The sequence below is a fragment of the Bradyrhizobium sp. FW305-F6 genome (genome assembly GCF_058782905.1).
The window spans coordinates 1,805,253-2,032,701 of the sequence record NZ_JBYSYD010000001.1 but is presented as its reverse complement, the minus strand read 5'-3'; the positions used below and the strand labels follow the sequence as shown (position 1 = coordinate 2,032,701).

The 227,449-nt window shown below is 64.1% G+C and carries 208 protein-coding genes, 1 tRNA gene, 2 pseudogenes and 1 riboswitch (2 of these 212 only partly in view); of the genes and pseudogenes, 119 read left to right on the top strand and 92 right to left on the bottom strand.

The window, feature by feature from the left end:
• Positions 1–617, bottom strand: the 5' portion of a protein-coding gene (locus tag AC3WLX_RS09790) for an anti-sigma factor family protein (protein WP_492335678.1). Its footprint begins 154 nt before the window's first position; 617 of the gene's 771 nt are visible here — the first part of the coding sequence; it begins with the start codon at positions 615–617; its stop codon lies off the left edge, out of view.
• Positions 618–678: 61 nt separating this feature from the next.
• A complete protein-coding gene (locus AC3WLX_RS09785) occupies positions 679–1,167 on the bottom strand; it encodes an RNA polymerase sigma factor (protein WP_291629356.1) in 489 nt (162 codons plus the stop codon).
• 172 nt (positions 1,168–1,339) lie between these two features.
• On the opposite strand from AC3WLX_RS09785, the gene fabI reads away from it, so the two are divergent.
• The 4 genes from fabI (at position 1,340) to AC3WLX_RS09765 (ending at position 5,325) form a co-directional block, all read left to right on the top strand.
• Positions 1,340–2,155, top strand: coding sequence for an enoyl-ACP reductase FabI (fabI, locus tag AC3WLX_RS09780; protein WP_492335677.1), 816 nt, complete (start codon positions 1,340–1,342; stop codon positions 2,153–2,155).
• A gap of 12 nt (positions 2,156–2,167) precedes the next feature.
• Positions 2,168–2,767, top strand: a complete 600-nt coding sequence (locus AC3WLX_RS09775; protein ID WP_291629348.1) for a histidine phosphatase family protein — start codon at positions 2,168–2,170, stop codon at positions 2,765–2,767.
• Positions 2,768–2,940: 173 nt separating this feature from the next.
• Complete coding sequence (aroC, locus tag AC3WLX_RS09770) at positions 2,941–4,029, top strand: chorismate synthase (RefSeq protein ID WP_291629345.1); 1,089 nt, start codon at positions 2,941–2,943, stop codon at positions 4,027–4,029.
• Positions 4,030–4,134: 105 nt separating this feature from the next.
• Entirely contained in the window at positions 4,135–5,325 is a 1,191-nt protein-coding gene (locus AC3WLX_RS09765; protein WP_492335676.1) for an adenylate/guanylate cyclase domain-containing protein, read from the top strand.
• 4 nt (positions 5,326–5,329) lie between these two features.
• Here AC3WLX_RS09765 and clpS read toward each other — a convergent pair whose 3' ends face one another.
• The 3 genes from clpS to AC3WLX_RS09750 all read right to left on the bottom strand — a co-directional run bounded on the left by clpS (position 5,330) and on the right by AC3WLX_RS09750 (position 7,376).
• On the bottom strand, positions 5,330–5,635 hold the full coding sequence (clpS, locus tag AC3WLX_RS09760; protein WP_492335675.1) for an ATP-dependent Clp protease adapter ClpS: 306 nt from the start codon (positions 5,633–5,635) through the stop codon (positions 5,330–5,332).
• Between the two features lie 123 nt (positions 5,636–5,758).
• On the bottom strand, positions 5,759–6,142 hold the full coding sequence (gene crcB / locus AC3WLX_RS09755; protein ID WP_492335674.1) for a fluoride efflux transporter CrcB: 384 nt from the start codon (positions 6,140–6,142) through the stop codon (positions 5,759–5,761).
• Positions 6,143–6,170: 28 nt separating this feature from the next.
• Positions 6,171–7,376 carry an MFS transporter gene (locus AC3WLX_RS09750; protein WP_492335673.1) on the bottom strand — a complete coding sequence of 402 codons (1,206 nt, stop codon included), beginning with the start codon at positions 7,374–7,376 and terminating at the stop codon, positions 6,171–6,173.
• A 115-nt stretch (positions 7,377–7,491) separates the two neighbouring features.
• A riboswitch (Fluoride riboswitch) is annotated at positions 7,492–7,569 on the bottom strand.
• 260 nt (positions 7,570–7,829) lie between these two features.
• Here AC3WLX_RS09750 and AC3WLX_RS09745 point away from each other — a divergent pair.
• Both AC3WLX_RS09745 and AC3WLX_RS09740 read left to right on the top strand, forming a co-directional pair.
• Positions 7,830–8,693 carry a DUF1194 domain-containing protein gene (locus tag AC3WLX_RS09745; RefSeq protein WP_492335672.1) on the top strand — a complete coding sequence of 288 codons (864 nt, stop codon included), beginning with the start codon at positions 7,830–7,832 and terminating at the stop codon, positions 8,691–8,693.
• 164 nt (positions 8,694–8,857) lie between these two features.
• Positions 8,858–9,493 (top strand): hypothetical protein, encoded by a 636-nt coding sequence (locus AC3WLX_RS09740; protein ID WP_291620953.1) that lies wholly within the window; start codon positions 8,858–8,860, stop codon positions 9,491–9,493.
• A gap of 4 nt (positions 9,494–9,497) precedes the next feature.
• Here the strand turns inward: AC3WLX_RS09740 and AC3WLX_RS09735 are convergent, their stop codons facing one another.
• Complete coding sequence (locus tag AC3WLX_RS09735) at positions 9,498–10,343, bottom strand: nucleotidyltransferase domain-containing protein (protein ID WP_492335671.1); 846 nt, start codon at positions 10,341–10,343, stop codon at positions 9,498–9,500.
• 108 nt (positions 10,344–10,451) lie between these two features.
• On the opposite strand from AC3WLX_RS09735, the gene AC3WLX_RS09730 reads away from it, so the two are divergent.
• Positions 10,452–11,048, top strand: coding sequence for a hypothetical protein (locus AC3WLX_RS09730; protein WP_492335670.1), 597 nt, complete (start codon positions 10,452–10,454; stop codon positions 11,046–11,048).
• Here the strand turns inward: AC3WLX_RS09730 and AC3WLX_RS09725 are convergent.
• The 8 genes from AC3WLX_RS09725 to AC3WLX_RS09690 all read right to left on the bottom strand — a co-directional run bounded on the left by AC3WLX_RS09725 (position 11,045) and on the right by AC3WLX_RS09690 (position 20,526).
• On the bottom strand, positions 11,045–12,103 hold the full coding sequence (locus tag AC3WLX_RS09725) for an Acg family FMN-binding oxidoreductase (protein ID WP_492335669.1): 1,059 nt from the start codon (positions 12,101–12,103) through the stop codon (positions 11,045–11,047). The genes AC3WLX_RS09730 and AC3WLX_RS09725 overlap by 4 nt on opposite strands.
• Before the next feature lie 121 nt (positions 12,104–12,224).
• Positions 12,225–13,472, bottom strand: coding sequence for a class I SAM-dependent RNA methyltransferase (locus AC3WLX_RS09720; protein WP_492335668.1), 1,248 nt, complete (start codon positions 13,470–13,472; stop codon positions 12,225–12,227).
• Positions 13,465–14,199 carry a TlyA family RNA methyltransferase gene (locus AC3WLX_RS09715; protein WP_492335667.1) on the bottom strand — a complete coding sequence of 245 codons (735 nt, stop codon included), beginning with the start codon at positions 14,197–14,199 and terminating at the stop codon, positions 13,465–13,467. The genes AC3WLX_RS09720 and AC3WLX_RS09715 overlap by 8 nt, the downstream gene beginning before the upstream one ends.
• Before the next feature lie 25 nt (positions 14,200–14,224).
• Positions 14,225–14,779, bottom strand: coding sequence for a nucleoside 2-deoxyribosyltransferase (locus AC3WLX_RS09710; protein WP_492335666.1), 555 nt, complete (start codon positions 14,777–14,779; stop codon positions 14,225–14,227).
• Positions 14,780–14,996: 217 nt separating this feature from the next.
• Positions 14,997–16,925 (bottom strand): 1-deoxy-D-xylulose-5-phosphate synthase, encoded by a 1,929-nt coding sequence (gene dxs / locus AC3WLX_RS09705; RefSeq protein ID WP_291620939.1) that lies wholly within the window; start codon positions 16,923–16,925, stop codon positions 14,997–14,999.
• A gap of 550 nt (positions 16,926–17,475) precedes the next feature.
• A complete protein-coding gene (locus AC3WLX_RS09700) occupies positions 17,476–17,727 on the bottom strand; it encodes an exodeoxyribonuclease VII small subunit (RefSeq protein ID WP_492335665.1) in 252 nt (83 codons plus the stop codon).
• 73 nt (positions 17,728–17,800) lie between these two features.
• Positions 17,801–18,730 carry a histone deacetylase family protein gene (locus AC3WLX_RS09695; RefSeq protein WP_492335664.1) on the bottom strand — a complete coding sequence of 310 codons (930 nt, stop codon included), beginning with the start codon at positions 18,728–18,730 and terminating at the stop codon, positions 17,801–17,803.
• A gap of 134 nt (positions 18,731–18,864) precedes the next feature.
• Complete coding sequence (locus tag AC3WLX_RS09690; protein WP_492335663.1) at positions 18,865–20,526, bottom strand: bifunctional metallophosphatase/5'-nucleotidase; 1,662 nt, start codon at positions 20,524–20,526, stop codon at positions 18,865–18,867.
• A 227-nt stretch (positions 20,527–20,753) separates the two neighbouring features.
• Here AC3WLX_RS09690 and AC3WLX_RS09685 point away from each other — a divergent pair, with 227 nt between their 5' ends.
• A complete protein-coding gene (locus AC3WLX_RS09685; protein ID WP_492335662.1) occupies positions 20,754–21,986 on the top strand; it encodes an MFS transporter in 1,233 nt (410 codons plus the stop codon).
• 217 nt (positions 21,987–22,203) lie between these two features.
• Here the strand turns inward: AC3WLX_RS09685 and AC3WLX_RS09680 are convergent, their stop codons facing one another.
• Positions 22,204–23,982, bottom strand: coding sequence for an acyl-CoA dehydrogenase family protein (locus tag AC3WLX_RS09680; RefSeq protein WP_492335661.1), 1,779 nt, complete (start codon positions 23,980–23,982; stop codon positions 22,204–22,206).
• A gap of 251 nt (positions 23,983–24,233) precedes the next feature.
• Between AC3WLX_RS09680 and AC3WLX_RS09675 the strand changes: the two genes are divergently transcribed.
• Positions 24,234–24,308, top strand: a tRNA-Gln gene (locus tag AC3WLX_RS09675).
• 481 nt (positions 24,309–24,789) lie between these two features.
• Here the strand turns inward: AC3WLX_RS09675 and AC3WLX_RS09670 are convergent.
• Both AC3WLX_RS09670 and AC3WLX_RS09665 read right to left on the bottom strand, forming a co-directional pair.
• Positions 24,790–27,081: an ATP-binding protein gene (locus AC3WLX_RS09670; RefSeq protein WP_492335945.1), complete on the bottom strand. Its 2,292-nt coding sequence runs from the start codon at positions 27,079–27,081 to the stop codon at positions 24,790–24,792.
• A gap of 281 nt (positions 27,082–27,362) precedes the next feature.
• Positions 27,363–27,533 carry a hypothetical protein gene (locus AC3WLX_RS09665; protein ID WP_492335660.1) on the bottom strand — a complete coding sequence of 57 codons (171 nt, stop codon included), beginning with the start codon at positions 27,531–27,533 and terminating at the stop codon, positions 27,363–27,365.
• Between the two features lie 104 nt (positions 27,534–27,637).
• Here AC3WLX_RS09665 and AC3WLX_RS09660 point away from each other — a divergent pair, with 104 nt between their 5' ends.
• From AC3WLX_RS09660 to AC3WLX_RS09650, 3 genes and pseudogenes are all read left to right on the top strand, one after another.
• Positions 27,638–27,982, top strand: a complete 345-nt coding sequence (locus AC3WLX_RS09660; protein ID WP_492335659.1) for a hypothetical protein — start codon at positions 27,638–27,640, stop codon at positions 27,980–27,982.
• 260 nt (positions 27,983–28,242) lie between these two features.
• Positions 28,243–29,037, top strand: a complete 795-nt coding sequence (locus tag AC3WLX_RS09655) for an alpha/beta hydrolase (RefSeq protein WP_492335658.1) — start codon at positions 28,243–28,245, stop codon at positions 29,035–29,037.
• A gap of 89 nt (positions 29,038–29,126) precedes the next feature.
• Positions 29,127–29,835 (top strand): annotated as a pseudogene (locus AC3WLX_RS09650) (malonate decarboxylase subunit alpha); the annotation flags it as partial.
• On the opposite strand, the gene AC3WLX_RS09645 reads toward AC3WLX_RS09650, so the two are convergent.
• The 4 genes from AC3WLX_RS09645 to AC3WLX_RS09630 all read right to left on the bottom strand — a co-directional run bounded on the left by AC3WLX_RS09645 (position 29,828) and on the right by AC3WLX_RS09630 (position 31,867).
• Complete coding sequence (locus tag AC3WLX_RS09645) at positions 29,828–30,373, bottom strand: hypothetical protein (protein ID WP_492335657.1); 546 nt, start codon at positions 30,371–30,373, stop codon at positions 29,828–29,830. The pseudogene AC3WLX_RS09650 and the gene AC3WLX_RS09645 sit on opposite strands and share 8 nt — an antisense overlap.
• Positions 30,374–30,443: 70 nt before the next feature.
• Positions 30,444–30,638: a hypothetical protein gene (locus tag AC3WLX_RS09640; RefSeq protein ID WP_492335656.1), complete on the bottom strand. Its 195-nt coding sequence runs from the start codon at positions 30,636–30,638 to the stop codon at positions 30,444–30,446.
• A 324-nt stretch (positions 30,639–30,962) separates the two neighbouring features.
• On the bottom strand, positions 30,963–31,358 hold the full coding sequence (locus AC3WLX_RS09635; RefSeq protein ID WP_492335655.1) for a hypothetical protein: 396 nt from the start codon (positions 31,356–31,358) through the stop codon (positions 30,963–30,965).
• Positions 31,359–31,621: 263 nt separating this feature from the next.
• A complete protein-coding gene (locus tag AC3WLX_RS09630) occupies positions 31,622–31,867 on the bottom strand; it encodes a hypothetical protein (RefSeq protein WP_492335654.1) in 246 nt (81 codons plus the stop codon).
• Between the two features lie 229 nt (positions 31,868–32,096).
• Between AC3WLX_RS09630 and AC3WLX_RS09625 the strand changes: the two genes are divergently transcribed.
• The 7 genes from AC3WLX_RS09625 (at position 32,097) to AC3WLX_RS09595 (ending at position 40,924) form a co-directional block, all read left to right on the top strand.
• On the top strand, positions 32,097–32,273 hold the full coding sequence (locus AC3WLX_RS09625) for a hypothetical protein (protein ID WP_492335653.1): 177 nt from the start codon (positions 32,097–32,099) through the stop codon (positions 32,271–32,273).
• A 74-nt stretch (positions 32,274–32,347) separates the two neighbouring features.
• A complete protein-coding gene (locus AC3WLX_RS09620; RefSeq protein ID WP_291629285.1) occupies positions 32,348–33,025 on the top strand; it encodes a response regulator transcription factor in 678 nt (225 codons plus the stop codon).
• Between the two features lie 16 nt (positions 33,026–33,041).
• Positions 33,042–34,466 (top strand): sensor histidine kinase, encoded by a 1,425-nt coding sequence (locus AC3WLX_RS09615; protein WP_492335652.1) that lies wholly within the window; start codon positions 33,042–33,044, stop codon positions 34,464–34,466.
• Positions 34,411–35,607, top strand: a complete 1,197-nt coding sequence (rpoH, locus tag AC3WLX_RS09610; protein ID WP_492335651.1) for an RNA polymerase sigma factor RpoH — start codon at positions 34,411–34,413, stop codon at positions 35,605–35,607. Before AC3WLX_RS09615 ends, rpoH begins: the two co-directional genes overlap by 56 nt.
• Positions 35,608–35,751: 144 nt before the next feature.
• The gene (locus AC3WLX_RS09605; RefSeq protein ID WP_492335650.1) at positions 35,752–38,934 is read left to right on the top strand and encodes an efflux RND transporter permease subunit; all 3,183 of its coding nucleotides are present in this window, start codon (positions 35,752–35,754) and stop codon (positions 38,932–38,934) included.
• A complete protein-coding gene (locus AC3WLX_RS09600) occupies positions 38,931–40,217 on the top strand; it encodes an efflux RND transporter periplasmic adaptor subunit (protein ID WP_492335649.1) in 1,287 nt (428 codons plus the stop codon). The genes AC3WLX_RS09605 and AC3WLX_RS09600 overlap by 4 nt, the downstream gene beginning before the upstream one ends.
• Entirely contained in the window at positions 40,214–40,924 is a 711-nt protein-coding gene (locus AC3WLX_RS09595; RefSeq protein WP_492335648.1) for a hypothetical protein, read from the top strand. The genes AC3WLX_RS09600 and AC3WLX_RS09595 overlap by 4 nt, the downstream gene beginning before the upstream one ends.
• A gap of 225 nt (positions 40,925–41,149) precedes the next feature.
• On the opposite strand, the gene AC3WLX_RS09590 is transcribed toward AC3WLX_RS09595, so the two are convergent.
• Together AC3WLX_RS09590 and AC3WLX_RS09585 are read right to left on the bottom strand one after the other, a co-directional pair.
• Positions 41,150–41,392: a hypothetical protein gene (locus tag AC3WLX_RS09590; RefSeq protein WP_492335647.1), complete on the bottom strand. Its 243-nt coding sequence runs from the start codon at positions 41,390–41,392 to the stop codon at positions 41,150–41,152.
• 1,009 nt (positions 41,393–42,401) lie between these two features.
• A complete protein-coding gene (locus tag AC3WLX_RS09585; RefSeq protein WP_291618097.1) occupies positions 42,402–43,325 on the bottom strand; it encodes a LysR family transcriptional regulator in 924 nt (307 codons plus the stop codon).
• Positions 43,326–43,536: 211 nt separating this feature from the next.
• Between AC3WLX_RS09585 and AC3WLX_RS09580 the strand changes: the two genes are divergently transcribed.
• The 7 genes from AC3WLX_RS09580 to AC3WLX_RS09550 all read left to right on the top strand — a co-directional run bounded on the left by AC3WLX_RS09580 (position 43,537) and on the right by AC3WLX_RS09550 (position 51,343).
• Entirely contained in the window at positions 43,537–44,247 is a 711-nt protein-coding gene (locus tag AC3WLX_RS09580; RefSeq protein WP_492335646.1) for an SDR family NAD(P)-dependent oxidoreductase, read from the top strand.
• A gap of 15 nt (positions 44,248–44,262) precedes the next feature.
• A complete protein-coding gene (locus tag AC3WLX_RS09575; RefSeq protein ID WP_291618095.1) occupies positions 44,263–44,499 on the top strand; it encodes a tautomerase family protein in 237 nt (78 codons plus the stop codon).
• 31 nt (positions 44,500–44,530) lie between these two features.
• On the top strand, positions 44,531–45,760 hold the full coding sequence (locus tag AC3WLX_RS09570; protein ID WP_492335645.1) for a YbfB/YjiJ family MFS transporter: 1,230 nt from the start codon (positions 44,531–44,533) through the stop codon (positions 45,758–45,760).
• 288 nt (positions 45,761–46,048) lie between these two features.
• The gene (locus tag AC3WLX_RS09565; RefSeq protein ID WP_291618091.1) at positions 46,049–46,576 is read left to right on the top strand and encodes a hypothetical protein; all 528 of its coding nucleotides are present in this window, start codon (positions 46,049–46,051) and stop codon (positions 46,574–46,576) included.
• A 17-nt stretch (positions 46,577–46,593) separates the two neighbouring features.
• Positions 46,594–47,241: a cysteine hydrolase family protein gene (locus tag AC3WLX_RS09560; protein ID WP_074448178.1), complete on the top strand. Its 648-nt coding sequence runs from the start codon at positions 46,594–46,596 to the stop codon at positions 47,239–47,241.
• Between the two features lie 60 nt (positions 47,242–47,301).
• On the top strand, positions 47,302–48,138 hold the full coding sequence (locus AC3WLX_RS09555; protein WP_492335644.1) for an enoyl-CoA hydratase/isomerase family protein: 837 nt from the start codon (positions 47,302–47,304) through the stop codon (positions 48,136–48,138).
• 301 nt (positions 48,139–48,439) lie between these two features.
• Positions 48,440–51,343, top strand: a complete 2,904-nt coding sequence (locus tag AC3WLX_RS09550) for an ATP-binding protein (protein WP_492335643.1) — start codon at positions 48,440–48,442, stop codon at positions 51,341–51,343.
• Positions 51,344–51,354: 11 nt separating this feature from the next.
• Here AC3WLX_RS09550 and AC3WLX_RS09545 read toward each other — a convergent pair whose 3' ends face one another.
• From AC3WLX_RS09545 to AC3WLX_RS09535, 3 genes are all read right to left on the bottom strand, one after another.
• Positions 51,355–52,077 carry a hypothetical protein gene (locus AC3WLX_RS09545; protein WP_492335642.1) on the bottom strand — a complete coding sequence of 241 codons (723 nt, stop codon included), beginning with the start codon at positions 52,075–52,077 and terminating at the stop codon, positions 51,355–51,357.
• A 184-nt stretch (positions 52,078–52,261) separates the two neighbouring features.
• Complete coding sequence (locus tag AC3WLX_RS09540; RefSeq protein ID WP_492335641.1) at positions 52,262–53,302, bottom strand: alpha/beta fold hydrolase; 1,041 nt, start codon at positions 53,300–53,302, stop codon at positions 52,262–52,264.
• Positions 53,303–53,362: 60 nt separating this feature from the next.
• Complete coding sequence (locus AC3WLX_RS09535) at positions 53,363–54,319, bottom strand: alpha/beta fold hydrolase (RefSeq protein WP_492335640.1); 957 nt, start codon at positions 54,317–54,319, stop codon at positions 53,363–53,365.
• Between the two features lie 294 nt (positions 54,320–54,613).
• Between AC3WLX_RS09535 and AC3WLX_RS09530 the strand changes: the two genes are divergently transcribed.
• From AC3WLX_RS09530 to AC3WLX_RS09500, 7 genes are all read left to right on the top strand, one after another.
• Positions 54,614–55,279: a sensor histidine kinase gene (locus AC3WLX_RS09530; RefSeq protein WP_492335639.1), complete on the top strand. Its 666-nt coding sequence runs from the start codon at positions 54,614–54,616 to the stop codon at positions 55,277–55,279.
• A 97-nt stretch (positions 55,280–55,376) separates the two neighbouring features.
• A complete protein-coding gene (locus AC3WLX_RS09525) occupies positions 55,377–56,066 on the top strand; it encodes a VOC family protein (protein WP_492335638.1) in 690 nt (229 codons plus the stop codon).
• Positions 56,067–56,309: 243 nt separating this feature from the next.
• On the top strand, positions 56,310–57,623 hold the full coding sequence (locus tag AC3WLX_RS09520; RefSeq protein ID WP_492335637.1) for an epoxide hydrolase family protein: 1,314 nt from the start codon (positions 56,310–56,312) through the stop codon (positions 57,621–57,623).
• Positions 57,624–57,648: 25 nt separating this feature from the next.
• Positions 57,649–58,497 (top strand): enoyl-CoA hydratase/isomerase family protein, encoded by an 849-nt coding sequence (locus AC3WLX_RS09515; protein ID WP_492335636.1) that lies wholly within the window; start codon positions 57,649–57,651, stop codon positions 58,495–58,497.
• A gap of 62 nt (positions 58,498–58,559) precedes the next feature.
• Complete coding sequence (locus AC3WLX_RS09510; protein ID WP_492335635.1) at positions 58,560–59,030, top strand: (2Fe-2S)-binding protein; 471 nt, start codon at positions 58,560–58,562, stop codon at positions 59,028–59,030.
• A 2-nt stretch (positions 59,031–59,032) separates the two neighbouring features.
• Positions 59,033–61,201, top strand: a complete 2,169-nt coding sequence (locus tag AC3WLX_RS09505; RefSeq protein WP_492335634.1) for a xanthine dehydrogenase family protein molybdopterin-binding subunit — start codon at positions 59,033–59,035, stop codon at positions 61,199–61,201.
• Positions 61,202–61,235: 34 nt separating this feature from the next.
• Positions 61,236–61,682 (top strand): cupin domain-containing protein, encoded by a 447-nt coding sequence (locus AC3WLX_RS09500; RefSeq protein WP_291618065.1) that lies wholly within the window; start codon positions 61,236–61,238, stop codon positions 61,680–61,682.
• Positions 61,683–62,188: 506 nt separating this feature from the next.
• Here AC3WLX_RS09500 and AC3WLX_RS09495 read toward each other — a convergent pair.
• From AC3WLX_RS09495 to AC3WLX_RS09465, 7 genes are all read right to left on the bottom strand, one after another.
• Positions 62,189–64,693 carry a glucose/quinate/shikimate family membrane-bound PQQ-dependent dehydrogenase gene (locus AC3WLX_RS09495; protein WP_492335633.1) on the bottom strand — a complete coding sequence of 835 codons (2,505 nt, stop codon included), beginning with the start codon at positions 64,691–64,693 and terminating at the stop codon, positions 62,189–62,191.
• Positions 64,694–65,383: 690 nt separating this feature from the next.
• On the bottom strand, positions 65,384–67,603 hold the full coding sequence (locus AC3WLX_RS09490; protein WP_492335632.1) for an alpha,alpha-trehalose-phosphate synthase (UDP-forming): 2,220 nt from the start codon (positions 67,601–67,603) through the stop codon (positions 65,384–65,386).
• Between the two features lie 558 nt (positions 67,604–68,161).
• The gene (locus tag AC3WLX_RS09485; protein ID WP_492335631.1) at positions 68,162–68,521 is read right to left on the bottom strand and encodes a BA14K family protein; all 360 of its coding nucleotides are present in this window, start codon (positions 68,519–68,521) and stop codon (positions 68,162–68,164) included.
• Between the two features lie 146 nt (positions 68,522–68,667).
• Positions 68,668–68,943: a DUF5985 family protein gene (locus AC3WLX_RS09480; protein ID WP_492335630.1), complete on the bottom strand. Its 276-nt coding sequence runs from the start codon at positions 68,941–68,943 to the stop codon at positions 68,668–68,670.
• Complete coding sequence (locus AC3WLX_RS09475; protein WP_492335629.1) at positions 68,944–69,201, bottom strand: DUF5985 family protein; 258 nt, start codon at positions 69,199–69,201, stop codon at positions 68,944–68,946.
• 2 nt (positions 69,202–69,203) lie between these two features.
• Positions 69,204–69,575 (bottom strand): hypothetical protein, encoded by a 372-nt coding sequence (locus AC3WLX_RS09470; RefSeq protein WP_492335628.1) that lies wholly within the window; start codon positions 69,573–69,575, stop codon positions 69,204–69,206.
• 704 nt (positions 69,576–70,279) lie between these two features.
• Positions 70,280–70,915, bottom strand: a complete 636-nt coding sequence (locus tag AC3WLX_RS09465) for a Crp/Fnr family transcriptional regulator (RefSeq protein WP_291618053.1) — start codon at positions 70,913–70,915, stop codon at positions 70,280–70,282.
• A 295-nt stretch (positions 70,916–71,210) separates the two neighbouring features.
• Here AC3WLX_RS09465 and AC3WLX_RS09460 point away from each other — a divergent pair, with 295 nt between their 5' ends.
• The 3 genes from AC3WLX_RS09460 to AC3WLX_RS09450 all read left to right on the top strand — a co-directional run bounded on the left by AC3WLX_RS09460 (position 71,211) and on the right by AC3WLX_RS09450 (position 76,033).
• Complete coding sequence (locus AC3WLX_RS09460; protein WP_492335627.1) at positions 71,211–73,301, top strand: sensor histidine kinase; 2,091 nt, start codon at positions 71,211–71,213, stop codon at positions 73,299–73,301.
• Positions 73,273–73,941 (top strand): response regulator, encoded by a 669-nt coding sequence (locus tag AC3WLX_RS09455; RefSeq protein WP_492335626.1) that lies wholly within the window; start codon positions 73,273–73,275, stop codon positions 73,939–73,941. The genes AC3WLX_RS09460 and AC3WLX_RS09455 overlap by 29 nt, the downstream gene beginning before the upstream one ends.
• Before the next feature lie 844 nt (positions 73,942–74,785).
• Complete coding sequence (locus AC3WLX_RS09450; protein ID WP_492335625.1) at positions 74,786–76,033, top strand: cation:proton antiporter; 1,248 nt, start codon at positions 74,786–74,788, stop codon at positions 76,031–76,033.
• 203 nt (positions 76,034–76,236) lie between these two features.
• Here the strand turns inward: AC3WLX_RS09450 and AC3WLX_RS09445 are convergent, their stop codons facing one another.
• The 3 genes from AC3WLX_RS09445 to AC3WLX_RS09435 form a co-directional block, all read right to left on the bottom strand.
• Positions 76,237–76,653: a four-helix bundle copper-binding protein gene (locus AC3WLX_RS09445; RefSeq protein WP_291618042.1), complete on the bottom strand. Its 417-nt coding sequence runs from the start codon at positions 76,651–76,653 to the stop codon at positions 76,237–76,239.
• Positions 76,654–78,585: 1,932 nt separating this feature from the next.
• Positions 78,586–79,359: a lytic transglycosylase domain-containing protein gene (locus AC3WLX_RS09440; RefSeq protein WP_492335624.1), complete on the bottom strand. Its 774-nt coding sequence runs from the start codon at positions 79,357–79,359 to the stop codon at positions 78,586–78,588.
• Between the two features lie 215 nt (positions 79,360–79,574).
• Complete coding sequence (locus AC3WLX_RS09435) at positions 79,575–80,954, bottom strand: hypothetical protein (RefSeq protein WP_492335623.1); 1,380 nt, start codon at positions 80,952–80,954, stop codon at positions 79,575–79,577.
• Positions 80,955–81,128: 174 nt separating this feature from the next.
• Here AC3WLX_RS09435 and AC3WLX_RS09430 point away from each other — a divergent pair, with 174 nt between their 5' ends.
• Together AC3WLX_RS09430 and AC3WLX_RS09425 are read left to right on the top strand one after the other, a co-directional pair.
• Positions 81,129–81,707, top strand: coding sequence for an SH3 domain-containing protein (locus tag AC3WLX_RS09430; RefSeq protein ID WP_492335622.1), 579 nt, complete (start codon positions 81,129–81,131; stop codon positions 81,705–81,707).
• 659 nt (positions 81,708–82,366) lie between these two features.
• The gene (locus tag AC3WLX_RS09425; RefSeq protein WP_492335621.1) at positions 82,367–83,077 is read left to right on the top strand and encodes a PRC-barrel domain-containing protein; all 711 of its coding nucleotides are present in this window, start codon (positions 82,367–82,369) and stop codon (positions 83,075–83,077) included.
• Positions 83,078–83,613: 536 nt separating this feature from the next.
• Here the strand turns inward: AC3WLX_RS09425 and AC3WLX_RS09420 are convergent.
• The 4 genes from AC3WLX_RS09420 to AC3WLX_RS09405 all read right to left on the bottom strand — a co-directional run bounded on the left by AC3WLX_RS09420 (position 83,614) and on the right by AC3WLX_RS09405 (position 87,230).
• A complete protein-coding gene (locus AC3WLX_RS09420; protein WP_492335620.1) occupies positions 83,614–84,045 on the bottom strand; it encodes an FUSC family protein in 432 nt (143 codons plus the stop codon).
• 158 nt (positions 84,046–84,203) lie between these two features.
• Positions 84,204–84,581 carry a response regulator transcription factor gene (locus AC3WLX_RS09415; protein WP_492335619.1) on the bottom strand — a complete coding sequence of 126 codons (378 nt, stop codon included), beginning with the start codon at positions 84,579–84,581 and terminating at the stop codon, positions 84,204–84,206.
• A 100-nt stretch (positions 84,582–84,681) separates the two neighbouring features.
• Positions 84,682–85,359, bottom strand: a complete 678-nt coding sequence (locus AC3WLX_RS09410; protein WP_492335618.1) for a response regulator transcription factor — start codon at positions 85,357–85,359, stop codon at positions 84,682–84,684.
• Complete coding sequence (locus AC3WLX_RS09405; protein ID WP_492335617.1) at positions 85,356–87,230, bottom strand: PAS domain-containing sensor histidine kinase; 1,875 nt, start codon at positions 87,228–87,230, stop codon at positions 85,356–85,358. Before AC3WLX_RS09405 ends, AC3WLX_RS09410 begins: the two co-directional genes overlap by 4 nt.
• Positions 87,231–87,558: 328 nt before the next feature.
• Between AC3WLX_RS09405 and AC3WLX_RS09400 the strand changes: the two genes are divergently transcribed.
• The 7 genes from AC3WLX_RS09400 (at position 87,559) to cydB (ending at position 93,482) form a co-directional block, all read left to right on the top strand.
• Positions 87,559–88,392 carry a helix-turn-helix domain-containing protein gene (locus AC3WLX_RS09400; protein ID WP_492335616.1) on the top strand — a complete coding sequence of 278 codons (834 nt, stop codon included), beginning with the start codon at positions 87,559–87,561 and terminating at the stop codon, positions 88,390–88,392.
• Entirely contained in the window at positions 88,389–88,634 is a 246-nt protein-coding gene (locus AC3WLX_RS09395; protein ID WP_291618023.1) for a hypothetical protein, read from the top strand. The genes AC3WLX_RS09400 and AC3WLX_RS09395 overlap by 4 nt, the downstream gene beginning before the upstream one ends.
• Before the next feature lie 73 nt (positions 88,635–88,707).
• Positions 88,708–89,214, top strand: coding sequence for a Dps family protein (locus AC3WLX_RS09390; protein WP_291618109.1), 507 nt, complete (start codon positions 88,708–88,710; stop codon positions 89,212–89,214).
• Between the two features lie 213 nt (positions 89,215–89,427).
• Positions 89,428–90,270: a formate dehydrogenase accessory sulfurtransferase FdhD gene (gene fdhD, locus AC3WLX_RS09385; RefSeq protein ID WP_492335615.1), complete on the top strand. Its 843-nt coding sequence runs from the start codon at positions 89,428–89,430 to the stop codon at positions 90,268–90,270.
• Positions 90,271–90,286: 16 nt separating this feature from the next.
• Entirely contained in the window at positions 90,287–90,961 is a 675-nt protein-coding gene (locus tag AC3WLX_RS09380; RefSeq protein WP_492335614.1) for a YoaK family protein, read from the top strand.
• A 119-nt stretch (positions 90,962–91,080) separates the two neighbouring features.
• Positions 91,081–92,493 carry a cytochrome ubiquinol oxidase subunit I gene (locus tag AC3WLX_RS09375; protein ID WP_492335613.1) on the top strand — a complete coding sequence of 471 codons (1,413 nt, stop codon included), beginning with the start codon at positions 91,081–91,083 and terminating at the stop codon, positions 92,491–92,493.
• 2 nt (positions 92,494–92,495) lie between these two features.
• Positions 92,496–93,482: a cytochrome d ubiquinol oxidase subunit II gene (gene cydB / locus AC3WLX_RS09370; RefSeq protein WP_492335612.1), complete on the top strand. Its 987-nt coding sequence runs from the start codon at positions 92,496–92,498 to the stop codon at positions 93,480–93,482.
• 259 nt (positions 93,483–93,741) lie between these two features.
• Here the strand turns inward: cydB and AC3WLX_RS09365 are convergent, their stop codons facing one another.
• A complete protein-coding gene (locus AC3WLX_RS09365) occupies positions 93,742–94,986 on the bottom strand; it encodes an oxalate decarboxylase family bicupin (RefSeq protein ID WP_492335611.1) in 1,245 nt (414 codons plus the stop codon).
• Positions 94,987–95,245: 259 nt separating this feature from the next.
• Between AC3WLX_RS09365 and AC3WLX_RS09360 the strand changes: the two genes are divergently transcribed.
• From AC3WLX_RS09360 to AC3WLX_RS09345, 4 genes are all read left to right on the top strand, one after another.
• Positions 95,246–97,543 (top strand): FdhF/YdeP family oxidoreductase, encoded by a 2,298-nt coding sequence (locus AC3WLX_RS09360; protein ID WP_492335610.1) that lies wholly within the window; start codon positions 95,246–95,248, stop codon positions 97,541–97,543.
• Between the two features lie 100 nt (positions 97,544–97,643).
• Positions 97,644–98,501: an efflux RND transporter periplasmic adaptor subunit gene (locus tag AC3WLX_RS09355; protein ID WP_492335609.1), complete on the top strand. Its 858-nt coding sequence runs from the start codon at positions 97,644–97,646 to the stop codon at positions 98,499–98,501.
• A 51-nt stretch (positions 98,502–98,552) separates the two neighbouring features.
• The gene (locus tag AC3WLX_RS09350; RefSeq protein WP_492335944.1) at positions 98,553–98,654 is read left to right on the top strand and encodes a permuted SH3 domain-containing protein; all 102 of its coding nucleotides are present in this window, start codon (positions 98,553–98,555) and stop codon (positions 98,652–98,654) included.
• A 137-nt stretch (positions 98,655–98,791) separates the two neighbouring features.
• Positions 98,792–99,613 (top strand): universal stress protein, encoded by an 822-nt coding sequence (locus AC3WLX_RS09345; protein ID WP_492335608.1) that lies wholly within the window; start codon positions 98,792–98,794, stop codon positions 99,611–99,613.
• A gap of 79 nt (positions 99,614–99,692) precedes the next feature.
• Here AC3WLX_RS09345 and AC3WLX_RS09340 read toward each other — a convergent pair whose 3' ends face one another.
• Complete coding sequence (locus AC3WLX_RS09340) at positions 99,693–100,031, bottom strand: hypothetical protein (RefSeq protein ID WP_291620185.1); 339 nt, start codon at positions 100,029–100,031, stop codon at positions 99,693–99,695.
• A 331-nt stretch (positions 100,032–100,362) separates the two neighbouring features.
• Here AC3WLX_RS09340 and AC3WLX_RS09335 point away from each other — a divergent pair, with 331 nt between their 5' ends.
• The gene (locus tag AC3WLX_RS09335; RefSeq protein ID WP_492335607.1) at positions 100,363–100,581 is read left to right on the top strand and encodes a DUF6894 family protein; all 219 of its coding nucleotides are present in this window, start codon (positions 100,363–100,365) and stop codon (positions 100,579–100,581) included.
• A 65-nt stretch (positions 100,582–100,646) separates the two neighbouring features.
• On the opposite strand, the gene AC3WLX_RS09330 is transcribed toward AC3WLX_RS09335, so the two are convergent.
• The gene (locus AC3WLX_RS09330) at positions 100,647–101,132 is read right to left on the bottom strand and encodes a hypothetical protein (protein ID WP_492335606.1); all 486 of its coding nucleotides are present in this window, start codon (positions 101,130–101,132) and stop codon (positions 100,647–100,649) included.
• A 292-nt stretch (positions 101,133–101,424) separates the two neighbouring features.
• Entirely contained in the window at positions 101,425–101,703 is a 279-nt protein-coding gene (locus AC3WLX_RS09325) for a hypothetical protein (protein ID WP_291620179.1), read from the bottom strand.
• Positions 101,704–101,890: 187 nt separating this feature from the next.
• Between AC3WLX_RS09325 and AC3WLX_RS09320 the strand changes: the two genes are divergently transcribed.
• From AC3WLX_RS09320 to AC3WLX_RS09300, 5 genes are all read left to right on the top strand, one after another.
• A complete protein-coding gene (locus tag AC3WLX_RS09320) occupies positions 101,891–102,169 on the top strand; it encodes a hypothetical protein (RefSeq protein WP_492335605.1) in 279 nt (92 codons plus the stop codon).
• Positions 102,170–102,173: 4 nt separating this feature from the next.
• Positions 102,174–104,477, top strand: a complete 2,304-nt coding sequence (locus AC3WLX_RS09315; protein WP_492335604.1) for a heavy metal translocating P-type ATPase — start codon at positions 102,174–102,176, stop codon at positions 104,475–104,477.
• A gap of 133 nt (positions 104,478–104,610) precedes the next feature.
• The gene (locus tag AC3WLX_RS09310; protein ID WP_492335603.1) at positions 104,611–105,963 is read left to right on the top strand and encodes a ferredoxin reductase family protein; all 1,353 of its coding nucleotides are present in this window, start codon (positions 104,611–104,613) and stop codon (positions 105,961–105,963) included.
• A 399-nt stretch (positions 105,964–106,362) separates the two neighbouring features.
• On the top strand, positions 106,363–106,572 hold the full coding sequence (locus AC3WLX_RS09305) for a cold-shock protein (RefSeq protein WP_291620173.1): 210 nt from the start codon (positions 106,363–106,365) through the stop codon (positions 106,570–106,572).
• Positions 106,573–106,801: 229 nt separating this feature from the next.
• The gene (locus AC3WLX_RS09300; protein ID WP_291620171.1) at positions 106,802–107,041 is read left to right on the top strand and encodes a hypothetical protein; all 240 of its coding nucleotides are present in this window, start codon (positions 106,802–106,804) and stop codon (positions 107,039–107,041) included.
• 951 nt (positions 107,042–107,992) lie between these two features.
• Here AC3WLX_RS09300 and gbd read toward each other — a convergent pair.
• On the bottom strand, positions 107,993–109,120 hold the full coding sequence (gene gbd, locus AC3WLX_RS09295; protein ID WP_492335602.1) for a 4-hydroxybutyrate dehydrogenase: 1,128 nt from the start codon (positions 109,118–109,120) through the stop codon (positions 107,993–107,995).
• 151 nt (positions 109,121–109,271) lie between these two features.
• Here gbd and AC3WLX_RS09290 point away from each other — a divergent pair, with 151 nt between their 5' ends.
• Genes AC3WLX_RS09290 through AC3WLX_RS09265 form a run of 6 tightly spaced genes read left to right on the top strand, consistent with a single transcriptional unit; the run spans position 109,272 to position 113,785 of the window.
• Entirely contained in the window at positions 109,272–110,057 is a 786-nt protein-coding gene (locus AC3WLX_RS09290) for a FadR/GntR family transcriptional regulator (RefSeq protein ID WP_492335943.1), read from the top strand.
• A gap of 44 nt (positions 110,058–110,101) precedes the next feature.
• The gene (locus AC3WLX_RS09285; RefSeq protein WP_492335601.1) at positions 110,102–110,830 is read left to right on the top strand and encodes an ABC transporter permease; all 729 of its coding nucleotides are present in this window, start codon (positions 110,102–110,104) and stop codon (positions 110,828–110,830) included.
• Positions 110,827–111,636, top strand: a complete 810-nt coding sequence (locus tag AC3WLX_RS09280) for an ABC transporter permease (RefSeq protein ID WP_492335600.1) — start codon at positions 110,827–110,829, stop codon at positions 111,634–111,636. The genes AC3WLX_RS09285 and AC3WLX_RS09280 overlap by 4 nt, the downstream gene beginning before the upstream one ends.
• Positions 111,633–112,391, top strand: a complete 759-nt coding sequence (locus AC3WLX_RS09275; protein ID WP_291620162.1) for an ABC transporter ATP-binding protein — start codon at positions 111,633–111,635, stop codon at positions 112,389–112,391. Before AC3WLX_RS09280 ends, AC3WLX_RS09275 begins: the two co-directional genes overlap by 4 nt.
• A gap of 3 nt (positions 112,392–112,394) precedes the next feature.
• Positions 112,395–112,718 (top strand): hypothetical protein, encoded by a 324-nt coding sequence (locus AC3WLX_RS09270; RefSeq protein ID WP_291620160.1) that lies wholly within the window; start codon positions 112,395–112,397, stop codon positions 112,716–112,718.
• Positions 112,719–112,753: 35 nt separating this feature from the next.
• Positions 112,754–113,785: an ABC transporter substrate-binding protein gene (locus AC3WLX_RS09265; protein ID WP_492335599.1), complete on the top strand. Its 1,032-nt coding sequence runs from the start codon at positions 112,754–112,756 to the stop codon at positions 113,783–113,785.
• Positions 113,786–113,983: 198 nt separating this feature from the next.
• Here the strand turns inward: AC3WLX_RS09265 and AC3WLX_RS09260 are convergent, their stop codons facing one another.
• Positions 113,984–114,772 carry an SDR family oxidoreductase gene (locus tag AC3WLX_RS09260; protein ID WP_492335598.1) on the bottom strand — a complete coding sequence of 263 codons (789 nt, stop codon included), beginning with the start codon at positions 114,770–114,772 and terminating at the stop codon, positions 113,984–113,986.
• The gene (locus tag AC3WLX_RS09255; RefSeq protein ID WP_492335597.1) at positions 114,769–115,098 is read right to left on the bottom strand and encodes a nuclear transport factor 2 family protein; all 330 of its coding nucleotides are present in this window, start codon (positions 115,096–115,098) and stop codon (positions 114,769–114,771) included. The genes AC3WLX_RS09260 and AC3WLX_RS09255 overlap by 4 nt, the downstream gene beginning before the upstream one ends.
• A 127-nt stretch (positions 115,099–115,225) precedes the next feature.
• Here AC3WLX_RS09255 and AC3WLX_RS09250 point away from each other — a divergent pair, with 127 nt between their 5' ends.
• Positions 115,226–116,155, top strand: coding sequence for a LysR family transcriptional regulator (locus AC3WLX_RS09250; protein WP_291620192.1), 930 nt, complete (start codon positions 115,226–115,228; stop codon positions 116,153–116,155).
• Positions 116,156–116,357: 202 nt separating this feature from the next.
• Positions 116,358–117,545, top strand: coding sequence for a CaiB/BaiF CoA transferase family protein (locus AC3WLX_RS09245; RefSeq protein WP_492335596.1), 1,188 nt, complete (start codon positions 116,358–116,360; stop codon positions 117,543–117,545).
• Positions 117,546–117,764: 219 nt separating this feature from the next.
• Here the strand turns inward: AC3WLX_RS09245 and AC3WLX_RS09240 are convergent, their stop codons facing one another.
• Positions 117,765–118,487, bottom strand: coding sequence for a DUF72 domain-containing protein (locus AC3WLX_RS09240; protein WP_492335595.1), 723 nt, complete (start codon positions 118,485–118,487; stop codon positions 117,765–117,767).
• Positions 118,488–118,563: 76 nt separating this feature from the next.
• On the opposite strand from AC3WLX_RS09240, the gene AC3WLX_RS09235 reads away from it, so the two are divergent.
• Positions 118,564–118,797, top strand: coding sequence for a hypothetical protein (locus AC3WLX_RS09235; protein WP_492335594.1), 234 nt, complete (start codon positions 118,564–118,566; stop codon positions 118,795–118,797).
• A gap of 191 nt (positions 118,798–118,988) precedes the next feature.
• On the opposite strand, the gene AC3WLX_RS09230 is transcribed toward AC3WLX_RS09235, so the two are convergent.
• The 6 genes from AC3WLX_RS09230 to AC3WLX_RS09205 all read right to left on the bottom strand — a co-directional run bounded on the left by AC3WLX_RS09230 (position 118,989) and on the right by AC3WLX_RS09205 (position 127,922).
• Complete coding sequence (locus tag AC3WLX_RS09230) at positions 118,989–120,152, bottom strand: amidohydrolase (RefSeq protein ID WP_492335593.1); 1,164 nt, start codon at positions 120,150–120,152, stop codon at positions 118,989–118,991.
• Positions 120,153–120,443: 291 nt separating this feature from the next.
• Positions 120,444–121,532, bottom strand: a complete 1,089-nt coding sequence (locus tag AC3WLX_RS09225; RefSeq protein ID WP_492335592.1) for a mandelate racemase/muconate lactonizing enzyme family protein — start codon at positions 121,530–121,532, stop codon at positions 120,444–120,446.
• 178 nt (positions 121,533–121,710) lie between these two features.
• Positions 121,711–122,916, bottom strand: a complete 1,206-nt coding sequence (locus AC3WLX_RS09220) for a M20/M25/M40 family metallo-hydrolase (RefSeq protein WP_492335591.1) — start codon at positions 122,914–122,916, stop codon at positions 121,711–121,713.
• A gap of 34 nt (positions 122,917–122,950) precedes the next feature.
• On the bottom strand, positions 122,951–124,195 hold the full coding sequence (locus AC3WLX_RS09215) for an MFS transporter (protein ID WP_492335590.1): 1,245 nt from the start codon (positions 124,193–124,195) through the stop codon (positions 122,951–122,953).
• A gap of 295 nt (positions 124,196–124,490) precedes the next feature.
• Positions 124,491–125,621 carry a PepSY-associated TM helix domain-containing protein gene (locus AC3WLX_RS09210; protein ID WP_492335589.1) on the bottom strand — a complete coding sequence of 377 codons (1,131 nt, stop codon included), beginning with the start codon at positions 125,619–125,621 and terminating at the stop codon, positions 124,491–124,493.
• A gap of 21 nt (positions 125,622–125,642) precedes the next feature.
• Entirely contained in the window at positions 125,643–127,922 is a 2,280-nt protein-coding gene (locus tag AC3WLX_RS09205) for a TonB-dependent siderophore receptor (protein WP_492335588.1), read from the bottom strand.
• Positions 127,923–128,062: 140 nt separating this feature from the next.
• Here AC3WLX_RS09205 and AC3WLX_RS09200 point away from each other — a divergent pair, with 140 nt between their 5' ends.
• Complete coding sequence (locus AC3WLX_RS09200) at positions 128,063–128,731, top strand: TetR/AcrR family transcriptional regulator (protein WP_492335587.1); 669 nt, start codon at positions 128,063–128,065, stop codon at positions 128,729–128,731.
• A gap of 246 nt (positions 128,732–128,977) precedes the next feature.
• Here the strand turns inward: AC3WLX_RS09200 and AC3WLX_RS09195 are convergent, their stop codons facing one another.
• Together AC3WLX_RS09195 and AC3WLX_RS09190 are read right to left on the bottom strand one after the other, a co-directional pair.
• Positions 128,978–129,313: an HGGxSTG domain-containing protein gene (locus tag AC3WLX_RS09195; RefSeq protein ID WP_492335942.1), complete on the bottom strand. Its 336-nt coding sequence runs from the start codon at positions 129,311–129,313 to the stop codon at positions 128,978–128,980.
• A gap of 29 nt (positions 129,314–129,342) precedes the next feature.
• Positions 129,343–129,945: a hypothetical protein gene (locus tag AC3WLX_RS09190; RefSeq protein WP_492335586.1), complete on the bottom strand. Its 603-nt coding sequence runs from the start codon at positions 129,943–129,945 to the stop codon at positions 129,343–129,345.
• A gap of 432 nt (positions 129,946–130,377) precedes the next feature.
• On the opposite strand from AC3WLX_RS09190, the gene AC3WLX_RS09185 reads away from it, so the two are divergent.
• Positions 130,378–131,361, top strand: coding sequence for a Bug family tripartite tricarboxylate transporter substrate binding protein (locus tag AC3WLX_RS09185; protein ID WP_492335585.1), 984 nt, complete (start codon positions 130,378–130,380; stop codon positions 131,359–131,361).
• A gap of 9 nt (positions 131,362–131,370) precedes the next feature.
• Here the strand turns inward: AC3WLX_RS09185 and AC3WLX_RS09180 are convergent, their stop codons facing one another.
• Both AC3WLX_RS09180 and AC3WLX_RS09175 read right to left on the bottom strand, forming a co-directional pair.
• Positions 131,371–131,829, bottom strand: coding sequence for an NUDIX hydrolase (locus tag AC3WLX_RS09180; protein WP_492335584.1), 459 nt, complete (start codon positions 131,827–131,829; stop codon positions 131,371–131,373).
• A 71-nt stretch (positions 131,830–131,900) separates the two neighbouring features.
• A complete protein-coding gene (locus AC3WLX_RS09175; RefSeq protein WP_492335583.1) occupies positions 131,901–132,866 on the bottom strand; it encodes a lytic transglycosylase domain-containing protein in 966 nt (321 codons plus the stop codon).
• Positions 132,867–133,046: 180 nt separating this feature from the next.
• Between AC3WLX_RS09175 and AC3WLX_RS09170 the strand changes: the two genes are divergently transcribed.
• The gene (locus AC3WLX_RS09170) at positions 133,047–133,241 is read left to right on the top strand and encodes a hypothetical protein (protein ID WP_492335582.1); all 195 of its coding nucleotides are present in this window, start codon (positions 133,047–133,049) and stop codon (positions 133,239–133,241) included.
• Between the two features lie 188 nt (positions 133,242–133,429).
• Here AC3WLX_RS09170 and AC3WLX_RS09165 read toward each other — a convergent pair whose 3' ends face one another.
• Positions 133,430–134,287 carry a VOC family protein gene (locus tag AC3WLX_RS09165; protein ID WP_492335581.1) on the bottom strand — a complete coding sequence of 286 codons (858 nt, stop codon included), beginning with the start codon at positions 134,285–134,287 and terminating at the stop codon, positions 133,430–133,432.
• 156 nt (positions 134,288–134,443) lie between these two features.
• Positions 134,444–135,634, bottom strand: coding sequence for a urate hydroxylase PuuD (locus tag AC3WLX_RS09160; RefSeq protein ID WP_291623389.1), 1,191 nt, complete (start codon positions 135,632–135,634; stop codon positions 134,444–134,446).
• Between the two features lie 245 nt (positions 135,635–135,879).
• On the opposite strand from AC3WLX_RS09160, the gene AC3WLX_RS09155 reads away from it, so the two are divergent.
• Positions 135,880–137,190, top strand: coding sequence for a PQQ-dependent sugar dehydrogenase (locus AC3WLX_RS09155; protein ID WP_492335580.1), 1,311 nt, complete (start codon positions 135,880–135,882; stop codon positions 137,188–137,190).
• A 399-nt stretch (positions 137,191–137,589) separates the two neighbouring features.
• Here the strand turns inward: AC3WLX_RS09155 and AC3WLX_RS09150 are convergent, their stop codons facing one another.
• Complete coding sequence (locus AC3WLX_RS09150; RefSeq protein ID WP_492335579.1) at positions 137,590–138,390, bottom strand: SDR family NAD(P)-dependent oxidoreductase; 801 nt, start codon at positions 138,388–138,390, stop codon at positions 137,590–137,592.
• 235 nt (positions 138,391–138,625) lie between these two features.
• Here AC3WLX_RS09150 and AC3WLX_RS09145 point away from each other — a divergent pair, with 235 nt between their 5' ends.
• From AC3WLX_RS09145 to cyoD, 4 genes are read left to right on the top strand one after another with little or no spacing between them, the layout of a single operon-like run.
• Positions 138,626–139,459, top strand: a complete 834-nt coding sequence (locus AC3WLX_RS09145; protein ID WP_492335578.1) for a cytochrome ubiquinol oxidase subunit II family protein — start codon at positions 138,626–138,628, stop codon at positions 139,457–139,459.
• A complete protein-coding gene (gene cyoB / locus AC3WLX_RS09140; RefSeq protein WP_492335577.1) occupies positions 139,449–141,449 on the top strand; it encodes a cytochrome o ubiquinol oxidase subunit I in 2,001 nt (666 codons plus the stop codon). Before AC3WLX_RS09145 ends, cyoB begins: the two co-directional genes overlap by 11 nt.
• A complete protein-coding gene (locus tag AC3WLX_RS09135) occupies positions 141,449–142,090 on the top strand; it encodes a cytochrome (ubi)quinol oxidase subunit III (RefSeq protein WP_291629382.1) in 642 nt (213 codons plus the stop codon). Before cyoB ends, AC3WLX_RS09135 begins: the two co-directional genes overlap by 1 nt.
• Complete coding sequence (cyoD, locus tag AC3WLX_RS09130) at positions 142,087–142,473, top strand: cytochrome o ubiquinol oxidase subunit IV (RefSeq protein WP_492335576.1); 387 nt, start codon at positions 142,087–142,089, stop codon at positions 142,471–142,473. The genes AC3WLX_RS09135 and cyoD overlap by 4 nt, the downstream gene beginning before the upstream one ends.
• A 222-nt stretch (positions 142,474–142,695) precedes the next feature.
• Here the strand turns inward: cyoD and AC3WLX_RS09125 are convergent, their stop codons facing one another.
• Positions 142,696–143,484, bottom strand: a complete 789-nt coding sequence (locus tag AC3WLX_RS09125) for a thermonuclease family protein (RefSeq protein WP_492335575.1) — start codon at positions 143,482–143,484, stop codon at positions 142,696–142,698.
• Between the two features lie 201 nt (positions 143,485–143,685).
• Here AC3WLX_RS09125 and AC3WLX_RS09120 point away from each other — a divergent pair, with 201 nt between their 5' ends.
• The 3 genes from AC3WLX_RS09120 to AC3WLX_RS09110 all read left to right on the top strand — a co-directional run bounded on the left by AC3WLX_RS09120 (position 143,686) and on the right by AC3WLX_RS09110 (position 147,048).
• Positions 143,686–145,284: a GMC family oxidoreductase gene (locus AC3WLX_RS09120; protein WP_492335574.1), complete on the top strand. Its 1,599-nt coding sequence runs from the start codon at positions 143,686–143,688 to the stop codon at positions 145,282–145,284.
• 208 nt (positions 145,285–145,492) lie between these two features.
• Entirely contained in the window at positions 145,493–145,936 is a 444-nt protein-coding gene (locus AC3WLX_RS09115; RefSeq protein ID WP_492335573.1) for a hypothetical protein, read from the top strand.
• 92 nt (positions 145,937–146,028) lie between these two features.
• A complete protein-coding gene (locus AC3WLX_RS09110) occupies positions 146,029–147,048 on the top strand; it encodes a S1C family serine protease (protein ID WP_492335572.1) in 1,020 nt (339 codons plus the stop codon).
• A gap of 197 nt (positions 147,049–147,245) precedes the next feature.
• Here AC3WLX_RS09110 and AC3WLX_RS09105 read toward each other — a convergent pair whose 3' ends face one another.
• The gene (locus AC3WLX_RS09105; protein ID WP_492335571.1) at positions 147,246–150,722 is read right to left on the bottom strand and encodes an indolepyruvate ferredoxin oxidoreductase family protein; all 3,477 of its coding nucleotides are present in this window, start codon (positions 150,720–150,722) and stop codon (positions 147,246–147,248) included.
• Positions 150,723–150,888: 166 nt separating this feature from the next.
• Here AC3WLX_RS09105 and AC3WLX_RS09100 point away from each other — a divergent pair, with 166 nt between their 5' ends.
• From AC3WLX_RS09100 to AC3WLX_RS09090, 3 genes are all read left to right on the top strand, one after another.
• The gene (locus AC3WLX_RS09100) at positions 150,889–151,842 is read left to right on the top strand and encodes a hypothetical protein (protein WP_492335570.1); all 954 of its coding nucleotides are present in this window, start codon (positions 150,889–150,891) and stop codon (positions 151,840–151,842) included.
• A gap of 323 nt (positions 151,843–152,165) precedes the next feature.
• On the top strand, positions 152,166–152,879 hold the full coding sequence (locus AC3WLX_RS09095; protein ID WP_492335569.1) for a cysteine hydrolase family protein: 714 nt from the start codon (positions 152,166–152,168) through the stop codon (positions 152,877–152,879).
• On the top strand, positions 152,876–154,543 hold the full coding sequence (locus tag AC3WLX_RS09090) for a regulator (RefSeq protein WP_492335568.1): 1,668 nt from the start codon (positions 152,876–152,878) through the stop codon (positions 154,541–154,543). Before AC3WLX_RS09095 ends, AC3WLX_RS09090 begins: the two co-directional genes overlap by 4 nt.
• Positions 154,544–154,596: 53 nt before the next feature.
• Here AC3WLX_RS09090 and soxA read toward each other — a convergent pair whose 3' ends face one another.
• From soxA to AC3WLX_RS09055, 7 genes are all read right to left on the bottom strand, one after another.
• Complete coding sequence (gene soxA / locus AC3WLX_RS09085; protein WP_492335567.1) at positions 154,597–155,379, bottom strand: sulfur oxidation c-type cytochrome SoxA; 783 nt, start codon at positions 155,377–155,379, stop codon at positions 154,597–154,599.
• Between the two features lie 32 nt (positions 155,380–155,411).
• Positions 155,412–155,729 (bottom strand): thiosulfate oxidation carrier complex protein SoxZ, encoded by a 318-nt coding sequence (gene soxZ, locus AC3WLX_RS09080; protein ID WP_291627612.1) that lies wholly within the window; start codon positions 155,727–155,729, stop codon positions 155,412–155,414.
• Positions 155,729–156,196: a SoxY-related AACIE arm protein gene (locus tag AC3WLX_RS09075; RefSeq protein ID WP_492335566.1), complete on the bottom strand. Its 468-nt coding sequence runs from the start codon at positions 156,194–156,196 to the stop codon at positions 155,729–155,731. The genes soxZ and AC3WLX_RS09075 overlap by 1 nt, the downstream gene beginning before the upstream one ends.
• A gap of 4 nt (positions 156,197–156,200) precedes the next feature.
• Positions 156,201–156,623, bottom strand: coding sequence for a sulfur oxidation c-type cytochrome SoxX (soxX, locus tag AC3WLX_RS09070; RefSeq protein WP_492335941.1), 423 nt, complete (start codon positions 156,621–156,623; stop codon positions 156,201–156,203).
• Positions 156,624–156,836: 213 nt separating this feature from the next.
• Entirely contained in the window at positions 156,837–158,111 is a 1,275-nt protein-coding gene (locus AC3WLX_RS09065; protein WP_492335565.1) for an FCSD flavin-binding domain-containing protein, read from the bottom strand.
• A gap of 50 nt (positions 158,112–158,161) precedes the next feature.
• Entirely contained in the window at positions 158,162–160,345 is a 2,184-nt protein-coding gene (locus AC3WLX_RS09060) for a xanthine dehydrogenase family protein molybdopterin-binding subunit (RefSeq protein WP_492335564.1), read from the bottom strand.
• Between the two features lie 12 nt (positions 160,346–160,357).
• Positions 160,358–160,807 carry a (2Fe-2S)-binding protein gene (locus AC3WLX_RS09055; protein ID WP_492335563.1) on the bottom strand — a complete coding sequence of 150 codons (450 nt, stop codon included), beginning with the start codon at positions 160,805–160,807 and terminating at the stop codon, positions 160,358–160,360.
• 339 nt (positions 160,808–161,146) lie between these two features.
• Between AC3WLX_RS09055 and AC3WLX_RS09050 the strand changes: the two genes are divergently transcribed.
• On the top strand, positions 161,147–162,748 hold the full coding sequence (locus AC3WLX_RS09050) for a B12-binding domain-containing radical SAM protein (RefSeq protein ID WP_492335562.1): 1,602 nt from the start codon (positions 161,147–161,149) through the stop codon (positions 162,746–162,748).
• Positions 162,749–162,751: 3 nt separating this feature from the next.
• On the opposite strand, the gene AC3WLX_RS09045 is transcribed toward AC3WLX_RS09050, so the two are convergent.
• Positions 162,752–164,140: an MFS transporter gene (locus AC3WLX_RS09045; protein ID WP_492335561.1), complete on the bottom strand. Its 1,389-nt coding sequence runs from the start codon at positions 164,138–164,140 to the stop codon at positions 162,752–162,754.
• A 448-nt stretch (positions 164,141–164,588) separates the two neighbouring features.
• Here AC3WLX_RS09045 and AC3WLX_RS09040 point away from each other — a divergent pair, with 448 nt between their 5' ends.
• Positions 164,589–164,726 (top strand): hypothetical protein, encoded by a 138-nt coding sequence (locus tag AC3WLX_RS09040; protein ID WP_492335560.1) that lies wholly within the window; start codon positions 164,589–164,591, stop codon positions 164,724–164,726.
• A 123-nt stretch (positions 164,727–164,849) separates the two neighbouring features.
• On the opposite strand, the gene AC3WLX_RS09035 is transcribed toward AC3WLX_RS09040, so the two are convergent.
• From AC3WLX_RS09035 to AC3WLX_RS09015, 5 genes are all read right to left on the bottom strand, one after another.
• Positions 164,850–165,596 carry an SDR family NAD(P)-dependent oxidoreductase gene (locus AC3WLX_RS09035; RefSeq protein ID WP_492335559.1) on the bottom strand — a complete coding sequence of 249 codons (747 nt, stop codon included), beginning with the start codon at positions 165,594–165,596 and terminating at the stop codon, positions 164,850–164,852.
• Positions 165,597–165,746: 150 nt separating this feature from the next.
• A complete protein-coding gene (locus tag AC3WLX_RS09030; RefSeq protein WP_492335558.1) occupies positions 165,747–166,658 on the bottom strand; it encodes an MBL fold metallo-hydrolase in 912 nt (303 codons plus the stop codon).
• Between the two features lie 33 nt (positions 166,659–166,691).
• Positions 166,692–167,897: an NAD(P)/FAD-dependent oxidoreductase gene (locus AC3WLX_RS09025; protein WP_492335557.1), complete on the bottom strand. Its 1,206-nt coding sequence runs from the start codon at positions 167,895–167,897 to the stop codon at positions 166,692–166,694.
• A 39-nt stretch (positions 167,898–167,936) separates the two neighbouring features.
• On the bottom strand, positions 167,937–168,926 hold the full coding sequence (locus AC3WLX_RS09020) for an alpha/beta fold hydrolase (protein ID WP_492335556.1): 990 nt from the start codon (positions 168,924–168,926) through the stop codon (positions 167,937–167,939).
• A 96-nt stretch (positions 168,927–169,022) separates the two neighbouring features.
• Positions 169,023–169,967 carry a helix-turn-helix transcriptional regulator gene (locus AC3WLX_RS09015; protein ID WP_492335555.1) on the bottom strand — a complete coding sequence of 315 codons (945 nt, stop codon included), beginning with the start codon at positions 169,965–169,967 and terminating at the stop codon, positions 169,023–169,025.
• 477 nt (positions 169,968–170,444) lie between these two features.
• Between AC3WLX_RS09015 and AC3WLX_RS09010 the strand changes: the two genes are divergently transcribed.
• Complete coding sequence (locus AC3WLX_RS09010; RefSeq protein ID WP_492335554.1) at positions 170,445–171,413, top strand: helix-turn-helix domain-containing protein; 969 nt, start codon at positions 170,445–170,447, stop codon at positions 171,411–171,413.
• Here AC3WLX_RS09010 and AC3WLX_RS09005 read toward each other — a convergent pair.
• Positions 171,371–171,661, bottom strand: coding sequence for a hypothetical protein (locus tag AC3WLX_RS09005; protein WP_492335940.1), 291 nt, complete (start codon positions 171,659–171,661; stop codon positions 171,371–171,373). The two genes, AC3WLX_RS09010 and AC3WLX_RS09005, sit on opposite strands and share 43 nt — an antisense overlap.
• A 14-nt stretch (positions 171,662–171,675) precedes the next feature.
• On the bottom strand, positions 171,676–172,107 hold the full coding sequence (locus tag AC3WLX_RS09000) for a pyridoxamine 5'-phosphate oxidase family protein (RefSeq protein ID WP_492335553.1): 432 nt from the start codon (positions 172,105–172,107) through the stop codon (positions 171,676–171,678).
• Between the two features lie 175 nt (positions 172,108–172,282).
• On the opposite strand from AC3WLX_RS09000, the gene AC3WLX_RS08995 reads away from it, so the two are divergent.
• The 5 genes and pseudogenes from AC3WLX_RS08995 (at position 172,283) to AC3WLX_RS08975 (ending at position 178,601) form a co-directional block, all read left to right on the top strand.
• Positions 172,283–173,053, top strand: coding sequence for a methyltransferase domain-containing protein (locus AC3WLX_RS08995; RefSeq protein WP_492335552.1), 771 nt, complete (start codon positions 172,283–172,285; stop codon positions 173,051–173,053).
• 274 nt (positions 173,054–173,327) lie between these two features.
• A pseudogene (locus AC3WLX_RS08990) lies at positions 173,328–173,807 on the top strand (TRAP transporter small permease); the annotation flags it as partial.
• A gap of 216 nt (positions 173,808–174,023) precedes the next feature.
• Complete coding sequence (locus AC3WLX_RS08985; protein WP_492335939.1) at positions 174,024–175,304, top strand: TRAP transporter large permease; 1,281 nt, start codon at positions 174,024–174,026, stop codon at positions 175,302–175,304.
• Positions 175,305–175,424: 120 nt separating this feature from the next.
• Positions 175,425–176,582, top strand: coding sequence for a diguanylate cyclase domain-containing protein (locus AC3WLX_RS08980; RefSeq protein WP_492335551.1), 1,158 nt, complete (start codon positions 175,425–175,427; stop codon positions 176,580–176,582).
• Between the two features lie 90 nt (positions 176,583–176,672).
• A complete protein-coding gene (locus AC3WLX_RS08975; RefSeq protein WP_492335550.1) occupies positions 176,673–178,601 on the top strand; it encodes an alkyl/aryl-sulfatase in 1,929 nt (642 codons plus the stop codon).
• 254 nt (positions 178,602–178,855) lie between these two features.
• Here AC3WLX_RS08975 and AC3WLX_RS08970 read toward each other — a convergent pair whose 3' ends face one another.
• Positions 178,856–179,926, bottom strand: a complete 1,071-nt coding sequence (locus AC3WLX_RS08970) for a glycosyltransferase family 4 protein (protein WP_492335549.1) — start codon at positions 179,924–179,926, stop codon at positions 178,856–178,858.
• A gap of 271 nt (positions 179,927–180,197) precedes the next feature.
• Between AC3WLX_RS08970 and AC3WLX_RS08965 the strand changes: the two genes are divergently transcribed.
• Genes AC3WLX_RS08965 through AC3WLX_RS08950 form a run of 4 tightly spaced genes read left to right on the top strand, consistent with a single transcriptional unit; the run spans position 180,198 to position 186,094 of the window.
• Positions 180,198–181,961, top strand: coding sequence for an ABC transporter ATP-binding protein (locus AC3WLX_RS08965; RefSeq protein ID WP_492335548.1), 1,764 nt, complete (start codon positions 180,198–180,200; stop codon positions 181,959–181,961).
• A 58-nt stretch (positions 181,962–182,019) separates the two neighbouring features.
• Positions 182,020–184,224 (top strand): amylo-alpha-1,6-glucosidase, encoded by a 2,205-nt coding sequence (locus AC3WLX_RS08960; RefSeq protein WP_492335547.1) that lies wholly within the window; start codon positions 182,020–182,022, stop codon positions 184,222–184,224.
• 23 nt (positions 184,225–184,247) lie between these two features.
• On the top strand, positions 184,248–184,769 hold the full coding sequence (locus AC3WLX_RS08955; protein WP_492335546.1) for a PRC-barrel domain-containing protein: 522 nt from the start codon (positions 184,248–184,250) through the stop codon (positions 184,767–184,769).
• A gap of 23 nt (positions 184,770–184,792) precedes the next feature.
• A complete protein-coding gene (locus AC3WLX_RS08950; RefSeq protein ID WP_291626781.1) occupies positions 184,793–186,094 on the top strand; it encodes an MFS transporter in 1,302 nt (433 codons plus the stop codon).
• Positions 186,095–186,142: 48 nt separating this feature from the next.
• Here AC3WLX_RS08950 and AC3WLX_RS08945 read toward each other — a convergent pair whose 3' ends face one another.
• The 4 genes from AC3WLX_RS08945 to fixL form a co-directional block, all read right to left on the bottom strand.
• Positions 186,143–186,841, bottom strand: coding sequence for a helix-turn-helix domain-containing protein (locus tag AC3WLX_RS08945; protein WP_291626775.1), 699 nt, complete (start codon positions 186,839–186,841; stop codon positions 186,143–186,145).
• A 103-nt stretch (positions 186,842–186,944) separates the two neighbouring features.
• Entirely contained in the window at positions 186,945–187,361 is a 417-nt protein-coding gene (locus AC3WLX_RS08940) for a response regulator transcription factor (RefSeq protein WP_291626777.1), read from the bottom strand.
• A gap of 43 nt (positions 187,362–187,404) precedes the next feature.
• Positions 187,405–188,022 (bottom strand): response regulator FixJ, encoded by a 618-nt coding sequence (fixJ, locus tag AC3WLX_RS08935; protein WP_291626779.1) that lies wholly within the window; start codon positions 188,020–188,022, stop codon positions 187,405–187,407.
• A 2-nt stretch (positions 188,023–188,024) separates the two neighbouring features.
• The gene (fixL, locus tag AC3WLX_RS08930) at positions 188,025–189,542 is read right to left on the bottom strand and encodes a sensor protein FixL (RefSeq protein ID WP_492335545.1); all 1,518 of its coding nucleotides are present in this window, start codon (positions 189,540–189,542) and stop codon (positions 188,025–188,027) included.
• 216 nt (positions 189,543–189,758) lie between these two features.
• On the opposite strand from fixL, the gene AC3WLX_RS08925 reads away from it, so the two are divergent.
• The 10 genes from AC3WLX_RS08925 (at position 189,759) to ccoS (ending at position 199,328) form a co-directional block, all read left to right on the top strand.
• Positions 189,759–190,592, top strand: a complete 834-nt coding sequence (locus AC3WLX_RS08925; protein WP_492335544.1) for a universal stress protein — start codon at positions 189,759–189,761, stop codon at positions 190,590–190,592.
• Between the two features lie 38 nt (positions 190,593–190,630).
• Positions 190,631–191,056 (top strand): CBS domain-containing protein, encoded by a 426-nt coding sequence (locus AC3WLX_RS08920; protein ID WP_492335543.1) that lies wholly within the window; start codon positions 190,631–190,633, stop codon positions 191,054–191,056.
• 356 nt (positions 191,057–191,412) lie between these two features.
• On the top strand, positions 191,413–193,062 hold the full coding sequence (gene ccoN, locus AC3WLX_RS08915; RefSeq protein ID WP_492335542.1) for a cytochrome-c oxidase, cbb3-type subunit I: 1,650 nt from the start codon (positions 191,413–191,415) through the stop codon (positions 193,060–193,062).
• Positions 193,063–193,075: 13 nt separating this feature from the next.
• Positions 193,076–193,810, top strand: a complete 735-nt coding sequence (ccoO, locus tag AC3WLX_RS08910; protein ID WP_291627900.1) for a cytochrome-c oxidase, cbb3-type subunit II — start codon at positions 193,076–193,078, stop codon at positions 193,808–193,810.
• 13 nt (positions 193,811–193,823) lie between these two features.
• The gene (locus AC3WLX_RS08905; RefSeq protein WP_025034779.1) at positions 193,824–193,988 is read left to right on the top strand and encodes a cbb3-type cytochrome oxidase subunit 3; all 165 of its coding nucleotides are present in this window, start codon (positions 193,824–193,826) and stop codon (positions 193,986–193,988) included.
• Between the two features lie 6 nt (positions 193,989–193,994).
• Positions 193,995–194,870 carry a cytochrome-c oxidase, cbb3-type subunit III gene (ccoP, locus tag AC3WLX_RS08900; RefSeq protein WP_291627905.1) on the top strand — a complete coding sequence of 292 codons (876 nt, stop codon included), beginning with the start codon at positions 193,995–193,997 and terminating at the stop codon, positions 194,868–194,870.
• A 122-nt stretch (positions 194,871–194,992) separates the two neighbouring features.
• Positions 194,993–196,459 carry a cytochrome c oxidase accessory protein CcoG gene (ccoG, locus tag AC3WLX_RS08895; protein ID WP_492335541.1) on the top strand — a complete coding sequence of 489 codons (1,467 nt, stop codon included), beginning with the start codon at positions 194,993–194,995 and terminating at the stop codon, positions 196,457–196,459.
• A 15-nt stretch (positions 196,460–196,474) separates the two neighbouring features.
• Positions 196,475–196,960, top strand: coding sequence for a FixH family protein (locus AC3WLX_RS08890; protein ID WP_291627909.1), 486 nt, complete (start codon positions 196,475–196,477; stop codon positions 196,958–196,960).
• A gap of 11 nt (positions 196,961–196,971) precedes the next feature.
• Positions 196,972–199,161 carry a cation-translocating P-type ATPase gene (locus AC3WLX_RS08885; RefSeq protein WP_492335540.1) on the top strand — a complete coding sequence of 730 codons (2,190 nt, stop codon included), beginning with the start codon at positions 196,972–196,974 and terminating at the stop codon, positions 199,159–199,161.
• Complete coding sequence (gene ccoS, locus AC3WLX_RS08880; protein WP_492335539.1) at positions 199,161–199,328, top strand: cbb3-type cytochrome oxidase assembly protein CcoS; 168 nt, start codon at positions 199,161–199,163, stop codon at positions 199,326–199,328. The genes AC3WLX_RS08885 and ccoS overlap by 1 nt, the downstream gene beginning before the upstream one ends.
• Here ccoS and AC3WLX_RS08875 read toward each other — a convergent pair.
• Positions 199,325–200,527 carry an MFS transporter gene (locus AC3WLX_RS08875; RefSeq protein ID WP_492335538.1) on the bottom strand — a complete coding sequence of 401 codons (1,203 nt, stop codon included), beginning with the start codon at positions 200,525–200,527 and terminating at the stop codon, positions 199,325–199,327. The two genes, ccoS and AC3WLX_RS08875, sit on opposite strands and share 4 nt — an antisense overlap.
• A gap of 213 nt (positions 200,528–200,740) precedes the next feature.
• Entirely contained in the window at positions 200,741–201,223 is a 483-nt protein-coding gene (locus AC3WLX_RS08870) for a cupin domain-containing protein (RefSeq protein ID WP_492335537.1), read from the bottom strand.
• Between the two features lie 239 nt (positions 201,224–201,462).
• On the opposite strand from AC3WLX_RS08870, the gene AC3WLX_RS08865 reads away from it, so the two are divergent.
• Entirely contained in the window at positions 201,463–201,747 is a 285-nt protein-coding gene (locus AC3WLX_RS08865; protein ID WP_291627646.1) for a hypothetical protein, read from the top strand.
• Positions 201,748–201,833: 86 nt separating this feature from the next.
• Positions 201,834–202,550, top strand: coding sequence for a peroxiredoxin-like family protein (locus AC3WLX_RS08860; RefSeq protein ID WP_291627644.1), 717 nt, complete (start codon positions 201,834–201,836; stop codon positions 202,548–202,550).
• Positions 202,551–202,791: 241 nt separating this feature from the next.
• On the opposite strand, the gene AC3WLX_RS08855 is transcribed toward AC3WLX_RS08860, so the two are convergent.
• Entirely contained in the window at positions 202,792–203,673 is an 882-nt protein-coding gene (locus tag AC3WLX_RS08855; RefSeq protein WP_492335536.1) for a LysR family transcriptional regulator, read from the bottom strand.
• A gap of 177 nt (positions 203,674–203,850) precedes the next feature.
• Between AC3WLX_RS08855 and AC3WLX_RS08850 the strand changes: the two genes are divergently transcribed.
• Both AC3WLX_RS08850 and AC3WLX_RS08845 read left to right on the top strand, forming a co-directional pair.
• Positions 203,851–204,675, top strand: coding sequence for a 3-hydroxybutyrate dehydrogenase (locus AC3WLX_RS08850; RefSeq protein ID WP_492335535.1), 825 nt, complete (start codon positions 203,851–203,853; stop codon positions 204,673–204,675).
• A 70-nt stretch (positions 204,676–204,745) separates the two neighbouring features.
• Positions 204,746–205,888, top strand: a complete 1,143-nt coding sequence (locus tag AC3WLX_RS08845) for a patatin-like phospholipase family protein (RefSeq protein WP_492335534.1) — start codon at positions 204,746–204,748, stop codon at positions 205,886–205,888.
• Positions 205,889–206,214: 326 nt separating this feature from the next.
• On the opposite strand, the gene glgA is transcribed toward AC3WLX_RS08845, so the two are convergent.
• Positions 206,215–207,630, bottom strand: coding sequence for a glycogen synthase GlgA (gene glgA / locus AC3WLX_RS08840; protein ID WP_492335533.1), 1,416 nt, complete (start codon positions 207,628–207,630; stop codon positions 206,215–206,217).
• Between the two features lie 179 nt (positions 207,631–207,809).
• On the opposite strand from glgA, the gene AC3WLX_RS08835 reads away from it, so the two are divergent.
• The 8 genes from AC3WLX_RS08835 to AC3WLX_RS08800 all read left to right on the top strand — a co-directional run bounded on the left by AC3WLX_RS08835 (position 207,810) and on the right by AC3WLX_RS08800 (position 216,803).
• Positions 207,810–209,006: a CaiB/BaiF CoA transferase family protein gene (locus AC3WLX_RS08835; RefSeq protein WP_492335532.1), complete on the top strand. Its 1,197-nt coding sequence runs from the start codon at positions 207,810–207,812 to the stop codon at positions 209,004–209,006.
• A 129-nt stretch (positions 209,007–209,135) separates the two neighbouring features.
• Positions 209,136–210,671 (top strand): ABC transporter substrate-binding protein, encoded by a 1,536-nt coding sequence (locus AC3WLX_RS08830; RefSeq protein ID WP_291622470.1) that lies wholly within the window; start codon positions 209,136–209,138, stop codon positions 210,669–210,671.
• Positions 210,672–210,678: 7 nt separating this feature from the next.
• Entirely contained in the window at positions 210,679–211,629 is a 951-nt protein-coding gene (locus AC3WLX_RS08825; protein WP_291622472.1) for an ABC transporter permease, read from the top strand.
• Complete coding sequence (locus AC3WLX_RS08820) at positions 211,616–212,488, top strand: ABC transporter permease (protein WP_492335531.1); 873 nt, start codon at positions 211,616–211,618, stop codon at positions 212,486–212,488. Before AC3WLX_RS08825 ends, AC3WLX_RS08820 begins: the two co-directional genes overlap by 14 nt.
• Entirely contained in the window at positions 212,485–213,477 is a 993-nt protein-coding gene (locus tag AC3WLX_RS08815) for an ABC transporter ATP-binding protein (protein WP_492335530.1), read from the top strand. The genes AC3WLX_RS08820 and AC3WLX_RS08815 overlap by 4 nt, the downstream gene beginning before the upstream one ends.
• Positions 213,474–214,445, top strand: a complete 972-nt coding sequence (locus AC3WLX_RS08810; protein ID WP_291622479.1) for an ABC transporter ATP-binding protein — start codon at positions 213,474–213,476, stop codon at positions 214,443–214,445. The genes AC3WLX_RS08815 and AC3WLX_RS08810 overlap by 4 nt, the downstream gene beginning before the upstream one ends.
• Before the next feature lie 75 nt (positions 214,446–214,520).
• Positions 214,521–215,588 carry an alcohol dehydrogenase gene (locus AC3WLX_RS08805; protein WP_291622481.1) on the top strand — a complete coding sequence of 356 codons (1,068 nt, stop codon included), beginning with the start codon at positions 214,521–214,523 and terminating at the stop codon, positions 215,586–215,588.
• 132 nt (positions 215,589–215,720) lie between these two features.
• A complete protein-coding gene (locus tag AC3WLX_RS08800; RefSeq protein ID WP_291622483.1) occupies positions 215,721–216,803 on the top strand; it encodes an isocitrate/isopropylmalate dehydrogenase family protein in 1,083 nt (360 codons plus the stop codon).
• 33 nt (positions 216,804–216,836) lie between these two features.
• On the opposite strand, the gene AC3WLX_RS08795 is transcribed toward AC3WLX_RS08800, so the two are convergent.
• From AC3WLX_RS08795 to AC3WLX_RS08780, 4 genes are all read right to left on the bottom strand, one after another.
• Positions 216,837–217,118: a hypothetical protein gene (locus tag AC3WLX_RS08795; protein WP_291622484.1), complete on the bottom strand. Its 282-nt coding sequence runs from the start codon at positions 217,116–217,118 to the stop codon at positions 216,837–216,839.
• 104 nt (positions 217,119–217,222) lie between these two features.
• The gene (locus tag AC3WLX_RS08790) at positions 217,223–218,044 is read right to left on the bottom strand and encodes an enoyl-CoA hydratase (RefSeq protein WP_492335529.1); all 822 of its coding nucleotides are present in this window, start codon (positions 218,042–218,044) and stop codon (positions 217,223–217,225) included.
• Positions 218,045–218,356: 312 nt separating this feature from the next.
• A complete protein-coding gene (locus AC3WLX_RS08785) occupies positions 218,357–218,728 on the bottom strand; it encodes a helix-turn-helix domain-containing protein (RefSeq protein WP_020608151.1) in 372 nt (123 codons plus the stop codon).
• 27 nt (positions 218,729–218,755) lie between these two features.
• Positions 218,756–219,805, bottom strand: coding sequence for a LysR family transcriptional regulator (locus AC3WLX_RS08780; protein WP_291622507.1), 1,050 nt, complete (start codon positions 219,803–219,805; stop codon positions 218,756–218,758).
• Between the two features lie 484 nt (positions 219,806–220,289).
• On the opposite strand from AC3WLX_RS08780, the gene AC3WLX_RS08775 reads away from it, so the two are divergent.
• From AC3WLX_RS08775 to AC3WLX_RS08760, 4 genes are all read left to right on the top strand, one after another.
• Positions 220,290–220,556 (top strand): hypothetical protein, encoded by a 267-nt coding sequence (locus AC3WLX_RS08775; protein WP_291622509.1) that lies wholly within the window; start codon positions 220,290–220,292, stop codon positions 220,554–220,556.
• 206 nt (positions 220,557–220,762) lie between these two features.
• Positions 220,763–221,494 (top strand): cytochrome c biogenesis CcdA family protein, encoded by a 732-nt coding sequence (locus tag AC3WLX_RS08770; RefSeq protein ID WP_492335528.1) that lies wholly within the window; start codon positions 220,763–220,765, stop codon positions 221,492–221,494.
• A 145-nt stretch (positions 221,495–221,639) separates the two neighbouring features.
• Positions 221,640–221,912 (top strand): hypothetical protein, encoded by a 273-nt coding sequence (locus AC3WLX_RS08765; RefSeq protein ID WP_492335527.1) that lies wholly within the window; start codon positions 221,640–221,642, stop codon positions 221,910–221,912.
• A gap of 255 nt (positions 221,913–222,167) precedes the next feature.
• Positions 222,168–223,712: a peroxidase family protein gene (locus tag AC3WLX_RS08760; protein ID WP_492335526.1), complete on the top strand. Its 1,545-nt coding sequence runs from the start codon at positions 222,168–222,170 to the stop codon at positions 223,710–223,712.
• 91 nt (positions 223,713–223,803) lie between these two features.
• Here the strand turns inward: AC3WLX_RS08760 and AC3WLX_RS08755 are convergent, their stop codons facing one another.
• The gene (locus AC3WLX_RS08755) at positions 223,804–225,312 is read right to left on the bottom strand and encodes a sensor histidine kinase (RefSeq protein ID WP_492335525.1); all 1,509 of its coding nucleotides are present in this window, start codon (positions 225,310–225,312) and stop codon (positions 223,804–223,806) included.
• A 308-nt stretch (positions 225,313–225,620) separates the two neighbouring features.
• On the opposite strand from AC3WLX_RS08755, the gene AC3WLX_RS08750 reads away from it, so the two are divergent.
• From AC3WLX_RS08750 to AC3WLX_RS08740, 3 genes are all read left to right on the top strand, one after another.
• The gene (locus AC3WLX_RS08750; protein WP_492335524.1) at positions 225,621–226,619 is read left to right on the top strand and encodes a TRAP transporter substrate-binding protein; all 999 of its coding nucleotides are present in this window, start codon (positions 225,621–225,623) and stop codon (positions 226,617–226,619) included.
• Between the two features lie 83 nt (positions 226,620–226,702).
• The gene (locus tag AC3WLX_RS08745) at positions 226,703–227,218 is read left to right on the top strand and encodes a TRAP transporter small permease (RefSeq protein WP_492335523.1); all 516 of its coding nucleotides are present in this window, start codon (positions 226,703–226,705) and stop codon (positions 227,216–227,218) included.
• A protein-coding gene (locus tag AC3WLX_RS08740) for a TRAP transporter large permease (protein ID WP_492335522.1) crosses the window boundary here: on the top strand, positions 227,215–227,449 show its start. 1,085 nt of this gene lie beyond the right edge of the window; 235 of the gene's 1,320 nt are visible here — the first part of the coding sequence; its start codon is at positions 227,215–227,217; its stop codon lies beyond the right edge, outside the window. Before AC3WLX_RS08745 ends, AC3WLX_RS08740 begins: the two co-directional genes overlap by 4 nt.

Genomic DNA, 227,449 nt, shown 5'->3' with positions numbered 1-227,449 from the left:
GCACCATTCTCGGTTTTGGCGGAGTAGATCGTGTACCGCTCGCCCGAGGCGCCCTCATACATCAGGAATGACGCCGGACCGTTCGGCCCCGGCAGAAGCCGGCCGCCGACCAGCTTCAGCCCGCTGGCTTCCAGGTTCGGCGCGAACACGGTCCAGCCGCAGCGCCGGGTCAGCCAGGCCTGGAGGTGGTCGCGCTCATTGCCGCCGACTTCGACGGGGTGGCGAACCTCGACGACATAGAGGCGGTGAGCGTCGAGTGCATCCGCCGTCAAGTTCTGGAAGGTCGAGGGCGCGTTGGCGGCGCCATGCGCGAGCCAGCCGGCGGTGCCGCCGGCGACGAAGGCCACCAGCACGGCCGCAGCGGCGCCATAGAACCATTGCCGCGGGCGGCGCTCCAGCCGCTCGAGCTCGAGCCGTGCCGGCACCGGCTCCTGGGCAACGGCATCGTAGCGGGCGTGCAGCATCTCGGCCATGGCGCGCCAGGACTGCACGCGCTCGGCCTCGTCAAGATGGGCGGCAAGAAAGGCCTCGACGTCGGCACGGCGCTCGGCCGGCAGCTCGCCATCGACATAGGCGTGCAGTTCGTCTTCGGTCACTGGGATATTGCGGTCGTTCATATCGGTGGTCTCTGGCTCTGCGGCCCAAGATATCTTTTGCGAGTTAAGTTCGCGCAGCTCGTCATTTCACCCGCCTGAGCGCGGGGCGCTCACCCTCCAGCGAGCCCTTGATGTGGGCTCTCGCGCGTGCCAGGCGCGACATCACGGTGCCGATCGGTACGCCCTGGATGTCGGCGACCTCGCGATAGCTGAGGCCTTCCAGCATCACCAGCAGCAGCACCGAACGCTGCTCCTCGACGAGAGTGGCCAGCGCCTTCTCGATGTCGCGTCCTTCAGCCTCGGTGCCGCTGGCATCCGGGTTGTTTTCCGTCAGCGGCATGAATTGCGGCCGCCTTGCCAGTGAGCGCCGCCGGTTTTTGTTGAGGTTGGTCAGGATCGTATAGAGCCAGCTCCTGACGTCGCCGCCGAGAAACAGCCGCTCCGAACGCAGCGCGCGCACCAACGTATCCTGCACCAGATCGTCGGCCGCATCCGCATCGCGCGTGAGCGCGCGGGCATAGCGGCGCAACGCCGGGATCATGGCTTCCACACTCTGGCGAAACGCATTCATTGCGGTCTTGACGTCCCTGGCGCTCGGCGAGCGCCCATAGCGATCATAACACCCGACCGGAACGGCTATTCCGGCACTCGAAACACCGTTAACGCCGCGTATTAGGACTGTACCGCGAAGAAGGGCTGGTGTACCTCCAGACCTCAACGAGAGTTCGACGGGACGTGCAAAAATGGCGCAGAATTCTGGTCTGATGCAGGGCAAGCGCGGGGTCGTCCTCGGCGTCGCCAACAACCGCTCGATCGCCTGGGGCATCGCCAAGGCGTGCCACGCGGCCGGTGCCGAGCTCGCCTTCACCTACCAGGGCGATGCGCTGAAGAAGCGCGTCGAGCCGCTCGCCGCCGAGATCGGCGGCCTCGTGCTCGGCCATTGCGACGTCACGGATGCCGCGACCATCGACGCCGTCTTCGCGGTGCTGAAGGAGAAGTGGGGCAAGATCGATTTCCTGGTGCACGCGATTGCCTATGGCGAGCAGCTCGACGGCCGCTACGTCGACACCACGCAGGAGAACTTTTCCAAGTCCATGCTGATCTCCTGCTATTCGTTCACGGCGGTGGCGCAGCGCGCCGAGAAGCTGATGATCGATGGCGGCTCGCTGATCACGCTCTCCTACTACGGCGCCGAGAAGTGGATGCCGCATTACAACGTGATGGGCGTGGCCAAGGCGGCGCTGGAGGCCAGCGTGCGCTATCTCGCCGCCGATCTCGGCGAGAAGAACATTCGCGTCAACGCGATCTCGGCGGGGCCGATCAAGACGCTCGCCGCGTCCGGCATCGGCGACTTCCGCTATATCCTGAAATGGAACGAGGCCAACGCGCCGATGCGGCGCAACGTCTCGACCGAGGACGTCGGCGGCAGCGCGCTGTATTTCCTCTCTGATCTCTCGCGCGGCGTCACCGGCGAGGTGCACCACGTCGATTCTGGCTATCACGTGCTCGGCATGAAGCGGCCGGATGCACCTGATATCTCGCTTGGCGGCAAGGACTGACCTTGAGCTGAAATGCCCAAGCCTACGATCTACTATCTTCGCCACGGCGAGACCGAGTGGAATGCGCTCGGCAGGCTTCAGGGCAACAGGGACATTCCGCTGAACGCGCGCGGCCGCGGCCAGGCCGTGCAGGCTGGCGGCATTCTGGGCGACCTGTTCAAGCGCGACGGGTGCGACAAGGCCGCGCTGCCTTACGTGTCGAGCCCGCTCGGCCGTGCGCGCCAGACCATGGAGCTCGCACGCGGCAAGCTCGAATTGCCGCCAGCCGATTACGCGCTCGACGATCGTCTGCGCGAGATCGGCTACGGCACCTGGGAAGGACTGACGCTGGCCGAGAGCGAGGCGCAGGATCCGGACATCTATGCAAGGCGCCTCGCCGACAAATGGACCGTGGGGCCTGCGGGTGGGGAGACCTATGCGGCGGTGCAGCTGCGCATGCTCGACTGGTACGAGTCGCTTCTGGTCGATACCGTTGCCGTGGCCCATGGCGGGACCTGCCGCGCCCTGATGGTCGCCTTGGGCCTCGAGACCCCCGCCAGCGCCGCCGAGCTCTATATCGAGCAGGGCGCCGTCTACGTGTTCCGGGACGGCCGGCTGGAGAAGTTCAGTTAGGCGTGGCCGCATCCCCGCCGTCATGCCCGGGCTTGTCCCGGGCATCCACGCACTTTACCTCCCGAACTAAGAACGTGGATGGCCGGGACAGGCCCGGCCATGATGAATGGCGGCCATTTGACCCCTCATCGAGAGCGCGTTACCACACGCTCGAACCGAACCCGCGAGCAGCGATGTCCTTCAACACCTTCGGCCACATGTTCCGCGTCACCACCTTCGGCGAGAGCCATGGGGTCGCGATCGGCTGCGTGGTCGACGGCTGCCCGCCCATGATCCCGCTCACCGAGGCCGACATCCAGAAGGATCTCGAGCGCCGCCGACCCGGCCAGTCGCGCTTCACCACTCAGCGCCAGGAGCCGGATCAGGTGAAGATCCTGTCCGGCGTGATGGCGCATCCGGAGACCGGCGTGCAGGTGACGACCGGCACCCCGATCGGGCTGCTGATCGAGAACACCGACCAGCGTTCGAAGGACTATTCCGAGATCAAGGACAAGTTTCGGCCCGGTCACGCCGACTTCACCTATGAAGCCAAATACGGCCTGCGCGATTATCGCGGCGGCGGCCGCTCCTCGGCGCGCGAGACCGCGATGCGCGTTGCCGCCGGCGCCATCGCGCGAAAGGTGCTGCCCGACGTCAAGGTGCGGGGCGCTCTGGTGCAGATGGGCCCGCACAAGATCGATCGCGACAAGTGGAATTGGGACGAGATCGCCAACAACCCGTTCTTCTGCCCGGACAAGGACAAGGCCGCGTTCTTCGAGACCTATCTCGACGGCATCCGCAAGAGCGGCTCCTCGATCGGCGCGGTGATCGAAATCGTCGCCGAGGGCGTGCCGGCAGGTCTCGGCGCCCCGATCTACGCCAAGCTCGATTCCGACCTCGCGGCCGCGATGATGTCGATCAACGCCGTCAAGGGCGTCGAGATCGGCGCCGGTTTTGGCGCTGCCGAGCTCACCGGCGAAGAGAACGCCGACGAGATGCGCACCGGCAATGACGGCACGCGGTTTCTGTCCAACCATGCCGGCGGCGTGCTGGGAGGCATCTCCACCGGACAGCCGGTGGTGGTGCGCTTCGCGGTGAAGCCGACCTCGTCGATCCTGCAGCCGCGTCTCACCGTCGATCGGCAGGGGGCCGAGACCGAGATCTTCACCAAGGGCCGGCACGATCCCTGTGTCGGCATCCGTGCGGTCCCCGTCGGCGAGGCCATGATGGCTTGCGTGCTGGCGGATCACTTCCTGCGCGATCGCGGACAGGTCGGGCGTTGAGTTTCTTCACCTCTTCCCGACGGGAGAGGTGAAGACCCGTTCATGTCGCGACACCAGCCGACCGCGCAGCTTGACGGCCCTGCAACTTCGTCCACAAATGCGGCCATGAACAGCTCCGAGCTCCAGCGCATCTCCAACTGGCTGATCGACGGCACTTGGGCGGCTCAGGAGCCGGCCGTAGGGATTGCCGATTTCTGCGAACGGCTGGTCGCGGCCGGCCTGCCGCTGTGGCGATTCGGCCTCTTCATCCGCACGCTGCATCCCGAAGTTTTCGGCCGTAACTTCATCTGGCAGCACGGCGAGGAAGTCGAAGTCGGCAGCGTCGATTTCGAAATCCTGGACACGCCCGAATTTGCCCGCAGCCCGCTGCGCGTCGTGTTCGAGCAGGGGATCGAGGTGAGAGGACGCCCAAGCGACCCCGACAGCAAGCGATTTCCTTTCCTCGAGGACATGCGCGCCGAAGGCGCGACCGATTATATCGCGGTGCCGATGCCCTTTCTCGACGGCTCCGTCCACGCGACGAGCTGGATCACGCGGCACCCCGATGGCTTCAGCGACGGCGACATCGCGGCCATCCGAGCCGTCATAGCGCCGCTCGCACGCATCAGCGAGATCATCACTATGCGTCGCACCGCCGAGATGTTGCTTGACACCTATGTCGGCAATCGCGCTGGCGCGCGCATCCTCGGCGGCCAGATCCGCCGCGGCCACAACGACACCATGCAGGCGGCGATCTGGCTGTCGGACCTGCGCGGCTTCACCGCGCTGTCGGACCGGCTGCCGGCCGAGACCGTCGTCGAGATTCTCAACCAATATTTCGACTGCCAGGTGGCCGCGATCCGCGGCCATGGCGGCGAGGTGCTGAAGTTCATGGGCGACGGGCTGCTCGCGGTATTCCCCATCGACGAATATGTCGGCGATACCGCCCATGTCTGCGCGCACGTGCTGGAAGCGGCGCGCGAGTCCCGTGCCAGCGTCGAGGCGCTCGCCTTTCCGGTCGGCGACATCGTCGAGCGCTTCCGCTTCGGCGTCGCGCTGCATGTCGGCAACATTCTTTACGGCAATATCGGCGGCGGCAACCGCCTCGACTTCACCTGCATCGGCCCCGCGGTCAATCTCGCCGCAAGGCTGGAGAAGATCACGGGGCGCCTGGGGCGAACTGTCGTCGCATCGGAAGGCTTTGCCAATGTCTGCCGCCATGATTGGCACCAGCTCGGCGAATTTCCGATCGCGGGATTGTCCAAGGCGCAGCGCGTATACGGGCTCGCTGACGAAGCGCAGGCGCGGGCCGGCTGAAGCGCTACTCCTCCGGCTCTGTCGTGAACAGCAGCGGATAGCCCTTGGCACGGCCGGCGTCGGTGGCGCGGGTCGCTTTGGTCTCGGCGACATCCTTGGTGAATACGGCGACGATGCAGGCGCCAAGCTTGTGGGCGGTGATCATCACCTTGTAGGCCTGATCTTCGGTCATGCGGAATTCGGCCTTCAGCACCATGGTGACGAATTCGCGCGGCGTGTAGTCGTCGTTGATCAGGATGACCTTGTGCAGCCGCGGCCGCTCGACCTTGGTCTTTACCCTGGTTTTCGGCTTGGTGACGGGGTCGTTCATCGTTTCCAGACACCCGGCTCTGATGAGTTCCACCGTTTCATCATATTGCACGCACCCGGGCTTCTCCAAGACGCGTGGTGCGGTGGCTCATGCCGCCGCCGATGGGCAGGAATGCACCGCGCTCTAGGGAAGCGCGCGAACGACATGCAAGGCTGCGATCAGCGCGCCGACGGACAGCACCACCGATGCGATCATGTAGAGGGCCGAGGCGACGGTCTGGCCGCGTTCGATCAGATACCAGGCATCCAGCGAGAACGTCGAGAACGTCGTGTATCCGCCGCAGATGCCGACAGTCAAAAAGATCCGGGCAGCCTGCGGCAGGTTCCATCGCGTCGCGAACAGCGCGGTGAAGGCGCCGATCAGGAATGACCCGGTCACGTTGATGATCAGGGTGCCCCAGGGAAAGTTGGTACCGAAGATCCGGCCTGAACCGATTGCAACGAGATAGCGCACGACCGCGCCGAGCGCGCCGCCGGCGGCGACCGCCAGAATGTATTGGATGTTCAACGTCCCGTCTCCTGGTCTGCGATCTGCATCATTTGTCTGCCGCCAGGCCCTTGCCGACCGCAAGCAATCCCACGAGCGAAACCAGCGCGAAGCCGAGGCCTGCGAGGAACGTTACTGCCGGGCCGTAGGCGTCCCATAAAGCGCCAGCAATCACGCTGGCGGCCAGCAAGGCAAGCCCGGTGAACAGGTTGAAATAGCCGAATGCGGTGCCGCGCAGGCTCGGCGGGGCAGCATCGGCGATCATGGCCGACAGCAGGCCTTGCGTCAGTCCCATATGCAGTCCCCACAGCACGACGCCGAGCGCGAGGCCCGAAAGGCTCGGCAGCAGCGCCAGCGCGAGGTCGGCGCCGGCGAGGAAGACGAGACCGAGGGCGAGCAGGCCGGTCCGGTTGATCCTGTCCGACAGCACGCCGGCCGGATAGGCCGAGAGAGCATAGGCGATGTTCATCAGCACCAGCACGGCCGGCACCCACATCACACCCAGTCCGATGTTCTGCGCGCGCAGAATCAGGAAAGCCTCGCTGAAGCGCGCCAGCGTGAAAACGATTCCGATCGCCACGACACGCCAATAGACCGCTCCGAGTTGCCGCATGGCGGCGAGATTGAGCGGGTTTCTTGCAGGTGTCCGGCTTGGATCGGGCTCCGGCTCGTTCACCGCGAAGGCGATCAAACCAAAGGACAGGAACGCCGGCAGCACGGCCACCCAGAACACCAAGGCAAAATCGTCGGCTGTCCACCACATCAGGCCGATTGCGACGAGCGGTCCGAGGAATGCGCCGATGGTGTCGAGCGATTGCCGCAGGCCGAAGCTCGCGCCGCGCAGCCCGACGGGGGCGATATCGGCGATCAGTGCGTCGCGCGGGGCACCGCGAATGCCCTTGCCGACGCGGTCGATGAAACGCGCGGCCACCAGCCATCCGACGCTTGGCGCGAGCGGGAACAGCGGCTTGGTGAAGGCGGCAAGTCCATAGCCGAGCGCGGCGAGCAGCTTGCGGCGGCCGAGCCAGTCCGACAGCGCCCCGGAGAAGATCTTGGTGATCGAGGCGGTCGCCTCGGCGACGCCCTCGATGAAGCCGACCGTGAGCGTGGAGGCGCCGAGCACGGTGACGAGATAGACCGGCAGCAGCGCGTGGATCATCTCGGAAGAGATGTCCATCAGCATCGAGACGAAGCCGAGCACCCAGATCCCCCTGGGCAGCCCGCGACGTGCAGCACTCGGTGTGGTCGTCGTCACGTCTTCGCCTTCTCATCGCCTTCGTCTGCCGGCGCTCGCCATCAGACAACAAAAAACCCGCCATCGGCGGGTTTGTCCATGCTCCCGCCCAAGGCCGAGGCCCAACCATGGCCTTCCTCAAGCAGGAGTCATCAGCCCACTACGGTCGTGGACCGCCGGGCGGTTAGCGGGGGACTCCATCCCCATCTGTGCGGCCAACCTAGCATGGAAATCTCATCGGGCAAGTGGGCGGGGGGTGTCTCCGCGTTCGCCGCCGTCATTCCGGATTCGGCTCATCGAGCCGCCGCGGAACGACTGCGCGTGTGATCGCACCTTGTTCCCGCTTGTCATCGCAATGGCCAAATGACGGCAACGGGCAGCAGCGATGCACTGGATTGTGAAGCGCAAGCGATCTTCATGCTTTGCGGCAAGGCGATTGCATGTCACCATCGCGTCATACGACGGGAGACTGCGATGCGTTTGCTGTTCTCGATCGGGGCTGTGCTGGTGGCCGGCATGTTTGCCGGAGGGGACGTCGCGGGCATCGCGGCACCAGGACTCAAGTTCGAATCACCGAAAAATCAACCGCAGCGGCTGGCGGCCGACAAGGACGCGCAGATGGTCGATGTCGAGCTGATCCTCGCCGTCGACGTGTCCTACTCCATGGACATGGATGAGCTCGCGATCCAGCGCGAAGGCTATGCGCAGGCGATCCAGTCGAAGGAGTTCCTCCAGGCGCTGAAGCTCGGCCCGAACGGCCGCATCGCGGTGACCTATTTCGAATGGGCCGCCTCCAGCGACCAGAAGATCATCATTCCCTGGCGGCTGGTCGACGGACCGGAGACGGCGGATGCGGTCGCCGCCGAGATCATGAAGACGCCGATCCGGCGTGCGTCGCGTACCTCGATATCAGGCGCGATCAACTTCGCCATGCCGCTGTTCGACGAGGATCCTTATCGCGGCCTGCGCCGCGTCATCGACATTTCCGGCGACGGCCCCAACAACAATGGCGGCCCGGTCACGGTGGCGCGCGACGCCGCCCTGGAGAAGGGCATCGTCATCAACGGCCTGCCGATCATGGCCAAGGAGCCGTCCTACTCGACCATGGATATCGACAATCTCGATCACTACTACGAGGATTGCGTCATCGGAGGTCCCGGCTCGTTCGTCATCACGATCAAGGAGCGCGACAAGTTCAAGGAAGCGATCCGCACCAAGCTGCTGATGGAAATCGCCGGCCGCACCCCGGAGCGGCCCGTGGTGCCGGTTGCCGACAAGGAGCCACGGGTCAACTGCCTGATCGGGGAGAAGATCTGGTCCGACCGCTGGGGGCGTTGACGTCCCCCGGCTGAGACCTTCTGCCCGCACGACGGGCGCGTGAGCTTAACCGCCCGTTAACCGGCGCGTGTCCCTAATCGCATGGTTTCTGTTCGTTTCCAGCCGGCATCCTGACATTGCCAAGGGAGCGAAAGCGGGTTTGTCAGGCCCGTCCGAGCAATCCAATGGCCATCGTCACATCGAGCACCAGCCAGATTTCGCCCGCCAACGAGCGGATGTATCGCCAGAGCGCTCTGCTCGGCGACTGGAAGGGCAATTGGGTGGGCAACAACCAGCCCGTCGGCTTCAAGGTCGTCAACATCCGCGGTGCGCGGGCGCAGGTCGAGTACACCCACAACGGACGCACCGAGCGCGGCTTTGCCGAGGTTCAGGGCACGCTCATCACCTTCGGCGGCGTCACGGTCGGCACCAAGGACGGCAAGAACATGGTGATGCTGTTCTCCTTCGGCGGCGCCGGCAAGCAGACCGCGAACCTCGAAAAGCAACAGCCGCCGGCGTCCGACAGCCGCCTCATGGGAAGCTGGGGCGGCTATTCCAGCGAGAACGGCAAGAGCGCGAGCTTCAAGGTACTCGCCGTCAACGGCAAGGAGGCGCAGGTCAGCGTCACCACCGACGGTGTCACCCGCCAGGGTACCGGCTACGTCTACAAGAACGTCATCATGTTCGGGCAGACGCAGATCGCGACCGACGACGGACAGAACGGCAAGGTCATCTATCAGGTCGGCAGCAAATCCTTCATGGTGCCGGTGACGAAATATCCGCCGGCGGATTCGTCGTCTTCGGTCGACAAGACCGCATAGCCCTTCACGGCAGCGTCCCGCCGGGCCGCGTCAGCGCCTTCAATCGTCGGTCGAGGTGCCGCAGGATCGCGCAGGCCTGTGCGAAATCGCCATCGCCGACGAGCTGCCAGGTTCGGTCGGACTGCTCCATCAAATGCGGGATGGTCAGCGGCAAGTCGGCTGCCTCCTGCAGCGCCCCCTTCTCGTTGATCAGATAGCGCTCGTTGAGCGCGAACAGAACCTGCGCGATGCAGGCGAATGATCTGTAGAGGCAGCCCGCAACGTGGGTCTGCTCGTTGCGGGCGGCTGCAAGCTCGGCGTTCTCGATGCTGAACAGGACTTCCCATTGAAAGCGCCGGACGAGCGCATCGCGCAGAGGCTCCGGATAGGGAAGCGCGATGGATTTGAGCCGTGCGATCAGGCCGTTCGGATCGTGCAGCGGCTGGCAATACGCGATCTCGCCCATCCAGATCGCCGAGCAAAAGCCGTGCGGATGGCCGGGCTGGTAGTCCATCGTAACAAGGCCGGCTTGGCAGGACTTCATCACAGCTTCGACCGCATCGGCGTTGCGATAGAGCAGATCGACCTTGCGGCCTTGCACCGACAGCCACGCGCCGCCGACGATCCATGGCCCCCATTCGCCGACCGGAGTCGCGGTGGTGGCGGCGGGATCGTCGGCGACCTTCTTCGCGGCGGCCAGCACCCGCTCGGTGTCCAGCGGAATCGCAGTCTTGAAATAGAGACCGATATCGTAGTCCGAGGCCGCGTGCGCGCTGCCCCTGGCGCGGGAGCCGCCAAGCACGACGGCTTGAACGCCGGGTACGTCTGCAAGAACGGAATTCAGGCGGGTGAGCAGCGGATCATGCGGCATCAGGCGCGGTTCCCCGAGGACCTGCGGCCGCGACGCCGGCGCAGTCCCTCCGCTGGCATTGATGATGTCCGGAGGGTATAATTTGCATAATACTTGACGGTAGGCGGAATGTTCGACCTCGTACGTTCATGCGCGCTTGCAGCGCTCGCGGTGCTCTGCCTTGGCGGGGAGCCGGCTCATGCGCAAACTTCGCCGATTAGATACTGGATCCCCGGCGGGCCCTTCGGCCTTGGCGGCGGTGCCGGCCAGAGTTCGGACACCTATGGCAGCTTCGCCGGCTTAAATGCCGGCGAGGCCGATTGGCGTACGGGTTCGGCGAACGGGTTCTTCATCGGCAGCGGACGCGCCGATCTGGGGTTGAGCGGCTTCAACCAGGCGGGCTCGTTCGGCAATTTAAGCACGCTCTCCTATGACAGCACGCAGTTCGGCTATCACATGAAGGGCGCGGGCGGGGTGCCAGTCACCTTCTTTGCCGGCTTCGACACGCTGAAATACGGCAACGGCATCGGCAGCTCGCTGGCGCCGCTCACCGGCGCCTCGCCCGGCTATGGCGGATTTGCCGGTGTCGAGTTCAAGCCGACCTCCAATCTCAGCCTGTCGTTCGGCGTCGGGTATGCCCAACAGGATTCGAGCCGCATGGACAGCGATATCAGATCGAACATGCTGCCCGGCGAATCGCCGGCGCTGAGCGGCTTACGGCGTTAGGATTGCATCACGAGGTCCGGCGGGCGCCGCAACGACCTCGGCAGGTTCGGGCCGGTTCCGAAGCGCATCACGATATCGGGACGTCGATCGCCCAGTCCGAGCCAGGTTGCAAATTGCGGCCTGAGCGCTGCGACCTCGACCGGCTGGTTGATGAACGCGTATTTGAGGCCCAGTGCCGTGGCCTGCAGGCCGAAGCGCTGACAGGCGCGGCCGACCGCGATCCAATGCGCCTTGTCGCTGCGATCGGCAGCAAGCACCACGACACCGGCCGAGCTGTCGAGCTGCTCGCGATACTTCTTGTTCTCCCCACTCTCGGTGAAGAACAGCTTCAGAAGCGGCCGCGCCACCCACGATGGCAGCGAGGGATTGCCCGAGGCCGGCGCGAACAGCCCGTCCATGGTCGCGAGCGCCTCCGCCTCGTTGAAACGGATCCAGCTGACGAGCTCGCGCATGAAGGCCTTGTCGTGCATCTGCGCCGAATTGCCCTCGAGCACGTAGTCGGTGACTTTTGCCATCGCCGCGCGCTCGGTGATCACGATCGCCGAGACGCCGGGTTCGCGGCAGGCGTTCTCGAGCTGGCGCAAGATCCCGGGCGCGGCAGGTGTGCCGGCATAGGCCGCACGGGTGCATTGCCTGACCGCAATGGCGTCGGCCAGTGCCGATGCCGCAGGCAGGGCCTCCTCCAGCGCAATCACGATGCGATCGCCGTCGACGACCGGATCGGCGCGCCAGCCCAGCGTGGAGGCGGCGAGGACGAGGTTCTCGGCGGCACAGCCGAGACTGACGTAGATATGATGATCGTCAGGATCGACGGCCGGACAGCGCCGCGTGACGTCAGGCGCAATCGTGATGACATCGCCGCGGGCGGAGAAGATCCAAGGCTGCGTGTTGTGGCTGTTGGCGGCCAACGTCGCAAAGCGGACGAGCTCGCGATCCCTGGGAGCGGCTCGCAGCGGAGCCCATGACGATTTGACCGCCTGGTCATAAGTCATCGCCGCGGCTGCGGCAGGAGAGCCGCCGATCGCCGCCGCAGAAAGCCCGAGCGCGGTCGCCATGAATTGTCGCCGGTTGGCCACGCCTGTCCGCTCCGCTTCGATCGCGCACGACCCTTTTAGCGCAAGGGGACGGCCGCGCGATTGACCGGTGTCAAGGTTGTCGCTCGATTGAGCTTGGAGCCTACCGCACCAGCCGCGCCACCAGCTCGACATGCGGCGTGTGGCGAAACTGATCGACCGGCACCACCGTCTCCAGCCGGTAGCCGCCGTCGATCAGTAGCCGCGCGTCGCGCGCAAAGGTCGCGGCGTTGCAGGATACCGCGATCACTACGGGCACCTTGCTCGCGGCGAGCTTCAGCGCCTGAGCCTGGGCGCCCTGGCGCGGCGGGTCGAACACCACGGCGTCGAAGTCTCGCAGCTCCTGCGGCACCAGCGGGCGGCGGAACAGGTCGCGCGGCTCGGCCCTGATCGGCTTCAGGCCGGACGTGCGCGCCGCCTTCGCAAGCGCTGCGACCGCGCCGGCATCGTTGTCGTAAGCGGTGACGCGCGCCTTCTCGGCGAGCCTCAGAGCGAATGGGCCGACGCCGCAGAAGAGGTCGAGCACCTCCTTGGCCTTGCCGATGCGTTCAGTGACGAGGGCCGCAAGCGTCTCCTCGCCCGCCACCGTCGCCTGCAGGAACGAGCCCGGCGGCAAGATCACCTCGGCGCGGCCCATCCTCACCGCCGGCGGCAGGCGTTGCAGCACCAGCTCGCCGTGCCGCGTCAGTCGCGCTAGGCGGTACTGCTCGGCGACGCGGGACAGCGCTGTGACCAGCGGCGTCGGCAGCGGGCCGGAGCCGCGCACGTCGACGTCGAGGCCGTTCGCGGTCGCCGTAACCTGGATGTCGAGCGGCTTGGTCACCGGCATCTTCGACGTCAGCGGCTCGGCGAGCGCCCAGGCGGCGTCCAATGCCCCGTCGAGTGCGGGATCAAGGATGGGGCAGCGATCGATGGGTATGACGTCGTGCGAGCCCGTCGCCGAGAAGCCGACCTTGAGGATGTCATGCGTGCCGAAGCGCCCGTGCAGCGTGATGCGGCGGCGGCCCGCGCCATGGGCATCGACCAGCGGCGCCACCTCGCACTCGATGCCGGCCTGCGCCAGCGTCTCGACCACGATGCCGCGCTTCCAGGCGCGATACGGTTCGCTCGCCCAATGCTGAATCGCGCAGCCGCCGCAAACGCCGAAATGCGGACAGAATGGCGCGACACGTTCGGGGCTGGCGACATCGACCGCGAGCAGCTTGCGGCGGTCCGGATGGTGGCCCACGACGCGATCGACCTCGACGGTCTCGCCGCCGAGCGTATAGGGCACGTAGAGCGCATCGCCCGTGGTGAGGCAGACCCCGTCGCCGCGATGGCCGACATGATCTATGATCAGACGCTCAACCACGGCGCGCGCCCAGGAAGAATTCGATATTGCCGTCGCCGCCCGCAATCGGCGAGGGGAACACCTCGATGCCGGTGCAGCCGAGCGAAGCGGCGAAGGCCGCGATGTCGTCGCAGATCTCCCGGTGTACGGCGGCATCGCGGACGATGCCCTTCTTGTTGTGCTTCCTATTAGCCTCGAATTGCGGCTTGATCAGCGCCAGCAGGCTCGTCGGTGCGGCGGCGAGCGACAGCGCGACCGGCAGCACCGTTTTCAGTGAAATGAAGCTGACGTCGATGACGACGACATCGGGCCGCGCCGGCAGGCGCTTGCCCTCGTAGCTGCGGATGTCCGTCTCCTCCATCGACACGATCTTCGGATGATCGCGCAACGAGGGATGCAACTGGCTGGTGCCGACGTCGATCGCGAACACCAGGCTCGCGCCGTTCGCCAGCAGCACCTCGGTGAAGCCGCCGGTGGAGGCGCCGACATCGAGGCAGACACGGTCCTCGATCTCGATGGGATAGCGCTCCAGCGCGCCGGCAAGCTTGACGCCGCCCCGGGAGACGTAAGGGTGCGCGGGCTCGGCCTGGATCACCGCATTCTCGGCGATCGTCTCCGACGGCTTTGAGACCTGCTTGTCGTCGGCCGTGACGAGGCCGGCCTCGATCGCTGCGCGCGCCCGCGCCCGGCTCTCGAACAGGCCGCGCTCGACCAGCAATACATCCGCGCGCTTGCGGGCAGGGGGCATCGGCTTTCTCAAGATGGACCGGCGCTCATGTAGCAACCAATCGCCCGGCCGCCATCCGGACGCAAGTCTCGAACGCCGTGAGATCGCGCCAGGCGTCGATCGGCATCTTGGCCGGCGTCACCAGCGGGCAGCCGTGCAGCTCCAGTGCATGGATCATCATGAGGTTGTCGACAAGGCCGAAATCCTCGACCGTCAGCCCCTGGGCGTCGACCAGCCGTTGGCTCTCGGAGGTGACCTCCATGAAGCGCGCGACGCGGTCGGCATAGGCCGCGCCATCGTTGGAATAGGCCAGGCAGAGCTTGCGGCGCCCGGCCATATAGCCGAGCTCGTAGACGGTGCCGGGATCGGCCCCGGCGCCGCGGAACGGGGTGAGGTTGGCGATGATGGCATCGGCCGCATCCATCATCGCCTCGTTGCCGCAAAAGATCTGCCGCGAAGCATCGGGCGCGGACAGGTCGATTGCGTTATCGAGGGGATAGAGGCCGGTGAGCCCGTGGGCCGCGCAGATCGCAGCCTTCTGCCGGCCGATCTCGACCGCATCCGGCAGGAACACGTCGGGGCCTGCCAGATAGATCTTCATGGCACGATCGATCGAGAAGACATCGGAGTTGCCGCCAAATCGGCGGTGCAAACCTCTCCCAAAGGGAGAGGTCGCGCCGCAGGCGCGGGTGAGGGGTTACGCTCTCACGAGGGACCTGAACCCCTCACCCGGATTGCACTGGACGATGCTTCGCATCGCCAGGAGCAATCCGACCTCTCCCTACGGGAGAGGTGGGGTTCAGCGTCTGCCGCGACAATCAAGCCAGCTTGACCGTCTCGGCCTTCACGTCCTTGCCGAGCGCTTCGAACACCTTGGCGACGATGCCCTTGGCGTCGAGGCCGGCGCGGGCGTACATCGCCGCCGGCGTGTCGTGGTCCTGGAACACGTCGGGCAGGACCATCGAGCGGAACTTGACCATGCCGGTGTCCAACGCGCCCTGGTCGGTCAGGAACTGCGCGACATGCGAGCCGAAGCCGCCGACCGAGCCTTCCTCGATCGTGATCAGGATCTCGTGGTCGCGGGCGAGCTTGAGAACCAGCTCGGTGTCGAGCGGCTTCATGAAGCGCGCGTCCGCAATCGTGGTCGACAGGCCAAGAGCGGCGAGCTCGTCGGCGGCCTTCTCGCATTCGGCGAGGCGCGTGCCGAAGGACAGCAGGGCGATCTTGCTGCCCTGGCGGATCATGCGGCCCTTGCCGATCTCGAGCGGTATGCCGACTTCGGGCATCTCGATGCCGCGGCCTTCGCCGCGCGGATAGCGCAGCGAGCTCGGGCGGTCGTCGATCGCGACCTGGGTCGCCACCATGTGCACGAGCTCGGCTTCATCCGCCGCCGCCATGATCACCATGTTGGGCAGGCAGCCGAGATAGGCGTTGTCGAACGAGCCGGCATGGGTCGCGCCGTCGGCGCCGACGAGGCCGGCACGGTCGATGGCGAAGCGGACCGGCAGGCTCTGGATCGCGACGTCATGCACGATCTGGTCGTAGCCGCGCTGCAGGAAGGTCGAGTAGATTGCGCAGAACGGCTTGTAGCCTTCGGTCGCAAGACCCGCGGCGAAGGTCACTGCGTGCTGCTCGGCGATGCCGACGTCGAAGGTGCGGTCGGGGAAGGCCTTGTTGAAGATGTCGACGCCGGTGCCCGACGGCATGGCCGCGGTGATGGCGACGATCTTGTCATCCTTCTGCGCTTCCTTGACGAGGCTCTGGCCGAACACGTTCTGATAGGCCGGCGCGTTCGGCTTGGCCTTGGCCTGCGTGCCGGTGGCGACGTCGAACTTGACGACGGCGTGATACTTGTCGGCGGAGGCTTCCGCCGGGCCGTAGCCCTTGCCCTTCTGCGTCACGACGTGGACCAGGATCGGGCCGGTCTCCATGTCGCGGACGTTCTTCAGCACGGGCAGGAGATGGTCGAGGTTGTGGCCGTCGATCGGCCCGACATAGTAGAAGCCGAGTTCCTCGAACAGCGTGCCGCCGTCCATCATGAAGCCGCGCGAATATTCCTCGACGCGGTTGGCGCGGTTGGCGATGACCTTGGGCAGGCGCTGGTTGATCTGCTTGGCGGCCTCTCGCAGCGTGCGATAGGTCTTGCCGGAGTAGAGGCGCGACAGATAGGCGCTCATGGCGCCGACCGGCGGCGCGATCGACATGTCGTTGTCGTTGAGGATGACGATCAGGCGCGAGTTCATCGCACCGGCATTGTTCATGGCTTCATAGGCCATGCCTGCCGACATCGCGCCGTCACCGATCACGGCGATAACGTTGTTGTTGCCGCCGGCGAGGTCGCGCGCCACGGCCATGCCGAGGCCGGCGGAAATCGAGGTCGAGGAATGCGCCGCGCCGAACGGATCGTAGTCGCTCTCGCTGCGCTTGGTGAAGCCGGACAGGCCGCCGCCGGTGCGCAGCGTGCGGATGCGGTCGCGCCGGCCGGTGAGGATTTTGTGCGGATAGGCCTGGTGGCCGACGTCCCAGATCAGCCGGTCGCGCGGGGTGTCGAAGACGTAATGGATAGCGGTGGTAAGCTCGACCACGCCGAGACCGGCGCCGAAGTGACCGCCGGTCACCGAGACCGCATCGATGGTCTCCTGCCGCAGCTCGTCAGCGACCTGACGAACCTGCTCGACCTTGAGCTTGCGAAGGTCTTCCGGCGTCCGGATGGTGTCGAGAAGCGGCGTCTTACTGTATGCGTTCACGGCGATTTCCAATTTGTCAGCGCCGGAAGGTCATTCCGGTGCGCGATGGGTTTGCACAATATCGGCGCAGCGCGAGTCCTCAACCGTCGGAGCCACCTGCACGGGGAAAGCCCGTCTTCAAGCTTAGGTCAGCTTAGCTGCGCTCCGGTTCAGTCTCTGTGATCCCTGTCACTTAGATCGGCTTCGTCCGTCCCAAGCCAATTTCATTAGCAGTTTGAAGCTCTTGTCGTCGGCAATCGGCGCCCACACAAGGCTTGCAAAAAGCCACACTCAGCGCAGCTTTACACCAAAGCTTGGGCCAAAGCCAACCCGCAGGACCGATTAGGGGTATGCAGGTGCAACTGCCGGGCCAGAGTGGTTAACCCTCGCGCCCCCAATGGGGATCCAATATTGCTCGGTTCCACGGCAGTATCTGCCCGTGGAGCGTGGGCATAGGCGGGGAATGCCTGGAGAGGAGCTTCCCCATCCTTGTTCCCGAGTGGACGGGCCGCCCCAGCGGATCGACGGCATCCGATCATGAAAAAGGCAAGGCGAGCCCGGGGCGCCGGCCTTACTGGACGTCGAGCGGCGCCGTGCCGGTGGCCTGGCCGCTGGCATCGGTGGTGATCTTGTCGACGCGCGCTTCCGCCTGACGCAGCAATTCCTCGCATCGCCGCTTGAGGGCCTCGCCCCGCTCATAGATCGTCACGGACTCCTCGAGCGGCACCTTGCCGTCTTCGAGCCGCTTCACGATCGATTCGAGCTCCTCGATCGCGCGCTCGAAGGTGAGCCTGGAGACGTCGACTTGAGTATTTTCGGCCATATCCGGTTCCGATTGCCCGATCCGCTTCAGGTGAAAGAAAGCAGGGTTTTGCGGGCGTAATGTGGCGGGTGGGTCATGCGCCCATCAGGGCGCCGACATGCGCCGTAACAGATTCTTTCAGTCCTTGCAGGTCATAGCCGCCCTCGAGCACCGACACAACGCGGCCGCCTGCGGTCTTGTCGGCGAGATCCATCAGCTTGCGCGTCACCCACGCATAGTCGTCCGCGCGCAGGTTCAGCGAAGCCAGCGGATCGCGGTAATGCGCATCGAAGCCGGCGGAGATGATCAGAAGCTCGGGGCTGAATTTTTCGAGCTGCGGCAGGATCAGGTTCTCGAACGCGGAGCGGAATTCCGGGCCGCCGTCCTCGGAGGCGAGCGGCGCATTGACGATGGTGTCGTGATCTCCGCGCTCGCTTTTGGCGCCGGTGCCCGGAAACAGCGGCATCTGGTGCGTGGAGCAGTACATCACGGTCGGGTCCGACCAGAAAATGTCCTGTGTGCCGTTGCCGTGATGCACGTCGAAATCGACGATGGCCGCCCGCTTGATGCCGTACTTGCGCTGCGCGTGGCGCGCCGCGATGGCGACGTTGTCGAAGAAGCAGAAGCCCATCGGCTTGCCGATCTCGGCGTGATGGCCGGGCGGGCGGATGGCGACAAAGGCGTTGCGATGTTCGCCGGCCATCACGGCCTCGGTCGCCGCCACCGCGCCGCCGACGCCGCGCATAACCGCGTCCCACGTGCCCGCCGACATCGAGGTGTCGCCGTCGATATAGACCTGCCCGCTGGTCGGGGCGATGTGGCGCAGCTCGGTGACGTAGTGCTCGTTGTGGCAGAGCGTGACGAGATCGAGATCGCCCTCCGGCGCCTCTTCGCGCACCAGAAACTGGAAGCGCTCATGCGACAGGGCTTCCTCCACCGCGCGCAGACGATCCGGCCTCTCGGGATGTCCCGGCGGCGTGACATGGTCGAGGCAGGCCTTGTGGGAAAGGAGAAGCGTGCTCATCAGGTCGGCCTCACGGAAGAACGGGCTTTCGACGTCGTTGGCGCATCCGGCGCCAAAACGCAATGTAAAACCCAATCTATGCGCTTGGCCGGGAATGGCAAAGGGTGGTCCCGTTCCGGCCCGTTTGATCCGGATCAATTCACGCGCAGGATGCGGGTCAGCGGCAGCGGACCGACCGGACCATGCGCCCGGAAGAACGCGAACAGCGCGTCGGCGTCGTAGCCGCCATATTGCAGCGCCGTGCCCTCCTTGGCGACGCTAAACCCGTCGCCGCCGACGGCGAGGTAATCATTGAGCGTGACACGGTAGCCGCTTCCAGCTTCGATCGGCCTGCCGCCCAAGGTCATCTTCTCGAGGCTGACGCGCTCGCCGAATGGCTTTGATGCATCCCAGGTATAGCTGAAGCCGTTCGACACCTGCAGAATTCGCGGCCGCTGCGGGTCCAGCCATTGCTGCTCGAGCATGTCCTTGAGCTGTCTGCCCGTCAGCGTCATGGTGACCAGGCGGTTGCGGAACGGCTGGCTGGCGAACACATCGCCGAACGTGATCGCGCCATTCTCCTTCGGAATGATGTCGCTGCGGATGCCGCCGGGATTGATGAGGGCGATGACAGCTCTGCCATCCTTGGCATCGCGGGTCGCGAACAATTGAGCGTCGGCGACGACATCACCGAGCGCGCTTTCGCCGGCCTCGTTCGGCACGCGCGACAATGTCTGCGTCACCGAGCCGGCCGGGCGGCTCGCGATCGGCGCAGAGAGCCTGTCATAGGCGTCGATCAAAGCGGTCTGCTCGGCATCCCTGGCCAGCGAAGCGTTGGCGACGATGACATTCTCGGCCTTGGCGCCGACGATGTCGCGCGTGGCGGGATCGAGCTTGAGGTCGATCGCCGTCACCAGCGTACCGTATTTGTCGCCGCTGGTGACAAGCCGCCCGTCGATGTCGCAGACATAGGCGCGGTGGGTGTGGCCGCTGACGACGACGTCGACGGCACGATCGAATTTCCTGACGATGTCGACGATCGGCCCCGTGATGGCAGGACATTCGTTGTAGTCGCCGGCTGGCTCGCCGCCCTGGTGGATCAGAACCACGATGGCCTCGACGCCGCGCGCCTTCAGCTGCGGCACGAGCGCGTTCACCGTCTCGGCTTCGTCGCGGAATTCGAGCCCGGCAATGCCGGCAGGTGAGACGATGCCCGCCGTTTCCTTCAGGGTCAGTCCGATGAAGGCGACGGGGATGCCGTCGAACTCCCTGATCTCGTAGGGCGGCAGCACGCTTCTGCCGGTCGCGGTTTCCACGGTTGAGGCCGCGAGGTAACGGAATTTGGCGCCCGTGAAGGGATGCGGTCCCTGGCAGCCGTCGACGGGATGGCAGCCGCCGTTCTGCATGCGCAGAAGCTCGGTCTTGCCCTCGTCGAATTCGTGATTGCCGACCGAACTGATCGCGAGCCCCATCATAGAGAGCGACTCGATCGAAGGCTCGTCATGGAACATCGCCGACAGGAACGGGCTGGCGCCGATCAGGTCGCCTGCGGCAACGAAGATCGTGTTCCTGTGCCCCTCGCGCAGCTGCTTCACCAATGTCGCCATGTATTCGGCGCCGCCCGCGGCAACCATCACCTTCCTGGAGCTGTCTTCGGGGTCATTGATGCGGATGCCGCCCGGCGGCGGCCGCAGATTGCCGTGGAAATCGTTGATCGCGAGAATGCGCAGCTCGACCGGTGCGGCGGTCTGGGCCGCAGCGGGGACGGTGCTGGTGAGAGCGAGAACGAAGCAAGTCAGCCGGAGAAGGTGTCGCATGGGATGAGACTATTCGCTCGGCGCAAAGATTTCACGAAGGTTGTTGTCGTCATTTGGGGCGACCGCGGCATCTTTCCCACAGGATCGCATCATCGTACGAGCCGTGCTGCTTGATGAATGCCGGGCCCACCACGTGGCGCAACAATCAGCTACAATCTTTCATTTGAAAAACCGTTGGTTGTGAGGCACGATCCGGCCACGTTCCCTTCAGGCAGATGTCACGATTGATGATGGCCTCCCCCCGGATCGACGAATCCTCTCCATATTATCGCGGCTGGCGCGTCGTGCTGGCTTGCTTCCTGATGGCCTTCTTCATGTTCGGCTTCGGCCTCTATGGCCAGGGCGTCTATCTCGCCGAGTTGCAGCGCGCTCACGGCTGGCCGGGCACGCTGGTCTCCGCGGCCAGCACCTTCTCCTTTCTCCTGACCTCCGTGCTCGTCATCTTCACCGATGATCTGCTCGAACGCATTGGACTGCGCGCGCTGATCCTCTGCGGCCTGGCGGCGCTCGGCGCTTCGACCGTGCTCCTGGCGCTGCTGCAGACGCCCTGGCAACTCTATCTCGCCTATGCGCTGATGTCGGTCGGCTGGACCGGCATGGGCACGGTGGTGATCGCGACCGTGCTGAATTCCTGGTTCGAGCAGCGGCGCGGCCTCGCGCTCAGCCTTGCCTTCAACGGCGCGACTTGCGGCGGCATCATTCTCGTTCCGCTGTTGCTGTCGCTGACCGGCAGCATCGGCTTCCGTTCTGCGATGCTGACGGCGACGGTCGCGATGATGGTGCTGGTGCTGCCGGCGGTCATCACCTTCATTGGCTGGCCCGCAGGGACGGCGCCTGCAACGGGCGGACGTTCCTCCGCCTCCCCTGCGCCGGTTCGCTCGCGCAAGGCGCTGCTCGCCAACGCGGCGTTCTGGACCATGGTGCTGCCGGTTGCGCTCGCGCTGCTGGCGCAGATGGGTTTCATCGTCCACCAGGTGACGTTTCTCGAGCCGCTGATCGGCCGCTCCACCGCAGGGCTCGCCGTCACCGTCATGGCGGCGATGGCGATCGTCGGTCGCCTCGTGCTCGGGCTTTTCGTCGACCGGCTCGATGCCCGGCTCGCCTGTGCGGTTTCGATGACGAGCCAAGCGGCTGCGCTGTTCGTGGCTATCCAAAGCACGAGCCCGGCCGTGCTGCTGGCCTGCTGCGCCGTCTACGGCTTCTCGATGGGCAACATGATCACGTTCCCGCCCTTGATCATCCAGCGCGAGATCGGTGCTTCGGCGTTCGCGACCGCGGTGGGCTTGGGCACCTCGATCAGCGGCATCGTCAGCGCCTTCGGCCCCGGTCTCGTCGGTCTCGTGCGCAGCTTGACCGGAAACTACACCTCCGCATTGGCGCTGTGCGCCGCGCTCAATCTCGTGGCGGCGGGAATCGTGTTGTGGCGGCCGGGGAAGCGAGCGAGGCTCGCAGCTTCGTAGCCGCTCACACGACAGGTGTCATCGCCCGACTTGATCGGGCGATCTAGTATTCCAGAGGCCGGCATTGAAGAGCACGCTTTCACGACATCCGCCGTGGCGTACTGGATGGCCCGGACAAGCCGGGGCATGACAGCGGTGGGGTTGGCGAGGTCGTCGCGCCCTGAAGCGCGATGACGAGTCATCCATATCTCATCGCGCTTTAGGGGGAGGAGACGCCTTACCCCAGCAGCACCGCGTCCGCCGCCGCGACCGATTCCGCGCTCTCCGTCACGGTGCGCTCGAGCGCTTCGGCCTGCACCGTGATGTTCTCGGCAAAGAAGCGCGCAAGCGCGACGTAGCGCGCAGCCTCCGCGTTGCCTTCGGCCTTGGCGGCGAGCGCCTCGGAGGCGAGCAGGCAGCCGCCGAGCGTCGCGCCGAACTGCTGCAGATAGGGTGTCGCACCCGCAAGCGCGTCGTTTGGCGCGGAGGCGACGCGCTCCAACAGCCATTTGCTGGTGCGCGTGAGCGCCCCCAGCGCCTCGCGCAGCTTGGTGCCCGTGGTGCCGAAGCCGGGATCGTTCGACGCCTCCACCTGCTTGACGGTTGCCGAGAGCTCGTCGAGCAGCGTCCATACCGCGGCGCCGCCATTGGCAGCCAACTTGCGCGTCACGAGGTCGATCGCCTGGATGCCGTTGGTGCCCTCGTAGATGGCGGTGATGCGCGCGTCGCGATAATGCTGCGCCGCGCCGGTCTCCTCGATGAAGCCCATGCCGCCATGCACTTGCACGCCGAGATAGGCGACCTCGTTGCCGATGTCGGTGGAATAGGCCTTGGCCATCGGCGTCAGCAGCGCCGCGCGCGCGGCGGCATCTGCGCGCACCTTGGGATCCCTGGCGCGCGTCGAGACATCGATCGCGACGGCGGTTGCATAGCAGATGGTGCGGGCCGCGGCGGTCTGCGCCCGCATCCGCATCAGCATGCGCTTGACGTCGGGATGGACGAAGATCGCGTCCGAACCGTCGCCCTTCTTTCCGACTGCGCGGCCCTGCTTGCGCTCCTGCGCATAGGACAAGGCCTGCTGATAGGCGCGGTCGGCGACGCCGACGCCCTCGAGGCCAACGCCGAGGCGGGCCTGGTTCATCATCGTGAACATGCAGCGCATGCCCTGGTTCTCTTCGCCGATCAGAAAGCCGATGGCGCCGCCATGATCGCCCATGGTCATGGTGCAGGTCGGCGAGGCATGCATGCCGAGCTTGTGCTCGACGCCGGAAGCAAAAATGTCGTTGCGCTGTCCCAGCGAGCCGTCCGCGTTGACCATGAACTTCGGCACCAGGAACAGCGAAATTCCCTTCGTGCCGGCGGGCGCATCGGGCAGGCGCGCCAGCACGAAATGCACGATGTTGTCGGTCATGTCGTGCTCGCCATAGGTGATGAAGATCTTCGTCCCCTTGATGCGATAGGTGCCGTCGGCCTGCTTCTCGGCGCGGGTGCGCAGCGCGCCGACGTCGGAGCCGGCCTGCGGCTCGGTCAGTTGCATCGTTCCGGTCCACTCGCCGGAGACGAGCTTTCCGAGATAGATTCTTTTCAGCTCGTCGCTGCCATGCGCCTCCAGCGCCTCGATCGCCGAGGCCGTCAGCAGCGGGCAGAGGCCGAAGGCGACGTTGGCGGCGCTCCAGATCTCGGTGCAGGCGGCGTTGATGGCGAGCGGCAGGCCCTGGCCGCCGAAATCCTCGGGGCCGGACACCGCGTTCCAGCCGCCCTCGGTCCAGCGCTTGTAGGCGTCGGGCCAGCCCGGCGCGGTCGTGACCTTGCCGTCCTCGAGCTTGATGCCGTGCTCGTCACCGACCTTGTTCAGCGGCGCCAGCACGTCGGATGCGAACTTGCCGGCTTCCTCCAGCACGGCGGCGGCGAGGTCGGCGTCGAAATCCCCGTAATGGCCGGCCTCCAGCGCGGCCTTGAGGCCCGCGCCATGGTTGAGCGACAGCAGCATGTCGGAAATCGGCGCGCGGTAGGTCATGGCTCACTCCCGGGGAAACAGATATTGGCGCCGTATTCTCACGAAACGGGAGCGGTCTCAATGGGCGGCGGGGGCGGACCCGGCCGGGAGCAGGGCGCAAATAGCCACAACAAGTGAGGGGGAGGGGGGCTCGCGCTGGATGGTATTTTGCCCCTCCGGGCGGTTGAAATGCCGCGCCGCTCCCTATAGACCGGCTGCGACCGACGGGAATCTGCGGGCGCCGGTTCGCCCCTGTTCCGTTCGTCGTCTGATGGGGCGTAGCCAAGCGGTAAGGCAGCGGATTTTGATTCCGCCATTCGGAGGTTCGATCCCTCCCGCCCCAGCCAGAGCCAACATGCTGATTTTGTTATAAAAACGGCCTTGCTCAACGGAGTTTCCAGCACATTTGGAAATTCCGTTTGCCTCGCATTTGGAAATTCTGTGCTGGTTTCGTTTTTGATCGAAGGCAGACGAAAGTCGTCGCGCGGTGAACGCCGCTCAACTTATCAAAATACGAATTGAGCGGATGAACGCTGTCTGCGCGTTGCAAGCTTCCGACCGCAGCCGTTGACGTCGCGTGCTAGATCGACAGTTGCAGAACCCCGCCGCTCTTTGCAGCGTTCAACGAAGCGCGGACTCTATCCTTTAGATCGGACGCTAGTCTTCGAAATTGGGGCGGTCTGCATTTCGTCTCGAGTTGATGGCGCTCCATCAGCACTCTGCTGATCGGTACTTGCAAGTCGTACTTCAGCCGGAGGCCTGCCTCGTTCGCGCTTGCTCGCAATTTCGGAATCGACCTGCGTGCGATCGTCGCGGCATGCAAGCTCATCATTCCGCGGCGGCGGCCAAGCTGAAACTGACTTTTGCGCCTTCTCCGGCGTCATCGTTCGCAGCAGTGATCTTCCCGCCATGGGCTTCCAGGATGGACTTGCAAATCGGGAGACCCATGCCCATGCCGTCCTTCTTGGTGGTGAAGAAGCTTTCGAACAGCCGATCGAGATGCTCGGGCTTGATGCCGGGACCGCTGTCAACGAGCGAAAAGTGCACCATGCCCGCAGATTGCGTCGTTCTGATCGTGATCCTGCGATCAGCGCATTGGGCGTCTTCCATCGCCTGCATCGAGTTCATCGCCAGATTGACGATGACCTGTTGCAGCTGGATCCTATCGCCCAAAACCTCGACCGCTGATGGACCTCGGTGATGCGCAATGGACACGCCGCGTGATTGACTTTCGTGTCGCAGAAACACCAGCGCTTCCGCGATCACATCGTCCAGGCATAGCAGCGAGCGCTCTGTCGACTTGCCGGCGGCCATTGCACGGATTCGCGCGACGATATCCGAAGCGCGCACCGCACTCGCCACCATGCCCTGAATTGAAAGCTGGACCTCTGCAAGGTCGGGAGCCGGCCGGTCGAGCCATCGCAAGCCCGCCCCGCCATGGGTCGAAATCGCGGCCAGGGGCTGGTTGATCTCGTGGGCGATGGAAGCGGTCAGTTCACCGAGCATTGAGACCCGCGCGGCGTGCGCAAAGTCGGCCTGCAGCTTCCTCAATGCGTTTTGCGCTCGGACACGCTCGGAGATGTCGATGGTTCCAACCAGGCTAATCTCGAAATCATCGATAGGGCCGACCCGCGCGGTGATGAAAAGCACGTCGACCACCCGCCCGTCCCAGGTGACCATCTGGGTTTCTTCTTCGAAGCTGGGGGCGCCGCGGAAATTCGATTCCATGGCCCGCCGAAACGTGTCGGGCCTCGCCTGCCATGTGCGAACGAGGGAAGGTTTTGGGGCCTGGCTGGGATTTCCGCCGAACAGCCGGATGGCATGCTCATTCGCTTCGTGGAACTTGAGTGCTTCCATGCAGGTCGTGAGAAAGTCCGGATTTTCGTCGAAATACTTGCCGAGATCGGTAACGCCTTTCTGGCGCAGCGCCTTGAACAGGTGCACGAGCTGTGTCGCGTCGAGCTGCCTGAGTGCGATGGGCATGCGCGAAAAGAGATGGCGGTACCGTAACTCGCTCCGCTGGAGTTCGGCATGGGCATTTTTTTGGAGGCTGACATCCATGACGGCGCCAATGAACTCCAGATTGCCCTTTTGGTTCAACGCGGCTCGTGTGACCACCTTGACGAACTTGATCGTCTGGCCCGGCATCAGCAAGCGATGCTCGAGCGAGAATGATCGTCCTTCCTGTTTTGCGTCTTCGAACGCCTTTTGGACAACGTCCAGATCATCGGGGTGAATACGCTCGATGACGAAGCTGAGCGTCGGTGTCGAAGTCGGTGCCAACTCGAATATCCGGAACGTTTCCGCAGACCAGATGAGCTCATCCGTCACGACATCCCAGCCAAAGCTGCCGGTCTTGCTGAGTTGCTGCGCCTCCGCCAGGTAAACCGCCTCACTTTGCCGTATTGCCTCTTCGGCGCGGCGCCGTTGCGTGACATCAGTGCTGCTCTCGAGGATGCCGAATGTCGGCTCGCTCGGGTCCGTGGACCAGCGACTGAGGACTGAAACCTGCGCCCCGCTCCGGGTCGTGTGCACCAGTTCGCCCTCCCACCGTCCCGTACGCAACAGCGTCTGCTTGATGTCTTCGAGCGGTGCAGGAAACTCGGTGCGCAGCAGGCGATGTTCGATGTTGCCGAGAGCTTCTGTGCGTTGCCATCCGAAGAGCTCCTCGGCCCCGCGATTCCAAAAAGTGATGCGGTCGTCGGGGTCGCGGACGATGATGGCGTCGGACGTGAGGTCGAGGAGTTGAGCCTGCTCCCGATAAAGGGCTCCAAGCATCCGCACGCGCCAGATCAAGGTGGTCACGAACACGGAGCTGATCAGGAAGGCGGCCAGCGCCGCCAAATCCTGGAAGTTTCTTATTTCGAGAGAGAAAGCCGGCTCGACGAAGAGGTAGCCGAGGCAGGCCACGGCTCCGGCGGAGAAGGCCATCGACGCGACGAGGCTCCCGAACAACGCGAGAAAGGCGATGATGACCAGGAGCGCAAACGCCGTCGATGGATAGTTGAGGTTCAGCCGGAGACAGAGCAGCGAAGTCAACGCGAGAGCTCCTGCTCCGCAGATCCAGAATAGTGGCGGAGACAGCGGACCGTGGTTCTGGCCGGCGGTGAGACGTGGCACTTTGAGCCCGCTAAAGTAGCCTCCAACAGAGAATTCGCGTGACGGAGGAACCGCTGCCTTCACAGGCCGGTGCAGCTCTTCCCTCATGTGCCGCTCCGCGCGGCGCCGCGGACCATAGAGGCGATGTCATCGTGCAGATCCTCAACACTTGCCCGATGTGCTCGACAGGACGAGGCGTTCATCGGCCGGTCCTGAAAACTGTTCGAGCTTCGGATCGCCTTTCCGGCGTACCCATCGTGACGACCCGGGGCAGCACCGGAGCTGACCACGGGATGATGCCTTCAAAGCATGACCTCATCGACCGATTCTTCAACTGGAGCCGCAGTCGCAATCCGGCCTTGCGCGCTGCTCACCTGCAAAGCCATCTCGTAGTGGTGATCGACGTCCCCGTCTTGACCCGCCTTGCGGTTGTTTTGACCGATATTGCGCAATGAATGGCGCGCCTCCGGCATGCATAGACTCAGCGACCCGAACCGCCTCACTTCACATCTCAGAATTGCTCGTCGCGACGAACGTGACTGCGGCGACGCTCGGCGATGGGACGTACTGATGATTCATGATCGGCCTTTCGCCAAATGGCAGGCGGTACCTGCGCCCCCGCGACGACAACCGAGCAGCGGGCGCGCTCGAACGTCGCCATTGCCGCCCATCGAAAGCGAGCAACGAAGCCGAACGGCTGCAGCCCAATCTGCATTCCGCTTCTGCCGCTGATCTCGATTTGATTGTGTTGCATTCACCGGATCCAGGCAGGAGCCGCGGCGGCGCCCTCATCAGAATACCATTATCACTCACCGGCCTGGGATCGGCAAGCGACGGCTGGCTGTCACGTCAGGCAGCAAGGCTGACTGAATGGACCGCCATTGCAGCTTTTTCCCGTGAACTGCCGCCAGGCACCACGTGAACTCGTGAGACCAGCGTATCGCAGGTGTTCAAGTTTTTGGTCTTGGTTTGGCTTGGCTTCCCAGCTTTCGAATGACGCCTTCCGGCTGCAGTGGCACCCATCGATCTCGCCATCTTTCGCAAACGAACGTTTCGCGGGCAGCCCGGACCGCGCGCTGGCGCCTCCTACGCGTTCGTACTGGAAAACAGGATGGTGAGGGTGAAATACCGGGACGAGCCCGGTCACTAATGTTGCGTCATTCAATAACCGGAGTGACCGACATGAAGAACCTGACCAAAACCGGCCTCGCGTTCGCCGCCGCCTTCTCCCTCGTCTCGGCAATCGGTCCCGCGTCGGCCGAGCCCCTGAAGAATATCGTCCTGGTGCATGGCGCATGGGTCGATGCATCCGGCTGGAAGCCGGTCTACGAGATTCTCACCAAGGAAGGCTTTCATGTCACCATGGTGCAGGAGCCCGAAACCTCGTTCGCGGATGATGTGACCGCGGCGAAGCGGGTCCTCGATCTCCAGGATGGTCCGACGCTGCTCGTCGGGCACAGCTACGGCGGGTCGATCATCACCGAGGCTGGCGTTCATCCGAAGGTCGCGGGTCTGGTCTACGTCGCGGCGCACGCGCCCGATGTCGGCGAAGACGAAAGCGCGCTCGGCAAGAAGACACCTAGTGTGCTCGCAAAGACCGAAGGCGCCATCAAGATCACGCCGGACAAGTTCACGTATCTCGATCCAACGCAGTTTCCGAAGCTGTTCTCACCCGATCTGCCGCGTGAGCGGGCCGAGTTCGTCGCGCGATCCCAGGTTCTCGCCGCCGCGCAAGTCTTCAGCACGCCGCTGACCGCGGCAGCGTGGAAGACCAAGCCCAGCTGGGGCATCGTCGCCGGCAGCGACCAGATCATCAATCCGGATCTCGAGCGCTGGTACTACGAGCGCGCCAAGAGCCATACCACCGTGATCCCGGGCGCCAGTCACTCCGTCTACGAGTCGCATCCGAAAGAAGTGGCGGCGATCATCACCAAGGCAGCCCACGCCGTCCAGCAAACGACGGCCACCGCTCGCTGACGGATTCATGCAGCAGTCTGCGCGTTCTGGCGGGAGCCGCATGGGCGTTCCGCCAGAGCGGCCAATTTGCCAGATCAGGAAATCTCCAAATGTTGACGTCCATCAACGCCGAGACCAGACCCGCGGCCAATTGGCAACGCGGCCGCGCAGCGCGCGACGCCCGCATCGAGGCCGGCTCGCGGCTGGCGAAAGGAAAGATCGTCGAGGCTCGTGACGCGATGCGCCTGATGGAAGCCGTCATTCAGCCCGGCGATCGGGTTTGCCTCGAAGGCGACAACCAGAAGCAGGCCGACCTGCTCAGCAGCGCGCTGCTCGCTGTCGACCTCTCCAAGGTGAACGAGCTGCACATGGTGCAGTCGGGCGTCGTTCTGCCGGAACACCTGGACTTCTTCGATCGCGGCGCCGCGAAGAAGCCGGACTACGCCTATTCCGGTCCGCAGTCGGCACGCATCGCGCGCATGCTGTTCGGCGGCAAGATCGAGCTGGGTGCGGTTCATACCTACCTCGAGCTGTTCGCTCGACATTTCATCGATCTCACCCCGCAGGTCGCGCTGATCGCCGCGGTGAGCGCCGATCGCGAAGGCAACCTCTACACCGGCCCGAACACCGAAGACACGCCGACTGTGGTCGAGGCGACCGCATTCAAGGACGGCGTGGTGATCGCCCAGGTCAACGAGCTCGTCGACCAGGTGCCGCGCGTCGACATTCCGGCAGACCGGGGTGCACTTCATCATCAGGTCGGACAAGCCGTTCTTCGTGGAGCCGCTGTTCACGCGCGATCCCGCCGCCATCACCGAAGGTTGTCCTGGCTATGGGCGATGACTTTCGTCGTCCCTTTCGCCAACCGGTCCTGGACGGAGGCCTGCAACTGCGCGACCTGCGCCTTCTGCGTGTCGATCAGTTGCAGCGTCGCATAGCCCTTCTCGCCGAGCTGGGTGTCCCGCGACAGGTTGGTTTCGGCATTCGTGAGCTGGGCCTGATCGCGCGAGAGGTTGGCCGTGAATTGCTCGATCTGTGCTTGAAAGGGACGGGGATCGATTTCCGCGAGCAGGTCGCCGGCCTTGACGGTCTGCCCTTCCTTGAACGTGATCCTGATCAGTTGCCCCTGGATCTGGCAGCGCACCACGTCGGTATTGTAGGCGGCTACAGTACCGATGCCGTGCAGATAGATCGGAACGTCCTTTGCGCTGACGGTGCTCGCGACCACCGGCACGGCAGCCTCGGGCACTGGCACGGCGGCCTCGACCGGTGACAAGCGCTTGAAATGGACGATGGCCCCGCCTGCCGCCGCAACGACAATGAGGGCTGCAAGGGCGCTGATGACGCGTCGTATCATGGGCATGTTCCTCTTTGACGCCTCGGCCGCGCGGCACACCGGCCGGTGGAGACCGATTGGCCCGGCGCCGCTACGCTGCGGCTGGTGATGCCGCGCGCGGCTTCTGCAATGGAAATTCCGGCACCGCGGACGAGGCGCCGTGCCCGGAAGCCGACATCGGCCATGCATTACCGATCATCAGCGATGCGAGCAGCAATGCGATCGCAATCGTGCGCAGGACCCAATTGAGGACGCTGCTGGTTTCCGGATGGAGCTGCACGCGCATCGGCGTTCTCCGGTTTGGATTGATCTTCTCGCAAGAATTAGGAGATTGCAGGAGGGCTGGTATTTCCGGATTGCACGTGTCGCGGTGAAACGCACGAGCCAGCCAGGCTGCGTCGTTGGTGCCGCAGACAGCCGATCCGATGCTGGCCATCGCAAGCCCGTCCCAAGGACATTCGCGGAAGGTGCCGCGATCGATCTGCGGGATTCTCGCGAGAAGCCGTGGGTATCTGCGCATGGATCCCGGGCGCACCGCGCTGGGCTGCACGGTGCGATCGACCGGCACTGCGACTTGCGTGTCCTGGCCGATCGACACCGCGCATGGGGCTTAGCTGCAGCTCAGGGGGAGCGGCTGGTAGGGATGCAACTCGTACCAGTCATAGCAATCCGGATAGGCGCCGTAGAATCCATATCCGCGGCCGTATCCGCCGAAGCGGTGGAATGCGTGCTGGCGCAGGCCGTCGGCGTGGCCGCCGAAGCCGAGGTGCTCGCCACCGAACCGGGCGCCGCCGCCGAATCCGCCGACATGTCCCATGCCGCCGAAATGTGCGCCGCCGCCAAAGCCCGCATGTCCGCCGCCGAAGCCGCCGCCGCCAAAGCCGGCATGTCCACCGCCGAAGCCGCCGCCGCCATGGCCGCCGCCGCCGCCACGTGCCTCGGCCGTTCCGACCGTTAGCGCTGACGCAAGTGCTGCTGTCGCCAGGATCATCAATGCTCGTTTCATGGGAGACTCCTTTCCAGTCCGTAGGTCCGGCGGCCGATTGCCATCACTGCGGTCTCGCGCCGTCGGCAAGCCCCGTCGCAAGAGCAGATAGGATTTTCGCAGGCCAATCCCATTGAATTAGATGTCAGGCGCGGAGCGCGGTGCAGGCGCGGGATGATCCGGCCGAGGCCGGCGCTCCTCGCAAAGGAAAAGGCGGACCCGATATCGGGTCCGCCTGCATTGTTGAAGAATGCCGAGCCGTTCGCGGCGGCGTCGCCGTCGAATCAGAGGCCAGTGCCCGGCTCACAGGGAACGTTGTTGCCGGTCCACGGCGCCGTCGCGAACGCACCGACACGCGGCGCCGGAACGCAGACGCGGTCGCCCTGATAGAGGAGCCCTTCCGATGCGACCGGCTGGGCTTGCATCGCGGATGGACGCGCAGCCGTGTGGCTCGTGCGCGCCATGGCAGGTCCGGCGAGCATCGCGACGGCGACCAGTCCGGTCGACAACAGCTTGAAAGTGTTGGTCATGGGATTCTCCTGTGTGACAGCAGCCAGTCCGAGCCGGCCTGGACATGAGGTGCGCGCGGCCCCACGCGAACGAAACGCACGAATTGCTCACCGGCCATCAACGGCCCGTGATCCCAGCCTTGTCGGAAAGCACGATCGTGCAAATCGGCAAGCTTTGCCGTGCCGGCGCGTAACACCGGCTCCCCAAAATACATATCTGCGGAGATGTGCTTCTGCATGGAGGTGAGACATGATCGCGGCGACAGTCCATCGGAATGCCTGCGCCTCGCTGCAGGCGGCAGCGCGAATGGGCATTCTGACACGCTATTTAATGGTCTTGGATCCTGCGCGGGCTTATCTGGATTGCGAGCCTGTGGCGCATCGCATGACGGTGCCGCGCCGCGTGTTCGGCCTGGAAAGCCAATGAACATGTCGTCGCGGACCAGCGAACTCACGCGGCGCCGCCGGCCTCAACGTCTTGCAGCACGTGGGGTCAGCACCATGACGCAAATTCTCCTGATCGAGGACGACCCCGAGACCGCCGACGCAATCGTCGCCGAGCTTACCGAGCACGGATTCGAGGTGCGATGGGCGCCCGACGGCATCGGGGGGCTGGATTGCGCGCGGGAATCGTCTCCCGACGCACTGATCGTCGATCGCATGCTGCCCGGAATGGACGGACTCACGGTCATCGAAGCTCTGCGCAAGGACGAGGTCAGGACCCCGGTGCTGGTACTGAGCGCGCTCGGCGCAGTCGATGACAGGGTGCGCGGATTGCGCGTCGGCGGAGACGACTATCTCACCAAGCCGTTCGCGCTGGTCGAGCTCGTCGCGCGGGTGGAAGCGCTGCTGCGCCGACCGATCGACAGCCGCGAGACGACGCTGCATGCCGGACCGCTCGAACTGGATCTGATCGAGCGGGCCGTGCGGCGCGGCGAGCGCGAGATCGATCTGCTGCCGCGGGAGTTCCGCCTGCTCGAATACATGATGCGGAGGAGTGATCAGCTGCTGACGCGGGCGATGTTGCTCGAGGAGGTCTGGAACTACAAGTTCGTACCAGCGACCACCAATCTCATCGACGTGCATATGGGCCGTCTCCGCCACAAGGTCGACGGCCCCGGTGAGACGCAGCTCATCCACAACGTCCGCGGATCGGGATTCATCCTGCGGGTTCGGTGAAAGGTGAGGCGTACCGATGCGGCGGATTGACCTCATTCGATCGAGCACGTTTCTCTGGATCGCCGCGGTGGCAGCTGCGCTGGCGCTGTTCGTCGCCGGGCTGTTCGCCTTCATTTACGTCAAGATCGACGATTACCTGGTCATGCGGTCCGACCGCATGATCGAGGCACAGCTCAGCTTCCTGGCGGAGCTGCCGCCCGGCCGCCTCAACGACGCGATTTCCGACCATCTCAGGCAGGATTCCCGGGGCGTGCAGTATGCAGGCCTGTTCGATGCGGCCGGGAATCGGATTGTCGGCAATATCGAGCGATTGCCGTTGCATCTCGATCTCGGCGGGCCGGTCCGGAGCGTCCAGCTCGATCGGGTCGGTCCGACGCCGGCCGGCGATGCCGTCGTCAAGGCCGCGGGCAGACAGCTCGCCGACGGCCACATCCTCGTGATGGGGAGGAGTATCGATGAGACGCGCGAGATATCCCTCGTCGTCGGGCAGGCGCTGCTGCTGGGGCTGCTGCCAGCATTCTGCCTCTGTCTGCTGGCCGGAGCCTGGCTGAGTCTCCGTGCCGAGCGACGCGTGGAGCAGGTGAATCAGCACGTTCGGCGCATCGTCGCCGGCGATCTCCGCGAGCGGCTTCCCCGGGCCGATGCGGACGACCCGTTCGCGCGGCTCGCCGGAATCGTCAACGGCATGCTCGACGAGATGGAGACCACGATCACCGCGCTCGCAGGCGTCGGCAACGATATCGCCCACGATCTCCGGACGCCGCTCACGCGTGTCCGCCTGACGTTGGAGCGTGGCCGGACCCATGCCGCAACGCTGGAGGAGCTTCAGAACGTCGTGGACAAGGCGATCGCCGGCATCGACCAGTCGCTCGCGATCATCACGGCGCTGCTGAGGCTTGCCGAAATCGAGACCAGCAGCCGGACGTCCGGCTTCGGCAACGTCGCGCTCGACGAGATCCTGCGCCAGGTGTGCGACGTCTATGAGCCGATCGCCGAAGACAAGGCGATTGCACTCGGCGTCAAGATCGATCGCCGGCTCCAGGTGCGCGGCGACCGGGATCTACTGTTCGAGGCGGTCGCCAATCTCGTCGACAACGCTGTGAAATTCACTCCTGCCGGCGGCCGCGTGACGCTCGAGCTGATGTCCGCCGAGACGACCGCGCTCGTGCGTGTGAGCGACACCGGGCCCGGAGTGGGCGAGTCGGAGCGCGAGGCCGTGCTGCGGCGGTTCTATCGTTCCGACAAGATGCGCCATACGCCCGGTGTCGGGCTCGGCCTCAGTCTCGTGTCCGCCATCGTCAAGCTGCACGGCTTCCGCCTGACCGTGTGTCCACCGCCCGGCGGCCGGGTGGAGATCGTGGTCCCGCTGCAAGAAGCGTCACAGGATGGTGCGTCGTCGAGTTCCAGCCGCCTCCTTCACGCGAACCTCGCATCGACGTGACCGTTGCGCCGCGCGCAGCACGTGCAAAGCGACAATAACAGCTAGTTCTCTGAAAGCGAATTCAGGCTCCTTAAGTCCATTTTACTGTGTCGGCAGTCGGAGATTTCTTACTTTCCGTTCGTCGGTTGCAAAGTGGGAGCAAGGGATGTCAATGCACCATGCGGATTTGAGCAAGATCACTATGCCGGGCGGATCTACCGCGGTTGGCATGTTCAACGCATATTCAGCCGCGATCGGCCGCTACGAGCTGCTCGAGCGTGAGCAAGAGCAGCAGCTCGCGCGTCGCTGGCACGAGAGCGGGGATTGCGAGGCCGCGAACGCGCTCGTCACCAGCCATCTCCGGCTCGCGGCAAAGGTTGCGCGCGGCTACAAGGGATACGGCCTGCCGCACGCCGATCTCATGGCCGAGGCCAATCTCGGGCTGGTGATCGCCGCGTCCCGGTTCGAGCCGGGCCGGGGATCGCGATTCTCGACCTATGCGATATGGTGGATCAAGGCGACCATCCACGAATACATCCTGCGCTCCTGGTCACTGGTCAGGATCGGGACGACGGCGGCCCAGAAGAAGCTGTTTTTCCGCCTCCGCGGCGAGATGAGGAAGGCCGCGGGTGGGGCGATGACGGGCCTCACGTCCGATGTTGCCGAAGCGATCGCCGTCAAGCTCGAGGTCTCGACGCGCGATGTGCTGGAAATGGATCGCCGCCTTCACGGCGACCTGTCGCTGAATGCGCGGGTCGGCGGCGACGAGAACGCCGGCGAATGGGAAGCCCTTCTGGTCGACCAATCGGCCGATGCCGAGACGGTCCTTGCCGATCAGGATCAGACAGAACGCCGGGCCGGTGCGCTCCGCATCGCGCTGAACGCCCTGACCGCTCGCGAGCGTCGCGTGTTCGAGGCAAGGCAGCTGGCCGAGCATCCGCAAACGCGCGCTGAGCTGGCTTCCGAGCTTTCGATCTCCAGCGAACGCGTCCGGCAGATCGAGCTGCGGGCCTTTGCCAAGGTGAAGCGCCTTGCCGTCCTGGCCACGCAGGACCCCGCGATTGCTCGGACGGGAAAGCGGAGCAAATCAAGTTCCGTGGCGCCGCGCATCCGCAGCGGTCGCGCCCTGCAAGCGTACGAGGGTGCGCTCGCCGCATCCTGACCGTCGATCGGCCGGCGATGCATCGACCAGAAGGTCGTTGGCGCCGACGTCGATATTCCTGAATTCGTTTTCATTTGCAGCGCAGCGCGTCGGCCGCCACTTGTCACGTCACCCCGCGCAACCAGCTCCAGGCAAGTCGTCATCATGGGAATTGTCCGCTTCGCGCTCCGCTTTCCGCACACCTTCTACGTGCTCGCGGCACTGATCCTGTTTCTCGGCGGCATCGCGGTCTGGTCGATGCCGACGGACATCTTCCCCGAGATACGCATTCCGGTCGTCACGGTCATCTGGAGCTATACCGGCCTGTCGACGCCCGAGATGGAGCAACGCGTCAGCACGTACAGCCAGTATTCCATCAGCGCCAACGTCAGCGGCATCAAGAACATCGAGGCGCAGACGCTCAACGGCCTGTCGGTTCAGAAGATCTATTTCCAGCCGGACGTCAATCTCGATCTCGCGATCTCGCAGATCGTCTCCGCGACCAACGCGATCCGCGCCCTAATGCCGCCGGGAATTCAGCCGCCGGTGATCGTGCAGTTCAATGCGTCCAGTGTGCCGGTGCTGCAGCTCAGCCTCCAATCCGACAGACTGGACGAGAAGCAGTTATACGACTTCGGCATCTATCGGATCCGACAGCAGCTGGCACCGGTTCCCGGCGTAACGTTGCCGACGCCCGCGGGCGGCAAGTATCGCCAGATCATGGTCGATATCGATCCGAACAAGCTTTTGTCGCGCGGACTGACGCCGCTCGACATCGTCAATGCCGTGAACACCCAGAACCTGACGTTGCCGACCGGAACGGCGAAGATCGGCAATACCCAGTATGCCGTCCTGACCAACGCGACGCCTGCCTCGATCAAGGATCTCAACATGATCCCGGTCAAGTTCGCAAATGGCGCCACCATTCTGCTGAAGGATGTTGCGCAGGTTCGCGACGGATCCCAGATCCAGCAGAACATCGTCCGCGAAGACGGCCATCGCGCGGTTCTGCTCAGCGTGATCAAGAATGGCAATGCCTCGACGCTCGCCGTTGTCGATGGCGTCAAGCGCGCGTTGCAATCGATTCGTGCGTCTGCGCCGGCCGGATTGAAGATCAGGGAACTGTTCGATCAGTCGGTCTTCGTCACGCATTCGGTGAACGGCGTGCTCCGCGAAGGCGCGATCGCCGCCGGCCTTACGGCGCTGATGATCCTGATGTTTCTGGGGTCGTGGCGGTCGACGCTCGTGGTCCTGATCTCGATCCCGCTTGCGATGTTGTCCTCGCTCATCGTTCTGCATTTCCTGGGCGAGACCCTCAACACGATGACGCTGGGCGGGCTGGCGCTGGCGGTCGGCATCCTGGTCGACGATTCGACGGTGACGATCGAGAACACACATCGGCTCTGGACCGAAGAGGGCATGCCGCTGTCGGAGGCGACCCTGCACGGTGCGGCCGAGATCGCCGTTCCGACACTGGTCTCGACGCTCGCCATCAGTTGTGTGTTCACCTCGGTCGTATTTCTCGAAGGACCGGCCAAGTACCTCTTCACGCCGCTCGGCCTCGCGGTGGTGTTTGCCATGCTGGCCTCCTACGCTCTGTCGCGGACGCTCACGCCGATCACGATCGGTCTGCTGCTGAAGAGCGAGCGCCGTCATGGTGCGGGCGAAAGCCCGTCCGGCGTGTTCTCGCGCGCTTCGGCGGCGTTCGAGCGCGGCTTCGAGCGCGTGCGCGACGGTTATTCTGTGCTTTTGACGACGGTGCTCCGGCGTCGGAGCATCGTGCCGGCCGTCGCCGCCCTGGTGCTGGCGCTCGGAGCGGTGATGTTTGTCTATGTGGGCAGGGACTTCTACCCCCTGATCGATGGTGGCCAGATCCAGCTGCATGTTCGTGCGCCTGCCGGGACCCGCATCGAGCGCACCGAGGCGATCTTCCAGGCGGTCGAGGACAAGATCCGCGAAGTCATTCCGGATCGCGATCGCGGGCTGATCGTCGACAATATCGGGCTGCCTGCGCGTCCGTACAATCTGGCGTTCACCGACGGTTCGACGATCGGTGTGAACGACGGCACGATCCTCATATCGCTCAAGGACGGCCACAGGCCGACCGCGGACTACGTCAAGAAGCTGCGCCAGGTTCTGCCGGCGGCATTCCCGGAGGACGTCTTCTATTTCCAGTCCGCGGATATCGTCACCCAGATCCTGAATTTTGGCCTGCCGGCGCAGATCGATGTTCGTACCGTCGGTTACGGCACCAACAATCTGTCAGTGGCGAAGGAGCTGCAGAAGAGCCTGGCGGCAATTCCCGGGATCGTCGATGCCCATCTCCAGCAGGAGGTCGACGCTCCCGCATTCTACGCCGACATCGACCGCACGAGGGCCGCGCAGCTGGGACTCAATGCCAGCACGGTGGCGACCAACATCAATGTCAGCCTCAGTTCGTCTGCCCAGGTCTCGCCGAATTTCTGGACCGACCCGACGTCGGGGATCCCCTATTACCTGGCCGTTCAGACGCCGGAGTACCGGGCCAACTCACTCAACGCGCTGGAGAACACCCCGGTGTCGGCTTCGATGGCTGCAAGCGGGCAGACGGTCCCGGGCCTGCTCAGCAACGTCGCGACCTTCAAACGGGGATCTGTGCCGACCAATTTGAACCAGGCCAACGTCCAGCCAGTGTTCGACGTCTATGCCAGCGTGCAAGGGCGCGATCTCGGCAGCGTCTCGGCCGATATCGACAAGGTCACGTCGACGTTTCAGAAGCAGTTGCAGCCGGGAAACTCGATCCAGGTCCTCGGACAGATTCAGAGCATGCATCAATCGTTCCGCGACCTCGGGATCGGGCTGCTGTTTGCCGCCATCCTTGTCTATCTCCTGATGGTCGTGAACTACCAGAACTTCGGCGACCCGTTTGTCGTCGTCTTGGCGCTGCCAGCGACCCTTTGCGGCATCGTGACGATGCTGTTCATCACGGGAACGACCCTGAACGTGCCTTCGCTGATGGGCGCGATCATGGCGGTCGGGGTCGCGTCGGCAAACTCGATCCTGCTCGTGACCTTTGCGCGCGACGCGCAATTGAACGGGCACACCGCGTTCGAGGCCGCATTGAGTGCGGGCCGCACCCGAATGCGTCCTGTGCTCATGACGGCCGCAGCCATGATCGTCGGCATGATCCCGATGGCGATCGGAGGCCCGGGCGAGGAGCAGAACGCAGCGCTCGCGCGTGCCGTCATTGGCGGGCTGCTGTTCGCGACGCCGACCACATTGCTGATCGTGCCCTATCTCTTCGCCTGGCTGCGCAAGGGCAATGACGGCAAGCCACACCACGGCGTATTCGAGGAGCAACCGGAATGAGCGATGTTCGCGCGCGGATCAACAGCGACGGCATGAACGAGCGGCCTGACGCGGACACCTGCCGCATCGTGGATATGCCGGGCAAGGAGGTGCGGCCGCGCCGCCGCTCCGGCGGCGCCTGGTTCGGCGGCGCCGTGCTCGTGCTCCTGGCAGGCGGTCTCGGCGTCGGCGGCTGGCGGCACTATCAGGCTGCGCACGATCTGGCAGCGTCGGTCGAGCAATCCAGGACCGCCGTTCCCGAGGTTCGGGTAGCGACGGTTCGCGCCGGCGGCGACCTCATCAAGGTTACCCTGCCGGCGACGACGACGGCATTCGAGGCGGCGAACATCTTCGCTCGGGCCAGCGGCTACATCGAGAAGCGCTACGTGGATATCGGCGATCGCGTGAAGAAGGGCGATCTTCTCGCTGAGATAACCGCGCCCGAGCTCGACCAGCAGATCGCGCAGGCGCAGGCGACGCTCGCACAGAACCAGGCCGCCTTGCAGCAGGCCGATGCGAGCCGGGAGCTTGCCGAAACCACCAATTCGCGGGACAGCAACCTGGTCAAGCAGGGCTGGTTGACGGCCCAGCAGGGCGACAACGATCGGCTCACCCTGCGCGCGCAGCAGGCAGCGGTGGGCGTCGCCCAGTCGAACATCGCGGCGCAGCAGGCGCAGATCCGCGTTCTTCAGCAGGAAAAAGCCTATCAACGCGTGGTCGCCCCGTTCGACGGCGTGATCACGCAGCGGAACGTCGACAATGGCAGCCTCGTTCAGGCCGGCTCGACCTTCATGTTCACGCTGATGCATTCAGACGTTATCAGAACCCAGGTCTTCGTGCCGCAGGACGAGGCCTTCGGCGTCACGCCGGGCATCGATGCCGAGGTTCGCGTCCCGGAAATTCCGGGCCGGACATTTCCGGGGAAAGTCACCCGTATCGCAACGGCGTTGCAGCCGGTCAGCCGGACGTTGCTGACCGAAATCGACGTCCCCAATCCGGACGGCGCCCTGAATCCTGGCATCTATTGCACGGTCGAGCTATCGATCCCGCGCAAGACTCCGTCGACGTCGGTTCCAGCCGATGCGGTGATCTTCGATCAGAATGGCCTTCACGTCGCGGTCGTGCGCAACGGCATCGTTCATATGCAGAAAATCTCGATCGCAAGGGATTTCGGCACGTCGATCGAAGTGCGCGACGGTGTTCGGCCCGGCGATCAAGTCGTGCTCAATCCCGCGGTCAATCTGATCGAAGGCAGTCGGGTGTCGATCCGCAACAATGAGCCCAGCCAGGGGGCGCAAACATGATCCGCACGGCGTGCGCGGCATTTGCAGCCCTGCTGCTGGGGGTCTCGTCTTGCCAGGCCCAGGTTGCGACCACCGGCAGCACGGCGATGAGCCTGCCGACCGTACCGGGCGCGGTCGTCACCTCACCGCTCAATAGCCCAAGTCCGTTTTCTGCAACGACCCTGCCGGGGGTGCCTGACACCACGCTGGCGCCCGTTCCGCTCGCGATGGATCCGACGACGCCAGGCACGGTCGTCGTCTGCGCCCCGCCAGCTACGACTTCGACGCCGGTGCCGGCGACACCGACCGTAACGACTCCCGGCCTGTCGACACCGGGCAGCATGGCTCCGCTCATTCCGGCCCAAGGGCAGACCGGAGGACAGATCGGAAGCTCGATCGGGACGCTTGCCGCGGCCGCACCATCAGGGACGGGATCGGCGACAGCTTGCAGCTCAACGCCGGGCGGGTCGGTGACCACAGCCACGAGCTTGCCGCTCTCGATTCCGCAAGTGCCGGCCGGACCGGCTCCTGGAAGTATCCCGGTCGCCATAGGCGACGACGTCGGCACCGGCATCGATCCGAACGCCGTCGTGCCGAGTCCCAACAGCTCGGCCTGTGCGGAAGGAATGACGATGAACGTGGGGGTACCTGCAACCGTGCTGCCGGCCAACGCGTCAGGCGCGGCGCCGACGCCCGGAGTTTCGCCGGTCCCGCCGTCGGGGTGCTGAGACGGCAGCTTGTTGCCTCATTGAGCCCCGCGGGCATCTCGAGATGGCCCGTCGGCCATGTTCATGCGAGAGCCGGAACTGCAGTCCATTTTTCGTTGTTGCCTTGAGCGATGCGTGCGGCCCTGAACACCGCGGAGTGCGCCGCCTCAGGCGGCCGCACTCCGTTCGGGGTGAAGACGATCAGCCGTATCTGACAGGCTGCATCTTGCTTGCTCCTTCGGCCCGTTACCCGTGCCAGTGAGAGGTGTGAACCTCACCCAAACCAAACACGGGCGCAGCGCCACCGGCGCGCTCGAGGCCCATTCGTCCTGCCGGCGTCAACGCGCCGCCATTCAGGACATCCCGGTTGGGATACATCGAAGCAAAAGTTGCCGGCTCCTGATCGGCGAAGGACCATGCGGCAGACGCTGCCGACAACGTTGCCGTCGAGATCAGCGCCGTAGCGATCAAGATCTTGAGTGCATTCATAGCGATTCTCCATTGCTTTCTTTGCGGAGATTCGCTTGGCGAGGTCGCTGCTCGGCCGGTGGCGTTTCCAAAATCATCTTCTGTGCAGAGTATGTAGGCTGCTCGATCGGCAAAGCACGCGCATAGGCATCACCATTGCGCGACAATGACCGAGTGCAGCACAAATGCCCCCCCTTCTGTCTGGTGCGCCCACAACCCTCAAGGGATTGGCCCGCAAGGGCCTTTTTAGTTTGCGCGATTCGAACAAACGGGGTCTCGTGCGACGCTTTTAGTGCTCGCACGCCATGCGACGAGTCGGATGATTGGGAGCGTTGTTGCCGGGCGCGGGCGATCCGAGCTAGATGGCAAGCCCTGCGCCTTCACAGGTTGCCCAGTGACGAAGCGCTCGGCTCGTTGAAGGAATGAGTCGAAACACAGAATGAGAGATTGGCCGCGCGCTGCGCTACCTTGGGCCGGAGCCCATGCTCCGTTGAAGCGCCAGCCATGAGACCTACCGGTCTCTGTTCAGCCCTTCATGCCTTCCTTGCGCACCTGCAATTCAAGCCTGCCGATGCCAGAATCGGCGCGAGCCGCATTCCCGGGGCGGTAGTGCTTCACGATGGTCTGCGCGCTTCAGTATGAATGCCCAGTGTTGTCGTAAATCGTCAGCAAGTCGCAGCCAGCTTGATCGAGAAGTATGACGCAGGTATCGCGTAGATCCTGGTCGTGCTTTTGGTCGAGTTCGCCGGCCATTTACAAACATCAGCGTAGGGCAGGGCTTCAGGCGCCATGCCGTCTGATCGCTATTGCTACCGCGTGCGGTCTGCGCATCCAGCCATTCCGCCAATGCGCTCTTGCGCTGATCGACCGCTAGATCGCGCTGCGCCTTATTCTCCTCGTTGAGAGGAAAGGGAGCGCATAGCCATTCGACATCTTTAATCAGTTCGACGTTCGGTCGCTCTGCGCGTACAATTGCCTGTCGCGCGCTGTCGGACGCTAGCGCACGCGGCTACGCAGCTGCTGCACTGAATCAGCGCGGTCTGATCCGCTTCTTCAGCTCTGCAAACTGCTTTTTCAGGCGCGGCACTGCAAAGTCGGTGAAGGCTCGCACCTTTGGCACCGAGAGCCGGCCTTGCGGGCAAATCAGATGCGCAGGCATCTGCGGATCTTCTTCATCAGCAAGTACGATCTCGAGGTCGCCGCGTGCGAGGGGCTCTGCCACCTGGTACGAGTACATCCGTGCCACGCCACGTCCGGCGACCGCGGAGGCGACTGCCGCATAGGTACTGTTGACGATCAGGCGCGGAGTGAATTGGACGGTGCGCGGCGCTGACGAGCCGGCCTGCGGCGCGAACGTCCAGGAATTGGGCAGATGCGCCATGGCGACGATCTGGTGCTTGGCGAGGTCGCCGGGCTCGGCAATGCGCGGATGCTGCTTCAGATAGCGCGGAGCCGCCACGACGACACGGCTGATCTCGCCGACCCGCATGGCGGTCATCGCCGAATCCGCCAAAGGACCGATGCGAAGCGCGACGTCGACGCCCTCCTCGATCAGATTGACCGCGCGATCGAACAGCAGGAGCTTCGCCGACACGGTGGGATAGGCGTCAAGGAACGCATCGAGGATGGGGCGCAGGACCATCTCGCCCGACACGACGGGAGCCGTGATCGTGAGAAGGCCGCGCGGCGCCGCGCGCGCTCCAATTGCGATGTCCTCGGCCTCCTCGAGCTCGGCGAGGACGCGGCGGCAAACCTCGACATAGCGCTCGCCCTCCTCGCTCAGCTTGATGGATCGCGTGGTCCGGTGCAGCAGCTCGGCGCCGACACGCTCCTCCAGGAAAGCAATTGCGCGGCTCACCGCGGCCGGAGAGCGGCCGAGTTTGCGCCCCGCCGCAGCCAAGCTTCCCTCGTCCACCGCAAGGACGAACACCTTCATCGCATCCAGTCGATCCATGCCGTCCCGCCGCATTATCAGGTTCCGGCTGCAGGCTAGGCGTTCAGCCTCACCTCGACAACCACCGCAAGACGTCGGCGTCGCATTCGTTCGCCTGGCGAAAGAGTGTCTGCCGGGCTGCGGATATTCGCAAGGAAGCCGGCGCACCGTACGTGAAGAGCCAAGCCAGCCAGTGCTGGCGGAGCTTTCAAACCAGCAACAGGAGTCCCACATGGGTATCGAGCAGAAGGTCGCCATCATCACCGGTGCATCGCAGGGCATCGGCGCAGCCCTTGTCCAGGGTTTTCGCAACCGCAACTACCGCGTCGTGGCAACGGCGCGCTCCATCAAACCATCCGACGACGATGACGTCCTCGCTGTTGCCGGCGACATCGCCGATCGTTCCACCGCCGAACGCGCCGTGTCCCAGGCGATCGCCCGCTTCGGCAGGGTCGACACGCTGGTCAACAACGCCGGCATCTTCGTCGCAAAGCCGTTCACGCAGTACACGGCCGAGGACTATGCGGCGGTGATGGGAACGAACACCGCGGGCTTCTTCAACATCACGCAACTCGCGATCGCTGAGATGGAAAAGCAGGGGTCGGGTCATATTGTCCAGATCACCACGACCCTGGTCGATCAGGCCAATTCGAACGTGCCGTCGGTATTGGCTTCGCTGAGCAAAGGCGGGCTGAATGCCGCGACCCGGTCGCTTGCGATCGAGTATGCCAAGCGCGGCATCCGAGTGAATGCGGTGTCGCCTGGGATCATCAAGTCGCCGATGCATCCGGTCGCGACCCATGCGCAGCTCGACGCGCTGCACCCGGTCGGCCACATGGGCGAGATGTCCGACATCGTCAATGCGGTCCTCTATCTCGAGGGTGCTTCCTTTGTCACCGGCGAGATCCTGCATGTCGACGGCGGCCAGAGCGCCGGCCACTGAACGAGGAGCGGGACCATGCCAATCGTCACCATTCAAGTGACCCGCGAGGGAACGACGCCGGGAGCGGCGTCGCTCACGGCGGAGGAAAAAGCTGCGTTGATCAAGGGATCGAGCGAGCTCCTGCGCGACGTGCTCGGCAAGCCGCTCGACTCCACCTTCGTGGTGATCGAGGAGGTCGACACCGACAATTGGGGCTGGGGCGGCCTTCCCGTGCCGGAATTCCGCCGCCGCCGCACCTCTCAAACGGACTGATCCGCTCGCGTTTCGCGCGCAGGAGGATGACATGACCGACGCAGATACGAAGCAGCACAGCAAGTCCCGGCTGCCCCCGCGGCCGGGATCTGACTCACGATCAACCTGGCGATACGCCGTGGCGGGCCTGTCTGCATCGCTGGTCGGCCTCGGGCTCGCCCGTTTTTCCTACACGCCGCTGATACCGGCGTTGATTGCGGCGAAATGGTTCAGCGCGTCGGATGTCGTCTATCTCGGCGCGGCGAACCTGGCCGGTTATCTCGCTGGCGCGCTCGCGGCACGAGCTCTCGCGACACGGGTCGGTGCGGTCCGCACGCTGCGGGCGATGATGCTGCTTGCCACGCTCTCCTTCATTGCGAGCGCAACACCGCTGTCGTTCATGTGGTTTTTCGCTTGGCGCTTCCTGTCCGGCCTTGCCGGCGGCATCATCATGGTGCTGGCGGCTTCGGTCATTCTGCCACACGTCTCGGCGGCACGGCGCGGAGCCGTCGGCGGCGTGATTTTCGCCGGCGTCGGCCTGGGAGTCGCCGCGTCCGGCACTCTCGTGCCGTTGCTGCTGCAACAGGGATTGCAGCAGAGCTGGTACGGACTTGGCATGCTCTCGGCGCTCCTCACGCTCGCGAGCTGGTGGAACTGGCCGGCCGAAGCCGAGCCTGCTGCTACGCCGTCGCATCGAGCGAAGCACCATCGTGGCTCGCTGGCTGCCCGGGCGCTCCTGCTCCAGTACGGCCTCAATGCGGTAGCCCTGGTGCCGCACATGGTCTTCATCGTCGATTTCGTAGCGCGTGGCCTTGGCCAGGGCATCGCCGCGGGGGCCCGCTACTGGGTGCTCTACGGCCTGGGCGCAGTCGTCGGGCCACTCGTCACCGGCCACCTGGGCGACCGGTCTGGATTCGGTCCGGCTTTGCGCGCGGCGTTCCTGGTCGAGACCGCGGCCGTGCTGCTGCCCACTGTCAGCACGGCGCCGGCGTCACTGATCGTCTCGAGCGTGGTGGTCGGCGCCTTCACGCCCGGGATCGTGCCCCTGGTCCTTGGACGGGTGCATGAACTGGTGCCGCACTCGCTTGAGCAACAGCGAGCGATGTGGGGCCACGCCACGACCAGCTTTGCCCTGTTCCAGGCGGCTGCTGCTTACGGATTTTCGTGGATCTTCGCACAGGCCGGAAGTGACTATTCGGTCCTTTTTGGACTCGGCGGCGCCGCTCTGATGCTCGCGCTGGTGATCGATCTTGGCGTCTCGCTTGCGACCCGCGAACGGTAGACACTGGAACTCGGCCCAGAATAAGGAAATGCCGAGCTTCATGCCAGCTCCCGAGACGAGCCCGTGCATCGGGTTCGTCGTGGCAATCCTCGCACATCGAGCCGCCTCGCGGAAGCTAACGAACCATAACAACGCATAACGAGCAAACGGCGGCCGCCCGTAGCAATGTGTTCGCAGGACAGCGGCAATCCAATGCCGAATGTACGGCGAGGATCTGCCCCGTGCGGATCCGCGAAAGGCTTCGGCTCGAACGTGCCGATGACATGCAACACATTGGGAGATCAAGAGATGAACAACCAGATCGTCGATTCCAGCTTCACCGCAATCATCAATGCGCCGATCGATCGGATCGATATCCCCAATTGGTGCTTCAATCTGTCCGAGCGCGAATATCAGGGCTGTTCGCCTGCGCATATCGCCGCGGGCTTCACGACCACGCCCGATGGCAAGCGCATGTCGATCAATGTCGAGATCATCGGCGGCAGCCTCATGGTTCAGCATTACGTGGAAACGCTCGGCCGCAAAGATCACCTGATCCTCGACTCCACATCCGACGTCTTCACGCCGAACGGGCGGACCACTATTCACGTGACCTGGGAGCTGAGCGTCAAGGAAATCGAACCGGGAAAATGCGAGTTCACCAACAGGGTCAAAACGCATGCCACGGACGAGTTCATGACATTCATCGGCAAGCAGGGCATTCCGTTCGAGCTGTTCCGGGCGCAGCGCCAGCCCTTCTCGATCGCTCACAACCAGAGCGAAACGCCGCTGTTTGCCGCCAGCATCGAGCGCGCAGCGCTGCAGAACAACCGGTAGTCCGAAAGGAGAGTTCGATGACACAACTGTCCTATGAGAAGGAAATCACTGCCCTGCTGGTGGTCGATCCCTACAACGACTTCATCTCGGAGGGAGGCAAGATCTGGCCCCGGATCAAGGCCGTGGCCGAAAGCAACGACTGCGTTCCGCACATGATCCAAGTGCTACAGACCGCTCGTGACGCCGGCATTCGTGTTTGTTATGCCATGCATCACCGCTACCGGCCCGGCGATTATGCTTCCTGGAAATACATCGCGCCAATTCAAAGGAGAGCCTGGAATAACAAGAGCTTCGAATTCGGCACCTGGGGTGGAGAGTTTCGCGCAGAATTCGTGCCGGCGCCCGGAGAGATCGTGGCAGACGAACATTGGTGTTCCAGCGGCTTCGCGAATACCGACCTCGATCTGCAGCTCAAGCGGCATGGCATCCAGCGGCTGATCGTCATAGGGCTGGTCGCTCACACATGTATAGAGGCGACCGTGCGCTTTGCTGCCGAGCTCGGATACGACGTGACGGTCGTCAAGGACGCAGTTGCCGATTATTCCGACGACATGATGCGGGCCGCGCTGGAGATCAACATGCCGAACTACGCCAGCGCGATCGTGACCACGCAGGAAATCGTCGAGGCGTTGTCGGCAATGAATTCCGCAGCGTCAGCCGCGTGACCTTCTCGTCGGCATGTCCCCCGTTCTGAATCGTCTTTCCTGACTGGAAGGGAAAACTCAATGGCTCGACAGATCACCATCGACAAGCTGTCTTCCGGTCTTTGGACGGCGACGTTCAATAACCCGCCCATCAATCTGATTGATCCCGACACGATCGGCGAACTGCAGGACCTGCTTGCGGAGCTCGAAAGCGATGCAGAGATCAAGGTCGTGGTGTTCCGAAGTGCGGACCCGGATTTCTTCCTCGCGCATTGGGATGTGCTCGCGGACAAGCGCAAAGTCGCCGCCATGCCGCCGGGTCCCACGGGCATGCATCCCTGGATCGACCTGCTCGTTCGGCTGTCACGTGCGCCGGTTGCCTCCATCGCGGAGATTCGCGGGCGCGCCCGCGGGGCCGGGAGCGAGTTCGTGCTGGCCTGCGACATGCGCTTCGCCAGCCGCGAGCGCGCAATTCTCGGGCAATTTGAGGTGGGCCTCGGTGCGGTGCCGGGCGGCAATCCCATGGCGAGGTTGGCTGGTCTGATGGGCCGTGGGCGTGGGTTGGAGGTGATCTTGGGCGCGGACGACTTCTCGGCGGAGCTCGCCGAACGCTATGGTTATGTCAACAGAGCCTTGCCGGACGGGGAGCTTTCTACCTTTGTTGAATCCTTTGCGCGTCGTCTTGCCTCGTTCGAGAAGCACGCGATCGCAGGTGCCAAGGCCTTGATGGATGAGGTCACTTTGCCGGCAGATGCGGTCTTCCCCCCTTCGTTATCGGCTTTTCTTACATCGGTGGCTCACCCTGGCACCCGGAAACGCGCGGCATCTCTCCTCGAACGAGGACTACAGCGCCGATCCGAAACCGAGATGAGACTCGGCCAGGCGGTGGCTGAAGCGAGGTTCTCGGAACGTGGTTGATCTTCCGATCGATCGAAGGCAGCTGGCCTTGCCATGTGCGGCAATGCCCTCCTTGATTTCGATGGGCTGTCGCATGGGCTGGTGGGCGCCGTTCGGTCGAATGCCGACACGTGTCAGCCTTGAGCGTCGCCATAGGCGCTGATTGAGCACAAGATGGGCAGCCCAAAGCCGGAAGCCGACTCGCGCGGATCCGTTGAGTTTCGGTCCGGCCCTGCCTATACTCTGGCTCACCGAAATCGCAGTCGAGGTTACGCAGTGCCGCGCGCTCGCCGTATCCTTGGCGACAAGGCGCGCACCCGGAATGAACTCTTCCAAGAGCAGCACACAACCGGAAGCAGCGACCGGCTCCCCTCACAGCAACACCGGGGCAGGCCGGGATTTCGATCCGGTCACGTTCGGCCCGTTTTCTCTTCGATCACGAATCCTCGAAAAGGACGGATTGCCAGTCAAGCTTGGCAGCCGAGCAACTGACATCCTGCGCCTGCTTGTGGATCGCGCCGGCGAAGTCGTGCCGAAGAATGACATCCTCGCATATGTGTGGGCTGGCCTCGCAGTAGAAGAGATCAGCCTGCGCGTGCACGTTGCCGAACTCCGGAAAGCCCTGGGCGATGGGAAGGACGGAGCCCGCTATATCACCAATATTCCGAGCCGAGGATATTGCTTCGTCGCGCCCGTGAGACGGGGCGAACGCAATTCGGCGCCGGCGGAGATCCCGCAGAACCACGCCGGTGCGATGGACCCGTCTTCCGCACTCCCATATCGCCTCGACCGAATGGTCGGACGAGAGGACGTCCTGGCCGAGCTCTCGGCACGTCTGCTGAGCGAGCGCTTCGTCACTCTGAGGGGACCGGGCGGCATTGGCAAGACAACCGTTGCCGTCGCGATCGCGCATAAGATGTGGGAGGAGTTCGGCGGCAAGATCCACTTTCTCGATCTTGGCCCCTTGAAGGATACGACGCTCGTTGCCTCCACGGTGGCCGCTGCTCTGGGCCTCGTCGTTCATCACGCCAACCCAACCGAAAGCATCGTCAGTTTTCTTCGCAATCGTCGGCTGCTTCTCGTGCTCGATAGCTGCGAACATGTGATCGACGACGTTGCCCGTCTGGCAGAGACGATTCACCGCGAGGCGTCCGGCATCACCATTCTTGCGACCAGTCGCGAGTCGCTATTGGTGCAGGGAGAACACATTTACGAACTCGTTCCGCTACCAAGCCCTCCGCAGGGCTCTGGGCTCAACGCCGGTGAGGTGCTGAGCTATCCGGCCGCGCGTCTTTTCGCCGAACGTGCAGCTGCCGCCGGCCACCGCTTGGAGATCACCGACCAGGATGCGCAGGTTCTTGCAGATATTTGCAGCAAGCTTGACGGCATTGCGCTGGCGATCGAACTCGCTGCCGCACGCGTTGGCGTTTACGGCTTGCTGGAGATAGCAAATTTGCTCGATGGCCGGCTCAAGCTCGAGTGGCGTGGACGACGCACGGCGCCGCCGCGGCAACAGACGCTCGGCGCCACGCTTGACTGGAGTTTCGGTCTGATTGGCGAGGCCGAGAGGCTGGTCCTTCAGCGTCTCGCCGTCTTTGCCGGGCCCTTCACGCTGCAGGATGCGATTGCCGTGGTGGTGGAAGAGGGGGAGCCTGTCGAAGGTGCGGTCGACGCACTGGAGCAACTCGTAGCCAAGTCGCTGTTGTCGACGCAACCGGGCCGCTTGTCGCGAAGCTTCCGCCTGCTCGACGCCACCCGCGCCTATGCGCTCCACAAGCTCAGTGAGAGCGGCCAAGCCCAGGACGCAGCGCGGCGTCACGCCGAACATATTCACCGCTCCCTCGAAGCGGGCATGGTCGATTCTGGCTCTGCAGATCGGATGTTGCCTGCGCTCGGCCGCGGCGGCCTGTTGGCGGACGCCCGCGCCGCGCTTCAATGGAGCTACGCTCACGATGACGGTGACGAGCTTCGTGTTCCGCTCGCAGGCAGTTGTGCACGTCTGTTCGTCGAGCTCAACCTGCTCAATGAGGCGCGCTTATGGTCTGAGCGCGCGCTTTCCGTTCTGGACGACCGCCACCGCGGCGGCAAGTGGGAGCTGGAGCTTCAGGCCACGCTCGGTCATGCCTTCATGTTCACGGAACGCAACAGCGAGCGAGCCGAGGCCGCACTTCGACGCGGACTCGAGATCGCGGCCGCGATCGGAGACGAAGCCAACACATTCAGGCTGTTGGCGCGGCTGAACATGTTCTATCGCCGGACCGGCGACTATCGGCATCTGCTGCCGGTGGCACTTGAGGCCGAGCGCGTCGCTCGTCTGATCGGTGATGCGGCGGGGATCGCCGGCGCAAAGGCCCTCATCGGGGTATCCCATCATCTCGTCGGGAACCAGGCCGAGGCGCAGCTTCATCTGGACGAAGGCGTACGCAACGACGCGGCGCTACGGGGAACGCAGCCCGGCCATTTTGCCTATTCCAGAACACCTCAGATACCGCTTGCTCGCGTGTTGTGGCTGCGCGGCTTCCCAGATCGAGCCGTGGAATGCGTCCGTCCGCTGACGGGCGAGGCGGCGCCTCGGGATGTCGTCATGCACTGTATTGCGCTCTGCTGGTCCGCCTCGCTGTACGGGTGGATCGGAGACTGGACCGCGGTCGAGGCGATGGCCGGTCGGCTCGAGACGCATGCCGGCCTGCATGGGCTCGCGCCCTACCAGGCGGTCGCGGCCGGTTTCCGGGCGCAGACGATGATCGCCGGCGGGGATTTGCGCGGCGGTGTCGAGTTGCTGAGAATCGCACTTCCGCGCCTGCATGCTGATCGCTACGAGCTCTACGCGTCCGCATTCGTTGCGGACCTGTCTTGGGGATTGGCCGAACTCGGGCAACCGTCCGATGGACTTGGAATACTGAACGAAGCGATCGCGCGCATCGAGCTTGCTGGCGGCGCCTTCGACATGCCGGAGCTCTTGCGCGTGCGGGCGGAACTGGAGCTGCGCAATGAGGATCTTCATGCCGCAGAATCAAGTCTCCGGTCGTCGGCTGCGTTGGCTGACCAGCAGGGCGCGCTCTCCTGGCGATTGCGGACTGATATGTCGATGGTGCGTCTGAGGCGCGAGCAGGGAACGCTAAGTCACCTGGAGGAGCTTGCCGCGACTTATGCGAAGTTCTCGGAAGGGTTTGAGACGGCTGATCTGAAGGCCGCTCGGCTCATGCTCGATTCGTCGCTCGTCTGACCGGTTGAGGGTCAGTCAAACCGCAAATCGCAGAGATCGATGGATATCATCAGCGTATCGAGCATCGGGGCCAGGGTCGTCTCGTCACGTAGATAGGTGCGCCGTCTCGTCGGGATCTTGATGCCGTCGACGTCGACTGGGTTGGACACGTACTCGGCGACGGGAAAATTGCCTGCTATTTCGACTCGATAGTCATGGCGGCGGATGAGCAGGTCGGGACCGAAGTAGAAGTCCTGCTCGATGCTGTGGCTTGCGATCGCCGGCGAGAAGGTCGCCCGCAGCCCCTGCCACACCTCACTTCCCTCATGGCATGGCTCGATCTCGTGCACTTCGGAAGGTTTCTCGGAAAGCAGGAACGGCGTGGTGAGGCAGGTCCAGAGGGCGCAGCTTTCGAAGTAGATTCGGTGCAGCGGATCCCAATGCGTCCGCATGTCGTGCCGCGCGAATGAGGTGCGCGGGTCTTTTCGCTCGGCGACGACACGTTCGTCGGCGGAAACGATGGCGACCCGCTCGGGGCTGAACTCGCTGTGTTGGCCGCTTCTTCCAAACGGCTCAATGAGAGCCTGGCCACGATGAAGGTCAATCCGCACGGTTCGCTGCAGATGATCCTGTTCAACGCCTTTCAGGGCCCAAACGTCGCCGCCCATCGCGAAAGTGGCGGTGAGGCGCTCGCGGGCATTCCATCGGTTCAGGCCCCCATGAGCCTCAATCGCATTCGCCAGCAGCGCAATCATCCGTCGATTTTCCTTCGTGAGAACTGCCCTTACAGGTATGCCCAAATGCGGATGATCGCTCGTTAAGCGTTGTTAAGTGGCGCTGCATAACCGAAGAAAACGCCGTAAAAACACGGATCTCTCATCCAAGCAGCAGAGGTGCCGTCCAGCCGAACCTCGGATCGGCTAGACGGTCGCGCTTCGGTCAGACGTCGGCGGTAACGTCCATGATGGCAGCGGCAAATGCCTTGGGCGCTTCTTGCGGCAGGTTATGGCCCACGCCCCCCTCGATCGTGCGGTGCGAATACTTGCCGGAGAACATCTTCGCGTAGGCGGATGGGTCAGGGTGTGGCGCGCCGTTGGCGTCGCCTTCAAGGGTAATGGTCGGAACACCAATGACGGGAGCCCGTGAAAGCAGCGTCTCATAGCCATCATACTTCGCTTCGCCTTCGGCAAGGCCAAGACGCCAGCGGTAGTTATGGATCACGATCGCAACGTGGTCCGGATTATCGAATGCCGCGGCACTGCGCTCGAAAGTGGCATCGTCGAAGTGCCATTGCGGCGACGCGAGCTGCCAGATCAGCTTCGAAAACTCCCGACGATACTTCTCGTAGCCTTCGCGACCACGCTCGGTCGCGAAGTAGAACTGATACCACCATTGAAGCTCTGCCTTTGGCGGCAGGGGCATCTTGCCGGCCTGCTGGCTGCCGATGAGATAGCCGCTCACCGAGACCATCGCCTTGCAGCGCTCCGGCCACAGCGCCGCGATGATGTTGGCAGTCCGCGCGCCCCAGTCAAAGCCGGCGATCGTGGCCTTGTCGATTCTGAGCGCATCCATCACAGCGATGATGTCAGCAGCGATCGCCGATGGCTGCCCGTTCCGCATCGTCCCATCGGACAGGAACCGCGTGGTGCCGTAGCCACGCAAGTAGGGCACGATTACGCGGTAGCCGGCGGCCACGAGAAGTGGTGCGACATCGACGAAGCTGTAGATGTCATACGGCCAGCCGTGAAGCAGGATCACGGCCGGGCCGTCGACGGGGCCTGCTTCGGCATAGCCGACGTTGAGAAGACCGGCATCAATCTGTTTCAGCGAAGGGAACGAAATGTTGCCTCCTGTTTTGACGGCGGCAGCAGGCTTCGCAGGCCTGGCCAGGGCTGTCCCTGGCGAAAGCTGGGCTGCAGCAAGAATCGTCGCGGCGCCTGCGAAGAATCGGCGGCGGTCGTGGTCAACATCGTCTGACATGAATGACTCCTATCGTGGTTCCGTTGTGTGCAGGCGCGGCGGGGATTACGCCGCTGGTGGTCAGCCCTTTTGCCCCTCGAGCCGCGCAAGATAGTCGCGGACCAAGGTGGCAATCTCATCGGTCGCTTCATCCAGTGCGAAGTGGCCGGCTTCCAGGATGTGGACTTCCGCAGTCGGGACATCGTCGCGATAGGCGCTAGCGCCGGCGATGGTGAAGGAGGGATCGTACTTGCCCCACATCACCAGCAGCGGAGGTTGCGTCCTGCGCAGCCAATCCTGCCATTGCGGGTAGGACGCGACATTGGTTCGGTAGTCCAGGAACAATCTCGTCTGAATCTCGGGCTGGCCGGGACGCGTGAGAAAGGCGTATTCATCGAGCCAGGCGTCCGGGTCGTAGCGCTCGGGATGTGGGCTCGAGCCGAGGTGGCGCTGACGCGTCGCCTCGAGAGACGTGAAGTTCGCCCTGAGCGCCTCGAGTTCATGCGCGGGATCGGCCCAGTATCTACGTCGCGCGTCCCAAAGCGGGCTCAAACCCTGCTCGTGGGCAACAGCGTTCTGGATGATCATGGCACGAACACGTTCCGGGTGGTCCAGCGCCATGCGGAAGCCCACCGGACCACCATAGTCCTGCATCAGCAGGACGTAGCTGGTGAGACCGAGCCTGTTCGTGAGTTCGCCGATCACGCCGGCGATGTTGTCGAAGGTGTAGGTGAAATCGGACGGCGATGGCGCGCTGCTGTTGCCGAAGCCGGGATAATCGGGCGCGATCAGATGATATCGGTCCGCAAGCAGCGGCAACAGCGGTTCCCACATCCGCGAGGAGGAAGGAAAGCCGTGCAGCAGAAGCACGGTCGGCGCGTCGGCGGGGCCGGCTTCGCGATAGAAGACCTTGAGGCCTCGAATATCCACCGTGTGATAGCTGATCGTACGGCGGCTCGACCGCAGATCGTGGGCCAAAGCCTGCACGGTCGCGCAAGCCAGGGCCGCTGAGAGGGCGAGGGTCGCTGGAATGCTCATGTCATCGCTCCGATGTCGCGAGTGCAATCTGCACCCGAAGCCGTCTGTTAGCTCGTTATGTGTTGTTAGGCGTTGAGAGCGAGACGCGGAACCCAGCCTTTTTGCTTTAGCGTGAGCAGCTTTATCGCGCCGTCGCGACAATTCGTCAGCACGGTCGAGGTCGCCGCAGGAGGGTCCGATTTGGATTGCGTCCGCGCCGATCATAACAGAATCTCGCAACGTCTAACGAGCCAAACCCACGCTGCGCAGCCAGTATGAGGCTCACGCCAGTTCCAACCAACGGGGAGGCTATCCATGTCCGTCATCGGCTCCATTCCGAACGGCAGTACCGTTCGATCTCAGTTTGCTTCCGGCCTTGAGGATCAATCGCGAGATTGGGAGCTCGTGCTGCAGGAATCCCATCACCGCATGAAGAACACGCTGACGCTGCTGGGCGCCTCGGTCCGCCGCGACTTCACCCGCGCCGGCAGCCGGGACGTTTCGGGAGCGGTGGATCGGTTCGAGCGGCGAATCTGCGCCTTTGGCAGGCTCTACCAACTGCTTTCTAACCGCGACGAGCCGTCCGTGTCCGTCGCGACCTTCTTTGAGAACCTTTGCGAAGCACTTTCGGCAGCGGTCTTGGAGCCCGCCGGAGTCCGCTGCGAGGCTTTGGTCGAAGGCGGCGTTCTGCCGGCATCACAATGTCATCGGCTTGCGCTGATGATTACCGAACTGGTCACGAATGCGGCGAAACACGCTTTCCCGAGCAAGACTGGAGCATTGATCCGGATTGAGGTCGTCTGCCGAGACGGCACATGGATCTGCACGGTGGCAGATAACGGCATTGGTGCGACGCATCAGCGCCGAGGCACCGGCAGCCGTATCCTGGAAGGGCTTGCGCGCAGCATTCGCGCGCGCCTGAACGGCGAAGCGGGGGAGGGCGGCACTCGGATCTCCATCGAAATGCCGGCTACCGCCTGAAGATAGACGGCTCTCACGCTGCGCCACAACACTAAGAGCAAACTGATAGTGCAACATCGGGTTCGGCTTTCGGCCCGCCTTACATCGGGAGTTCGACATGGCAAAACTTGAAATTGATCGCGAGGCAGAGAAAAGGACCCCGGCATCGCATAGCGCTGATCTGAAGCTCGAAGTCGTCGTAATTCCGGTGTCCGACGTTGACCGCTCCAAGGCGTTCTACGAGCGTCTCGGCTGGCGACTGGATGCCGATTTCGCCTCCGGCGATGGATGGCGCGTGGTCCAGTTCACACCGCCGGGCTCTGCCTGCTCGGTGATCTTCGGCCGCAATGTCACGTCAGCATCGCCGGGCTCGGCACGCGGTCTGTACTTGATCGTATCGGATCTCATGACTGCAAGGAAAGAGCTGATCGAGCGCGGAATTGCAGTCAGCGAGGCTTTTCATGGCGGCGGCGATGTCCATATTGGCGCCGATGACCCTTATCTCTTCGGCAGCGTCCGGATCGGCGGCGTCGATCCGCAGCGCAGCAGCTACAGCTCGTTCGCCTCCTTCAGCGATCCTGACGGAAATGGCTGGTTCTTGCAGGAGGTAACCACGCGACTGCCCGGTCGCATCGAGAGCAACGGAGCGACATTTGCCTCGACGGCCGACCTGGCTGCGGCATTGCGTCGTGCAGCGGCGGCGCATGGCGAGCACGAGAAACGCACTGGCTTGCGCGACGAGAACTGGCCCGACTGGTACGCCGAGTACATCGCGCACGAGCAGGCCGGCCAGTCACTGCCATCATAGAAAAGGCGAGAGCATCTCCTGCCCACGGCGCACGGCGGCTCACTGTCGTGCGCCGTTTCGCGTTGCATCGCCTGAAGCAATGTCGCCGCTCGTCCTGATCGCGCACCCTCGCAAAGGCTAACGAGGCCTAACAACCGATAACTCGCCAAGCAAAGGAGGCTGCGTCAATCTCCATGCACGACGCAACGATGGCCCGATATCGAGATCGGCCATCGCCACCGACCATAGCAAGGGAGATCCGCAATGACCACGCAGGCACGCGCCGACATCTTCAACCCCGATCGCCGTCAACTGCTGGGCCAGGCCGCGATGGGAGCCGTTGCCGCCGGTGTATCGAGCCTGCTGCCGCTGCATCCGGCGAAGGCTGCCGCGAGCGAGGAGATCCATCCATTCCGCGTCAACGTGCCCAAGGAGGACCTGCTCGACCTGCGCCGTCGCCTGGCAGCAACGCGCTGGCCGGATCGCGAGATCGTCACGGACCAGTCGCAAGGTGTGCAGCTGAGGACAGTGCAGGAACTCGTGCGCTATTGGCAGAGCGATTACGACTGGCGCAAGATCGAAGCGCGGTTGAACGCCCTGCCGCAATTCGTCACCGAGATCGACGGCGTCGACATCCATTTCATTCACGTCCGCTCGCGGCACGAAAACGCGATGCCGATGATCGTCACGCATGGGTGGCCAGGATCGATTATCGAGCAGATCAAGATCATCGATCCGCTCACCGATCCGACCGCGCACGGCGGGCACGTCAGGGACGCATTCGATCTGGTCATTCCCTCGCTGCCTGGTCACGGCTTCTCCGGCAAGCCGACCATGCTCGGCTGGGATCCGCAGCGTATCGCGCGCGCCTGGATCGTGCTGATGAAGCGCCTCGGTTACACTCGTTACGTGGCGCAAGGCGGTGATTGGGGCAATGCGGTCACCGAACAGATGGCGCTGATCGCGCCGCCGGAGTTGCTCGGCATCCACACCAACATGCCCGCCACCGTCCCCGACGAGATCGCCAAGGCACTTCAGCCGGGCGGAACGCGACCGGCGAACCTCTCGGCGGAGGAGCGCATCGCCTACGATCAGCTCGACGATTTCTACAAGCACGGCCTCGGCTATGCGATCGAGATGTCGAACCGGCCGCAGACGCTTTACGGCCTGGTCGACTCCCCCGCGGGCCTCGCGTCCTGGATGCTCGACCATGATGCGCGCAGCGCCGCGATGATCGCACGCGTCTTCGACGGCAAGACGGAAGGCCTGTCGCGGGACGATGTGATCGACAACATCACGGCCTACTGGCTCACCAACACCGCGGTCTCGTCGGCGCGGCTCTATTGGGAGAACAAGCTGGTGTTCTTCGCGCCAAAGCACGTGCAGATTCCCGTCGCCGTCAGCGTCTTCCCCGACGAGATCTATGCCGCGCCGCGCAGCTGGGCCGAGAAAGCCTATCCGAGGCTGATGCATTACAACCGTCTCGACAAGGGCGGTCACTTCGCAGCCTGGGAGCAGCCCGCATTGTTCACCGCGGAGATTCGCACCGCATTCCGCCCACTGCGCCAGTCAATCTGAAACGGCATAGATCAGGAGTGAGACCATGAACCGTCCCGAACGTGGATTTGCGACCGACGAGATCCGCCTTGAACGCCGGCTGCCGACCTACTGGCGTGTCACCTTCGACATGCCGCCCGTCAATATCTTCGGCCCCAGGCATCTTCCGCTGCTCAGCGACATTGTCACCGCGATCGAGACCGATCCGCAAGTGAAGGTGGTGGTGTTCGACAGCGCCGTCGAAGGATTCTTCATCACGCATTACGATTTCCTCGCACCGCTGGAGGAATCGCTTGCCGTTCCGCCCGGACCGACGGGTCTGCCGTCGCTGCCCGACACCCTGGTGCGGCTCAGCCGCGCGCCTGTCGTCTCCATCGCTTCGATCCGCGGCCGCGCAACAGGTGTCGGCAGCGAGCTCGCGCTCGCCTGCGACATGCGCTTTGCCAGCCGCGAGAAGGCGATCCTGTCGCAATGGGAGGTCGGCGCGGGCCTCGTGCCGGGCGGAGGACCGATGGCGCGATTGCCCCGCCTGATGGGCCGTGGCCGCGCGCTCGAGGTTCTACTGAGCGCCGACGACGTCCACGGTGATCTGGCCGAACGATATGGCTATGTGAACCGATCCTTGCCGGATGCCGAGCTCGACGGCTTCGTTGAGGCGCTCGCGATGCGTATCGCAACGTTCGACAAAGACGCCATCGCCGAGACCAAGCGCCTTGTCGATATCGCGAGTCTGCCGCCCGACGCCGAGATCAAGCCCGAGTGGGACGCGTTCCTGGCCGCTCTCGCACGCCCGGCAGCTCAGAGCCGCATCAAGGCGCTCATGGCGCGCGGCTTTCACCGCCCCGGCGACGTCGAGAGTCGGCTCGGTTTCCACGTCGGCCAGCTGGGCGGATGAATCAACGGTCCCGCGCGCGACCGCATGTCGTGCCCGTTTTGCCAGAATACAAGGAGGATCACATGAGCTTCACGATCGATGTAAACGGAATCCCTCACAGCGTCGACGTCGATGGCGACACCCCGTTGCTCTGGGTGTTGCGCGACGTGCTCGGCATGATCGGAACGAAATTCGGCTGCGGCATGGCATTGTGCGGAGCGTGCACGGTCCATCTCGACGGCGCGGCGGTCCGCTCCTGTATCACCACTGTTGATAGCATCGGCGAGGGCAAGGTCACCACGATTGAAGCGATCGGCGGGACGCCGGCAGGCGCGAAGATTCAGAAAGCCTGGCTCGAGCACGAAGTGCCGCAATGTGGCTATTGCCAGTCCGGCCAGATCATGTCGGCCTCGGCGCTGCTCGCGGACAAGCCTCACCCGACCGACGCGGATATCGATGACGCCATGAGCGGCAACATCTGCCGCTGTGGGACGTATGTCCGCATTCGCGAGGCGATCAAGCTTGCCGCCGGATCGCAAGTGAAGGAGCGTTGATCATGACATCGAATCCCACGGCGTCTCACGCCTCTGCCACGCTGTCCCGTCGCAACTTTTTGGTGAAGACGGCCCTGGCCGGCGGTGGCCTGGTGTTGAGCTTGAGCTTGCCCTTCGGCGAGAGCAAAAGCTCCTCCGCCGCGACGTTTGAGCCGAACGCCTTTATCCGGATCGGCCCTGACGGTGAGGTGGTCCTGACCATGCCGTATGTCGAAATGGGGCAAGGCACCTACACCTCCATTCCGATGCTGATTGCCGAAGAGTTGGAGGTCGGCCTCGACCAGGTCCGGCTCGAACATGCGCCGCCCAACGAAAAGCTCTATGCCAACCCGCTGCTGGGTGTGCAGGCGACCGGCAATTCGAACGCGATCCGTGGCGCCTGGAAGCCGTTGCGGGAAGCCGGCGCAACCGCGCGGATCATGCTGATCGAAGCAGCCGCGCGGCGCTGGGGCGTCGATGCAGGACACTGCCGCGCCGAGGCAGGCGAGGTTCTCCATGCGCCGAGCGGGCGCCGCCTCAAATATGGTGAGCTCGCCGCCTACGCTGCGATGATCGCTCCGCCCGCCAAAGTGGTTCTGAAAAATGCGAATGAGTTCAAGCTGATCGGCACGCCGGTGCGTCGGCTGGACGTCTCGGGCAAGGTGAACGGTTCCGCCCTCTACGGAATTGACGTGCGGCCACCCGGGCTGAAGATCGCGACATTGGCTCAATCGCCGGTGTTCGGCGGCAGACTGAAGAAGGTGGATGACAGTGCGGCGATGGCCATCAAAGGCGTGCGCCAGATCGTCCGGCTCGATGATGCGGTTGCCGTCGTTGCGGATCACATGGGCGCGGCCAAGAAGGGTCTGGCGGCGCTTAAGATCGAGTGGGAGGACGGGCGCCACGCCGGTCTCACCACGCAGGACATCGCCCGCGAGCTCGAGGACGCCACTCTGAAGGCCGGTCCGGTTGCGCAAGACGTCGGCGACGCCGCGAAGGCGTTGGCCGGCGCCGCGACCCGGGTCCAGGCAAGCTATCACCTGCCATTCCTGGCGCATGCAACGATGGAGCCGATGAACTGCACGGTCCACTTCCGCGGCCATGAGTGCGAGATCTGGGTCGGCACGCAGGCGATCGCAAGAGTCCAGGCGATGGCAGCGAAGGCAGCCGGCCTGCCGCCCGACAAGGTCACCGTTCACAATCATCTGATCGGCGGAGGCTTTGGGCGCCGCCTCGAGGCCGATGGCGCGGTACGTGCCGTCGAGATCGCCAAGCAAGTCGATGGTCCCGTGAAGGTCGTGTGGACGCGCGAAGAGGACATCCAACACGACATGTACCGTCCCTATTGGGTCGACCGCATCGAGGCCGGTCTCGACGAGAGCGGTAGACCCGTGGCATGGACCAACCGCTTCGCCGGCTCCTCCGTGATCGCGCGGTGGCTTCCGCCCGCGTTCAAGAACGGGCTCGATCCTGACACGACTGAAGGCGCGATCGACCTCGTCTATTCGCTTCCGAACGTCCATGTCGAATATGTTCGCGTCGAACCGCCGGGCATTCCGACGGCCTTCTGGCGCAGCGTCGGCCCCTCCCACAACGTATTCGTCACCGAAAGCTTCATCGATGAATTGGCGGCGGCTGCCAAGCAGGATGCGGTCGCCTATCGCCGTGCACTGCTGGACCACAATCCTCGTGCTAAGGCTGTGCTCGATCTTGCCGCGGAAAAGGCGGGATGGGGCACACCATTGCCCCAGGGGCGAGGCCGGGGCGTCGCCTTGCAAAATGTGTTCGGAAGCTACCTCGCGCAGGTTGCCGAGGTCGAGGTTGCCAAGGACGGATCGGTGCGAGTGCACCGCGTCGTGTGCGCCATGGACTGCGGCATCGTGGTCAATCCCGACACAGTGCAGGCGCAGATCCAGAGCGGCGTCATGTTCGGCGTCACCGCGGCCCTTTACGGTGAGATTACGTTAAAGAGCGGTCGCGTCGAACAGACTAATTTCGATACCTATCAGATGCTGCGCATCGACCAGGCGCCGGCCATCGAGGTCTACCCCGTAAAGTCGACGGAGCCTCCCGGTGGTATGGGTGAGGCCGGAACCTCGGGCATCGTACCGGCCGTGGCGAACGCGATTTTTGCAGCCACTGGCAGGCGATTGCGCAACATGCCGATCGACCCCGACGCGCTCAAGACCTGACTGCCTCAAGCACATCTCGGCAAAGGAGACCAAAATGCATCAGCCTGATGAAGACAGATTTCGGGCTGTCCTGCCCGAGGATATCGCGTGGAAGCCGTTTCCAGCCTTTCCGCCGGGCGCGCGGCTGGCTGTCATGGTCGGCCATCCGGCTGAACCTGGTCCCTACGTGGTCCGAGTGAAAGTGCCCGGCGGCACCAAGTTGATGCCGCACAAGCATCCGGAGGATCGGATCTACACGGTGATGTCCGGCGTCTTCTACATAGGGCTCGGCGAGACCTTCGACGGCGGCAAGGTGAAGGCCTATCCGCCGGGCACCGTCCTCGTGCTGCCCGGTGAGACCTGGCATTTCCATTGGGCAAAGTCCGGCGAATACGTCACGCAGGTGTCCGCGATCGGCCCGCTCGGCCTCGAATATCGCGACAATCATGATGATCCGCGCCTCGCCGGCCTAACTGGAAACGGGCGTCGAGATCACCAATAGCGGCAGCGATGGCTCTCTCGCTGGGGCGCGCCAACGGTCGTCGAGAATATGAATACGACAAATCGCCAGCGTGCTTGGAGACGATATCCCTGTCGAGTTGGAATTTTGCAGCTGGCTCGGGAGTTGTCTCGCGATTGTATCACGCGCCTGTACCACAGGAGTGTCTACGTGCGCGTGGTCCAACATGTCTTCAGTCGTGGCGCGGTTTACCGGTGGCGTGGCGGCTCCTCACGAAAGCCGGGGAAGAGGACGCGTGCCGATTGCGATCAGCGTGAGAACGCAGGGACCTTTCCAAGGCGCGCACCGGCTCACGTTGCCGCGACATGCCAGAGCGCAGGAGAAGGACAAGTAGATGCCGAGCAGTATCACCGGGATCGATATGAGGCATGTCGGCTGCGGCGCGTGGCTTGACTGATGAAGACATCGAGGGTGTCGCAATGTACTACAACGCACTCAGATAAATGGGCGAGGAGGCTGTCGGCCGATCTTGCGGTGAAGGGGAGGGGTCAGTTCTTGGGCAAAGCGTATGCGATCACCGCATCGCCCCGCTTAGTCCCGAGCGAACCGTGCCCGCCCGCGACGGCCAGGACGAACTGACGTCCATCGGCGCCGAGGTAGGTCATCGGCGTAGCTTGCCCTCCAGCCGGCAGCCGGCCCTCCCAGATCTGCTCGCCCGTGCTCACGTCGTAGGCACGCAGATAATAGTCGAGCGTGCCCGAAAGGAAGGCGATGCCTCCAGCCGTGAGGATAGGCCCCCCGAGGTTTGGCACGCCCATTTTGAACGGGATTGGAAGCGGCATGAGATCCCTGACCGTGCCGTTCTTGTGCTGCCAGAGCACGTTCCCGGTGGTGAGGTCCGCAGCGCCCACATATCCCCACGGCGGAGCCTGGCAGGGCAATCCGAGCGGCGAAGTGAAGGCCGACAGCTTCACTGCGAACGGAGCGCCGAAGTTCTCATTCAGCGCCGGAAGGCTGTTGTCAGGTCTGTTGCTGCCCTGGACATACATCGTCCGATCGTCGACGCGCGGCACGAGTTGAGACACGAACGCAAGCGAGGCGGGCGTTACGAACGCGATCTGTCGCTGCGGGTCGACGGCAATGCCGCCCCAATTGAATACCCCGAAGTTGCCGGGATGAATCAGCGATCCATCGGTGGACGGAGGCGTGAAGCGTCCGTCGTATCGCAGGCGGCGAAACTGGATACGGCAGGCGAGCTGATCGAACAGCGTCGCCCCCCACATGCTGGCACCTTTGAGCGGTGCCGGATTGAATGACAACGCGGACACCGGCTGCGTTGGCGCCGTGTGATCTCCCTTGGCCGCACCTTGCGGCGCGCGCGTTTCCGTGACCGGGAGCACCGGGCTTCCGTTCCGCCGATCCAGCACAAAGATTTCGCCCTGCTTCGTCGGCTGGACCAAGGCCGGAACCGTCTGTCCCTTGATCGTCAGGTCGATCAGCGTAGGCTGCGAGGGGACGTCGTAATCCCAGAGGTCGTGGTGCACCGTTTGGAACGCCCAGCGCACCTTGCCCGTGGCGACTTCCAGAGCGACGACCGAAGAGGAGAATCGCTCGACGCTTTCGCTTCGGTTGCCGCCCCATTGATCGGGCGGCTGATTGCCGAGCGGCACGTAGACGAGCCCGAGCGCTTCATCGACGCTCATGATCGACCAGCTGTTGGGCGAATTGGCCGTGTAGGTCTGACTTGGCGGAAGCGGCGTCGTCCGGTCGGGGTTGCCGGAATCCCAGGCCCAAACCAGATCGCCCGTCAGAATGTCAAAGCCACGAATCACACCGGATTGCTCCTTGGTGGAGACGTTGTCGAGCACCGTGCCGCCTACGATCACCAGGCCGCCTGCGACAACCACCGGCGAGGTGGAGTAGTAGGCGCCGGGCCGCACATTCGGCATGTTGGCCCATAGATTGATCTGGCCGGTGCCCCTGCCAAAGTCGCGGCACACCGCTCCACTGTTCGGATCGAGCGCGATCAATCGGCCATCCGCCGTGGGCATGAACAGCTTCGCCGTGCAGTTCGCGGTCGGCACGCCGTCCGCCGCGGCAATCGGCATGTCGGGGACCGGCTTGTTGGTAGCCGCCTCCGGAGCAGCTGCGGTATCGACAGTATTCCTGGCGGAAGTCTGGTTCACATCGGAAGCGCCGGGATAGTAGGACAGCCCGCGGCAGGTGAGATGCTGAAGGGCGAGCTTGTCGAGAATCTTCGGGTCATAGCGCCAGATCTCCGTTCCGGTGGTCGCGTCCAAGGCAATGACCGACTGATGCGGCGTGCAGAGATAAAGCCGATCGCCGATCTTCAGAGGCGTTACTTCAAACGTCGTCTCTTCGGGATCGCCGGGCCGCCCTCGCATGTCGCCGGTATGATAGGTCCAGGCCACTTGGAGTTTCCCGGCGTTCTGCGGCGTGATCTGATCGAGTGGCGAATAGCGCTGGCCACGTCCGGCGCGCCCGTAGGCGTGCCACTCACCTGGCGGCACATCCTGCGTTGCTACAGCCGCCGGGTCCGGCGTTGCTTTGGAGACGGAAGTCGCCTTTGCCACCAAGCGATGCGGATCAGTCGTCCAAGACACGGCAGCCACCAGGAGCGCCGCGCATAGCGCGATCGACAGTGCCAATCCGCCGCCACGCCATGCGGATCCCTGACGAAGTCGAGACGATGCGGAGCCCCTCCGGGCCAAGCTACCAGCAATCCAGGGGGTCAACAGGATTGCGCCGATGACGAAGATGATGCTGCCGCGCGCGGCCAGCGGCCACCAGTCCAGGCCGACCTCCCACAGCGACCAAACCAGTGTGCCCGCGGTAACGAAGCAGAAGACCCACAACGCCCGTTCGTCGCGGCGAAACAGGAGGATCGAGCTTGCCAGAAACGCGAGGCCAGACAGGGCGTAGTACCAGGACCCGCCAAGGGCGATCAGCCAGAGACCCCCGGCCATCAAGGCGACGCCCATCGCGAGGAGCACAACCGCAAGCGTCATGAGAATGACGTTTCGAAGCACCATACTTGCCACCTTTAAGCCCGGAGAGCGCTCGCTAAGCGCAGCACTGCCATCAAGAAGCGCGGTGCGCTGCTGCCCGAACAGGCCGGACAGTCACGCGACGGCGCACATTCACGCGACGGCAACGTGGGCGTCGTCGGGACGTTCCTTGGCTCCCCTCGTTCCTGCGCAACGCTCATCGGCCGGACGGCAAGGCCCGGGTGTATGGCGAAAGCTGCTGATGCGGCAGTCGGGCCTGCCGGCACCGGCTCCGCCAGCCGCCCTGAATGACGGATGAGGCAGGACGTGGAAGAGTGCGCGTCTGCCTCTGGCGGTCGGCTGCCGCAATCCCGCGTACGCGCATCTTGAATTCGAGAATGAACTAGCTGGATAGCAGCCCTGAAATGAACGCTGCGGCGCCAAGGGCAATGACCGACAGAACGATCGGAGGATACAGAACCAGCGCTGCCTCAAAGCGCAAGAACCTCGGGTGTTCGCCAGCACGATTTGGACGTCCAATGAGGACCAGGGTGGCTGCGGCCGCAAGCATCACGGCTCCAATCAAGATGTTCACGCTCGCCTTCCCTCTCTTTGAGCGCGCAGGCACCCGAGTTGGAGCGTGCGATCATCCGTTCGCCCTGGAAAGGTCGGCCAGTACGCTAACGTACTTACTTTTTCGATCATCTTATCCCGACAGATGCGATCGGTTCGGCTTCAGTCAATGCGAGTTCTGGCGGCCATGCCGAGAACCCGCTCGCGGGTACGGCTTCTCGAAGCATCGAGCAGCATCGCTCCCGCCCAGCGATAGACGTTGTGCTCCTTCACTTGCTGTCGCATCAGGTTCATGCGTTCGGCTCGCTCCTCCAGCGGCATCAAGAGCGCCAGTTCGATCGCTGATGCCATCTCTTCGATGTCGTATGGATTGACGATGAGCGCTTCGGACAGCTCTCGTGAAGCTCCGGTAAAGCTCGACAGGACGAGCACCCCGGCGCCGTCCTCCCGCGAGCTCACGAACTCCTTTGCGACCAGGTTCATTCCGTCGTGCAGGCTGCTGACGATGCAGACATCGGCTGCCCTGAACAGCCGGAATACATCCGAAGGCTCGTAGTGCTGAACGATCAGACGGATCACGCGCTGACGACTCTGATGACGTTCGTTTATTTCCGAGGCCAGCGCCTCTGCTTCCGCTTGTAGTCTCGAATATGAGCTCAGCTTGCTGCGGGTCGGAGCCGCGACCTGGATGAATGCGAGCTGATCTGTCCAGGTCGGATTTCGCGACAAGAGCGCATCGATGGCCCGCATCCGGTCGAGGATGCCTTTGGTGTAGTCGAAGCGTTCGACACCCACGATAAGTCGCGTGCCCTCCGCCAAACCGAATTGTGCGACGATGTCGGATCGGCATCGCGCGGCAGCCGGCAGCTTCTCCAGTTCTCTCGGCGGCCATTCGATCGAAATCGGATAGGCGCGTATCCTGGCCTCGTGTCCCCCGACGCTGACCGCCTGCACTTCGCGGTCGATCCTGCTTTCCAGAAAGCGGTCGACACCTTCGACGAAGTTGTTGCAGTGAAACTGGGTGTGAAAGCCCACAATCGTGCTGCCGAGGATTCCTTCGATAATCTCCTCTTTCCATGGGCAGATGCTGAAGGTCTCCGCATTCGGCCACGGGATATGCCAGAACGTGATGATCGTTGCTTTCGGCAGGCGTTCACGGATCATCTTCGGGACGAGCGCGAAGTGATAGTCCTGAACGAGCACAACGGGATCTTCGGTGCGTGCTTCGGCGACGACTGCGTCCGCAAAGCGCTGATTGATCTGCCGATACAGCTGCCAATCACGCAGCCTGAACGTAGGACGCACGAAAACAATGTGGCACAACGGCCAAAGCCCTTCGTTGGCGAAGCCGTAATAGTACCCGTCCTGTTCTTCTTCGGAGATCCATATCCGCCGAAGCGTGTAGGCCGGAGCCGCCTCGGGCACGCGAATTCTGTCGTGCTTGTCGACCGTCTCACGGTCCGCGCTGCCGCTGCCGTGCGCAATCCACGTACCGCCACAGGCGCGGATGATCGGCTCCAGCGCCGAGACCAGGCCGCTCGCTGGTCTCTGCACCACGACTTTTCCTTCCGAAGCATTATGGATGAATGGCTCCCGGTTGGCTACGACGATCACTTCCGCCCCGGGCAACGCTCCATGCAACACCTGCTGCAACGACTGTGGCGTCCACTCGATTTGATTCGTAAACGGAATGTGTTCGGCATCACGCAGGAGCTTGTGAATTTCGCGATCGATCGACGAACCACTCAGCTTCGATCCAGCCCTCTGAGCACCGCGGCGGACCTCTTCGACCGCCCGCCGCAAGGCTTCCATCCACCCCCTCATCATGATCACGGCAAAGATGATGGTGCCGACGGTCAATACCAGCACGACACCTGCGAGCGCCGCGAGGAGATACGCCAGCACCTGGCTCGATCTGGCGGCCGCAAAGCTGAGGTCGGTCAGGATGACGAGGTAAGACCGCCCACGACCGCTCGCGACGGGGAAGGCCGCGACAAGAACTCGCCGTCCGCCGCTAGTTATGGTTGCGAAGCTGTCGTTCTCGGACCTCGCGAACTTTTCGCACGAGAAGTCCGCCGGCATTTCGGGCGTCGGCGCGACCAGCGATCCGTCCGTATCGCAAAATCCGACCCCGAGGATCTTCTGGTCGAGCGCCACCCTCCTGAAGAGCTCGGAGAGCCGGGCCCATGCGCGTTCCTCCACGTCAACAATGAGTAGCGGCTGGATGGCGTTGAAAACCAGCTTGGACCGGGCCTCGACATCGCTTCGTGACCATTGTTGTACAATCCCTCCCGTGAACGGGGAGATGCCAAACGCCACAACTGCCGCTACCGCGAGGCCGAACATGCCGTAACGGAAGAACTGCTTGTATGATATCGGCATCACTCAGCCGCCACCACTTGGTCGGTAGGGGAGTCCCGTCGGCGCGCCGAGCAGCGCGGCTCAAGCCCTGAACGGAATCGTGCCACTAGTGTTGCGCGAGCAGATTGTGCGTCCGGTGAGTGACTGCCATCAGCTGGGACTGATGGGTTGCTGCCTCTCCGGCGCAACGCTGCCGCGCTCGCTGTTGCAGGCCAAGCAGATCGTGCGTGCCACCTGCGCTCCCCGGATTGCCAATCGTTCATGCCGATGCGGCGTCTTCTCTTCACAAGACAAGCAGTATGCCTGCGGAACCACAATGAGCGCCGTTCGTTTCGGTTTTCTGATCATGAGAGCCCCCGCAAACACTATCCTTTTCAGGACGCCGGTGGGCAAGCGGCAGCGGGCAGGATCGGCCATCTTTGGTACGAAACTGTACCGGATTTCCTTGCGCGGCCGAGCTGCCATCGATCCTGCCGGGCAAGCCTGCTCCCTACCGGGTGTCATGAAGCAGCGACTTGGCAGAGCCGGGTACGGCGGCAAGCGGCCCCCGGGGATCACGCCATCGGGGGCCGGCCAGCATCAGGGGCACGGATGCCGCATTCCGTCGTAGCCGAGATACGTTCCCGAAGCAGGGTCATACGACCGATATCGCTGCGAGCAATATGCATTGGCATCCGCCTGTGCCCGGCTATTGGCGATCGCGCCTCCGATCATCGCGCCGGCAGCGAGACCACCCAGCGCCGCGGCACCGGAGCCATAGTGATGCCCGCGCCATCCACCGTGTCGATGACCCCTGTGGCCATGCCAATTTCGATACTGCACCTGCTGAATTTGAGTGTCCTGCTTGATGGACGCGGGCGACATCGGAGCGGCAAGCGCAGGCGTGCATGCGACCGACATCAATGCCGTCATGGCGAACATGGGCTTCATGGATAACATGGGAAAGATTCCTCTTCTGTTTGCACGATGTGCCAACGAGGAGACGTGTGCTGCGTTCCGAGAACGGGCTGCACAAGCGCGATCGAAAAGCTGTACGCTATTGCACCAAAGGAAGAACGCGCGGATCGCATCTGCAGAACGCGGCTTCACTTCCGCATGCTGGGCAGCGCGTTCTTCCCGGCAATGGAAAGGGCGATCAGGCTGAATGTGACCAGCCGCGGAATGAAGTAGACGGGCTCGCTTGCACTCGTCGTCTGCGCGACCGCCATCAGGAAGCGCGCAACGGTATCGATTGCGAATGCTGCGGCAAAGAACAGGAAAAGAACGTCGCTCGTTTTGCGCCAGAATTTCAGAAAATAGATGCTTGCCATGAGTGATGCGAACGCCGTCGCACCTTCGAGAACAGGAGCGAGATGGTCCATTTACTCGGCCTCCCAAATCATTCCGAGCAGCAGGACCGCCATGGCGAACAAGCCGATCGACGCGCGTATTGCGGAAAGATCGTCTTCAGGAAAGACGACCTTGTCGATCCATAAGGCGCCGTTCTCCAGCGCAAGCGCTGCGAAGCAGACCGCGCTCCACAACAGCAGCTTTGACCTGCTCGCTGAGTAAGCACGAACCAGCAGCCAAGCGCAGAAGCCACTCGTTATTGCGCAAAGGCTGTAGATGACCGCAGCCATGTTCAGTCCTTTCGGATCCTGAAGGCATCCGAGAATGCCTGTATCCGGCGCGGCTTGGTGTGGATGATATAAGTGATCGGGATGAGGTGCCGTGAATATGCCTTGCGCAGAGCATCGACAGCAGCCCGCAATTCGGGTCGTGGAGCGAATTCGTACAGTGCCGGGCCACCCTCCAGGAAGCCATCTCGCCGGAGCAACGCCAGGGCATCGGCCATCTCTGCCTTGCCCGCGTAAAGACGCTTCGAGAGAGATTCGACGTCCCAGCGCTCACCGGGCCGCTCATAGAGGAAAATAAGTGCCTCGAGTTGCGCCACCGAATGGATGTAGCGACGGACCAGCTCCTCTACGGTATGGGGCAGCTCTTCGTCAGACATCTTCAATCTCAGCCAGCACGGTGCAAGCCCGGCTGTTTAGAAAATACCTAGTCAAGGATCGCGCGCCGGAGGCACGCAAATGAATGACACATGCAAGTTGAGGCGGCGTCATCCGCATGACGCCGCCTCGTGAGGCTGGAGTGGCTCGAGCGTTCTGATCGAGGCCGGCTCAGTACTTGAATTTTGGCATTGTCTTCAGCTGATCCTTGTTTGCGTTCAGCACCAGGTGATCTGGGTACCAAGTGTCGTTTCGGCTGGACGTTGTCGTTGCGCTTCCCGTCGTGCTTTCCGGATTGGCATTCGCTGCCTTCCCGGGGCGTCACTGGAAGCCGTCCGTGCGCTCCTCAGGTTGGTAGATCGTCACCAACTCCCCGCGCGCCTGGAAGTTTGAAAAGCTCGGAAGCGGACCCGCAGGTTTCATCTAACCGACCAACATGAGGCGCGTGCGCATCTTTTGACGAAGCATCGCCCGCGTGACGGACGGATCGCACAGGATGAACTCAACCATGGCTATGACGTCATCCCGAGTGTCTCTGCAGTGGGGACTCTCGTATGCGGCAAGCAGGCGTTGAGCTTCTTCTACGGCGGCCACCAAGACCTCAGCATCCGTTTTCACCTTGACCTCCATCCACTTGACGCCATCCTCGCCAGTATCCCTCGGATCGGTTCGCCGCTCGCCACTTGCAGCCGGACGCAGCAGCGGGTTACGAATAAGCCATGCGAACGGGCGGTACCGTACAAGAGCGCTCATGCGCCGACAGGATGACGCTGTGGCAATCACAGGACATTAATCTCAACCGCGCTGCATCCGAAACGACGATCCCAGCCCTTCGGCAGCTGATCACTCCCTCTCGCGCCATCTCTCCCAATGCGACAGTGACCCCTGCGCGCCGGACCGCGAGCGCGTTCGCGATGTAGCTGTGCGTGAAGGGAACTTCTCGCGATCCGAGCCTGTCGCTGGCGACAACTAGCCATCGGGCAAGGCGCTGGTGCAAGGTGTGCCGGGAGTTGCAGGCGGAGAGCTGAGAGCTGTGGATCAGGATCGCCTGCACGTATCCCAGGAGCAGCCTTTCGAGCTCGGCGTCTCGCTTGATCAACGCGATCAACTCGTCGCAATGAATGCGCAGCGCCTGACCTTGGACCTGCACGCTGCACCGATGTGGCGACACGCGCATGCCGAGGATCAACGGCACTCCAACGAAATCTTTCCTTCCGAGTGTGTGGATCTCAACCGGCAAGCAGTCGCCCGCCCGCGTCGTGACCGAACATCCGCCGCTCTCGATGAAGTAGGCAAAACGAAGAGGAATGCCGCGGTCATAGAGTACCTGACGCTTTCCCAACGGTACCCTCTCGCACTTATCGAGCAGGGACTGGCGCGAGCGCTCCGATAGCCGCGAGATTAGTTCGTTGCAGCTGAGGTCGACGCACTGGTCCTGATGAGTCGGCCGTTTCACATCAAACGCATCACTCTCAATAAACGGCCGCATTAATGGATGTTCCATGTCAAGCCCAATTCTGGACCGCAACTACGATTGTCTGTAGCATGGGGCAGATCGGGCGAACCCGGGAGTCAGGGTGACCGTCCGCGCTGTCAGGAAAACCCTGACGACCAGAACACGAAGGAAGCTGCGGGACGTGAGCGTTTCGTTGTCACATTCGGCTCCTGCTCACAGGGAAGCGCGAAGCTCGACTGCACGGAGCGCAGCACGCCGCCCGCTGGCGCTCGTCTTCATTGCAGCAGCGATGCCGCTGGCTCTGTTCGCCGGCTGGGTCGTGTTTCTGAACGCCCAGCAGCAACGCAGTCATTCACAGGCTGCAGCCGTCGAGACTCTCGACAACGTGGTCGGTCGGCTTGCCTCGGAAATCAGCTTGCAGCTCGAAATAGCCGAGACGATCGCGGCCTCCGCTACGCTGGATAAACCAGATCTCGATGCATTCTACCGAGAGGCGACGCGCGTCAATGAGGCGAGGACACTTTGGGAAACGATTCAGCTGGTCGACGCCGGGGGCAATCAGGTGCTGGACGTGACCCGTCCCCTCGCGGACGGAATGCGGGTGATAGCCGATCGGGAGAACTTCGAGCAGATCCTGAAGACGCGCAAGCCGGCGATCGGCGGAATCGGACCCCCGAGCCCGATCACGGGCAAACGAGTTGTTGCGGTAAGGGCCCCTGTTGAACGCGACGGGCAGTTGAAGTTCGTTCTCACGGTGGCCCTCGTCCCGGATGCGGTGAGCCAGATATTGCAAAGCGCCGGGGCCCCGGCGGGCTGGGTCGGTTTCGTCGTCGATGCGAAGGGTAACATAGTCGCTCGTACCGTCGGCGAGCAATCCGAGCTCGGTCAATCCGCCAGCGCCACCGTGCGCCAGGCGATCGCCGCAGCGCCGCAAGGAAGCTATGTCAAGAGGACCCCCACCGGCGAACAGGTCGATTCGATTTACAAGCTCATACCCGGCACAAGTGGCTGGTCGGTCCATTTCGGAATACCGACGCAAGAGCTCAATGGCCCAGTTCAACGATCGGCCATCTTTCTGGCCGGGGGCGGGGTCCTGAGCTTCGTCCTGGCATTGACCTTGGCTTGGTACACGATCCGTGACATTTCTCTTCGCCGACGCGAGCAGGAGGCGCAGGCCGCTTTGGCACTCAGCGCCAGTGAAGAGCAGCGCAGGCTTACGATTGATGCCGCAGACCTCGGCGTGTTCAGCTGGAACTTCGCAACCAGGGAAGCGCTCGTGTCGCCTCGTGCGCGAGAGATGTTGCAGATGGGCGGCTCCTCTGACGGCGACACCAGTTTGCCCATCGATCGGATGCTGAACTGCATCGAGCCCGCCGACCAGCAGCAGTTTGAATCTTCGTTCATGGGATGTCGTTCAGGAAACGTCGCGATTGCTGATTTTCGAACCGCTCCTCCACACAGTCGGTGGTTACGTGCCAGCGGGCGCCTGTCCCGGCTCGACCAGAACAACCCGGATGTCGTCTATGGTGTCATTCTGGATATCGATGAAACAAAACGGGCCGAGCTCGAGCGGCAGCGACTGCTCCGCCGTCTTTCGGAAGCAGAGGAAAATGAACGCCGTCGCATCGCGCGCGAGCTTCACGATCAAATCGGCCAGACGATCACGGGCCTCCTTCTGGGGCTCAAAAACCTGGAGCAGTTTCTCGGCGCAAGTCAAAAGCGCAAGGTCGGGCTGGAGAAGCTCAACTGGCTCCAAGGACTGGCCAGAGAAATTGGCCGCGACATCCATCAAGTCGCATCCGATCTTCGGCCGACGGCTCTTGACGATCTCGGGCTCTACAAGGCGCTCGAGGCATTCTGCGCCGAGATCCAGCGGCGGTTCGGGATTAGCGTGGATTTCCAGCATTTGGGCGGAAGGGAACGTCTCGCCCAGGACGTCGAAATTGCCGCCTACCGCGCAGTCCAGGAGGCTGTAAACAATGTGGTCAAGCACGCGAAGGCGCGAAACGTCAGCGTGGTGGTCGACCGGCGCGCGGCAGAGCTGCGGATCGTCGTCGAAGACGATGGAAACGGATTCGACCTTCAAGAGTTCTCGACCAGTGATGCCCGCCACGCAAAGCTCGGCCTCTCGGTCATCGAGGAGCGCCTCACGCTTCTGGGTGGATCTTTAGCGATCGAGTCTGAGCCGGGCCGTGGCACTTCCCTTTTCATGAGAGTTCCCGTGCCAGCAGAGGAGATGGGCTATGTGCCCGATCCGGATCACGTTAACTGACGATCATCCGCTCGTCCTGGCTGGAATGAAAGCGCTGCTGCAGGCGGTGGAGGATATCGAGATCGTGGGGGAAGCAACGGATGGACAGACGGCCCTCGACATTATTCGGCAGGTCACGCCGGACATCGCCATTCTGGACATCTCGCTTCCCGGCATCAGCGGCCTCGAAGTCGCTCGCACAGTCGCAGCGCAGCTTCCTCAGGTTCGTCTGTTGGCGTTGACCGTTCACGAGGACCACGCCTACGTCCAGCCCATGCTTCAGGCAGGAGCCCGGGGTTATCTCCTCAAGCGCTCTGCGGCAGATGAGCTCGAGCGGGCGGTGAGGGCGATCGCCAGTGGAGGCCTGTATCTGGATCCCGCAATCGCGGAGAAGGCCCTTCCTTCTTCTGCCGGCGCTCATCCGTCTGCCGGGACAACTGCCAGTGAGCTGACGCCCCGGGAGAGCGAAGTCCTGCGCTTCATCGCCCAAGGCTTCAGCAACAAGGAAATTGCCAACCAGCTGAGCATCAGCATCAAGACCGTGGAAACCTACAAGGCAAGAGCCGTGGAAAAGCTCGGGCTGTTCACGCGTGCCGACATTGTTCGCTACGGCGTCGCGGTGGGCTGGCTGAACCAGGCAGGCACGGGTACCGCCCTCTGAGCTACGATCCACATCGCGCCCACGGGACATTCGGCGCATGTCAGGATTATCCCGTCAGACATCAACTGTTCTCCCGACTGTGCGACGAGCTGTCGCCCACTACGGTATCGTTGGTGCACTGGCCGACCAAGTTCTCCCTCACGGGAGGCCGCGACTCGTTCTGGTGCGCGCAAGTTCGGCGGATCGCTCGATGGTGGAGGTTGATATGAGAAACGTACTCTTTCGAGGACGCGCCGGCCGGCAACTGTTTGCGCAGTATCGGCAGCTGCCTCGGCTCAGAGCAAAAGCAGGTTCGCGAGCAGACGCCCGCACAGCCCGGACCACCGGGATGGCCCTTGCCTGCGTGTACGTCGCCTGCTTGCTGCTATCCGCGTATGCAATGGCTTGATCGACGGCTACATGGTGCCGGCTGCGACGGTACCGCACATCCAGGCCTGAGCTCCCTGCGGGAGCGCAAAGCAGAAATGGTTCCCTGAATGGACGGCAGTCTGCTACTACTCGTCTTCGTCGCGGCGCTCTCCGCGCTCGGCCTCGCGGCGCTGGAAGTCGCGGCCCGACGATCATCTGGAAGTACGTTCGGCGGTAAGCCTCAAACGACCAGGGTTAAGCGGCCCCTGGACTGATTCGTCCTCACTGAATTTACGCAGAGGTTGGTCGTCTCTGTACGGGTCGCGCCGACACGAGGGCAAATCGCGACCTCGCACCCTATCTGAACTCTTTCATCTCCCGAATGGACCGGGGAGTGAAAGGCCACTATCAATTGTGCCAGGGTCTTGGCCGCAGACGCTTGCCTTCATGGACGCGGCAACGTCAGACGTCCAGCCACTGAAAGTGGAGTTCGGCTGTGCTTTCGCTCATGGATATTGCGGCCGTTCTCTTGACGCTGTCCGCGGTATTTGGCTGGCTCAATCACAAATTCCTGCCTTTGTCTCGCAGCGTGGGACTTCTGGTGATAAGCGTCACGGCGTCGCTGTTTCTCATAGGCTTGGACGCGGCAATTCCCACCGTTCATCTTCTCGAACGGCTTTCGGAGGGTCTCCGCCAGATCGATTTCGCAGAGATCGTTGTGAACGGGATGCTCGCGTTTCTTCTGTTCGCCGGCGCACTGCATGTGGATCTGGAGACCCTGAGGAGCCGCGCCGCTCCTGTGTTCATTTTGGCCGTATTCGGAACTGCGATTTCAACGGCGACCGTTGGCCTTCTGTTTTGGTGCATCTGCAGCCTCATGGAAATACCCATGTCGCTGCCCTGGGCCCTCGTCTTCGGCGCCTTGATCAGCCCGACAGATCCCGTCGCCGTCCTGAGCACACTTCGCAACACTAACGTACCGAGCGAACTCAAGATCGAAACTGAAGGCGAAGCACTGTTTAACGACGGCGTCGGCATCGTCCTGTTCACGATCTTGCTTCGATTTGCGAGCTCCGAGGGAGGCGCGCATGTTTCGAGCACGGAGGTCGCCGAATTGCTCATCCGCGAAGCTGGTGGTGGGATCGTGCTGGGCTTGCTGACGGGTTATGTCGCGTATCGCGCGATGCGGCTCATCGATGACTACGCGATCGAAGTATTGATCTCGCTCGCTCTTGTCACCGGAACCTATGCGATTGCGCTCCACTTGCACGTCAGTGGGCCGCTGTCCATGGTGGCGGCAGGCCTCCTCATCGGGGATCGAGGACCGCGCTATGCGATGAGTGAGCAGACACAAAGTTATCTTTTCGCACTCTGGACGCTCATTGACGAAATTCTCAATTCAGTCCTGTTCTTACTAATTGGGCTGGAGACGCTGATCCTGCGCTTTGATCTTCGCAGCTTCGGTCTTGCGGCATCGACTGTGCCAATCGTTCTTTTCGCTCGCTTCGTTTCGGTTGCAGTGCAGCCTTTCCTGTTCGGATGGACGCGGCTTCTCTCAATGCGCAACGCGCCCTTTTTGACGTGGGCCGGTGTTCGTGGCGGGATTTCTGTTGCACTTGCCTTGTCACTGCCGGATGGCCCGGCGAAAGCCGCCATTCTCGCCTCGACCTATGCTGTCGTTTTGTTCAGCATCATTGTCCAAGGATCGACCCTGGGCTGGGTTACGAAACGCACGGTCCGATAAACGCCCCGACAAGCAGGTCCCGCTTCAATCGTACAGAGGTCGCGGGTGTTTGCGCCCAGAGAAATCCTGGGCCATTGCCGCGGCCGCCACCGCCAAGTTCGACGGCAGCGAAAGCGTTAGAAATAGCACGATAACAATGATCGGGATATCGCCCCGGGTCGCTATCAGCGTACCATGACGTTGCTGGCGAACGCGAGGCTCATCTAATGTGCGAGGCTGGGCCGCGCTTCTTCGCAAGCGCTCATGCACCGGCGGCACGCGTCGGCGCAGATCCTGCAATGTTCGTGCATCTCAGCGTGTTTTTCGCATTCCTCGGCGCAGAGCCGGCACGCCGCGGCGCAGGCATCGAGCATTCTGCGGATCATCTCCTCGTCCGACCCGGTTCGGCGGGTGGCGATCCTCCCGGTGATGTTGCAGATGTCGGCGCAGTCCATATTCAGCCGGATGCATTGGGTTAGGGATTGTACCTTGTCTTCCCCGAGACACGCGTCCGCACAGGACGTGCATGTCTGTGCGCAGGAGTAGCACTCCTCGATGCAGCGAATGAGAGCGTCGTTTGTATTTCCGCGAACCTGCGGATGCGTGCTGATCATTGCTTGGGCTTGCATTGAACTCTCCATCGTTCCCTGCCGGCCTTTCCAATCGGCGGGCGCAGGAATGGTTTCTAGTTCTGCGGAGGTTGGCAGCTAAACCCCCGCTGCCCGGCGCGGCTACGCCCGATCGCGCCGGGCACTTCGTGAGGGCGGCCCATCACCACCGATGGTGCGCGCGGATCACTCCATGATGATTCCGGTGATGTCGTGGCGCCCACCCGTAGCTGTGTCGCCACGGGTGCGCACGCCGGACTCCATAGCCCCACGGCCTCGGTGCGGACCAGCCGTAGCTGTAGCGCCAGGGGCGTGGGCCCCAAGCATAGGGTTGCGGTCCCCAGCCGTAGCCACCCCAATAAGGTGTGTAGCTGTACGCCGGATAGTAACCGCCATAACCGTATGGATAGCGGTACCCGTAGAGAGGCCTGTACCCCGCATAGTAATGAGGAGTGGCAATCGCTGAGCCGATCAATGCGCCCGTCGCCAATCCGGCGCCGATGCCCCAACCGCCACGCCAGTGAACCCGTGTGAGACCATCACGCACGACCGACCTCTGCTCAGCAGAGTTCGCCGCCGCCGAGAGCGCTGTCAAGGGTGCAGCCTGAATGCCGGCAGGCGAAATGGCTATCAGCCCCGTGAGAGAAAGAGCGAGTGTGATTTGACGCATGTCTGGCTCCTGTCACCTTCAGAATGCGGTCAACCAAAGCCCGCTACCTTGGTTTCCAGGGTTAGGGAGGTCGGGATACGAGATGTACGGCAGTGTACAGACTTTGTCGGGCATCGGAGCCCGCCAGCCCTTAACGTCGCGCCGGCGACGTCTTCGATCTGCCGCGTGGGGCTTCTCCGACGTGCCCACACGAGTTTTCATGAAAATTGTGCATGCAGCGAAATGAGGCTTGCGCACGGGCGATGTCGCCGCAGCCGCGAGGTTCATCAGCCTAGCGTTACGCTGATCGAGGCTCGGCCCCAGACCCGGGACATTTCACAGCCGACCAAAACAGTTGGCCGGCCCTCGTTGAAGGCCGGCCTCCCTCTCGGCGATCGTGCGTCTCTTATTTTCTAGACCGCGTCCCATTTGCTCATAAAAGCCACCCCGTCTCAAGCCAAGCAATCGGACCAAACGCGCGAACTTCAATTTAGTCGGTACGCTGCCGCACGAAAACGGAGGTGCTATACCCCCGAAAGAGCCTTGCTGCGCGGCAACTAGATGCGCCTTGAGAGCATTCCAAAAAAGCGTCATGCATCAGCCCAGCTGAAGACTTTCGAAGTTTAGAGGCAATCGTTCGTCGTGGGGCGCTCCGATGCCGCTGTGGATCGGCAAGCTGCCTCTGGAAGTTGGTACGTGACCGTACATCCGCTCGTTCGCAAAGACATTCGTGGATTGTCCAGTCTCTCCAATGTGGCAGAATCAAGCATGGAAATGTTCGCCGACCGAAGGCAGTGGCCGCGGGCCCGTTTTGGAGCCGCAGCGTTGAGCTCAGAAGGTGGTCAATGCGCCAGTATTCTCAGCCGATCGACCGCAACTTCCGCATGAAAGCCTTGCAGGCCGCCCTGCGGGAGGTGGGGCGGCCTCTACTCCCTGCATCTTTTGTAGGAACTCTAACCGGCCTGGCAGCTTGGCTCTTCATTGCACGATTCACAACATCCAGCGGCAGCTCACTTGCCATCTTCGTTGCTGTGACGTTCATGGGCGCTTACTTGCTTGTAGAGCGTCAGGAGCTCAGGTTTAAGCGCGCCCTGGAGCGAGAGCTCAGAAAGACGGGAGGGTCTCAACCAGGGCGTGAAGAGAGCGATCGCACCTATCGCTGTCCTTCCGATGAAACCGGCAGAGATCCTCAGAGCCAGGGTTAGCCGCGTGCGCGGCAACTTTCTTCCCCAAAGGCAGAATGCGACACTTCCTGGAATGACCCCGGATGGTAAAGCGGGGCGGATCGCTCTCTACGAGCCGGTGAGACGATCCCCCTAGGGACCGCCCCGCATGTCCGCCTCGATGCCAGGAGTCGCGCGTTCGTCGAAGCGTGACCGATAGGCCTGAAGATTCTCCATCACGCGTTGCACGTAAATGCGCGTCTCGGTGAACGGGATACGCTCGACCCAGTCGATGACGTCCACGCTCGGATCTCGGGGATCGCCGTAGCGTGCGATCCATTGTTTGACGCGCCCACGGCCTGCGTTGTAGCCGACCAGAACGAGGACGTGGTTCCCATCATATGTCTTGAGAAGATCTGCGAGCTCGGCGGATCCGAGTTGTATGTTGTAGGCTGGATCGCTTCGCAGCCGCCCGGGCTCAAATGCGATACCCAGCCGGCGGGCGATCGTTTGGCCTGCTGCGGGCGTCACCTGCATCAATCCCGACGCTTTTGCCGTCGATTGCGCGCCCTTGTCGAAAGCGCTTTCCGCCCGCGCCACGGCGTAGACGAGACTTGCAGCTGGCTTCGGGCCGATGGAGGCGGGGTAGGGCAGGCCGAAATTGGGAAACGCATACCGATCCAGCGCAAAGCCGCGCGCCAGCGCCCCCTTGCTGACCGCGAGGGTCGCGCGCGCATCCCGCCTCTTAGCGAGGCGTTCGGCGATGATCGTCAGCAGTCCGATGTCGGCCGTACGGCCAAGGTCGGCGACGAACGGGATCGCCAGATCGCTGTTGCCAGTCGCGTAGAGCAGTTCGACTGCGCGAACGAGATCGCTTCTGGAAAGGCTTGCGCGCTCTGCTGGACCGAGGCTTGGCGGTCGAGGCAATGAAACGTCGCGACGTCCTAATCGGGCGTTTGCCAGTTGCCCGTAATACGTCGCGGCGCGTCTCGATGCGGCGGCATAATGGCCGCGCGCTTTCTCCAGATCACCGCCCGCCTCTGCAGCTCGTCCCAGCCAGTACGCCGCGCGTGCGAGCGAGGTGGGATGAGTCGTCGTCCTCGCGATTCGCGCGAAATGCCGTATGGCCAGATGGGGGTCATTCAGAAATCGCAGCGCGATCCACCCCGCCGTGAACGTCTGGTCGACACGGAGAGACTCTCCCTGGAAGGAGAAGCGGCGTCGCGCGCAATTCGGTAGGCGATCTGCGCCTTGCCGTCATCGAGTAATCGACGCACCAGGATGCGGCGCTCGACCCACCAGACGTCGGCATTGTCGGAAACGGATGCTCGAAGTCTCGCCGAAAGCATAAGTTGAGCGGCCTCCGCAATGCGGTCCTTGCGGCGAAGCCACTGGATGCGCGTGAAGAGGTAAGCGGGCTCAATGCGCGCTGTCGGCGCTACTGCGTCGAGCAAGGCGCCGCTGGCGCCGGCATTCTGGATGACGGCTGCCCGCGCCTTCACGATTCCTCGGTCGTTTGCCGTGAGGCGGCTCGCCGCACGCAGCGCCCCCGTGATGTCGTCCGCGTACAGGCGAGATTCCATGCGAGCCCTGTGATCGGACGCTGTGAGCAGGTGCCCGAACCGCGCCAGCACTTGCACCTCTGACTGCGCGGAGAGGCTGCCATTGCGCCAGGCGGATTGGACGTATTGTCGGGCCGCGGCCTGATCGCCGCGCTCCGACGATGCTCGTGCGAGCGCGAGCTTGCCCAGCGGCCCCAACGGTTTACGCTCGGAGAAGAACATGAGCACGGTTTCGGCCCCGTGCGGCTCGAACCACAGCCTGGCTTCTGCGCGTCGGCGGAAACGATCGAGGCCGGGCCAAGACGGATTGGCGCGAATGAATGACGCGTAGCGTTGGAAGTCGATCGCATCGTCGTCCGAACGCAGAATCACCCACTCCGCCAGTTTACGGCTTGCACGGTCACGAATTCTACCACTGCGTGCCGTCGCCATCTCCGTCTTCCCGCGACGGGCAAGACCGATGGTCTCTTTCAAGTCGTCGACCCCTGTGGACGCCCGCGTCGGCTGTTGAGCGAAGCGCAAATCGGGAGACTGGTTCCGAGAGGTCGCAGCAGGCGGCAAGGAGAGTGCCGCCTTCCCCGACGACGGTAAACGGCCGATCGTATCGGGAGCATCGGAGGTCGGGGCGCTCTGATGCGGCAAAGACCGGCTTCGTTTCATTGGCGACGGGGTGGTCTGCGCGAGCAGCACGCGCTCTGAGCTGCAGGCACGAGAGCTGGAGTGGAACGCCGCCGGCGGCGTCTTTCCGTGCGCTTCGGTGTCGAAGAGAACGACCGAACCGGCAGCCAGCAGCATCATGCGGACAAGCAGCGAAATATGAGTGATACGACTGCGCGACATCGGCGGCATGGAGGTCTTCCCGGGAGGTGAGGAGCCGAAACGATCGAGTGCAACGGTGAACGACGGCAGAAACTTGGCGAGCCCGGAGAGATGGTTAACTACGGTGCATGTGGCGAGCATCGTTTTCGACTCCATCTCGCGCTTGGTTCTCTACCGTACAAATCTCGAGCGCAAATCTGGTATCCACCGGGTTATGCAGATGTCGCGCACCGGCGTCGAAGAGCTTTGAAGAGATTGGCCTCGCAACCATCCGCTCGCTCACCGCGCGGTGTCGCACGATCATCGGGAGAAGGTTTGGCCTTGAAGGCATTGGAACGATCAGAGTCGCAGAATTGGAACATATCAAAGCGGCGGCCATCGCAGAGGTCGATCATCGCAGCAGGGAGCGTCTTATCGATCCTGCTCGGTAGCCCGTTCGGCTCGGCGTCCGGTTCCGGGCATGTCGAACGGAGCGGCCTTCCGATTCCCCGCTTCGCCTCCGTGAAGAGCAAGCCTGCCAACGTTCGCGCAGGACCCGGCATCGGCTATCCGCTGCGATGGACCTTCGTTCGCCGCCATCTTCCCGTGGAGGTACTCGCAGAGTACGGAAATTGGCGGCGCATTCGCGACGCCGATGGTGAGGAGGGTTGGATGCTGGGCGCATTGCTGTCCGGCCGGAGGACCGCGTTGGTTGCTCCTTGGTCTGCAGCGAAGTCGGTCCGTCTTCGAAACCGCTCAAAGCCGAATTCGGCCGTCAACGCCGTCGTCGAGCCGCGCGTCCTCGTGATGGTGGATACCTGTACCGGCGTGTGGTGTTACGTTCGAGCAGACACTTCCGCAGGCTACGTTCGGCAGACGAGATTGTGGGGCGTGTATCCCGGCGAAAAGTTCTGACGCGCTGCAGATCGTGCGACTGATCGGCGCAACGCAGTCTGCAAGACGGTATCGTTCATCTCGTATTCACCGGCTGACGCAACACTGACGATGGGGGCATCTTGTAAGGGAACTTCATGAATAAACTCGCTCATGGTCTCGCTATTGCCGTCCTGCTCGCGCTCGGCACACTCTCGGTTCCAGCCAATGCGGCGCCGGCGAGTCCGATTGCTCCGGCGGCAGCGTCCGACCTGGTGCAAGCGCAGTATCAACGCCACTATCACCATCACCATCGATATCATTCCCGGAAAGTGTGCAAGCTGCGCACCGTCGTCAAACGCGGCCCTCACGGCCGCCGCGTCGTCACTCGCGTGCGTGTTTGTCGGTAAATATCGCCTCGATGGGCTGCTACACGCGGCAGCCCATCTCGCTGCTGCGTTATCTCGGGGCCGCATCGTGCGCCGTCCGGTCCCAGTCGGGCTGAAGGTGAACTATCGTCAGGAGAAACCTGACGGGGCCCAAACCACCTGGATCGGCCGGAGCTGAGATGATGACTGGGTACGAAGTTAGTCGCTGGACCGTTCTTTGGCACGGCAGCGAACCATTCGCTAAGAGCACCTAGAACTTCGAGCGCCCTGAGCGATTAACGTACGGTGACGCTGGATCGCAGGAGCGCTGGAATGCAAGCAAAGAGCAGGATTCCTCTTCTGATTCTCATCGGTACAATCTCAAGCTCCCTTCTGTCTGGCCCCGCACGGGCAGAGACGGCAACATCAACTGCGGCGGAGCAGCCGGCGCATTCGCAGTTCGCCAACACGGTGTACGACGGGTATCGAGCGTCCCGCCTGCTCGGAAGTCCAGTGTTCTCCCTGAAAGGTGAGTATCTGGGAGCCGTCCGAAACGTGACCATGGCAGACGACGGGCAGATTGTTTACTTGCTGGTCGAAGGCCTTCGGACCAAGAATGAGCCGGAGTTTATCTCCCGAATTCCGTTTGAGCGCGTACTGCGTCCGCTTCACCAAGGCGCTATCGTGGCCGACTTTTCCGATTTGAGGTCGCGAGAATACGGCCTCTTCACCGAGCCTGGTACCGCACAGGCCGAGCCTCACGAGTTCTTGATCTCAAAAGTCATCGGAGACTACGCGCGGCTGCAGGCAGGACAGGGCTACGGCTATGTCTCCGATCTCGTCTTCGACCGCGGCGGAAAGCTCGCTGCCGTCGTGATATCCCGCGAAGCGGCCGCGGGCGGAGGGACCTATGCCTTCCCTTACCCGGGCCAAACCGGACGTTGGAGCCCGAAGCTGAGCTATTACGGCCTGCCGTACGTCACGGCAGACCAAGCCAACAAAGCAGGTTTGCGGCTCGACTTGAAGGAATTTCAGGACTCGTGAGCAGCCAAGCATCCGCGTGGCTATCTTCGGCGATACGGAGGCGCTTGGTACAAGAGCGAACTCATGTAGCCCCGTTTCGGCGCGGCAAAAGTCCTCCCTCTCTGAAGCCTGCACTTGGGGCGTGGCTGCATCAGAGTACTCCAAAAGGACGTGGCAAGAGGTGAGGGTAAGGCTGGCGATTTCTCGAAGGTGCATGCTCCACTGGCGCGCGAGGCGAGGTGGCAGGGTCTGCCATTAAGATGGTGGTCGGATCGATCGTGGCGCTCGCTGCCAGCATCGAGATCTGAGCTGGCTCGTCTGAAATCTATTCTCCGGTTCAGTCACGATCTCGTGGACCAGCCGGGCTGCGAGCGGGGTTGGTAGGATCCTTCGCCAAACCTTCGAGCCGGGCCAGGCGCCTCGAGATGTTCGGGATCGAGGAAGGGCCCATGTCGATAGAAGCCACGCGCGAATTATATGCACGTGTGGCTCCGACCTGGATCGATCTCGCAAAGACAGCGATCGCGGCGTAGTTCATGATCTGGCGCCGCAACGCTTCAAGACGGCTCGTCATCACCGGGTGATAGTCGGGCGCAGCCAGGACGTCGTTGATGAACGACCGCAAGGACGCCAATCACGAGCGCGGCGCCACAGACGCAGAGGCCAACCCAAACGCCGAGCACCGCCATGAGAAGCCCGTCGGTCTGTGAGAAGAAATCCGGCGATATACCGATCGACGCGGCGACGCCGATCGCCGTCGCGAACAGCCGGAAGCCGGCCTTCTCCAGGCCTTGGCCGCGCGTCGGCAAGGCGAGGATTGCGACTGTGATTGCGGCTGACGAGGGCACCTCCAACTGCAGCCAGAAGCTGGCGTAGAGGGCCAGGAGACAAGTCAGCCAGGCACGAATGGCGAAAGCCCAGGAGTTCGCGGAAACTCCGGCGAGGAGTTGCGGGCGCGCTTCGATCGCATTGACGGCCTTCGCTTGCATCGTTGCGTCGCCCCATGGCGGCCGAGCTGAGCTGCAGCCCCGCCGATCTGTCGAATGGGTGCACTATGAAGCTCTCGTCGGACCCGTATTTCCGGTCCATCAGTCGGCTTGCAGGAACGCACGTCGCGCAATGTGAGGCCGGCGAGCCGGGAGGCAGGCTATTGGGCCGCGTGGCCTGCCATCGCCTCTTCGAGGCAGCGAATGATCTCGTCGCCGCCGGTCGGCTTGCTGAGACAGCAATGGGCGCCCGCGGCCAACACGCGCTGACGGACCGCATCGGTGGGAAAGGCGGTCATGAAGATGATCGGAAACCGCCGGCCAGCCTCGACCAGCCTCGCCTGCAGTTCATCGCCCGTCATCACCGGCATCTGGACGTCGACGATCATGCATGACGGATCTTCGCTTTGCCGATTCAGGAAATCGATGGCGGACTCATAGGTCGAGGCCTCGTAGCCGATAGAGCGGACGAGGCTCGCCAGCGACGTGCGCACGGCCTCGTCGTCGTCCACGATTGCGATAACAGGGATATTTGCCATCAGCTCCGTCCTGAACCGCCATGTCGAGCGGGGACGGTCTGTCTCCGGAGAGCGGCTGGTGGCTTACTATGGACCTGAGCACGTCTCGCCAAAACTATACTCAAGTTTGCTCCGTATTACCCCGGGTTTGGGAGACTCCAAGGGCCTCGGCCTTCCGGACGAGATCGGCAAGCGAGCGAACCCCCATCTTGCGCATGACGTTGCCCCGGTGGATCTTCACCGTGATCTCGCTAAGTTCCATCAGGCCAGCCACCTGCTTGTTCATCAAGCCAGCGGTCACGTAACCCATTACCTCGCGTTCGCGGGACGTAAGCGTTTCGTATTGGGCACGAAGATCGTCCAGGGCCGCAGACTGGGTCCGGCGCTGCGTGTCACGTTCAAGTGCCAAGGTCACGGCATCAAGCATGTCCTGGTCGCGAAACGGCTTCGACAGGAAGTCCACAGCGCCGGCCTTCATCGCGCGGACGGACATGGGAATGTCCCCGTGGCCCGTCATGAAGACGATGGGGAATTCGATCCCCTGTCTCGTCAACTGGCCCTGGAGATCGAGGCCGCTCACCCCGGGCAGCCGAATGTCCAGGACGATGCACGCTGGGCCGTCTGGCAACGCCCCCCCGAGGAGTTCGCTGGGTGAGCTGAAGAGGCGGGTCTCGAGGCCGATGGACCGGAAGAGGCTGTCGAGCGAGGCGCGAATGGCCGCGTCATCATCGACTATCATCACAACCGGGCTCTGCGCTGAGCTGGCCACGCCGGGTCCTTTGCTGATCAGTCGTGTCATGGCTTCGTCTGTCGTTGCGCGACGGGCATCGTAAGGCGAAATGTGGCGCCAGCGCCCGGGACGCTCTCTACCGTTAATCGGCCGCCGTGACCTTCCACCGTCGTCTGGCAAATCGCAAGTCCCATGCCCATTCCGTCCTGCTTCGTCGTGAAGAATGGCTCAAAAAGTCGCGGCACGTCAGCGGCTTCGATACCTGGGCCGGTGTCCTTGACCGACACCAGGAGGTCTCCGCTTTCGGCAAGCTCTGCACGTAGCGTGACGATTCGGGGTCCGCTCCGTTGCGCCATAGCCTGGGCGGCGTTGATCAGGAGATTGACCAGCACTTGCTGCAGTTGAATCCGGTCGCCGCGGATCTGGGGCAGATCCGGCCTGACTTCGATGTTCAACGAAACATCTTCCTTCGACAATTCGCGCTCGACCAGCGTCGCTGCCTCCGAGACGATCTCGGCAATTCCCAGCATGTCTTGCTCTGCGGGCTTCTTCTTCAGGAACGCCCTGATGCGGGTGACGATTTCGCTCGCCCGGCGGCCCTCGTTCACGATTCTTCCGATGACGGACGCGACCTCGTCCAGTTGCGGTACATCTCGCCGCAACCATCGCAGGCCGGCCTCGCCGCTGGTCACGATGGCCGCCAGGGGCTGGTTCACCTCATGAGCGATCGAGGCGGTGAGTTCGCCGATGGTGGCAACGCGCGATGCGTGAGCGAGCTCGGCCTGAGCGGCCAACAGCGCATTTTGCGAGCGCTTGCGTTCGGTGATGTCGACGACGAATGCAAGGACATTGCCGTCACCCTCGGGCTCGGTCGGAAAGGTAATCGTGAATAGGACCGGGATTCTTCGCCCGTCGAGTGCGACCAGTTCCGTCTCGCCTTCGTAGAAGGGCTCGCCGTGGGCAAAGGCTACAAGGGCACCGAGGAAAGTGCGTTCGCTCTCGCTCATGAGATCGTTGACGCTGGCGAGAAGGGCGGAGCGATCCGTGGCGCCCACCATCTTCTGCAGCGCCGGATTGACGTCCTTTATCCTGGCGAGCGACCTTGCTTTGCGGACGAAGTCGGGATTCTTTCTCAGATATCCATCGATATCCGCTTCAACGGTCACGTCCCGAAGCGCCGCGCGGACCCCGGTCCAGTCTTCTTCAACGATGCCGATGCGGCTCGCATCGAACATTCGCCGGTAGCGTCGCTCGCTTTGGACCAGTGCCGCATGAGCTTGCTCGCGATCGGTGACGTCGGTGAGGGTCTCGAGGACGTCGAGCGGCTTGCCGAGATGGTCGTATTGCAAGGCCCATCGTGCTTCAATGTCGAGGAGCACGCCGTCTCGTGTGCGCTGCTTGACCGCACCCTCCCAGCGACCGCTCTCGATCAGGATCTTTTCGATGGCATTCCGGGGTTCCGAATAGGCGGTTTGCAGAAGTTCGTCTGCCACCCGACCGATAGCTTCGTCGGCGGACCATCCGTAGGTTTCCTCCGCGCAGCGGTTCCAGAATGAGATGATTCCGCGCCGATCCCGGACGAAGATCATGTCGTGCGAGAGATCAAGCAGGCGGGCCTGCGCCGCGAGGCGCATCGTTGCCGCCTGGTTCTGCAATGCGAGCATCGTCGTAATGGCGATCGCAGCGAGGCTGACGGCCGCGCGCAGCGCGGGCGAGCTAATCGAGCTCAAACCATGCGACAGCACATAGGCGGCTATGGTGAGGATGGCACAGCAGGTTGCCGCGACGAGGATATCTTCGCGATGTGTCGTCTTCGCCGCCAGCAGGATCGCCACGACATACAGAACGGCCACAGCGCCCTCGAGCGGAGTGAGGACGTCGACCAGAAAAACGGCAAAGGCGAGGAGAGCGGAAAAGAACCGCAGACCAAAGCGGCTCATGGACAGAACCGTCGCCGATGATTGAGCGTTCCCATTTCGGATATCGTTATCACACGAGTCGAATTGATGTCGCCAAAGTCCCCCTCGGCAGCGGTCTGAAAGAGCCCCTTCGTGGTCCCGCGGAATGTCGTGCCGGTCACCTGGTAGCCACTACATATCATACCGCACCTCGAAGCGATCATACCTAGGTATGAAGCGGCCAAACCGACAATCTAGGGCGCTAACCGCGCGTAGAATGGAGCAATCGAACAGCTCGCGTACCTTTCCCGTCAGAGCACCCGGACAGGCCGATCGGCAGCCGGATCGCAAAGGGCAAGGAGAACCGACGATGTCCCCGCAGCTAATACCGGTGCAGTCCATCAACGACAAGATTCTCGATATGAGCCCGGCCGCCGCCCTGGCAACCGACCGTCGCGGGCTTCTGCACTCGAGACTTCCCGCTCGTGCCGCCGGTGACGGGGTCACGATCTCTCTCGAACACCTCGATGTCGCCCTGGCCGTTTCGACCGAGAAAGAGGGCCCGGCGGAAAACGGCGGCACCAACTTCAAGGTGTCGGCCGCGCGCCTCGACCGTGGGCCAGCCGTGACGGAGGTGACGCCTAGCTCCAGAAACTCCGAGGACTTCGTGATGGAGCGTCTCTCGGACGCGCTGGCGGCGACCCAAATCTCCGACGATCCGAATTCGGCCATCTACGCCGATGCATTGCGCCTCGCCATTCTGACCCGGCAATTCAGCCGGCAGGCCGACGCCACCCCGCCGGCCGTTGAAACCCCCTCCGGCCGCAATGTCAGGTCGCTGCAAAAATGGCGCCTCAAGCGGGTCGCCCAGTACGTTGACGAGAACCTCTCCGCAAAGATCACCTTGCAGGATCTCGCTGCGGTTGCCGGTCTCAGCCGGATGCATTTCGCTGCGCAGTTCCGCGCAGCCATGGGAATGCGTCCCCATGAATACCTTCTGAAGCGCCGGATCGAGCGTGCCGAGGAACTGCTCAAGCACACCGACATCCCGCTCGTGGAAATCGCTCTGACTGTCGGTTTCCAGACCCAGGCTCACTTCACCACCGTGTTCAAGCGCTTCGCGGGCGATACGCCTTATCAATGGAGAAGCGCATGGCTCGCGCAGGTCACGCCGCTACCCTCGCCGCGGGTGAGCGCGTCATGACCGATCTTGGCCTTCAAAGCTGGAGTCTGATGCTGTTCCGGCACGATGATGTCGCAACGATGCTCGAGGTCATTCACGCCCTCGGCAGTTCTTACCGATCCGCATCCTCCGGCGTCGTCGCCAGTATTGTTTGCGGCCGGATCGCGATGATCTTCTGCAGGACGGCTGGCATGAGCCTTCTGGAAAATCTCGTGCCGAGGGACGCCAGCGTTCAAGTGATGCAGCGTGCCTTCGGCCGATAGCCCGTGGCAATCGGAAAGACCGGTGCCGCGGACAGCGCTAGACCATCCGCATTATGTGAAGAAAGGACAGCAAATGACCAAAGCAGATCTGCAGAGCCCGACCGATCTGAAGAGTGGTGCCAATCGCGATATCCCGGCTTCTCTCAGAGCTCTACTCGCTGACGTTTTCGCGCTTTATCTCAAGACCAAGAATTTCCATTGGCATATGTCGGGACCGCACTTCCGCGATTACCATCTTCTGCTCGATGAGCAGTCCGAGCAGATCTTCGCCATGACGGACGAGGTGGCCGAGCGCGCCCGCAAGATCGGAGGGATGGCAGTGCGCTCGATCGGCGAAATCGCGCGCGAGCAGCGCATTCTCGACAATGATGCCGATTATGTCGATCCCCAGGATATGCTCGCGGAGCTGCGCAGCGATAACCAGCAGCTCATCCGGGAGATGCGCCGGGTCCATGAACTCTGCGATGAGTATGAGGACGTTGCCACCGCCAGCCTTCTGGAGAACTGGATCGACGAGGCCGAACGGCGCGTCTGGTTCCTGTATGAATCCGGCCGAGTTGGCCCGCACGCTCGAACCTGACCGACCCGTCCAGCATGATCGTCCGCCTCGAGGGGCGGTCATTCGGACCTGCATATGGCAGAGCGGGGCGGCTAACGTCATTGTCGTCCCCGCTCGCGTTCGTTCTTGATCCGAATCATCCACTTCGGCTGCGTCACCGGCCGCGGTCATCCCGCAAGATCTGCGGCCGTAAGCCGTCAGATCGCGGGGAGATCATCGAAAGGACTTCAGACCATGACGCAGGCAGCAGCTGCGAGACCGGCACTCACGCGACACGATGAGATCGCCTGGCGCCGCGGCCAAGCGGCATCGACATCACGACTCGTGGCTGAAGAGACCGCTGTCGCGCTGAGCTACAACGGATCGACTCACGCCGTGATGATGGCAACACCCGCCGATCTCGAAGATTTCGGCGTCGGCTTCACTCTCACCGAGGGGATCGTACGGCACGCCGAGGATATCGAGAGTGTCGAGCTCATCCCGGACGATCTTGGACTCGAGGTGCGCATCTGGTTGAGCGGCGATCGCGCAGCTGCGTTGACGGGGCGCCGCCGCGCCCTGAGCGGTCCGGTCGGCTGTGGTCTTTGCGGGATCGAAAGTCTCGAACAGGCAAGGCGGCCCGCGCCGCTTGTCACCAGCCGGACGACGTTCGGAGCAGAAGACCTGCTGGCTGCCATGCAGTCGCTGGCGCCGCTCCAGACCATGAATTTGAAGACGAAGTCGATGCACGCGGCGGCATTCTGGCAGCCGTCCTCCGGCATCGGTCCGGTGCGGGAGGATGTCGGCAGGCACAACGCGCTCGATAAGCTCGCCGGAGCGATCGTGGGCTCTGGGTTGCCGGCCACGGAGGGCGCCGTGCTGCTGACCAGCCGCGTCTCCGTCGAAATGGTGCAGAAGGTGGCGATGATAGGCGCTCCCATGATCATCGCCGTATCGGCGCCGACGACGCTCGCGATCCGCACCGCCGAGGAAGCCGGGATTACGCTGCTCGCGATCGCCCGCGAAGACGGGTTCGGAGTCTTCACCCATCCGCACCGCGTCATCTGGCCAGCCGACGCATTGCAGCGCGCGAGCTGATCAACGGAAGTCGACGATGGCGATGGAAGCTGCATCCGCGCAACTGGCTGCCACGACGTCGGCAAACGCTGATGTTCCCGAGCAGTCGCTCGCCGTCGCCTGTCTCCTGACCATGTCGGGCGGCTTCCTTGACGCCTTCAGCTGGCTCTCGCTGGGCGGCGTGTTCGCCAATTCGCAGACCGGGAACGTTGTGCTTCTCGGGATGAACGCCGCGCTCGCCCACTGGCACGAAGCGGCAAAGCATGTCCCGCCGATCCTCGCCTTTTTCGTTGGCGCTGCGGTCGCCAGCCGTGCCAAGGCCCCTTTGCTTTGTCTCGCCGGCGAGATAGCAGCGCTTGCCGCCGTGATGCTGTTGATGCTGCTGCACCGCCTGCCGGGGCCGCTTGCGATCGTCGGGATGTCGTTTGGTGTCGCACTCCAGACAGCCAGTTTCCGGCAGGTCGGGCATTGGAAGTACATGTCCGTTACGGTGACCGGGAATTTCCTTCGTGCCATTGATCAGTTGACGCCGCCGGCTGATCGGGAGGCTGCTCGCGGCGCGAGGACGATGCTCACGGTCTGTCTGATGTTTCTTCTCGGTGCTGTCGCCGGCGGCTTCGTGACGGCCCGTCTCGGTGCGATCGGCCTCGTTGTCCCACTTGCATTGCTGGCATCGGCTCTCTGGTTCTGCTGTCGAGCCCACCTCCGTTAGCGCGCTCCGCCATGCGGACTCGCAAAGCTCCGTTCCATTCCGGAAGCGCGCTTCGGCGCGCGTGATTAGCGTCGAGTGAACATCGAAAGTCAGGCTACGGGACCGGGGGAGAACTTCTGATGGATGCCACGGCATTGCTTTTGTCGCGAATCCAGTTCGGATTCACGATCTCGTTTCACATCATCTTTCCAGCATTCACGATCGGTCTGGCCGCCTGGCTGACGGTGCTGGAAGCGCTGCGGCTGCGGACCGGCAAGCAGGTCTATCGCACGCTCTTCGATTTCTGGCTGAAGATCTTCGGCATCGCCTTCGGCCTGGGCGTGGTCTCGGGCGTGGTGATGGGCTTCCAGTTCGGCACCAATTGGAGCGTACTTTCGAAGATGTCCGGCCCGATCCAGGGGCCGCTGCTCTCCTACGAGACATTCACCGCCTTCATGCTCGAGGCGAGCTTCTTCGGCATCCTGGTGTTCGGCCGAAACCGCGCACGTCCGGGCTTCTACCTGTTCTCGGCGGCTATGGTGGCCCTGGGCACGACGCTGTCAGCGTTCTGGATCATGATCAACAACAGCTGGATGCAGGTGCCGGTCGGCTATATCGAGCAGAACGGTATGTTCGTCCCGGTCGACTGGCTGAAGATCATCTTCAACGAGGTCGCGATGGTGCGCTTCGTGCACATGCTGCTGGCGGCCTATCTCACCAGCGCTTTCTGCGTCGCGGCGACCGGAGCCTGGTACGTCTTGCGAAACATCTACCCATCCGAGGCTCGCGTCATGCTTCGGATGGGCTTGTTTCTTGCGGCCGTGTTGCTTCCCGTGCAGCTCCTGTTCGGGCATCTGGTCGGCGACTACGTCCATCAGCATCAACCCGCGAAATTCGCCGCGATCGAGGCGCGTTGGCATGACGAGCAGCCTGCCAGTGAAGTCATCTTCGCGCTTCCCGACGAGGCGACAGAGTCGAACCGCTACGAACTGAAGATCCCGGTTCTCGGCAGCATCATCGCCAGCATGAGCACCACCTCGAAGGAAGTCGGGCTGACGTCCTTCCCGCCCGAAGATCGGCCGCCGGTGCTGATTCCCTTCCTGACATTCCGTCTCATGGTCGGCTGTGGCCTGATCATGCTCGGCTTGGCCTGGTTCGGCTCCTGGCTGGTCCATCACAACCGCCTTGCGCAGGCGCGTTGGCTGCTCTGGGGTATCTTCCTCAGCTTTCCGCTGCCGTTCATCGCGACGCTGGCTGGTTGGTACACGGCCGAAATCGGGCGGCAGCCATGGGTGGTCTATGGTGTATTGCGTACCGCCAAAGCCATGACGCCTTTTCTGACGGCGCATGCGGCGGCGACCACGCTGATCCTGTTCGCCGCAGTCTACACCTTCATCTTCTCGTTCGGCATCTATTTCATCTATCGGCTGCTGCGAGCCGGGCCCGGCGGCCCGTTCGCCGCGTTGCCTGGAACCGCCGCGCCGAACCGGCCGATGGCGCTGGCCGATACCGAAGCGGTCTCCGATCGTCAATTCGCAAACGCAGGAGAATGATCATGATCATGTTCTGGGTCGCATTGCTGGCGATCAGCATCCTGATCTACCTTTTGCTCGACGGCTTCGACCTCGGCGTCGGGATACTGTCCTTTTTCCCCAATAGCGAGCCGCGGCGGCGGGCCATGTTGGGGGCGATCGCTCCGTTCTGGGACGGCAACGAGACCTGGCTGGTCGTGACCGGCGTGATCCTGTGGGGCGCGTTTCCGATCGTTTACGCCACGGTGCTCTCGGCCTTCTACATCCCCGTGATCTTCATGCTGCTTGGATTGATCCTGCGCGGCGTCGCCTTCGAGTTCCGCAGCAAGTCGAGGCGTTCACGCGGGATATGGACTGTCGCCTTCGGGGGCGGCTCGCTGGTTGCGAGCTTCATGCAGGGCGTGATGGTGGGGTCGCTTGTGCAGGGCTTGCCGATGGTCGACGGCGACTATGCCGGCGGCACGTTCGGTTGGTTCAGCCCGTTCTCCGTGCTGTGCGGTCTCGGTCTCTGTCTCGGCTATGCATTGCTGGGCGCTTGTTGGCTGGTGCGCAAGCGGGTTGGCGCGGTTCGGGACGTGGCACGCCGGCAGATTCCGGTGCTCGCGGTCGGTGTACTGATGTTCCTCGTCGCCGTGTTCAGCTTTGCGCTGCTGGATCATCTGCCGATCCTGCATCGTTGGATCGATCGTCCGTATCTCTTTGTCTTCCCCGGGATAGGCGCCGCAGCGGCCTGCGTGCTGGCATCGAGCATCCTGCGGCATGACGATTATTGGCCGTTCCACATGGTCTCACTGATCTTTGCCGCGGCATTCGGCACGCTCGCACTGTCGTTCTGGCCCTATATGGTGCCGTTCGCGATTACGATCGATCAGGCCGCCGCGCCGCATTCCAGCCTCGCCTTCATGTTTTGGGGCGAGGGACTGTTCGTGTTCCCGCTCTTGCTGCTGTACACCGCCACGGGCTTCCGCGTGTTCAAGGGCAAGTTCTACTCCGCATCGGAACATTACTGAGGCTGGCTTGGGGATCGAAGGGGCCGCTCCGTCGCGCGGACGCGTTGCCATCCTTAGCTGATGGGAAGATGGGATGCCTTCGAACTCTTGGAGCGTCGAGGCCAACATCCGTCATTTGATCGCCGGGCCAGCCGAAAAATGACGCGATGGCAGCGCCGGAAGACCGTCTTTCGTTTGCCGCAGTCGAAGACTTCTGAATGCGTGGCCGAACGCGAAAGGGGCGCCGTTGCCGGCGCCCCTTTGTCGAGACTTGTTCAGTTCAGGATTTGGGCATCACGCCTGGGCTATTGTTAGGCCAGCGGGCAATCACCGATTCATCCACGTTGAAGTGCTGCGCGACCAGGGCGGGCGGCGTGTGCGTCAGCCAGTTCGAGAGCGATACTTCCTCGTAGCGGGGGGCGCGGAACACCCCGACGAACTGCAGCTCGGTGTCGCCGATGTTCTCGACATAATGTCCGAGGTTGCGCGGGACATAACCGATGTCACCGGCGGCGAAGTTTGTCGTCAGCGCGTTGGGGCCCGTATTGAACACGGTCATGCGGGCCTTGCCCTTGATGTAGTACTGCCACTCGTCCGCGTTCGGATGCCAGTGCATCTCCCTGACGCCGCCGGGCGGCACGGTAACCAGCGCCGAGGCAACATTTGTGGCCACCTTGAAGTTGGTGCTGTCGGCGACCCGGATGGTGCCGCCCGCACTTACCTTGAGAGGGGCCGAAGCCGCCAGCGGATAGACGAACGGATAGGGCGGCGCCTCGGCTTTCCTGGCCACAGCTGCGCGATCCGAAGCGAGGTCGCCGGGCACCGCGCCCTGGAAGATCCAGAGATCCTGCAGCGGAATCTTGGCGAAGGTTTCGGCGGGCACGCCGAAGTTCTTGGCCAGCACTTCCGGCGGCGTATGGGCAAGCCAGTCCGTCACCAGCAGCGTGTTGAATTCGCTGGCGTGGCCGTCGTCGAAGCAGATCACGAATTCGCAGCCGTCCGGCCCCAATCCCTGCAGGGAATGCGGAGCGCCCGGTGGAAAATACCAGAGATCGCCGGCGTTGACGTCGGCGATATAGGGGCGTCCTTGCGTGTCGAGGACGGTAATACGGCACGTGCCATAGGTCATGATCGCCCACTCGGCCGCCTGATGCCAATGCAGCTCCCGGATGCCGCCGGCGGACAGGCGCATGTTGACGCCGGAAATCTCCTTGGAGATCGCGAAATCGGCGGCGGTGACCTGGCGAGCCCAGCCGCCGTTCTGGATGCGCCTCGACGCCGTGTTGAACGACGCCCAGTTCAACGGCAGACCGCCGACATCGGTTGGCGGCGGCGACTGCACGTCGGGAAACTGGTTGGCCAGCGCCGGGTTCTGCGGACCGGGATCGGTCAGGCTGCTCGGGGTCTTGGCGTTGATCGCGCCCTGCGCCGGCTGGTCCGGATTGCCGAAGGTCGCCGCGTGCGCGGAGCCGACCATGGCAGCGCCGGCCGCCGACATTGCGAGCATGTCGCGTCGTGAAAACATCTTGGTTGCTCCTGTAATGCTTCAAAACGAGCCGTGCTCGTTGCGACAGGGCTCGACGCAGCGAAACTAGGCCGGCCGGGCCAGGCCAGCTTCCGCGAACGGCGCCGCTTTTGCCGGAATGCACTGCGGGCTTCGGTGGGCGACGCGGCAGCAGCAGGCACGACCTGTGCAATCGAGAAAGCCAAAGTTCGATTTGAAAAGACGCCGGAGGCGCGAGGCTCCTTAGTTACCGGAGTTCCTCCCACCGAAGAGATAGTCAATGTCCACGAAATCCGTTCGCCCCTACCGTCAGCCTGCCGGCGGATGGGGTGCGCTCAAGGCGCTGACCAAAGCCCTGCTGGTGCAGGACGTTCCCATCAAAGGCGCGGCGACACTGGCGCGGATGAACCAGCCGCAGGGGTTCGATTGTCCCGGCTGCGCCTGGCCGGACCCGAAGCACACCTCCTCCTTCGAGTTTTGTGAGAACGGGGGCAAGGCGATCGCATGGGAGGTGACCGCCAAAAGATGCACGCCGGAATTCTTTGCCGGGCACACCGTCGCCGAGCTGGAGAGCTGGAGCGACTATGAGCTGGAAATGACCGGTCGACTCACCCATCCGATGGCGTATGACGCAGCCTCCGACCGCTATCTGCCGGTGCCGTGGAACGAGGCCTTCGACATCATCGGCCGCCATCTCAAGGCGCTGCGGGACCCGAACATGGCGGATTTCTACACCTCCGGACGGACCTCGAACGAGGCGGCCTTCCTCTATCAGGTCTTCGTGCGGGAATACGGCACCAACAATTTCCCCGACTGCTCGAACATGTGCCACGAGGCGACCAGCGTCGGCCTGCCGCAATCGATCGGCGTCGGCAAGGGCACCGTGCTCCTGGAGGATTTCGACAAGGCCGATTGCATCTTTATCTTCGGGCAAAATCCCGGCACCAACAGCCCGCGCATGATGACGAGCTTGCGCAACGCTGCGCGCCGCGGCGCCTCCATCATCTCCTTCAATCCATTCCGCGAACGCGCATTGGAGCGGTTCCAGAATCCGTCCAGTCCGATCGAGATGATGAGACTGGGATTCACGAACATCAGTTCAAAACTCTTTCAGGTGCGTGTCGGTGGCGACGTCGCCGCGATCAAGGGGATCATGAAGATCCTCGTCGAGACGGACGAGGCTGCGCGCGCTGCCGAGCAGCCGGCCATCCTGGATTGGGATTTCATTCGCGGGCACACCGCCGGCGTCAACGCTCTGATTGACGATCTCAAGCGCACGCAATGGCCTGACATCGAGCGCCAGTCCGGCCTCACCCGTGAGGATCTCGAATATGCCGCCAAGGCCTACATGCAGGCGCAGCGCACCATCATCGTCTACGGCATGGGCGTCACCCAGCACGAGCGGGGCGCGCACAATGTGCAGCAGATGGCCAATCTGGCGCTGTTGCGCGGCAATGTCGGCCGCGAGGGCGCCGGCGTCTGTCCGGTTCGCGGCCATTCCAACGTGCAGGGTGATCGGACCGTTGGCATCACCGAAGTTCCGACGGCGGAATTCCTGGCCCGGCTCGAGCGCCGCTTCGGCTTCAAGCCGCCCGCGGCGCCCGGGCACAATGTCGTCACCGGCCTGGAAGCGATGATCCGAGGGGACGTGAAGGTCTTCTTCGCGATGGGGGGCAATTTCGCTGCCGCCATTCCCGACTGGCAGCTGACGCGCAAGGCGCTGCGAAATCTCGACCTCACCGTTCACGTCTCCACGAAATTGAACCGAAGTCATCTCGTCCACGGCAAGAACGCATTGATCCTGCCTTGCCTTGGTCGCACCGAGATCGATATCCAGGCCGGCGGTCCGCAGTCGATCACCGTGGAAGATTCGATGTCGATGGTGCACGCTTCCAGCGGCCGCAACAAGCCGGCTTCCGAGCACTTGCTGAGCGAGGTCGCGATTGTCGCGGGCGTCGCCAAGGCCACGTTCGTTGACCGCACGGTCGTCGAATGGGACGCGTTTGTCGGGAACTACGACCTGATCCGCGACGCGATCGAGGCGGTGTTTCCGATCTTCCAGGGCTACAATGCACGCATTCGCGTTCCCGGCGGCTTCCATCTCACATCGACAGCGCGGGAGCGCATCTGGGCTACTCCGTCGGGCAAGGCCAATTTTCTCGTCTTTGAGGGGGTCGGTGAAGACCCACTACAATGCGACGAAAATTCGCTGTGGCTCAGCACGATCCGCAGCCACGACCAGTACAACACCACCCTTTATTCAATGTCCGACCGATATCGCGGTGTATTCGGCCAGCGCGATGTCGTGTTCCTCAACGAATACGAGATGAAGAAGCGTGGCCTGGAAGACGGCGACCGTGTCGATTTGATCACGGAATCGATCGATGGTGTCGAGCGGGTCGTGCGCAATTTTCGTGTTGTCCGGTACGCGTTCCCGGCCGGCTGCTGCGCGGCCTACTACCCCGAGACCAATCCGCTGGTGCCGCTTTATGCCCGAGATCCCATGAGCTTTACGCCATCCTACAAGGGCGTTCCGGTCCGGGTCGTTCGCTCCGCTGCACGACCGGGCGCCGAATAGGCGCCCGCCAGGAAGGAAAGTCCATGAAACGACGCGTTATCACCACTCTTGCCGCTCTCACCGTCGTTGCACTGGCAGGCGGCAGTATTCTTCATTTCGAGTGATCGGCATCCGTCGGGGCCGCCGCCGTGCCGGTGCCCGAGGCCGCCGTGCCGGTCGTCGCGAGCACCATCAGCGCAAAGGACGTTCCGATCTATCTGCACGGCATCGGCACTGTAGCCGCCTACAATACCGACGTCGTGCGCAGCCAGATCCAGGGGCAACTGACCAGGATCACGTTCAAGGAAGGCAGCCGTCAAGGCCGGCGACCTTCTGGCGGAGATCGATCCTCGTCCCTATCAGACGCAGACCGAGCAGTTCACGGCCAACCGCGCGCGATCAGGCCCAGCTCACGAATGCCGAAGCTAATCTGTCGCGGGACACCCAGCTCGGCGAGAAGGGCTATGCGACGCCGCAGCTGATCGACACGCAGAAGGCGCAGGTCGCGCAGTTGCAGGCGGCCGTCCAGGCAGACCAGGCCCAGATCGATCAGGTCAATGTGCAACTCAGCTACACCCGGCTGACCTCAGCCATTTCCGGCATTACCGGCGTCCGGCAGATTGACGTCGGCAACGTCATCCATCCGACCGATCCGAATGGCCTCGTCGTGGTCACCCAGATCGAGCCGATCTCGCTGCTGTTCACGCTGCCGCAATCCGATCTTCCCGCCATACAGGACCGGCTAACGAAGGGGCCGAGGAAAGTCATCGCCTACAGCCAGGACGACAGCATGAAGCTCGATGAAGGCGAACTGCTGCTCGTGGACAACGAGATCACGGGAACTACGGGTACCATTCAGCTCAAGGCCGAATTCCCCAATCGGCAACATCGGCTTTGGCCGGGACAGCTGGTGAATGCGCGCCTGCTGCTCGAGACGCGCAAAGACGCAATCACCATCCCAGGCTCGGCCGTGCAATAGGGGCCGACCGGCACGTATGTCTATGTCGTCAAGCCGGATCGAACGGCTGAACTGCGGTTCGTCCATATCGCTCAGATCAGCGGCGGCCAGGCACTGGTCGATCAGGGCCTCAAAGCCGGCGACGTCGTCGTGGTCGATGGCTATCTCAAATAGGTCAGCGCCGGTTCTCGGCCGGCGCGCCCGGCCGGACGGATGGCTCCGCCACCGTGCTGCGAGCCGCTTGATTTGCGTCAACGGGACGACGGGCAAACGCGAGATAAGGGGTGCCGTTGGAGCAATGGAGCAATGACATGTCTCTTGCCAGCGTCATGGTCTATGTCGATCCCGAGCAGCAGGACGAGGGGCAGATTGCTGTCGCCGAGACGGTCGCAAGTCGCTTTGAGGCCGCCTTGATGGGCGTCTCGGCGATCGCGATAGATCCTCCGTTCGTCGCCGAAGGCGTGATCATCGAGCAGACCACGGAGGAGGACCTCGAGCGCATCCGCGCAACGTTGTCGGACAAGGAGGCCTGGTTCAGGCGCGTCGTTCGCCTGCCGAGCGAAAAGGTGGAATGGCGCTGGACGATCGGCTTTCCGACCGCCTTCCTGGTCGAGCAGTCCAGGGCAGCCGACCTTGTCGTGGTGAAGCGCAGCAAGCCGAGGCCGAGTTACGCGCACCACCTCGATGCGGCGGAAGCGATGTTGCGGGTGGGGCGCCCGGTCCTGTCGGTGCCGGATGGCGTCACCCGATTGGCGGGCGACCGGATCGTGGTCGGCTGGAAGGACTCCCGCGAGGCGCGCCTGGCCGTTCGGGACGCGTTGCCGTTCCTGACCCGGGCTTCGCAGGTCACGATCGCCGAGATCTGCACGTCGAGCGAACAAGATGCGGCGCGAGACCGGGTGCGGGACGTGGCCCGATATCTTCAACGGCACGGGGTGAGCTGCCAGCACGAGGTGCGCGTGCATACGGCGGAGCCCGACGCAGGATATCTGGTTCGACTGGCCGCCGATATCGGCGCTGACCTCGTCGTCACCGGGGGCTATGGACACAGCCGATTGGGAGAATGGGTGTTCGGCGGCATGACCCAGAGCCTTTTGCAGCACGCGCCGGTCTGTCTGCTGATGTCGCACTGACGCCGGCACGCTGAGCTCGATGCCGGATGAGCGCCACGACTTGCTTCGAAGATGTCCGGGTTCTGCCGCCCGGGACGATCTAAAGGCCGCGCGAGTTGATCCTCCTGCGCAGGCGGTGACACGTATCCTCCAGGAGGGTCTGGAGGTTCTCGATGTTCACCAATAGCTCCTCTGCGTGGCGCCGTTCCGGCGTTCCCGAGGCAAATCGGTCGCGCAGATTTGCCACGGTCTCCACACGCTTGCGTCCGGCTACGGCTCGAATCTCATAGAATTCGAGTTGCTCCAGGTCGTGTCCGAGCCCGTCCTCCTCGGAAATCAGCATCTTTGTGATCGCGCTTCGGCGGTCGGGCGTGAGGTCGGCGGTGTTCAACAGCGCGATGTAATGGTCGACATTCGCCCGAGCGATGTAGCGATCCATGGCGCACTCTCCGTAACATTCCCTCCCGCAGGGCAGTGGCGAAGATGGCCTGTCGTGCAGATAGAGGTTGTATGGTATTATAATAGTTGGAGGGCCAAGTCATCCAAAACTTGTACGATTCTGCCGAGCGACGTTCCCGGGTGCGAATCTATCGCGAGACACCGGCTTGATGCGGATCAAGCCCAGGAATTCGCCCGCCCGCTACCGTGCAACTTGCGTAACGCTGCCGGGTTACGACTCTCGAAGTCGCCGCCGAGGTGAATCCCCTCCCAGCGGCTCTTTTCCAGAATGTTTGATTTCACCGAGCCGCCCGAGGGGAGGAAACAAGCCGATGCCCACCTACTATTTCGATATCAGGGACGGCGTGCCCGTCCGGGACAAGTCTGGACTGGAACTCGTGAGCGACGGCGCCGCCATCGTACACAGCAAGAGCTTGGCTGGCCGGATCCGTGAAGAGAGGCCGAAAGGCCATCCCGCGCTCCAGATCGTCGTCATCGACGAGAGCGGCCGGGAAGTGCACCGCGAGCCGATCTACCCAAGTCCGGTCTGAAGCACGATGAGATGAGCCGCTCAGCCTCGTCTAGCGTAAGTGTATTCCCTTTTCCGCTTGCCGCATCATTTCTTCCGGTTGTTCGCCAATGGCGAGAAGATCTGGTTGGCAGGCGGTTGTCCTCCGGTCGGAACGGTGATGGCAATGAAGCCGCGTCCCATCGATGTGTGACAGGAATTGCAGCCGTCGGTCAGCACGCGCATGGACGCTGAAAACTTGCGATCGTCGCCCGCCGCGATCGCGTCGGCAACCGAGAGCAGCGGCTCCTTCATCGTGGTCACGTTGCTGACGGGCACTGCCGGATAGAAGATGGCGGCTTCGGCCAGGCTGTTCGTCAGCTGCCGCAACTCGTACGCGGCCAAGTCCCAGTTCTTCGCCTTGCCCGCATACCAGAGCTTGAGATGCTCGATCTGCGCCATGCCCATGACCTCGACGAGGCGCGGCGCTTCCTGTTTTGCATTCGCGGAGGGTGGAAAGTCGGACTGGGCCATCGCGGATGTCACCGCAGCCGCCGACATCGCGAGAACCGGGCACCATTTTTTCAGCGTCATCCGAGCATTCCCCGTCAATTTCGACCTTTACTAGCAGGCTTGCTTTCCCTGCCTTTGCGGTGAATCAATTCAGCTTGCCAAAAAGCCTTCGGATGATCTTCTTCAGATTATCGGCGTGGTCTTCGACGACCTTTCGCCTCTCGGCGGATGGCGAGGGCCGGCTACGATCGTCTTTCTCCGCCGGCGGGATCTCCGTCCGGGATTTTCGGGGGATGAGGGATGTGATCGGCCGTGTCACTTTCACGCCAATTCCCGCTTCCGGATCGAGCTGCGCGCACCAAATTCGCGGCGGCTAGACGCGCGAGGCCGCCGGATCGCATTTGGGGCAGCGGCCGTCAGCGGCTGCTCCGAGCTGGCGGCCGAGCTCGTTCCTGAGAGCGTCCTTGTCCCACTCCGTGCCGTCGCTTCTGACGATGCGCTTGGCGCGTTCCAAGGCGTGGCTCTCGGCAGCGTCATCCCCGATGCGGACGATCACATCGTCGTGGAATGGACAAACACTCGTCGCGCGGGTCGTCTCCAATGCGTAGCGCACGACGGCAGTGAGATCGTCGGTGTGAATGTCGGCCAGCATGTCGGCTCTCCTGATCGGCGGATTCCAATGCCTGTCGGCAGCGGACCTTCGGACAGCGTTCCCGATGCCGACACGAGGCTATCGTCGGTGTCACAGATTTGTCTTGATCCAGCTCAAGGGAACCAGTTCCCACGCTACCGCGTGGACCCGTTCAGGACATGTGCCTAAGTATTGGCCCGCAATGTCAATGCCGGCGCGGCTGGCGCATATGTTCGGCATGGAGCGCAACATCCTGTTCAAATGCCCGCGCACCGGCATGAACGTGCAGCACTGGCTCTCCGGCTCGCTGTCCGACGCCGCGGATACGCACGTCTCCGTGCGATGTCCCGCCTGCGCTTCGCTGCACTTCGTCAACGTCACGACCGGCAGGACGTTGAGTGAAGCGGCCGGTCGGCGTCCCCGGTACTCATCCGGTGAAGACCGGCCGCGCATGGCGCGGCCCGCCCTCGCTTCCAGCGAAAGCTGAGAACGTGCGCCCCGCCTTATCGCTTGAACGGCTGCTGCCCTGGGCTCTGGTGCCGATTGCAATCGCGGGATTGACCGCAGGTATTCTCGCGCGAGCCGCGGGCCGGCCTGACCTCGCCGACCTCGCATGGGCGCTCGGCACGGTGCCGGTGATTGTAGGGCTGGCGGTTTCGATCGTCAGGGATCTCCTGAGCGGCCGGGTCGGAGTAGACGCGATCGCGCTGCTGTCGATGAGTGCGGCCTTGGCGCTCGGGCAGCCGCTTGCCGGGGCCGTGGTCGCGCTGATGTATTCCGGCGGCAACGTGCTGGAGGAGATCGCGATCGCACGGGCCGAGCGGGATCTGCGGTCATTGGTTGATCGCGCACCGCGGCAGGCCCATCGGAAATCCAGCGGGCGCATCGAGGATGTTCCGATCGAGGACGTCGCGATCGGCGACGAACTGCTGGTGCGGGGCGGCGAGATCGTGCCTGTCGACGGTGTTGTTGCCTCGCTCTCGGCCACGATCGACGAGTCCGCGGTCACGGGGGAGCCGATCCCGGTGGAGAAGCGGCGCGGAAACGCCGTTCTGTCAGGTTCCCTGAATGCAGGTGAGGCCTTCCAGTTGACCGTGACCGCGGCGGCCGGCGAGAGCACCTATGCCGGCATCGTCCGCATGGTGACGGCGGCGCAAACGGCGAAAGCCCCCTTCGTGCGGCTGGCGGACCGCTATGCGCTGATCTTCCTGCCGGTGACTCTCGTCATCGCGTTTTTGGCCTGGTTCGTCTCCGGCGACTTGACCCGCAGTCTTGCCGTGCTGGTGGCGGCCACGCCTTGCCCCTTGATCTTGGCCGCACCGGTCGCCTTCATTGCCGGGGTGGCGCAAGCGGCCCGCCGCGGCATCCTCGTCAAGGGCGGCGGAGCGCTGGAGGCGCTGGCCCGCGCCCACACCGTGCTGTTCGACAAGACAGGCACCCTGACCGTGGGCGGGGCGCGGTTGCTCTCCGTGGAGGTCGCGCCGGGGGAAGATCCCAACGAGGTACTCATGCTAGGGGCGTCGCTCGAGCAAGCCTCGCATCACGTGCTCGCGAAGGCTGTCGTCATCGCGGCCGCCGATCATGGCCTTAAGCTGAAGCCGCCGGAACACGTCAAGGAGACCATGGGTTCCGGCCTCAACGGTCTGATCGATGGGCGTCAGGTCACGGTGGGCTCGCGAGAGATGATTCCCTTGCAGGCCGCCCCGTCGTCATGGGAGCTGCGGGCGATCCGGCGTGCCTCATGGCGCTCGGCGCTGATCGTCTTTGTCGCGGTGGACGGCCGTCTGATCGGCGCGCTGCTGCTGGCGGACGAGCTGCGGGCCGATACGCCGCGCGCGATCCGGCTGCTGCGCGATGCCGGCATCGCACGGATGGTGATGGTCACCGGCGATCGCGCCGCGGCAGCACAAGCCATCGGAGCGGCGCTCGATCTCGATGCCGTGCTGGCCGACCGGGTCCCTTCGGACAAGGTCGAAGCGGTACGCAGCGAGCAGCGGTTGCATCCGACCATCATGGTCGGCGACGGCATCAACGATGCGCCGGCGCTGGCCGTGGCCGACGTCGGGGTCGCGCTCGGTGCGCGCGGTGCAAGTGCCTCGTCCGAGGCGGCAGACGTGGTGATTCTGGCGGACCGGCTCGATCGGGTCGGCGAAGCCATCATGATTGCGCAGCGGGCGCGGCGCATTGCCCTGCAGAGCATATTTGTCGGCATGGGATTGTCGCTGGTCGCGATGATCGCTGCCGCCGCTGGTTGGCTCTCACCTGTGCCCGCCGCGATCGTGCAGGAAGTGATCGACGTCGCGGTCATCCTCAACGCATTGCGGGCGCTCGTTCCGTCACTCGTCAGCCGCGGCCCGCACATCACCGCGGAGCAGGGGCGGACATTGCATCACGATCACCAGGCTCTCTTCAAGGACCTCGACCGCTTGCGTCAGATCGTCGATGCGCTGGACGATGCGACGCCGGAATCCGCCGCGGCCTTGATCGGCGAAGCCCACCGGCTGGTTCAGAACAGCGTCGTGGCTCACGAGCGCGACGACGAGGACAGCGTCTATCCGAAGCTCACGGAAGTGCTGCGCGACCGTCACGGGCTCTCCGCCATGAGCCGCGCGCATCGCGAGATATTGCATCTGGCGCGACTGCTCGACCGCATCGTGGAAGATCTGCCGTCGGAGAAGATCGACCGCTATCTCGTTCGCGATGCCCAGCGCGTCATCGAGGCGATCGAGACATTGGTTCGCATGCACACCGCCCAGGAGGAGGACATCTACGAGGCCGTGGTCTTGCCGGCCTAGACTTGCGGCATGCAGCAGTCGGTCTGCTCCTTCTCGCCGGTTCGGTGACGCGTTGAGGCACCTCAATGCGGTGCAGCCGGATCGACTCGATTGTCCAGGCAGTTCGTCGCGTCGATATCGGATGAGAGAGCCCATGCAGAATCTCAAGCGGGCATTTTGGGGCTGTCTGACGGTTCTGGTCGCGTTGTGGCTGCTGGTGGAGCACCAGCCGTTGGGCCCGGGCTCATTCTTTCCACTTCGCGAGAGAATGGTGCAGCTGAGCGGCGTCCTGGCCATCGGATGCATGAGCCTGGCCATGATTCTCGCCATGCGACCACGCTGGCCGGAGGCATGGCTTGGCGGCCTCGACAAGATGTACCGCTTGCACAAATGGCTCGGCATCGCGGCCCTGGTGATTGCCATCGTGCATTGGCTGTGGGCCAGCGGCCCGAAATGGGCGGTCGGCCTGAGGTTGCTGGCGCGACCGGAGCGCGGTGCACGGCCGGCCATCGAAAATCCGATCGAGGCATTCCTTGCCGGCCTGCGTGGACCGGCGGAGGGGCTGGGCGAGTGGGCTTTCTACGGCGCTGTGGTGCTGCTCGTTCTGGCGCTCGTTCGGGTGTTCCCCTACCGGCTCTTCTACAAGACCCACCGGCTGCTCGCCGTTGCTTACCTGGTGCTGGTCTTTCACGCGGTCGCGCTGATGAAGTTCAGCTATTGGATGTCTCCGCTCGGAGGGATCGTGGCGGCGCTGCTTGCCTGCGGTACATGGGCGGCGGCTCTTGCGCTCTTGCGGCGCATTGGGGCCGGACGCCAGATCAAGGGCAGGATCACCTCTCTCGAATATTATCCCGGCGTCAGAGCCATCGAAACGGAAATCGAAGTCCCGCATGGCTGGCCGGGCCATAGACCGGGGCAGTTCGCTTTCGCCACGTCGGATGCTTCGGAAGGCGCGCATCCTTATACGATTGCCTCCTGCTGGCGCGCCGAGTATCCGAGGATCACGTTCATCACCAAGGAACTCGGGGACCACACCAGCCGGCTGCGGCAGACGCTCCATGTCGGACAGGAGGTGAAGGTCGAAGGGCCCTATGGCTGCTTCACGTTCGACGATGATTGCTCGCGTCAGATCTGGATCGGAGCGGGCATCGGTATCACGCCTTTCGTCGCTCGCATGAAGCAGATGACGATTCCGCAGGATGCTCCGAATTGCACCGTGGCGCAGCCGGTCGACCTGTTTCACACCACGGCTGACGTCGACGAGGAAGCTCTCGGCAAGCTCGCGGCGGATGCGCGGTCAGCCGATGTCCGGCTGCAAGTTCTCGTCGACGCGCGTGATGGACGATTGACCGGCGAACGCATTCGCGAAGCCGTACCGGAATGGCGCAACGCGAGCATCTGGTTCTGCGGTCCGCCTGCCTTCGGTGAAGCGCTCAAGCGAGACTTCGGCGCACACGGATTCCCTGTCGGGCGGCGGTTTCATCAGGAGCTGTTCGCGATGCGATAGCGGGCGCGCGCCTGCATAACCGTTCCGATGAGGAGCGTTGCTGCCGCGGCGATTGCAAGCAACCCATCTTCATGTGAGTTCCCTCAAGTACGCGCCCGCGTTACGCGCGCGACTTCTCGAACCCCTGCATGAGTTTCGTGTCGCCGAGCACTTGGGCCCGCAGAGTTGGCCAATTTCCTTTGTGAACGACCCCCGCCTTGTATGACGCGCCGCCGGCTTTCTTCTTGAAGTCTGTCAACTGCTAGTGTACTGTGTTACGTATCGATACTGGCCGAACAACTGTTCCGCTTTCGCCTCAGATCCTGACGCGCGCACGTTTCAGACATTCTCCATCATCGACTAACCGGACGGCTGGCCGCAACTCCGCGCGCCGGGTCCTGCGCGTTTAAGGAAAACCTGATGAACACCGGTACAGTTAAGTGGTTTAATACCCAAAAGGGCTTCGGCTTTATCCAGCCATCAGACGGCACCAACGACGTCTTCGTTCACATCAGCGCGGTCGAACGCGCCGGTATGGGAACTCTGACGGAAGGTCAGACGCTGTCTTACGATGTCGTCGCAGACCGTCGTACGGGCAAGTCCGCCGCCGAAAATCTCCGTGCTGCTTAGTTGAGAGCACGACAGACCTGTCGCTCTAGCCACGGATGTACTGGTAGAGCTTGTGGTCCTGCCCCGCTTCCGAGGTATCGGGGCGGGGTTTTTCAATCGAGCAGGCAAAAGATCGAAGAGCGGCACACGACTGCGCCCTCCTGTTGCGCCTGTGTTCGGTGCACGACGTCAGCATGTTCACCAGCCGCATCGGGAACGTGATTTCTCAGTGCCGAGAGCAGGAGAGTCCATGAGCATCGTAAAACGTCATCTGGCCGTTCAAGAAGAACGTATGGTCCTGATCGAGGAGATTTGTATCGATACAGGAGCGCTTGTCTTGGACACTGCAACGGACGAAGTCTACTTCTCCGCGGACGAAGCAGCTTACAAGAACGCATACGTCACGGTGTTTCAAGCTTGGGCGAAGGGCACGATCAAGGGCACAGCGGAACAGATATTCGAGGCGACAAAATCCATTCTTGAAGACTAGCGAGATCGCCGATAGACGCGCAAACGTCGAGAGAGAGAGAATGTCATACGCTTACAAGCTAAATGAAGAGGTCCGGCACCAAACTCAGGGTCCGCAGGGACGCGCCGCAACCGAAGCGCCAAAGATCTACACGATCGTGCAGTGCATGCCGATCGAGTCCGATGGACGGGTGAGATACCGCATCAAGTGCAGGTCCGACAACATCGAGCGCGTGGTTACGGAAGATCAGCTTTCGTATTTTCACTGATCTCATAGCTTTCCCGCAAGCGTTCATCAGACAGTGCCTAGAGGCAGCAGGGAGGAAGAATGTCAGACCGGCGGGAGCTCTATCGGAGCCCAAACGGGGACGCATGGTTCGTCGCACGCGAGCCCACAAACGGTTACGCTTTCATCATCCACCAGCCCAATGCGCCCTCTGGTGGCCGGCTATCTCATATCGAGCTGGGCGAGTTCTTGCGCGACGGGAAGGGGCCCGAAAAGCAAGCGTTGTTGCGATTGATCGGAACGCTGGTCGAGATCCCGCCGTTTGCGTAGGAACCTTGCACTCGTCGATCATGGCCCACTCGTCTGATAACGCCGACGCATGTTGAGGGGGCCGGAATCATGCAAGAGTCCACACCTTCAGCCACGCCAGAAGCACCTGACGCCGCCTGAAGGGTTCATCGAGTCACTTCGCGTAACCCTGTGATCGGAGCCAAGCGATCCGACGCTCTCCATTCATCCATTCGTCAATTTCGGCTTTGCTTGTGAAGCCCGTAATCTCTCGCGCTTCTGCGCCCGGGTACTCGGCGATGATAGCCCAGTCGCCCTCGGATTTTCGAATTGGTTTGAAGTTCACTTTTACTTTTGCCATGCCCAACTATGCCGGAAGGCGGCCGAAAAGGGAACCCCGTTGTACCATCTTCGGCTTGGAGTAATTACCCTCCGCCCCTGGCTACTCAGGGATAAGTCTCAGAGCGCCGCACGCAGCAAGCCCTCGAATTCTTCTGCAGACGCTTTTCGCGGAGCGGTGGCGTTTGAGTGGTCGGCTAATGCTCGGACAACTGTTTGAGGAATATGCCGAGCCTCAAAACCCATTTGGCCGAGCGTGACCGGTAGCTTCAACGATTGAACGAGAGCGAACACTGCTGCGGCGAGGTCGGTTTCGCGCGAAATGCCGAATACATCGCTGAGCTTTTCGTACTTGTTCCCGACGCTTTGCGCGCTAAAGCGCAGGATGTGCGGCAGGAACACGCCGTTCAGCATACCGTGATGGAGCGTCGGTGAGCGCAATGCGCCGGCGGCGTGAGAAAGCGAGTGTACTGCGCCGAGCCCTTTCTGAAACGTGAGCCCACCTTCGAGTGCGGCCATCATCATTTCCCAACGCGCCTCGCGGTCGGCGCCGTTTGTCACGGCGCGCTGGATGAAGTGCCAAGCACGCTTCGCACCGTCGAGCGCGATCGCTTCCGCCGGCGGGTTGACCAACGGCGACAGGAACGTCTCGATGCAGTGCGTGAGCGCATCGATGCCGGTCGCCGCCGTCAACAATGGCGGCAGTCCCACCGTGAGTTCAGGGTCGCAGATCGCCCGTTTCGGTATCAAGTGGGGACTGATCAACGCCAGCTTCGATCCGTTGGTCAGATTGATCAAAGCTCCGCGGCCGACCTCGCTGCCAGTTCCTGCAGTGGTCGGAATGGCGATCACGGGCGCGACCTTCTCGGTGATCTTGCCGACGCCACCAAGGACTGCCGCATATTGCTCCAGCGGCCCCTCATGGGTGGCGGCCAAGGCTACGCCCTTGGCGAGGTCCATCGGCGAACCGCCGCCGAGCGCAATCACGCCATCGCAACCGCTTTGGCGGAAGGAGGCGACGCCTTCAAGGACTGCTTCTTCAGTCGGATTCGGCGGCGTGCCATTGAAGATCGCAATGGTCGTCGGATCGAGATGAGCCAGGACCTGCGCTGCAATGCCGGCCCGCTGCACGCCGGCGTCCGTGACGAGCAGCGGCCGACGAATTCCGAGTGCCGCCAGCTCGGTCGGCAGGCTCTTGATGGCACCGTGATCGAATATTGTTGTCGTCAGATATCCAATGGTCGACATAGCGAACTCCTCCCGGCTGGCGAAATTGTTGCGCCGCAAAACATTTTTATTCATCGGACATTTAACATCGGATGATTGCGAGCTCAACCAAATCGGTGTATGGCCTGAACATACCAGCCAGCCCAAGAGCCGGCGGTCGGGAGTGAACGGATTGTCGAACGCTAAGCGCGTCAAATCCACCGAGAAGCGTTTGAAGCCGGGCCGCATCCACGCGGTGCTGACAACGCTCGGCCGTGAGATCGCTCAAGAGGTCATCCCGGCCGGCGCGGTCCTGCCTCCCGAGAACGAACTCGAAATCCGCTTTGGCGTTGGCCGCGGCGTGGTTCGTGAAGCGATCAAAATGCTTGCAGGGAAGGGACTCGTCAGTGTGCGGCCGCGCCACGGCACTCACGTGTTGCCGCGGCGCGACTGGAGTCTTCTCGATCGTGATGTGTTGAACTGGCTGGTCGGTGAGGATCAGCTCGACCGTGAGCTGCTGCTGGCTATTCAGGAAGTACGCTCGATCATCGAGCCAGCCGCTGCTGCGCTCGCGGCGACCCGCGCCACCAGGCAGGACCGGCAAAGGATCAATGCAGCGCTGAGGGCGATGGAAGAATCCGACAATCAGGCTGCCGCAACGGCCGCGGACAAGGCTTTTCACCTCGCTATCCTGGACGCAACGCACAATCCGGTGCTGCAGGGCTTTCGCGGTGCGATCGACACGATCCTGAGCGCTGTGTTTGTTGTCGCTGTTGATAGCGTTGCCGGCTGGTTCGAGGACAACATCCCAAACCACGCTGCCGTTGCTCGTGCCATCGACGAAGGCGATGCAAACAAAGCCCGCAAAGCCATGGAGCGAGTTCTTGGTTTGACCCACTCCCAACTGTCCAAGAAAAGTGTAGGCGCCGTTCGGCGGAATGCCAGGCCAAGCGGCAGCCGTACCCTGAGGCAAGCGTGATGCTGTGGAGGCTCTCTTCGGCACTTTGGTTCTGCGCGCCCTTTATGGTGCTCCTCGTTCTATGGGCCGTTTTCATCCCGTATTTCGACGTCAATCCCCGGCTGTTTCCTCACCTCTCCTCTGTGGTCCAGGCTGGAATTGAGGGAATAGAAGATGGCACCCTCATTCGGCACATCGGTGCAAGCCTGTTGCGCGTCGCCGTCGGCACGGTGCTCGCGCTCTTGATCGCCATTCCCTTGGGCGTCGCGATGGGCGTGAGCCCGATCATCTCGAGCTTCCTGACGCCCCTATTCAGGTTCTTCTCGGTGCTGGCTGGCATCGCGTGGATCCCGATCGCGACGCTATGGTTCGGCTACGGCTTCGGCGCCATCACCTTTGTGATCTTCAATGCCGTGTTCTTCATCGTGACGTACAACACGCTGCTCGGCGTATCGACCATTCCCTTGCAGGTGCGCAATGCGGCCGCATCGCTCGGTGCGGGACGATGGGCGATGTTGACCGAAGTGCTGCTGCCGGGGGCGCTTCCCAATATCGTCACCGGCATACGCACCGGACTGGGTTTTGCCTGGCGCGGGCTGATCGCCGCCGAGATGATCGCCACCAATGTGGGCCTCGGTTACATGCTGTTCGTGGCGCGCGACTTCTATCGAACGGAAGTGATCGTGCTCGGCATGATCGTGATCGGCGTGCTTTGGCTCCTGCTCGACCGGCTGGTCCTGGCACCCATCGAACGCGCCACCATCGAACGCTGGGGCATGGTGCAGCGCGCATGAAGCAGTTTCTACTCAAGATGTGGAGCCACTGCGTTCGCCTGACGGCGCGCTGGCCGTCGATCGCGTCCATCGCTCCCTTCATTCCGGTGGTCGCGGCGTGGTGGATCGTCACAGAGCTGCAAATATTCCCGCGCGTGTTCCTGCCTGGACCGGTGGAGGTCGTGCGCTCGTTCGGATCGCTGGTCTATACGGGCATCCTTCCGGCGTACCTCCAGGACAGCATCGTACGCTTGGCCGTCGGTGCCTTTTGGGGCGTCGCCCTAGGCATCCCTCTTGGTATCCTGGTTGGTCTCAATCAGCGCGCGCGTACGGCTCTGTGGCCGCTGCTTCTGTTCTTTCAGGCCATCGGCGATATCGCCTGGCTGCCGATCCTGGTGATCTGGTTCGGCTATGGCCTCACGACCATCACGGTCGTGATCGTCTACACGGTCATCTTCCCCGTTGTCCTTAACACGGTGCTGGGCGTGCGCTCGATCCCCATCACCCTGCATCGCGCGGCCCAGAGCCTGGGCGCCTCGCGCATTCGCATGCTGTGGGAAGTGGTGCTGCCGGGCGCGCTGCCCAACATCGTGACCGGCCTGCGCAACGGACTCGGCTATGGCTGGCGCGCTCTGATCGCAACCGAAATTATCGTCGGCACCAGCGGTATCGGATTTTTGATGTTCGACGCGCGCCGCTCCGGGTCTGTCGTCGAGATCCTGCTCGGCATGATCATCCTGGGAATTCTCTGGTACATCGTCGACAGCTGGATATTGGCACCGATCGAGCGGGCGACGGGACAGCGGTGGGGGCTGGTGACGCGATGAAGGATCTGACTATCCGCAACCTGTCGAAGACGTATTTCGACCCCTATGCCGGCACCAACGTCACCGCAGTGCATGACGTGTCGTTGAAGGTGGAGCAGGGCGAGTTCGTCTGCATCGTCGGTCCTTCGGGCTGCGGCAAGACGACGATCCTCAACATGATCGCGGGCTTCATCCCGTATACGGGCGGCGAGATCCTGGTTGGCGGCCGTCCGGTCAAGGGGCCAGGCCCCGACCGCGGCGTGGTGTTCCAATCCTTCGCCCTGTTTCCCTGGCGAACCGTGCTCGAGAATGTCGCCTTCGGTCCGAAGATGCGCGGCGTCCGCAAGGTCGAACGCGAGCAGATCGCGCATGAATATCTGGCGCTCGCCAAGCTGACCGAGGCAGCCGGGCGTTATCCCGCCGAATTGTCGGGCGGCATGCAGCAGCGCGTCGGCGTGGTGCGTGCGCTGGCGAACGAACCGGACGTGCTGCTGATGGATGAGCCGTTCGCGAGCGTCGACGCCCAGACCCGCATGACGCTCCAGGAAGAACTGACGCGGATCTGGCAGGAGAAGCGGCCGACGGTCATCTTCATCACGCATGACGTGGCAGAAGCCGTGTTTCTCGCCAACCGGGTGGTCGCGCTGTCGAAGGGACGCGTGCTCGATGATATTGCCGTTGACTTGCCACGGCCACGATCATGGGACGCTCTGAACGATGATGCGCGGTTCAAGGAATTGTCGAACCGCGTCCTTCAACTCGTGCGGTCGGCGTGAGCCATGTTGAAAGATGCCCTTCGATCGCGAAAGGCGCACATCCTCATGGCGGTGGCGCTCGGCTATCTGGCCTGGCAGCTTTGGCTGACCATCGCCGCACCGCGCAAGATCGCGAACTTCGCCGGCGGCTCGGACAAGGTGAATATCCTCGTCGTGCTGCCGTTCGAACCTGAACGTTTTCACGTTCAGCTGATGCAGACGTACGGCCGGGTATCCGGAACACAAGAAAAATCCGTTGAAGTTCGAGGAGTGAAACGAGCGGACTTGACGACCGTCGCCCGGCCTTACTGGGTGACGCGCATCGAGCCGCTTCAACCGGGAGGATGACACAAATGCGACGACTTGCGATGCTTCTCTGCGCCTTGTTGCTGCTGCCGTCATTGGCAATGGCGCAAGCCAAGGATCCCATAAAACTCAAGGTCGGCATGGTGGCAGCGGTGGACATGCTGGCGCTGCCGATTGCACTGGAGCGCGGCTTTTTCGAAAAGTACGGGCTCGACGTCACCATCGCTCGCCCATACGCAACCGGCGTCGATGCGCTCAATGCCTTGCAGGCCGGTGAAACCGACATGGTGCAAGCCGGCGTCCCGTCCATCGGCGCAATTCTACGCAACATGGACCTGGTTTTCTTCGGCAACTTCAGCGGCAGCGCCACGAAGCTTGGATCCGATGCCACGCTCGCCCTCATTGCCAACGGCGACTCCGGCATCGTCAAAGGCGACCTGAAAAGCCTCAAGGGCAAGAAGATCGCGACCTCCTTCGGCACGATCAACCATCTCTACATTCTCGGCTTGCTCGAAAAGGCGGGCCTCGCGACGAGTGACGTGACGCTGATCAACACGCCGCCGCCGGAAATGAGCGTGGCGCTACTCGCCAAGGGCGTGGATGCATTTGTGTGCTGGGACCCGGCACCGGTGATTGCGATGAAGGATGTGCCTGGGGCTGTCGAGGTGATCCGCGGCGGTGACGTCATCTCCTATCTCGGTTTCAATGTCGCGCTGCGGCCTTGGGTGGAGAAGAATGGGGCGACGATCGAGAAATTCCTGGCAGCTGTGTCGGAGGCCGACCAGTGGATGCGCAAGAACCCCAAGCAAGCCGCATCCATCGGCACGCGCTGGATTCCGGGGTTGAAGCTCGACGTGGCGGAGACCGCGATGCAGTACAACATCCAGCAGGTGGATCGCCGCATTTCCGCGCACAATTATCGCGCGCTTTGGAAGGCGCAGGATACGCTGCATCGGCTCGGCGTGATCAAGTCGGTGTTCGACGTGAACAAGCACATCGAGCCGAAATTCATCCTCAATGTGATGAATACCTATCCGGACCTGTTCTCCGATCTGCAGCCCATTCCTGCAGACGTCGCGATTAAGCCGGGCTTCGTGTTCAAGCCCTGAAGCCGAGTGTTGCCGCGCGCCCTCCAGCCGGTGCGCGGCAACAGAGGTCCTGCTTCCAAACAAAGATATGTGCACAATCTCCTAACCGCTCTGTGCGCAACTCGCGATGTGTCTGTTATGTCTCGAAAAGCAGACAATCGGGCCATGGCGTCTGTCCACGCTAGGCCAGTTCGGCCTAGCGTGGACGAGCCTGTTTGATCAAACGGTCGGGACGGTGCCGCCGTCGATGACAAACTCAGCGCCGTGGATCGAAGCGGCGCGATCCGAGGCCAAGTAGGCGATGAGGTCGGCGACCTCTAGGGGTTCGGCGCCTCGACCGATGGAAATGCCACCGAGGCCGGCCAGCACCAGTTGGCGCGCGTCCTCGATAGTGCCACCGTTGGCGGCTTGGATGCGCTCGAGAAATAGATCGGTCCCCTCGGTCATGATCCAGCCGGGAGAGACGACATTGACCCTCACGCCCTTGGGACCCAGCTCCTTGGAGATGGACTTGCTGTAAGTCCGGAGCGCGGCCTTGGCGCTCGCGTAGGCGGTGGTCGCGTCGGGAAGCGGCAAGACCGACTGGATGGAGGTGACGTGCACCACCGCGCCATGGCCTCGCTCGATCATCTGCGGAATCAGCAGCCGGTCGAGACGGACTGTGGCCAGGAGGTTCAGGTTGAGCTCGGACAGCCAATGGTCGTCCGACAGGGCGACGAAGCCGCCACCCGGCGTGGCCGAGCCTCCCAGCACATGGGCTAGGATGTCGACGCCTCCTAGACGCTCGACCGCCGCTTTGGCCAGGCTTGCCCCGCCCTCAGCCGTCGTCAGGTCCGCCTGGACAAATTCGACGCCATCGATGGGCTCCAGTTCTCCGCGGGCGGCGGTGATGACCCGGGCGCCGCCGGCCAGAAAGCGGTCGACGGTGGCGCGGCCCAGACCCTTGGTGCCGCCGCTGATGAGCACGCGCTTTCCCGCGAACTCGGTCGGATCAGCCTTGATGGTCATGCCGTGATCTCCAGGGCCTTGATGGCGTCGTCTTCGAGGGTGAAGCGGTAGGTGAAGCGGATCGGGCTGCCTTTGAAGTCGCCATGGCCGGGGCCCTCGACGACGACCTGACCGCCCTCGTGGCGGACGGTGTCGGGTGTGAAGATCGCCTTCGCTCCGACGACCGCCTCTTCAAGTAACGACCTGATTTCGGCGGCCCCGCGAAGAACGGCGCCGTTATCGCGAAGGACGGCCTCGGCGGCGAAGGGGGCCAGCATGCCGTCAACATCCAGGCGGGCGTTCGCGGCCACATACGCGGCAATCGGGGATGGAAGTTCGAGCGTCATGTCTTGTCCTTTTTACTGCGGGCGTTGCCGGGAGCGGCTGCAAGTGCAGCTGCCAGCCAAAATAGCGGTGGACAGCTCGCGCGATAATCAGGACAATTCGGGATGCCTCATCACGAAAGACGGGATAATAGTGCAAAGTGGCCTGACTGAATTGGACGCAGTTCTCATGGTGGCGCGCCGGGGCAAGTTTCGGACGGCAGCGCTCGAGCTCGGAGTTTCGACGACTGCGCTCAGCAATGCGGTGGGAAAGCTGGAGCGTACGCTCGGCGTCCGGCTCTTCAACCGGACGACGCGAAGTGTCTCGTTGACCGAGGCAGGCCAACGGTTCGTCGCGCAAGTCGCTCCGGCCGTGCAGGACATTCATGAGGCGATGGAGGTTGCGCGCTCTCAGCAGGCGGTGCCGTCGGGCACGCTGCGCATCAACGCGTTTCCGACGGCGGCGCGGGAGATCTTCAGTTCGCTCGTCCTACCGTTCCTGCGCGTGCATCCACAGGTCCACATCGATATCGTCACGGAGGGCCGCCTGGTGGACATTGTCGCGGGCGGCTTCGACCTCGGCGTCCGAAGTGCCGACCTCGTACCGGCCGACATGATCGCGATCCCGTTGGGTGTCGGGCGGCGAAGTGTCGTCGTGGGCACGCCGAGCTATTTGAAAACGCATGGGACGCCCCTGATCCCTCAGGATCTTGCCGGGCATTCCTGTCTCCGCGTCCGGCTTCCCGATGGCGCGATCTACCGCTGGCCGTTCGAGAAGGACGGACAATCGGTCCACATCGACGTCCAGGGCCCCATCACCCTCGATGAAGCGAGCCTCGCACGCACCGCCGCCCTCGCTTCCGTCGGTCTCACCCTCGCGATGGAGTCCGACGTGCGAGACGACATCGAGGCAGGCCGCCTTGTGCGCGTGCTTGAGGATTGGACCCCCACTCGGTCGCCGTTGAGCCTCTATTATCCGAGCCGCCGCAACCCGACCGCCGCGTTCAAGGCGTTCGTCGACTTCGCGCGGCGGCAAAGTGGAGCTGGCATTACGCCGTCCAAGCGTCGGAAACGCCAGTAACGGACATTCGAGCGCTTTACGGCGACCGCAAGGTGATCACCGAGGCGATCGGCCGTGCCCGGGGCGGGAATCAGGTCGCGGGAAATTCCGTCCTGCGATAGCCGGGCTCGCAACGCGGCCGGCGGCAAAGCCCCATGCTCGCCGCGATCTTGCCGTGCCGGCCAGTCCCTGTAAGCTCTCCAAAACAACAGGGAAGGGTGCGATGGGAGGAGTTTTGGAGGGCGTGCGCGTGCTCGATTTCGGGCGCTATATCGCAGGGCCCTATTGCGCGACCTTGCTGGCCGAGTTCGGAGCCGAGGTCATCCGCGTCGAGAAGCGCGAGGGCAGCGAAGACCGTTTCGTGGCGCCGGTGGGCGAGGGCGGCGAAGGCGCGCTGTTTCTCCAGATCAATCGCAACAAGAAGTGCATCACGCTCGATCCGATGAAGCCGGAGGGGCAGGCGGTGATGCGGCGCCTGGTCGCCACCGCGGACGTCGTCGTCGCCAATTTGCCGCCGCAGACCTTGCGCGCCATGAAGCTCGACTATGATTCCTTGAAGGCCATCAAGCCGGACATCATCCTGACCACGGCGACCGCGTTCGGCGGCCCGGGGCCCTGGTCCGACCGCGTTGGTTTCGACGGCGTCGGGCAGGTGATGTCCGGTGCGGTGTACATGACGGGCGCGGGCGATCCGCCGTACCGGGCCGCGGTGAACTGGGTCGATTTCGGCACCGCGCTGCATTGCGCGTTCGGCACACTCGCCGCGCTGATCGAGCGCGGCAAGTCCGGGCGCGGACAGATCGTCGAGGGCGCGCTGCTCGCAACCGCTCTGTCCTTCACCAATGCGACGCTGATCGAGCAGGCCGTCATCGACGTCAACCGCGTGCCGACAGGCAATCTTGGCCAGACCTCGGCACCAGCCGACATCTACCGCACCACGGACGGCTGGGTGCTGTGCCAGGTCACCGGCCATCCGCTGTTCAAGCGCTGGGCGAGGCTGATGGGCGAGGAGGAGCTTTGGCTGAACGATCCGCGCTTTGCCGACGACATCAGCCGCGGCAACAACGGAGCGATCATCAGCGAGCGGATGGCGCGCTGGTGCGCCGAGCGTACCACGCAGGACGCCGTCGACGCGCTGGGCCAGGCGATGATCCCGACCGGCCCGGTGCTCTCACCGCAACAAGCGCTGGATCACCCGCACATCCGTGCCGCCGGCTTCATGCAGGACATCGATTATCCCGGCCTGCCGAAACAGGCACCGGTGTCGCGCGCCGCGGTGCGGCTGTCGGAAACGCCGGGCAAGATCGCAAGCCGCCCGCCGACGCTCGGCGAGCACACTGATCGCGTCCTCGCCGAGCTCGGCTATGACGAGGCGGAGATCGCCGCGCTTCGGCACGGCGGTGTCATCTAGCGCGGAATGGTTTTGGGTTGAATCGATTGCCACGCGCCCGGTGCAACCTCTCCCGCTTGCGGGAGAGGTTGCGGCGCGAAGCGACGCGGGTGAGGGCTTTCTCCTCTAGGGGATTGTCCCGTTGCGGAAGCACCCTCTCCCCAACCCTCTCCCGCAAGCGGGAGAGGGAGCGCACCTCCATCGTTGCGCGATCGAGCCCCATTTCATCGCGCTTAGGCATCACAGCAGCTGCTTCAGCGCCTTTGCATCGGCCGGCGCGGCGCTCTTCTGGTCGTTGTCGAAATAGACGTAGACGTCGCAGCCCTGCCGCTTCCACGACTTGATGCGCTTGGCCCATTGCGCCAGCGCGGCCTTGGTGTAGTGCCCGTGATAGCGTCCGCCCGGCCCGTGTCCGCGCACATAGACGAAATCAGCCGTGCGCTTCCACGGCGCCGGCGCATCGTGATGGTCGGACAGGCACAGCGAGATGTTCTCGTCCGCCAGCATGCGCAGGATGCGCGGCTGGTACCAGCTCGGATGACGGAATTCGAAACTGTAACGCCGCTTCCGCGACAGCAGCTTGAAGAAGGAGGCGAGCCGGTCGGCGTTCGCCTCGAATTGCGGCGGCAGCTGGAACAGGATCGGGCCGGCCTTGCCGCCGAGCCGCGAAATGCGGTCCTCCAGCAGCTCGAGGCTGTTGACGGAGCGCTCCGACAGCCGCTTCCAATGCGTGATGAACTTGGACGCCTTCCACGCGAACACGAAGTCGCGCCCGGTCTGCTCGCGCCAGCCTTGCACCGCCTCGGGCGTCGGCGTGCGGTAGAACACCCCGTTCAGCTCGGTGGTGTCGAACTGTCCGGCGTAATAGCTGAGCTGCTGCTTCAGCGTCACGCCCTCCGGGAAGAACGGTCCGCGCCAGGAGGCGTAGTGCCAGCCGGAGGTTCCGATCAGAACGCGCGCCATGTTTCACGTGCCATCCCTTGTCATCTGCCGGGAGGGAACGCGCGTGCGGCCGATACGTTGCTCGTGAGCTTGATCAATGCGAGCACCGGAACCGATGTACGCGCTGTTCGAAGGCAACAAGCAGATCGGCGATCCCTTTCCGACCGAAAAGGAAGTGTGGGAGGCCGCCCTGATCGAGGGCCTCGTGACCGACGTTCCCGTCGTGGACGAGGAGGGCGGCAATCTCTTGCCGGCCGGCTACCACGTCGCGCGCATCGAGGAGAATTTCGCGCCGCGGCCCGATTGGAAGCTGCCGCGCGAGATCTCGTGATACTGATGTCTCGTGGTTAAGTTGGCTGTCGCGGTTTGTTCACCTCTCCCGCTTGCGGGAGAGGTCGCGCCGAAGGCGCGGGTGAGGGCTTTCTCCTCTTGGGGATTGTCCCATCGCGGCAATACCCTCTCCCCAACCCTCTCCCGCAAGCGGGAGAGGGAGCGCACCTTCCCCGTTGCAGCGATAAAGCCTCATGTCATGGTGCTTTCATTCGAGGCCAGCGACGCCTTGGCGACCTCGGCCATCCAGCCGGACGCCACCGGCAGAATCGCGTCGTTGAAATCGTAGCGCGGGCCGTGCAGCTCGGCGCCGTCGCGCAATTCGCCGTTGCCGATCCAGACGAAGGCGCCCGGCCGCTGCTGCAGATAGTGCGCAAAATCCTCGCCGGCCATGCTCGGCGCGAGGTCGCGCCGCACCTCTGCCTGCACCTTCTCCGCAGCGATGCGCGCGAGCTCCGCTTCTTCGGGCGTGTTGACCACCACACCGACGCCCCAGACGATTTCCGGCGTGACCTTGACGCCGAAGCTGGTCGCGATCCCGGCGCAGCTGCGCGCGATGCCATCGAGGATGACGTCCTTGATCTCTTCGCGATGATAACGCAGCGTGCCGCCGATGGTGACGCGTCCCGCAATCTGGTTCGGCGCGGTGCCGCCCTCGATCGTACAGAGCGACAGTACGGCGGTGTCGAGCGGATCGACGCTACGCGAGACGATCGATTGCAGCGCCACGATCAAATGTCCCGCCGCGACGACCGGATCGCGCGTCAGATGCGGCATGCCGGCGTGCCCGGCATGGCCTTCGATAGTGATGGTGATGCGCCCGCCCGAGGCCATGACGACGCCGTCGTGCACCGCGACGGTGCCGGCGGCAAGGCCCGGCCAGTTGTGAAAGCCGAAGATCCGCTCCATCGGAAAGCGGTCGAACAGCCCGGCCGCGACCATCGCGCGCGAGCCGCCGAAGCCTTCCTCGGCCGGCTGGAAGATGAGATCGACGGTGCCGCTCCAGCTGGTGTCGGCTGCGAGCAGCGCGGCGGCACCGAGCAGCGCGGCGGTGTGGCCGTCATGGCCGCAGGCATGCATCACGCCCGGTGTCCTGGACGCGTAGGGCAGGCCGGTATCCTCCGTGATCGGCAGCGCATCCATGTCGGCGCGCAGCCCGACGCGGCGGCGTGCATGACCGCGCTTCAAGGTCGCGACGATACCGTGCCCGCCGATGCCAGCCTCGAAGGGAATGCCGAGCTCGGTGAGCTTGTCCTGCACGAAGGCGGCGGTGGCTTTTTCCTGAAGCGACAGTTCCGGATGGGCATGAAGATGCCTGCGCCATTCGGTCAGTTTCTGGTGCAGTTCGGGGGGCAAGATAGGGTCTTTCGCGAGATGGGTTGCCGGCACAATAGCGGATTATCCGCGTCATGCATCAAGCGCCTTGGTATGCCCCGCGCGCAGCAATGTCGTTCGCGCCTCAGCCGCTCACTGTGCTCCGGAGAAGGTGCGCTCCCTCCCCCGCTTGCGGGGGAGGGTTGGGGAGAGGGTGCTTCCGCGTTGGGATCCCCCTAGAGGAGAGAACCCTCACCCGGCGCGCGGGACGATGCTTCGCATCGCCCGGACGCGCCGACCTCTCCCGCAAGCGGGAGAGGTGAGGGACCACTCCTACCCCGCCAGCTTTGCCAGCCCCGTCCAGTCGAAACCGATCCCATGGCCATGCCTGTCCGGCGCCAGCGCAAGCCCGTCCTGCAGCACCAGTGGATGCTCGATATACTTGTCGAGCCCAAAACCATGCGCCTCCAGATACGACCGGTTCGGGCAGGCTGCGAGCAGATGCACGGTGATGTCGTGCGCACCGTGGCTGGTGACGGGCAGGTTGAACGCCTCCGCCAGCCGCGCGATCTTCATGAACGCGCTGACGCCGCCGCAATTGGTCACGTCGGGCTCGGGATAGGACACCGCGCCGGATGCGATGTAGTTCTTGAACTCCCACAGCGAGCGCAGATTCTCGCCCGCCGCGATCGGCACGCCGCCCGCCTGCAGGATGCGCGCGTGGCCGGCGACGTCGTCGGGGATGATCGGCTCTTCGAGCCAGGTCAGATCGTAAGGCACGAGGGCGCGCGCGGCGCGGATCGCCTCCTCGACCGTCCATTTCATGTTGGCGTCCGCCATCAGCGGAAAGCCTTCGCCGAGATGCTGTCGCATCGCCGCGACCTTCGCGACGTCCGTTTTCAGGTCGGGCCGGCCGACCTTCATCTTGATGGCGCGGAATCCCTTGGCGAGATTGCCGTCGGTCTGCTTGAGCAGCGCGTCGACCGAGAGATCGAGGTCGATGCCGCCGGCATAGCACGGCACCCGCGCATCGAAGCCGCCGAGCAATCGGTACAGCGGCAGCTTGGCGCGCCGCGCCTTCAGGTCCCACAAGGCGATGTCGACCGCCGATAGCGCCAGCACCGCCGGTCCGCCGCGCCCGCCATAATGCAGCGCCCACCAGACGTGATGCCAGATCGCTTCGGTATCCTCGGCTTCGCGTCCCTCGATCAGCGGCGGGATCTCGCGCTTGAGAATGTCGGCCACCGCCCCGCCGTTGCGCCCGACCGTATAGGTATAGCCGACGCCCTCGGCGCCCTCGGCATCGCGGATCCGGCAGGTGATCAGCTCGAACGCGGTGATCTCGCCATGCGTGGAGTCCGAGAGCGTGACGGGAAGGGGGATCCGGTAGAATCCGGTCTCGATTGTCGCAATGCGTGCCATGGTGCCTCCCTGTCTCTTCTTCTTTCTTCTTCGTAGGGTGGGTTAGCCGAGCAGATGCGCAAAGCGCATGTGCTCGGCGTAACCCACCTCTATAATCTCCGCGGCGCAGACGCGGTGGGTTACGCCGCGCGAACTGCGCCTTGCGCAGTCGTGGGGCTAACCCACCCTTCGACCCAACTCACCGCATCGTCGCCAGCTGCACCGCCAGCGCGCAGGCTCGGTCGTATTCGTCGAGATTGATCCATTCGTCGACCGTGTGTGCCTCGTTCTGCCCGGCGCCGAAGGTCACGGTCGGAATGCCGTGGCGGACCATCCAGTTGGCATCGAGGCCGCCATTGGCGGTGCGGACGTTCGGCGTGCCGCCGACCGCGGACACCGCCTCGACCGCGCGCTTGATGACGGGCTGGCTGTCCTTCATGCGGAACGGATAATAGTCGGTCTCAGCCTTAAACTTCACCTTGCCGGACTTGCCTTGCGCGTTCGTCACCTTCTTGGCCGCCTTCTCGAACGCGGACTTGTAGGCCCTGGTGATCTCCTTGAAGAATTTGCCGTCATGGCTGCGGCTCTCGCCGCGCACATGGACGTAGTCGGTGACGACGTTGGTGGCATCGCCCGCCGGGCGGCCCTCGCCGCCGGTGACCGGGCCGACATTGCTGGTGCCCATCTTCACGTTGGCGCCCTTGCCCTTCACCACCTTGCCGAACCAACCGCCGGCCTTCACGTCGGCCAGAGCCAGCGCCATGATCATGGTCGAGGAGATGCCGCGCTCCGGCGCGACGCCGGCATGCGAGGCGCGGCCGAAGATCTCGACGCTCCAGCGGTCCGCGCCGACGGCACCGATGACGACGTTCGAGGCGGCGCCGCCGTCATAGTTGAACGCCATCACGGGCGCGCCGAGTTCGTCCAGCTTGACGTAGCGCGCGCCGTAGAGCCCGCTCTCCTCGCGCACGCAGAACAATAGCGTGATCGGCGGATGATCGAGCTTCTGCTTGGCGAGCTCGGCCGCCAGCGTCACCAGCACGCCGCAGCCGCAGCGGTTGTCGCCGCCGAGCGCGGTCCTGGCTTCGTTGACGATCTTGCGCCCGGATTTCTTCGGCCTGGCGCCGGCGCAGAGCGGCACGGTGTCCATGTGGGTCATGAACATGATCCGCGGCTGGTTGTGCAGCGCGCCGCGGCCGGGCAGGTCGACGATGAGGTTGCCGGTCTCGGTCGGCACGGGAATGCGGGTGTTGGCGTCGTCGAGCCGGATCGCCTTGGCCGGCACGCCGGCCTCCTTCAGCGCGGCCGTCAGCTCACGCCCGATCGCCGCCTCCTGCCCGGTGACGCCTTCGACCGAGAGAAAGCGCATGAGACGGTCGGTGGCGGCTTTGGTGTCGACGGACATGAGTGATTCCTTTGGCGGGCGAGGTCGCGCCATCCTATGGGCTCGGCGCGGTGTAAGCCAAGAAGATCAGCACGCCGAGCGCCAGCATGGCAGCCATGAACAGCAGCACCGCCGGCAATCCCGCGAGCGCCGCCACCGCACCGGTGACCGACTGCATCAGCGCCGCGCCAAGGAAGAAGGCGAGGTTCACGGCCGCAAGCGCCTTGCCGGTGGCTTGCGCATCGACCAGCTGCCGCGACATCCCGAACAGCAAAGGCTGGGCGGAGGTCGCCAGCCCGATCAACACGAACAGCACGAGGTCGTATTGCGGCGGCATCACGGGCAGGCCGAAAAGCACCGAGACCGCATAATGCGGTGCGCCCAGGGCCATCAGCGCCAGCAGCACGGCGGCGGCCAGATGCGAGCCCGCCACCAGGCCGCGCCGGTGCCCGAGCCTGCGGTCGATCACGCCGATGCAGAGGGGGCCGACAATCATCGCCAGCGTGAACGCGCCGAGCTGGTTGCCGGCCTCGACCCGCGACAATCCCTTGACGTCCATCAGCCACGGCCCGCCCCACAGGCCGCGCAGCACCAGCGAGGTCGCCAGCGACACCAGCGCCAGCGCGATCAGGCCGCGCAACGGGCGAGAGAGGCCGAGCCTGAGCACCTCGATCATCTGCGCCAGCGGCGAGGATTCGTCCTTGTGCTCGGCCGGCTGGTTCGGCACCAGCGCGAACACCGCGAGCGCAACCGCGACGCCGCCGATCGCGGAGAGCCAGAACCCCGCGCGCCAGCCATAGGCGTCGACCACGAAGGCGAGCGGGCTCGCCGACAGCAGCATGCCGATATTGCCGATCGAGAGGATCGCGCCGGACCACAATCCGAACCGCGCCGCCGACAATTGCTTGGCTGCGAGCGTCATCGGGCACATCAGCATGCCCGAGGTGGCAACGCCGAGCAGCAGCTGCCCGACGGCAAAGCTCTCGGGTCCCGTCGCAAAGCCGGACGCCATCGCGCCGAACACGGTTCCCGCGAGCAGGGCGAGCGACACCGGCCGCACGCCGAACCGGTCCATCGCCGCCCCGACCGGGATCTGCGCCGCCGCAAAGGCAAAAGGATAGATCGAAGTGAGGCTCGCCAGTGCCTGCGGCTCGATGCGGAAATCCGCCGCCATCAGGTCGAGGCTGACGGCCGGAATCGTGCGCAGCAATGTGGAGAGCATGTGCCCGCAGGCGAGCGCGACGAGCGCGAAGATCAGCGCGCGGGTCGCGATGCCCGCGTCGTTGGCGGCGGTGGTCATGAGCGTCCCGTCCCGAGAAGGTTTCGGGTGGGGTTACAGGATTGAGGAGCGGGTGCCAATGGCCGGGCGGCGTGTCCCTGCAGGCGTGAACCGGTGCGATGTCACGGCCTTCCGGGCGGTAACAGTCCGCGAACGAGATAATATGCGCTGCACGCGCAAGGAACCGCCAGTGCCGCCCACGAAAGCGTCCACCAGATGCCCCCTTCACCGGCCAGGGCGGCGATCAGACCGCACAGCGTCACCAGCGCCAGAAGCGCCGGGATCGCCCAGACTGCCCGCCGTGTCCGGCCCGTGCTCATCGGGCGGCCTCCGCCGAAATTGTTCCCGGCGCTTCGCGGCGAACGCGGCCCGAGCGCCATTTGACAAGCCAGAGATACAGGCCGCTGATCAGGATGATAATGGTGACGATGTCGAGCATCGCCCAGATGATCTTCAGCGGCAGGCCGCCATAGTCGCCGAAATGCAGCGGCTGCGACACGAACAAGGCGGTCGCGTACCAGGGCATGTCGCGAACCGCGACGACTTCGCCGCTGGCGGCATCGATGATGGCCGGCTTGAGGATACGACTTGTCAGTGGCGTATCCCCGGTCAGGAACGCCGCGTAATGGGTGGGGGTGGAAAACGGGCTGCCGGGGAAGGCGAGTGTGGTGACGGTCATTCCCGGCTCGGCCGCACGGACATTGGCGAGCACCAGGTCGACCGGAGCCTTGCGGTCGCTTTGCGCCTGACCCCGGTTTTGCGCGGCCATCTCGAGCAGCTGGTTGGACTGCCACATCAGCTCGATCGGCCCCGCCAGCGTATTGATCACGCCTGTCAGCGTGACGACGCCGAACCAGGCCAGGGTGATGATGCCGAGCAGATTGTGCAGGTCGAGCCAGCGCAGCCGGTTGCTGTGTCGCTTGCGTATCTCGCCGAATCTGAGCCGGCGCGCGAACGGTCCGTACAGCACCATGCCCGAGACGATCGAAAGGGTCAGCAACAACCCCATGCCGCCCAGGAACAGCATGCCCTTGATGCCGGCAAACAAATCGGTGTGGAGCCGCAGCATGACATAGATGATGCCCTCGTTGGGCTGATCGACGCTGAGTGCCTTGCCGGTCCTGATGTCGAACACCTTGTAGAAGAAAGTGTCAGGCGCAGACGTCATGCTGGCGGCCGTCGGCACCTTCACAATCGGCTTGTCGCGATCGTAGAACAGGTACGGGACGACCTCGCCCGGCCGCTCCGCGAGCGCCTCGGCGATCATCTTGTCCACCGACGCGCGGACACCGGGTTCGGCAACCTCGTCGATCGCCGGATTCGGTCCCAGCTCCTCGTGAAAGATGAGGGGCAGCCCCGTGAGACACAGCAGCAGCGCAAAGATCGTGCAGATCAGGCTGCTCCACTTGTGGATCCAGGACCACCGCCGCAGCCGTCTCGTCGTCATGGCCGACGCAACATCATGCGATCACCACCTGTAGCGCAGGCCCGCCAGCACGAGGCGGCCGTTTCCGAACTGACAGTAGAAATTCGAGCTGCAGCTCGTGTAGTAGCTCTTGTCGAAGAGGTTGGTGACGTTGAGCGTGACCTCCGCGCCCTTCCAGGCCCGCACCAGGTTGGCGAGATCGTATCGCACGGCAGCGTCGACCACGACGTATCCCGGCGATACCAGGCTGTTGATGTCGTCGCCATAGCTCGGGCCGACCGAGCGGACGCCGCCGCCGACGGTCAGCCCGGCGAGGCCGCCGCTGAGAAAGCTGTAATTCGCCCACAGCGATTCGAAATGCGTCGGCACGGCTTGCGGGCGCTTGCCGATCGCGGTGAGATCGGTCGATTTCGTCACCTTGGTGTCGAGGAAGGTCGAGGCCGCGATGATCTCGATGTTCTCGGTCAGCTTGCCGCGCGCTTCCAGCTCGACACCGCGCGAGCGGATCTCGCCCTGCTGCACGCTGAAGCCCGGGACAGTGGACGGCGTCAGCGTGTTCTGCTGGCGCAGGTCGAACACGGCCGCCGTGAACAGCATGTCGGCGAAGGCCGGCTTGTACTTCAGGCCGCCTTCATACTGTTCGCCGGTCGTAGGCACGAAGGGCAGGCCGTTGCTGCCGACGCCGATGGTCGGCTCGAACGAGGTCGAATAGCTCACATAGGGGGCGAGGCCGTTGTCGAAGAGATAGAGCAGGCCGGCGCGATAGGTCTGCCTGTCGCTCTCCTGCGACTGCCTCGTCGCGGAGATGCGGTTGTCGTTGGTCTGCTCCGTCCAGTCGTGCCGCGTGCCGAGGGTCAGGCGGAAGCCGCCGAACTTCATCTGGTCCTGCACATAGATGCCCGTCTGCGTCAGCGACTGGTCGTTGTTGATGAACGGGAACAGCGTTCCCACCGGCTGATAATAGACGGGATTGACGACATCCAGCGAGGTCGCGCCGCCGAATTGGTAGATCCACGAGCTGCGCGAATTCTGCTGATCCCAGCCGGCGAGCACGGTGTGTTCGACCGCGGAGGTCCGGAAGTCGAAGCGCAGGCGGTTGTCGGCGGTGATGCCCTCGGCGCTCTCGATGGACCGGATCGCCGCGCGGGGAATCGTGCCGGCCGCCGTCAGCGCGCCTGCCATCTGCAGCGACTGGAAGTCGGTGTCGACCTTGGAATAGCGCAGCGCCGAGTGGAAGCTCACGACGTCGTTGAGGCGGCGGTCGAACACGTAGCCGACGCCGGCTTGCTCGCGGTCGAAGCGGTCGAAGCCGGGGTCGCCGATGTTCAGATTGCGGTTGAGATAGGGCTTGTACGCCGCGGGCGCGAGCGATTGCGGATAGAGCGAGTTGAAATAGCCGCCCTTCGGATCGCGCTGGTAGAAGCCGGATACGGTCAGCTGCGTGTCGGCGTCCGGCCGCCAGGTGATCGCCGGCGCCACGCCGAAGCGCTGCTCGTCCACGTCGTCATAGCGCGTGCCCGACATCCGGCCGATCGCGCTGATGCTGTAGAGCCATTGATGCGCGGCGTCGAGCGGGCCCTGGCTGGTGATCCCGCCCTGGACGCGGCCATGGCTGCCGCCTTCGATGCGCGCTTCGTTGTAGGGAATGTCGCTCGGCTGACGGCTGACCAGGTTGACGAGGCCGCCGGGGCTGATCTGCCCGTAGAGCACGGCGGATGGGCCCTTGATGACCTCGATGCGGTCGAGCAGGAACGCGTCGATCGACGTCACCGCGAAGGCCTGTCCGCGTGGCAGCTTCAATCCGTCGAGGAAGCTGACGAAGTTGGTCGAGGTGCCGAAGCCGCCGATGCCGCGCAGGAACACGCTGTCATAGCGCGTGGTCGCATCGCGTTCGGAGAGGACGCCTGTCGTGTATTGCAGGGCGTTGCCTACGGTTTGGGGGTTCTGCGTATCGATCTGCCCGCGCGTGACCGTGGTGACCGATTGCGGCGTCTCCAGCACCGGCGTGGAGGTCTTGGTTGCCGTCGACTGGCTGGTGGCAAGCACCTGGTCGCGTGTGTCCTGCCGGGGCGCCGAACCCGTCGCGGCTGGAAGAGTCGGCGCCGGTGTGCCGGAATGTCCCGCCCGGGCGTTGCGCCGCGCCGCCCTTTGCGGATGCTGCGATGTCGCCTGACGCGCCGTCCGGTGCGCTTGCGGCGCGTCCACCGTGACCGGCGGCAGCGTTGTGCCTTGCGCGAAGGCCGGCACGTCGAACGCCAGAAAAGCGGTAGAACCCAGCAAAAGTGCCGCGCCTCGCAGAGTCCGCTGCGATCTCCCGGTCATTCCCATTTCAAGTCCCCACCCGATATCTGCAAGAACGGCTTAAAACAAAACGGGACGGAACTGTCCAGTTATGCAGTTGGCGTTTTCGCTTATTTAGAACTATTAAAAGTCCAGAATGATTCCGGGAGCGCAGGGAAGGCATGAAGACGGCGGTGAAGACCGGCAAACGCGCCAAGGCGCGTGGCGGCGAGGGGCGTGGCGGGCGGCCGACCAGGGAAGAAGCGCAGGCGATCGAGGAGCGGATCCTGGCCGTTGCTGCAGCATTGTTCGCCCGGGACGGCTATGCCGCGACCTCGATGGAGCGCGTCATCGCGGAATGCGGGGCGGGCAAGGACACCATCTACCGGAGATATCCGTCGAAAGGCGCGATCTTCGCCGCGGTGCTCGAGCGAAGCCGCCGCCGGATCATGGAGCGATTGGCCGATCTTCAGGTGAGGCAGTCCGGCCACAACAGCCTGGCGCAGCTCAAGGAGCTGGCAAGCCTGCTGCTCGACCTCAATCTCGATCCGGAACTGGTGGCCTTCAAGCGCATCGCCGCGAGCGAAAGCCTCGTGACCGCCGGCAGTCAGGCCCAGCCCGAGCCCGACGCCATCATGTCGCTGCTGCGGACATCGGTCACGAAAGCTCAAGCCGATCGGCGCATCGTGCCGGGTGACGTCAACTTCCTGACCGACTTTCTGATCAACAGCATCATCGTCGGTCCGACGACGCTTGCGATGTTCGGCTACAAGCCGCTCGCCTCGGCAAAGGAGCGGAAGCTGTATTTCGAGAAGGCATGGAAGCTCTTTCTCGGCGGCGCTGCCGGATGACGGGACGGTTGAGGGCTGCCGTGTTGCCGGACCGGTCGCGGCGAGGCGATCGCAGGTGAGCAACCGCGGCGGGGAAACTCGCCCGCGGCCATTCGTCGAGACGCCCGACTTCGGCGAGCTTTCAGAATGAAGACTGAGTTTGCGGCGTCAAAAACGGTCGCAGCACCTGTGCCGCGCGATAGCTGCTGGTCAGCCTCATCCTGAGGAGCGCGCCCTTGCGCGCGTCTCGAAGGACGAGGCGCTTGCTCAGCCTTGCCGAACGGTTGATTGCGAGTGCTCTGCAGGTCGTGGCAGGCTCGCCTTTGGAGACGCTGTCGTGGCCACAGCAGGACGCGACTCGAGAGATGAGGTCATCTCCTTCAGCAACTGGTGCGCCTCGTCCAGCAGAGAGCCGATACGCTTTCGTTCCTGAACCGCATCCCGGGTGAATAACCCGTGCTTTCGTGCATTGCCGTTTCCCCGCGGCGCACCCGATCGCCGCGATCCGCCGTGCATGCGACATCGCTGCTTGCCCTTCCTCGCCGGTGCGCGGCAGGTCCCGCCATTGCGGGTCCTCGCGCCGCAGCGAAGGCTCGACTGCATCGCGCGCGTGTTGCGGACGTGATCGCCGGTCATCGGCCCGCCGCGTGTATCGCGTCCGGATTTGCGTCGGCGACGAGCATGCTTCCATTCTGCGTGACATTGCCGACGATCGCCCGTCCGCCGTCCTGCACCGACAAATTCTGCACCGTGATCGCGCGCTCGTCGCTGTTGCGGTGGCGATTGAGCGCTTCGACCTGGGCGGCGAAGGTGCGGGAGAGCCGGGTCAAGGCGCGGGCGATGCCCTCCTGCTGCGCGAGATCGTCGGTGCAGGCGAGCCGGCAGGCGCAGCGCATCGCGGCCATGTGCACCGACACCATCTGGGCCACCAGCAACGCCTCGATGGAATCCTTCGGAGCGATGCTCCTGATCGTCGAGATCATGAAGGCGAGATTGGCCTCATCGGGCTTCTGCCCGACCACGCTGGCCTTGACCAATTGCCGCAAAATGCCGTGCATCGCGTCGCGGTCGGCGGCGCCGAGCGCCTCGGCCAGCAGCAGCTCGCCGGCCTGTGGGTCGGGATGGCTGATCGCGATGCGCCGCTTGTAGAGCTTGACACGCGGCGGCGCTGCGGGGGCGCTGCGGTCGTTTACCGCGAGCGGCGACGTGATGGGACGCGAGAGAGCTGTCGTCATGGGCTGTGTCCTCTGAGAAGCGCGCTAGCCGCGCACGGCCGTTCGCCGCCGCGCGCGAATGCGGATTTCGAAATGTCGATGAAGGGTTTAGACGCAATCGCGTCGGCACGGCTGCGATCGGCAGGCCGTGATGCTCACGCGTGTTGCGATGATGCCAGTATGCCACTGTTTTGCCCGACGTGACAGAGTTTATTTCGTAAATCCGAAAATTTTCCGCAGCCCAACGCAAGCCCTTGTTCTGACAGGGCCCGTCTACTGTGCATGGGGTTGTTTTCGCACTTTTGTTTTGGAAGCGGCGCGCACGTGCCGCGCGGCGGAATGCCGGCGCGCAAACGCGATTGCGAAATCCGGCACGGCCGCTAATCATGATCGTCGAGGGCGCCGTGCCAACAAGCATGCACAAGCGGCGCCAAGAGGTCTGGGAGAGAACGAATGCAACGATCGGCTCGCGCGCTGGCAGTCATCGCCGGATTATTCGCCTTGGTGCTGGCGACAGAGGCCCTCGCGCAGAAATACCCGTCGCGGCCGGTCAAGGTCATGGTCGGCTTCAGCGCCGGCGGGCCGGTCGACGTCGTCGCCCGCATCATCGGCGATCGCCTCAGCAACAAGCTCGGCCAGCCCTTCGTGGTCGAGAACCGCGCCGGGGCCAATGGCATGATCGCCGCCGAAGGCGTCGCCCGCGCGGATGCGGACGGCTACACCATGCTCGCCTGCAACTCCTCCACGATCACGCTGAACAAGACGCTGTTCAAAGACATCCGCTACGACCCCGAGAAAGACTTTGCGCCGCTCACCACGGTGGTGTCGGCGCCGCTCGTCCTCGTCGTCAACCCGGAGAATCCCAAGACGGCGAACATCAAGACGGTGGCCGATCTCGTCGCCGCGGCCAAGGCCGCGCCGGGCGCGCTCGCCTATGGCTCCGGCGGCAACGGTAACCTCGCACATCTCGCCATGGAGCTGCTCAGCCAGAAGGCCGGCATCAAGATGATCCACGTGCCCTATCGCGGCGGCTCGGCCGCCGAGGTCGGCATCCTCGCGCAGGAGGTGCTGGCGGTGTTCGATCCGCTCTCCGCCGTGCCGCTGGTCAAGGCCGGCAAGCTGCGCGCGCTGGCGGTGTCGTCGGCCGAGCGGCTGCCGGCGCTGCCCGACGTGCCGACGGTGGCGGAGGCCGGCTATCCCGGCTTCGACATCTCGTTCTGGGTCGGCTTCTTCATGCCGAAAGCCACGCCGGCGCCGATCCTGGAGACGCTGCACCGGGAGATCGTCGCCGCCGCCAAGGATCCGACCGCCGAGGAGAAGCTCGGCTCGCAGGGCGTCGTGTCCGTGCTCAGCCCGGCCGACTACGCCGCGAAGATCGCCAAGGAGACCAGGGAGCTCGCCGAGGTCGTCGCGGCAGCGAACATCAAGGCGGAGTGAGGCGAGGCGCTAGCCGCCGATCAGCTGTTCCAGCCGATCAAGCAGCGGACGTTGCCCGGCATTGATCTTCTCTCGCGCTGCGTCGAGCCCGAACCATTCGGCGCGGTCGACTTCCGGAAAGGCCTGCCGCTTGCCGCTGCGCGGCGGCCATTCCATCTCGAAAGTGTTGCTGCGAATGCGGCGCATCTCGACGTCGAGCTCGGCCGCGAACGCGGTGACGAGCTTGCCGCCGCGCTGCCTGACTTCGCCGAGTGCGGTCAGCGGCACGGACAGCGCCAGTCCAAGCTCCTCGGCAAACTCCCGTCGCGCTGCAATCTCCGCGTCTTCACCGTCGGCGTATTCGCCCTTCGGGATCGACCATGCGCCGAGATCCTTGTTGCGCCAGAACGGCCCGCCGGGATGAACGAGGAGCACCTCGATTGCCCCGCGCGTCCGATAGGCGATGATCCCGGCGCTCCTCGATGGCATGGCAGGTCCCGTGCAACGGCGCTCTGGCTTTCTCTCCGGAAAAGTGGCGCCGCGCAAGCGGGCGGCTCCGATTACGAGCCGGGTGGCCGATCGCCCGATGCCAAGCGAACGGCGCGCGCCTTGGCGCTCTTGCCGGCCGCGCGTGCCGCGATCATGCTGCGTCCCTTGCGGTGGTCCGCGGCCTTGTTCCGCAGCTGGCTTGCAAACCGCTTGCGCGCGCGGTTCGTTGTCGCACGCGCGGCGATCTGCTCGGCCTTGCCAATGATGCGCGTGACCAACGGCGTCAGGTTGACCGGAACCCAGGCGACGTCCTTGGCCTTGGAGAGGCTGCCGACGCCCTCGCACGGCGCTTCGCGCGGCAGGTCGATCCGGATCGCGAGCGCTTCGGAACGTTCGATCCAGTCCTCGGCTTTGGTGCCGGTGATGATGCGCACATAGTCGCGCGTCTCGCGCGGCAGCCCACTCTCTCGGGCCAGCCATTTTTGGACGCGGCCGGGGCCGGCGTTGTAGGCGGCGGCGGCGAGGCCGAGATTGCCGAAATCGTCACGCAGCTTGCGCAGGAACTTCGCCGACGCCGGCAGCGCCTTCATCGGGTCGAAGGGATCGTCGAGCCCGACCTCGGCCGCCGTCCCCGGCATGAATTGCGCGACGCCCTGCGCGCCGGCATGGCTGACCTCGTCGGACTTGAAGCGGCTCTCCTGCCAGATCAGGCGTGCGAAGAACGGCACCGGAATGCCGCTGGCCTCGGCGGCTCCGCGAAGCGCGTGGCAGAACTCGTGGGTCGGTGAAACCGGCCCCTCGACGACGGGCTCGTTCGCGCGCGGCGGCTCGATGGTTCCCTCATGCGCTGCGCGTGCGTTGGCAACGTCGATGGCCTGTACGCTGGCCAGGAAGATCTCGACCGCGGGAACAAGTGGCGAGGCATGATTGTTCTCGAGAACGGCGGTGTCGATCGTTGGTGTTTGCCGCGACGCCGACAGATCGAGGTCGCACATCAGAAGCATGAACGCGGCGCAAGCCGCGACGACAAATCGCATTAGCTGGGGCAACCTCGAACTGTGGGATGAACAGCCAGCGATGCGCCGGCGATAGGAAGTGATTAACCTTCCGATTGCGGCAAAGCTGCGGTCTCGCCGGTTCCTTCGGTGTTACTACGGGGTTCCCGAAACGAAACTCTCCGCGGCTCCGCGGGCTATTGCGAATGGGATGCGATGACGATGCGATGGCTAGGTGCGGTGATGTCGCTGTGGCTCGTCGCGCCGGTGCTCGCGGGCAATCTCGATCCTGCTGCGGTGAATGATTCTGCGCGTCCTGCGAAGCCGTCGGCCACCGACAAGCTCCATCCAGCGGTGGTGAAGCTGCAGGTCCTGCTCGACCGCGCGCAATTTTCGCCGGGCGAGATCGACGGCTAGCTCGGCGACAATGCGCAGAAGGCGCTCGAGGCCTTCGCCAAGCAGAACGGCATGACAACTGGGACGCACGTGTGATTGGCGAGAACGTCAAGCGCGGCACGCGCGCCGTCTTTCTCGATCCGCCGACGGAGAGCTCCGCGAAGCAGCAGGTCAAGACGGCCTGCCGGCGCGCCTCCAACTAGCACTCGTCAGCCGGCAACGAAGGCGAGCAGGGTGCCGTTGGCCTTGGCCGGCGGTACGCAGATCGCGGCTCCGCTCCGCACCGCGGCCGAGCCCAGCGCCTTCTCCGTCGCCGCGAGATCGCCGCTGGCGAGCACCAGCGCAGCGCCGCCGCGCTCGGAGAGGCCTGCGAGCGGCACGCCGGGATAGCGCTTGCCGAGCTGGTCGAGCGTCAAATAGACGAAGTCGGCGCGGTCTCCGCCGGAGGGGACGGTCACGCCGCCGTCGGCCTCCGCCTTCGACTCGCGGTCGACCAGGCGGGCGAGATGCGCGGCCTCCTTGGCCGGCTCCGGTGTTGCGATCAGTGTTTGCCTGATCCGCTTCGCTGCATTGGCGTGCTGCATCAGTTCGGGAATCCAGACGGTCTCCCGCGTCTTGTGCTGGCAGGCGAAGATGCGCACGCCGCCCGGCGCTTCCGCCGTCGGCCACATGAAGGTGCGGAATTTCGCCGCCGCGACCGTGCCGTCGGGCAGCGTTACCGGACGTTCGAAATCGGTCGGGCCGATCGGCTCCAGGCCCCGTGCCCGGATCTCCTCGGCGCCGGCGGCGGAATCGATCGCGGTGAAGGCGATGCGTTCGATGCCTTCGCCGCGCTTGTCGAGAAAGGCGCGCGCGGGAGCATTGAGCTCGGTCGCATCGAGCACGCCGAGTAACTCCATGTAGTCAGGGTCGAACATGATGGTGTAATTGCCCGTGCCCATATGGACGCTGTGGGTGCCGCGCGGGGACACGGTGAAGCCGAGCTGCCGGTAATTCTCGGCCGCCTTGTCGAGGTCTTTCACCATGACCACGGCGTGGTCGATACCGATGATGTTCTGGAGGGCCACTGTTCTCTTCCCCGATTGCAGGCTGACTTTGCGCCGCGCAAGCGGCTTGCCGTCATGTCTACGCCGGATAGGCGGCCAAGTCATTTTCAAAGTCATTTTCAATTCGGCGGGAGATGCGCAGTTTCATTCCGCGCAATGCATCTCGCCCGACGCGGCTCAGCGCGCCTGGTCGATATAGGCTGCGAGGACGGCACGCTCCTCGCTCGTCATCTCGGTGATGTTGCCCGGCGGCATGGCGTTCGACCAGGCGGCCACCCGCCCGATCAGGCGAATGTTGCGATGGATGTGCTCGGGGGCATCGAGCAGGATGCCTTTCGGAGCGGTGACGATGCCCGCCCAGACCGGCTCGGCCGCGTGGCACATGCTGCAGCGGGAGATCACGATCTCCTCGACATTGGCGAGCGTCGGCTGGGCCGCCATGGCGCCGGTCCTGACCTCGCGCGGGCCGGCCGCGGAGAGGAAGAGGATCGCGGTCACGCCGGCCGCGGCGACGCCCCACACCCACCACGGCGATGGACGCCCCGCATGCCGCGCGTTGAAGAAGTGGCGGATCACGGGACCGAGCGCCAGGACGATCGCGACGATGATCCAGTTGAAGCGGGTGGCGTAGAGCAGGGGATAATGGTTGCTGATCATCAGCACGACCACGGGGAGTGTCAGATAGTTGTTGTGGACCGAGCGCTCCTTGCTGGCCTTGCCGAGCTTCGGATCGGGTGCCTGTCCTGCGATCAGGCTGGCGACGATCTTCTTCTGGTTCGGGATGATCAGCGTGAACACATTGGCCACCATGATGGTGCCGATGATCGCTCCGATCTGATTGAAGGCGCCGCGGCCGCTCAGCACATGGGTGAAGGCATAGGTGAGCGCGACCAGGAACAGATAGCCGCCGATGGCGAAGGGCAGCTCGCGCTGCGCGAGCCCGGTGCGGCAGGCCGCTTCATACAGCAGCCAGGCCAGAGCGAGGCTGCAGAAGCTGAAAAGCCCGGCCTGCGCCGGGGTGAGGTCGAGCACGGATCTGTCGACCAGGAACAGATCGGCCTCGAGATAGTACACCACCACCATCAAGGCGAAGCCGGACAGCCACGTGGTATAGGCCTCCCATTTGAACCAGGTCAGTTCGTTCGGCATCTGGCGTGGGGCCACCAGATATTTCATGATCCGGTAGAAGCCGCCGCCATGGACCTGCCAAGCCTCGCCCTGGACGCCGTCGGGCAGGTTGCGGCCCGGCCTGAGGCTGAGATCGAGGGCGATGAAATAGAAGGAACTGCCGATCCAGGCGATCGCGGCCACCACGTGCAGCCCGCGCAGCAGCAGGCTCGCCCATTCCGATATGACGGATCCCCACATGATCTCCCCATCAGGTGCGACATGGGTGCCGCAGCTTCGACGACAGCAAACGGCCGCCGCCCTCACAATGTGTCGCACCGATCAACTGCATTTTCCAGTATGCTGGGCCGGGGGCTGACGCCCATCGTGCGGGCATGAGCTGACGCGGGATTCGGCAGGCCTCTAAACTGATTCAGACCTTTTGCGGGTGATCGGCGTTGACGCGCGACACGTGCAAAGAGGAGGACGACGAATTGAGCAACAGGATGACGTTCGTGGCAATTGCGTTGGCGCTGCTCGTCGCAGCCGGCGCGCAAGCCGAGCCGGTGTTGCAGGGCAGGGACGCCTATGGCGACTGGCGGGCCGACAAGCCGGGCACGGTCAGGCTGATCCGACCGCAGGATCTGGTCAGGCCGGGCGCTACGCGGTCGGTTGCGAGCTCGTCGCGCGTGGTGCCGCGCCCGCCGGAGGCCGCGCTCCAGGTGCCGGCCGGATTCAAGATCGAACTGTTCGCGGACGGCCTGCGCGCGCCGCGCATCATACGCGTGGCGCCGAATGGCGATGTGTTCGTTGCGGAGACGCGGGCCGGCAACATCCGCGTGCTTCGTGCCGGGGAGGGCGGCAAGGTCGCGACCAACGAGGTGTTTGCCAGCGGACTGCGGCAACCCTTCGGCATCGCCTTCTTCCCGAACGGCGACAATCCGCAATGGGTCTATGTCGCCAACACCGACAGCGTCGTTCGCTTTCCCTACAAGGACGGCGATCTCAAGACGCGCGGCAAAGCGGAGACGATCGTGGCGAGCCTGCCGGATGGGGGCCATTCCACCCGCGACATCGTCTTCACCTCCGACGGCAAGCGCATGCTGGTCTCGGTCGGCTCGCTCAGCAATGTCGCGGAGGGCATGGGCACACCACCCGGCGGGATGGAGGCCTGGTCGAAGACACAGCCGCTCGGCGCAACATGGGCCAGCGAGCTCGAACGTGCCGCCGTGCTGGCCTTCAATCCCGACGGCAAGGAGAGGAAGATCTACGCCACCGGACTGCGCAACTGCGTCGGCCTCGCAATCCAGCCGCAAACCGGCCTGCCCTGGTGTTCGATCAACGAGCGCGACGGTCTCGGCGACGATCTCGTGCCCGATTACGTGACCAGCGTGAAGGAGGGCGGCTTCTACGGCTGGCCGTGGTTCTACATCGGCAACAACGAAGACCCGCGCCATGCCGGCGCGCGACCGGATCTCAAGGACAAGGTGACCGTCCCCGATGTGCTGATCCAGCCGCACTCGGCCTCGCTCGGCATGACATTTTATCAGGGCGCGCAGTTTCCGCCCGACTACCAGGGCGACGCCTTCGCCGCCGAGCACGGCTCCTGGAACAGGTCGAAGCGCACCGGCTACAAGGTGATCCGCATCAAGATGAAGGATGGCAAGCCGACCGGCGAGTACGAGGATTTCGTCACGGGGTTCGTCGTGAACGACACGGAGGTGTGGGGCCGGCCGGTGGGCGTGGCGGTGGCGAAGGATGGATCGCTGCTGGTGTCGGAGGACGGCAACGGCACGATCTGGCGGGTGACGCACTGATCTTACCCTCCCCTGGAGGGGGAGGGTCGGCGCGAAGCGCCGGGGTGGGGTGATCTCTCCACTCGGGCAGCGTTCGATGTGGAGAGACCGTCACTCCACCCCGCTGCGCATTTCGCTTAGCTGCATGCGCATCGACCCTCCCCCTCCAGGGCAGGGCTATCGCATTTGGCTCGTTGCGCGAGCTGAGCGCGCCCCTCGTCCTTCGAGACGACCGCTTCGCGGTCTCCTCAGGATGAGGCTAAGCAGCATCGGAGCCCGTTGAAACTGGCTCAACGTCCTCGATCCTCATCCTGAGGGCCCGCCAACGGCGGGCGTCTCGAAGGATGGCCACAGGTGAGATCGCGCCATATGCGATTGCCCTTCCCTCCAGGGGAGGGTAAGAGCAGCACGCTGCCTCACCTATCCCCGTCGCACGCTTGCACCGCCATCCACCGGCAGCGTTACGCCGGTAATGAAACTGGCTTCGTCGCTCGCCAAGAACAGCGCGGCGTTGGCGACGTCCCAGCCGGTGCCCATCTTCTTGCGAAGCGGCACCTTGCTGTCGCGGTCGGCTTCGACCTCGGCGCGGGTCTTGTGCCATTCGCGGGCGCGGGTATCGACCGCCATCGGCGTGTTCATCAGGCCGGGCAGGATGACATTGGCGCGGATGCCGTACTCGGCGTTCTGGTAGGCGAGCTGCTCGGTGAAGGCGATCATGGCCGACTTCGTCGCCTTGTAGGCGACGTAGGGATAGGTGGTGATGGCCGCCATCGAGGAGATGTTGATGATGGCGCCGCTGCGTTGCGTGCGCATGATCGGGATCACCTCTTTTGCGGCGAGAATGCAGCTCTTCAGGTTGATCGCGACGACGCGGTCGAACGCCTCTTCCGTTAGTTGCAGCAGTTCGGCATCGCCGCCGCCGAGGCTGACGCCGACATTGTTATGCAGCACGTCGATCCGGCCCCAGCGCGATTGCGCGTCCTTGACCATTGCTTCGATGTCGGCAGCCTTGGTCACGTCGGCCTTGAAGGCCGCGGCGGTGCCTTGTGCGGCGGCGATCATCGCGACCGTTTCCTGCGCCGAGTCCGGATGATGGTCGACGCACAGGACCTTGGCGCCCTCACGCGCGAAGGTGAGCGCTGTCGCGCGGCCATTGCCGATGCCTTCGCCGGGGCTCTGCCCGGCACCGACGACGATCGCAACCTTGTCCTTCAGGCGCATCTCGGTTCACTCCCCAATATTTTCGTGCAAACTAGCAATCGTCCCGGCCGTTGAGAAGGCGGCGCTTTCTGCGTACATGTCATTGACATCACACGGAAATGCATGTCGTGGCCGCCCCTTCTTGTATCGCTACTCGCGGCACTCCAGGAACCGTCCCGGTACGCCAGCGTTTGTGGCGGAGCCTTTCCCGCGCTAGGCTCAGTCTAGGGGCTTCCCAACCGCCAGTGGCTTGCCGATGAATCTGCTCGATCCGCAAGGGCCCGTGGCCGCGGGCAACAGCACCATCCTGATCGATTCCGTCTTCATCATGCTCGTGATCGTGGTGCCCACCATCATTGCGATCCTGGGCTTCGCGTTCTGGTTTCGCGCCTCGAATCCCAGAGCGCGCTACCGGCCCGACTTCGTCTATTCCGGCCGCGTCGAAATGGTGGTGTGGTCGATTCCGGCGCTCACCGTGATCCTGCTCGGCGGCGTCGCCTGGATCGGCTCGCATCAGCTCGATCCGGCCGCGCCCGTTCCCGGCACCGGCAGCCCGGTGCGGATCCAGGCCGTCTCGCTCGACTGGAAATGGCTGTTCATCTATCCCGACCAGCGTATCGCCACCGTCAATACGCTGACGGTGCCCGTCGGCGCCGAGCTGAATTTCCACCTAACGTCGTCGAGCGTGATGAACACGTTCTTCATCCCGCAGCTCGGCAGCATGATCTACACCATGAACGGCATGGTGACGCGGCTGAACCTGCGCGCCGACAATGAAGGCAAGCTGCAGGGACTGTCGGCGCACTTCTCCGGCGACGGTTTCCCAGACATGATGTTCGACGTCAACGTGGTCTCGCCGCTCGCCTTTCCGGAGTGGGTCGCGGCCACCGCGAAAACCGATGCGGTGCTGAACGCGGACAGCTACAAGAAGCTGATGCAGCAGGGCATCGAGAAGGGCCGGCCGGTCTACCGCCTCGAAGACCCGCGCCTGTTCGAGCTGATCGCAACTCAGCAGATTCCGCCAGGTCCAGGACCGGAGCTCGTGTCCGGAGCGGGCCGGCCGCACGGTGGAGGCCACCATGCTCGGTAAGCTCGACTGGTCGGCCATCCCGCTCGATCAGCCGATACCGCTCGTGGCCGGCGGGGTGGTGCTGGTCGCGATCTTCGGCGTGCTGACCTGGGTCGTGGTGAAAGGCCATCTGCCCTATCTTTGGCGCGAATGGATCACCAGCGTCGATCACAAGCGCATCGGCGTCATGTACATCTTGCTGGCCTCGGTGATGCTGCTGCGCGGCGGCAGCGACGCCATCATGATGCGGATCCAGCAGGCCGTGGCCTACCAGTCGCCCGGTTACCTGCCGCCCGAGCACTACAACCAGATCTTCTCGGCGCACGGCACCATCATGATCTTCTTCGTGGCGATGCCGTTCGTGATCGGGCTGATGAACCTCATCGTGCCGCTCCAGCTCGGGGTGCGCGATGTTGCCTTCCCGACGCTGAATTCGGTCGGCTTCTGGCTGACCGCGACCGGCGCGCTGCTGGTCAACATGTCGCTCGTGGTCGGCGAGTTCGCGCGTACCGGCTGGCTCGCCTTTCCGCCGCTGTCGGAATTGTCCTACTCGCCGGGCGTCGGCGTCGACTATTACGCCTGGTCGCTCCAGATATCAGGCATCGGGACGCTGGTCGCCGGCATCAATCTGGTCACGACGGTGCTGAAGCTGCGCACCAAGGGCATGAACTACCTGCGCATGCCGATGTTCTGCTGGACCACGCTGGCCTCGAACCTTCTCATCGTCGCTGCCTTCCCGATCCTCACCGCGACGCTCGCGATGCTGCTGCTCGACCGTTACCTCGGCTTTCACTTTTTCACCAACGAGGCCGGTGGCAACGTCATGATGTTCATGAACCTGATCTGGGCCTGGGGCCATCCGGAGGTCTACATCCTGGTGCTGCCGGCTTTTGGCATCTTCTCCGAGGTGGTCTCCACCTTCTCCGGCAAGGCGCTGTTTGGCTACCGCTCCATGGTGCTGGCCACCATGGCGATCTGCGTCGTCTCCTTCATGGTCTGGTTGCACCACTTCTTCACGATGGGCGCAGGTCCCAACGTCAACGCCATCTTCGGCATCGCCAGTATGATCATTGCGATACCGACCGGCGTGAAGATCTACAATTGGTTGTTCACGATGTATGGGGGCCGCATCCGCTTCGCGACGCCGATGCTGTGGGCGATCGGCTTCATGGTGACGTTCATCATCGGCGGACTAACAGGCGTGCTGCTCGCGGTGCCGCCGGCCGACTTCATCCTCCACAACAGCATGTTCCTGGTGGCGCACTTCCACAACGTGATCATCGGCGGCGTGCTGTTCGGCGTCTTCGCCGGCTTCGAGTACTGGTTCCCAAAGGCGTTCGGCTTCCGTCTCGACGAACGTTGGGGCAAGGCCGCGTTCTGGTTCACCTTCATCGGCTTCTTCATCACGTTCATGCCGCTCTACATCGTCGGCTTGCTCGGCATGACCAGGCGCATGCAGCACTACGACGTTGCGGCCTGGCGGCCCTGGATGATCGTTGCGGTCGTCGGCGTGGCGGTGCTGACGATCGGGGTAGTATGCCAGATCGTGCAGATTGTTGTTAGCGTCCGCAACCGCGAGGCCTTGCGCGACCGGACCGGCGATCCCTGGGACGGGCGCTCGCTGGAATGGTCGACCTCGTCGCCGCCGCCGGTGTTCAATTTCGCTTTCAATCCGGATGTGCGGGGCGAGGACGCCTATTGGGATATGAAGGCCCGCGCGAAGCAGCAGATGCTCGATGCCGACGGGCCGCAATATCGGGACATCGAGATGCCCCGGAACTCTCCGACAGGATTCGTTTGCGCGTTCTTCGCCACCATCATGGGATTCGCGCTGATCTGGCACATCTGGTGGATGGTGATCCTGGGCGGATTGGGCGCGTGGGCGACCTTCGTCGTGTTCGCCTGGCGGGACCATGACGAATACGTCATTCCGGCTGCGGAGGTCGCGGCGATAGACCGCCTCAATCTCCAGCAGCGGCGCGGCCTCGTCAGCACGGCGGGAGAAGCCTGATGGCGATGACCGCGACCGCCGGCCGTGCGCACGCCGATCCCCACCACGTCGGCTCAGTCATCGAGCATTCGGGACCGGCGCCGAAACGGATCGTGACCGCCTACGGTTTCTGGATCTTCCTGCTCTCCGACATCGTGATGTTCTCCTGCTTCTTCGCAGCCTATGCGGTGCTGTCAGGCCAGACCGCCGATGGCCCGAAGGGCTCGGAGATCTTCGAGCAGAAGACCGTTGCGATCGAGACGGTCTGCCTGCTGCTGTCGAGCTTCACCTGCGGCATGGCCAGCATCGCCGCCGACGTCCGCAACAGGCTGTGGTTCTATGTCTCTATGGCGATCACGTGTGCGCTCGGGCTGACATTCCTCGTGCTCGAGTTCCGCGAATTCGCCGATCTCATCGCGCGCGGCTATGGTCCCTCGCGCAGCGCGTTCCTCACCGCTTTCTTCTCGCTGGTCGGATGCCATGGTCTGCACGTCTCCGCCGGCATCCTGTGGCTACTCACCATGATGGCCCAAGTGTATGCAAAAGGCTTTCGCGCCGACATACTGCGCCGGATGACGTGCTTTGCGCTGTTCTGGCACGCCCTCGACATCGTCTGGGTCGCCGTGTTCTCAGTCGTTTATTTGCTCGGGAGTGCGCCATGAGTGAGCAGTCGCATGGCGTGGCCGAACACGACCTCGCCCCGGGCGAGGAAGAGCAGCACAGCGTTGGCGCTCGCGTGCTTGGCTACGTCGTCGGGCTCGTGCTTGCGTTGCTGCTCACCGCGACGTCGTTCTTCATCGCCGGCACGGATCTGGTCTGGCAGCCTTCGATTCCTGTTGCGATGATCGTGCTTGCGATCGCGCAGATGGGCGTGCACCTCGTGTTCTTCCTTCACATCACCACCGGTCCCGACAATACCAACAACGTGCTGGCGCTCGCCTTCGGCCTTATGGTCGTCATTCTCGTGATTGGAGGCAGCATCTGGATCATGGCAAATTTGAACGCCAACATGATGCCGATGGATCACATCATGCGGATGCAATGAAGGACCCGCAGAAAAAAGAAGAGCCGCTTGTGGTGACAAGCGGCCCAAGTCTAGGGAGGAAACGCCCAAGCAAGGACAATCGGGCCGGAGCCGGATTGCTGCCAAGGAAACGCTCGCGCAAGGCGCTTGCGTCAGCACTACAAATGCTGCAACTGCCGCTGAAGTTCAATTCCGGATCAATACGGTCCCGGACTGCCACTCACGGCTGCGAGAAGCACGCGCTCACTTCGGCCGGCGGCAATTATAGGCCTTGCGGAAACCGGCCGCCTGAGCGTCGTCCTCGGAGCAGAACCAGCGTTCCGGAGTGGTGATGGCGGGATAGCTTGGGCAGCCCCGCAGATGATAGATGCCGACATTGCCCGTGACGCGCGCGCGCGCCGCGAGCTTGCCCTTGATGCTGCAACTCGGCGGCATGACCAGCTCTTCCGGGAACAGCACGGCGCGGATCTCCTTGTCGCGGTCGGGCCGGCAGGCGGCGCCCAGAAGCGCGCCGTCCTTCTTGCCGCTCCGGAAATCCTGCGGCGCAACAAAGCAGCCCTTCCAGATGCCGGCCCCCGTGGCCTTGGCCTCGGTCGCCGCCGACTTGACACTGGTCTTGACCGGCTCGCGGGCGAGGGCAAAGCCGAGCTTGATCAATTGCTCGTTCAAGCTGGCCTTGTCGCCTTCGGCCGTGCAGATCGCGCGATGGCGTTTGCCAAAGCTCTTCTCCGGACCGACATCGTCACAGCGTACCACCCGTCCCTTGATCAGCTTGGTGAGCTGGTCGCGGGCCGCGATGCCGCAGGTCCAGGGATCGGCATGGTCGTCGATGCAGACCTGGTCGAGTTCGGGCGCGTCGACGCCGTCGAGCCGGTAGGTGACATCCCCGAGCTGGATCGAATTGCCGTCCCGGGCGGTCGCGGCGGCGGTCAGCGCAAAGACCGGCCCGGACGATCCCAGAAGCCCGGGCAATGCAAAAAACGAAACGAGCGCAAAAGCGCGGGCGGCGGCAAAGAAGTTTCGGAAGGACATACGGTCTCGCTATCGATGGCTCGGGCGCCCTGTTCCTAGCATCGGGATGTGGCGATACCAATGGCCTGCGCCTCGCGAATTGCGACATTCCGGCCTCGCGGCTTTACTCGGCCATCGCTCTGACTCTATCGTTCTCCGGCCACGCTGACCGCGTGCGGCCGGATCGCCCGAAAAGCGGCGAGGGCGGGAGGACAAGGTGCGATGAAAGACCCCGTGGACGTGCTGATCATCGGCGCCGGCGCATCTGGCGCCGCGGTGGCGTGGTCGCTGGCCGAAACCAAGATGCACATCCTTTGCCTGGAGCAGGGCGGCTGGATGAATCCGGCGGAATATCCCAGCACCGGCCGCGACTGGGAGGCCAAGTTTTACGGCGAATGGTCGTCGAGCCCGAACGTCCGCGGCCGGCCCGAGGACTACCCCGTCAACGACGACAACTCACCGATCAAGGTCGTCAACTACAATGCGGTCGGCGGCTCGACGGTGATGTACACCGCGCACTGGCCGCGGCTGCATCCCTCCGACTTCAAGGTGAAGACGCTGGATGGCGTCGCCGACGACTGGCCGATCGATTACGACGCGCTGACGCCGTTCTTCGAAGAGAACGACCGCATGATGGGCACGTCCGGCCTGTCGGGCGATCCGCTCTCGCCGCTGACGCATCCGCCGATGCCGCAACAGCCGATGGGCCTGTCCGGCGCCGTCATTGCCAAGGCCATGAACGAGCTTGGTTGGCACTGGTGGCCCTCGGACACCACGGTCGCGACGATGGACTATGAGGGACGGGCGCGCTGCATCAATCTCGGCCATTGCACGCCGGCCTGCGCGCAGGGCGCAAAGTCGTCCACCGACATCACCTATTGGCCCCAAGCCATCCGTGCCGGCGTCGAGCTGCGCACCCATTGCCGGGTGCGCGAGATCACCACCGACGAGAACGGCATGGCGTCCGGCGTGGTCTACTACGATAAGGACGGCGTCGAGCAGTTTCAGCCGGCGCATGTCGTCATCATCGCCTGCAACGGCGTCGGCACGCCACGGCTGCTGCTGAACTCTGCATCGGGACGCTTTCCTAACGGGCTTGCAAATTCGTCCGGTCTCGTCGGCAAGAACCTGATGTTCCATCCCTATGCGCAGATCTACGGATTCGTGAAGGAGCCGACCGACAGCAATCGGGCGCCGCCGACCTGTCTGTGGAGCAAGGAGTTTTACGACACCGACCTGTCGCGCGGCTTCGTGCGCGGCTACGCCATCCAGTTCGGCCGCGGCGCAGGGCCGGTGTTCGAGGCGGTCGCCAGCGAGCAAAAAGGCATACTGCCCTGGGGCGCGGACCACCATCGCGTCTTCCGCAAGCTCAACGGTCATCGGCTCGCAGTGTCGGCAATCTGCGAGGACCTGCCAGAGGAGCACAACCGCATCACGCTCGATCCGGTGCTGAAGGACAGTCATGGCATCCCGGCGCCCAGGATCGACTATACGATCAGCGAGAACAGCCGAAAAATGATGGAGCACGGGCTGGCGCGCGGCCGGGAGATTCTCGAGACTGCCGGCGCGACCGACATCTGCATCAACAATCCGATCCCCTGGGGCGGCTGGCACCTGCTCGGCACCGCGCGCATGGGCACCGACCCCGAGCGCTCCGTCGTCAACGAATGGGGCCGCACGCACGACGTGAAGAACCTCTTCATCGTCGACGGCAGCATCTTCGTCACCTCGGGCGGGGTGAACCCGACCTCCACCATCCAGGCCCTCGCGCTGTACATCGCCGACCAGATGAAGCAGCGTTTGGCCAATTTGTTTGACTAGAGATGATGATTCCACTCAGCTTGCTGCGGACTCGCTGCACCTCTCCCGCTTGCGGGAGAGGTCGCCGCGCTCGAAGAGCGGGGCGGGCGAGGGTTTCTCTCCTCTGGGGGAATCCCGCCGCGGAGACACCCTCTCCCCAACCCTCCCCCGCAAGCGGGGGAGGGAGCGCACAAGCAACTCGGCCGCAACGTTTTGATGCGAGGACGCCATGACTGATCAGCTCACGCCGCGGCAGCGCGATGACCTCCGCACCATCGCCGCCATGATCATTCCTGCCAGCGACGAGTATAAGGTCCCCGGCGCCGACGATCCCGCGATCCAGGCCGACATCCTCGCAACGCTCGGCCGTGACACCAGATTGGTGGCGGCCGCACTGGATCATCTGGCACGGCTCGCCGGCATGCCGCTGGCCGATCTCGAGCCCGGCGCGCGCGACGGCGTCGCCCAGCAGTTCCGGTTGTCCGGCGGCGTCGCCGCCGCAACGCTCGTCCGCGTTGTCCTGCAATGCTACTACCGCGATGACCGCGTGCTCGGTTCGCTGGGAATCGAACTGCGCGCGCCATTCCCCAAGGGCCATGTGCTTCCGGACGGGGACTGGTCGCTGCTCGACCCGGTCAAGGCGCGAGGCGGCGCGCTGAGGCGGGCGCCCTAGCCATCCGGGCAGTCCAGCCCCGCGCTCCGGGCGAGCATCTTGCGCGGCAGGAGGCAGGCCACCATCTGTGTGAGCCTTCGAGGATTCTTGCCATGTTGGATTTCACCTCAGATATCGCCGATGACGCACCGTCATCGCGAACGGCGGCTGCTGACCCGGTCGATGACCGGGCGCTGCTGGACGCTTATTCCAATGCCGTGATCGACGTGACCGATCGCGTCGGCCCCGCGGTCGTGCGGGTCGAGACCGGGCCGAAAGTGCCTGATCGACGCGAACGCGGCGGGCTCGGCTCGGGCATCGTGATCTCTCCGGACGGGCTCGTGCTCACCAACAGCCATGTGGTCGGCACGTCCAGGGAGATCCGGCTGCGCGACGTCGAGGGCCATGTCGGCGACGCCCAGGTGCTCGGCGTCGATCCCGATACGGACCTTGCGCTGCTGCGCGCGAACGGCGCTCGCCACTTGCCCTTTGCCGCGCTCGGCAATTCCAAGACGTTGCGTCGCGGCCAGCTCGTGATCGCGATCGGCAATCCGCTCGGCTTCGAATCGACCGTGACCGCCGGCGTGGTCTCGGCGCTCGGACGCTCGATCCGCTCGGTCAGCGGGCGCACCATCGAGGACGTGATCCAGACCGATGCTGCGCTCAATCCCGGCAATTCCGGCGGGCCGCTGGTGTCATCGCATGCCGAGGTAATCGGCATCAACACGGCCATCATCAATGGCGCGCAAGGCATCTGCTTCGCGGTCGCCAGCAACACCGCGCAATTCGTGCTGTCGGAGATCATCCGCCACGGCTATGTCCGCCGCGCCTATATCGGTGTGGCCGGGCAGACCGCGCCGGTCCCGCGGCGGCATGCGGTGCTGGCCGGTGTCGAGAACAAGATGGGCGCGCTCTTGATGCAGATCGAGCCGGACGGACCGGCGGCGAAGGCGGGCCTACTGCCCGGCGACGTCGTGATCGGGCTCGACGGCGTCGAGATCAACGGCGTCGATGATCTGATCCGCGTGCTCGACCGCGACCGCATCGGCCGGCGCTTGGCCATGGACGTGCTGCGGCTCGGCCGCCTGCGCGCGATCGACATCGACCCGATCGAGCGCAAGCCGGCGCGCTGAACCGGGCAGGCGAAGATTTCCGTCTAACCGCCTCTACTACTGGATGGCCGCGAAGGCGGGCATCCAGTACGCCGCGCTTATCGATTCAACCACAATCGTCTCGGCGTACCGGATCACCCGGTCGATCCGGGCGACGACGCTGAATGCGTGGCGAGCGTGTCCTCACAATGACGGTGGTGATAGCAGTTCGTCCTTCGCTACTCCGCAGCGGCGGCAAAACGGCTGTTCTCCAGCTCCGCTTCCAGCCGCGCCGTCTCGGCCGCCGCCAGCTTGATGTTGGCTTCCTTGACATGGCCGAAGCCGCGGATGGTCTCGGGCACGCGCGCGAGGCGTGTCAGCAGCGGGATTTGCTCCGCCTTCAAGCTCGTGGTCCGCTGGTCGATCATCGATAGATAGTCCGCGACCAGCTTCCGCTCGGTCCGGCGCTCCCCGGTGCGGCCGAACGGATCGAATGCGGTGCCGCGCAGGAACTTGAGCTTGGCCAGCACGCGGAAGGCGTGGATCATCCAGCCGCCGAACTCCTGCTTCTGGAGCCGGCCGGTCGCCTTGTCACGCCTTGCGAAGATCGGCGGTGCCAGATGGTACTTCAGCGTGAAATCGCCGTCGAACTTCTCCGACACTTTCCTGGCGAAGCTGCCGTCGGTATAGAGCCGCGCGACCTCGTATTCGTCCTTGTAGGACATCAGCTTGAACAAATTCTTCGCGACCGCCTCGGTCAGCTCCGTGGAGGCGGGCGAAACCGCGTTCTCTGCCTTGCGCACCTTGGCAACAGCTGCGAGGTAGCGGTCAGCGTAGGCCCTGTCTTGATAGGAGGTCAGGAACTCGGCGCGCGTCGCGATGATGTCGTCGAGCGATTTCGCCGGCGCCGACGCACGGGCCTTGAACTGCAACACGCTGCGCACCCGCGACATGTCGTGGGCGGCAAGGCGTCCCCAGGTGAAGGCGAGCTTGTTCATCTCGATCGCGGCGCCGTTGATCTCGATGGCACGAAGCAGAGCCTCCAGCGATAGCGGGATCGCGCCCTTCTGGAACGCGAAGCCGAGCATGAAGGGATTGGTTGCGATGCTGTCGCCCATCAGTGCCGAAGCAATGCCCGTGGCGTCGATGATGTCGAGGTTGTTGTCGCCGATGGCGTCGCGCAGCACGGTCTGCATCGTGCCCATCTCGAAATCGAGATCGGGGTTCTGCACGAAACTCGCGGTCGGCTGCAGATCGGCGTTGATATAGGCCTTGGTCACGCCGCGCTCGGCGCGGCTCAGCGCAGACGGGCCGGCCGAGACGATCATGTCGCAGCCGAGGATGACGTCGGCGCCGCCCGTGGTGATGCGAACCGCCGAGATGTCCTCAGGCTTCGGCGCGATACGGACATGGCTCATCACCGCGCCGTTCTTCTGCGACAGGCCGGTGAAGTCCAGCGCCGAGCAGCCGCGGCCGTCGACATGGGCGGCCATGCCGAGCAGCGCGCCGATGGTGATCACGCCGGTGCCGCCGATGCCGGTGACGAGGATGTTGTAGGGGCCGTCGAGCTCACGCACGGGCGGCAGCGGCAGATCGGCGAACAATTGGCCGGAATCCACCGCCGAGGTCTTCATGCGCTTGAGGCTGCCGCCATGCACGGTGACAAAACTCGGGCAAAAGCCCTCGACGCAGGAAAAATCCTTGTTGCAGTTCGACTGATCGATCTGTCGCTTGCGGCCGAACTCGGTCTCCAGCGGCTGCACCGAGACGCAGTTCGAGGCCTGCGAGCAGTCGCCGCAGCCTTCGCAGACCAGCTCGTTGATGAAGGCGCGCTTGGCGGGATCGGGATAGAGCCCGCGCTTGCGGCGGCGGCGCTTTTCAGCGGCGCAGGTCTGGTCGTAGACGATGACGGTGAGGCCCTTGATATCACGCAACTCGCGCTGCACGGCGTCGAGCTCGCGGCGGTGATGGATCGTGGCGCCCTGCGGGAAGTAATTGCCTTGCGGGTATTTGCTCGGATCGTCGGAAACGATCGCGAGCCGCTTGACGCCTTCGGCCCAGACCTGATGCGCGATCTGCGCGACGTTGAAGGCACCTTCGGCCGGCTGGCCGCCAGTCATCGCGACGGCGTCGTTGTAGAGGATCTTGTAGGTGATGTTGATGCCGGCGGCGGACGCAGCGCGAAGGGCGAGCAGCCCGGAATGGGTGTAGGTGCCGTCGCCGAGATTCTGGAAGATATGATTCTCGGTGGTGAAGGGCGACTGGCCGATCCAGTTCACGCCCTCGGCGCCCATATGCGAGATCAAGTCTGTGCGGCGGGTCGGCATGCTCAGGGCCATGCCGTGGCAGCCGATGCCGGCCATGGCGCGGCTGCCCTCCGGTACGCGCGTAGAGGTGTTGTGCGGGCAGCCCGAGCAGAAGAACGGCGTGCGTGCGAGCTTGATCGGCGCGTTGGTGGTGACGGGATTGTCGAACGCTTCGAGCCGCGCGAGTCGCTGTTCCAGCACCGGGCTGTGATGGCCGAGCTTGCGCAAGCGCGCCACCAGCGCGCCGGCGACAATGGTCGGCGTCAGCTCTCCCTCGCTCGGCAGCAACGGTGCGCCGCGCTCGTCGCGTTTGCCCGAGACGGTCGGACGCCGCGACGCATCGACGTTGTAGAGGATGCGCATCAGTTGGTCTTCGATGAAGCCCCGCTTCTCCTCGACCACCAGCACGTCCTGAAGGCCCTCGGCGAAGCGCTTGGCGCCGCTTTCCTCCAGCGGCCAGGTCATCGCGACCTTGTAGATGCGAAGGCCGAGATCCTGGGCGTCCTTGTCGGTGATGCCGAGGTCGGCGAGCGCCTGGCGCAGGTCGAGATAGGCCTTGCCGGTCGCGGCGATGCCGAGCCGCGCCGGCTTGGAATCGAGCACGACGCGATCGAGCTGGTTGGCGCGGGCGAAGGCCTGCACCGCCGCCATCTTCGGGCCGAACAGGCGCTTCTCGGCTTCAAGCGGCGGATCGGGCCAGCGGATGTTGAGGCCGCCAGGCGGCATCTCGAAATCGTCGGGCAGCTTGATCTGGATACGTTCAGGATCGCTATAGATCGACGCGGAGCTCTCCACGGTCTCGCTGATCGCCTTGAAGCCGACCCAGCAGCCCGAAAAGCGCGACAGCGCAAAACCGTAGAGACCAAGGTCGAGATAATCCTGCAGCGTCGCCGGATTGATCACGGGGATGAGTGCCGCCGCGAACACCTGCTCGCTCTGATGCGCCAGCGTCGAGGACTGGCAGCCGTGGTCGTCGCCGGCAAGCGCAAGCACGCCGCCGTTCAGCGAGGTGCCGGCTGCATTGGCATGCTTGAGCGCGTCCACCGAGCGATCGACGCCCGGGCCCTTGCCGTACCAGATGCCGAACACGCCATCGACCTTGGCGCCAGGAAACAGGCCGACCTGCTGGCTGCCCCAGACCGCGGTCGCGGCCAGGTCCTCGTTCAGTCCGGGGACGAAGGCGATGTCGTGCTGCTGGAGATGAGCCTTCGCCCGCCACAACGCATGGTCGTACATGCCGAGCGGTGAGCCGCGATAACCCGAGATGAAGCCGCCGGTGTTGAGGCCCTGAACCCGGTCGCGTTCGCGCTGCAACATGGGCAGGCGAACCAGGGCCTGGGTGCCGGACAGGAAGATCCGCTTCGCTTCGAGCCGGTATTTGTCGTCCAGCTCGACCTGCAACAACGTCATTTCAGGAGTCCTCGTCTCGTGGTCCGGCGCGGGTGTGCGCTGCGGGAGGGATCGCGGCGGCGTGAAGCGAATTGTGACACTCAAAAGGATGGGCTGGCGAAGTCAATACGGCTAGCCGCATCCGTGGCGGTCCTGTTAGTCATGGCTTGCCCCCGCGGAGATCATCATGGCTGTAAATGCTTTCGATACTGAAATCACGGAGACGCCCGAGGCGCTGATCGGGCCGTGGCGTCAGCCGCGCCAGATGCTGCAAGCGCAAACCTATGATGCGCACGCCTCTATCCACGACGACGCGACCGCGCAGAAGCTCGGCTTCAAGGGCGGCACGATCGAGGGCCCGACCCATTTCAGCCAGTTCGCGCCGCTCGGCGAACGGCAGTGGGGACAGGCCTGGTTCGAGACCGGCTGCCTTTCCGCGCATTACCGCAGTGTCTGTTACGAAGGCGAGGAGGTGCAGGCGATCCTGTCGAAGCCCTTGCCTCGCACGAGCCTGTGCCAAATTCAGATGGTGAAGCGCGACGGCACCGAGGTGCTGCGCGGCACGGCCTCGGTGGGCGATGCGCCGGTTGCGACGGCGCTCGAGACACGCCTCGGCGAGCTGAAGCCGCTCACCGATCCCGTGATCCTGCGCGACGTGAAAGTGGCGCAGACGAGCAAGCGGCAGTCGGTCCACATGGCATTCGACCAAAACATGGGCGACCTCTATCCGTTTTCCCTTCGGGAGAAACTCGCCGTCATCACCGAGAACTCGCCGTACTACGCGGGCACGAATAATCCGTGGGGCAGGCCGATCATCCCGATGGAAATGCTGAGCGTGCTGTTCCAGTATCGCTCCAAGGACGATGCGCTTCCGTCCAAGGGCCCGGCCGTCGGCCTGTTCGCCGACCAGGAGATCCGTCTGGTGAAAGGGCCGCTCTTCGAGGGTGAGGAGTATGAGGTCGAGCGCGAGGTGGTCGCGCTCTCCGGCAGCCGCCGCACCGAAAGCGCCTGGGTGAAGACGCGCGTTTTCGACAAGGCGGGCTCGGTTGTTGCGACCATGCTGCTGAACATGGCGACGCTGAAGGACTCCTATGCGCCGTATGAGGAGGAGTATCGGCAACTGTATGGGGCAGGGAAGTAGGCGCGCCCTCTGTCGTCATTCCGGGGCGCGCGTAGCGCGAGCCAGGAATCCATTTCACCTCTCGTATTGCGGCCCGATGGATTCCGGGCTCGCGACTTCGTCGCGCCCCGGAATGACGAGTCGAGAGAGCGTTGCTCCGCCCATCATTTAAGCAAATGCACGACGTAGAGACGTCGCACAGGGAATGAGCAGACGCCGGTATCCGGCATAACCGTCTGAGTACGCTTGAACTTCCATCGCCGCGCGCCGCCTTCCGCAATTGTACACAATGGCACGGCGTTTGCAGAACTCCCGACCAGGAGAGTTCTCGCGGGGCCTGCGTCATGTTGAACTCGGTCAAGCCGAAGAAGGGCGCCATCAGCGCCGAGCCCGAGCCGATCACGCTCGATTGGTCCGCCACCGCGCTTCTCATCATCGACATGCAGCGCGACTTCATGGAGCCCGGCGGATTCGGCGAGACGCTCGGTAACGACGTCAATCAGCTTGCGCGCGCGGTGAAGCCGATCGGCGCGGTGCTGACGTCTGCGCGCGACACCGGCATGCTGGTGATCCACACGCGCGAGGGGCACCTGCCCGATCTCTCCGACGCGCCGCCGGCAAAGGTCGAGCGCGGCAAGCCGAGCCTTCGTATCGGTGATCCCGGTCCGATGGGCCGCATCCTCATCCGCGGCGAGGCCGGGCACGACATCATTCCCGAGCTCTATCCGCTCGACAGCGAGGTTGTGATCGACAAGCCGGGCAAGGGCGCCTTCTATGCCACCGAGCTCGGCGATGTCCTGGAGAAATACGGCATCGAGAACCTGCTGGTCTGCGGCGTCACCACGGAAGTGTGCGTCAACACCACCGTGCGCGAGGCCAATGACCGGGGCTATCGCTGTGTCGTCATCTCCGACGGCTGCGCATCCTACTTCCCCGAATTTCACGAGATGGGCCTGAAGATGATCAAGGCCCAGGGCGGCATCTTCGGCTGGGTCGCCAGCTCAGCCGCAGTCTTGGAGGCGATGAAGAGTTCGGCCACAGCAGGGGGAACATCATGAGCGCATTGGCGGGGACAGCCGGCAAGCCTGAGATCGACAAGTCTGGGTTCAAGCCGGCGCTATGGACATCGGGCGACTGGAACGCGTTCTTCGGCTTCGGCACCAACATCCTCGTCAACATGCTTGTGCTCACGGGGCTGTTGCGCTTCGTGCTGAAGATGCCTGACAGCCTCGTGTTCGGCCGCATCCTGCCCGCGCTCGGGCTGATGATGTGCCTGTCCACCTTCTATTACGCCTACCTTGCTTATCGCCTCGCACGGAAGACCGGCCGCAACGACGTCTGCGCGCTGCCCTCTGGCGTCAGCGTGCCGCACATGTTCATCGTCACCTTCGTGATCATGCTGCCGATCACGCTCAAGACCGGCGATCCGCTCAAGGGCTGGTCGGCGGGCCTGGTCTGGGTGTTCTTCCAGAGCTTCATTCTCATGATCGGCGGCTTCATCGCGCCGTTCATCCGCAAGATCACGCCGCGCGCAGCGCTGCTCGGCACGCTCGCCGGCGTCTCCGTCACCTTCATCTCGATGCGGCCGGCACTCGAGATGTACATGACGCCGCAGATCGGCCTCGTCTGCTTCGCCATCATCCTGGTGAGCTGGTTCGGCGGCGTGAAGTACTGGCGCGGCATGCCCGCGGGCCTCGTCGCCATTGCGGTCGGCATGATCATCGCCTGGGGCTCGAACCTGTTCGGCCTTGGCCTCGGCGGGTTGAGCATCGCGGGTGTCGGCGCGGCGTTTGCCAATTTCGGCTTCTCGGTGCCGATCCCGGCCTTTGGCTATGTCTTCTCCGGCTTCGAATTCCTCGGCATCATCCTGGTCACGGCCATTCCGTTCGGCATCTACGACCTCGTCGAGGCCATGGACAATGTTGAGAGCGCGGAGGCGGCCGGCGACGACTATCCCACCACGCGCGTGCTCACCGCCGACGGCGTCGTCAGCCTGATCGGCTGCCTGATGGGCAACCCCTTCATCAACGCGGTCTATATCGGCCATCCCGGCTGGAAGGCGATGGGAGGCCGGATCGGCTACTCCGCGGCGACCGGCATCATGGTGGTCGTGCTGTCCTGGTTCGGCATCATCTCAGTGCTGCTGGCGCTGGTGCCTGTCGTCGCGATCTCGCCGATCCTGCTCTACATCGGCATGCTGATCGGTGCGCAGGCCTTCCAGACCACGCCGGTCAAGCACGCGCCCGCGATCGTGCTGGCGCTGACCCCGCATCTGGCCGCCTGGGCCAAGCTCCAGATCGACACCATGCTCGGCTCGACCATGAATGCGGCGGCAAGCGTCGGCGGCTTGGCGGCCGACAAGGCCGATGCGGTCAAGGCAGCCGCGATTGCCGCCCTGCCGCAGCAGGGCGTGTTTTATCACGGCCTCGAGGTGATGGGCGGCGGCTCCATCCTCGGCGGCCTGATCCTTGGGGCGATCGGCGTCTTCATCATCGAACGCGATTTCGAGAAGGCGTCCGCCTTTGCGCTGGTCGGGGCGATCCTGACCTATTTCGGTTTCATGCATGGCGAGGCGGTGGGCATCGGCGGCGGCTTTGGCGTGACGCCGGCGGTCGCGCTGGCCTATGCCGTGATGGCCGCAGGCCTGTTCGCCGCCGGCAAGCTCGGTACGAGCGAGCACTATGCTGCGCATCCGGAAATGTCGGCCGCGCCGGCGGAGTAGTCCTGCACGAGGGGGCTTGCGGAACGGCCGGGCCATGTCTCGGCCGTTCTGGTTCAGGGACGCACGGCCGGCGTCTCCATCGGCAGGCCACGCGCACGCGACATCAGATAGAGCTCGAGTGCGACCAACTCGGGCGAGCCGTAGTCGTAGGCTTGGGCCCGGACGCCGGTCATGCAGCTGCGCAGCCGCCGCTCGAGCGATCCCAGCGTCTGCCATTCCAATCGGTAGAGCGGATAGCCGGTCGGCTGTCCCTGCGTGATCGGCGCGCCGGCGAGGCGCTTGTCGAAATTGTCGTCGTGGCAATTGGTGCAGGCGAGGTTGAGCTGCCCCTGGCGCTGCATGTAGAGTGCGCGGCCTTGCGCGATGAAGGGCTTGGCCTGCGGATCGTCACCGGCCGTGATCGTGGCGCCGCGCGACTGGTGGGCGATGAAGGCGGACAATGCGAGCAGGTCGCGGCTCTCGTAGCGCAGCGGCGTCGCCTGCTGATGATTGGCGCGACAGAGATTGATGCGCTGGTCGAGCGTGACGGGACGGCCGAGAGCCTTGTCGAAGGCGGGGTAGCGCGCCGCGACGCCCTTCATGCTGCTGCGCGCATCGCCATGACAATCCGTGCAGGCTTTGCCGACGCTGCCGAGCTTCTTCGTCCAGAGCGCTTCGCCGTCGAGCACGAACAGCATGCCGGGATTGCTGGTGTCGTCATCCTGCATGGCGCGCGTGTCCGGGCCCATGAAGGTGTAGCCGGAGCGACGCGCCTCGGGAGGGATGTCGCCGGCGAGCAGGGCCGTGGCCGCACCGGCCAGCAATGCCGCAATTGCTATCGCGCGCCGAGGGATCATTCGAGGGATCATTCGAGAGATCACTCGACAGGTCATTCGACCGTGATGACTGCCGATGCCGTCGAGGAATAGCCGTTGTCGCCGACCCATTCGAACTCGAATGTGCCGCTCTCCCTGGCGACGGTAAAGAAGGACAGATACGGGTTCGCTGCGATCGCCGGAAAGAGGTCGGCGCGAAAGATCTCGGCGCCATTGTAGCGGCAGATGAAACTCGTGATGATGTCGCGCGGCACCAGCTTGCCGTCCGCGGTGTGGCGGAAGCCGGTCTCCATGATGTGGGAGGTCAGCGTGCGGAGCTCGATGATGTCGCCGCGTCTGGCCTTGGCCGGAACGTTGATGAGGGCGGCCATCAGTTCATCTCCTCGGTGCATGCGGCCAGCGTCACGACCACATCGGCGGCGACCTGCCAGAACGTATCGTCGGACAGGCGCGCGATCGCGACCACCTTCTGGGTGTCGGCGAGCCGGATCCGTGTCGAGACCCGGGCCCGGCCGGAGGAGGGGCCGAGATGAAAATTGCCGATGTTCGGTTGCGGGTTCTTCTCGTTGAAGACGTGGATGGACTTGACGTAGTCGGTCGCCGTCATCGGGCTTGCAACGCTCACCGTGATCGGCACCGTGTTGCCGTTCTCGACCAGCGGCGGAATGTCGAGCTTGACCCTTCCGATGTGAACCTGCGCTTCGCCGACGACGTCACGGATTGCGGTGTTGAGCATTGCCGGTGTCGCTTCGAGCGGCCGCAGTGTGACGATCGGGATCGTCCCGGCGGCCGTGATGCCTCCGGTGAGGCGCAGGAAGTGTCGTCGCGTGGTTGGCATCGATCTAGTCCCGAAGCGTTGCAAGAAAAGCCACGATGTCCTCAATCTCCGCGGCCGACAGGATCGGCTTGCCGGCGAAGTTGCGTCCGACGCGAACGAGGCCGTCGATGCGATAATAGGACGGCATGATGGTGTCCGGGTTGAAGCGCGAGGCATCGACCAGTCGAAGCCGCAACTGGCTGACCGACCACCGGTTCCCGGCGCCGGTGAGATCCGGCGCGAGGTCGCCCTGGAACCGCGTTTCCGGGAATGGGCCGGAATGGCAGAGGATGCAGGTCGTCGCGCGCGCGAGCACCAGAGCGCGCCCGCGCGCGGCATCGCCTGGTGAGCCGGTGAGCGTGGCGGGAATGCCGTCGTTGACGATCGTGTAGGGCAGAAGTTCGTTCGCGTGCGCAGCGCTGGCGAAGGCGAGGCCAACGACGATGATCGCGGCAAGCGCAAATGGTGGCGAGAACGACTGCGGCCGCCACGAACTCCACTGACCTCTTCCGCTTGCGGGAGAGGTCGGCGCGCAGCGCCGGGTGAGGGCTCTTTGCTCTTGGGGGCTCTCGCGAGCGGAGACACCCTCTTCCCAGCCCCCCCCCGCAGGCGGGGGAGGGAGCGCATCGTGGTCGCGGCGACTTGCTCGGATCTTCATGCCTTAACCAAACGTCTCCGCCGTGATGGTGTCAAACCAGCGCTCCGCCTCACTTGCTTCGCGCGCTCGCAATTCGCGCGGCGCGTCGACCGGACTCGTCGCGCCGCCTTCGACCTCGGCAAAGATGTCGCCCCTGGGCTGGTAGTTGCCGGCGAGTGAAAAGCCGTAAGTGGGCGCAACGACGTTGTAGCAGACGCCCGTCAGCCGAGGTGCTTCCGCCGTGCGGCCGGCGAGAATATCGATGATGGCAGCGGCGCAGGCCTTGCCTTGCGCGCTTGCAGCCGATGCCGATTTCGGGATGCCGCCGCCGAGGCAGGCGTCGCCAATGACGTGGACGTTCCTGACGAGTTTCGACTCGAACGTGACAGGATCGATCGGGCACCAGCCGGTCGCATCCGCAGCGCCCGCGATTTCGGCGATGAGCGCTGCGCGCTGCGGCGGGATGACGTTGGCGACATCAGGGGTGTAGTTGCCGAACTCGGTGACGATGGTTCGCGTCGCGGAATCGACAGAGGTGACGCGGCCGCCTTGCGACAGGCCGATTCGCTCGATCATGTCGCCGTACAGCTCCTTCCACGCCTTCTCGAACAGCCGCTGTTGCGAAAAAGTGTCCTTGGCGTCGAGGATCAGCACTTTCGAGCGCGGCTTCTTGGCTTTCAGATAATGCGCGATCAGGCTGGCGCGCTCGTAAGGTGCGGGCGGGCAGCGTGAGGGATTAGCGGGGATCGCGATGGCGACCGTGCCGCCATCCGCCATCGCTTCCAGCTGCTTGCGCAGCAGCAGAGTCTGCGCGCCGGCTTTCCAGGCATGCGGCATCTTCTCCGATGCGGTCGCGTCATAGCCGGGGAGGGCTTCGAGGTGGAAGTCGATGCCGGGCGAGAGCACGAGGCGGTCATAGGGCAGCGCGACGCCGTCGGCCGTCATGACGCTGCGCCGCTCCGGCTCGATCATGGTCACGGCCTGAGCGATCAATGTGACGCCGTCGGCCGCGATCTTGTCGTAACCGAATTGCTGCGCCTCGATCTCGCGCAGACCCGCAATCACCGCGTTGCTGAAAGGGCAGGAGGTGAAGACCGCATTGGGCTCGATCAGGATGATGTGCAGATCATCCCGCGCTCGCTTCAGCGCTCGGGCGCAAGCAGCACCGCCAAACCCGCCGCCGACCACGACGACACGCCCCGAGGCTTGCGCGCGCGGGGTCGCTGGCCGGGCCAGCGCTGCGGCTGCCGCAGTGATGCCGAGCACGGCCTTCCGCCGTGTCACCGGGCGTCCCGTCATGGGCTATCCAGGCAAAATGCCGCGGCGGCCATGGGCTGCCGCGGCGTGTTTCAGGCGAAGGTGATGTTCTGGTCGCGCAGCGGCACGGACCGGATGCGCTTGCCGGTCGCGGCGAAGTACGCATTCAGCACGGCGGGCGCGGCGACGCCGATGGTCGGCTCGCCGACACCGCCCCAAAATCCGCCGCTCGGCACCATCACGGTCTCCACCTTCGGCATCTCGTTGATGCGCATCGAATTGTAGGTGTCGAAGTTGGTCTGCTCGATCTTGCCGTCCTTGACGGTGCAGCCGCCATAGAACAGCGCGGAGAGACCATAGACGAAGGAGCCGGCGACCTGCCGCTCCACCTGCGCCGGATTGACGACGTAGCCGGGATCGGTGGAGGCGACGATGCGATGCACCTTGATCTTGTTGGCGTCGGTCACCGAGATCTCGGCGGCTCCGGCGACATAGCTGCCATAGCCCATGACCTGGGCTATGCCGCGATAGACGCCCTGCGGTGCCGGCGTGTCCCAGCCGATCTTTTCGGCAACCGCATTGAGCACTGCGAGGTGCTTGGGGTGCTTGCCCATCAGCTTGCGGCGGAATTCGAGCGGGTCCTGGCCTGCGGCCTGGGCGAGCTCGTCCATGAAGCATTCCATGTAGATCGCATTGTGATTGACGTTGACGCCGCGCCAGAAGCCGGGCGGGACGTGCGGATTGCGCATCGCATGCTCGACCAGAAGGTTCGGCACCGAATAGCCGAACGCGGCCTCGCCGGACTGGGCGACGCCCTGGAAGGCTGCGGGGTCCATGCCGTTCTGCAGCGCTTCCGGGCGGAGCGAGAACAGGATCGATTGCCCGGACAGGCGGTAGTGCAGCGCAATCAGGTTGTTGTTGGCATCGAACGCGCCGGTCATCTTGCACTGGGTGATCGGGTGATATCTGCCGTGCGCCATGTCCTCTTCGCGCGACCACAGCAGCTTGATCGGCGTGCCCGGCATCTGCTTGGCGATGATGACCGCCTGGCGGACATAGTCGGTCTGCCCGCGCCGGCCGAAACCGCCCCCTGGCATCACCTTGTGCACATCGCACTTCTCCGCCGGCAGGCCGGAGGCCTCGAGTACCGCCGCGAAGGCCGCTTCGCCATTCTGCGTGCCGCACCAGACCTCGCACTTGTCCGCCGTGTAAATCGCCGTGGCGTTCATCGGCTCCATGGTCGCGTGGTTCTGGTAGGGATAGGAGTAGACGGCCTCGACCTTCTTCGCCGCACTCGCAATCGCCGCCTTCGCGTCGCCGTTCTTGTTGCCGACATAGGCCGGCTGCGAATCGTTGAGCCCCTCGGCCAGCCATTTCGCAATCGACTCGCTGGAGACTTTTGCGTTGTCGCCCTCGTCCCAGACGATCGGCAGCGCGTCCAGCGCGGTCTTGGCGTGCCACCAGGTGTCGGCGACCACGGCGACGGCGGTGTCGCCGACCTTGACCACCTTCTTGACGCCCTTCATGCCGGCGATCTTGGCTTCGTCGAAGCTCTTCAGCTTGCCGCCGAACACCGGGCAGTCCTTGATCGCGGCGTTCAGCATGCCCGGCAGCTTGACGTCGGCGCCGTAGATCATGGCGCCGGTGGTCTTGTCGACGGTGTCGAGCCGCTTCACGCCCTTGCCGATCAGCTTCCAATCCTTCGGATCCTTCAGCTTGACCTCCGCGGGCGGCGTCAGCTTCGCCGCAGCTTCGGCCACCTTGCCGTAGGTCGTGGTCCGGCCCGAAGGCGTATGGGTGATGACGCTGTTGGCGGCCTTGCATTCGGAGGCCGGCACCTTCCATGTGTCGGCGGCGGCCTGGATCAGCATCACGCGTGCGGTGGCGCCGCCCTTGCGGACATAATCCTGCGAGGAGCGGATGCCGCGGCTGCCGCCCGTGGAGAAGTCACCCCAGACACGCTTGCGGGCGACGCTCTGGCCGGGGGTCGGATATTCGGTCGTGACCTTCGTCCAGTCGCATTCGAGCTCTTCGGCGACAAGCTGGGCGAGCCCGGTGAGCGAGCCCTGGCCCATCTCGGAGCGGGCGATGCGGATCACCACGGTGTCGTCGGGCCTGACCACGACCCAGGCCCCGATCTCGGGCGAGCCGTCGGCGGCGCGGACCACGGTAGGCCCGAACGAGAGGTCGAGGCCGATGGCGAGGCCGGCACCGACTGCGGCCGTGCCGATGACGAAGGCGCGGCGATTGAGCCGCGGCGAGACATGCTTGTTCATGTGGGGATTTCCTTACGCGCTGGCGATCGTGTGGATCGCTTCGCGCACCTGCTGGAAGGTGCCGCAGCGGCAGATATTGGTGATGGCCTCGTCGATGTCGGCGTCGGTCGGCTTCGGCTTCTCGTTCAACAGCGCCGCCACCGCCATGATCATGCCGCTCTGGCAGTAGCCGCATTGCGGCACGTCCTGGGCGATCCAGGCTTCCTGGACCTTGTGCAGGGAACCGTCGGATGCGAGCCCCTCGATCGTCGTGATCTTCTTGCCCTCGGCCTCGCCGACCGAGATGCCGCAGGAGCGCATCGCCACGCCGTCCATGTGGACCGTGCAGGCGCCGCATTGTGCAATGCCGCAACCATATTTGGTGCCGGTCAGGCCGGCATTCTCGCGGATCGCCCAGAGCAGCGGCGTATCCGGCTCGACGTCGAGGGTGAAAGTTTTTCCGTTGATTGTTAGGTCTGCCATCGCAAGTCCCCTGATTGGCCCAATCCACCGATTGAACTCAGGGGCGCAATCTGTCCGGCAAACTGGAAGTGTTCAAATCAACAGTCCGCGGGTCATCGTGATGATGGTCCGGCGGCCCAAGAGTGGTGGACTGGAGCGTTGTTTTGCCTCATGCCTCTGTTAGCGATTCGGTTTGGCGCCTCGTGCATGGGCGCCAAATCCACGGCTTGAGGCGACGTCCGGCCGTGCCTGCCGGTTCCCGACCGCATCGCGGCTGGCGGGGCGGCGACAGTTTGTCCGTTTTGCCGGGATGCAAGACGCCAGCGCTTTGGTACACTGCGCCGACGCAAGAGGAGTTCCATGAACGTGCCGAGTCCCTGCAACGTGCTGATGCTCTACCCGCTGTTCTCGGCGGAGTCCTTCTGGACCTTTGGCGAATCCTGCAAAGTCATGGGCGTCAAGCGCCCGGCCGCTCCCTTGGGCCTGATTACCGTAGCCGCAATGTTGCCCAAGAGCTGGACGGTCCGGCTGATCGATTGCAACACGGCGCCCTTCGGCGAGGAGGATCTCGCCTGGGCGGACGTCGTCTTCACCGGCGGGATGATGCCGCAGCAGGCCGACACGCTGCGCCTGATCGAACTGTGCCGCGCCGCCGGCAAGCCGGTCGTGGTCGGCGGTCCCGACCCCACCTCGAGCCCCCACCTCTACGAGCGGGCCGACTTCCGGGTGCTCGGCGAGGCCGAAAGCGTGATCGACGACTTCATCGCGGCCTGGGAGAGCGGCGCGCGCTCGGGCACCTTCACCGCGCCGAAGTTCCAGGCCGACGTCACCAAGACGCCGGTGCCGCGCTTCGACCTGCTCAAGTTCGAGGACTATCTCTACCTCGGTGTCCAGTATTCGCGCGGCTGTCCGTTCACCTGCGAGTTCTGCGACATCATCGAGCTCTATGGGCGCGTGCCGCGGACCAAGACGATCGACCAGATGTTCGTCGAGCTCGAGACGCTCTACCAGATGGGCTATCGCGGCCATCTCGACTTCGTCGACGACAATTTCATCGGCAACAAGAAGTCGCTGCGGCAGTTCCTGCCCAAGCTCGCCGAATGGCAACGCACGCACAACTATCCCTTCGAATTCTCCACGGAGGCCTCGGTCAACCTCGCCGACGATCCGGAACTGCTGGAGCTGATGGGCGCGGCCAATTTCTTCGGCATCTTCGTCGGCATCGAAAGCCCGGATCCGGCGACGCTGGTCGCGATGCGCAAGAAGCAGAACACGCGGCGCAACATCGCCGAGAGCATCCACAAGATCTATGCCGCCGGCATGCTGGTCACTGCGGGCTTCATCGTCGGCTTCGACAACGAGAAGGTCTCGATGGCGGAGGCGATGATCGACTTCATCGAGGAGGCGGCCATTCCCGTCGCCATGGTCGGCCTGCTCTATGCCTTGCCGAACACGCAACTCACGCGCCGCCTGGAGCGCGAAGGCCGGCTGCATCAGGGCCACGACGTGGCGCCGACGATCGGCGCCGATCAGTGCACGGCCGGCATCAACTTCGATCCGGTCCGCCCGCTGCGCGACATCCTGATGGACTACAAGCGGGTGCTGGAGCACGTCTACAGCCCGGCTGCCTATGCAGCACGAGTCGATCGCCTGATGACGCTGCTCGACCGCTCCAGGCAGCGTTCCGAGCTCGCCGAAGGCGACATCCGCTCCAAGCTCGGGGCCATGGAGACGGTGCACAAGGTGGTCTCCGCCCTTCCCGAGGCGCGGGGGCCGCTGTGGCAGACCTTCATGAACTGCGCCAAGCGCGACACGTCGTCCGCACGCATCGCGGTGCAGATGATCGCGGCCTATGCGCATCTCGGACCGTACTCGCGCAAGGTCATCGCCGCCATCGATCAGCGCCTCACCGCGCTGGACAACGAGACCATCACGCCAACTGTCGGCGTGACGGCGGCCTGAGGCTTACTTCACCGCCAGGCGCAAGAAGCTCATCACGCTGCCGAGCGCGGCAAAGCCCGCGCCGAGCGCCAGCGCCAAGGTCGCGCCCTCGTGACCTGCGAGCGCGAAGCAGGCCGCGGCGAGCGCGGCTCCCGTCGTCTGGCCCGTCAGCCGCGCCGTGGCGACGATGCCGGAGGCGCTGCCGCTGCGGTGCGCCGGCGCGCTCGACATCACCGCCTTCATGTTCGGCGCCTGGAAGAAGCCGAACCCCATGCCGCAGATCACCATCCGCCAGATGATGTCGGGGATGGCAGGATTGGCGGGGAGCGTCGCCAGCAGCGCCATGCCGAGGCCGAGCAGCACGAGCCCGATGCCGCCGAGCAGGCCGACCGCGTGGCGGTCGGACAGGCGCCCGGCGATCGGCGCCATGATGCCGACCACCAGCGGCCATGGCGTCATGAAGAAGCCGGTCTCGACCTGCGAGCGTCCGAGCACGCCCTCGAAATAGAACGGCAGCGAGACGAAGGCGAGCCCCTGCACGGCGAAGGCGCACAGCGCCGTCGCCGCCGATAGCGCGAACATCGGCCTCGCGAACAGGTCGATCGGCAGCATCGGCGCCGGATGACCGGCCTGGCGGCGCATCAGGATAAAGCCGAGCGCGAGCGCCGAGATCAACTCGATGGCCACGACGAGCGGCGGCAAATTGTGCGCGGCGCTGCCGATGGCGGTGATGAACAGGCCGAGGCAGGCGGACGCCAGGATCGCGCCGGGAACGTCGAAGCCGTGATCGGCGCGCGGCGTCTTCGGCAGCATGGCAAAGCCGATACCGATCGCGACGAGCCCGAACGGGATGTTGACGGCGAACAGCCACGGCCATGGACCGAAGGCGAGGATGGCGGAGGCGATCGAGGGGCCGAAGGTGAAGGCGGTCGCGACCACCAGCGCATTGTGGCCGAAGCCGCGGCCTTGCATCCGCCCCGGATAGACGTAGCGCACCAGTGCGGTGTTGACGCTCATGATGCCGCTCGCGCCCAGCCCTTGCAGCGTGCGCGCCACCAGCAGGCTGTCGAGCGACCATGCCACCGCGCAGAACAGCGAGGCGATCGTGAACAGGATCAGGCCGCCGAGATAGATGCGCTGGTGCCCGACGATCTCGCCGAGCGCGCCCAGCGGCAGCAGGGTGGCCACCAGCGCGATCTGGTAGACGTTGACGACCCAGACCGACTGCTCCGGCGTGACCCGCAGATCGGCGGCGATGGCGGGCAGCGCGATGTTCGCAATCGCGGTGTCGAGCGAGGCCATCGCCAGCGCGGTGAAGATCGCAGCGATGGCCCAGCGCCGCTGCGCGGTGGGAAGTCCGTCGGACACAGGCTGATCCGACTCGCGCGCGGCCGAGGGTAACGTGATTGTCATTGCGTTGGCGCGTCGCTCCGGCGGCGTGGGTCATGCGCCGTGTACTACGGCTTGGCGGCCGGCCACAGGCTCATGCGTGCATGCTGTGTATGCGCAGGCTGCTGGAGGCGGCGCGGATAGAGTAGGGATCGCGACAATCGAATCCAAATTCGAAAAACAACCCCATGCACAGGAGAAGGGCCGTTGATCGGAAAGGGATTTTTCGAGACGCGCGGTCGTGACCTTCCCGGCCGCGATCAAGTTGACTCGTCGGGCAAAACACCGGCAAGTTGTCAAGGTGCAGCAGCCCCGGCAGGCCGCATTTTCATCGCCTGCGCGCTTGTCTCCCCGAAATCAACGTTGAGGCAGATCAACACTCCCCTCGCGGGAGGCCGGCCCTTTCCAACCGCGCAGCGATGGAAATGGCCGCCGACATGCAGATTCTGCTCCGTGAAATCTGCAAACCCCTTTGCTCTGGATGTTGGCCTTCGTGCCCATCGTGGTGGTGGCCGAGGCCCTGGTCCCGCATTCCCACGCGTTGCTGTTCGTGCTGGCGGTGCTCGCCAAAGTGCCGCTGGCGGCGCTGCTCAGCCATGCGGCGCGCTGATGATCTTGATCTACGCGGTCTTTGCGCTGACGCTGTACGTGGTACCGCCGGCGGGCCAGGGATGAAGTTCAGTGCCCTTCGATTCGCGCCGGTAGGGCCATTGTGGCCATTGGCCGCGCCAGATCATGCCAATCCGAGGCCGCCATCGATGTCGATCACCTGACCGGTGACCCATGCCGAGGCGGGTCCGGCGAGTTGGACGATCCATTCAGCGACATCGTCGGGCACACCGCGGCGGCCGAGCGGGATGCTGGCGCGCTCTTGTTCCTCCACCGCCGCGGCCTGCTGAGCCGACAATCCCATCATGCCGGTCAGCGCCCCCGTCTCGGTCGGGCCTGGAGCAACGGCGTTCACCCTGATCCCCAACGGCGCCAGCTCCAAGGCCCAGCACCGCGTCAGATGCTCCACGGCGGCTTTGCTGGCGGCGTAGTGAGAGAGCCCTGCCGCCGCCTTGTGTCCAAAGGTGCTGGAGACGTTGACGATCGCGCCGCGCCTCGCCTTGAGATGGGGAAGCGCTGCCGATGCGAGCAGACTTGGGCCGAGCACGTTGACGGCGAAGATGTCGGCGATGCGATCGCCGGTCGCATCGGCGAGCGACAGGATTGCGCCGGCGCCGGCATTGTTGACCAGCGCATCGAGGCGGCCCCATTTGTCGAGCGCCATCGCAATGGTTCGCCTGGCGTCTTCGGCGGACGCCGCATCCGCCGTCATCCCCGCAATGTTCGCGTGTTGCAGCATGGTCTCCTGGATCAGGCTCGCCCGGCGGCCGGTGACGAGCACCTGGTCGCCCTGTTTCGCAAAACGGAGCGCCGCTGCGCGGCCGATGCCTGAAGTGCCGCCGGTGACGACGACGACCTTTTGATCTTGCATGTTCTTGCCTCTCGTGCGGCCGACCGCACCATCTCGTTCGATTTTGCAGGTCGCGGCGGCCGGCTTTCGTGTTGCGGCCACCGTGACGGGCGTAACCAGGAGCGCGCGCTGGGTTCATCCCGGGCGCGCGCTCCGGTCTGTTCGTCGCGGTCAGTAGTCCCAGAACACCGGGACCCAGCGGAAGGCCTCGCCGGCGGCCGCGACATGACCGACCGAGGGGAACGGCATGTGCGTGGCCACCAGCAGCTCGCCGCTCTCCGCGAGCTCCCGCAACAGCCGGATGCGGACGCGCGCCGCCTCCTCGGGATCGTGCTCGAAGCCGTTGTGCCACTCGGGTTGGTCGAACCCGACCGCAAACACGGCATCGCCAGCAAATGTCAGCGCCTCGCCACCGGACGCCACGCGGACCACGCTATGCCCGGGGGTGTGACCGCCGGTGCGACGAACGGCGACACCAGGTGCAACCTCGTGTTGCTCGTCGAACGTCCGGATCTGGCTGCCGTACATCCTCACGAACTGCTTGGCGGTCGCCCGAAGCGCATCCGGGAAGCCTTGCGGCATGTTCGTGCGGGTAAAGTCGGGCGACTCCCAGAACCTGACCTCGGCGGCGGCGACGTGGATCCGCAGGTCCTTGCGCAACCGCTCCTTCACGCCGTCGACCAGCAAGCCACCGACGTGATCCATGTGCATGTGGGTCAACACGAGATCGGTCACGGACGAGAGGTCAATTCCGGCGGCCTCCAGCCGCTTGATCAACTGTCCGGCGCGCGGCAGATGCAAGTCAGGATCGGACCCCAGTCCCGCGTCGATGAGGATCGTCTTGTCGTCACTTCGCACCATCACCGCATTGAGTGCCCAGTCAAAGGCATCCTGAGGCAGGAACATCTCGTTCAGCCAGTTGGCCCGTAGGGCCGGGTCGGCGTTGTGCGCCAGCATGGCCGTCGGGAGCGGCAGCACGCCGTCGCTGACCACCAGCACGTCGATATCGCCGATGCGCACCGCGTAACGCGACGGTACAAGCTCTTCGGGTTTCGCGGCAAGGGAAGCGTTGTGCAAATTCATGTCGGTCTCCTTTTCGAAGTTGGGGGTTGGTTGCTAGAGCGCGGTGACGCGCTCGGGGTCGGCGGAGGCGAGCGCTGCGGCACGCTCGGCCTTGGGCGGATAGATCCAGACGGTGTTGATCTCCTGCTTGGTCTTCTTGGCGACGTCGCCGACCATCTCCACCGTGCGCTCCCAGCCACGCGTGAACAGCGCGCCGGTTTCGCCGAGGTCGAGGCAGGTGACGTAGGCCTTCTGGTGATAGGGTCTGGTCGGAACGCCGAGCAGCTCGGCGGTGGCGTTGTTGCCGGCGAAGGCGCCCATCCGGGTCGCGTGCTGACATGACATCAGCGCGTAATTGCCGACATCGTCACACGCGGCCCGTGCAGCATCGCCCGTCGCAAAGACGCCGCTCACCGAGGGGACGCGAAGATCACGATCGACGAGCAGTCGGCCAAACTGATCGCGTTCAGCCGGGATCTGTGCGGTCAACGGAGCCGCGCGCATGCCGGCGGCCCAGATCGTCGTTTCGCATTCAATCCGTTCACCGCTGGACAACGTGACGCCGGACTTGTCGAGGGAGGCCACTCCGACACCGAGCCTTGTCTCGATGCCGAGTTTGCGCAGTGCCTCCTCGATGATCGGCCTGGCGTCTGCGCCCATATCCGGGGCGATCGTCTCATTGCGGTCGACGATGACCACGCGCAGCCGGGCGTCCTTGCCGAGGATTTCGTGCAGGCGCGACGGCACCTCGGTTGCTGCCTCGATGCCGGTGAATCCGCCTCCTGCGACAACAACGGTATTGCGCCCCTGCGAAGCCGGACGGTTCGCCAGCCCGTGCAAGTGACGATCGAGCGCGATCGCATCATCAAGTTGGTCGACGCTGAAGCCGTGCTCGGCAAGGCCGGGAACGTTCGGGCGAAACAGCCGGCTACCGGTGGCAACCACCAAGCGGTCGTAGGGTAGCTTCTTCCGCGTGCCCTGCGCGGCAGCGACCTCGACGATTCTGGACTTCGTATCGATCGCCTCGGCATGGCCCCTGACATAAACGACGTCGATCGCCTCAAAGACGTCTTGCAGCGGTGCGACCAGGGTCTCGGGGTTCGGTTCGTAGAGCCGAGGGCGAACCACCAGCGTCGGCTCGGGCGCGACGAGCGCGATCTCGAGCTCGTCGGGCGGAACGCCCTGGATGTCGCGCAGCCGGGCGGCTGAAAGGGCGGCATACATACCGGCGAAGCCGGCGCCAATGATGACGATGCGCATGTTGACTGGTCCTTCGAGTTGATTGCGATGAAAACGAGGCTACGCCGTCGCGAACCTGAGCAAGTCGCCGTTGACGATGTTGGGATGGGTCGTGCAGACGCCGTGCGGCAGCAGGTCGTAGATTTTCAGGGTGCTGTGCTTCAGGAGCCGGGCCGACAGCGGTGCGGAGTCTGCGACGGGAACGATCTGGTCGTCGCTGCCGTGCAGGACGAGCGTCGGCACAGCGATGCTCTTCAGGTCTTCGCTGAAGTCCGTCTCGGAGAAGGCCTTGATGCCGTCGTAATGGGCCTTGGCGCTGCCCATCATGCCTTGACGACACCAGTTCCAGATCGTCGCCTGCGAAGGCTGGGCGCCTGGACGATTGTATCCGTAGAAGGGGCCGCTCGCGAATTCGAGATAGAATTGCGGCCTGTTGGCAGCGAGCCGCTCGCGCAAGCCGTCGAAGACCTCAAGAGGCAAGCCACCGGGATTGTACTCGGTCTTGAGCATCAAAGGTGGCACAGCGCCGATGAGCACCAGCTTGGCCACGCGATCGCGGCCATGACGCGCGACGTAGCGCGCTGCCTCGCCGCCGCCTGTCGAGTGGCCGATGTGGATGGCATTGCGAAGATCGAGTTGCTGGACGAGGGCAGCGACGTCGGCCGCATAGTGGTCCATGTCGTGCCCGTCGTCGATTTGGCTGGAGCGGCCGTGGCCGCGGCGGTCATGGGCGATCACGCGAAACCCCTTGCCGAGGAAGAAGAGCATCTGGGCATCCCAGTCATCGGCGCTGAGCGGCCAACCATGATGGAAGACGATTGGCTGTGCGGACTTCGGTCCCCAGTCCTTGTAGAAGATCTTTGCGCCGTCGCTGGTGGTGACAGAGCTTGTGGCGCCGCTCCTGCCGGTCGAGAGGGCCGCGGTCTCCACATCGCTGCCTACTGCGGAGGTGGAGCGGACGGTCAACGACGCCGCGTATAAGAGAGTTGTTGCGAGGATGCTTCGCCGCGAGGTGCTCGCGAGCCGGTTGACAGAGCTGATCAAGGTCATTGCCATTTCCGTTTCAGGTGGGGGGCGCCATGATTCCTAGCGGAACGCATGCGCCGATGCCCCAGCGCGATTGACGCGATTGCAGCGCGATTGCTGCTAACGAGCGCGCCGCCGCCAGTCGCTCGGCGATTCTCCGGTGAGCTTTCGAAACGCGGCGGCGAAGGCGGTCTGCGAGGAGTAGCCGAGCGTGACGGCAATCGAGACGACGGAGGCGTCGGTGTCGCGCAGCATGTTCATGGCCTGCTCGAGCCGGTGCTGGCGCAGCCAGGCATGCGGAGAAAGCCCGGTACTGTCCTTGAAAGCACGGCAGAAGTGAAAGCGCGACAAGCCGGCTTCCGCGGCAAGCGCCGCGAGCGAGACGTCGGCATCACTGTCGGAGCGCAACCGCTCGATCGCTCGAAGCAGTGTTTTCGGCGCCAACCCACCCCTGGCCGGCGCTATCGTGCTTGGCGAGCCGGTGTGCGCAGCCAAAAGACGCGTCGCGAGCAGATCCATCAGTTGCTGTCTGAAAAGCGTATCGAGGGCTTCGTTTCCTTCCAGCACGTCCGCCGCGCTCAGCAATAGTCGGGACGTGACGGGATCGGGATGCGCGGTTCGCTCCAGGAGTTCAGACAGTGCGCCGGCTTCGGCTTCGTCGGCCACGCGCCTCAGCGTTGTCTGCGGAAGGTAGAGCTGAACGACGTCGACGGGTCTTGGAATGTCCCACCGGGAGCTCGATCCCTCCGGAATAATGATCACGACTCCCGGGCGAAACGTCCCGATGGCGCTGTATTGCCCGGATCGCCGCTCCATGCGTTGCACCGCGCCGTTGTAAGCCATGATGACGTGATGGCTCATGGGCGCAACGACGTCGTGCAACGGCTCGTGCTTCCAGTGAGCAATGCCGGCGCCGGAGGAATCCAGCGCCATGCGGAAAGGCACCGTGCCGAGCACGCGGGCCATTTCCGCATCGGCCGCGGGCCGATCGCCTGACGGGTCGCGCCGCACCTGCGACGCGGGGGGGATTTCGCTGCGAGATTCGCGCACAACAACTTTGCTCATGGCTCTGCTCGTGTGAGACCGCGTCGCAGATGCGCGACAAATCGATCATCGTTTCAGCCGCCGCAAAACGGGGCCCAACGGCCGGTCTGGTGATCTTTGCTCAAGGGCTGGATCCGGTCCGAAGACGATCCGTCGAGGTTCCGATGCCGTTGATTTACGGGTTCTAGGCAGTGCGAGGACCTGTGTCTTTCCTGATTCTGCCCTGCATTGCCTGATCCTTCTGCGCGCACGCCGGGCGCGCCTCACGCGCGTGCGTTTGTGAAAAAGACGTGATGTGGACGCCGCGGTCCGGTGGCCCTCACGCCGTCAGGGCACGAGCCGATCATTCTGAAATGCTTGACGGATTCGGACGGGACTTCAATCGGGGGCGGGTGCGACTTCGTCGGTCGTGGACAGCGGTGGGCAAATACCTATATACGACCCTGGGAATGGTATGACGCTGTGGTCTGCTCCACGACCACCCAGGCGAGACATCCGATGACCAGCACAGGCGCGTACGGTGAACGTCTCGGAGCATTGCTCCGCCTTGACGAAGTGCCTCCCACGCTCATGACCCGGTCGCTGCGCAATACCGAGATCGCTGTTACGGAAACCCGAAACGACAATCCGGTGCTGGGTCTGTCCGGTTCGTTTGCTGCGGAAGATGCCTATCTCGTCAGCCTGAAATTGCGCGATTATCCGGAGTGCGAAATCTGGGAACAGGGCCGTCACCTCACGAAGGCCGATGTCCATGCCGGGACGACTTACCTCTACGATCTCAAGGCCGACCCCCGCTACGTGATCGACAAGCCGTTTCACTCTCTGCATTTCTACGTGCCGCGCTCAGCGCTCGATGGTCTCGCCGATCAGTCGGGTGCGCGGCGCATCGATGCGCTCGACTGCAGTCCAGTCGGCCACGACGATGCCATCGTCCGCCATATCGGCGTTTGCTTGGGCGACGGATTGCGCCGGCCGGACGAGGTCAACCAGCTCTTCATCGATCACATGATGCTGGCGCTCACCGCTCATGTCGCGGCGACCTATGGAGGGTATCGGCACAAGTCCGGAACCGGGCGCGGTGCGCTTGCGCCATGGCAGCTCGCGCGCGCATGCGACAAACTCGAGGCGGATCTCGGCGGCAAGGTGCCGTTGCAGGCGATCGCGGCCGAACTCGGCCTCTCCGTCAGCCATTTTTCTCGTGCGTTTCGCGCTGCGACCGGTCTGCCGCCACATCGCTGGCTGCTGCATCATCGCGTGAGAACCGCCAAGCGTCTGATTAGTGAGCGCGGCCTTTCACTGTCCGAGGTTGCTATTTCAGCCGGCTTTGCCAGCCAAAGCCACTTCACGCGGGTCTTCTCCGCGGTCGCCGGTATTAGTCCTGGTGCATGGCGGCGCGATGTGGAGGGAATAACAGGCCCGAAAGGTCAGGCGAACTCGCCTTGCGGCACGAGCGTGATCAACTCATAGCCGACGACGGCGGCGCCGAGACAGCGCCTCCAGGGATTCACCCCGCGCCAAATCTCGTCGGCGCCCCACAGGATGAGGCCGCCTTTCATGACGATGGTCAAACCGAGGCTGGCCTTCCCTGCGGAAGGCCAGATCCAAAGCAGAACGCCCGCAACGATGACGGTCCAGAGAAGAAGATTCGGCCACTGCGCTATGGTGATGGCGCCCGTTTCACGGCTCCGGAAGAACCAGTCGAAGAACCGTCTCATCATCGCCTGGCCGATCAGAGCGCGACCTCACCCTCTTCGCTTCCCTTCCAGTAGGTGACGCGGTTGGCCTTCACCTTGATCAGGACGATGCCTGGCGTGTCGATGCCCTTGTCGAACCACTTGTCCAGATCGCTGGTCCAATGCTGCTGGAATGCGGCCCTGTCCCGGATCAACTCGGCGGTCCCTTCGACGGCGACATAAATCCCCTTCGAGAAGAGGCCGGCTTCCGACGAGAATCCGAGCGCCACTTTTGGATTTCCTTCGATGTCCCGGACGGTCCGGGCTTGTTCGTATGTGAAGTAGTATGACGTGCCGTCGTAGGCGACGTCGCCATTGTTGCTCATGGGCCGGTTGGCGATTTCGCCGTTCTCGGTGTGGGTCGAGAGAATGGCGATGTCTATCCCGGCCATCTCCTTTGCGATCTCGGCGAGCGATGTCTTGGGCATGAACTTTCCTTTCTTGAGCGGGAGCAACGACGGGACAAGACCCATGTTCCCCAAAAAGCAGAGCCAGTGTTTCTCCCGGTTTGCTTCCGCCCAATCGCTGCCACGGATTTGCCCGGCCAAGAGCAGCAGTGGTAACTAGGGGCTGCGACGAAGAGAACACGAAAAGGCGCGAGCGATGGTCTGGGATCCGCAGCAATATCTGAAGTTTTCCGGCCATCGGCTGCGCCCTGCGGTCGATCTGTTGATGCGGATTCCGGATCTGGCGCCGCGCGAGGTCGCCGACCTCGGGGCGGGCGCCGGCAACGTGACGAAGCTGCTCAGGGAGCGCTGGCCGCAAGCCGCCGTGACCGGCGTCGAGGGCTCGGCCGAAATGGTCGCCGCGGGCCGCAAGACGGCGCCTGACGTGGAATGGTCACATCAAGATCTCGGGCATTGGAGTCCCGCCGGGCAGTACGACCTGATCTACTCCAATGCGGCGCTGCACTGGTTGCCCGATCATGCGGCCCTGTTTCCGTCGCTGATGGAGAAGGTGCGTCCGGGCGGCACGCTTGCGGTGCAGATGCCGCGCAACTTCACCGCGCCCTCGCATGTGCTGATCGGCGAGACCGCGCTTGATGGTCCTTGGCGGTCCAAGGTCGCCCATCTCGTCACCCCGCCGCCGGTCGAGGGGCCGGCCTTCTATCACGATCTCCTGGCGCCGATGTCGGCCAGCATCGACATCTGGGAGACCGAATATCTGCAGGTGCTGGAAGGCGAGAACCCCGTGAAGGAATGGACCAAGGGCACCTGGCTGACGCGCTACCTCGACATTCTGCAAGGCGATGAGAAGGCCGCGTTCGAGGCCGCCTATGGAGCGCGGGTCGCGAAGGCCTATCCGAAGAATGCGGCGGGGCAGACGCTGTTCCCGTTCCGGCGCCTGTTCATGGTCGCCCAGCGCAAAGGCTGATGGCACTGCCGCAATGCGGCATGAACGCTCGTTCCGTTGGACCCGCGCGGACGCCGGGTTGCGCAGACGGCGCTCGCCAAGTTAGCTTGGACGTGAGGCCGCAAGGGGGCGTCGAGAAGAACTGACGGCTGCGGCCCAATAAGAACAACACCAACGGTCGGGGGTGGTCGCACGCCCGGCCGTTGCGCTTGAAAAATCCAATCCCGGGGGGACCAATTTGTTGCGCGCGCTGAATCGTTTTCTCGATCATCTCGAGGAGTGGCTGATCGCGACGATGATCGCGGCTGCAACGTCGCTCATCTTCGTCGCCGTGCTGCATCGCTACGGCGCCGGGCTGTCGATCGACATCGCAAAATGGGCGGAAGCGCGAAATCTCGCCTTCCTCGCCGTGCCGGCGCGCGCGGTGTTCGTGTGGCTTGCCGCGCTCGACCTGTCCTGGGCGCAGGAGCTCTGCATCTACATGTTCATCTGGATGGCGAAGTTCGGCGCCGCCTACGGCGTGCGCACCGGCATCCATGTCGGCGTCGACGTGCTGGTCAACCTCCTTCCCGGCGGCTCGCGCCGGCGCGTCATCACCTTCGGCCTGTTGTGCGGTGCTCTTTTCACCGCCATCGTCGGCTATTTCGGCGCCGCCTTTGTCACCCATATGTGGCAGAGCGGCCAGCAGTCCAACGATCTGGAAGCGCCGATGTGGATGGTCTATCTCACCATCCCGCTCGGCTCCGCCTTGATGTGCTTCCGCTTCCTCCAGGTCGCCTGGTCGTTCTACCGCACCGGTGAGCTGCCGCATCACGACATGGCCGGCGTCGAGGGCGTCGAGGCGGACCCCGTGCATCCGGCGCCGGTCACGCGCAGCCAGGTGGTCCGGGACGAGCGCAGCCCGCTCGGCTGGATCCTGATGCTGGTGCCGGTCCTGATCGTTGCCTTGTGCTTCGCTCACGCGGCCCACGTCATCACGCTGCCGCAGGGCCTGCGTGTCTTCATCGTGTTCGCGCTCCTGCTCTCCCTGATGCTCACGGGCATGCCGATCTCGATTGCGCTCGGCCTGACCGTGCTCAGCTTCATGTTCGCGCTGACCGACGTGCGGACGGAGTCGGTCGCGCTGAAGCTGTTCACCGGCATCGAGAATTTCGAGATCATGGCGATCCCGTTCTTCATCCTCGCCGGCAACTTCCTCACTCACGGCGGCGTTGCGCGGCGGATGATCGCATTCGCGACCTCGCTGGTCGGGCATTGGTACGGTGGCCTCGCGCTGTCGGGCGTGGTCGCCTGCGCGCTGTTTGCCGCGATCTCCGGCTCCTCGCCGGCGACCGTGGTGGCGATCGGCTCGGTGATCCTGCCTGCGATGGTCGCCCAGGGCTTTCCGAAGCGTTTCGGTGCGGGCGTGATCACGACGTCCGGCTCGCTCGGCATTCTCATTCCGCCGTCTATCCCGATGGTGCTCTATGCCGTGTCGACCAACAGCTCGGTCGGCAAGCTCTTCATCGCCGGCATCGTGCCCGGGCTTGCGCTCGCCTCGCTGCTCGGAGCGACAACATTCTATCGGGCCTGGCGCAACGACTATCCGAGGATGCCGAAGGCGACCTTGCGCGAACGTCTCGACGCGTTCCGCAAGTCGATTTGGGGCATCCTCCTGATCGTGCTCGTGATCGGCGGCATCTACAGCGGCCTGTTCACGCCGACCGAGGCCGCCGCCGTCAGCGCGGTCTACGCCTTCATCGTCGCGGTGTTCATCTACAAGGATCTGAGGCTGCGCGACGTGCCGCGGGTGCTGCTGTCCTCGGCCAATTTGTCGGCGATGCTGCTCTACATCATCACCAACGCCGTGCTGTTCTCGTTCCTGATGACCTACGAGAACGTGCCGCAGGCGCTGGCGCAATGGATGATCGACCAGGGCCTGGGGTGGATCGGCTTCCTGCTGCTCGTCAACATCCTGTTGCTGCTGGCCGGCAACGTGATGGAGCCGTCCTCCATCATCCTGATCATGGCGCCGATCCTATTTCCGGTCGCGGTCAAGCTCGGCATCGACCCGATTCATTTCGGCATCCTGATGACGGTCAACATGGAGGTCGGGCTGTGCCACCCGCCGGTCGGCCTCAACCTCTACGTCGCCTCCGGCATCGCCAAGATGGGCATCACCGAGCTCACGGTCGCGGTGTGGCCGTGGCTGCTGACGATGCTGGGATTCCTGGTGGTGGTGACGTATTGGCCCGGCCTGTCGCTGTGGCTGCCGCGCATGCTGGGCATGTAGGGGAGGAGACGCCAAGGGACATGGCTAACGGGCGGTAAATTCGTGCGCTCAAATGCTGCATTTGTGCGGGAAGCCCGTTTTACGGATACGCGGTAGGACCATGCCAGCGGATGGGCTGGCATGTTGTTCAACAGAATGGAATCCGGACGGGCATCGATTTCCGACGCCGTCCATTTGGAAGTCATCACGGGCCTTCACGGCACGACGATGCCGACCGTGCTCGCGGCCGCGTGTCAGGCGATGGTCGGCGCCATCACGACCTACGAGACCGGCGACATGGTCACGGCAGCCCTGACGGTCGCCGGTGTCGTGGTGGCCGTTGTCCGCCTGTTTGAAATCATCGCCTTCCGTCGTCGCCTTGCCCGCCCACCGCAACTCGGCCGGGCCGAGGCCGTGCAATGGGAACGGCGCTACATTGCCGGCACCGTTGTAACGGCCCTCGTGCTCGGCGTGTTCGCTGCGCGCAGCATCATGTTGGGCGATGCGCTCTGCTCGGTGATGGCGATCGGCATCGGATTCGGCTTCGGCGCGGGCGTGGTGGCGCGGCTGGCGCTGCGTCCGGTCGCGGCGCTGCTCGATCTCGTCGCGATCGCCGCTCCCACCGCGATCGTCACCTTCATGCAGCCTGATCTGCGCCATGCCGGGCTCGGACTCCTCATTCTCATGTATGTCGTTGCAAGCTTCGAGATGGTGCGCCTCAGCTTCAACGCCTCGATCAACCAGATCACGCTGAAGCGGCAGTTCGAGCAGCTGTCGCGCATCGACCCGATGACGGGCCTGTCCAACCGCTCGGTGCTGGCGACGGACTTGCCCGCCATGCTCGCGGCCGGGATGGTTGCCGTCCATACGCTCGATCTCGACCGCTTCAAGGAAGCCAACGACCGGTTCGGACATCCCGCCGGCGATGCGCTGCTGAAGCAGGTCGCCGGGCGCCTCAAGGCGCTGGCCGGGCCCGACGACCTCGTGATCCGCATGGGCGGCGACGAATTCGTCCTGGTGCAGCGCTCCGTGTCCGACGCAGAGGCGATGGCACGGCGGATCGTGCAATCGATCGGCAGGCCATACGAGGTCGACGGACAGGTGATCGATCTCGGTGCGAGCGTCGGCGTTGCCGTCGCGCCGGCCGACGGCCGAACCGCAGAGGCGCTGTTGTCCCGCTCGGACAAGGCGCTGTATCGGGCCAAGCAGAATCGTGGCGGCTATGTACTGGCCAGCGAATTGCGGGCGGCAGACAACGCCACGGCATCGCGCCAAGCCGTTGAAGGCGTCGCTGCCTAGCAGCATCTCGCTCCATTTCCTTCGTCTGCTCCAATGGCAATCGACCGCAAGATGCGGTTAGATGCCGTGCATCAGGCGGGGAGGAGCAACATGACGGAATCCAGCAGCGAGCCGAAGGACGCATCACCGTCCGTCATCGCGCAGCAAGAGGCCATGCTCGACGCATTGCCGTTTTCCGATACGCGCGACTTCGACGACGCCGCGCGCGGCTTTCTGGGCACGATCGAGAACGCGGCGATCACGAATCCGCAAGGGCGGACGGTCTGGAGCCTCGAGCCCTATGGCTTCCTGTCCGCCGAGCGGGCGCCGCATACGGTCAATCCCAGCCTGTGGCGGCAGTCGCGCCTCAACATGCAGCACGGCCTGTTCGAGGTCGTGCCCGGCGTCTACCAGGTGCGCGGGCTCGACATCGCCAACATGACGCTGATCGAGGGCGACAGCGGCGTCATCGTCGTGGACACCTTGACCTCGATCGAGGGCGCGCGCGCTGCGCTCGATCTGTACTTCAAGCATCGGGGCATCCGGCCGGTCGTGGCGGTCATCTTCACCCATACCCATACGGACCATTGGGGCGGCGCGCGCGGCGTGCTGGAGGAGGATGCGCTGGCAACGGGCCGCGTTCCCATCATCGCGCCGAACCTGTTCATGGAGCACGCGGTCTCCGAGAACATCATCGCAGGGCCGGCGATGCTGCGCCGGGCGCAGTACCAGTTCGGGCCGCTGCTCGCGAAGGGCGTGCGCGGACAGGTCGATTGCGGGCTCGGCAAGTCGATGGCGGCAGGATCGGTCGCGCTGCTGCGCCCCACGGACCTGATCCTGGCGACCGGCGACAAGCGCGTGATCGACGGCGTCGCGTTCGAATTCCAGATGGCTCCGAACAGCGAAGCGCCGGCGGAGATGCACTTCTTCGTCCCGTGCTACAAGCTCTTGAACCTCGCCGAGAACTGCACGCACAATTTCCACAATCTGCTGCCGTTCCGCGGTGCCGACGTCCGCGACGCGCTGGCGTGGTCGAAATATCTCGGCGAAGCCTTGCAGCTCTGGGACGGCAAGGCGGAGGCAATGTGCGGCCAGCACCACTGGCCAGTGTGGGGAACGGAGCGCATCGGCACGATGATCCGGCAGCAGCGCGACCTCTACAAATTCGCGCATGATCAGACCGTCCGGCTGATGAATCACGGCCTCACCGCTGCCGAGATTGCCGAGACCATCCGGCTGCCAAGCAGCCTGGAGGGTGCATGGCACGGCCGCGGCTATTACGGTCATATCCGGCACAATGTGAAGGCGATCTACCAGAAATATCTCGGCTGGTACGACGCCAATCCGGTCAATCTCGATCCGCTGCCGCCGGTCGAAGCGGGACGGAAATACGTCGAGTACATGGGCGGCGCGGAGGCCATCCTGGCGCGAGCCCGCAATGACTTCGACAAGGGCGAGTTTCGTTTCGTCGCGCAGGCGCTCGGTCATCTCGTTTTTGCCGAGCCGGATCATGCGGCGGCGCGCGCACTCCTGGCCGATACGCTGGAGCAGCTCGGCTATGCCGCCGAGAGCGCGACCTGGCGCAACGCCTATCTGTTCGGCGCGCAGGAATTGCGTCACGGCATGCCGAAGGTGCCGGCCCGCCCGCCGATGCCGCGCGAGACGCTCGCGGCGCTGCGTACCGAGCAGCTTTGGGACGTGCTCGGCATCCGCCTCAACGGGCCGAGGGCGGAGGGCAAGCACATCGTGCTGAACTGGCGCTTTTCCGATACCGGCGAGACGTTCGTGCTCAATCTGGAGAACTGCGCGCTCACTTACAGCGAGGGCGTGCAGGCGGAGCGCGCCGATGCCGGCTTCACGCTGGCGCGGTCGACGCTCGACGAGGTGATTGCCAAGCTGACGAGCTTCCCGGAGGCGGTTTCAGCCGGCAAGATCGAGCTCTCGGGCAATCCGATGAAGCTCGCCGAGCTGATGGGACTGATGGACGAATTTCCGCGGATGTTCGAGATCGTCGAGCCAAAGCGGGCGGAGGTGAGGTAGGGGAGGACGCCGTTGGCTCTTTCCTTCTCCCCTTGTGGGAGAAGGTGGCATAGGCGGCCTTTGGCCGCCGTTCACTTAGAACGCCGATGCCGTTGGATCGGCTATGGCGCCGGATGAGGGGTCTTTCTCAACGGAGAAAGTTTTAAATGCGGAGGCAACCCCTCACCCCAGCAAGTATGCGGCCTCGTTCTTGAGCCCTCTCCCACAAGGGAGAGGGCGCTTCGATTGGCAGCCGCGGTGCGGCGGCCGTTGAATTACTCCGCGCTGCTCACCAGCTTGATCCGCGGCGCCTGTCGCTCGGCGAGGCTGCGGTAGGCGGCGAGATAGTCGAGGGCCATGCGCCGCGCGGTGAAGCGTGTCTCGAACTGCTTGCGGATCGCAGCACGGTCCAGTTGCGGAAGGCGCTTAACCACGCCCGCGGCGCTGATGATGTCCTCGACGATGAAGCCGGTCAGCCCTTCGTCGATGATCTCAGGCACCGAGCCGCGGTTGAAGGCGACCACCGGCGTTCCGCACGCCATGGCCTCGATCATGACGAGGCCGAACGGCTCCGGCCAGTCGATCGGCAGCAGAAGTCCGAGCGCGCCGCTCAGGAAGTCCGACTTTTCGTGATCGCCGATCTCGCCGATGAACTCGACCAGCGGATTGTTCTCGATCATCGGCCGGATCAGCTCGTCGTAATAATCCTGGTCCGCGCGATCGACCTTGGCCGCGATCTTCAGCGGAATGCCGCAATGGGCCGCGATCTTGATGGCGCGGTCGACGCCTTTTTCCGGCGCGATGCGGCCGAGCACGGCGAGGTATTCCTGCTTTGCGGGCTTCGGCGTCAGCAGGTTCTCGGGCAGGCCGTGATGGATCGTCGTCACCCAGTTCGCCTGGGGCACCGGCCGCCGCTGCGCATTGGAGATCGAGATGACGGGCATCTTGGAGAAGGTCTTGAAGACCGGCTGATGCTCCGGCAGGTCGAGCCGGCCGTGCAGCGTGGTCGCGAATGGCGTCGGCTGTCGGTGGAACAGCGACCACGGATAATAATCGAGATGGAAGTGGAGGAAGTCGAACTCTTCGTCGTCACATTTCTGCCGCACCCGCTCCAGCAGCACCATGTGGAGCGCATTGGGATCGCGCACGGAACCGTCGAGACGGAGCGCCCTCGGCCAAAGCGCATCCAATTTAGCCGACGTCTGCGAGTCGCCACTGGCGAACAACGTCACGTCATGTCCGAGAGCCACCAGCTCTTCCGTCAACCAGTGCACCACCCGCTCGGTGCCGCCATACAGCTTGGGTGGAACAGCCTCCGTCAACGGAGCTACCTGCGCGATGCGCATCTCACCATCTCCTCTGCGATCATGGAGTTAAAGCCCCCGCCTTGTCTCGGCACCGGCATGCCAGACTGGGAACGTTCTCGCATTTGCGAAGTTCCTTCCCTTGATCGTTACTTCTTCGACACGGTGCAGCGTGGCCCCGATGATGCCATCAGCTCTTCTCACATCGTCCGCATCTGCATGTCGTGATCGCCTGGCCCGGGAACCGAGGCGAACGGTCGATGTTCAGTCGATCAGTAACAAAATGAAATCAGCATAACGGGGCGATAGTCATATGGATCACCTTTCCGGATACGCGCGCAGGCCATTTGCTTTTGTCCTGCGCTATCTTCGGATGCGCATGGCGTCGCATCTGGTGATCCTCACCGCAGTCGTCGGGGCAGTTGCCTGCTCCGTAGGCACCCAGTACGGGGTAAAGTCGCTGGTTGACGCCTTGTCCGCGGGCCCGTCGCAAGGCGGTGGCGTATGGCTGGCATTCATTCTGCTCATGTCCCTGATCGCCGCCGACAACTTCCTGTGGCGGATCGCGAGCTGGACCGCGAGCTTCACCTTCGTCCGGGTCACGGGTGATTTACGGCGTGACATATTTCGTCATCTGACCGGGCACGCGCCGAGCTATTTCTCGGATCGGATGCCGGGGATGCTGACGAGCCGCATCACGGCGACCTCGAACGCGGTGTTCACGGTCGAGAACATGTTCGTCTGGAACGTGTTGCCGCCCTGCATCGCCACGGTTGCGGCGATCGCGCTGATCGGAACCGTCAGTCCTTACATGGCGCTCGGCCTGACCGTGATCGCCGGCGGCATGGTGGCCACCATGTTCCACCTTGCCGCCGCCGGCAAGCCGCTGCATGACGATTTCGCCGACAAGGCCGCCGCCGTCGACGGCGAAATGATAGACGTCATCAGCAACATGCCGCTGGTGCGCGCATTTTGCGGTATTGGCCACGAGCATGAGCGGTTCGATGCGACTGTCAACCGTGAGCTGACCGCGCGAAGCCGCAGCCTGCGCTATCTGGAAAAGCTGCGGCTGCTGCATGCCGTCGTGACGGTGCTGTTGACCATCGCGCTGATGGCCTGGGCCATCACCCTGTGGCAGAGGGGCAGCGCGACCACCGGCGACGTCGTGCTGGTCTGCACGCTCGGCATTTCCATCCTGAGCGCGACGCGCGATCTGGCGGTGGCGCTGGTCGACGTCACCCAGCACGTCGCGCGCCTGACCGAGGCGATCGCGACGCTGCTGGTGCCGCACGAGCTGCGCGATCACCCCGAAGCCGAGCCTCTCGTCAAGAGCGGTGCGGCCATCGCCTTCAACAACGTCACCTTCGGCTATCCCGGCGGCGACAAGATCTTCGAACGATTCAGCCTGCGGCTGCAGCCGGGACAGCGCGTCGGCCTGGTCGGCCAGTCCGGCGGCGGCAAGTCTACGCTGTTCACGCTGCTGCAGCGCTTCTACGACGTCGACGAGGGCAACGTCACCATCGACGGCCAGGATATCGCGAAGGTGACGCAGCTGAGCCTGCGCGAGGCGATTTCGGTCGTGCCGCAGGATATCTCCCTGTTCCATCGCTCCATTCGCGAGAACATCCGCTATGGCCGGCCCAACGCCACCGACGACGAGGTGCTGCGCGCGGCGATCGCAGCGCGTTGCGACTTCGTCGAGAGTCTGCCCGAGGGGCTCGACACCATGGTCGGCGACCGCGGCGTCAAGATGTCCGGCGGCCAGCGCCAGCGCATCGCCATCGCGCGCGCCTTCCTGAAGGACGCGCCGATCCTGCTGCTGGACGAGGCGACTGCGGCGCTCGACAGCGAATCCGAGGAGGCGATCCGCGAGGCGTTGTCGCGCCTGATGCGCGGGCGTACCGTGATCGCGATCGCCCATCGCCTGGCGACGCTGCGCAATTTCGACCGCGTGGTGGTGTTGAGGCATGGCAAGATCATCGAGGACGGCTCGCCCGAGCGTCTGATGCAGGGCCATGGGCCGTATCGTGAGCTGGTCACGCAGGAAATGAGCCGGCTCGCGCAAGCCGCCGCGTAAGTCGACAGTCGCGTTCTCGAGTCGGTCGCGTTTTGAACCAAGCGCAGGGGAGCAGCTCATGTCGGCCGAAGCCGTAACTCAATTCGTCTCCGTGACGCGTACCTCGGAACAGGTCGCGGAACAGCCTTTCTACATTCCGATGACCGGGCCCTCGGCCCGGCCGCGGCGTTCGCTCAAGCATGACGACACTTTCATCGTGCTCGACAGCCATGGCGACATCGGCGCGTCCGCCGGCGGGCCGGACGGCCTGTTTCATCACGATACGCGCTATCTCGCACGGCTCGAGCTCGTGCTCGACGATCTCCAGCCGCTGCTACTGGGATCGAACCTGCGCGACGACAATTCGGCGTTGACCGTCGATCTCACCAATCCCGACATCTACCGGCAGGGCAGCCTCGTGCTGCAGAAGGACCTGCTGCACATCGTGCGCACGATCTTCCTGTGGCGCGGCACGGCCTATCAGCGCATCGGCGTGCAGAACCATGGCGAGCGGCGCGCCAGCTTCGCGCTGACGCTGCTGTTCGGCAACGACTTCGCCGACCTGTTCGAGGTCCGCGGCGAACGGCGGCCGCGCCGCGGCGTCGGCACCAGCCGGCTGCTCGGCCCGACCGACGTGCTGTTCGAATATCGCGGCCTCGACGACGCCGAGCGCACCACCGGACTGCATTTCGATCCGCGTCCGACGCGGCTCTCGGTCAATGCCGCCACCTGGGAGCTCGACCTCGAGCCGCACCAGGCCAAATCGCTTTTCGTGGCCGTGTCCTGCAACCGCCCGCTGACGGAAAAGCCCGCGCGGTTCTTCCCGGGTCTGCTGGCGCACCGCCGCGAAATGCGGCGGTCGACCATGGGCGCGACCAGCATCGAGACCTCGAACAACATCTTCAACGAGGTGCTGTGCCAGGCCATGGCCGACCTCAACATGCTGATGACCGAGACGCCGCAGGGGCGTTATCCCTATGCCGGCATTCCCTGGTACTCGACGACGTTCGGCCGCGACGGCCTCATCACCGCGCTCCAGATGCTGTGGGTCGACCCGCGCATCGCCAAGGGCGTCTTGCGCCGGCTCGCGCATTTCCAGGCCGAGGCGGTCGACCCGCTGGCGGATGCCGCGCCCGGCAAGATCCTGCACGAGATGCGCGGCGGCGAGATGGCGGCGCTGGGTGAGGTGCCGTTCGCGCATTATTACGGCAGCGTCGATTCGACCGCGCTGTTCGTGCTGCTGGCGGGAAGCTATTTCGAGCGCACCGGCGACGAGGCCACGCTGCTGGAGCTGTGGCCGGCGATCGAGGCGGGGCTGGCCTGGATCGACGGCCCCGGCGATCCCGACCAGGACGGCTTCGTCGAATACCAGCGCGCGACCGAGAAGGGCCTGGCCAACCAGGGTTGGAAAGATTCCTACGACGCGATCTTCCATGCCGACGGCCAGCTTGCCGAGGGCAATATCGCGCTCGCGGAAGTGCAGGGCTACGTCTTTGCCGCCAAGCAGCTCGCCGCGCGTTGCGCGCTGCGGCTCGGCAAGCCGGACCGCATGCGCAAGCTCGAGGCCGAAGCCAGGGCGCTCGCCGAGCGCTTCGAGCAGGCGTTCTGGTGCGAGGAGCTCGGCACCTATGCGCTCGCGCTCGACGGCCAGAAGCGGCCCTGCAAGGTCAGGACGTCGAATGCCGGGCAGGTGCTGTTCAGCGGCATGATCCGCGAGGACCGCGCCCGCCGCGTCGCCGCCGACCTGATGGGGCCGCATTTCTTCTCGGGCTGGGGTATCCGCACCGTCGCGCAAGGCGAGGTGCGTTACAACCCGATGTCCTACCATGACGGCTCGATCTGGCCGCACGACAACGCGCTGATCGCGCTGGGACTGGCGCGCTACGGCCTCAAGCATTCGGTGGCGCACGTGTTCAAGGGGTTGTTCGACGCCGCGACCTACATGGATCTGCGCCGGCTGCCCGAATTGTTCTGCGGCTTCCGGCGCGAGAAGCGGCGCGGCCCCACGCTCTATCCGGTCGCCTGCGCGCCGCAGGCCTGGGCCAGCGCGACGCCCTTCACGCTGCTGGAGGCGGCGCTCGGCCTCGAATTCGACGTGGCGCGCAGCGAAATCCGCCTGCGCAATCCGCATCTGCCGGCCTTTCTCAACGAGGTGATCCTGCGCGATCTGCGCCTCGGCGAGTCCAGCGTGGACTTACGCGTCAGCCGCCACGGCGACGACGTCGCGCTGGAAGTGGTGCGCACGCGCGGCCAGATCCAGGTCTCGATCGTGCTGGCGCGCTGACGGCGCGCCGTGAGGAGGGTGTCATGCGTACGATCGGAGCATTGATCCTGGGCGTCGTGGTCGTGGTTGCCTCCCCGGTCGCGCCGTCACGCGCGGCGGAGGACAAGCCCGCCGGCCAGAATGAGGCGAATGCGCCGCCGTCGGCACCGCCGCCGGCCTCGACCGTTCCGGTGACGCCCAAGGACGCCGCGCCGCCGCCCTCGGTGACCATCATCGGGGCGAGCGAGGCGCACGGGGTCCTCGGCCGCGACGTGCGGAGCGCCGCCGGAGAGGACATGGGCCGCATCGTCGACGTCATCGTCGACCGCACCGGTCATGTCCGCGCGGCGGCGATCGATTTCGGCGGCTTCCTCGGCGTCGGCAGCCGCAAGATCGTGGTGGACTGGAACGCGCTGCGCTTCGGCAAGATTGCCAGCAAGAAGGACAGCATCACGCTGGAATTGACCAAGGCGCAGGTCGCGGCCGCGCCGGAATACAAGGAGGACACGCCGATCGTCGTGCTCGGCGCGTCCGGCAGCCTTCAGCCGCTGCGAGCGATCCAGTGAGGTGCCGGGAGGGCTGATTGCCTGTGCTGTTGTCGAGCAAGCCGAAACACGCAGATCGCGGCGGCGGCGCCGAGCAGGACGAGGTCGCTGCGCCATCGGCTGCCGGCATTCCGGCGCCGTCGCGCCAGAGCCTGCGCGGCCTCGACTGGTTCATCTTCTTCCTCGCCGACGTACAGACCGGATTCGGCCCCTTCATCGCGGTCTATCTGACCACCCAGAAATGGACCCAGGTCGAGATCGGCCTCGTGCTGTCGATCGGCGGCATCGTCGCCCTGATCGGCCAGATGCCGGGCGGGGCGATCATCGACGCCGCGAAATCGGAGCGCCTCGTCGCCGCCCTCGCGATCGCGACCATCGGCGCCTGCGCGCTCGCCTATGCGGCGATGCCGATCTTCGCGGTCGTCGTGGCCGCCGCCACGCTTCACGCGATGGCGAGCTGCGTGCTCGGCCCGGCGATCGCCGCGATCAGCCTTGGTCTCGTCGGCCCGCTCGCGATCGGCGAGCGTCTCGGGCGCAACGCGCGCTTTGCCTCGCTGGGCAGCGGCATCGCGGCGGCCGTGATGGGCACCGTCGGCTACCTGCTGTCGAGCCGGGCGGTCTTCCTCGTCACTTTCCTGCTCATCATCCCGACCCTGATCGCGCTCTCGCGCATCCGCGAGCGTGAGGTCGACATCGCGCGCTGTCACGGCGAGCTGCCGCGCGAGTCGGCGGAGCGCGGCGACAGCAATCTCTGGCACCTGATCCGGCAGCGCCCGCTCATCGTCTTCGCGCTGAGCGTGCTGCTGCTGCAGCTGGCGAACGCCTCGATGATGCCCCTGATCGCGAGCGCCGTGACGGCGCGGTCCGCCCAGTGGGCGACGGTGCTCGTCGCCTTCTGCATCGTCGTTCCGCAAGCCATCGTGGCGCTGCTGTCGCCGACGGTCGGACGCAAGGCGCAGTTGTGGGGCCGACGGCCCTTGCTCCTGATCGGATTTGGCGCGCTGATGATTCGCGGACTGCTGTTTGCGACCGTGCGCGATCCTTATCTGCTGGTTCTCGTGCAGGTGTTCGACGGCATCACCGCGGCGGTGTTCGCGGTCATGATCCCGCTGATCGTCGCCGACGTCGCCTTCGGCAGCGGACATTTCAACCTGGCGCAGGGGATCGTCGGCACCGCAACGGGAATCGGCGCCTCGTTGAGTACGGTGCTCGGCGGCTATGTCAGCGACAAGTTCGGCAATGCCACGGCATTCGTCGGGCTGTCCGGCGTTGCCGCGGCGGGACTTCTTCTGGTCCTGCTGGTGATGCCGGAAACCCGGCGCAGCGCAATATCAACTCAAAAATAAAGACCGGCCGAAACGCGTCGGCCGGCCAAGTCACGGGGGAGAAACGGATCAGGCGTCGAGATTGTGCAGGCGCTGACGATTGCGCAGCACGATCTGGCGGGCGCCGGAGAAGCCGAGGATGCCCTGGGCATGAAGCTGCGACAGCGCGCGCGACACGGTTTCAAGGGTGAGGCCGAGATAGTCGCCGATGTCGCGGCGGCACATCGGCAGCGCCATCATGCCGGCAACGGCGAGGCGGCGGTCCATTTCGAGGAGGAAGGTCGCAACACGCTCCATCGCGGTCTTGCGGCCCAGCAGCAGCATGTGGTCCTCGGCATGACGAAGCTCGCCGGCGGTCATGGCCCAGAGCTTGCGGGCGACCTGCACGTCGGTGCCGGCGGCCTTCTCGAGGCTCGCGCGCTTCACGAGGCGCACGGTGGTGTCGATGATGGCTTCCGCGGCGAGACGGTGGGTGGGGCCGGATTCGAGGCCGAACACGTCGCCGGGAAGATGGAAGGCGCCGATCTGGCGGCGGCCGTCGGAGAGAAGCTTGTAGCTGCGCACCGCGCCGGTGACGACCTGATAGACGTATTCGGCCGTCTCGTCCTCGCCATAGATCTCCTCGTCCTTGCCGTAGGAGAACTCGGTGGCGACCAGGCCGACATGACCGGTGATCGCACCGAACTGGTCCGCGACGGGATGGGCAGGGGCAATCTTGCCGCCGATCTGGGTGTTGATCGCCTGGGTGTTGATCGTCTGGGTCAGCATCTGCGCCATCTCCGTTGTGATGACGCTTTCCTACGCGGTATCGGGTGCTTCGAAAATTTCGCGAGATATCTTAGGGAGGTCCCCTTACGTAGAATCCCGTAGGTCAGGCGCAGGGACAATCCTGAATGGCGTGGCGGATGCACTTGACCAGGTTTTCGTCCAGAAGCGGCTTCAAAACCACGTCCTTGATGCCCGCGGTCGCAGCCCTCGCCGAGATGTTTTCGTCGGGATAGCCAGTGATCAGGATCACAGGCGCGGCGTGGTCGGATCTGCGCAGGCGGCCGGTCAGCTCGATGCCGTTAATATCCGGCATCTTATAATCGATGACGTAGCAGTCAGGGCCGGGCGAGGCGCCCTGATTGAGCAACGCCGTGCCGCTCCTGAAGGTCCGCACGGCGAAGCCGTCGGTCTCCAGCAGGAATCGCAGGGATCCGAGGACTGCGGCATCATCGTCGACCACAAAGACGGTGCGTTGTGGGCAGGACGACGGCCGCGCATGATATGGGCCGACCTCAACCATGCTGTCTGGTTAGCACGGCCGCGGGAAGCCGCCTTGACATGCCTCAATCGTTGAGCATGCCGGCGCGCATCGCCAGCCGGACCAGTTCCGAAAGGCTGTTTGCCTGCATTTTGGTCATGACGTTGGCACGGTAGACCTCGATGGTCCGCGGGCTGATGTCGTATTCCCGGGCGATCAGCTTGTTGGAGAGGCCTGCGATCAGCCCTTCCATGACCTGGCGCTCCCTGGGACTCAAGGACGCAACGCGGGCGGCGACGTCCTGCGCGACGGCCTCGTTCTTGGCAGCGGGCTCGGCCTGGCGGATCGCCGACTCGATCATGGCGGTGAGACGGTCGTCATCGAACGGCTTTTCCAGGAAATCGACCGCGCCGAGCTTCATCGCCTCGACCGCCAGCGGCACGTCGCCGTGACCGGTCATGATCAGGATCGGAAACGGGCTTTGCTGCGCCTTCATCCGCTTCAAGAGCTCGATGCCGTCGAGGCCGGGCATGCGTACGTCGGAGACGACGCAGCCAAACTCGAGGCCGGGCAGGGCTTCGAGAAAGGCGTGCGCGTCGTCGAACAGGGTGACCGTGAAGCCGGCGGAATCCAGCAGGAAGTTCAGCGAGTCCCGCATCGCTGCGTCGTCGTCGATGACGTAGACTTTGCCATTGCTCGTCATGATCAGCTCTCGTCGGTTGCCGGCAGGGTGAAGCGGAATGTCGCTCCTCCCGCTGCGTTGCTCTCGGCCCACATGCGGCCGCCATGGGCCTCGATGATCGAGCGGCTGATCGAGAGTCCCACGCCCATGCCGGTGTCCTTGGTGGTGAAGAAGGTCTGGAACAGGTTCGGAATGACGTCGTCCCGGAAGCCGATGCCGGTGTCGGAGACCTCCACCGCGATCATGCCATCGCCGGCGCGGGTGTTGGCGACGACCAGCTCGCGCCGCTGCGCCTGCGCCATCGCTTCGAGTGCGTTGCGGAACAGGTTGACCAGCACCTGCTGAATCTGCACCCGGTCGGCCAGCACGAGATCGGCGTCAGGATCGAGGCTGAAGCGGAGCTGCACGTTCTGCTCGCGCGCCCCGGCGAGCCCGAGCGCGCCGGCTTCCTCGATCAGCTTGGACAGGCTCTCGACCCGTTTCTCCGATTCGCCGCGGGAGACGAAGTCGCGCAGGCGGCGGATGATCTGGCCGGCGCGCAAGGCCTGCTCGGCCGCGCGATCCAGCGCGCTTTCGACCTTCGGCGCATTGGGATCGCTGCTGCCGGCGAGGAGGCGGCGCGATCCCTTCATATAATTGCTGATCGCCGCCAGCGGCTGGTTGAGCTCGTGCGCCAGCGCCGACGCCATTTCTCCCATCGCGGTCAACCGCGACACGTGCACGAGTTCGGATTGCAGCTCCTGGAGCCGCGCCTGAGTCTGCTGATGTTCGGTGAGATCGCGCACGAAGCCGGTGAAATAGGGCTCGCCAGCGCGCTGCGTCTTCCCGACGGACAGGTGCATCGGGAAGGTCGTGCCGTCGCGGCGTTTACCCGTGACAATCCGGCCGATGCCGATGATGTGCGGATCATTCGTCCTGAGATATCGGTCGAGATAGCCGTCATGACGCGACTGGTCGGGCTCCGGCATCAGAATGCTCACGTTCCGGCCGATGGCTTCCTGCCTGCTATAGCCGAATAACCGCTCCGCGGCGCTGCTGAACAGATGCACGATGCCGCGTGAATCGATGACGATCATGGCGTCGGGCACCGTTTCGAGAATCGAGCGAAGATGATTCTCCTGGGAGCGCAGATCGTCCTCGAGCTGCTTCTCTGCGTTGATGTCGAGAAATAGCCCGCTGAGGTGGCGCGGCGCGCCCGTATCGTCCCGGATCACACCGGCTCTGGCCCGGATCCATTGACCGCTCCCCGAGGGCCCCCGGACCTTGAAGGAGAGGTCAAGCCCCCCGCCGCCTTCCGAGACACGCCCGATCGCCTTCAGGAGGTGGTCCCGATCGATCGGCTCCAGCTGCGAAAGAAAGAGATCGTAGCTGACGGCCTGGTCCCGCCCGAGGCCGAACAGCCGCTTGGCCGTGTCAGACCATTCGAGTTCGCGCGTCTGCAGGTCAAGGTCCCAGGTGCCCACTCCGAATCCCTCGATGCGGACCCGAAAATGATCGCCCCGGCCGTCGTCAGCCGGATGGGTCTCGCGGCTCGGCGCCAAGCTCTGCTCCTATCCTGGGCGGGCGGGCAGGATGCCTTCACCGCTCCCGTAATTTCGCCCATGGCTCGCTTGGAGGCAAGCGTGGACGTTGAATTCGCTGGCTGATTCCCCGCTGAACGGCGGGGCGGCGACCTGCGGCTGGTTTGATCTATCTCAGCCTGTCGCGCAGCAGCTGGTCTAGCATTTGAGAAAATTGGGCAATGCTGGAGATATCCGATGACATACGCGACCGTTATGGTCAGCTTGGCGCTCGATCAGTCCAACGAAGCGCGTCTTCAGGTCGCTGGGGAGCTCGCCGAGCGATTCGAGGCGGCCATCATCGGTGTGGCCGCGGCGCAGTTCGCACCGCCGCTCTACTTCACCGACGGCGCCGAGGCGCAAGCGTTGATCGATGAGGGCGAAGCCTCAGTCAAACGCCGGCTGGCCGACCTCGAAGCACAATTCCGCGCGGCCGTGAAAAATCGCGGCGGGCACGTGGAATGGCGCAGCGCCATGGATTATCCGGCGCGATTCGTGCTGGCGCAGGCGCGCTGTGCCGACATCGTGGTCAGCGGGGGGCGAAGCCCCGCCTTCTCCGACGCGTTCTCGTTGGCGAGCCCCAAGGACCTCGTGATGCAGGCCGGCCGCCCGCTTCTTTTCGTTCCCGACGGGGCGAAATGGCTGGACCTGCGCAATGTGCTGGTGGCCTGGAAGGACACGCCGGAGGCGCGGCGGGCGGTGGTGGACGCGCTGCCGATGCTGCGCAAGGCGAGGGACGTCACCATCGTCGAGATCCCCGATCACGACGACGACCGTGCGGCCGTGATGGCCGGCGTCACCGACGTTGCCGCCTGGCTCGGCCGTCACGGCGTCACCGCGACGGCGCGCGTCTCTGAGATCGCAGGAAACGAGAGCCCGGCTGCCCGGTTGGAGAAGGTCGCCGGCGACGTCGACGCCGGCCTGATCGTCGCGGGGGGCTATGGTCATTCGCGATTTCGCGAGCTGATCCTCGGAGGCGTGACTCAACATCTGATCACGCAAACCGCCCGCAGCGTGCTGCTGTCGCACTGACCACCGGCCGGCCAATATGGAATGGAGGAGGACGCGCCGTGTATCAATTTCTTGAACAGACCGTCGACGGCTACATGACGCGCAACGTCAAGACCGTGCAACGCGGCCTCGACTTGTTCCAGCTCAGCGAGATGTTCGAGACCGACGATTTCAACTCCTATCCGGTCGAAGACGACGGACAGGTGGTCGGCATCGTCACCAAGTTCGACATCCTGAAGTGCTTCGCCTTCTCGCCGAGCCAGATGTTGCCGCGCTACGACGATCTGATGAGCCGCAAGATCGGCGACGTCATGACGCCCGAGTTCATCTATGTCAGCCCCGATACGCGGCTGACACGCGTGCTCCAGATCATGGTCGAGCACCGCATCAGGAGCATCATCGTGCTCGACGGTGCACAGAAGCTGGCCGGCATCATCGCCCGTGAGGACGTGATCGCGGCGCTGAAGGCGACGGCGCGGGAGTGACGTGACGCCTTTCCCTTCTCCCCTTGTGGGAGAACGTAACATAGGCGGCCTTCGGCCGCCGTTCTTAAGAACGCCGAAGCGAAGCTTCGGCTATGGCGCCGGATGAGGGTATGTCTCCACAGAGACACCGTTCCTCGCTGCACCAACCCCTCACCCAAGCGAGTTTGCGGCGCTGTCCTCGCTGCCCTCTCCCACAAGGGGAGATGGCACTTCAATTAGCCGCACCGAAAAAATACGGAGAAGCCGAGAAAATATTCGTCCGCTACGGCTCCGCTCCAAGGCCATCTTGATTTCAATCAATTCCTCGCGAGGGGGGATGTGGTTTCTGGCAGCGTGTTCTTTCAGAGAGAATCCGCATGAGCCAGCCCTCCATCTCAAAATCCATGACCATCGGTGAAAGCGGCTTGGCTGTCGTATTCGCAGTCACCGCCTTTCTCTGCGTCATCGCCTCGGCCAAGGCGCTCGATGCACCCTTCGCGTTCCACGCTGCGCTCAGCGCGGCGGCGAGCGTGGCTGCGGTGTTCTTCATCGTCAACCGCTACTTCGAGCGGCCGGCGGCGCTGCCGGCTCAGGAAATCAACGGCCGCCCGAACTACAACATGGGGCCGATCAAGTTCGCCTCCTTCATGGCGATGTTCTGGGGCATTGCCGGATTCCTCGTCGGCCTCATCATCGCCTCGCAGCTGGCGTGGCCCGCGCTGAATTTCGATCTGCCCTGGATCAGCTTCGGCCGCCTGCGCCCGCTGCACACCTCCGCCGTGATCTTCGCCTTCGGCGGCAACGTGCTGATCGCGACCTCGTTCTACGTGGTGCAGAAGTCCTGCCGCGCGCGCCTTGCCGGTGACCTCGCGCCGTGGTTCGTCGTGCTCGGCTACAACTTCTTCATCCTGATCGCCGGCACCGGCTATCTGCTCGGCGTCACCCAGTCGAAGGAATATGCTGAGCCGGAATGGTACGCCGATCTGTGGTTGACCATCGTCTGGGTCGCCTATCTGCTCGTCTTCCTTGCCACCATCTTCAAGCGCAAGGAGCCGCACATCTTCGTCGCGAACTGGTTCTATCTCGCCTTCATCGTGACGATCGCGGTACTGCATCTCGGCAACAATCCGGCGCTGCCCGTTTCGGTGTTCGGCTCCAAGTCCTACGTCGCCTGGGGCGGCATCCAGGACGCCATGTTCCAGTGGTGGTACGGCCACAACGCGGTCGGCTTCTTCCTGACCGCCGGCTTCCTTGCTATCATGTACTATTTCATTCCGAAGCGTGCCGAGCGGCCGATCTATTCCTATCGGCTCTCGATCATCCACTTCTGGGCGCTGATCTTCCTCTACATCTGGGCCGGTCCCCACCACCTGCACTACACGGCGTTGCCGGACTGGACGCAGACGCTCGGCATGACCTTCTCGATCATGCTGTGGATGCCCTCCTGGGGCGGCATGATCAACGGCCTGATGACGCTGTCGGGTGCCTGGGACAAGCTGCGCACCGATCCCGTGCTGCGAATGCTCGTCGTCTCGGTCGCCTTCTACGGCATGTCGACCTTTGAAGGCCCGATGATGTCGATCAAGGTGGTCAACTCGCTCAGCCACTACACCGACTGGACCATCGGCCACGTGCACTCCGGCGCGCTCGGCTGGGTCGGCTTCGTCTCCTTCGGCGCGCTCTACTGCCTGGTGCCGTGGGCCTGGAATCGCAAGGGCCTCTACAGCCTGAAGCTGGTCAACTGGCACTTCTGGATCGCGACGCTCGGCATCGTTCTCTACATCTCGGCGATGTGGGTGTCCGGCATCCTGCAGGGCCTGATGTGGCGCGCCTACACCTCGCTCGGCTTCCTCGAATACTCCTTCATCGAGACCGTCGAGGCGATGCATCCCTTCTACATCATCCGCGCCGCAGGCGGCGGCCTGTTCCTGATCGGCTCGCTGATCATGGCCTACAATCTCTGGATGACGGTTCGCGTCGGCGAGCAGGAAGTCCAGATGCCCGTCGCCCTCCAGCCGGCGGAATGAGGAGCTCAAGAAAATGTCGTTTTGGACACGTCACCAAATCTTCGAAAAGAACTCGATCATCCTGATCGTCGGCATCCTGCTGGTGATCGCGGTCGGTGGTCTCGTCGAGATCACCCCGCTGTTCTACCTCAAGAGCACGATCGAGAAGGTCGACGGCGTCAGGCCCTATACGCCGCTGGAGCTCGCCGGGCGCAACGTCTACGTCCGCGAGGGCTGCTATCTCTGCCATTCGCAGATGGTCCGGCCCTTGCGCGACGAGGTCGAGCGCTACGGCCACTTCTCGCTCGCCGCGGAGAGCATGTACGACCACCCGTTCCAGTGGGGCTCCAAGCGCACCGGTCCGGATCTCGCCCGGGTCGGCGCCAAGTATTCCGACGAATGGCACGTCACCCATCTGACCAACCCGCGGGCGATCGTGCCGCAGTCGGTGATGCCTGGCTATCCGTTCCTCGGCAAGGCCGAGATCGACCCGGATGCCATCGCCGGCGACATGCGCACTCTCAGGACCGTCGGCGTCCCCTACAGCGACGAGCAGATCGCCAATGCGGCCGCCGACCTGAAGGCCCAGGCCGATCCGGACAATGCCGGGACCGACGCCTTCACGAAGCGTTACGCCAAGGCCGTCGTCCGCAATTTCGACGGCAAGACCGGCACGCCGACCGAGATGGACGCGCTCGTCGCGTATCTGCAGATGCTCGGCACGCTGGTCGACTTCAAGATCTACAACGAGAAAGCCAATCTTCGCTGAGAAGGCATGAACGATGAAAGCCATCCTGACAGTCCACAATCTAGCGTCCGATCTCGTGACGACGATCTGGACACCGGTGTTCGTCGCGATCTTTCTCGCGATCATCGCCTACGCATTTTGGCCCCGTAACAAGGCTGCGTTCGACAAGGCAGCGCACCTGCCCTTGCGGGAGGAGTGAGAAAACATGACCGACCATTCTAGCGACATCGATTCCGTCTCCGGCAAGTCCACGACCGGACACGAGTGGGACGGAATCAAGGAGCTGAACACGCCGCTGCCGCGCTGGTGGGTGATCACCTTCTACCTCACCATCGTCTGGTCGATCGGCTACTGGATCGTCTATCCGGCCTGGCCGCTGATCGCCAGCAACACCACCGGCCTGTTCGGTTACTCCTCGCGCGCCGACGTCGCCGTCGAGCTCGCCAATCTCGAGAAGATCCGGGGTGACAAGATGGCGGCGCTGGGCACCGCCTCGCTGGCCGACATCGAGAAGGATCCGGCGCTGCTGGCGCTCGCGCGCGCCAAGGGCAAGACCGTGTTCGGCGACAATTGCGCGCCCTGCCATGGAACGGGCGCGACGGGGTCCAAGGGCTACCCGAATTTGAACGACGACGAATGGCTGTGGGGCGGCTCGCTCGACCAGATCATGCAGACCATCCAGTTCGGGGTGCGGTCTGGTCATGCCAAGACGCATGAGGGCCAGATGCTCGCCTTCGGCAAGGACGGCGTGCTGAAGCCGGACGAGATCGTCACGGTCGCCAACTACGTGCGGTCGCTGTCGGGCCTTTCAACCCGCAACGGCTTCGATGCAGCCAAGGGCCAGAAGATCTTTGCGGAGAATTGCGCCGCCTGTCACGGCGATGCCGGCAAGGGCAACCAGGAGCTCGGTGCACCGAACCTGACCGACAAGATCTGGCTCTATGGCTCGGACGAGGCGAGCCTGATCGAGACCATCACGCAGGGCCGCGCCGGCGTCATGCCGGCCTGGGAAGGCCGGCTCGATCCCGCGACCATCAAGGCGATGGCGGTCTACGTCCACTCGCTCGGCGGCGGCAAATAGGCCGGTCCGCGGCCGACGACTTGCGGCGGGGGCGAAGAAAAGCGCCCCCGTTTGCGTTGGATCAACTGACGCGGCGGTGTCGGGTCTAGGTTTAATCGCACCTTTTCGAGAAGCTCCAGGCGATGAACAAGACCGTGAACCCCAAAGACCTCATATCGGGTGACGATTACGGGCCGCTCTACGCGGCCCGCAAGAAGGTCTATCCCCAGAGCGTGTCCGGCACATTCCGCCGGATCAAATGGGGCCTGATGGCGTTCTGCCTCGGCGTCTACTATTTCCTGCCCTTCGTGCGCTGGAATCGCGGCCTCGGCGCGCCGAGCCAGGCGGTGCTGATCGATCTTCCCAACAGCCGCTTCTACTTCTTCTTCATCGAGCTGTGGCCGCAGGAGGTCTACTATTTCACGGGCCTTTTGATCGTGGCCGCGATCGCGCTGTTCCTGATGAACTCGATCGGCGGCCGAATCTGGTGCGGCTATCTCTGTCCGCAGACGGTGTGGACCGACCTGTTCTACGCCGTCGAGCGTCTGATCGAGGGCGACCGGCGCGAGCGGATGAAGAAGGACAAATCGTCCGATCCGATGAAGCTGGAGCGAATCTCCGAGATCGTGCTCAAACACTCGATCTGGCTCTTGATCGCCTGGTGGACCGGCGGCGCCTGGGTGCTCTATTTCAACGACGCGCCGACCCTGGTGAAGGAGCTGGTCACCTTCCAGGGGCCGATGCTGGCCTATGTCTGGATCGGCATTCTCACCGCGACGACCTATGTGCTCGCCGGCTACATGCGCGAGCAGGTCTGCACCTATATGTGCCCGTGGCCGCGCATCCAGGCCGCGCTCACCGACGAATGGGCGCTCAACGTCACCTATCGGTACGACCGCGGTGAGAAGCGCACGTCGGTGAAGAAGGCCGCCGAGCTGCGCGCGCTGGGCCAGCCTGTCGGCGACTGCGTCGATTGCTACCAATGCGTCGCGGTCTGCCCGACCGGCATCGACATCCGCAACGGGCCGCAGATGGAATGCATCCAGTGCGGGCTCTGCATTGACGCCTGCGACAACGTGATGACCAAGATCGGCCGGCCGAAGCGGCTGATCGGCTACGACAACGACATCAACATCCACCGCCGCCAGGAAGGCAAGGCGCCGATCTATCGGATCGTCCGGCCTCGCACCGTCGCCTACAGCGCCATCATCGCGGCCGTCGGCGGCTTCATGACCTACACGTTGGCAACCCGCAGCCTGCTCGACGTCAACGTGCTGCACGACCGTAACCCGGTCGCCGTCAAGCTCAGCGACGGCTCGATCCGCAACGCCTACACGGTCCGGCTCCTGAACAAGAGCGGCTACGACCGTGCCATCGCCATCGACGTCGAGGGTCCTGTGAACCCGACGATGCACGTCGTTGGCGTCGATTCGGCAACGCCGGACCGGCCGATCATTGTGATCCGGCGCGACACGACCAGCGAACTGCGGCTGCTGGTCACCGCGCCGGCCGACAACAATCCGGAGAAGTCGATACCGGTCCGCTTCCACGTCATGGACATCGGGCTAGGCGTCGCCGCGACCGCCACCGACAACTTCGTCGCGCCGTAAATCCAGGAGACCGCCATGTCATCCAAGCCTCTGACCGGAACCAAAGTCTTCCTGATGCTGCTCGCCTTCTTCGGCCTCGTCATCGGCGTCAACGCGACCATGATGAAGCTCGCGATCGCGACGCTGCCCGGCACCGACGTCGACAGCCCCTATGCCGCCGGCCTCGTCTACGATCGCGAGATCTCGGCGGCGCACGACCAGGCTGCGCGCAAATGGAAGGTCGACGCCCATGTCGAGCGCCGCAACGACGGCGGCGCCTCGGTCCAGGTCGAGGCGCGCGATGCCGGCGGGCAGCCGATCTCCGGGCTAAAGTTCGGCGGCAGGCTGGAGCGGCCGACCGACAAGCGCGCCGATCTCGCCGTCGAGCTCACCGAATCCGGCATCGGCCTCTATCGCGGCAGCGCCGAATCCGTCGCGCCGGGCCAATGGGATCTGGTGATCGAGGGCGAGGCGCGGGGGACGCGAGTGTTCCTGTCGCGCAACCGCGTGATCCTGAACTGAAGGACTTCGTCATGCACGTCACGCGCGATTTCTCTCACTACGTTCGCGAAGCGGGCGAGGGCCTCCGGCACATCGATCTCGCGGTCGAGGGCGTCCATTGCGCCGGCTGCATGGCCAAGATCGAGCGCGGGCTGTCGGCTATCCCCGACGTCACGCTGGCGCGCGTGAACCTAACCGACCGCCGCGTCGCGCTGGAATGGAAGGCCGGCACGCTCGACCCCGGCCGCTTCATCGACCGGCTCGAGGAGCTCGGCTACAAGGCCTATCCGTTCGAGACCGAGAGCGCGGAAGCGGCGGAGGTCGCCGAATCCCGCTTCCTGCTGCGCTGCCTCGGCGTCGCCGCCTTCGCCACTATGAACGTGATGATGCTGTCGATCCCGGTGTGGTCGGGCAACGTCTCGGACATGCTGCCCGAGCAGCGCGATTTCTTCCACTGGCTGTCGGCGCTGATCGCTTTGCCGGCGGCGGCCTATGCCGGCCAGCCGTTCTTCCGTTCGGCCTGGCGCGCGCTGTCGGCGAAGACCACCAACATGGACGTGCCGATCTCGATCGGCGTGATCCTGGCGCTCGGCATGTCCGTGGTCGAGACCATCCACCACGCCGAGCATGCCTATTTCGACGCGGCGATCATGCTGCTGACCTTCCTCCTGGTCGGCCGCGTCCTCGACCAGAACATGCGGCGCCGGACCCGCGCCGTCGCCGGCAATCTCGCGGCGCTCAAGGCGGAGACCGCCGCCAAGTTCGTCGGACCCGACGAGATCTCGCAGGTGCCGGTGGCGGTGATCCATCCCGGCGACATCGTGCTGCTGCGGCCCGGCGAGCGCTGCGCAGTCGACGGCACCGTGATCGAGGGCCGCTCCGAGATCGACCAGAGCCTGATCACCGGCGAGACGCTCTATGTCACGGCTGAGCAGGGCACGCCGGTCTATGCGGGATCGATGAACATTTCCGGCACGTTGCGGGTGCGGGTCTCGGCCGCCTCGGAGGCGACGCTTCTCGCCGAGATCACGCGGCTGCTCGACAACGCGCTCCAGGCCCGATCGCGCTATATGCGCCTCGCCGACCGCGCCTCGCGGCTCTACGCGCCGGTGGTGCACGCAACCGCGCTGCTGACCATCCTTGGCTGGGTCATTGCCGGCGCGAGCTGGCACGACGCGATCGTCACCGGCGTCGCGGTGCTGATCATCACCTGCCCCTGCGCGCTCGGCCTTGCCATTCCGACGGTGCAGACGGTCGCCTCGGGCGCGATGTTCAAGGCGGGTGTGCTGCTCAATGCGGGCGACGCGATCGAGCGGCTGGCCGAAGCCGACCATGTCATCTTCGACAAGACCGGCACGCTGACGCTGCCCGATCTCGAAGTGATGAATGCGGCTGACATCCCAGCCCATATCTTCGAACTCGCCGGGCGGCTCGCGCTGTCGAGCCATCATCCCGTCGCGGCGGCGGTCGCTCAGGCGGCCGCGGCGAAATCTCCGATCGTCGGCGCGGTGGAGGAGGCAGGGCAGGGCGTGCGCGCCGTGATCGACGGCGTCGAGCTTCGCCTCGGGCGTCCCTCCTTCTGCGGCGCCGAGGCGCTGGTCGGCGGTGCGGCGTTCGATCCCGAGGCGTCGATCGTCGCGTTCAGCAAGGGCGGCGAACGCTTCATCCTGTCCGTCCGTCAGGGCCTGCGGCCGGATGCGCGAGCTGTCATCGCGGCGCTGAAGGCGCGCGATGTCGGCATCGAGATCCTCTCCGGCGACCGCGAGCCGGCGGTGAAGGCAGCGGCGCATGCGCTCGACATCCCCGAATGGCGCGCCGGCGTCACGCCCGCCGACAAGATCGCGCGGATCGAGGAGTTGAAACGGCGGGGGGCCAAGGTGCTGATGGTGGGCGATGGCATGAACGACGCGCCCTCGCTAGCGGCAGCCCATGTCTCGATGTCGCCGATCTCGGCCGCGCATCTCAGCCAGGCGACCGCCGATCTCGTCTTCCTCGGCCGCCCGCTGGCGCCGGTGGTTGCGGCCATCGACGCCTCGCGCAAGGCGCTGCAGCTGATGCGGCAGAACCTCTGGCTTGCGATCGGCTATAATGTGCTCGCCGTGCCGGTGGCGATCAGCGGGGTGGTGACGCCCTTGATCGCGGCGGCCGCCATGAGCGGATCGTCGATCCTGGTGATGCTGAACTCGCTGCGCGCGCGCAGCACCTCGCGGGAGATCGTGTGATGGAGATCCTGGTCATCCTGGTCCCGCTGGCCCTGATGCTCGGCGGGGCTGGTCTCGTCGCTTTTCTGTGGTCGCTCCGGAGCGGCCAGTACGACGATCTCGACGGCGCCGCCTGGCGCGCCATCGCCGATGACGAGCCGCCGCAGGAAGCGGCGGCGAAACGCTAGCGTTTCAGGGCGAAGGTGAGCAGAGCAGCTAGCGCGAGTGATGCCCCGACGCCGGCGACACAGGCCTGCCAGCCGAAAGCATCGAAGAGGCGCCCGAGCACGGCCGTGCCGACCAGCCCGCCGCAGAAATAGCACGCCAGATATGTCCCGCTGGCGATGCCGCGGTTCTCCGTAGCGGTCTGTCCGACAAAGCCGGTAGCCACTGCCTGCGCGAAGAAGGTGCCGACGCCGAACAGAACCATGCCGGTGAGAACGGCGGCGAGATGCGCGGTCAGCGTCAGCGGCAGGCCGATGCCTGCGACAGCCAGCGCGCCCCAGATCGTCGACCGATATCCGATGCGCGCCACCGCCTTGCCCGCAAGCAGCGTCGTGACGATCGACGGCAGGAAGACGAAATAGACCAGGCCGAGGTCCATCATGCTGAGCGACAGCGGCGGCCGCACCAGCACGAAATTGACGAAGGTGAAGGTGCCGATGAAGGCGAACAGGATGCAGAAGCCGATGCCGAAAGCGGCGCGCAGCCGCCGATCGCGCCAATGCGCGATCGCGGCCTCGAGCGGCGCAGCCGCCGGCGTCATCGCATGCATCGGCTGCACGCGTCGGATCGTGAAATAGACCAGCAACGCGCCGGCGAGATTGAGCGCGGCGAACAGATAGAAATTCCAGGCGAGGCCGAGACCGTCGGCAACCGCCGCCGAGATCAGCCGGCCGACGAGGTTGCTCGCGACATTGCCGGTGATGTAGGCGGCGAACGCGCTGCCGGCATCCGTGGCGCTGCATTGCTCGCCGAGATAGGCGAGGGTGAGTGCGAACGCGGACGCCATGCATAGACCCTGCGCGACGCGCAGGGCGGTGAAGGCGGCAAGATTTGGCGCCAGCGCCAGCAGGCTGGTGGGAATTGCAAGAAGCATCAGGCTGAGCAGGATGCCGGCCCGCCGGTCGATATGCGGGCTGAAGAAGCCGACGACGATGCTGGCCGCGGCCATGCCGAAGGTGCTGGCATTGACGGCAAAGCCCATCGCCGCGGGCGTGACGCCGTAGTGCCGCGTCAGCGAAGGCAGGATGGCCTGCGTCGCGAACAGATCGACCACAGTCAGGAAGGCGGTGAGGCCGATCACGAGCGAGCGCAGCGCCAGGCCGGGGGAATGCGCATCCATCGTCGTCGTGATCGGCTTGATCGGTGCGGTCAGATCAGTCATGGCGCGGCATCTCCTCGACTTGTCATTCCGGATGCGGCGACTCCGGCGCTTGTCGGCGCCGAGCGCGCGCCTCGCCCTTCGAGACGACCGCTTCGCGGTCCCTCAGGGTGAGGCTAAGCAGCATCGGTGCTCGTTGAAACTGGCGCGACACACGCGATCCTCATCCTGAGGAGCCCGCCTGAAGCGGGCGTCTCGAGGGATGGCCGCGACGAACTACATATGATGATCGTTGGGATCCTTGCGGACGTCGCCGGCATAGAGAATGACGGTCTCCTTGCCGAGGTTCTTCCACCAATGCGAGGTGCCGGCAACTTCAGGACGGATGTCGCCGGCCTTGTGCACGATCGGATCGACGCAGTTGGAGGCGTATTCGACGATCTCGCCCTGCTGCACGAAGATCAGCGCCGGACGATCGTCATGGCTGTGCCAGGGCACGATGCCGCCGGGCGCGATGGTCAGCTTGCGGAAGCGCAGCTCGCGACCCTCGATGTGGGCGGGCTGCTTGCCGAGATCGATTGCGCCGAGCGTCACGTCGGTGACGCCGACCGGTTTGGTGTCGACCATCTGCCGTGCGTTCGGCTTGATCTTGTCGGCGGGGCAGTCGCCGGCGGAAACCGGCTGTGCCGACAGCGTGAGCACGCCGACGATGGCGAGGCCAGGCCAGATCAGACGCGACAAGGAATGGCTCCTGGACATGAAAAGGTCTCCTGTGTTGACCGCAACCGTGATGGTCGCGGGCCATGGCTGGAGCTTCGTCGAAACCGCGTCCCTCTAGAAATGCCGGCTTGCTCTCGATGCGATAGCGATGCGCTATGTTGATACGCGGCGGCTATCGATCCGATTGGGCAACGGCATTTCCGCTTTCAGAACTTCAGGCGTTCGATGACAAGGCGCCCGATTGGCGGGCGTTTATGTCAATCGGGAGGAGCCCCCCAATGCCGAGATTATCCAAGACACTGGCCGCCACCGCCGCCTTTGCAATCATCGCCACCTCAGCTTTCTCGCAGGCCACTTGGGACTTCAAGGCCGGCATGGCCTATGTCTATGGCGGGCCCGGCAAGATGTCGGCGATGGCCATGGCCCCGGCGGAGAAGAACCACGACGCCATGATGAAGAACGCCAAGAAGGTGCCCGACAACACCGTCTTCTTCATGAGCAACGGATCGCTATACTACACTCCGGGGCGGCTCGATCCGACCGGCAATTTCTACGTGAACTGAGCGGGGTCCCGGCAGCGCGGCCGCCCCTTGCGGGCGGCCGAAGCGGGAAATTAGTATTCACCGAACGGGAATGCCGGAGCAGGAAGATGACCTCTCTCTCATCAGCCGACGCCGAACAGCTCAGGCTCGCCTTCCAGCGCTGCCGCGACATGGACGGCACGTTGAACGAGCAGCTCCGTGCCTATGCCGATGCCAGCCGCGAGGTCTTTCCCGCCTATGGCGAGGCGGTTGATCGTCTCGTGGCGCGATTGGGCGGGAATGGCGGCGGCGAGACCGCGCCGCGCCCGGGCGATGCAATGCCGCCGTTCATGCTGCCCGACGAGGGCGGCCGTCTCGTCGCGCTGCCCGCACTGCTGGCGCGCGGTCCGCTCGCCGTGATGTTCTTCCGCGGCCATTGGTGTCCCTATTGCCGGCTCAATGTCCGCGCCGTGGTCCAGTCGCTGGACCGCATCAAGGCGATGGGAGCGCAGATCGTGGCGATCGTGCCGGAGACGCAGGAATATGCCGGGCAGCTCAAGGCCGAATCCGGCGCGCCGTTTCCGATTCTGACCGATCTCGACAACGGCTACGCGCTGTCGCTCAATCTCGCGATCTGGCTCGGCACGGAGATACAGAGCTTGCTGTCCTATCAGGACATGGCGAGATTCCAAGGCAATGATGGTTGGATGCTGCCGATCCCGGCCGTATTCGTGGTCGGACGCGACGGCATCGTGAAAGCCCGCTTCGTCGATCCGGACTTTCGAAAGCGCATGGAGATCGATGATCTGATCGAAGCGCTGGAAAGCGCGAGCCGGGAGAACTGAGGCGCGCATCTCTGTTGCCGCGAAGGGCGCGTGGCTCGAGACACATAGAGGTCTTGCAAAGCAGTGAGACGCAAGTTGGAGTGCCCTCGCCCCTTGCGGGAGAGGGCAGCAACGCTGGCAGACACGAGTTCGCTTGGGCGAGGGGTATGCCTCCAAGCTTTCCGTACGGATAGAACCCCTCATCCGGCGCTTCGCGCCACCTTCTCCCGCAAGGGGAGAAGGAAAGGCAGATGTTGCCCAACTACCCCGCAATCTCCCGCCAGTCGGCGCCGCGCAGCATCCGCATCACGGCGTTGCCCACGGCCGTGCGTTGGCGTCCTGCCACTCCATAGAGGTTGACGGTACGGCGGGCGTCCAGCCCTGCGACTGCGGCGCGCGTCAGCCGCTCCGGCACGGGCGAGGTGTGCGGCACCATGGCGACGCCCATGTCGGCCTCGACCAGCTCGATCAGGTCGCGTTCGTTCGAAATTTCGTGGCCGTGTTCGATGCCGTGCTCGCGCAGGCTGGCGGAGATGCGGCGCGCGTGCTCGCAGAAGGTCCGGCTGAGCAGCTGCTCGGATCGCAGATCGTCCAGATCGACCGAGTTACGGCCGGCCAGCCGGTGGCCTTCGCCCATGACGAGCTCGAAGTTTTCGGTGAACAGCGGCCAGATGTCGAGGCGGTCCCAGGCCTCGTCGATCTCGGCGGCGATGCCGAGCTCGGCCTCGCCCTTCTTCAGGAGTTCACCGACTTCGCGGCTCGTGCCGCGCAGGAAACGCAGTTCGAGCCGGTTGAACTGCCGCCTGATCTCGTTGAGGTGAGGAATCAGCAGGGCCAGGTCGATCGAATGGGTCAGCGCAATGCGGAGCGCGCCGATCTCACCGTTCTTGAACGAGGAGGCGAGTGAGCGCGCGCCGGCGGCGGCGTCATAGCACTGCTTGAGAAGCGGGAGCATGCGCTGACCGAGCTCGGTCAATTGCGCCGCGGGGCGCTCGCGGCGGAACAGGTCGCCGCCGAGTTCGGCCTCGAGCTGCTTGATCGCGCGCGTCAGCGACGGCTGCGTGACGTTGCACTCTTCGGCCGCGCGCGTGAAGTTCAAGAGCTGCGCCACCGCGAGGAAATAGCGGACCTGGTGCATTTCCATGGATCGGCTCCGAGCAAGAATTAAGCCGATCTTATCGGATCGGCTGGCGAATGACATCCCGCCGGCAATAGCGCGTGCCTATGGATTCGGAAGCCAGCCGGTATTTCCGTTTGGGCGGGCGATGCTCCAGCTTCTGCGCAGGCTGGAAAGCCCAGTCGTTGCAATGGAGACCGTGTCATGAACATGCCGCTGAAGGCGCAGACATCTCAGCCGGCCCGCGCCCTGGCGGGCAAGGTGGCGCTGGTCACGGGCTCGACCAGCGGAATCGGCCTCGGCATCGCGCGTGCGCTGGCCGCCGCCGGTGCCGACATCGTGCTGAACGGGCTCGGCGTCGCAAGCGAGATCGGTCGGACCCGCGAGCAGATCGCCGCCGAGTTCGGGATCAAGGCGAGCTACTCGCCGGCCGACATGACGAAGCCCAAATCCATCGCCGAGATGATCGCAGCCACCATCGCCCAATCTGGCCGGCTCGACATTCTCGTCAACAATGCCGGCGTCCAGCACGTCGCGCCGCTCGACCAGTTTCCCGTCGAGAAATGGGATCTGATCCTCGCGATCAACCTGACCTCGGCCTTCCACACCACGCGGCTCGCGCTGCCGGCGATGCGCCGGAACGGCTTCGGCCGGATCATCAACATCGCTTCCGCGCACGGTCTGGTCGGCTCGCCGTTCAAGGCGGCCTATGTCGCCGCCAAACACGGCATCGTCGGCCTCACCAAGGTGACGGCGCTGGAGACAGCCGAGGAAGGCATCACGTGCAACGCGGTTTGCCCCGGTTACGTCTTCACGCCGCTGGTCGAAGCCCAGATCGACGGGCAGGCCAAGGCGCATGGGATTTCCCGCGATCAAGTGGTCCGCGACGTGTTGCTGGCGCAGCAGCCCAACAAGCGCTTCGCCACGCTTGAGGAACTCGGCGCGCTCGCGGTGTTCCTGTCGACGGACGCGGCGGCTTCGATCACCGGCGTCGCACTGCCCGTCGACGGCGGCTGGACCGCGCACTAACATGGGCCGTCGCAACGAGCCGCAGTCGGCAACGAATGCCCTTGCAATGCAAGCTGATCAGGAGCCACTCATGAACGGTACGCAGACCAACATACAGGGCAACGACCTGCCGGGTCAGGTCGTTTTGGTGCTTCAGGGCGGCGGCGCGCTCGGCTCTTATCAGGCCGGCGTCTACCAGGCCTTGCACGAAGCTGGCATCGAGCCGGACTGGATCATCGGCACCTCGATCGGTGCGATCAATGCAAGCCTCATTGCCGGCAACCCGCCCGAGCACCGGCTCGCGCGCTTGCGGGAATTCTGGAAGCGGATGGAGCAGCAGCCGGTCTGGGACTGGCGCACCGCGTTTCCGGGCTTCAACGAGAAGCTGGCCTATTGGTCGACCGTCACCCACGGGATTCCGGGCTTCTTCCGGCCCAATCCCCTGGCGCATGCCGGCGATTCCTATCCGCTGGGTGCCGATCACGCGGGCTATTATTCGACCGTTCCGCTCGAGAAAACGTTGAACGAGCTCGTCGATTTCGATCTGGCCAACCGCTGCGCGCCGCGCCTCACGGTCGGTGCCGCTCATGTCGGCACCAGCGAGATGCGCTATTTCGACAGCCGGGACGGCGAATTGACGGTGAAGCATGTGATGGCGTCGGGCGCGCTGCCGCCGGCCTTCCCCGCCGTGCGCATCGACGGAGAGCTCTATTGGGACGGGGGCATCCTGTCGAACACGCCGACGGAAGCGGTGTTCGACGACAATCCACGCAGGAACTCGCTGATCTTCTCCGTGCATCTGTGGAATCCCGTCGGGCCCGAGCCGACCACGATGGCGGAGGTGTTGAACCGGCACAAGGACGTGCAATATTCCAGCCGTATCGCGAGCCAGATCGTGCGACAGCAGCAGGCCCACCGGCTGCGCCACGTGATCAACCAACTTGCGGCACGGCTGCCCGAGAGCGAGCGCAACGACCCTGCCGTGCGCGAGCTGGCGAGCTACGGCTGTCCGACCCGCATGCATGTGGTGCGGCTGCTGACGCCGCAGCTCGAGCGCGAGACCCACACCAAGGATATCGACTTCAGTCCGTCCGGGATCACGCGGCGCTGGCATGCCGGTTATGCGCACACGAAGGCGGTATTGGCGCGCAAGCCGTGGATTGGCGAATTCGATCCGCTCGCCGGCGTGGTGCTGCATGAGCATATTGACGAGATGCCGATGGCCGCCGAGTAGGGCGCCTCGCCTTCATCGAATTGCCAGCGGCCCTGCGGATGGTCGGCAGTCCGCAGCCGAAAGGTACTGCAAGTGGTGTCAGCCAGGGATCTGGAATCAGCCCTCGAACAGGTCCGCGCCTCGGCGCGCGGCCGCGCGCTGTTGCTGCAGCTGGCTCACCCGCTGCGATCGCCGCGCGGGAATAGGGGCTCGAGGCCAATCGTGTTTCAGCTGTCATTCCGGGGCGCGCGGAGCGCGAACCCGGAATCCATTTCTCCCAGCATTCCGGTAGAACGATGGATTCCGGGTTCGCGCCAAGCGGCGCGCCCCGGAATGACAGCGGTGCCTCACACCGACGCCAGCTTGCGATACAGCGCGCCGTAGCTTCCGGCCGAGATGCTCCAAGAGAACGAGCGTCCCATGGCGCTGCGGCGCATGGTGTCGAGCTGGTCGTGGGCCATGAAGGCCGAGAAGGCCCGCCGCACGCCGCCGAGGAAGGATTCGCGCGAGGGTCTCGAGAACAGGAATCCGGTCTCGCCGTCGGTGATGGTCTCGGCAAGGCCGCCGGTCTGGTGCCCGATCGGCAGGGAGCCGAAGCGCTGGGCGTACATCTGGCTGAGGCCGCACGGCTCGAACCGCGACGGCATCAGGGTGAAATCGCTGCCGGCGAAGATGCGGCGCGCCTGGGCATCGTTGAAGCCGATGGCGACGCCGATGGCATCGGGGCGGCGTCGATGCGCGTCGATCAAGGCCTGCTCCAGCGCCGGCTCGCCGGAGCCGGTGACCACGATCTGCCCGCCGGCATCGACGATCTCGTCGGCCGCAGACAGCACGAGGTCGATGCCTTTCTGGTGAACGAGCCGGGCGACGATGCCGAATATCGGTCCGCGCGAGACCGCCAAGCCGAACTGCTTGCGGACGTAGTCCGCGTTCGCCTTCTTGCCGACCCAGTCGCCCGCGCCGAACTGCTGGGCGAGCTTGGCGCAGGAGCGCGGGTCCCAACTCTCGTCGATGCCGTTGAGGATCCCGGTGAGCTCGGCGGCGTCCGAGCGCAGGCGGAGCAGGCCTTCGAGGCCGCAGCCGAATTCGGCCGTGGTGATCTCCCGCGCATAGGTGCCGCTGACGGTGGTGAGGTGCGAGGCGTAGACGAGGCCCGCCTTGAGGAAGGAGACCTGATCGTAGAATTCGACGCCGTCGATGTGAAAGGAGCTCTCCGGCGCCCCGATCCGCCGCAGGGAGTCCTTCGGAAAGATACCCTGATAGGCGAGGTTATGGATGGTCAGGATCGACGGCAGCTTGGCGCCGTGCCAGGCAAGGTATGCGGGCACGAGCGAGGCCTGCCAGTCATTGGCATGGACCAGGTCTGCTGCCCAATCCTTGTCCAGCCTGCCCATGGCGAGCTCAGCCGCCGCCGAGGCAAAGCGCGCGAAGCGGATGTCGTTGTCGGGCCAGTCGCGTCCGGACTCGTCGCCATAGGGATTGCCCGGACGGTCGTAGAGCTGTGAGCACAACAGCACGTAGACCGGCATGCCGTCCTTGGTGGCGGCCCGGCCGAGCGAGCAGGCCGGCATTTCCGCGAATGCAGGGCAACGGCCGACGATCTGAATATGCGTGAGTTGCTCGATGATGTCGCGATAGCCCGGCAGCATGATCCGGATATCGGCGAAGGAGCGAAGTGCACGGGGGAGCGCGGCGGAAACCGCGCCCAACCCACCAACGCGGACGAAGTCGTCCATCTCTGTGGTGACGAACAAGACCCTCAAGAACGGCGCCCTCTTCCCATCCCGCTTGCTGCCATGCAAGAACGGGTCCAATTGTCCTAAAACTTCTCAAGCCCGCCCACGCGGTGCGCCGTTCGGTAAATACTTTCCTACTCAGCCGCCGCCCTCTAGGGTCGCCGCACCAACCAGAGAGAACAGTGAAGGTTCCAAAGAGCTCCAGGATGCAGCTACCAGATAAGCATGAGGAGACGACGACAAAGGCCTTCGCGGGCCTGCGTGTCCTGGATTTTTCGACCACGATCGCCGGCCCTCATTGCACCCGGATGCTCGCTGACATGGGCGCCGAGGTCATCAAGATCGAGACTGACGGCGGCGAGACGATGCGGACCCGGCCTCCGCTCCGCAACGGGTGCAGCACCGCGTTCGGCCAGCTCAATGTCGGCAAGAAGAGCGCGGTGCTCGACCTCAAGTCCGAGAACGACAAAGAGGCGGTGCGCCGGCTGGCCGCCACCGCCGATATACTGGTCGAGAACTTCCGCCCCGGCGTGATGCAGCGGCTGCGGCTCGACTACGAGAGGCTGCGGCCGCTCAACCCGCGGCTGATATACTGCTCGATCTCCGGCTATGGCCAGACCGGCCCCTCGGCCGAGCTGCCGGCCTACGCTCCCGTGATCCACGCGGCCTCCGGCTACGACATGGCGCATCTGGCCTACCAGCCCGGCCGCAGCCGTCCCGACTATTGCGGCATCTACCATGCCGACGTCGTCACCGGCACTTACGGTTTCGGCGCGATCGCCTCGGCGCTCTATCAGCGTACGGTGACAGGTGTCGGCCAGCACATCGACGTCTCCATGCTGGAGACGATGCTGTCGCTGACGCTGACCGAGTTGCAGAACTCGCAGTTTGCCGTGGCGCCGCCGCCACGCCCGATGTTCGGGCCGACCGAGACGGGAAACGGTTATGTCATGATCACGATCGCCAGCGAGAAGACGTTTCAGGCCCTGATGGGGGTGATCGGCCGCCCCGACTGGATTTCCGATCCGCGCTTCGCAACTTATGCCGCGCGCCGGGAGAACTGGGCGGAGCTGATGGACGGCGTGGAAACCTGGTCGCGGCAGCTGACCACCGATGCATGCCTCGTCGCGCTCGGCGCTGCGGGCGTGCCGGCCTCGGCCTACCGCACCGTGTCCGAGGCGCTGGCCGATCCGCAGCTTGCGCACCGCCGGGCGCTCTCCGAGGTGCGGGACGAGGGTGGCTCGTTCCAGGTGCTCAACCTGCCGTTCCGGATGTCGGGGGCTGACACGGCGCCTGCCAGGACGGTGTCCGTGCTCGGTGAGCACACGGATGCGGTGCGTAAGGCGATGGGCGTTTCAGGCCATGCGCCCATTCCGCCAGGCAAAACAGCCGCGACATCCTGACCACGTTGCCGCCGCCTGCGGCGTCGAATCCGCGTGCGTTCCTCTTGCCGTGGCGAGCAATTGTCGCCAATCTCGCCCTCAAGTCGTTCAACGATCCGAAACATCGGACGAGGGATCCCGGGAGGAACCATGACGGACATTGCTGCCGCGGCACGCAAGCGCGCGCCGATTCTCCTCGTTGCGGCAATTGCGTGGACCGCGCCGGCGCAGGCGCAGAAACCGGGCGGCAGCATCACGGTCGGCCAGGAGCTGGAGATCGCAGGCTTCGATCCGCTCAAGGTCGGCGTCTACGACACGTCCACCAATACCGCGGCCGCCGCGATCTTCGACACGCTGACCACGCTCAACGACAAGGGCGAGCCTGCACCCAAGCTCGCCGTTTCCTGGACCCACTCCGACGATTACAAGAGCTGGACCTTCAAACTGCGCCAGGGCGTGAAATTCCACGACGGCACGCCGTTCAACGCGCAGGCCTTCAAGGAGAATTTCGATCGGCAGAAGGATCCCGCCAACAAGTGCCGCTGTGCCTTCTACATCACCAACGTGAAAGAGGTGCTGGCACCGGACGACCACACCCTCGTCTACAATCTCACCGATCCTAGCGTGAACCTGCCGGCGACGATCACCATCCAGAGCCAGAACAACGTCATTCATTCGCCGACCGCCTGGAAAACCAAGGGCGATGACTACAACCGCAACCCCGTCGGGACCGGTCCCTACATCCTGAAATCATGGACCGCCGGCGACCGCATGGTGCTGGAGAAGAACCCCAATTATTGGGACAAGGGCCGTCCCTATCTCGACCGCATCGTCCTGAAGCCGCTGCCCGACGCGCAGTCGCGCTTCGCCTCCCTGCAATCGGGCGAGGCCGACATCATCTGGGACGACGAGAACGACGCCGACAACATCATGAAGGCGCAGAAGGACCCCAAGCTCACCGTGCACACGTACAAGGGCTCGGGTGCTGCGGTCTATGCCTTCAATACCAAGGTGGCGCCGTTCGACGACGTCCGCGTGCGACAGGCGCTGGTGATGGCGATCGACCGCCCCAAGATGTCGCAGGCGATCAGCAACGGCCTGAGCCGGCCCGCGACCAATCCTTACGGCGACGGCTCCTGGGTCAAGTGCAAGGACGACGGTGCGCTGCCGTTCGACCTCGAAAAGGCCAAGGCGCTGCTCAAGGATTACGGCAAGCCGGTCGAGTTCAAGATGCTGGTGACCGCAACGCCGCGCGGCCGCATGGTCGGCCAGGTGCTCCAGCAGTTCTGGAAGCGCGCCGGTGCCAACATGGAGATCGAGCAGGTCGATCAGGCCACCATTCCCTCGCGCGCCTTCACCCGCCAGTTCCAGCTGACGCCGTGGCGCATCGTCGATCTCGCCGATCCCGATCCGCAGATGTACGCGAATTTTCGCAGCGGCAGCCCGCTGGCGCTCGCCGGATATTCGAATCCCGAGCTCGACAAGCTTCTCGACCACGCGCGCGTCACCGCCGATATGGGCCAACGCACCGAGGATTACTGCGCCATCAGCCGCCTGATCAACAAGGAGGCGATCTGGTTCTGGACCTTCCAGAATACCTATTACGCGCTGTCGAGCGCCAGGCTGAAGGGCTTCCCGAAGATGTACAATGGCGTGATGGACGTCTCGACCACTTGGCTGGAATGACGGCGCAATGCTGAACTTCGTCGTTCGCCGGCTGCTTGCGATGCTGCCGGTCCTGCTCGCCGTCTCGTTGCTGACGTTCCTGATCGCCTCGCTGCTGCCCGGCGATCTCGCGCTCGTCATCCTCGGCGACCAGGCGACGCCGGAGAATGTCGCGGCGCTGCGTCGCGACATGGGGCTCGACCAGCCACTGTGGTGGCGTTACCTGAGCTGGCTCGGTCAGGTGTTGCAGGGCGATCTCGGCCGCTCGTTCCGCACCGGGCAGACGGTGCTCCAGGCGGTGGCGGAGCGCATCCCGGTCTCGCTGCAGCTGATGCTGATGGCCGAGTTCATCGGGCTCCTGATCGGGGTGCCGCTCGCGATCGCCTGCGCCGCGCGCGCGGGCGGCGCGTTCGACCGCTTCATGACCGGCGGCGCCTTCGCCATGCTGTCGATGCCTTCGTTTCTCACCGCGATTCTGCTGATCTATCTGTTCGCCGTCGAGCTGCGCTGGCTGCCGGCGACCGGCTATGTGCCCTTCACCGAGGCGCCGCTGGCGAATCTGCGCTTCTTCGTGTTGCCGGCCCTGACGCTCGCGCTCGCGGAATGGCCTGGCATCATGCGAGTGCTGCGCTCCGACATGATCGCGACGTTGCAGGAAGACTATATCGCGCTTGCCAAGGCCAAGGGTCTCAAGCCCGCGCGGATCCTGTTCGTGCATGCGCTGAAGCCTTCGTCGCTGACCCTGGTGACGGTGACGGGCATCAATATCGGCCGCCTGCTCGGCGGTACGCTGATCGTGGAATCGATCTTCGCGCTGCCGGGCATCGGCCGGCTGCTGGTCGGGGCGATCTACACCCGCGACCTCGTGATCCTCCAGGGAGTGGTGCTGCTGGTCGCCTGCGGCTTCGTCATCGTGAATTTCATCGTCGACATGCTCTATGCCGTGCTCGACCCCAGGATCCGCCATGGCCACGCTTGAGCTGTCGGTTCAGGACGACGTGGCGTCCGCGCCCGTCCGCGGCAGGCGCAAGCTCGGCGTCCTGTTCTGGCTCGCATGCGGCTGGCTTGCGATCATTCTTTCGCTCGCGATCCTTGCGCCGGTGCTGCCGCTGCAAAACCCCGTCGACATGGACATGCTGGAGCGCCGTGCGCCGTTCTCGACCGAGCACTGGCTCGGCACCGACGGGCTCGGCCGCGACGAGCTGGCCCGGCTGATCTTCGGCGCGCGGGTGTCGCTGACGGTGGGGCTGATCGCGCCGATGATCGGCCTCGTTTTCGGCGGCGCGCTCGGCCTGCTGGCCGGCTATTTTCGTGGCCGGTTCGAAACGCTGGTGGTCGGCAGCATGGATGTGCTGCTCGCCTTCCCGCCGCTGATCTTCGCGCTCGCGGTGGTCGCCTATCTCGGCCAGTCCGTCCCCAATCTCACCGTGATCCTCGGCGTTCTCGGCATCCCCGCCTTCATGCGCGTGGCGCGCGCGGCGACGCTGACCTTGGCGCGGCGCGAGTTCGTGATCGCGGCCGAGGCGCTCGGCGCGAGCCATGCGCGCATCCTGCTGCGCGAGCTGCTGCCGAACGTGATCCTGCCGCTGCTCGCCTTCTTCCTGCTCGGTGTCGCCGTCACCATCGTGGTCGAGGGCGCGCTGTCCTTCCTCGGCCTCGGGGTGCCGCCGCCGATGGCGAGCTGGGGCAGCATGATCGGGGAGGGGCGCGAGAGCCTCGACGTCGCGCCGCGGCTGGCCTTCCTGCCGGCGGCGGCGCTGTTTGTGACCGTGCTGGCGTTCAATCTCGTCGGCGACACCTTGCGGGCCCTGACCGACCCGCGTCAGGGGGCGCTGTGAGCGCGCCGCTCCTGTCCATCGAGGACGTCGCGGTCGAGCTGCCGACGCCGCGCGGCAGCCTGCGCGCGGTCGATCATGTCGACCTCTCGCTGGAGGGCGGTCGCACGCTCGGCATCGTCGGCGAATCCGGCTGCGGCAAGACCATGCTGTCGCGCGCAGTGCTGCAGCTGCTGCCGAAGAAGGCCCGGCTGAGCGGCCGCGTGATGTTCGAGGGCCAGGATCTGGTGCGGCTCGATGCGGAACGCTTGCGCCGCCTGCGCGGGCGTGACCTCGCGGTCGTGTTCCAGGACCCGATGACCTCGCTCAACCCGGTCCTCACCATCGGTACGCAGCTGATGGAGACGATCCAGGAGCATCTCGAGCTCGACGCAGCGACGGCGAAAGCGCGGAGCATCGAGCTGCTTGCCGCGGTCGGCATTCCCGCGCCGGAGCAGCGGCTCGGGCAATATCCGCATCAGTGCTCCGGCGGCATGCGCCAGCGCATCGCGATCGCGATCGCGCTGTCCTGCGAGCCAAAGCTCCTGATCGCGGACGAGCCGACCACGGCGCTCGACGTGACCATCCAGGCCCAGATCCTCGATCTGCTCGCGCGCGAGCAGCGCCGCCGTCACATGGCGATGATCATCATCACCCACGATCTCGGCGTCGTTGCCGGCCGTGCCGACGAGGTCGCGGTGATGTATGCGGGCAGGGTGGTGGAGCGTGCACCGACCTCCGCGTTGTTCAAGCGCATGCATATGCCCTACACCGAGGCGTTGCTGGCGGCGATCCCGAAGCTGGATACCGCCCCGCATACGCCGCTGCCGGCGATCTCCGGCCGTCCGCCCGATCCGACCCGGCCGCTGAAGGGCTGCTCCTTCGCGCCGCGCTGCCGCTATGCTTCCGGCCGTTGCCAGGAGGCCAAGCCCGAGCTGAGGCAGGCGGAGGCGGCCGGCCATCTCTATGCCTGCTTCCACCCGATCCGCATGGCGGAGGGGATCGAGGCATGATGCAGCTTGCCATGCGCCCCGCGCCGCTTCTCAGCGTCGACGATCTCGTGGTCGAATATGGTCTGGGCAACAGGACGGTTCATGCCGTCTCCGGCGTCAGCCTTCAGGTCGCGCGCGGGGAGACGCTGGGGCTGGTCGGCGAATCCGGCTGCGGCAAGTCGACCCTCGGGCGCGCGCTGCTGCAGCTGCGCCGCGCCAAATCCGGTCGCGTGATGTTCGACGGCCAGGATCTCACGGCCATGGAAGGCGAGGCGCTGCGGAAGATGCGCCGGCGCGTGCAGCTGATCTTCCAGGATCCGATCGCCTCGCTCAATCCCCGCCGGCGCATCGGCGACATCGTCGCCGAGCCGCTGATCATCGCCGGAATCAGGGATGCCGCTGAGCGCAAGCGGCGCGTGCATGAGGTGCTGTCCGCGGTCGGGCTCGATCCCGATCTCGTGGCGGGCCGCCTGCCGCACGAATTTTCCGGCGGCCAGTGCCAGCGCATCTGCATCGCGCGCGCGCTGGTGCTCAACCCCGAATTCATCGTCTGCGACGAGCCGGTTTCGGCGCTCGACGTCTCCATCCGCGCGCAGATCCTGAATTTGCTGGAGGAGATGAAGGCGCGCTTCGGCCTGACGCTGCTGTTCATCGCGCATGATCTGGCGGTGGTCAAAGCGGTCAGCGACCGCGTCGCGGTGATGTATCTCGGCCGGCTCTGCGAGGTCGCGCCGTCGGAGCAATTGTTCGCGAGGCCCGCCCATCCGTATACAGCGCTGTTGTTGCAGGCGATCCCGGTGCCCGATCCGGACGTCCGTCCCGCCGAGAGTGTGGCGGTCGGCGAGCCGCCATCGCCGATTGCGCCGCCGTCCGGCTGCCGCTTCCGCACCCGCTGCCCGCGCGCCGACCAGCGATGCAGCGCGGAGATACCGGAGTTGCGCGAGGTCGCACCCGGCCAGTTCGCCGCTTGCCATCATCCGCTGGCCTGAACTAAGACCGGTTTGTCTCGTCACGCCGGCCATGGCATGGTGGCGCGACCACAAGAACCATGCAGGAGGACGCCGATGAAGAGTTTCAAGGTTGCCGATTTCAAGGCGCCGCTGCAGGAGTTCGACGAGGCGACGCCGCAGCCGTCGGGCACGCAGGTGCTGATCAAGGTGAAGGCCGCCGGCGTCTGCCACAGCGACCTCCACATCTGGGAGGGTGGCTACGATCTCGGCCATGGCCGCAAGCCGCTGTCGCTGAAGGACCGCGGCATCAACCTGCCGCTGACCATGGGCCACGAGACCGTCGGCGAAATCCTGGCCTTCGGTCCCGACGTCAAGCCTGCCGACCAGGGCGATCTCAAGCTCGGCGACGTCGGCCTCGTCTATCCCTGGATCGGCTGCGGCAAGTGCGCGACCTGCCTCGCCGGTGACGAGAACATGTGCCTGACGCCGCGCTCGCTCGGCGTCTATTGCGACGGCGGCTATGCCGATCACATGCTGGTGCCGCACCCGCGCTACCTGCTCAACCTGAGGGGCCTCGATCCCGCGACGACCGCGCCCTATGCCTGCTCGGGCGTCACGACATACAGCGCACTGAAGAAGGTCGAGCAGCATTTTGACACGCCGATCGTGATGTTCGGCGCCGGCGGCCTCGGCCTGATGGCGCTGTCGCTGCTCAAGGCCATGGGCGGCAAGGGCGCGATCATGGTCGATATCGACGCGAAGAAGCGCGAGGCCGCTGAAAAAGCCGGCGCGCTGGCGACCGTCGATCCCAAGGCGCCGGATGCGCTGGAGCAACTCGCCAAGAAGGCGGGCGGGCCGATCCGCGCCGTGGTCGACCTCGTCGGCAATGCAGCCACGACGCAGCTCGGGTTCGACTGCCTGACCAAGGGCGGCAAGCTCGTGATCGTCGGCCTGTTCGGCGGCGGCGCGACCTGGGCCCTGCCGCTGATCCCGATCAAGGCGATCACGATTCAGGGCAGCTATGTCGGAAACTTGCGCGAAACGCAGGAATTGCTCGATCTCGTCCGCACCAAGAACGTCGCGCCGATCCCGGTGACGAAGGCCCCGCTCGCCAAGGCCAACGATGCGCTGCTGCAATTGCAGCAGGGCGCGGTGGTCGGGCGTACCGTGCTGACGCCGTAGCTTCTTCCGTCATTCCGGGGCGATGCGACGGGACCGCGAAGCGCGGCCCGGAGCATCGAACCCGGAATCTCGAGATTCCGGGTTCGGTCCTGCGGACCGCCCCGGAATGACTCATCCTCGGCAGGAACCCCCATGTCCGCAAACAACGCCTTCCACATTGCCGTGCTCGCCGGCGACGGCATCGGTCCTGAAGTCATGGCGCCGGCGCTCGAGGTGTTGCGCAAGGTCGAGCAGAAATCGGATCTGCGCTTCCGCTTCACCGAGGCGCCGGCCGGGGCCAATCATTATCTCGCGACCGGCAAGTCGATGCCGGATAGCACCATCAAGCTGTGCGAGGAGGCAGATGCGATCCTGCTCGGCGCCTGCGGCCTGCCGTCGGTGCGCTACCCCGACAATACCGAGATCGCGCCGCAGATCGAGCTGCGCTTCATCTTCGATCTCTATGCCGGCGTGCGTCCGGCGCGGCTCATTCCGGGCGTGCCGAGCCCGATCGTCGGGGCCGACCAGCGCGGCATCGACCTCGTCGTGATCCGGGAATCGACCGAAGGCCTCTTCGCCTCCATGGGCAAGGGCGTCGTCACCCACGAGGACGCGCGCGAGACCCTGGTGATCACGCGCAAGACATCCGAGCGCCTGTTCGAGTTCTCGTTCCGCCTCGCCGAGCGGCGCAAGGCGCGCGGCAAGCCGGGGTCGCTTGCCTGTGTCGACAAGGCGAATGTGTTCAAGGCGTTCGCCTTCTTCCGCCGGATCTTTGACGAGGCCGCCAAACGTCATCCGGACGTGAAGACGGATCATCTCTATGTCGATGCCTGCTCGGCGATGCTGGTGAAGCGTCCCTGGGATTTCGACGTGATGGTGATGGAGAACATGTTCGGCGACATCGTCTCCGACATCACCGCGAGCCTGATCGGCGGCCTCGGCATGGCGCCCTCGGCCGACATCGGCGACAAATACGCGGTGTTCCAGCCGTGCCACGGCACCGCCCCCGACATCATGGGGCAGGGCAAGGCCAACCCGACCGGCATGATCCTGTCCACCGCGATGATGCTGGACTGGCTCGCCGAGAAGCACGGCCTCGAGAGCGCAGCGGAAGCCAGCGAGACCATCGGGCGCGCGGTCGACCAGATCTATGCTGGCGGCGGCATCAAGCCGATGGAGTTCGGCGGCAGCAACGGCACCGCCGACATCACGAAAGCGGTTCTCGCGGCGCTGTAGTCAAAAAGGGGCCCTCACGGGCCCCTTCGTCGTTCACCAGCGGCGCCAATGGTGGTGATGACGCCAGCGCCATGGCCGCGGGCCGTAGAAGCGCGGGCCGCCGTAATAGCCGTAGGCGCGATAATAGTTCGGGCGCCACCAGCAGCGGCCCCAGGGGTTGCAGACCCAGCGCACCTGCTCGACATCGGCGGCTGGACCGCTTGCGATCCTGTTCGCCTGAGGGATGCCGTTCGGCATTGCCGCGAGCGCGGGTCCCGACGCGAGCGCCACGCCACCCATGGCAGCCAGACCAAGAACAGCAGATCTGAATTTCATCGCAATCTCCCTCGTTGCTGGCGGGAGAACTTGCGCGACATCAAGTGGTTGCAGCTGCGTCGAGTTGCATGAGCAATTTAATCTACCTGAACGTCGGTTCAGCTTCAGCGGCCCCGGAATTGCGGCTGGCGCTTTTCCATGAAGGCCTGCCGGCCCTCGCGGAAATCCTCCGAGTCCATGCAGGCATTGCCGATTGTCTTGATCGCCTCCATGTCGCGCCGGCTCTCGTCCTTCAGCACCTCCGCAATGGTGATCTTCGCGGCCTTGATCGCGAGCGGGGCGTTCTGCGCGATCGTCTCGGCGATCGTCATGGTCTCGCCCCAGAGTTCGCCTTGCGGGAACAGGCGCTCGACGAGGCCGATGCGCAGCGCCTCGGCGGCGTCGATCCGCATGCCCGTGTACAGCAGGAGCCGCGCCCAGGACGGGCCGACCAGCGACACCAGATGGTTCAAGCCGTCATAGCCGTAGGCGATCCCGAGCCTGGCCGCGGGGATGCCGAACTGGCTGCCATGTGAGGCCAGACGAATGTCGGTGAGCATCGCGACCTGCATGCCGCCGCCGAGGCAGTAGCCGTCGATGCAGGCGATGGTCGGCTTGGGATAGTCGGCGAGCAGGGTGCGCTGGGCCGCGCTGCGCCTGGCGTATTCCTCGGAAGCGGCTGCGTTATGCCGCGTCTTTTCGAACTGGCTGATGTCGGCGCCCGATACGAACGCCTTGCCGCCGGCGCCACGCAGGATCACGACGCGCACGGCGTCGTCGTCGCGCAGGGCCGTCAGCGCTTCGCCAAGACCCTCCCACATCTCCAGCGACATCGCATTGCGCTTGTCGGGATTGTTGAAGGTCACGACACCGACGCCATCGGCCGTGTGCCGCAGGATCTTGCCGTCGGCGTAACGTGTTTCGGTCGTGCTGAACATGTCGGGCATCGCGCGCTCGCTGGTCACAGGTGAGGCGCAATGTGGGGCGCTGGCGCGGCCGCGGTCAACCGGCACAGGATAAGAGAGCTTGCATCCGCCTGTGCCGCGATTGCATGCCGCGAAGTCCGGCAAGGCGGAAACGGCGAACGATCAAACGGCCAGGAAGCAATCGCCACGAAAAAGGGCGGCTGGGCCGCCCGAAAGTACCGCGCGCAAGCGCGCCGGCACACCATGTCTCCATCGACCCTCGTCCAATCCGGCCGCGCACCTGCGGCGCGGCGGATTGAACATCGGCCGTAAAGGCCAAGCCGAGGATCGGCCTCAGCTCTCGTTCGCCGCGATCGATTCCATCAGCGATACGAGCTGACGCTGCACCGTCTGGTCCTTGATCTTGCTGTAGGCGCGCAGCAGACGGAGGCTGAAGGCCGAGTCGAGGAAGAGCAGGCTCTCGACTTCGCGGGCCTTGTTGTCGCCGTCGTAGAAGAAGGTCACGGGCACGTCGAGGGCGGAGGCGATCTGCTGCAGCCGAGCTGCGCCGACGCGATTGACGCCCTTCTCGTACTTCTGGACCTGCTGGAAGCTGACGCCCAGCTTCTCGCCGAGCTCGGCCTGCGAGATCTTCATCTCGACGCGCCGCAGACGGATTCGCTTGCCAAGCTCAATGTCCGGCTTGCCGGCACTGCGCTGCTTCATTCTTTTCGCCGCTGCTTTCATCTCTTCTCACCTTTGTTCTTCGGTTGAAAATCCCCCGAAGAGCTGGGTCAGGGGTTCGCCCATATAGGAGTTCTTGAATTCATGCGGATGCACGAACTCTTCCTTAAACCACGGGAAGCGAGCCGGATTGAAAGCCTCGATCAGCCAGTCAATCATGTGCCGCACGCGCGGAATGCGGCCGCTACCGGGATGGTAGGACAGCCAGATATCCAGCGGACGGTTCAGCTCGACCTCCAGTGGAATCAACTTCCCGCCGAGCGCGATGGCATAGCTTGGGAAGACGCCGATGCCGGCGCCGTTCGCGACCGCCCAGTAGTTGGCGCTCGAGACGTTGGTCTTCATGACCAGAAGGTCACGTTCCGAAACGCCCGGGAAGAAGCTCTCGAAGGATTCCTTGGCGGCGAGCTGGTCGGCGAATTGCAGCACCAGGCGATGCTTGATCAATTCCGCCGCCGAACGCGGCGCGCCATGCTTTGCGATGTATTTCTCCGAGGCCCAGAACATCAGATGCATGCGGCCGAGCCGCACAAGCTTGATGTCCAGCGCCGACGGGCGCGCCAGATGGATGGCGACGTCGGCCTCGTGGCGCGAGACGTCGGCCGAGCGCATCGCGCAATGCAGGTCCACCAGGATCTTCGGATAGGCCTGCTGGAATTCGACCAGGCGGGGAGCCAGCCAGAAGGTGCCGAGCCCCTCGGTGACGGCAACGCGGACCTCGCCGGACAAGGCGTTGGCCATCGAATCGCTGGCGCGCAGGACGTCGAAAGTGGCCGCCTCCATGCGCTCGACGGCGGAGACCACGAGAGCGCCCTCATCGGTCAAGTGGGTGCCGTGGACGTCGCGGGTGAACAATGTGGTGCCGGTCTGGCGTTCGAAATCGTCGATCCGCCGCCGCACGGCGTTGATCGACAGTGACAGGCGCTCGGCCGCCGAGCGAAAACTTCCGCATCGGACGACTTCCAGGAATATGCGGGCGGCATCCCAATCCGAGAGACCGCTGAGATTTGTCTTTGGGCGTTCCGCCAGAGGAACGCCCCTTTCCGCCAAGGAGTGCATACAATTCCCTTTGGAAAGCTAAACTGGCAGAATCTGGGGCAAACCACAACCACGACGGGTTGGGGAACGAAGAGTTTTGAACGTCATCCTTTACTACCCGTTTGACGGTATCGGGATGCGGTCACAGGCTGGGAATCGAGCAGGCTATCTGCTCGACTGAGGGGTTAGGCGTGAGTTCCGTTGCGAGCCGCGAAATGGCTGCGGGGTTGCAGGCGCTGTCCGCGATGAGAAATCGTGTGCAAGAGCCGATGCCGTTTCGCCTGATGGATCAATCGCACCGCGCCGGGCGTTTGCTCCGGGACCAGTTGGATCGTCGCCCGCTAAGCGGGATGGCGATAGCGGCCGGGAGCGCTGTTCTCCGGCAGAAACTCGCTGAAATCAGGTTCGGAGGCACCGTCGCCTCGTGTTATCCTTGGTCTTCCAATCGGGCCGAAGGGGGCGTGACCGATACGTCTCGCAGGTCGAATTAACGGAAAGAACGCCGGTGTCGCATTCAGACGAACAGTTGCAGTCGGTGCTGGAGACACTCGAGGAGTGCCGCAGGGTTCTCAATGCCTGCAACAGCCGTGAGTCGGCCGAGATGCTGTCCATCGTCATCCTCGACGTACGGATGAAGCTGAAAGGAATTGACAGCGCAGATCTCAAGGCGCTGTGCGACGAAATGCTGCGGAGCGCTGCGAGCCATCCGCCGACCCCTTCCAAGCAGACGCAGGACCAGCCCCGGCGTCCGCTGCTCCGCGTGGTGAAGTAGCCGCGCCGCCGAGTCTCGCTTTTAGGCGAGGTTTGTGCGCGTCCCGATGCCGTATCTGTGATCACGGAGGGCATCGGGAGGAGCCTTGGTTTTGTGCGCCTCTGTTGCGCATTCTCGGCCATCGGCTACACCAGAGCCGGTTCGGCTCCGGGGCCGGGCGCATTCCTTGCGTGCCGTCCCGGGCCTGAGATGGCTCCGATTGCATCATGCAAAATGTTTCGATCCCGGCGGCGATGATTGCCGGCCTCGTCAGCTTCCTCTCGCCTTGCGTTCTGCCTCTGGTTCCGCCCTACCTGATCTACCTGACGGGCGCCACGATCGAGCATGTCGAAAGCGACGAGCCGCCCGCTGCGTCCAAGCGTGCGATCATGATGTCGGCGCTACTGTTCGTGCTCGGCTTCTCCACGATCTTCGTGGCGCTGGGCGCCAGCGCTTCGCTGGTCGGCGGCCTGATCCGGGCCTGGTCGGCGGAGCTGTCGATCCTCGCCGGCGTCGTCATCATCATCATGGGCCTGCACTTCCTCGGCCTGACGCGCATCGGCTTTCTGATGCGCGAGGGACGGTTGCCGATCCCGAAACCCGTCGGCCTTTGGGGCGCCTATGTCATGGGCCTCGCTTTCGCGTTCGGCTGGACGCCCTGCATCGGTCCGATCCTCGCCGCGATTCTCTCGATCGCGGCGGCGGAAGCCACGATCGCGAAAGGTGCTGGCCTGCTCGCGGTCTATTCCGCCGGCCTCGGCATTCCCTTTCTGATCGCCGCGCTTATGATCGAGCGGTTCTCCGCGCTGTTCGCGCGCATGAAGGGCCACCTCGTCAATATCGAGCGCGCCATGGGCGTCTTGATGGTGATCACCGGCATCGGCTTTCTCACGGGCGCAGTCTCGAACGTGAGCATCTGGCTGCTGGAGACGTTCCCGGCGCTGCAGACCATCGGCTGACGCGCTCGGGAACCGGGTTTTCCCGGAGCATAAAGTAAAGGAACCGTTGATAACCGCCAGGCATGCTGTGACGGAACGGCGGGATTTTCAAACCTTTCCGGTTCCGAAACGTTGGAGCTGGGACAACTCGCATGGTGGAGATCACGTGACCAAGACACTGCTCTTAGAACCTTTGTCGGACAACGCGGCTCTGGTCGCCTGGCAATTCCTGGGGCAACCCTTGCCGGAATGGCCGAGCTGGGTGCAGTCGAATTGCTCGTTGCAGAAGGATGCCGACGGAAAATTCGAGCTTCGGCACGAGCGGTGCAGCGGAACTCAGATCGTCTATCTCGGCGAGTGGCTGGTGAGAGATCTCGATGGCGGCGTGGACTTTTACACGGACGCGGAGATCTGGTCGCGGTTCGCCGCGAAGCGCTGACGCGCGATGAGAGCCGGCTCGCCTATCGCGCCTTAGTCTCTTCTACCTGAACTCCAGCTGATCAAAAGCCTGTGTCGTCGGTGGGGCAAAAAGCCTCGCCGGCGCGCTCACTCGCAGCATACAATCTGTGGTAATATTTCGATGTACTGCACCCAGAGGGGCATTTTTCAAAAGCATATACTGAAACGAGCATTCTAACCAATCGACATATTCGGCGCCCCTCTCCCCTACACAGCATTTGAGCAGGAGCAAGCGATGGGAACCGACGTCAACGTTCATCCCGGCCACGGCAAGGCCGGACGTCAACCGACGCGACAATTTCTGGATACGCTTTCCGGCCATGAAGATCCGGGCATGTTTGGCCGGATGTTTCCGACACTGGACCCGCTGGCCGTCGACGACGGACCGCTGCGTGAACTCGCCGACGCGATGAAGGATCCTTCTCCCGGCGACCCCGCCGGAAACAACCTCAACGTCCCGGCCGGCTTCACCTATCTCGGGCAATTCGTCGACCACGATATCACGCTCGACCTGACCTCCTTCGGCGAGAAGGAGGCCGACCCGATGGCGGTCACGAATTTTCGCACACCCGCACTCGATCTCGACAGCATCTACGGCCTCGGTCCCGATGGAAGCCGCCATCTTTACGCGCGCAACTCGGCGAGCGAAAACGGCAAGACGCCGGGTCCCAAGCTCCTGATCGGCAAGACCGTCAACGTCGATACCCTTACGGGAGATCATCGCAACGACCTGCCGCGCAATCCCGAGGGGTTCGCCCTCATCGGCGATCATCGCAACGACGAGAACCTGCTCGTCGCCCAAACCCACCTCGCGATGCTGAAGTTTCACAACAAGGTCTGCGACCAGCTCGCGGCTTCGGGCAAGCCGGCGGGCGAGATTTTCGAGGAAGCGCGTCGGATCGTGACCTGGCACTATCAATGGATGGTCCTGCATGATTTCGTCGAGCGGATCACCGAGAAGGGAATCGTCGCGAAGATTCTCGAGCAGGGGCGGCGGTTCTACCGCTTCAAGAAGATCCCCTACATGCCCGTCGAGTTTTCAGGCGCCATCTATCGGCTCGGCCACAGCATGGTCCGCCAGGTCTATAGTCACAACAGGATCTTCACGCCGGGCGGTCTCACTCCGGCGACGCTCGACCTGCTGTTCAGGTTCACCGGGCTTTCGGGAGGAATCATCGGCGACCTGGCGCCGAATCCGATAACGCCGCCGCTCCCGCTTCCCGTGCTTTCGAGCAATTGGATCATCGACTGGCGGCGTTACTTCCAGGTGCTGCCGAACAATCCTGCGGGCGTGACACTCAATCCGTCGCGCAAGATCGATCCGTTCATCGTGCCGCAACTCCACACCCTGCCCGGTGACGGCGGCAGCCTGCCGTTCCGCAATCTCAAGCGCGGCGTGTTGCTGGGATTGCCGTCGGGCCAGGACGTCGCCAAGGCCATGAAGATCAAGAATCCACTGTCTCCGGAAGAGATCTCGAAGGGAAGCGACGGAGCCGTGGCGAAGAAGCATGGCATGCACCAGAACACCCCGCTCTGGTACTACATCCTCAAGGAGGCGGAGCAGCGGGGAGGCGGTGAACGGCTCGGGCCGGTCGGCGCGATGCTGCTCGCCGAGGTCTTCGTCGGCCTCGTCCACGGCGATCACCAGTCGTATCTGTGGCTCAAGGGCAAGACCTGGAAGCCGACGCTTGCATCGCAAGTGCCGGGCGAGTTCACGATGGCCGACCTGCTGCGCTTCGTCGGCGATATCAGCCCGATCGACGGCATCTCGACCGTCTAGGTTGCAGGTGCTAGGCCAGACCGGCGCATGGCGCGCCGGTCTGGACGTACAGGCGCTCGTATTGCGTTGCGATATGCGCTTTCGCAGCGGATCAGGGCGTCTCCTCCAGCGTGCAGGTCACGGTGCACACGACGCCGCGCGGCAGGAAGTCGACGGTCGCCTCGCCGCCGAGCTGGTCGCGCGCGCTACGCTCGATCAGGCGCGAACCGAAACCGCGCTGCACCGGCGCCGTGACCGGCGGCCCGCCAGCCTCGGTCCAGACCAGACGCAGCCGCGGCTTCGGCGCGTCGGTCATGATCTCCCAGTCCAGAGTCACCCGGCCGGTGTCGTTGGACAGCGCGCCGTATTTCGCGGCGTTGGTGGCGATCTCGTGCACAATCATCGACAGCACCACGGCGAGCCGCGGCGACAGCGGCACGGCGGGGCCGTTCATGCGGATGCGGTCAGGATTGCTCAAAAGAAAAGGCTGGAGCGCGCGGGCGATGACGTCGCGGAACTCCGAGCCCGCCCATCGCTCCTGGCTCAGGAGATTGTGGGCCTCGGCGAGCGCGCCGAGCCGCCCCTCGAACTTCCTCCGCTCGTCGCGGCTGGCGCTGCGGAAAGTCTGCACCGCGATCGCCTGCATCAGGGCCAGCGTGTTCTTGACGCGATGGTTGAGCTCCTCGATCAGCAGATTGTGCAGCATCTCGCCGCGCGCGATCGTGGTCGCCATCCTGACGGCAAAGGTCAGGCCGACGAGCAGCAGGATGCCGCCGATCAGGCTGGTGATCGCGATGTTCCGCCAGAGCGGCGCGACCAGTGAGCTCTCGGCAACGCCGGCGACCGCTGTCCAGCCCGTCAGCCGCGACCTGGTATAGGCCGTGGTAAGCGCGACACCGTCGAGCGAAACGGTCGAAAGGGCTGCCTCCGGCCTGCGAAACATCGACTCGTACAGCACGCCAGAGGCCTGCCGGCCGAAGTTCTCGGTCGGGTTTGGCGAGCGCGCGAACACGACGCCCTTGCTGTCCAGCAGCGACACGGTCCACTGATCGTTCGGGCGCTGCTGCTCCAGCAGCCGCTGGAATATCGCAACCGGCGGACTGAAGGACAGCGCATAGGCGACCTCGCCGTCGCGGAGAACGGGGATTTCGACGGTCACGACCGCCTGCTTCTTGGTCGCGCCGACGAAAAGATCGGAAAACTGGGGAGTCTTGGTCGCGAATACGCGCTCGACGATCTCGCGATTGTTGCGCCGGGGCAGGTTCGCGGTATCGGGCGTTGCCGACGAGAACACCTGATGCCCGGTCCGGTCCGACAGCAGCAGGACGCTGTCGTCGCCATATTGGCTGATGAAGCCGGCCGCCAAGTGTCGGAAACTCTCGAAGTCCGCACTGCCCAAGGCGTCGCTGAGCGCGAGCACCTGCAGGCCCCCCGTGATCCGCTGCACCTCGGCATCGAGCACCATGCGCATGCTGCGTACCGTTTCCAGCACACGGCGCGTGGCCTCGCTGCGGTCCTGACGGTAGTTGTAGTAGGCAAGGCCCACGGCGAAAACGATCAGCGGCAGCGTCGTTCCCGCGACGAGGAGGGCAAGCCGAACGGGCAGGGTGAGCTTTGGCAAACGGAGGCGTCCCGGTTCCAGCGCAGTCGCGCCGGACAATGATTTTGACGGGACCATACGGGCAGGAACCGTGCTGCGCCACGATTTTCCAGCCAAACCCATCTGCGATCGCCGCGCTGCACGCGGACGCTTCGAGTTGCAGTGCAATAGGCGTCGGCGCGCAGTTCTGCGACGAAGGGGTAGCACGAGCGCACGCGAAATGACTTTCGTCCGCCCGGAGATTTTCATACGCTTTGCTTTTGCAAGCCGCATAATGGCTGCGCTCACGTCCCGGCGACAGGGATGGAGCCATAAAGGGAGGGGAGACGATGAAGCGAAGGTCATTTCTCGCTGGTATCGGTGCGACCACGGCGGCAGCTACGATCGGCATGCCGTCGATCCTGCGGGCGCAAGCGCCGATCACCTTGAACGGCGCAGTTCAGTTCAACGACGATCACGCCTTCAACCGGGCACTGCTGCGGTTCGAGGAACTGGTGAAGAAGTATTACGGCAAGCCCGTCAATTTCACCCTGCACAGAAACTCCTCGCTCGGCCTCGAGAAGCAGTATTTCGAGTACATGTCGCAAGGCAAGGCAGTCGACTACGGCATCGTCTCGCCGGCCCACATGTCCACCTTCGCCAAGGCGGCCCCGTTCATCGATGCGCCTTTCGTGTTCAAGGGCATCGAGCACATGAACAAGGTGGTCGAGGCCAACATCCTGGCGCCGGTGGCCGACGAGGTCGCGGCCAAGGCCGACGTCGTTCTGATCGGCTATGCCGGCGGCGGCATCCGCAACATCTTCGCCAACAAGCCGCTCAAGAACCTCGCCGATCTCAAAGGCCTCAAGGTCCGCGTGCAGGGCGCGCCGATCTGGTCGAAGACCTTCGCGGCCGTCGGCATGAGCCCGACCGTGATCGCCTATAACGAAATCTACAACGCGATCCAGAACGGCGTGATCTCGGCCGGCGAGAACGAAGCGGCCGGCGTCGAGGCGATGAAATTCTACGAAGTGGCGCCGCATCTCAACTTGACCCAGCACGCCGTGTCGATCCGGCCGATCTGCTTCTCGGTGAAGACGCTGAAGACCCTGCCGAAGGAGTTGCAGGAGGCGATCATGAAGGCCGGCAAGGAGGCCGGCGACTACGGCCGCCAGCTCGAGTCCAGCGAAGAGGTCGTCAAGCTCGACACGCTCGAGAAGGCCGGCAAGCTCAAGCGCGTTCCCTTCGAAGAGCGCGACGCCATGAAGAAGCTCGCCGATCCCGTGATGGCCACCTACGCCAAGGAAATCGGCGCGGAGAACATTTTCGAGAAGATCAACGTCGTCTGAGGCCGCATCGTCCGCCGACAGCATTCCGGGCAGGCCCCGCTTCCTGCCCGGACATGGCGGATGAGTCGCCGCACGGAGCTCCAATGTCGGACATGCACGTCCCGTCCACACCGTCGCTGTGGCGCCGCGTCACGGCGGCCTATGCCAAACTGCTGGAAATCCTGCTCGCCGCCTGCGTCGGCATCCTGGTCATTCCGGTCACGCTGCAGATCGTCTCGCGCTACACGCCCCTCATCCCGTCCTACATCTGGACCGAGGAAATGGCGCGGTTCCTGTTCGTCTGGACCATCATGATCGGAGCGATGGTCGGCATTCGCGAGGCGCAGCATTTCGAGGTCGACGTCTGGCCCGAGCTGTCGCGGCGGTCGGAGGCCGCGGTGCGGATCGTCGCGCGGCTCGGCGTGCTGGCATTGGCCTTCGTGTTCGTGTGGGCCGGGATCGAATTCACGCGTTTCGCCTGGAACAGGACGTCGGAGCTAGCCGACCTGCCGCTCTGGCTGATCCACGTCGCCTGGCCGGTGGCCGGCGTGACGTGGATGGTGTTTGCGGGCGAACAGATCCTCGATGAACTGCGCATTCTGGTTGGGGCACGAAGATGAGCGGCACGGTGCTCTCTGCCGGACAGGCCGCGATGTTGCTGTTCGGGGTCTTCGTCGGCCTGCTGATCGTGCGCGTGCCGGTCGCTTTCGCTCTCGGCCTTGCCTGCGTGCCGATCCTCTTGATCGAGCCGCGCCTGTCGCTGATGATGCTCGCGCAGGAGACCTTCAACGCCTACAATTCCTTCATCCTGCTCGCGGTGCCGTTCTTCCTGCTGACGGCGAATCTGATGA

Bases quoted from the DNA above. Each gene is read 5' to 3' on its own strand.
- AC3WLX_RS09530 (WP_492335639.1), top strand. From the start codon at position 54,614: ATGTCCGTCATCGGCTCCATTCCGAACGGCAGTACCGTTCGATCTCAG.
- AC3WLX_RS09300 (WP_291620171.1), top strand. From the start codon at position 106,802: ATGAGCATCGTAAAACGTCATCTGGCCGTTCAAGAAGAACGTATGGTC.
- AC3WLX_RS09425 (WP_492335621.1), top strand. From the start codon at position 82,367: ATGCAAGCAAAGAGCAGGATTCCTCTTCTGATTCTCATCGGTACAATC.
- AC3WLX_RS09005 (WP_492335940.1), bottom strand. From the start codon at position 171,661: ATGAGACGGTTCTTCGACTGGTTCTTCCGGAGCCGTGAAACGGGCGCC.
- AC3WLX_RS08790 (WP_492335529.1), bottom strand. From the start codon at position 218,044: ATGCCCGACATGTTCAGCACGACCGAAACACGTTACGCCGACGGCAAG.
- AC3WLX_RS09665 (WP_492335660.1), bottom strand. From the start codon at position 27,533: ATGCCGGAGGCGCGCCATTCATTGCGCAATATCGGTCAAAACAACCGC.
- AC3WLX_RS08780 (WP_291622507.1), bottom strand. From the start codon at position 219,805: ATGCACTCCTTGGCGGAAAGGGGCGTTCCTCTGGCGGAACGCCCAAAG.
- AC3WLX_RS08885 (WP_492335540.1), top strand. From the start codon at position 196,972: ATGCACGTCACGCGCGATTTCTCTCACTACGTTCGCGAAGCGGGCGAG.
- AC3WLX_RS08925 (WP_492335544.1), top strand. From the start codon at position 189,759: ATGACATACGCGACCGTTATGGTCAGCTTGGCGCTCGATCAGTCCAAC.
- AC3WLX_RS09685 (WP_492335662.1), top strand. From the start codon at position 20,754: ATGATGGCCTCCCCCCGGATCGACGAATCCTCTCCATATTATCGCGGC.
- AC3WLX_RS09635 (WP_492335655.1), bottom strand. From the start codon at position 31,358: ATGAAACGAGCATTGATGATCCTGGCGACAGCAGCACTTGCGTCAGCG.
- AC3WLX_RS09335 (WP_492335607.1), top strand. From the start codon at position 100,363: ATGCCCACCTACTATTTCGATATCAGGGACGGCGTGCCCGTCCGGGAC.
- AC3WLX_RS09490 (WP_492335632.1), bottom strand. From the start codon at position 67,603: ATGCCGATATCATACAAGCAGTTCTTCCGTTACGGCATGTTCGGCCTC.
- fdhD (WP_492335615.1), top strand. From the start codon at position 89,428: ATGACGCAGGCAGCAGCTGCGAGACCGGCACTCACGCGACACGATGAG.
- AC3WLX_RS09580 (WP_492335646.1), top strand. From the start codon at position 43,537: ATGGGTATCGAGCAGAAGGTCGCCATCATCACCGGTGCATCGCAGGGC.
- AC3WLX_RS09195 (WP_492335942.1), bottom strand. From the start codon at position 129,313: ATGCAGTCGAGCCTTCGCTGCGGCGCGAGGACCCGCAATGGCGGGACC.
- cyoB (WP_492335577.1), top strand. From the start codon at position 139,449: ATGCTCGGTAAGCTCGACTGGTCGGCCATCCCGCTCGATCAGCCGATA.
- AC3WLX_RS09345 (WP_492335608.1), top strand. From the start codon at position 98,792: ATGTCTCTTGCCAGCGTCATGGTCTATGTCGATCCCGAGCAGCAGGAC.
- AC3WLX_RS09395 (WP_291618023.1), top strand. From the start codon at position 88,389: ATGACCGATCTTGGCCTTCAAAGCTGGAGTCTGATGCTGTTCCGGCAC.
- AC3WLX_RS08980 (WP_492335551.1), top strand. From the start codon at position 175,425: ATGTTGTTCAACAGAATGGAATCCGGACGGGCATCGATTTCCGACGCC.
- AC3WLX_RS09340 (WP_291620185.1), bottom strand. From the start codon at position 100,031: ATGGATCGCTACATCGCTCGGGCGAATGTCGACCATTACATCGCGCTG.
- AC3WLX_RS09275 (WP_291620162.1), top strand. From the start codon at position 111,633: ATGAAGGATCTGACTATCCGCAACCTGTCGAAGACGTATTTCGACCCC.
- AC3WLX_RS09285 (WP_492335601.1), top strand. From the start codon at position 110,102: ATGGTGCTCCTCGTTCTATGGGCCGTTTTCATCCCGTATTTCGACGTC.
- fixJ (WP_291626779.1), bottom strand. From the start codon at position 188,022: ATGACGAGCAATGGCAAAGTCTACGTCATCGACGACGACGCAGCGATG.
- AC3WLX_RS09020 (WP_492335556.1), bottom strand. From the start codon at position 168,926: ATGACCTTGATCAGCTCTGTCAACCGGCTCGCGAGCACCTCGCGGCGA.
- clpS (WP_492335675.1), bottom strand. From the start codon at position 5,635: ATGAACGACCCCGTCACCAAGCCGAAAACCAGGGTAAAGACCAAGGTC.
- ccoS (WP_492335539.1), top strand. From the start codon at position 199,161: ATGGAGATCCTGGTCATCCTGGTCCCGCTGGCCCTGATGCTCGGCGGG.
- cydB (WP_492335612.1), top strand. From the start codon at position 92,496: ATGATCATGTTCTGGGTCGCATTGCTGGCGATCAGCATCCTGATCTAC.
- AC3WLX_RS09535 (WP_492335640.1), bottom strand. From the start codon at position 54,319: ATGAGCATTCCAGCGACCCTCGCCCTCTCAGCGGCCCTGGCTTGCGCG.
- AC3WLX_RS09050 (WP_492335562.1), top strand. From the start codon at position 161,147: ATGAACGTGCCGAGTCCCTGCAACGTGCTGATGCTCTACCCGCTGTTC.
- AC3WLX_RS08905 (WP_025034779.1), top strand. From the start codon at position 193,824: ATGAAAGCCATCCTGACAGTCCACAATCTAGCGTCCGATCTCGTGACG.
- rpoH (WP_492335651.1), top strand. From the start codon at position 34,411: ATGGTGCGTCGTCGAGTTCCAGCCGCCTCCTTCACGCGAACCTCGCAT.
- AC3WLX_RS09605 (WP_492335650.1), top strand. From the start codon at position 35,752: ATGGGAATTGTCCGCTTCGCGCTCCGCTTTCCGCACACCTTCTACGTG.
- AC3WLX_RS08795 (WP_291622484.1), bottom strand. From the start codon at position 217,118: ATGAAATTCAGATCTGCTGTTCTTGGTCTGGCTGCCATGGGTGGCGTG.
- AC3WLX_RS09420 (WP_492335620.1), bottom strand. From the start codon at position 84,045: ATGCAAGCGAAGGCCGTCAATGCGATCGAAGCGCGCCCGCAACTCCTC.
- AC3WLX_RS09235 (WP_492335594.1), top strand. From the start codon at position 118,564: ATGCGAGCACCGGAACCGATGTACGCGCTGTTCGAAGGCAACAAGCAG.
- AC3WLX_RS09215 (WP_492335590.1), bottom strand. From the start codon at position 124,195: ATGACCACCGCCGCCAACGACGCGGGCATCGCGACCCGCGCGCTGATC.
- AC3WLX_RS09680 (WP_492335661.1), bottom strand. From the start codon at position 23,982: ATGACCTACCGCGCGCCGATTTCCGACATGCTGCTGTCGCTCAACCAT.
- AC3WLX_RS09035 (WP_492335559.1), bottom strand. From the start codon at position 165,596: ATGCAAGATCAAAAGGTCGTCGTCGTCACCGGCGGCACTTCAGGCATC.
- AC3WLX_RS09470 (WP_492335628.1), bottom strand. From the start codon at position 69,575: ATGTCTGACGAAGAGCTGCCCCATACCGTAGAGGAGCTGGTCCGTCGC.
- AC3WLX_RS09765 (WP_492335676.1), top strand. From the start codon at position 4,135: ATGAACAGCTCCGAGCTCCAGCGCATCTCCAACTGGCTGATCGACGGC.
- AC3WLX_RS09115 (WP_492335573.1), top strand. From the start codon at position 145,493: ATGACTGATCAGCTCACGCCGCGGCAGCGCGATGACCTCCGCACCATC.
- AC3WLX_RS09620 (WP_291629285.1), top strand. From the start codon at position 32,348: ATGACGCAAATTCTCCTGATCGAGGACGACCCCGAGACCGCCGACGCA.
- AC3WLX_RS09375 (WP_492335613.1), top strand. From the start codon at position 91,081: ATGGATGCCACGGCATTGCTTTTGTCGCGAATCCAGTTCGGATTCACG.
- AC3WLX_RS09125 (WP_492335575.1), bottom strand. From the start codon at position 143,484: ATGTCCTTCCGAAACTTCTTTGCCGCCGCCCGCGCTTTTGCGCTCGTT.
- AC3WLX_RS09330 (WP_492335606.1), bottom strand. From the start codon at position 101,132: ATGACGCTGAAAAAATGGTGCCCGGTTCTCGCGATGTCGGCGGCTGCG.
- AC3WLX_RS08745 (WP_492335523.1), top strand. From the start codon at position 226,703: ATGTCGGACATGCACGTCCCGTCCACACCGTCGCTGTGGCGCCGCGTC.
- AC3WLX_RS09455 (WP_492335626.1), top strand. From the start codon at position 73,273: ATGTGCCCGATCCGGATCACGTTAACTGACGATCATCCGCTCGTCCTG.
- AC3WLX_RS08805 (WP_291622481.1), top strand. From the start codon at position 214,521: ATGAAGAGTTTCAAGGTTGCCGATTTCAAGGCGCCGCTGCAGGAGTTC.
- AC3WLX_RS08890 (WP_291627909.1), top strand. From the start codon at position 196,475: ATGTCATCCAAGCCTCTGACCGGAACCAAAGTCTTCCTGATGCTGCTC.
- soxZ (WP_291627612.1), bottom strand. From the start codon at position 155,729: ATGGCCGCCCTCATCAACGTTCCGGCCAAGGCCAGACGCGGCGACATC.
- AC3WLX_RS08850 (WP_492335535.1), top strand. From the start codon at position 203,851: ATGAACATGCCGCTGAAGGCGCAGACATCTCAGCCGGCCCGCGCCCTG.
- AC3WLX_RS08830 (WP_291622470.1), top strand. From the start codon at position 209,136: ATGACGGACATTGCTGCCGCGGCACGCAAGCGCGCGCCGATTCTCCTC.
- AC3WLX_RS09135 (WP_291629382.1), top strand. From the start codon at position 141,449: ATGGCGATGACCGCGACCGCCGGCCGTGCGCACGCCGATCCCCACCAC.
- AC3WLX_RS09645 (WP_492335657.1), bottom strand. From the start codon at position 30,373: ATGATACGACGCGTCATCAGCGCCCTTGCAGCCCTCATTGTCGTTGCG.
- AC3WLX_RS09630 (WP_492335654.1), bottom strand. From the start codon at position 31,867: ATGACCAACACTTTCAAGCTGTTGTCGACCGGACTGGTCGCCGTCGCG.
- AC3WLX_RS09145 (WP_492335578.1), top strand. From the start codon at position 138,626: ATGAATCTGCTCGATCCGCAAGGGCCCGTGGCCGCGGGCAACAGCACC.
- AC3WLX_RS09510 (WP_492335635.1), top strand. From the start codon at position 58,560: ATGAGCTTCACGATCGATGTAAACGGAATCCCTCACAGCGTCGACGTC.
- AC3WLX_RS09390 (WP_291618109.1), top strand. From the start codon at position 88,708: ATGACCAAAGCAGATCTGCAGAGCCCGACCGATCTGAAGAGTGGTGCC.
- AC3WLX_RS08995 (WP_492335552.1), top strand. From the start codon at position 172,283: ATGGTCTGGGATCCGCAGCAATATCTGAAGTTTTCCGGCCATCGGCTG.
- ccoN (WP_492335542.1), top strand. From the start codon at position 191,413: ATGAGCCAGCCCTCCATCTCAAAATCCATGACCATCGGTGAAAGCGGC.
- AC3WLX_RS09550 (WP_492335643.1), top strand. From the start codon at position 48,440: ATGAACTCTTCCAAGAGCAGCACACAACCGGAAGCAGCGACCGGCTCC.
- ccoP (WP_291627905.1), top strand. From the start codon at position 193,995: ATGACCGACCATTCTAGCGACATCGATTCCGTCTCCGGCAAGTCCACG.
- ccoO (WP_291627900.1), top strand. From the start codon at position 193,076: ATGTCGTTTTGGACACGTCACCAAATCTTCGAAAAGAACTCGATCATC.
- AC3WLX_RS09400 (WP_492335616.1), top strand. From the start codon at position 87,559: ATGTCCCCGCAGCTAATACCGGTGCAGTCCATCAACGACAAGATTCTC.
- AC3WLX_RS08955 (WP_492335546.1), top strand. From the start codon at position 184,248: ATGCGTACGATCGGAGCATTGATCCTGGGCGTCGTGGTCGTGGTTGCC.
- AC3WLX_RS08970 (WP_492335549.1), bottom strand. From the start codon at position 179,926: ATGCGCATCGCGCAGGTAGCTCCGTTGACGGAGGCTGTTCCACCCAAG.
- AC3WLX_RS08860 (WP_291627644.1), top strand. From the start codon at position 201,834: ATGACCTCTCTCTCATCAGCCGACGCCGAACAGCTCAGGCTCGCCTTC.
- AC3WLX_RS08960 (WP_492335547.1), top strand. From the start codon at position 182,020: ATGTCGGCCGAAGCCGTAACTCAATTCGTCTCCGTGACGCGTACCTCG.
- fabI (WP_492335677.1), top strand. From the start codon at position 1,340: ATGGCGCAGAATTCTGGTCTGATGCAGGGCAAGCGCGGGGTCGTCCTC.
- AC3WLX_RS09640 (WP_492335656.1), bottom strand. From the start codon at position 30,638: ATGCGCGTGCAGCTCCATCCGGAAACCAGCAGCGTCCTCAATTGGGTC.
- AC3WLX_RS09475 (WP_492335629.1), bottom strand. From the start codon at position 69,201: ATGGCTGCGGTCATCTACAGCCTTTGCGCAATAACGAGTGGCTTCTGC.
- AC3WLX_RS09120 (WP_492335574.1), top strand. From the start codon at position 143,686: ATGAAAGACCCCGTGGACGTGCTGATCATCGGCGCCGGCGCATCTGGC.
- AC3WLX_RS09365 (WP_492335611.1), bottom strand. From the start codon at position 94,986: ATGTTTTCACGACGCGACATGCTCGCAATGTCGGCGGCCGGCGCTGCC.
- aroC (WP_291629345.1), top strand. From the start codon at position 2,941: ATGTCCTTCAACACCTTCGGCCACATGTTCCGCGTCACCACCTTCGGC.
- AC3WLX_RS09305 (WP_291620173.1), top strand. From the start codon at position 106,363: ATGAACACCGGTACAGTTAAGTGGTTTAATACCCAAAAGGGCTTCGGC.
- AC3WLX_RS08845 (WP_492335534.1), top strand. From the start codon at position 204,746: ATGAACGGTACGCAGACCAACATACAGGGCAACGACCTGCCGGGTCAG.
- AC3WLX_RS09320 (WP_492335605.1), top strand. From the start codon at position 101,891: ATGCCGGCGCGGCTGGCGCATATGTTCGGCATGGAGCGCAACATCCTG.
- AC3WLX_RS09655 (WP_492335658.1), top strand. From the start codon at position 28,243: ATGAAGAACCTGACCAAAACCGGCCTCGCGTTCGCCGCCGCCTTCTCC.
- AC3WLX_RS09015 (WP_492335555.1), bottom strand. From the start codon at position 169,967: ATGAGCAAAGTTGTTGTGCGCGAATCTCGCAGCGAAATCCCCCCCGCG.
- AC3WLX_RS08770 (WP_492335528.1), top strand. From the start codon at position 220,763: ATGCAAAATGTTTCGATCCCGGCGGCGATGATTGCCGGCCTCGTCAGC.
- AC3WLX_RS09110 (WP_492335572.1), top strand. From the start codon at position 146,029: ATGTTGGATTTCACCTCAGATATCGCCGATGACGCACCGTCATCGCGA.
- AC3WLX_RS09590 (WP_492335647.1), bottom strand. From the start codon at position 41,392: ATGAATGCACTCAAGATCTTGATCGCTACGGCGCTGATCTCGACGGCA.
- AC3WLX_RS08825 (WP_291622472.1), top strand. From the start codon at position 210,679: ATGCTGAACTTCGTCGTTCGCCGGCTGCTTGCGATGCTGCCGGTCCTG.
- AC3WLX_RS08835 (WP_492335532.1), top strand. From the start codon at position 207,810: ATGCAGCTACCAGATAAGCATGAGGAGACGACGACAAAGGCCTTCGCG.
- AC3WLX_RS09170 (WP_492335582.1), top strand. From the start codon at position 133,047: ATGCGATGGCTAGGTGCGGTGATGTCGCTGTGGCTCGTCGCGCCGGTG.
- AC3WLX_RS09180 (WP_492335584.1), bottom strand. From the start codon at position 131,829: ATGCCATCGAGGAGCGCCGGGATCATCGCCTATCGGACGCGCGGGGCA.
- AC3WLX_RS09210 (WP_492335589.1), bottom strand. From the start codon at position 125,621: ATGACGACGAGACGGCTGCGGCGGTGGTCCTGGATCCACAAGTGGAGC.
- AC3WLX_RS09280 (WP_492335600.1), top strand. From the start codon at position 110,827: ATGAAGCAGTTTCTACTCAAGATGTGGAGCCACTGCGTTCGCCTGACG.
- AC3WLX_RS09775 (WP_291629348.1), top strand. From the start codon at position 2,168: ATGCCCAAGCCTACGATCTACTATCTTCGCCACGGCGAGACCGAGTGG.
- AC3WLX_RS09075 (WP_492335566.1), bottom strand. From the start codon at position 156,196: ATGCCAACCACGCGACGACACTTCCTGCGCCTCACCGGAGGCATCACG.
- AC3WLX_RS09225 (WP_492335592.1), bottom strand. From the start codon at position 121,532: ATGGCACGCATTGCGACAATCGAGACCGGATTCTACCGGATCCCCCTT.
- AC3WLX_RS09525 (WP_492335638.1), top strand. From the start codon at position 55,377: ATGGCAAAACTTGAAATTGATCGCGAGGCAGAGAAAAGGACCCCGGCA.
- AC3WLX_RS09270 (WP_291620160.1), top strand. From the start codon at position 112,395: ATGTTGAAAGATGCCCTTCGATCGCGAAAGGCGCACATCCTCATGGCG.
- AC3WLX_RS09435 (WP_492335623.1), bottom strand. From the start codon at position 80,954: ATGCTCGCCACATGCACCGTAGTTAACCATCTCTCCGGGCTCGCCAAG.
- AC3WLX_RS09540 (WP_492335641.1), bottom strand. From the start codon at position 53,302: ATGTCAGACGATGTTGACCACGACCGCCGCCGATTCTTCGCAGGCGCC.
- AC3WLX_RS09485 (WP_492335631.1), bottom strand. From the start codon at position 68,521: ATGTTATCCATGAAGCCCATGTTCGCCATGACGGCATTGATGTCGGTC.
- AC3WLX_RS09220 (WP_492335591.1), bottom strand. From the start codon at position 122,916: ATGTCCGTCGACACCAAAGCCGCCACCGACCGTCTCATGCGCTTTCTC.
- ccoG (WP_492335541.1), top strand. From the start codon at position 194,993: ATGAACAAGACCGTGAACCCCAAAGACCTCATATCGGGTGACGATTAC.
- AC3WLX_RS09010 (WP_492335554.1), top strand. From the start codon at position 170,445: ATGACCAGCACAGGCGCGTACGGTGAACGTCTCGGAGCATTGCTCCGC.
- AC3WLX_RS09730 (WP_492335670.1), top strand. From the start codon at position 10,452: ATGTTCGACCTCGTACGTTCATGCGCGCTTGCAGCGCTCGCGGTGCTC.
- AC3WLX_RS08940 (WP_291626777.1), bottom strand. From the start codon at position 187,361: ATGGTTGAGGTCGGCCCATATCATGCGCGGCCGTCGTCCTGCCCACAA.
- AC3WLX_RS08785 (WP_020608151.1), bottom strand. From the start codon at position 218,728: ATGAAGCAGCGCAGTGCCGGCAAGCCGGACATTGAGCTTGGCAAGCGA.
- AC3WLX_RS09575 (WP_291618095.1), top strand. From the start codon at position 44,263: ATGCCAATCGTCACCATTCAAGTGACCCGCGAGGGAACGACGCCGGGA.
- AC3WLX_RS09500 (WP_291618065.1), top strand. From the start codon at position 61,236: ATGCATCAGCCTGATGAAGACAGATTTCGGGCTGTCCTGCCCGAGGAT.
- AC3WLX_RS08810 (WP_291622479.1), top strand. From the start codon at position 213,474: ATGATGCAGCTTGCCATGCGCCCCGCGCCGCTTCTCAGCGTCGACGAT.
- AC3WLX_RS09555 (WP_492335644.1), top strand. From the start codon at position 47,302: ATGGCTCGACAGATCACCATCGACAAGCTGTCTTCCGGTCTTTGGACG.
- AC3WLX_RS09060 (WP_492335564.1), bottom strand. From the start codon at position 160,345: ATGAACAAGCATGTCTCGCCGCGGCTCAATCGCCGCGCCTTCGTCATC.
- AC3WLX_RS09700 (WP_492335665.1), bottom strand. From the start codon at position 17,727: ATGGCCGAAAATACTCAAGTCGACGTCTCCAGGCTCACCTTCGAGCGC.
- AC3WLX_RS09025 (WP_492335557.1), bottom strand. From the start codon at position 167,897: ATGCGCATCGTCATCATTGGCGCCGGCTTCGCCGGTATGTATGCCGCC.
- AC3WLX_RS09410 (WP_492335618.1), bottom strand. From the start codon at position 85,359: ATGACACGACTGATCAGCAAAGGACCCGGCGTGGCCAGCTCAGCGCAG.
- AC3WLX_RS09255 (WP_492335597.1), bottom strand. From the start codon at position 115,098: ATGACGCTCGAACTTCCATCCCCGATTGCCGCGTATGTGGCCGCGAAC.
- AC3WLX_RS09310 (WP_492335603.1), top strand. From the start codon at position 104,611: ATGCAGAATCTCAAGCGGGCATTTTGGGGCTGTCTGACGGTTCTGGTC.
- AC3WLX_RS09585 (WP_291618097.1), bottom strand. From the start codon at position 43,325: ATGGATCGACTGGATGCGATGAAGGTGTTCGTCCTTGCGGTGGACGAG.
- AC3WLX_RS08870 (WP_492335537.1), bottom strand. From the start codon at position 201,223: ATGTCCAGGAGCCATTCCTTGTCGCGTCTGATCTGGCCTGGCCTCGCC.
- AC3WLX_RS09155 (WP_492335580.1), top strand. From the start codon at position 135,880: ATGACGTTCGTGGCAATTGCGTTGGCGCTGCTCGTCGCAGCCGGCGCG.
- AC3WLX_RS09560 (WP_074448178.1), top strand. From the start codon at position 46,594: ATGACACAACTGTCCTATGAGAAGGAAATCACTGCCCTGCTGGTGGTC.
- AC3WLX_RS09545 (WP_492335642.1), bottom strand. From the start codon at position 52,077: ATGATTGCGCTGCTGGCGAATGCGATTGAGGCTCATGGGGGCCTGAAC.
- AC3WLX_RS09690 (WP_492335663.1), bottom strand. From the start codon at position 20,526: ATGCGACACCTTCTCCGGCTGACTTGCTTCGTTCTCGCTCTCACCAGC.
- AC3WLX_RS08975 (WP_492335550.1), top strand. From the start codon at position 176,673: ATGACGGAATCCAGCAGCGAGCCGAAGGACGCATCACCGTCCGTCATC.
- AC3WLX_RS08875 (WP_492335538.1), bottom strand. From the start codon at position 200,527: ATGACTGATCTGACCGCACCGATCAAGCCGATCACGACGACGATGGAT.
- AC3WLX_RS09065 (WP_492335565.1), bottom strand. From the start codon at position 158,111: ATGACGGGACGCCCGGTGACACGGCGGAAGGCCGTGCTCGGCATCACT.
- AC3WLX_RS09200 (WP_492335587.1), top strand. From the start codon at position 128,063: ATGAAGACGGCGGTGAAGACCGGCAAACGCGCCAAGGCGCGTGGCGGC.
- AC3WLX_RS09045 (WP_492335561.1), bottom strand. From the start codon at position 164,140: ATGACAATCACGTTACCCTCGGCCGCGCGCGAGTCGGATCAGCCTGTG.
- AC3WLX_RS09745 (WP_492335672.1), top strand. From the start codon at position 7,830: ATGCGTTTGCTGTTCTCGATCGGGGCTGTGCTGGTGGCCGGCATGTTT.
- soxA (WP_492335567.1), bottom strand. From the start codon at position 155,379: ATGATCCCTCGGCGCGCGATAGCAATTGCGGCATTGCTGGCCGGTGCG.
- AC3WLX_RS09715 (WP_492335667.1), bottom strand. From the start codon at position 14,199: ATGCCCCCTGCCCGCAAGCGCGCGGATGTATTGCTGGTCGAGCGCGGC.
- AC3WLX_RS08800 (WP_291622483.1), top strand. From the start codon at position 215,721: ATGTCCGCAAACAACGCCTTCCACATTGCCGTGCTCGCCGGCGACGGC.
- AC3WLX_RS09105 (WP_492335571.1), bottom strand. From the start codon at position 150,722: ATGACGTTGTTGCAGGTCGAGCTGGACGACAAATACCGGCTCGAAGCG.
- AC3WLX_RS09000 (WP_492335553.1), bottom strand. From the start codon at position 172,107: ATGCCCAAGACATCGCTCGCCGAGATCGCAAAGGAGATGGCCGGGATA.
- AC3WLX_RS09515 (WP_492335636.1), top strand. From the start codon at position 57,649: ATGAACCGTCCCGAACGTGGATTTGCGACCGACGAGATCCGCCTTGAA.
- AC3WLX_RS09175 (WP_492335583.1), bottom strand. From the start codon at position 132,866: ATGCGATTTGTCGTCGCGGCTTGCGCCGCGTTCATGCTTCTGATGTGC.
- AC3WLX_RS09445 (WP_291618042.1), bottom strand. From the start codon at position 76,653: ATGGAGAGTTCAATGCAAGCCCAAGCAATGATCAGCACGCATCCGCAG.
- AC3WLX_RS09480 (WP_492335630.1), bottom strand. From the start codon at position 68,943: ATGGACCATCTCGCTCCTGTTCTCGAAGGTGCGACGGCGTTCGCATCA.
- AC3WLX_RS09185 (WP_492335585.1), top strand. From the start codon at position 130,378: ATGCAACGATCGGCTCGCGCGCTGGCAGTCATCGCCGGATTATTCGCC.
- AC3WLX_RS08820 (WP_492335531.1), top strand. From the start codon at position 211,616: ATGGCCACGCTTGAGCTGTCGGTTCAGGACGACGTGGCGTCCGCGCCC.
- AC3WLX_RS09600 (WP_492335649.1), top strand. From the start codon at position 38,931: ATGAGCGATGTTCGCGCGCGGATCAACAGCGACGGCATGAACGAGCGG.
- AC3WLX_RS09495 (WP_492335633.1), bottom strand. From the start codon at position 64,693: ATGGTGCTTCGAAACGTCATTCTCATGACGCTTGCGGTTGTGCTCCTC.
- AC3WLX_RS08855 (WP_492335536.1), bottom strand. From the start codon at position 203,673: ATGGAAATGCACCAGGTCCGCTATTTCCTCGCGGTGGCGCAGCTCTTG.
- AC3WLX_RS09055 (WP_492335563.1), bottom strand. From the start codon at position 160,807: ATGGCAGACCTAACAATCAACGGAAAAACTTTCACCCTCGACGTCGAG.
- AC3WLX_RS09710 (WP_492335666.1), bottom strand. From the start codon at position 14,779: ATGAAGATCTATCTGGCAGGCCCCGACGTGTTCCTGCCGGATGCGGTC.
- cyoD (WP_492335576.1), top strand. From the start codon at position 142,087: ATGAGTGAGCAGTCGCATGGCGTGGCCGAACACGACCTCGCCCCGGGC.
- AC3WLX_RS09740 (WP_291620953.1), top strand. From the start codon at position 8,858: ATGGCCATCGTCACATCGAGCACCAGCCAGATTTCGCCCGCCAACGAG.
- AC3WLX_RS09205 (WP_492335588.1), bottom strand. From the start codon at position 127,922: ATGACCGGGAGATCGCAGCGGACTCTGCGAGGCGCGGCACTTTTGCTG.
- AC3WLX_RS09240 (WP_492335595.1), bottom strand. From the start codon at position 118,487: ATGGCGCGCGTTCTGATCGGAACCTCCGGCTGGCACTACGCCTCCTGG.
- AC3WLX_RS09785 (WP_291629356.1), bottom strand. From the start codon at position 1,167: ATGAATGCGTTTCGCCAGAGTGTGGAAGCCATGATCCCGGCGTTGCGC.
- AC3WLX_RS09160 (WP_291623389.1), bottom strand. From the start codon at position 135,634: ATGTGGGGATCCGTCATATCGGAATGGGCGAGCCTGCTGCTGCGCGGG.
- AC3WLX_RS09030 (WP_492335558.1), bottom strand. From the start codon at position 166,658: ATGAATTTGCACAACGCTTCCCTTGCCGCGAAACCCGAAGAGCTTGTA.
- AC3WLX_RS09725 (WP_492335669.1), bottom strand. From the start codon at position 12,103: ATGGCGACCGCGCTCGGGCTTTCTGCGGCGGCGATCGGCGGCTCTCCT.
- AC3WLX_RS09565 (WP_291618091.1), top strand. From the start codon at position 46,049: ATGAACAACCAGATCGTCGATTCCAGCTTCACCGCAATCATCAATGCG.
- gbd (WP_492335602.1), bottom strand. From the start codon at position 109,120: ATGTCGACCATTGGATATCTGACGACAACAATATTCGATCACGGTGCC.
- AC3WLX_RS08750 (WP_492335524.1), top strand. From the start codon at position 225,621: ATGAAGCGAAGGTCATTTCTCGCTGGTATCGGTGCGACCACGGCGGCA.
- AC3WLX_RS08760 (WP_492335526.1), top strand. From the start codon at position 222,168: ATGGGAACCGACGTCAACGTTCATCCCGGCCACGGCAAGGCCGGACGT.
- AC3WLX_RS09360 (WP_492335610.1), top strand. From the start codon at position 95,246: ATGTCCACGAAATCCGTTCGCCCCTACCGTCAGCCTGCCGGCGGATGG.
- AC3WLX_RS09570 (WP_492335645.1), top strand. From the start codon at position 44,531: ATGACCGACGCAGATACGAAGCAGCACAGCAAGTCCCGGCTGCCCCCG.
- AC3WLX_RS08865 (WP_291627646.1), top strand. From the start codon at position 201,463: ATGCCGAGATTATCCAAGACACTGGCCGCCACCGCCGCCTTTGCAATC.
- AC3WLX_RS09595 (WP_492335648.1), top strand. From the start codon at position 40,214: ATGATCCGCACGGCGTGCGCGGCATTTGCAGCCCTGCTGCTGGGGGTC.
- AC3WLX_RS09095 (WP_492335569.1), top strand. From the start codon at position 152,166: ATGTTGAACTCGGTCAAGCCGAAGAAGGGCGCCATCAGCGCCGAGCCC.
- AC3WLX_RS08965 (WP_492335548.1), top strand. From the start codon at position 180,198: ATGGATCACCTTTCCGGATACGCGCGCAGGCCATTTGCTTTTGTCCTG.
- AC3WLX_RS09505 (WP_492335634.1), top strand. From the start codon at position 59,033: ATGACATCGAATCCCACGGCGTCTCACGCCTCTGCCACGCTGTCCCGT.
- AC3WLX_RS09260 (WP_492335598.1), bottom strand. From the start codon at position 114,772: ATGACCATCAAGGCTGATCCGACCGAGTTCGCGGGAAAGCGCGTGCTC.
- AC3WLX_RS09150 (WP_492335579.1), bottom strand. From the start codon at position 138,390: ATGCGCCTGAAGGACAAGGTTGCGATCGTCGTCGGTGCCGGGCAGAGC.
- AC3WLX_RS09405 (WP_492335617.1), bottom strand. From the start codon at position 87,230: ATGAGCCGCTTTGGTCTGCGGTTCTTTTCCGCTCTCCTCGCCTTTGCC.
- AC3WLX_RS09695 (WP_492335664.1), bottom strand. From the start codon at position 18,730: ATGAGCACGCTTCTCCTTTCCCACAAGGCCTGCCTCGACCATGTCACG.
- AC3WLX_RS09625 (WP_492335653.1), top strand. From the start codon at position 32,097: ATGATCGCGGCGACAGTCCATCGGAATGCCTGCGCCTCGCTGCAGGCG.
- AC3WLX_RS09660 (WP_492335659.1), top strand. From the start codon at position 27,638: ATGATCGGCCTTTCGCCAAATGGCAGGCGGTACCTGCGCCCCCGCGAC.
- AC3WLX_RS08945 (WP_291626775.1), bottom strand. From the start codon at position 186,841: ATGCTGACCCAGACGATCAACACCCAGGCGATCAACACCCAGATCGGC.
- AC3WLX_RS09380 (WP_492335614.1), top strand. From the start codon at position 90,287: ATGGCGATGGAAGCTGCATCCGCGCAACTGGCTGCCACGACGTCGGCA.
- AC3WLX_RS09615 (WP_492335652.1), top strand. From the start codon at position 33,042: ATGCGGCGGATTGACCTCATTCGATCGAGCACGTTTCTCTGGATCGCC.
- AC3WLX_RS09245 (WP_492335596.1), top strand. From the start codon at position 116,358: ATGGGAGGAGTTTTGGAGGGCGTGCGCGTGCTCGATTTCGGGCGCTAT.
- AC3WLX_RS09090 (WP_492335568.1), top strand. From the start codon at position 152,876: ATGAGCGCATTGGCGGGGACAGCCGGCAAGCCTGAGATCGACAAGTCT.
- AC3WLX_RS09415 (WP_492335619.1), bottom strand. From the start codon at position 84,581: ATGGCAAATATCCCTGTTATCGCAATCGTGGACGACGACGAGGCCGTG.
- AC3WLX_RS09735 (WP_492335671.1), bottom strand. From the start codon at position 10,343: ATGCCGCATGATCCGCTGCTCACCCGCCTGAATTCCGTTCTTGCAGAC.
- AC3WLX_RS09100 (WP_492335570.1), top strand. From the start codon at position 150,889: ATGGCTGTAAATGCTTTCGATACTGAAATCACGGAGACGCCCGAGGCG.
- AC3WLX_RS09325 (WP_291620179.1), bottom strand. From the start codon at position 101,703: ATGCTGGCCGACATTCACACCGACGATCTCACTGCCGTCGTGCGCTAC.
- AC3WLX_RS09520 (WP_492335637.1), top strand. From the start codon at position 56,310: ATGACCACGCAGGCACGCGCCGACATCTTCAACCCCGATCGCCGTCAA.
- AC3WLX_RS09190 (WP_492335586.1), bottom strand. From the start codon at position 129,945: ATGACGACAGCTCTCTCGCGTCCCATCACGTCGCCGCTCGCGGTAAAC.